Here is a 187,050-nt window from a genome sequence, read left to right as displayed (position 1 = left end):
GCTATTTTAGAAAGATATGTGTCTATAAGATTACGATAATGCGTATTAAGCAGCGAGTATTTGTCCTTCTTAAACAGGGGCCTGCTATGTTCATGATAACATGGAAGCTGGTCAAGCTCTTCAAAATCTGCTATCCTTTTGATCTTGGTACGTTTTTCCTTTAATGTAGATGCCGCCAGATTAGTTTCACGGACCAAATAATCGTAAACTTCTTCGTAGGTTTTGATATCCGAAGTAGATTTTTCCAACTTGAAAATCAGATCAATTACAGCCTGATAATCTCGAACCGTACTTTTTGAGTAATGTAACTCTTCTGCTAAATGCCGAATGAAAAGAGGATATGAACTCTTTAATTTTTTGATATTCATGTTTATCTATATTTATATGTTTACCATACAAATATGATAAAATCCTAAATTCATTATTCATAGCATGCTGATATATTGGCTAATTGGTCTTTAGTTTAGGATTTGTTTTGGTTTAGGATTCGTGGTTTAATCCGAAATTTCGGATTAGACAACTGAAATATACGCACGGATAAGTACAAGACAAAAATTAGAGGCAATTGAAAAAACCTCTTTGTCACCAAAACCTGAATCATTACCAATCTGGCATCGTAATAAAGGGTTGCTTGAGATGCTTGAAAATCTCGGAAAGTAGAAATATTATGTAACCTTCTTCAATTAAATATCTTTGGAAAATAGTTATTTATCTGAGAAAGGTTACATATTCTAAAAGGTTACATAAGGGACGGGGATACTATTTAATTTTTCCACTTATACCTGTAAAGCCGTTTCTTTTAATAAGAGGCGGCTTTCATGTTGTTAGATCGAAATATTTCCTGATCTTTTGCTTACGTCTGATTTTGCGAATATGGAAAATTCATTGTTTAAGTCTCTTCTATATAAGCATTTCAATTGAATAAAAGATGTTCATTTGTAAAAACATATCCTAATTGGTTCGAGAGACATTGTGTACTTCTCATTTTAAGGAGGAGAGTAAGTTAAATTTCAAATATGCGAAATGAAAAATGATTGAAGAACGATATTTTGTATTTGACGGATAATTAGGAATACCCATTGCAATATCCTCTCTGGTTTCTCATAGCCCGATTATCAAATATCTTTTATATTGCTGCTTTTGTCCTCATAGTATCTTTTTCTGTATTCTTTCGGAGTTATTCCCATTTCCTTGATAAAGGAATTGGAAAAATGGAACGGATCATAATATCCCAGCCGGAAAGCTATCTCTTTAATTTTTAGGTCTGAAAATTGGAGAAACGAACATGCTCTTTGTATTTTTAACTGATTATAATATACCATAGGCGAAAAAGATGTTCTCTGGGTGAATAATGTCGTGAAATGAGAGCTTGAATAGCCTACAGCATCTGCAATATCTTTCAGGGTTATTTTGTTTTCGAGATTATCTTTCATATAGTGGATACATTGTTGTATCACATCATCGACTCTCACATTTTTAATTTCCCTAAACTGAGTAAGATATTTCAGGGAAGCCAGAAAGTGCATCAGACAAAAACTGATATATTCGAGGTTCTCGGGATTATATCCCATTTCCAGATTTTGATACATGTCCTCAAATAAAGTGATACGGTCGTTGTATCTACTGTTATCAGACTCTTTTATAAATAGTTGCCTCCCGATAATAGAGCTGAACATATGCACATTTTTTCCGTTAAAGTGTATCCAGTATATGCTCCACGGATTACGGCTTTCTGCTCCATAAGCATGGCTTTCACCCGCCGGAATGATGAATGCCTGATTTTCTGAAAGGATATACCTTTCATCCTTGCATTCAATCCATCCTTTACCTTTTTCACAATAGATAAGAATATTCTCATTCGTTCCATCTATCCTTTGTCGAAAATGATATTTTGCATTCGGGTAATAACCAATATGGGTTACATATAATTGTCTGGTTATTTCGTTAGAATCCTGGTATTCTCTTATATTATAGGGGGTAACGATAGCCTTCTCTCCTTTGAAACCTTCGGCTATTTCAATGTTTTCCATGATTGTTCTATTTAAATGGTATTGATTTTGTCCGCTAAAATAATAATATTTTACATGTTTTTGAAGAAAAGTTACATTTTTAGTTCATATGAAGATAGTACTTTTACATTCATTAAACTGACATTAAATCAATATCACGATGAAACAAAAGAATAGTTCTTATTTATTGCTTATTACATTTGTCTCAGCTATGGGCGGACTACTGTTTGGGTACGATTGGGTAGTTGTCGGCGGGGCAAAGCCATTTTATGAAGTCTTTTTTGATATTACAGACTCACCTTATATGCAAGGATGGGTAATGGGTAGTGCTATTCTGGGATGTCTGATAGGTGTGATGGTATCCGGCAGTTTATCAGATCGTTACGGAAGAAAGCCTTTGATGATAATAGCATCTCTTGTATTTATCGTGGCCGCTATAGGTACAGGTATCAGCGATACATTACCCTGGTTTATAGCATACCGTATTTTGGGTGGTATAGGTATTGGTATAGCTTCCAATTTGTCGCCGATGTACATAGCTGAAGTGTCCCCGGCGAGCGTGAGAGGTAAATTCGTTTCGCTCAACCAGCTTACAGTTGTAATTGGAATACTTTCTGCACAACTGGTAAACTGGCTTATCGCAGATCCAATTAATCCGGGAGAAGATATTTTGAATTCATGGAACGGCCAAATAGGATGGCGCTGGATGTTTTGGGCCGGAGGCATTCCCGCTATACTATTCTTTATAATGATATTCATTGTCCCCGAAAGTCCGAAATGGCTTGGTACACAACTGAAATTTGATAAGTCCGAAAAAATCCTGACACGAATTGGCGGTATAGAATATGCTCAGTCAGAAATATCGTCTTTACGTGCTTCTTTATCAGAAGTTACAGAAATGGCAGACTTCAGGCTTCTCTTTAAAGGAAAGATGCCTAAAATATTACTGATCGGGGTTGTAATAGCCGCATTTCAGCAATGGTGCGGGATAAATGTAATATTCAATTATGCACAGGAGATTTTTTCTGCTGCGGGGTATGGCGTTTCCGATATTCTGTTCAATATAGTAATTACAGGGGTTACCAATGTCATATTCACTATAGTGGGTATGTATACTGTGGATAAGCTCGGGCGCAGGTCATTACTATTGTTTGGGGCTATTGGCCTGACATGCATATATGCCATTCTTGGAGCATGTTATTATTTTCACATTTCAGGTATGGCGGTATTAGTGCTGGTTATGCTGGCTATAGGATGCTACGCCATGACACTGGCTCCTATCACATGGGTGGTTATCTCCGAAATATTCCCGACACGTATTAGGGGGATGGCAATGGCTGTATCTACATTCTCTCTATGGACAGCATGCTTTATCCTTACTTACACATTCCCTCTGCTGAATAGCGGTTTGGGCGCATATGGTACATTCTGGCTATATGGAATTATCTGTCTGTTAGGATTTGTCTTTGTGAAGAATAACCTTCCTGAGACAAAAGGTAAATCTCTTGAAGAAATAGAAAAAGAGCTCACCAGATAAGGAGTAGGAGTATCCAAAACAATAATACTTAGATTATAACAAACTATTGCTGTTTTATCTGCAAAGAAAATAAATAGGTCTGCGACCTTGATTGTTTAACATTTAATTTAAAAAGCGAAAGCATAATGGAAAAGATAACTCATTATCTGATTCAATCTACAGTGAATGAAAAAAATGTAGCCCGTGCATGGGAAGAAAACATCATGTTGCCTACATATGAAATAGGAGAGGAAGAAAAGAATCCGATCTTTTTAGAAAAGCGGGTTTATCAGGGAAGTTCTGGGGGGGTATATCCCTATCCTGTAGTAGAAAAGGTTTCAGATGAAAAGAAAGATAAACAATATAAGGCATTGTTTATTGAGAACGAATATATTAAGGTAATGATATTACCCGAGCTGGGCGGTCGTATACAAATGGCTTATGATAAAGTAAAACAACGTCATTTTGTATATTATAACCAGGTAATCAAACCTGCTTTGGTTGGTCTTACCGGTCCCTGGATATCCGGAGGAATCGAGTTTAACTGGCCGCAGCATCACCGCCCAAGTACATTCCTGCCTACAGACTACCTGATAGAAGAGAATAAGGATGGAAGCGTTACTGTATGGTGCAATGAAGTGGAACGTATGTTCCGCACCAAAGGTATGCAAGGCTTTACTCTCTATCCGGGAAAAGCATATATTGAGATTAGCGTGAAAGTATATAACCGTACAGCATTTCCTCAAACGTTCCTATGGTGGGCCAATCCTGCTGTGGTAGTGAATGATGGGTATAAATCGGTGTTTCCGCCGGATGTACATGCCGTTTTCGATCATGGCAAACGGGCTGTTTCAAATTTTCCTATCGCTACAGGTGAATATTATAAACAAGATTATTCCGCGGGGGTAGACATATCTAAATATAAGAATATACCTGTTCCTACCTCATATATGGCTATCGAATCCAAATTCGATTTCGTAGGCGGATACGAAGATGATACAAAAGGAGGCCTGTTACATGTTGCCAACCATAATATTTCTCCGGGGAAAAAACAATGGACATGGGGAAACGGCGATTTCGGTATAGCCTGGGATAGAAACCTCACAGATGAGGATGGCCCATACATTGAGCTAATGACAGGCGTTTATACCGATAACCAGCCAGACTTCACATGGTTGCAGCCTAATGAAGAAAAATCATGGGTACAGTATTTTATGCCTTACGCTGAGGTAGGATATGTAAAGAATGCAAACAAAGACGCAATTGTAAACATAGAAATTGAAGGCCATAAGGCTAATATTATTCTTTACACAACTTCAGAATTCAAGAATCTCCGTGTAATTCTAAAGAATACAGAAGGCAAAATGTTTCTGGATGATTGTACAAATACTTCCCCGGCGGAATCGTATCTGAAAGAAGTCGTAGTTGGAGAAATACTTCCGGAGAATCTGAAATTTGAACTGTATGCATCAGATGGAAAAGAATTATTGGCATATCAGGCTGATAAACCCGAAATAAAGCCGACTCCGGATTCTGCAAAACCAGCGAAAGAGCCTAAGGATATCGCATCTATGGAACAGCTTTATCTGACGGGACTTCATCTGGAGCAGTATCGCCACGCTACTTACAATCCGGTTGATTATTATATGGAAGCCCTCAGCCGTGAACCCGGTGATATTCGTTGCAACAACGCAATGGGGCTTTTACTGATGCGCAGAGGGCAGTTTGCCAAAGCAGAGCCTTTCTTTCGCAAGGCAATAGAAACCCAAACCGAACGCAATCCTAATCCATACGATGGCGAACCGCATTACAATCTGGGCTGGTGCCTTAAAATGCAGGGACAAAATGATGACGCTTATGCTGCTTTTTTCAAGGCGACATGGAATGCGGCTTGGCAAGACTGTGGATATTTCGCCTTAGCCCAAATAGATGCAAACAGAGGTTTGTGGACAGATGCTTTGGACAGGATAGACCGGAGCCTTATTCGCAACTGGCACAATCATAAGGCACGTCAACTCAAAACTTCAATATTAAGAAAACTGGGAAGAAAAAAAGAGGCATTGAACCTGATTGAAGAATCGCTGAAAATCGATAAATTCAATATGGGATGCCGTTTCGAACAATATCTTCTGACAAACGATACTAAAGACCTGAATGAACTGAAAGCATTGATGCGAGGAGCAACCCATTCATATATCGAATATGCTCTCGATTTCGCCAATGCAGGTATGTATGAGGAAGCGGAACAATTCCTGTCTTACAGTATAATCGATGAAAATAATGTATACCCGATGGTATATTACACGTTAGGTTATTTTACTTCACATTCGGGCAATCCGGTAAAAGCAAAAGAATACTATATAAAAGCATCACAGATGCCTCCCGAAAAGTGCTTCCCGAATCGGATAGAAGAAGTGAATATTTTACAGGATGCAATGAAAGTAAATCCTTCGGATTCTCTGGCGCCATATTACTTTGGCAACTTCTGGTATGCCGCCCGCCAATATGATGAAGCAACAGTATGCTGGGAAAAATCAAAAGAACTGAATAATAAATATCCTACCGTATTGCGTAATCTGGCTTTGGCATACTATAACAAATACAATAAAAAACAGGAAGCAAAAAAGCTACTGGAACAAGCATTTGCGTTGGACCCGACAGACTCACGTCTATTGATGGAACTGGATCAACTCTACAAAAAAAGAGGATTTTCCCATGCCGAACGGCTTGCTTTACTCGAAAAGTATCCTCAACTGACGGAGCAGCGCGATGACCTTTGCATAGAACGTATCACCCTTTATAATCAATTGGGTAAATATAAAGAAGCTATGGAGCTTATTAATGCGCGCAAGTTTCATCCATGGGAAGGTGGTGAAGGGAAAATCACCAGGCAATATATACTTTGCCGGATAGAGCTGGCAAAACAATCTATTGCAAATAAACAATATGGAGAAGCTTTGAGGCTCTTGCATGAAACAGACACTTATCCTCATAATTTGGGCGAAGGCAAATTGGCGAATGCTGAAGAAAATGATATTGATTACTACAAAGGAATTGCGTACCGGGGCCTGGGCGATGAACAAAAAGCTCAGTTCTTCTTGCAGAAAGCAATTGTTGGAATGGCGGAGCCGCAACAGGCATTTTTCTATAACGATCAGCAACCGGACAAGATTTACTATCAGGGGCTGGCATGGGAAGCTCTGGGTAATATGGATAAAGCACACAGCCGTTATAACAAGCTGGTAGCCCATGGAGAAAAACATCTGTTCGATAACTGCCGTATTGATTATTTTGCGGTTTCTTTGCCGGATTTGGCTATTTGGGAAGATGATTTGAACACCCGTAATCAGATACATTGTTACTATGTAATGGGGCTCGGTCATCTGGGACTTGGTAATTTAAAGAAAGCCAAAGAATATCTGAGAAAAGTAAAAGAGTTGGATATAAACCATCTGGATAGTCAACTTATATTAAATAAAATTGAAAAATGAGATACCTGGTTACAACATTATGCCTCATGCTTGCTATTGGGGTATTTGCAAATGATTTTATAACAATTACGACGGACAATACATGCCTGTTACTAAAAGTAAACGAAAAGAAGAAGCTTGAACAAAGCTACTTCGGTAAGAGAACCAGGCATTTGGACGAACTGGAAAAAGTCCCGTTAAAAGATTATAATGCATACGCTACATTCGGTACCAGCCATGTGTTCGAAGCAGCCTTGAGGGTAACTCATGCGGACGGGAATACATCTACGGATCTGGTTTATATATCTTCAAAATCAGACCGGCCGGATGATAATATTGTCCATACTGTCATATCGCTGAAGGATGCTTATTACGGGTTGTATGTCGACCTGCATTATAATGCCTATCAGAAGGAAAATATTATCGGGCAATGGGCGGAGATTCGTAATGCCGAAAACAACAGTGTAAGGCTGGAGAATTTTGCATCTTCCGATTTGTCTTTTTATGCGAAGGACTATTTTGTAAGCCAGTTTCACGGAGATTGGGCCGAAGAGATGAACATTGCCGAACAAGAACTGACTCCGGGTATTAAAATTATTGATTCGAAATTAGGCGTAAGAACAAATCAATACACGCATCCATGTTTTCTTTTATCATTGGATAATCCTGTGGAGGAAAATCATGGTGAAGTTATTGGTGGCACACTGGCCTGGCCCGGAAACTTCCAATTCTGTTTCGAGGTCAATAATGACCAGGAATTGCGCGTATTATCCGGAATAAATCCTTATGCCTCTGCATATACTTTGGATAAAGATAAATCATTTAAAACTCCTGCTTTATTATATACATACAGCAATGAGGGCAGTGGCGAGGTGACACGCAATTTTCATCGTTGGGCACGGAAGTACGGAATTAAAAATGGCGATAAAGAAAGAAGTATCCTGTTGAATAACTGGGAGGCAACTTATTTCGATTTTGATGAACCAAAACTAACCCGGATTATTGACGATGCATCTAAGATGGGCTTTGAATTATTCCTTCTTGATGATGGCTGGTTTGGTAACAAGTATCCGCGCAATGGTGATAATGCCGGGCTTGGAGACTGGCAAACCAATAAGAAAAAACTGCCGAACGGTATTCCATATCTGATAAACGAATGCCATAAGAGAGGTTTGAAATTTGGTATCTGGGTAGAACCTGAAATGGTAAACCCGAAAAGCGAATTGTATGAAAAACATCCTGACTGGATAATCGCGCAGCCTCACAGGGAGCGTACCGAGCAACGTAACCAGTTGATTCTAGATCTAAGTAACCCTAAAGTACAGGAGTTTGTATATAATACTGTGGATAATATATTGCAGGAAAACCCGGGTATAGATTATGTGAAATGGGATTGCAACAGATTTGTATATAATCCTGGTTCATCATATCTCGCTGCCGGCCGTCAATCTCATCTCTGGATAGATTACAGTAATGCTCTGCTGGAAATAATGAATAAAATAAGGGTGAAATATCCTGATGTAACATTTATGTTATGCTCCGGTGGCGGAGGGCGTATCGACTATGCATCCATGAAGAATTTCGATGAATACTGGATCAGTGATAATAACGACCCGTTGCAACGAATCTTCACACAGTGGGGCGCACAATATTTTTTCCCTACTATCGGATTGGCAAGCCATGTTTCTGTATCACCTAATCATATCTCAGGTCGTAGTACTCCTTTGAAATATCGTTTTGATGTAGCGATGGCAGGTAAACTTGGTATGGATCTGCAACCCGTGCAAATGACCGATGAAGAGAAAGTTTTCTCAAGAAACGCTATAGAAACTTATAAGAAAATAAGGAAAACCGTTTTACATGGAGACCTTTACAGGATATTATCTCCCTATAAGAATAATCGTACTGTTTTCATGTATATTTCCGAAGATAAGAATGAAGCTATTGTATTTAATTTCCTTGTAAGAAAAGAAATTAAACCTAATATACAAACAATATATCTTCAGGGACTTGACCCGGATATGAAATATACGCTGAAAGAAATCAACAAAATTTCACCTGACTGGTCGCGTTCGTCAGCATACGAGGGTAAGGAATTTAGTGGAGATTATCTTATGAATGTTGGGCTTACGTTCCCTATGTATAATGAATATGAAAGTGTTGTACTTCAACTTAATAGTGTAAGATGATGAAATATTTATATATTCTGTTAATCGGTATTCTCTTTTTTACTTCTTGTAAGAAAGGGAATATCGAAATTGTATCCCCGGACTCTAAGTTGAAGATTGTGATCGAGACAAAAGATTCTCTGTCTTATAGAGCTTTATTTAACGAAAAAGAAATTGTAACCCGTTCGGTAATAGGGCTTGAACTGGAAGGGAAAACACCGGGGATAAATGCAAGGATAGAAAATATTCAGTCCAAATCTGTAAATGAGACGATTGAACCGTTATACGGTAAGTTTAAACTTTTATCTGATAATTATAATGAAACGAGAATAGATTTTGAAGGGGGCTGTTCATTAATTGTCAGGGCATATAACGAAGGTGTCGCCTATCGGTTTATTACTGATTTTGATGGGGAAATAATAGTGAAAAACGAAATTGTCAATGTAAATATAGCTGGAGATCCTGCCGTTATCTTTCAGGAAACATCTAATTATACTTCGTGGGAACTGATGCAAATAGATTACACCAGTGCGTCTGCTATATCAGACGGAAAACGGTCTATTACTCCTGTATTATTCACAATGCCTGATAATGTAAAGGTTGTGGTGGCAGAATCCGATGTCAGGGATTATCCGGGCATGTATCTGGAAAAGAGCGCGAGGGGTTTTTCCGGAGATTTCGCACATTATCCTGATAGTACGGCTTTAGGCAGTTGGGGATTTGTTTCCGTAGTACAACGTACAAAGGATTATATTGCTAAAACCGATGGTAAAAAGGAGTTTCCCTGGAGAGTAATCATTGTAACGGAAGATGATAAGAAGCTGCTAACAAATGAGCTTGTTTACAAACTGGCAACACCTCAGGTACTGACGGATGTATCATGGATAAAACCCGGAAAAGCGGCGTGGGAATGGTGGCACGATGCCATATTGCCCGAAGCGGATATTCCATCGGGCATGGCTAACAGGAATACGGCCTTGTATAAGCATTATATAGATTTTGCAGCAGAAAATAATCTGGAGTACCTGATGATTGATGCGGGTTGGTCGCATATTTTCGACCTGTCGCAGATAAATCCGAAAGTAGATATAAAAGAGATAATCAATTACGGCAAATCAAAGAATGTAGGTGTATTTTTATGGTGTGTTGCTATGGCCCTGACCGATAAAGCGGATGAATATCTGAAAATGATGCATGATTGGGGTGCTGCCGGTATCAAAGTCGATTTCTTTGACCGTGATGACCAACTGGCAATGGATTGGTATGAGACAATTGCACGCAAGGCTGCGGAAAACAAGCTGATGGTTAATTTTCATGGTTGCAGTAAACCTACGGGGATGCAACGTATGTATCCCAATATAGTAAACTATGAAGCTGTACGGGGTGGCGAATGCTCCAAATGGGATTTGACTGCAAACCCTAAGCATCATGTGACTTTTCCATTTACCCGCATGTTGGGCGGGACGCTCGATTATACTCCGGGTGCGATGCGTAATTGTTCTCCTCAACTATTCAGGCCGATTGATCCGGGATTACCTTCTGCACAAGGAACCCGTTGCCATGAATTAGCGATGTTTGTTGTTTATGACCAGTATCTGGCCATGCTCTGTGATTCACCTTCCGAGTACAGAAAGGATGCCAATGTAATGAAGTTCCTGTCTAATGTTCCTGTTACATTCGACAATACAATAGTACTGGATGCTGAAGTAGGCGAATATATCCTTATAGCAAAGCAGAAAGGTGAGAATTGGTATATAGGTGGAATGACCGATTGGGCAGCCCGCAATATGACAATTGATTTTTCATTTCTTGACAAAGGAAAAGAGTATAAGGCCGATATCTATAAAGACGGAGATGATGCCGGATTATGGGCAACGCATTATGTTTATAAGGTTGAGGATGTAAATTCAGATTCGAAAATGACTTTTCCTGTAGCTGCCGGCGGAGGATTGGCCTTGAGGATATATCGGCAATAGTCTTGTGTCGGTTTAAAGTAAAGGGAAGATTATGTCTCAGATTTCAAAACGAAAATCAGTTATCTATAAGGGCAAAGAAGTTGCATTATACCGTATTTCAAATGTATCCGGAGCTTATATTGAAGTATTGAATTACGGAGCTTCTGTTGTATCTGTTGTTGTTCCCGGTGCGGATGGCAGGTTTGCGAATGTGGCTTTGCGATATGAAACTATTGAGGATTATTTCACAGATCAGTTTTATCTGGGATGTACTGTAGGGCGTTATGCTAACCGTATTTCCAATGCCCGTTTCGTGCTGAACGGGCAAACCTATAATGTGGAAAAAAATGATGGGGTAAACTCTAATCATGGAGGGTTTAATGGATTGAATAAGAAGATATTCGATGCCCGGATAAATGAAAACAGTATAACTTTCTCTGCCGAGAGTGTAGATGGGGAAGGAGGCTTTCCCGGGAATCTGAAATTTTGGGTTACTTACTCTTTTTCTGATGAAAACAGACTGAGAATAGAATACAGAGCCCTGTCGGATAAAGAAACTCCTGTCAATTTTACCAATCATAGCTATTTCAATCTTTCGCGGCAGGATGCGGATATATCGAATCATGAAATACAGGTAAATGCAAGCCATTATCTGGAAACGGACAATAATTTCCTGCCGACAGGGAAGATACTTTTATTGGATAATTCCGCGTTCGATTTTCGTAAATACAAAACGGCCGGGGAAATGATGCCCCTAAAGAAGGATAACCTGAGGGGTTATAATACTTTTTTCATAAAAGGCAGGCATTCCGGAATTGCAGCTTCTGCAAGAAGCGCTTCATCGGGTATCGCGATGGATGTATATACGACTATGCCCGGTGTGCTGCTTTATACAGGCGATTTCCTGTCGGGTAGATTCGGACCGATGAGCGGACTTTGCCTCGAGGCTCAATATCACCCCGACGGGCTGAACCATGCCGGTTTTGAAGTGAATATCCTTCGACCCGGTCGTACGAAAACGGATATTATCGAATACCATTTTTACAACGGGGAAAGGCATTCATAAGGGCGGGTTAGCTGATTTTCCAATCCTATTTATGAAATTTGGCAGGATTAAAGAAATCCTGTAAATTTTCCTTGTTATCATTGCATTGTATCTCATATTCTTTAGGTGTCATCCCGTATTGTTGCTGGAATAATTTGATGAAATAAGAAGGTGTATTTATACCTATCAGGTAGCCTATTTCATTGATCCTGAATTTCCCTTCATGTATCAGTTGTACTGCTTTCTGTAACCTTATATACCGTATAAAGTCAAGTGTCGACATATCCGTGATCGCTTTGATACGCCTATGGAGGCTCGACCTGCTAATTAATAAAATTTCAGTTAGTTGTTCTATATTGAAGTTAGGATCACTAATATTCTCATTGATGATTTCTACCATCTTGTTTATAAATTCATTATCACCTTTGCTTATACTGTTGTCGATCAATGGCAGGAACGGTTTTTTCTTGAATATTTCCAACTCTCTCTGACGGTTATTTATCAGAGACATAATCATTGTTTTGAGATAACTTGGTGAAAAAGGTTTCTCTATATAGGCATCACTCCCTAATTCCAGCCCTTTGATCTTGCTTTCCAGATCGTTGCGGGCTGTGAGCAGAATAAATATGATATAATTGTATTCCGTTGATGATTTTATATAGCTGCATAATTCAAACCCGTCCATCTTGGGCATCATAACATCACTGATAATTATATCGATGTTTGCCGATGCTATTATTTGTTGTGCTTCGATACCGTTTTTTGCTTTTTCAATGATATATTCGTCGGATAAAGACTCGGCAATAAAGGTCAACATATCTTTGTTATCCTCAACAATAAGGATAGTGGGGCTATGTTTCTTCGATATAATATTTAGACGTGTTGTATTATTTATTTCCTCTTTGCTTTCTTCTTCGGCTTCCAGATTTACTGGTATTTTCAGTGTGAAGATATTCATATTATCCTGAATATTATACAGTAAGTATCCTCCGTGTAGTTCGGCAAGTGACCGGGCAAGTGATAAGCCTATGCCCGAACCGGAATTTTCACTGTAAGTCTTGTTGATCTGAAAGAAAGGTTCGAATATTTTATTCTTAAATTCGTCTTTTATAAGTTCTCCGTCATTTGATATCTTGACAATGAAATAGGTGTTGTCTAAAGAAATTTCCATCTCTATTTTCCTTGATGAATATTTTATAGCATTCAAAAGCATATTATCGAATATTTTTGTCAATGCGTCCTTATCCGCTATAATATGCTTCCCGACAGGATTATATATCACATTATATTCTTTTTTGCCGACGGCCCATTGACCTTCATATCTTTTCTTTATTTCTTCTATAAAATGATCTAAATCTATTTTTTTGTAATGCAACAGAAATTTATCGCTGTCTACTTTTCTGAAATCCAATAGTTGATTGATAAGATTCAGTAGGTGCTTAGTATTATTCTCTATTATTTCAAGATTGTGCCTGACTTTCTTATCTGTTATTTCCGTTTTCATAATTGTTTCCAGCGGCCCATTGATGAGGGTGACAGGAGTGCGTATTTCATGTGCAATTTCTGTAAAGAAATTGACTTTAGTTTCGTACAACTCTTTCTCTTTTTCAGTTTCAAACAGTTTTTGTTTTTCCAGATTTCTCTTCTTATATCTTTTTAAAGAGTATCGTAGGATAAGATATGATATGATGAGAAATAGGAAGATATAAGCTATAACAGCAAATACAGAAGCCCACCAGGGAGGCAGTATCTCTATATCAATTGTCCGTACATTTTCGCTCCAGATTCCATCGTTATTCGAAGCTTTTACCTTAAAAGTATATTTGCCAGGAGGTAGTTTGGCATAAGACGCCGAATAATTGTTGCGGGTATATATCCAGTCGTCATCTATATTTTCCATTTTGTAAGCATAAAGGTTAGAGTGAGATGCCTTATAATTGAGTGCCACAAAATTGAAACCTATATTCGACTGGTTATATGAAAGTATTATCTTCGAGGTATGCATTATACTGTTTTCCAAAGGAGAGTTTGGGCTCGAAGGTTTGATCTCTTCATTCGATATGAAGAACTTGGTGATGTAGACAGGAGGTGTATATTCTTCTTCTTTGAATTTGTCGGGATCGAAGACAATCAATCCGTCGACACATCCGAAATATAACTTATTATCACTGCTGAGTAATGCTGATTTATAATTGAACTGATCCGATAACAATCCATCATTTTTTGTAAATACCCTTATGGCTTTTGTTTCCGGATTGAAGCGCACTAAGCCCTGATTTGTACCAAACCAGAGGTTATGCTCCTTATCCTCTACGATTTTGTAAGCGATATCATCCGGTAAACCTTCCTTGATGGAGTAGGTGGTAAATTCTTTTTTTTCTTTATTGTATATGCATATTCCGCCTCTGTCGGTAGCAAACCAGATATGGCCCAGATGATCTTCCGTAATATTGCTGACCGAGTTGGAACTTAATGTGCCAGGTCCATTATTTGTGAAATGGGATATCTTATTATCTTTGGGATTGTACTGGAATACTCCGTTTCCCATGGTAGCCACCCATATAAAGCCATCCGAGTCTTCTATTATATCGAATATATAGTTGAAGCCGAATATGTTCATCCGCTTGAATTTTGCATCTCCCTTATCTGCAACAAATACGCCCCATCCGTTTCCAAGCCATATTCTTCCGTATCGGTCTTCACAGAGCGTCCCCACGCTTTCTTCGTCCAGTCCCAGGTCTTCGGGCGAAGAATGGGCTACAAAGTTCGTTTTTTTATTTATTTTATCCAGTCCGTTTTTGAAATATCCTACCCAGACTTCTTCGTCTGTTGGGAAAATAGCCAGTGTTTTCTTATATAAAAGATTGTTTTTAGCCTTGAATTCTTTTTTTATAGGGTCGAAGTGCATTAGTCCGGCATCTTCCGTCCCAATCCAAATACTCCCATCTCTATCTTCTTTTATTTCCCTTATACGTCTGGACGATATACGTGTATTTTCTTTGGTAGGAAAATATTTTTCAAATTTGTTGATCCTATTTGGAAGATAATTTACGCCACCAAATTTGCAACCGATCCAGATACCACCCTCCTTATCCTGATAAATTTTCTCCGTCAGCATATCAGATAATGCATACGAGTTGCCTGGGTCTTCTTTGGCATGATGGATAATATTTTGTTTCTGGTCGATAACAAAGATGCCAGACTCGGTTGCGACCCATATTTCATTGTCGTTGAATACATGCACATCCCTTATTATCTTGTAATTGATTTCGTCTACCTTCATGTCTACAATTATATTCCGTCGTTTGTCCAGCTTCAGAAGCTTACTTTCATGGATGCCGATTATGATATAGTCATTATCATGCGAAATGGTATAGATATTTTTCCCCGACAAATAATTATTCCCGTCACTGTTGCCAAGCTGCTGCGTAAAGTTATCTTTCTGCTTATCATAGAGATAGACCCCCGAAACATTTGTTCCTATCCATACTTTTCCGTTTTTTTCAATAGTCATACACTGAGGATTGCTTACGCTGAGTTTCAGATTTTCCACAACAGTATAATGCGACAGCTTGTTTTGTGCTTTTACATATTTGAAAACACCCGTATTCGGGCATATAATCCATATATTATTATCCGGATCGCTTTGAATGTCTGAAATCCAGTCTGAGATCCCAATGCCGCTCTCGGTTTTGTTATCAAAAAAAGTAAAAGTTTCCTTAATAGGATCGAATAGAAATATTCCCTTATCGGTTCCAACCCATAATATTCTATTTATATCTTCATAAAGTGCACCTACATTATTGTTGCGTTTTCCCAGATGAGGGTCATAGCAGTCAAATTGTTTTAATGATATTCCATCATATCTATTTAAGCGATTACGCGTTCCGAACCACATGAAGCCATAGCTGTCTTGTATTATTGCTTTTACATTATTATGTGATAGCCCCATCCTACCATCTATTTGAGTAAAGGAAAAATCGTAAGCAGATAGGTGAATCAAAAAAGAAAAGAATAGAAAAATGAAACAAATTAGTCTTTTCATAGCATGGTTATTTATATATGTTGCAAATATAAAGAAATCGATATTGACAAATGTTTCAAAAAATAGGAGAGATGTCTTAAAATAGGCGCATATTGATATTGATGGAACATTTCTCCTATTTTTTGAAAAATTCATGTAACGATACTGGATTTTTGAAATCGTACTTTTGATCGATAATTCTTTTGTCGAACCTTAAAATAATATCTATGGAACCGGAATGAACTTACAAATAACACTCACGGTATTATTTCATACCACATAGTATTCATTCAATAATAACTTACTAATCTAATCTTATGAGAAAAACACAATGTATAAGATTTGGGTCTTTATTCAAGACTTGTATTCTTATTTCACTTTTGATGTTATTCCCATTTCATTTATTTGCTGTCAATGGGATTAATGAAACAAGCGAAGAATTACAACAACGGATAGCTGTGAAGGGCATTGTAAAAGATGAGAGCGATCTGCCTTTGGCCGGAGTTACCGTTCTGGTAAAGGGTACGACAAATGCGACAATGACATCCACCAATGGGGAGTATACCCTGAAAAATGTACCGGTTGAAGCTGTACTGGTATACTCTTTTATTGGTATGCAGACTGCTGAAGTGGAGGTGAAGCGCCAAACAACCATCGATGTCGTTTTGAAAGAAGATGCCGTGAAGATGGACGATGTGGTTGTCGTCGCTTTTGGGACACAGAAGAAAGAGAGTATGATCAGTTCTATCTCGACGGTTAGCCCTGGTGACCTGAAAGTTCCGTCAAGTAACCTTACCACCGCTCTGGCTGGGCGTTTAGCGGGAATCATTGCTTATCAGCGCAGCGGGGAACCGGGCAAGGATAATGCCGATTTCTTTATACGTGGCGTTACTACTTTTGGGTATAAGAAAGACCCTCTTATCCTGATAGATGGTATTGAGTCTACATCAACCGATCTGTCGCGCCTACAACCTGACGATATACAGGCTTTCTCCATATTAAAAGACGCTACTGCTACAGCACTCTATGGTGCTCGCGGAGCCAACGGGGTTATTCAGATAACGACAAAAGAGGGTAAAGAAGGCCCATTGAAAGTATCAGTACGTTTCGAAAATTCCTGGTCGTCCAATACGAGTGACATTGAGTTGGCAGACCCTATTACATTTATGCAGATGGCTAACGAGGCCACAAGGACCCGGAATCCACAGGAAGCACTACCTTATTCTTACGAAAAAATAGAAAGGACAAGACAGGGACTTAATCCTTATGTTTATCCGGCTAATGACTGGCGTAAGATGCTGATGAAAAACACAGCTTACAACCCTCGTCTGAATGTAAACATCAGTGGAGGCGGAGGTATCGGGCGTTATTATGTCGCAGCGTCTTACAACAAGGACAACGGAAATCTGAAAATGGATAAACGCAATAACTTTAATAATAATATCAACCTTGAGACGTATCAGTTAAGATCAAACATAAACTTGGACTTGACCAAAACGACACAAGCTATAGTACGGTTAAGCGGGACTTTCGATGACTATACAGGGCCAATAGACGGAGGAGAAGCGATGTATAAGAAAATAATGGGAACAAACCCTGTCTTATTTCCTGCATATTACCCGTCATCTTTGCAACCTCAGGCTAATCATATCTTATTTGGGAACGCTACACGCGGAGTAGAGGGTGCAGGAACAAGCGCGGATTATACAAATCCTTATGCGGAAATGGTAAAGGGGTATACAGACTACTCAAGATCCCAGATGGATGCTACAATTGAGCTGAAGCAGGATTTGCGCTTTATTACACAGGGGCTCAATGTGAGGGCTATGTTTAATACTTCTCGATATTCATATTATAGTATTAGCCGCAAATACAATCCTTATTATTATGCAGTAGGTTCGTATGACAAGCTAACCGATTCATATACGATAGCGCAAATTAACGAAAAAGATAATCCGACAGAATATCTTGATTATAACGAGAATTCCAAAGATATATCATCGGCTGTTTATATAGAAGCAGCATTGTCATATAACCGCCAATTTAATGAAAAGCATGATCTGGGAGGCTTACTCGTATTCCAGCGTCGCGAAAAACTGGAAGCAAACAGAGGCGATTTACAGAAATCACTGCCTTACAGAAATCAGGGGCTTTCCGGACGTTTTACTTATGCTTATGACAATAGGTATATGGCCGAGTTTAATTTTGGATATAATGGTTCCGAACGTTTTTATAAAACAAATCGTTATGGTTTTTTCCCTGCAGTGGGAGCCGGATGGTCTGTTTCTAACGAGAAGTTTTGGAAGCCTGTAAGCAAGATCGTTTCCAAATTAAAATTTAAGGCTACATACGGGCTCGTCGGAAATGATGCTATTGGTAGCGAGGATGACCGTTTCTTTTATCTATCCAATGTAAATATGAATGACGGTGGCAAATCCTACTCTTTCGGAGAAAATTTCCAATATGGAAAAAACGGGATATCAATAAGCCGTTATGAAAACCGGGATATAGGATGGGAAAAATCATATAAATCGAATTTCGGTATGGAACTTGGATTATTCAATGATTTCGAATTCCAGATAGATTACTTCACCGAAAAACGGACAAATATATTAATGGACAGATCTGTTTCTCCATCGATGGGGCTATCTGCAAAAGTAAGAGCAAATGTAGGGGAAGCCAAGGCCAAAGGTGTGGATATGTCTTTAGACTATAAGAAGATGCTGCCTAAAAACTATTGGGTACAGGCCAGAGGTAATTTCACTTATGCCCATAGTGAGTTCCTGAAATATGAAGAACCGGAATATAATGAAAAATACAGGTCTCATATAGGCCAGTCGCTCAACCAGCAATACGGATTGATTGCAGAACGCTTATTCATTGACGAATACGATGTAGCCAACTCCCCCAGACAAACATGGAGTGAATATGGCCCAGGTGACATTAAATATGTAGATATGAACGGAGATGGAGTAATAACAGATGCCGATATGGTTCCGATAGGTTATCCTACTGTACCCGAAATAGTGTATGGATTTGGATTTTCGGCAGGAAATAACAGAGTCGATTTTTCTATGTTCTTTCAGGGTTCGGCACGCTCGTCATTTTGGATAAATGCTCAGGACACAAGTCCTTTCGACCATAAAAGCCCGGATGACTACAATCCTTATCATCGCGATGTTCCTCTTATCAAAGCCTATGCAGATAACCACTGGTCTGAAAGCAACCGCAATATTTATGCCTTATGGCCACGTTTAAGTCCAACTCTCGTGCGTAATAATACTGATCCGCGTAACACATGGTTTATGAGAAATGGTGCATTCCTCAGATTAAAAAGTGTGGAAGTTGGCTACACATTTCCTGAACATATGTTGAGAAAACTTCATGTAAGTTCACTCAGGGCTTATGCATCCGGAACAAACCTGTTATTGTTCAGCGGGTTCAACCTTTGGGATATTGAAATGGGAGGAAACGGCTTGGGCTACCCTATTCAGCGAGTTATTAATTTAGGTGTACAAGTTAACTTTTAACAATCGATATTATGACTACAAAAAAAATACTGTTGTCTATTTTACTTATCGGCAGCTTTTTCTCCTGCGGCGATTATCTGGATATTGTTCCCGATAAAATAGCAACAATTGAAAATGCATTTGCAAATAAGAATGAGGCAGAAAAATACCTGATGACATGCTACTCATATATTCCTGCCCACCACGAACATACCGGGAACGTCGGTCTTATGGGAGCAGATGAATTATGGGCATATTATCCGGGAAGTGATTTTGATCCGTGGATGATTGCCCGGGGGCAACAAAACACGAATGATCCGTATATGAACTACTGGGAAGGAAGAAGAGGTGGAAGAGCCTTATATAATGCATTACGAGATTGTAATATTTTTCTGGAAAATGTAGAAGATACGAACAAAGTGCCTGACCTGACATCAACAATGAGACAACGTTGGATTGGAGAGGTTAAATTCCTGAAGGCTTATTATCATTTCCTACTGTTCAGAATGTATGGTCCAATTGTTATTGTAGATAAAAATATTGCCATAGATGCGCCTCCGTTGGAAATGCAGAAAAAACGTAGTTCTGTGGATGAGGTTGTAAATTATATAGCCGGTCTGCTGGATGAAGCTTACGAGTATTTGCCACAGGAGGTTACGAATAAGACCGAAGAACTTGGGCGTATAACCAAACCCATTGCCCTGACATTGAAAGCCAAACTATTAGTGACGGCAGCCAGTCCGTTATTCAACGGCAATTCGGATTATGCTGATTTTACAGACAAGGAAGGCGTACATTTGTTTAATGCCGAATACGACCAGAACAAATGGCTAAAAGCAGCTGAAGCTTGCTATGCTGCAATAGAATCATGTAAACTGAATAATATACAGTTATATACATTCAAGAGTAATGACCGTTTGTCCGACACGACCAAAATACAAATGAGTATAAGGAATAGTATTGGTGAGAAATGGAATAACGAGCTTATCTGGGGACTGTCGGGCAGGGCGGTAAACAATCTGCAATCTGTCTGTATGGCACGCATAGACCCGGCGAATCTTGGAAATATGTGGGCTGCACAGGAACGCCTGAATCCTACAATTGAAATCGCCAATAATTTTTATACCGATAATGGCGTACCTTTAAATGAAGATAAAACATGGGACTATTCGGGCAGATATACCAGTCAGGTTGCCGGAACACAGGAACGTTTTAATCTGGCTGAAGGTTATGTGACTGCGAAGCTCAATTATCATCGAGAAAACCGTTATTATGCAAACCTTGCTTTCGACGGATCTGTATGGTATATGCAAAATAGTCGTAGCGGCTCGGATGAGAACACTTTTACCGTAAAAGCACGCATGGGGCAACCGCAGGCAAAACTTGGCGCATATAATTATTCTGTGACAGGATACTGGCCTAAAAAACTTATCAGCTGGAAATTTGTATTATCAAGCAATAGTTCTACCACTGAGTGGTTTCCTTGGCCCGAATTGCGTTTGGCAGACTTATATCTGCTTTATGCAGAAGCTCTGAATGAAAGCGATCAAACGATTGCTGCATTAGAATGGATTGACTTGGTACGTGAAAGGGCCGGGTTGAAAGGAGTGAATGAGTCGTGGACAACATACTCTACTAAGCCGGATAAATTTAAAACTAAAGCCGGACTTCGCGAAATAATCCAACAGGAACGTACTATTGAACTTGCTTTTGAAGGGCAGCGTTTTTGGGACTTGAGGAGATGGAAAACAGCTGCTACTGTACTGAACCAGAAAATACACGGTTGGGATATAGATCAGGAAGTTCCTGAAGCATACTATAGGCCGAAAGTATTATTTGATCAGGAATTTGTAGCTCCACGCGACTATTTGTGGCCATTGCGCGAGGAGTCGCTTTATTACAATAAGAGTCTGGTACAAAATCCGGGCTGGTAAAGAACAATAAACAGATCGGTTATGAAAAAACATAATTTATTTATAATATTTTTAGGGACGATGATTTCATTGTTTTCGCTGCAAAGCTGTAAAGATGATGAGAACTCACCGATAGACAAGGATGGCAAAGCTCCCGGGCAGGTATTCAATGCAGTGGTGGAGAATATGCCGGGTGCCGCCCTGATTACATATAGCCTGCCGTCTGATGACGATTTGCTGTATGTTATAGCAGAATATAAGAATAAGCACGGTAAGGTTTTCGATTTCAGGGCTTCATACTATACAAACAAGATTAAAGTAGAAGGCTTTGGCGATACAGACGAATATACTGTTAACCTGTATGCTGTAGACCGTAGTGAGAACAAGTCGGCTCCTCTGGCGATTAAGATTAATCCATTGGAACCGCAAGTACAACTTACTGCCAAGTCTTTGAACGTTCAGCCTGATTTTGGAGGTATGAGCTTCACTTTCAAGAATGAGACAAAAGCCGATTTGGCATTTATCGTGATTACTACAGATGTAGATGGAGAGGAAATGGTGGCTGAGACTTTCTATACTGCACGCGATAGCGCGAAGTATGCAATAAGGGGATATGCAGCCGAACCACGTCTTTTTGGAATTGTTGTACGTGACAAATGGGATAATCTTTCTGATACATTATATCAGAACCTGACCCCGGTTTATGAAGTTAAACTGAATAAATCGTTGTTCCGTCCTATTGTTTTCCCGAATGATGCCGATGCTACACATTGGGATGGATCGTTGGAATACATGTGGAATGATATTGTTAACGATAAGGCAGCCCATACCGGAAACGATGCAAGTACCACTCCAAAACATATTTCATTCGATTTGGGCGTAGGAGCCAAGCTGAGCCGTATTAATCTGAAGACTATTCCTGATGATAAGCACTGGTTTAACGATGTATCTCCTCGTTTCTATGAAATATGGGGTTCTCTGAATCCTGATCCGTCGGGTAGCTTTGATTCGTGGACAAAACTGGTTTCGATAGAAAACGTAAAACCATCGGGATTATCCATTGGGACGATAACAGAAGACGACAGGGCAGCAGGCCGTAACGGAGATGATGCTGATATACCTATAGAAATGCCGAAAGTGAGGTACTTGCGTATCGTTTGTACTAAAAACTGGTCGGGTAATACAAATATGTGTATTAGTGAGATAACAATATGGGGTGATGATAATTAAAAAATGATTACAATGAAAAATACAATCAAGTTCCTCTGGTTAGGATATATAATCTTTTTGTGTTGCAAATTGACGTCATGTTCAGATATGGATGATTATCTGAAATATCTGGATGGTGTTCCTACTTACACAGGTATTGTCGACTCGGTAAATTTCCATTCGGGCGACGAACGGGTGGTGTTTACAGGTTTACTGACTTCCGACCCTAAGATAAGGCAAGTGAAGATTTTCTGGAACAACCGTAAAGACTCGTTGATATTGAATATTAACAGGACAAGTGGGGTAGATACTTTGTTCCTGCCTATTCCTTTGAAGGAAGGAAGATACAACTTTGAGGTGATCTCGTTCGATGACAAAGGCATTCCTTCTATTACTGTCGCCAAAACAGGTATATCCTATGGTTCGGAATATAAAAAAGGTCTCTATAACAGGCCTATCAAGAAGCTTGAAAAGGAAGGTAATGATGCGGTTATTGAATGGTATAATGGAGATGAATCCTCTCCCTTTGTAAAGATCGACTATGAAGATACCGATGGGCAACTTCGTACAGTAAAGGCTTTAACATCCGATGAAAGCACTATTCTGGAAAATTACAAGAGTATGAGCCTTATTAAGCTGCAAGCTTATTACTTACCGGACGAAACAGCTATAGATACATTCAAAACTCTTGTAGAGGAAGCCGTTGCCCTTGAGAATATTACACATCAATGCATTATGAACCCGGGCGATCCATTTCTGCGAGCCGACAACGGGAGTGGTAAATGGGGCCTGCTGAAAGATTGGCAGTATACATCAAATATACTTAATCAGAACGGTAATACAGCCGGAGGATGGTCTACGGATGCGAATGGAGTAATTCATCTGGAATCGAAGGACTGGGGCGGTCCCGGTTTTACAAATGGTAAAATATATCAGACAATCACACTTTCTGCAGGAAAATATTCACTCGAATATTACAGTGACGGATTTGGAGGAAATGCAACTTCCTTATTTGCCATAGCCAAAGGCTCCACTTTGCCTGACATCGAAAATGCCGAAGGTAATACTTTAGCGCATGAAATAAGAGAGAATGGTGGCGTTTCCGGTAATCATAAAATATATTTCGAACTGGAGGATACGGAGACAGTGACCTTAGGCTGGACTGTTACGATACCCGGCTCCAATACCTGGTATCATATCAATTGGGTTAAACTGATGATATTGGGACTTTAATATTAAATATAGCAGAATCTACATATCTGTCATGCAGATTCTGCCTTTTAGAAAAGTTATTCAAAAATTATATCTGGCGGTAGTCAAAACATGAAACGTCAAATTTTCAAATTTATATGTATGATGGTACAACATAAGATATTTATAAGTATACTTTTAGGGATATTCCTTTTTCCCGCATTATTATCTGCTCAAGTAATAGAATCACTCGACAGCAACAATCCTAATGTAAAGTGGAAAGTAAAGCCCCAAGATGAAATCAGGGATATTGATACACTTTTTCAACCAGGCTACGACAGTGATAATTGGGTCAGAGCTATAGTTCCGGCAACTGTATTCACATCGTATGTAGAAGCCGGTTTGGAAAAAGACCCGAATTTTGCAGACAATATATATCAAGTAGATAAGGCGAAATACGATAAGAGTTTCGTTTATCGTGCCGAATTTTCTATACCCGGAACATTCACAAAAGAAAAAACATGGCTCAATTTTAGAGGCATCAACCGGAAAGGAGAAATATTTTTGAATGGCAAGAGACTTGGAGAATTAGACGGTTTCATGGAGCGGGGAAAGTTTGACATAAGTTCGATTGTAAAGAAAGATGGGAATAATATACTTGTTGTAATTGTTCATATCCCTCAAAAGCCATTGAATAATGTGGGTAGCCCCACCTATCTTTCAAGTGCAGGCTGGGATTGGATGCCTTATGTGCCCGGATTAAACTCCGGTATAACGGATAAGGTATACTTGTCGAATACAGGAGCATTAATAATAGAAGATCCATGGGTGAGAACAGATTTACCAACCAATGCACAGGCTGATCTGGCTATCAAGATGAGTGTGAAAAATACCACCCCCGACTATCAATCTGCCAAGCTAAAGGTTACCATAAATCCCGGAAACATACAATTCACACAAGATCTGGGCGGCATCTGGGGAAATAGTACAATGGAACTGGATTTGAACAAAAACAAGTTTAAAGAACTGGTTATTAATAATCCCCGATTATGGTGGCCAAATGGTTATGGCAAACCAAACCTGTACACCTGCAACCTTGAACTTAGCGTCGGAGAAAATGTTTCGTACAAAAAAGAAGTAAAATTCGGCATCAAGCGCTATTCTTACGATACTGATGGCGATGTTCTGCATGTGTCTATCAACGGGAAGCGTGTGTTCCTTAAAGGAGGCAACTGGGGTATGTCCGAATATCTGTTGCGTTGCCGTGGCGACGAGTACGATACAAAAATCCGTCTGCACAAGGAAATGAACTTCAACATGATTCGCAACTGGCTGGGATCGACTACTGATGACGAGTTCTATGAAGCATGCGACAAATATGGAATTTTGGTATGGGACGACTTTTGGTTGAATGCCAACCCTGTACTTCCTGCCGATATTCATGCCTTCAACAAAAATGCGATCGAAAAGATAAAGCGTGTCAGGAATCATCCGAGTATAGCTGTTTGGTGTGGAAACAACGAAGGCTATCCGGTTGCCCCTCTTAAGAATTGGTTGAAAGAGAATATTGCAACATTTGATGCCGGAGACAGATACTATCAGGCAAAGTCGAATGATGACAACCTTTCGGGCAGTGGTGTATGGGGCAATTTTGACCCTCGTTGGTATTTTATAAAATATCCGGCCAGTAGCACCAAAGGGAATGTAAGCTGGGGGCTGAGAACCGAGATAGGTACGGCTGTATTTGTTAACTACGAGAGTTTCAAAAAATTCATGCCGGAAGACAAACTATGGCCTAGAAACGAAATGTGGAACCAGCATTTCTTCGGGCAACTGGCGTTCAATGCTACCCCTGATAAATATGAGAAAGTAATTACCGAAAGATATGGAAAACCGGTAGGAATAGAAGATTTTTGCAGGAAAGCCCAATTGCTGAATATTGAAACCAATCAGTCAATGTATGAGGGGTGGCTGGACAATATGTGGAACGATGCCTCAGGCATACTTATCTGGATGAGTCAATCGGCGTATCCATCTATGGTTTGGCAAACATATGACTATTATTATGATCTTACAGGAGCCTTTTGGGGTGCTAAAAATGCCTGTGTTCCATTACATATCCAATGGAATTCATACAACAATTCGGTAAAAATAATAAACACTACATCGGAAGACCATAAAGGGTTGACAGCAGAAGCCGCTATATATAATTCCGATGGAAAAGAAGTCAGCAGATTGAGCAACTTGGTAAAAGTGGATTCGTATATAAATACTGCGACAAATGCTTTTACTATCCCATTCTATGACAACAACAAGAATATAGCAACAGGTAAAGATGTCGTTGCCTCTTCGACAGAAACAGGTACGCCTAAAGATATAACAGACGGAAATATGACCACCAGATGGGGTAGCCGGGGGCAGGACGATCAATGGGTGTATGTAGACTTGGGCAAAGACGAAAATGTGTATGGTGTGGGGCTGAATTTTGAAGATGCTTACGGGAAAAAATATAAAATACAAGTGTCTGCCGATGCAAAAGAATGGAAAGACGTGTATACCGAAGAACATGGAAAAATAGGTCTTCATGATATCTATTTTGATGATATTACAGCCAGATATGTACGTATGCAAGGAATAAAAAGAGGTTCTGATTGGGGCTATTCTTTGTGGGAATTCAAAGTATATGGAGGTACACAGCACAACGAAGGTTTGACGGATATACACTTTGTTCGTCTGACACTGAAAGACAATGAAGGAAATATTGTGGATGAAAATACATATTGGAGAGGAACAGACAGAAATGATTTTACAGCATTGAATAGTCTGCCAAAAGTGAATCTGAAGGTTATGCCGAAGATTGTTAAGCGAAATGGGAAATATATTGTAGAAGCAAAAGTAACCAACCCGTCCTCTTCTCCTGCCGTCGCCTTTGCAGTATGGGTACAATTACATAATTCGAAGACAAAGGAGAGGATATTGCCGGCCATACTAAATGATAATTATTTTACATTATTGAACGGAGAATCAAAGGACATTCTGATAGAATTTGATGAAAGCCTTCTAAAAGCAGGAGAAGAGCCTGTCTTGACGGCAATTCCTTACAATAATCGGCCAAAATAAACTAAGTTTCAGCAGATGATAGTAAATAGAAGATTGTAGGTTATTCTGCTTTTGGGGAACCTTTATTCAAAAGTAAAGGCTCCCCATCCAATATTTAAACAATGTAGATTATGACTTTTTATAAAAAACAATTATGCCTGTTAGCCTGTACTTTAGCAACAATAACTATTCACGCTCAGGATATATCGTGGGGAGATCAGGGTAATGGTAAATATATAAACCCTATTCTCGCCGCCGATTATTCCGATCCGGATGTGATACGTGTTAAGGATAAATATTACATGGTATGTTCCGATTTCCATTATATCGGCATGCCTGTTCTGGAATCGGACGATATGGTAAACTGGAAAATCATAGCGCAGATTTACGACAAATTCGATTTCCCGGAATGGGGAAAGAACGAGCGTTACGGAGGCGGCTCATGGGCTCCGGCGATCCGCCATCATGATGGCAAATTCTGGGTATTCTTTTGTACACCGCATGAAGGATTGTTTATGTCGAATGCCGTAAATCCGGCAGGGCCCTGGTCTCCTTTACTGAATGTAAAGCATATAAGCGGTTGGGAAGATCCTTGCCCTTTCTGGGACGAAGACGGTCAGGCTTACATTGGCAGGAGCCGGCTGGGTGCAGGCCCTATCATTTTGCATAAGATGAGCCCTGACGGCACATGCCTGTTGGATGAGGGAGTAACGGTATATGAAGGGCCTGTTGCGGAAGGAACCAAGATATATAAAATGAACGGCTATTACTATATGAGTATTCCCGAAGGAGGGGTTGCCACAGGCTGGCAAACAGTTCTGAGGTCAAAGAATATTTACGGGCCATACGAAAGAAAAATTGTATTAGAGCAAGGCAGTACAAATATAAACGGGCCTCATCAGGGTTCTTTAGTAGATACGCCCGGTGGCGAATGGTGGTTCTATCATTTCCAGGATACGCATCCGCTGGGGCGTGTTGTGCATCTACAGCCTGTAATATGGAAAGACGGCTGGCCTGAAATAGGCAAAGATATTGACGGAAATGGCATAGGTGAGCCCGTAAGTGAATGGGGCAAGCCTAAGACAGAGAAGAAGTGTAAGATATTCGCTCCTCAGGGTAGTGATGAGTTTTCATACTCAAAATTGAAATCCCAATGGCAATTCAATCACAATCCGGTGCATGCCGACTGGTCTTTAACCGGACGTAAAGGATACCTGAGGCTGAAAGCACTGAAGGCCGAAAACCTCCGTTCTTCCAGAAATATGATTACCCAAAAGGTTATCGGTTATCATGGAGATGCTTCAACAGAAGTCGATTATAATAAGATGGAAAACGGGCAACGCGCCGGATTGTTCTGTATAGGTAATTTGTTTAACGCGGTAGGTGTCGTTAATGATAATGGTAACTACTATCTCTACTCCGAGAATGACGGAAAAGTTAGCAATATACTGCCTCTTTCTTCCGGTAGAGTTTATTTCAAAGCATCGTTGGATGCGGTAAAGAATCAACATCAGCTATTTTACAGTCTCGATAATAAAGAATTTATCCCTGTAGGGGAACCCTATGCCCTTCACTCCAGTGACTGGAAAGGAGCACGCATTGGCATTTTTTCCTATAATACCCTTTCTGATGGAGGTATAGCCGATTTCAATTGGTTCAGGTATAAATTTGATGGTCCGGGATTATATGCAGACAAATGAATGATAAATATCTAATATATTAATAATTAAGACATAAGAGAGTGAAAAAAGTTAGTTTGATAGTAACGGGACTGGTATTTATAGCCAATATGGCTTTAGCCGGTGACGGGAAGCCTTTATATAAAGATAAGAATATTCCCATTGAACAACGGGTAGAGGATTTGCTCGGCAGAATGACGCTGGAAGAGAAAGTATGGCAAATGCAGAATAAGCCCAACAGTAACATTGACGAGGTAGAAAAAACATTCGATGGCAGAAGCTTCGGAACGACTCACGAAATGGGCAAGTCGGCTCAGGAGTGTGCCGGTATATTCTATAAGGCTCAACAATATATGCTTAACAATACCCGTTTAGGGATTCCGTTGTTGACGGCTGCAGAAGGTATTCAGGGTATTTTACAAAATGAATGTACGTTGTTTCCCCATGCCATAGCGCAAGGCAGTACATTCAATCCGGTATTGATACAACGGATGGCTGAAGCGGCCGGAGATGAGGCCCGTGTCATCGGTATCCGTCAGGTATTGTCTCCCGTATTGGATATCGCCCGGGAATTACGTTGGGGACGTATTGAAGAAACATTTGGGGAAGACCCGTACCTGATTGCTGAAATGGGAATCGGATTTGTGAGAGGGTATCAGAATAAAGGTATTGCCTGCATGCCTAAGCATTTTGTGGCGCATGGTACGCCCGTTGGCGGCCTCAACTGTGCACATGTAAGCGGTGGCGAAAGGGAACTGTGGAGCCTCTACCTGTATCCTTTCCAAAGGGTAATACAGGAAACAAAACCCTTGTCGGTAATGAGCGCCTACAGTGCTTATGACGGTGTGGCTACTGCAGGTTCCTCTTATTACATGACCGATATACTTCGCGGCAAACTTGGGTTCGATGGATACGTATATTCCGACTGGGGGTCTGTAGAACGCCTCAAATCGTTTCATTATGCCGCAGAAACTCCGGAAGAGGCTGCGCAGATGTCTGTTGAGGCCGGAGTTGACCTGAATGTCGACTGGACCTATGATCGTCTTCCCGAACTGGTTAAGAATCAGAAGATGGATATAAAATATATAGATCAGGCTGTACGCCGCATTCTTACCGTGAAGTTCAGACTTGGTCTTTTCGACGATCCTTTCGGGGAGCCTGAAAAGGTAAAATCAGTAGTGCGCAATGCTGAGAAAGTTGCTTTGGCAAAAGAGATAGCGGATGAAAGCGCTATCCTGCTGAAAAATGAAAACAACATATTGCCTCTCAACCTGAATAAGTATAAAAAGATCGCCGTTGTAGGGCCAAACAGTAACCAGACTGTTTTCGGTGATTATTCCTGGACAGGCAGCGACACAAAAGAAGGAGTGACTCTGTATCAGGGATTACAAAACGTAACAGGAAAGAAGGCCGTTATTTCTCAGGCTGATGGATGCGACTGGTGGAGCCAGAATGCCAGCGATATAAAGAAGGCTGTAGAATTGGTAAAGCAAAGTGATATAGCGATAGTTGCCGTAGGTACAAGAAGTACATATCTTGGGAGAGGCCCAAACAAGTCGACCGCCGGAGAAGGCTTCGATCTTTCATCCCTTGATCTGCCGGGCAGGCAACAAGATCTACTCAAAGCCATAAAAGCTACAGGAAAACCGATGATAGTTGTTCTTATTGCCGGAAAACCGATAGTGATGACATGGGCAAAGGAGAACGCAGATGCTATTCTTACTCAATGGTATGGCGGTGAGCAACAGGGAAATTCAATGGCAGACATTTTAGTAGGCAATGTAAATCCTTCGGGAAAACTGAATGTGTCCTTTCCTCGTAGTACGGGCAATACTCCTTGCTTCTACAACTATCTTCCCACCGATCGTGAACAACAGTTCGATAGTGGAGGGTCATACGAAGAGCCGAGGGGGCATTATATATTTGAGAAGCCATATGCTCTGTGGAACTTTGGATATGGCCTGAGCTATACTGATTTCCGGTTTTCGGACTGTGTGTTGAATGATAGTATTTTCTCTCAATTCGGGACAATCAAAGTTTCGGTAGAAGTGGAAAACACAGGGAAGAGAGATGGAAAAGAGGTGATACAGTTGTATGTAAAAGATAAAATAAGTTCGGTGGCTACACCTGTACATCAACTGAAAGCTTTCAAAAAGGAATTTATAAGAGCCGGGGAAAAAGTAAAAGTTGAGCTGGAAGTTTCGGTTTCGGAACTGGCTCTTTACAATGTAAGGATGGATAAGGTTGTTGAACCCGGAGAATTTGAAATTCAAATAGGCAACTCGTCTGATAATATTTTTATAAAAAAAATAATTTCAGTAAAGTAAACTAATGCTTTTTTTTAATATAGAACTTTAAAAATAAATGATGATGAAAGCGTAGTTAAACCGATTTTGAGTAATATCAAAATATTAGTTTGACATATTGAATGGGATAAAGATCAGCCCTTCAGAAAAGATTCTTCAATTTTGTATGAGATTAATTTTATTAGAGAAGAAAATTATTACACTATGATTTAGGCTTTAAAGGTTAAGACTCAAAAATAAAGCTGCTTATTTTTCGACATTCCTTGATACTTCTTTATTGAAGTTCAGGGAATGTCACTTTTTATATAGCTATATCTTATAAACAAAAAAACTCCCTGCGTTCTATCCTTAGATATAATCTCAAAAATATCAATAATGGAACAAAAAAGCTTAACGTTAAAACAGGAAATAGAAATTAAAGAATACGCTCAAAAACTCAAAGAAGGAAAGGGGTTGAGAAAGATTTACCCGATGGTTGTATTCGGCGATGAATCATGCGGAGAAAAAGATTACTACATAGCCTATATGGGCGAACCCAACTTCCCCCAGTTCAGCAAATTCATGACTGCCTCTAAAAAAGACGAGGTAATGGCTATGCGCCAACTGGCCAAGGATTGCTTTATCGAAGGCGACAAAGAATTAGTAGACAAAGATTCCCTCTTCCTTTTCGGATTAATGGGACAACTCTCCGAAATCATAAGCACCCGTCAAAGTCAGATCGTAAATTTATAAATCGCTGGGTTGTAGAAGATGTGCGCCCATAAGGGCACTTAATAAATGTGTGTAGCAAACACTAGACGAGGGTTTATACGTCTGTTAACATCCAACTTATCTGAAAGGGAAACCAGAAAGGGAGTTGGAAAAACCATAAGTCAGTAAATTGTCATACTGCGACTGAATGGGGAGTTGAAACGATAGATATGAGGATAAAATCTGAATTGAACAAGTATTCAAAAGTCATTCACCAGTGTCAAAAGGTTCATTGACATTAAAGGATTCTATGACAATAATCGGTATATGCGCTTTCCAAAACCTTGCGTTTTGTTTCCATGTCGATTCTGGCATACAATTCTTTGTTGTTACGGAAATGTAACCTAGAAAGTTTCGGATATTATCCAAATCTACAGATAATATCTGAGGTATATTCAAATTGTATACTAACGAAATCACTCAGATTACAAAATATAATTTGCTCTAATACAACAACTGTCTGTCAAGTAATCTATCGTTACTCTTATTATAGCTGTATATCATATATGCCACACTAATCTGTAAAAACTTTAGAATTTCGAAACATGGACTAAAAATTGGTATTAGTCAAATCTTGAAATAGAAATTATAAAATATTAAAATCTAACCATTATGTACCTTCTGCCTGAATTCTTTAGGTGTCATACCAAATTGTTTTTGGAATATTTTGGTGAAATATGATGAAGAGTGGATGCCTACCAGATAGCAGATTTCACTTATACTATGCTCGTTTTCGATAAGTAGGGTCGCTGCTTTTTTCAATCTTATCAGGCGTATAAAGTCGACAGGAGCTAATCCCGACAGGGCTTTTATCTTGCGATGCAGACTTGAGCGGCTCGTATAGACGAGGTCGGCCAATGTTTCGACACTGAAGTTACTATCGGTGATATTTTCATTTATTTTATCGATGAGCAGATTCAGAAATTGCTCGTCTGCCTTGGTTATGCCCATTTGCTGTACTGCAAGAAACGGTTTTTGCATGAATGCTTCCTTTTCCCGCTTCCTGTTTATCAAAAGTGTGCTTATTTGCGAGATGAGATAATTGACAGAAAATGGCTTTTCTATATAAGCGTCGGCTCCGGCTTCGAGCCCTTTTATTTTGCTCTGCAGATCATGCTTGGCAGTGAGCAGTATGGTAGGAATATGGCTATGCTCTATATCCGATTTTATAGTCCGGCACAGTTCGTAGCCATCCATGCCTGACATCATTATATCCGAAATCAAAAGATCGGTTCTTATCTCATTAAGTTTAGAAAGGGCTTCTTCCCCGCTAGTGACTCCTGTGACTTCATACAAGTCTTTGAGGTTGTCTGTAATGAAAGATAATAGTTCTATATTATCCTCCACAATGAGGATGGTTTCCGAAGATTGCTTTTTGTATGTAATCTCAGATTCTTCCAGTATTATATCGTTTTTGGGCAGTTTCTTTTCTATTTTGTTTTGGGTTAAAGGCAGTTTCAGAATGAATGTATTCATACCCGGATCGTTTGCCAGATATAAGCTTCCATTATGCAATTGCGCCAGCGAACGGGCGAGGGACAAGCCTATACCGGATGAAGAGTTATTGTTCTTGTTCCGGTCCAATTGGTAGAATGGATCGAAAATGCGTTCCTTTTCTTCCCTTGGTATAAGCTCTCCGTCATTACTGAAACGGATCACATAATTATTGGCGTCGTGTTTCTTTAATTCGATTTCTATATTCTGGAAAGAATAGGATATAGCGTTTGAAAGCAGGTTGTTGAGAATCTTTATCATAGCTTCTTTATCTACCGGAGCATAAAATTCAGTACCGGGGAGAACCAGTTTTATTATTTTCCTCTTTTGGACGGCTGATGCTTCGAAGCGGGTATATATATTCTGTATCAGTTCCGGCAGATTGATCATAGTGAAAGTCAGGATAAACTTGTGGGCATCCACTTTCTTGAAGTCCAGCAACTGATTTATAAGAATAAGTAATTCGGAGGTATTTTTTTCCATAATCAGGAGATTCTTTTTTATTTCCAGATCTTTAATATCCATTTCGAGCAATGACTCCAACGGGCCGTTAATCAGTGTCAGAGGAGTTCTTATCTCATGTGCAATATTTGTGAAAAAATCCACTTTGGTGCTGTATAATTCTTTTTCCTTCTCTGTTTCGAATAGTTTTTGCCGTTCGAGTTGTTCTTTCTTCTGTTTTTTATTGTACCAGAAAAGCCAGAAGGAAATACATGCGATGAATAGGATAGCATAGATAAGATAGGCTATGCCCGATTGCCACCACGGAGGAAGTATTTCTATATCGATATAAGTCCCTTCTTCGTTCCATAAGCCGTCGTTATTGGATGCTTTCACACTGAAACGGTATTTGCCGGGAAGCAGGTTCGCATAAGACACGCTTTGCTGATTATTGCAATATATCCAGTCTTTATCAATATTTTCCATTTTATAGGCATACTGGTTTGCTTTGGATGTCGCATAGCTGAGGGCTACGAATTCGAATCCGATGTTTGACTGGTCGTGCCTGAGTATAATGTTCCGGGTATGAATAATACTTTGTTCCAGGGGGGAATCCGCACTTCCGGTTTTTACTTCTTTGTTCAGGATGGTCATTTTGGTAATAAAAACCGGAGGTATATAGGTATTTTCCTTATACTGGAACGGGTCGAATGCTACCAGACCATCGACTCCTCCAAAATAGAATTTCCCTGAACTCGATATTAAGGCCGACCTGTACAAAAACTGATTTCCGGGTAGTCCGTTACTCTTCTTGAATACCCGCACTTCTTTTGTCTGGGGGTTGAATCTCACTAATCCGTTATTGGTTCCAAACCAAAGATTGTGTTGTTTGTCTTCCAGTATTTTATATGATACATCATCGGGTAAACCATCTTTGAAAGAGTATGATGTAAAATTGTTTCTATCTTTATTATAGCAGCATATTCCTCCCCTGTCGGTAGAGAGCCAGACCTTTCCGGCGCTATCTACAAAAATACTGCTTACCGAATTAGAACTGAGCGAGGTGCTGTCTTCCCTGTTATGCAGGTAATGTACCGTTTCATTCGTTTCAAGGTTATGCTTGTAGACGCCGTTTCCGATGCTTGCTATCCAGACATACCCCTCAGAATCTTCCACAATGTCGTATATGAAGCCTAATTGTGGCTGGGGAACGAATCGGTCTGTAATCTTATCAGCGATAAACACCCCCCAGCCGTTGCCTATCCAGATACGGTCGAAACGGTCTTTGTATATGGCAAAGACACTGGGTTCGTTAAGCCCGAGCTGCTCGGCGCTGTAATGTTTTATCTGCATGCCGTTCAGGGAAATGGCGTCCAGCCCTTTTTTGAAATAGCCAGCCAGAATCTTGTCTCCATCGAGGAACAGGGTTATTATCCTGTCGTGATGCGAAGATGTATTTATTTCTGTTTTCAGGTGCCGGAATTCGTCTTTTTGTGGGTTGTAGATATCTATATCGGCATTTTCCGATCCTATCCAGATATTACCGGCTGCATCTTCCTGCAGGCAACTGATCCTTCTGCTGCTGATAGAGTTATGATGACTTTGCGGCACAAATCTTTCAAACTTGAGGCTCTTAGGCAGCAAATAGTTTACTCCTCCATAAATTGTTCCTATCCAGATACCTCCTTCCCTGTCGCGATATATATCCTCTATCATATTGTCCGACAATGATTCGTTATCTACCGGGTCCTGCTTGATATTGACTACGGTATTCTCCAGCTCATTAATAATGTATACGCCATCGAGAGTGCCTACCCACAACTCGTCGCCGATGCAGGTAACATCGCGGATTATTTTGTAATATACTTCCGGTGCTTTTACTTCCTGTAGTATATTCCTTTTTTTATTTAGTTTCTCGAGTTTGCCTTCATGTACTCCGATAATTAAATCCTCGCCGTAGTCGCACATGGTATATATATTTTTCCCTCTCAGGGAATTCCCGTTTTTATCACCCAGATATTGGTTGAATGTATTTTTATCTTTATCGTAGAGGTATACCCCGCTGCCGTTTGTCCCTACCCATACCCGTCCGTTGCTTTCTATGGCTATACATTCGGGATGTCCATCATGGAGTAGTTGCATATCGCCGACGTGGTAGTGATATAATTTCTGGTTTGTGGTATTATACCTGAACAAACCCTGATTAGGAATTACTATCCAGATATTGTTGTCATGGTCGCTTACAATGTCTGCTACCCAGTCGTTAATATCTGTTCCGTCATCGGCGACTTTGTCAAAAAAAGAAAATGTTTCTTTCAGGGGATTGAACAGGAAGACCCCTTTGTCTGTCCCAACCCACAGAATTTTATTTTTATCTTCATATAATGAAGAGATGTTATTGTTACTCAACTTTAATACCGGGTCTGTACAATCGAATATCTTGATATTGGTACCATCATATCTGTTCAGTTTATTACGCGTGCCGAACCACATGAACCCATCACTGTCTTGCATGATAGTCTTGACTCCATTTTGGGATAGCCCTATATCCCCGTTAATTTTTGCGAAAGTGTAGTTTGCCGGGTTATTGTCGCTGGCGTTCAGTCCTGGAGAAAATAAACAAATGATAGATAACAGAAAATGTTTCATAAGGTAATCATTTTTAAGGTTATTGGGAATTTGCACGATTTTATATTTCCATGAACCCGGCGATTTTAAGAAAAAATCGTGGTTCAATTCATATATTGATTAGAAATAGGGTATCAGAATTTTATACAAAAATAAGAATAATAAAGTGCGCAAATAAGTCAAATTATATAACAAATGTCCTATGAAGTAAAATTTAAGATATAAATGAAACAATATTACAATTAATTGAAGAACTGGCATATATTAATAATACTGATATAATACTAATTTTGAAGCACTATCCGAAGAGGTTGAAGACGGCTTTCGAATATATGCTTGTTGAAATTTAATCATTAATATCTATATATCTATGAATAGAACTCTGTGTTTTATTATCTTTTTCTTATTTTTAATACAAAACTACTCTTCCGCGCAAGATTTACGTCTTTGGTATAATAAACCCGCGGATAACTGGATGGAATCGTTACCACTGGGTAACGGACGTATTGGAGCGATGGTATATGGTGGGTTAGAAACAGAAATTGTCGCCTTGAACGAAATTACACTGTGGTCTGGCGGATATGATGAATATCAGGAAAACTTTTGTGGTAAAAACATTCTGGCGGAGATACGGAAAGAGTTTTTTGAAGGACGGATTGATAAAGGAAACGAGCTGGCTACCCATTTTCTGGCAGGAACACCTCATTCGTTCGGTTCACACCAACCCTTAGGCGATCTGAAAATAATGTTCGATTATGATTATAAAAGCGCAAAGGATTACAAGCGTCAACTGGATATCAGAAAGGGGCTGGCAACAGTATCCTTTAAAATAGATAAAACAACATATAACCGTGAATATTTCTGCTCTAATCCGGGTGGTGCCCTTGTTTTCAGGTATGCATCCGATAGTAAGGGTGCACTGTCGGCTACCTTCTCTTTGAATCTTTTCAGGCATTCCGATATACTATATGATAATGATGAAATATCCTTTTCAGGTGAATTCCTGTCTGATGGGAAAAAGAACGGAGTTGCTTACCTGGGTAAAGTAAAAATTATTTCCAAAAACGGGAAGTCGCACTTTGCCGACAATAAGCTGAAAATATCCGATGCCGATGAGATAACTGTATATGTAGATATACGCACAGATTATAAGCAATCCGATTTTGCCAGTAACTGCAACCGGACTGTCAGGGATATAGCACAAAGGAAATATGCCTCTGTAAAAGAAGAACATATCAGAGATTTTTCCCAATTATTCAACAGGGTAGAGCTGAACCTGGGAAATAGCGAATCGGATAATTTACCGACCAATGTGCGATGGGCACAGTTAAAGGAAGGTAAAGAAGATGCCGGCCTCGACGCGCTATTCTTTCAGTATGGGCGTTACCTGCTGATTAGCTCGTCCCGGGAGAATTCTCCTTTGCCGGCCAATCTGCAAGGAATATGGAATGACAATCTTGCTAACAATATGGGTTGGAATTGCGATTATCATTTGGATATTAATACACAGCAAAATTACTGGCCTGCCAATATCACTAATCTGCATGAATGCAGCATGCCTTTGTTCGATTACATCGAAGACCTTTCCGTATATGGGGAAAAGACTGCGCGAAAGGTGTACGGAAGCCCCGGCTGGGTGGCGCATACCATTGCCAATGTATGGGGATTTACGGCTTCGGGTCAAATAAACTGGGGTTTGTTCCCCACTGCAAGCTGCTGGATAGCAAGTCATTTATGGGAGCATTACCGATATACGCAGGATAAAGAATTTCTCAGAAATAAGGCCTATCCTCTACTCAAAAAAAATGCAACGTTCTTTCTAGATTATATGGTTGAAAATCCGGCAAACGGTTATCTTATGACCGGGCCGAGTACATCGCCTGAAAATACTTTCCTATACAAGGGGATGCATTTGTCGGTGTCGATGATGCCTACATGCGATAAGGTGTTGGTTACGGAAATATATAACGCCTGTATCGAAGGCTCTGAAATCTTGGGAATAGATAACGGATTCAGAGAAGAATTAAGGGCGGCGCTGAAAAAGTTTCCTCCATTTAAAATCGGTAAAAACGGAGGAGTTCAAGAATGGTTCGAAGATTATGATGAAGCGCATCCCAATCACCGCCATACAACTCATCTTCTGGCGTTGTATCCATTTTCCCAGATAACATTAGGAAAATCGCCGGATCTGGCGGAAGCGGCTCGCCGGACAATTTATTTACGGGAGACAGCAAAGGGCTGGGAGGATGTAGAATGGAGCCGGGCCAATCTTATCTGTAATTATGCCAGATTGAAGGATGTGAAAGAGGCATATAAAAGTGTACGCATGCTTCAACGTGATTTTACCCGTGAAAACCTGTTGTCTATTTCGCCGAAAGGAATAGCCGGAGCCCCTTATGACCTATTTATTCTGGATGGGAATACTGCGGGTACCGCAGGCATAGCTGAAATGTTGCTACAATCCCATGAAGGATACATCGAATTTTTGCCGGCATTGCCCAGGCAGTGGAAGACCGGGTCTTTTAAAGGGCTTTGCGTCCCGGGCGGGGCAACCGTGGATTTGTCATGGAAAAACGGATATGTAGAGAATGCTGTAATAACGATTACGGCGGATAATAAATTTATGATAAAGAAACCTAATAGTAATCTAAAATTGAAGCTAATGAAAAACAAGAAATTAATTAATCAGGATTTTAATGAAAACGATGTGTTGACCTTAGACCTAAAGAAAGGGGATATTTTGAAAATAAGTGAGTAAAAGCATGATGTTTATGTAAAAAGCAATTATTAACCTTAAATTATTCACAAGTAGTATGAGAGAAAAATGTTTATTCATTTTAAAGAGAATCTCATTTGTGCTATTCCTGAGCTTTCTATGCTCATTGAATGTACATGCGCAAAACAAGAGGGTAACAGGTATTGTTACCGATGAACTGTATGAGCCCCTAGCCGGGGTAACTATTGTGGTTAAGAACTCTACGAGAGGAGTACTTACTGATGTTGACGGTAAATTTTCTATTGATGTAGCTCCTGGGAGTACACTTGTTCTTACTTTCCTGGGGATGACTTCACAAGAGATTACGATAGATAGTAAAACTGAATATTCCGTCAAGATGCTCCCGATGACGAACGAATTTGAAGAAGTAACCGTCGTCGCTTTTGCCAAACAAAAAAAGGAAAGTGTTATAAGTGCTATATCAACGGTAAAACCGGGGGAATTGAAAATACCTGTGAGTAATCTGACGAATGCACTAGCTGGTCGCATGTCGGGGCTTATATCCTATCAGCAGAGCGGAGAACCCGGACGTGATAATGCACAATTCTTTATCCGGGGGGTTACAACTTTCGGTTATAAGAAAGACCCTCTCATTTTGATCGATAATGTAGAATTGAGTGCGGACGACCTTGCCCGCCTTAATGTGGATGATATTGCCCAATTCTCTATTATGAAAGATGCCACCGCTACCGCCCTTTATGGTGCGCGTGGAGCTAACGGGGTTATACTTGTTACGACCAAAGAAGGTAGAGAAGGGCCTGCAAAAGTATCGATACGTATGGAACAATCGATATCGGAACCTACTAAAATGGTGAAACTCGCAGATCCTATCACTTACATGGAACTGAATAACGAAGCAGTATTGACACGCAATCCTCTCGGAATAGCTCCGTTTGCCCAGTCGAAAATAGATTATACGCGGCAGGGCTTAAATCCTTATGTGTTTCCGGCCGTCAATTGGTACGATGAACTGTTTAAGAAAAGTACTACTACACAGCGTATTAATCTCAATATCAATGGTGGAGGGCCGTATGCCAAATACTACATTGCCGCCTCGTATGCCGACGATAATGGAGTATTGAAAAATGATAAACTGAACAATTTCAATTCGAATATTGACCTGAAAAAATATACTGTCCGGTCGAATACGAATATCAATCTGACCAAGACCACCGAAGCCATCATTCGTGTAAGCGGCTCGTTTGACGATTATTCCGGCCCTATCGACGGGGGAACGGATCTGTTCAAAAAAGTGATGCGTTCGAGTCCTGTGCTCTTTCCCAAAAGTTTCCCCGCAGTAGGTGAATATGAAGGAGCTACACATGTACTTTTCGGTAATGCAAAGGAAGGCGGCTACATCAATCCGTATGCCGATATGGTGAGAGGCTATAAAGAATACAACCGTACAATGATTTCAGCCCAAATAGAAGGAAAGCAGAATCTTGATGCGTTGCTGAAAGGATTGAACGCTCGTGCTTTATTTAACACTACCCGCTATTCGTACAGCGATGTAAGCCGTAGTTACAGTCCTTTCTACTACCGTGCCACGAACTACGATAAACGCACCGATACTTACAACCTTTTTGAGATCAATCCCACCGGTGGACGCGAAGAATTGAATTATAGCGAAGGAGGAAAAGACGTTCAGACTACCAACTATATGGAATTATCGTTTGACTATAACAATACTTTCGGTGATCATAATGTAAGTGCTATGCTTGTTACAACGATGCAGGAGCGAAAAATATCGAATGCAGGTTCGCTTCAGAAATCCTTGGCGTATCGCAACCAGGGATTGTCGGGACGTTTTACTTATGCGTATAAGTCGAAATACTTCGCAGAATTGAACTTCGGTTATAATGGTTCGGAACGCTTTTCGAAGAACGAGCGTTTTGGGTTCTTCCCGTCTGCTGGCGTTGGTTACATCATATCGAATGAAGATTTTTGGAAAAATTCGTCCATAAACAATTATGTCAATAAACTGAAATTGAAATATACGTACGGGCTTGTCGGTAACGATGCCATCGGCAGTGAGGACGATAGATTCTTCTATCTCTCAGAACTGGGAGAGGACGGTGGAAAAGGACTGCGATGGGGTACAGAATTTGTTAACGGGATTAATGGTATATCAACCAGACGCTATGCCAACGATCAAATTACCTGGGAACGCTCAAAGGAAATGAATGCCGGCATCGAATTGGGTTTGTTTAATGGTAAGGTAGACATAATCGCCGATTTCTTTTACAAATACCGGGATCATATTTTACAAGACAGAGCCTATATTCCTACTACAATGGGATTATCTGCCGGCGTGAAAGCCAATATCGGTGAAGCATCGGCAAAAGGTACGGATATTTCGATAGATTATAATTTCGTTTCCCAAAAGGATTTTTGGGCTACAGCCCGTGGAAATTTCACTTATGCTACCAGCAAGTATGAAGTCTACGAAGAACCCGATTATGCAGGACAAGGCCAGCCCTGGCGTTCGCGTATAGGACGCAGCCTGTCGCATAACTATGGATACATTGCCGAACGCTTGTTTGTCGACGAGGCCGATATAGCGAACTCACCTGTTCAGAATTTCGGAATCTATCAGGCAGGTGATATCAAATATAAGGACATCAATGGCGATGGTAAAATAACTGATTCAGACTGCGTATTCTATGGATACCCTACTACGCCGGAAATAACCTATGGTTTCGGATTTTCTGTGGGTTACAAAGGTCTTGACCTCTCTATGTTCTTTCAGGGAAATGCCCGCGTATCGTTTTACATCGATCCGAGGGAAATATCGCCATTCATAGATACAAAGGCTCTAATGGATGTTATTGCACAGGATCACTGGTCGGAATCGAATCGTAATTCATATGCCTTTTGGCCCCGCTTGTCCGATGGAAGTATAGAAAACAACTATCAGACCAGTACATGGTGGTTGCGCGATGGGACATTCTTCCGTGCCAAGACAATAGAATTGGGTTATACTTTACCGAAAAAATGGACTAGTAAACTGCGCATGGAAGATGCCCGGTTATATGTAACCGGTAACAATCTGTTTACTCTCAGCAGATTCAAGTTATGGGATCCCGAAATGGGCGGGAATGGCCTTGGCTATCCTATACAACGAGTGTTCAACGTAGGTGTGAATATTAATTTTTAATTTATTTCCGATATGAAAATATATAAATGGATACTATCGTGTATTCTTGTATGTAGCTTGTGGGGATGCGCCGACTACTTGGATGTTGTACCCGATAATGTAGCTACGCTCGACATTATGTTCAATAATAGGGCCAGTGCCGAAAAATATTTGACTACTTGTTATTGGTATGTGCCTGACTATGCCAGTCAGACAAATCATCCCGGCTTGGCTGCAGGGAACGAGACATGGTATTATACATCGCATGACGGTTCGTTTTCAAACAGATGGGTATACTTTATCGCTTTGGGCTTCCAGACTTCACAATCTCCGTTAGCTAACTATTGGGATGGCGAGAACGGGGGTAAAAGCCTCTTCCAGGGTATACGGGATTGCAATATCTTTATCGAATATGCATCTCAGCCGGGACGAATATCTGGGCTTACCGAAGCTGAACGCGTGCGATGGCTTGCCGAAGCCAAAGTGCTCAAAGCCTTCTACCACTATTACCTGTTCCAACTATACGGGCCAATCCCTATCACTGATACCAACTTGCCTATCGATGCTACGCCGGAAGAAGTGAAAGTAGAGCGCAAAAAGGTGGATGATGTTGTAAACTATATAGTCGGCCTGATCGATGAAAGTTATAAAAACCTTCCGGTATCCATTGCGAAGGAAGCTACCGAGATGGGCAGGCTGACACAGGCCGCGGCCTTGGGAATTAAAGCTAAAACACTATTGTTAGCTGCAAGTCCCCTGTTCAACGGTAATACGGATTTTGCGAATTTCAGAGACCGTAACAACGAGCCGTTCATTAATCAAACGGTGAGTGTCCAAAAATGGAAAGATGCCGCCGATGCCGCACTTGCCGCCATTGAGTCGGCTCATCAGGGCGGGAGAGAATTATTTGATTTTAGCAAAGAATGGAATATCGCATTGCCCGACGATCTGCTTTATGGCATGAATGTGCGCGGTGCAGTGACCTCGCGTGAAAATAAAGAGCGTATCTGGGGTGTCGGAGAAGGTTCGTCACATGATTTACAGGCTCGCTCTCAGGCCCGTCTGTGGCCGGGTATGAGTGGTGCTGCCGACAATATTTTGTTCGGAACGTCGCAATGTATCTATGCGCCTACACTGGCAACGGCAGAAAGATTTTATTCTAAGAACGGAGTGCCTATCGAAGAGGATAAAGATTGGAATGATAACGGCTGGTACAACAATCGCTACAAAACGCAGCAGATTACCTCGGCCGACCGTTATAATATGCGCGAAGGCCAGCGTACGGCAATACTCAACTTCAATCGTGAAGCCCGGTTCTACGGAACACTCGGTTTTGATAACAGTACCTGGTACGGGGCTGCCTGGAAAAACCCTGAGGATTTCAACCAGCAGAATTATATTCGGGCTAAAAGGGGTGAATTTTCGGGTATTATTTCCACCGGATATTATTCTATCACAGGCTACTTTGCTAAAAAAGTATGCCATGTGGAGAATGAGACTTCGGCCAGTACATGGATTGTGAAAACGTACAGTATGCCTATTATCCGTTTAGCCGATCTTTATCTGATGTATGCCGAAGCATTAAACGAAGCTACCGAAGGCACTACAGTACATCCGGATGTATATCATTATATAGATCTGGTACGTGAACGCAGCGGACTGAAAGGTGTGGTGGAATCGTGGCGGGATTATTCACTCCATCCTGATAAACCTTCCACTCCATCCGGAATGCGCGAGATAATCAGGCGTGAACGTACCATCGAGTTTGCACTCGAAGGCCAGCATTATTTTGATATCCGCCGCTGGAAGCTGGCAGCAAGAGAATTTGCGAAACCGGTGCAGGGCTGGAACGTACAGGGTGAAAACGAAGAAGATTATTATCAAATAAAGACGATCTATACACCAAAAATCTATATGACCAAACAATACTTTTGGCCTATAAAGGAACAGGATATTTTAATCAATCCTAAATTGGTTCAATCGTATGGATGGTAAGCTAAATTTATCGAAAGGAGAAAATATTATGAAAAAATCAATCATACTGTCAGCACTATTCATCGCCTTTATGTTTATCAGCTGTGGCGAGGATAATCTGATGCAGCCATACGGGCCTAACGACGGCATTGCTCCGGGTGAAGTAACTTTATTGTCATATGAAGCTATTCCGGGTGGTATATCTATTAAATACAAAGCTCCGGAAGATGTTGACCTTTTCTACATAAAAGCCAAATATATGCTCGATACCGGTAAGGAAATGGAGGCAAGAGCTTCTGTCTATGGTAATGGGCTTACAATTCAGGGGTTCGGTAATGTCGATCCGAAAAAAATCACACTCTCGGCTGTAGACAGGTTCGAAAATGAGGGGAAATCTTCGACTTATGAAGTCATACCCGGCCAACCTTCCTATTCGGAAGCCTTTAAAACGATTGATGCTTCTGCTACTTTTGGCGGAGTCGCCATAAAACTGGAGAACGCAGGTCGTGGAGATATTGTGGTCGATGTACTGACACAAGACAGCATTGGAGAATGGTATTCTGTGCATACGGAATACACTCGTCGCGGCAGTATACAATTTGCTGTTCGGGGATTCGATCCCGAAGAACGTGAATTTCGCGTATCTGTGCGTGATCCGTGGGGCAATACCTCAGGGGAATATTCCACAGTCGTTACCCCATATTTCGAAAAACAACTCGACCGCAGCAAATTCCGTGAATTTTACCTGCCTACCGACACCAGTGTGAACGAATGGGGTTTCACTATGAGTCAGATATGGAACGGAAATATTGCTTACAACGGGTTCAATATGTGTCACAGCAATAACTTCGAAAATTTCCCTGTGTGGTTTACATTCGACATGGGCGTAAAGGCCAAGCTAAGCCATTATACTTATTGGCAGCGGTTGCAGGACGATTTTTTGTATCAACACAATAATCCGAAAGAATGGGAGCTATGGGGACATGCCGATACTCCTCCTCTCGACGGCAGTTGGGATGGATGGGTATTGCTTTGCCGCAGCGAAAGTTTCAAACCATCGGGGCTTCCAGTAGGACAGATTTCGCAGGAAGACATAGAATATTCCACCCGTGGCGAGGATTTTGAGTTTCCGCTCGATGCCCCTCCTGTACGTTATATTCGTTTTAAGGCCCTGTCTACTTTCACTGGCAACAAGGCCATCCATTTTGCTCAAATTTGGTTCTACGGACAGGAAGTGGAAGATTAACATATTAATAAAGAACAATATTAAAAATGAACAGATATGAAACGAATATACCAATTCATCGTAATAATGTTTACAATCCTATTTTCCTCATGTAGCGGAATGATGGATGACATCAAGCCTTATCTGGACGAAGGCGAAACCATCTATGTCGGAAAACTTGATTCCATCCGTATATTTTCGGGGTACAACCGGATACAAATTGAAGGAATGATGCCTTATGGTACAACACAGGTGAAATGCGCTATCAGTTGGAACAACCCGTTTGGAGAAAAAGGATCAAAGGAATTTGACGTTGTGCGCGGCGATTTTAATGAAGTGTACCAATTCATGCTGGAAAATTTAGTCGAAGGACAATATGATTTCACCATTGTAACGAAGGATTCTCACAACCACTCCTCCATCAAGGTCGAGATAGGCGGCTATTCTTACGGCGATGTATATCAGAACATGCTTGTAAATCGTCCAATAGACAAGATAGAATCAGGCATGATTCAGTGGAAGGATATGAACAATGATGAAGTACAGGGATGCAATTTGGAGTATGAGCTTGATAACGATGGCGGATTCAGGCAGCTTTATGTACCTATTAAAGATCAAAGTACCTCTATCGATGGCTATAAACCGAATGGAATATTGTACTGGAATACCGTATATTTACCGGATTCAACAGCTATCGATAAATTTTATACAGAGAAAGCTACGCTTTCTTTACCTGCAAATCCGTAATTATAAATGACTGGTTATTTATCCTCAATAATCATATTGAATGATTGACATAATAATGTGGTTATTGAGGATAGATTTTGATAAGTATTTAAATCAGGTACGCAGCATTAAATAGTTTATATTATTGATATGTACAACTCTGATCTAAAGTGCTATATGCGACACCAGGAATAACATAAGCTAATTTGTGCTAAATATAAACTCCAATTATTACTGTTATGTTAAAAATTCCCGTCCGTTGTATCCTATCTCTTCTCAGCTTCTTGTTTGGACTGAACGGTTTCGTACAAGCTCAGTCCCCTGCTGATTATGTCAACCCTTTTATCGGGGCATACACACATCCCGATGGAGTTGATGGCTTGGGTAAGACCTTTCCCGGTGCCACAACGCCATTTGGAATGGTTCAGGTGAGCCCCAATACCATAACAGGAGGGGATAACGGTTCCGGTTACAGCTATGAGCATAAGACAATCGAAGGATTTGCTTTTACCCAGATGAGCGGTATCGGCTGGTATGGTGATTTAGGAAATTTCTTAGTGATGCCTACAACGGGACCACTCAATGTCATTGCCGGAAAAGAAAGTGATCCCGTTTCAAATGGCTACCGGTCGGAATACGACAAAAAGACCGAAGTGGCTTCAGCTGGATATTACTCGGCATTTCTGACTAAATATGGAATCAAAGTAGAAAGCTCAGCATCACCTCATGGTGGTATATTAAGATTTACATATCCAAAGAGCGATAAATCGCGCATACAAATAGATCTCGCCAGACGCGTGGGCGGTACATCCGTTTACCAATACATAGAAATAATTGATGACAACACAATTAAGGGTTGGATGAAGTGTAACCCGGAAGGAGGTGGTTGGGGAAACGGAGGAGGCAATCCGGATTACACTGTTTATTTTTATGCCCGATTCAGCAAGGACATGATAAATCACGGCTTCTGGAGCGCAGACATACCTGATAATCAACAACGTAAACTTTACGAGGTGCAGAGCGACAGTTATCAGGCTATTATCGCACAATCAAAAATTATCAGAAACCTCGATAGAATAGGAGGAAAACATATTGGCTTTTTTGCTGAGTTTCCAACTACAGAAGATGAACAAGCAACATTGAAAGTCGGAATATCGTTTACTTGCATGGATGGTGCTAAAAAGAATTTTGATGCTGAATTGAAAAACAAAACCTTCGACCAGATTCGTAATGAAGCAATTAATTTATGGAACAAGGGGTTGTCGAAAATACGAGTGGAAGGTGGCACGGAAGATGAAAAAATATGCTTTTACACAGCATTATACCATACAATGATAGATCCTCGCGTAATGTCGGACGTAGACGGGCAATATCCGGGGGCAGACCATAAGCCTCATCGTGCATCCGGATATTCCAAACGGACAATTTTTAGCGGTTGGGATGTTTTCAGGAGTCAATATCCTTTGCAAACAATTATAAACAAACAGTTGATTAACGACCAGATCAATTCATTTATTTCATTAGCTCAGGAAAGTGGAACAGGATACTTGGACAGATGGGAGTTTTTCAATGCATACAGCGGTTGTATGGTTGGTAATCCGGCCATACCTGTGATTGTGGATGCCTATGTGAAAAATATAAGGAATTACGATGTAGATAAAGTATATGATATCATTCTGAAAACTGCCAACCAATTTGGAAATGGTAATCCGGGATACACACCCGCAGAAAAGGGCTATTCTATATCAGAAACATTGGAATATGCTTATTCTGACTGGTGTGTCGCACAAATGGCAAAAAAACTGGGTAAACAAAAAGATTATGCGGAATACGCCAAACGGGCAACCTATTATAAAAATATTTTCGACTCGTCTGATAAAAAGTGGTTTCGCCCGAAAAAACAAAACGGAGAATGGGAAGCCTGGCCAGAAGAAGGAAGGCTGACCGAATGGTATGGCTGCGTAGAGTCAAACCCTTACCAGCAGGGCTGGTTTGTCCCGCACGATGTTGACGGAATGATTGCTCTGATGGGTGGAAAGGAGAAAGTAGCTGAGGATTTGGAATCTTTTTTTGAAAATACTCCGTCACATTTCCTCTGGAACAAATATTATAATCATGCAAATGAGGTGGTACACCATGTTCCATTCTTATTCAACAGATTAGGAAAACCCTGGTTAACTCAGAAATGGACAAGGATTATTTGTAAGCAAGCATATCAAAATAAAGTAGAGGGTTTGGTTGGAAACGAAGACGTAGGACAGATGTCGGCCTGGTATGTCTTGGCGGCATCCGGTATTCACCCGCTGTGTCCGGGTGATACACGCTATGAGATTACAAGCCCGGTGTTTGATCGGATAGTTATGACTATTGGCGAAGGAAAAACATTTACCATAATAGCGCACAATAACTCTCCCGGAAATGTCTATATTCACTCCATTATCCTGAATGGGAAAAACTATCCATATACTTACATTGCACATGAAGACATAGCGTCTGGAGGAACAATGGAGCTAGAAATGAGGGAAAAGCCAAATATGGAATTTAAATAATATAATAATTGCTCACAAAGATATTGAACAAGGAGGAAAGTTGATATTCTGCATGGGTGATAAAGAAAACCTAAAGTATAATATTAAGAATACAGTAAATATATATCATTATGCTCAAAGTAACAAGAAAAAAATTTATGATACAATTGCTATTTTTAGCTTTGTTATCAGGCCAAATAGCCGCACAAAAACAGGAATTGCCTTCTTCAGCTGGGAAGGAACGTAAACTACCCTATACGTCTTTTGCACTAACTGCAAATTTTATAGGCCCTGCTATATCGGAGAAGGATTGGTATAATTGGTGTGTTTCCCCTATTCAGGGCAAAGATGGGAAAATACATATTTTCAGCAGTCGTTGGCCGGCATCGGAAGGAATGGATGGTTGGTATGGACGGAACGCTGAAATAGCTCATTTTGTCGGCGATAAGCCTGAAGGCCCGTTTACTTATGTGGGCAAAGTAATGACTACGTCAATGTTTCCGGATCAGCAAACCATGTCAGGCCCACATAATCCCCGTGTAGTGGAAGTTGACGGCAAATATATCCTGATGTATATATGCCAGAATCCGTCCAAAGGCGGGAAACAACGTGTAGGTATGATGATTTCCGATAAGCTGGAAGGCCCTTGGCGCTTTGCGGGAGAAAATGGAGGAATTATGGTTCAAGCATCTACCGATCCGAACCATTGGACTTACAATGCTGCTATTGGGGCGGATAACCCTACCTTTCTTAAGATAGGGAAAAAATATTATATCTATTACAAATGCGGTACGCCTGGTCACATGGACGCAAAATACGGGTATGCCGTATCCAACAAGTTGGAAGGCCCGTATACCATGTGTGATGCTCCTGTCACCGACAATGTCTCATATATAGAAGATGCCCATGCCTTTGAATATAAGAACAAGTATTATTTGCTCACTACTGATAATTTAGGTGGTAATACCGGTATCTATGGAGACCTTATTTTATGGCAATCAAAATCCGGATTGGATTTCAGACTGGCTGATGCAAAGATAGCTATGGGCAATATTTTCGATTATTGGGGGACTGAAGAAGATCACGAGGCGTTGGAAAATATACCTCAACGGTTTATACGTGATTTATCCGGTAAATTAGAACGTCCTGCAATATTGTTTATGGATGGAAAACCTGCATATTTGTATGCTGTTGGAGATGTAAATATTAATGGCAACGAAATTGCTGAATCGTATATTTTTAAAATAAATTGGAAAGAATAATAATTTATTTCGGATGATGAAAAATGCAGTGATTCTTTTATTCATTTTGATTGGCAATATCTGTTGTTCGTCAGCTCAGGTGGCATATTATGTTGCGCCTTATGGTAATGACAAGAACAATGGCGATATAGATGCACCTTTTCTGAGTATTGAAAAAGCAAAAGATAGAGCCCATGAAGCAAAAGGTGAAATTGCGATATATTTACGCGAAGGAGAGTACAGGCTGGATAAGCCATTAATATTTACTCAGGAAGACTGCAAGGATAACACACATGTAACCTTATGTTCTTATCCCGGCGAAAAGGCCGTAATATCCGGTGGAGTAGTACTGTCGCCGGACTGGCATCCATATCGGGGAGCGATTATGAAAACAGCTATAAAGCCCGCCATCCCGATAGACATGCTTATAGCCGGAGGGAACATCCGTCATATGGCGCGCTATCCCGACTTTGATCCTAAAGCAATCCGTTTCAATGGTACTTCTGCCGATGCAACCTCCGCAGAACGTGTTAAATCGTGGAAAAATCCGGCCGGAGGTTATCTGCATGCTATGCATGTGAGCGATTGGGGTGATTTCCATTACCGGATTACGGGAAAAGACCAGAACGGGGATTTACTATTGGAAGGCGGCTGGCAAAACAATCGTCAATCCGGTTTGCATCACGGGAACCGGATGGTAGAAAATATTTTTGAAGAGCTGGACTCCCCCGGAGAATGGTTTTACGATTCTTCAGAATCCATATTATATTACTATCCGCTGCCTGACGAAGACATAAATGATCTCAAATTTGAAGTTCCGCAATTGAAGCACCTCATCGAATTCAGGGGGACAGAGCAGGATCCGGTAAAGAATATCACTGTAAAAGGAATAGAATTTACCCTGACAGCCCGGACTTTCATGGAAGAATATGAACCTCTTTTGCGTTCAGACTGGACTATCTATAGAGGCGGCGCCATTTTATTTGAAGGTACAGAAAACTGTAATTTGCAGGAATGTTATTTACATAATTTAGGTGGAAATGCCGTTTTCTTTTCTGATTATAACAGGAATTCAACCATATCCGGTTCCCACTTTACCCGTATAGGGGCAAGTGCAATCTGTTTTGTTGGGAATCCGGAAGCAGTGCGTTCACCTAGTTTCGAATACAACCGGTTTGTCCCTTTGGCGCAGATAGAACGGGAACAGGGGCCCAAAAGCAATGACTACCCTGCACATTGTACGGTTTACGATAATCTTATACATGATATTGGGCTGTATGAGAAGCAAATCTCAGGGGTTGAGCTTTCGATGTGCCGTTCAGTGACAATAAGCCACAATAGCATATATGATACTCCCCGTGCCGGGATCAATATTAGCGAAGGAACATGGGGAGGACATATTATTGAATACAATGATGTTTTCAATACTGTAAAAGAAACCGGAGACCATGGGTCTTTTAATTCGTGGGGACGCGACCGTTTCTGGCATCCGGATCGTGGGGTTATGGACTCTATTGTTTCCCGTGAGCCTTCATTGATCTTAGCCGATGCTTTTGCCACCACTATCATAAGGAATAACCGCTTTCGCTGCGATCGTGGGTGGGACATTGATTTAGACGACGGCTCTTCCAATTACCATATATACAATAATTTGTGTCTGAATGGGGGTATTAAACTGCGGGAAGGATTTTATCGTGTAGTAGAAAATAATATATTGATAAATAATACCTTTCATCCGCATGTATGGTTTAAAAACAGCGGAGATATATTTGTCCGGAATATAGTAATGAGCCCTTACCAACCTATAGGGATACACTACTGGGGAACTGAAACGGACTATAATATATTCACAGATAGCTTATCTTATAAATCTGCCCGTAGAAATAATACAGACAAAAATTCGATAGTTTGTTATGTGGATTTCCAAGACACCGGAAAAGGAAATTATAGGATAAGTAATGACTCGGAAAATCTTTTCCGGTTAGGGTTTCAAAATTTCGATACAGACCGATTCGGTGTTGTTTCACCCCATTTGAAAAGTCTGGCTCAAACACCTCCGATGTCTTTGCCGGTTACCAAACTAGGTCATGCCGAAACAGAAATTGTAGAATGGCAAGGTTGGCATATCAAAAATCTGGAAACATTAGGGGAGCGTTCTGCGACAGGCATGGATTCGGAAAGTGGAGTATATGTTGTAACAAGTGTTTCGTTTGATAGTCCTTTAAGGGATTTCCTCAGGGCTAATGATGTTATTTTAAAACTGGGAGACGAGCCAGTAAACAGTCTGAATGACCTGTTTGAAGCAATTAAGAAAATCAATTCTGAAACAAACCATGAAATGATAATATTCAGGAACCAACGGCAGAATATTGTTGTATTACCAGCCAACACAATAAAGGCAATAACCAGATAATGAAATTCAACACTAAATAAAATTTTAAAAGTATAACTAATGAGTAAAGCTGTTTTTATAATAATTTTGGTATGTTCGGTACTTTCCGGCGGAGCATCAGCTCAGGAAAGCGGCGGATATGACGGTATTCACAAAGGGAAGCCGCAAATCAACACCCCCCGGGTAATTGGCAACTACCCATCCTCTCCCTTTCTATACTATGTGCCGGTATCGGGAGAACGTACTGTCGATTGCTCGGTGGAAAGATTGCCACCGGGTCTGACCTTTGATGCCGAAACCGGGATAATTTCGGGTACCGTGCAAAAGGCAGGTGATTACAAAGTGAAGGTGAAAGCTAAAAACCAGCTAGGTTCCGTTGCAAAAGAACTGACCATATCCATTGGGGACAGGTTGGCGCTTACTCCTCCTATGGGATGGAATAGCTGGAATACTTTCGGGCGTAGCCTGAATGAATCGCTCATTATAGAAACAGCGGAAGCCATGATAAAAAATGGTATGCGCGACGTGGGATATACCTATATCAATATTGATGACTTTTGGCAGCTGGCCGAAAGAGGCGAAGACGGACATATACAGATAGACCGGGAAAAATTTCCGAACGGCATAAAATATGTTGCCGATTATCTGCATAAGAGGGGTTTCAAACTGGGAATTTATTCCGACGCCGCCGACAGGACATGTGGCGGGGTATGCGGCAGTTTCGGATATGAAGAAACAGATGCCGCCGACTTTGCCGAATGGGGAATCGACCTCCTGAAATACGATTACTGCAATGCTCCCGACGACAAGCAAACGGCAATAGAACGATATACCGCTATGGGAAAAGCCTTACGGGCGACAAAACGATCCATTATTTTCAGTATCTGCGAATGGGGCGGACGCGAACCCTGGCTATGGGCCAGAGAGGCCGGAGGTCATTACTGGCGGACAACTTTCGACATCAGGGATCGGTGGCAGGTAGAAAATTATTCTTACATGGAAAATGGTGTAATGAATATTCTCGACCTGAATGAACGATTGAGTCAATATGCAGGTACTGGTGGGTGGAACGACCCGGATATGCTGATTGTCGGCATATCGGGTACAAGCCGGACGATGAATACCGGAGAAGAGGATGTGGTTGGTTGTACTCCTGAGCAGTACCGTAGCCATATGAGCCTTTGGGCAATGATGGCGGCTCCTTTGCTGAGTGGGAATGATGTCCGTCATATGGATCCGGTTACATTGACAACGTTAACCAATCCGGAAATCATAGCGATCAATCAGGATGCGCTGGGAAAACAAGGAGTACGAAAAATAAAGAACGAGACTTTCCAAATATGGGAAAAGGAGTTGACGAATGGCCGGAAAGCTGTTGCCTTCCTGAATACAACGGACAGTAATATGAAAATACCTTTAAACAAAGAAACTGAACCCTACCTGACATCTAAAAAGAATATCAGGGATGTATGGGAACATAAAAACCTTAAAATAGACAATCAGCCTGTGGAAAAGGGAATAAACCTGTTGCCGTATCAATGTAAAGTATATATTTTAAAATAATTAAAAGATAATGAGAAGAATTTTACTATTACTTTCCTGCATTGTTTTCGTATTGATGCCGGAACAGGCGAAAGCTGCGAAAGTCGCCCCCGAGGGTTTGGTGCTGTGGTATAAACAACCGGCTGCCAACTGGATGACCTCGGCGCTTCCAATAGGTAACGGACGTATAGGCGCCATGATATTCGGAGGAGTAGAGCGGGAGCATATACAGTTCAACGACAAATCGCTGTGGACAGGAAGTACGACGGATAGGGGCGGCTATCAGAATTTTGGGAATATATACATTCAGTTCCGGGGGCAGTCCGGATATACTGATTACGTCCGCGACCTGAATATCGGGGATGCCATAGCCCATGTCAATTACAAATCGGATGGAGTTGCCTATACAAGGGAATATTTTGCCAGCCATCCGGGTAAGGTTATTGTAATGCATCTTGCAGCCGACAAAAAAGGTAAAATTTCTTTCAATATAAAAATGGATGGTGCGCATGGCGAACAGACAAAAGCAGAGGAAAATACACTTGATATTTCAGGTAAGCTGACCCTGCTGTCTTACAAAGCATCGTTGACCGTATTAAATAACGGGGGTAAAATTTCAACAGACGGCTCTTCCATAAATGTAGAGGCGGCCAATTCGGCTACGATATTGCTCGTTGCGGGTACTGATTACGACCCTGCGACCCCCGATTATTTAACCCGGACAGATTGGCGGCAGGAATTGGCGGCAGCAAAGGCTAATGCCATTACATCCGGCTTCCAGCAATTAAAAAAGGAACATTTGCAGGATTATCATTCATTGTTCGACCGTGTGTCCCTGAATATCGGAAATGCGAAACCGGCAATACCGACCGATGAGCTATTAACCAAATATCTTCAGGGAGATTATAATCCGGCATTGGATGTGCTCTTCTTCCAGTATGGGCGTTATCTTGCCATCTCTTCTTCCCGGAAAGGGTTTGACCTGCCTTCAAACTTACAGGGATTGTGGAATAATAGTAACGATCCGCCCTGGGGCTCAGATATCCACTCCAATATCAATATACAAATGAATTATTGGCTCGCAGAAGTAACGAATCTGGCAGAATGCCATACTCCCTTTACCAATTATGTGTACAATGAGGCTTTTGTGCAAAAGTCGTGGAGGGATATGGCCAAAGAACTGGGCTGCCGCGGATGGGCGATGAAGACCCAGAATAATATATTCGGATACTCCGATTGGAGTTGGAACCGTCCTGCGAATGGCTGGTATTGCATGCACCTGTGGGATAAATATACGTTTGACCCACAGGAAGATTATCTGAGGAATATAGCTTATCCGGTAATGAAATCGGCCTGTGAGTTCTGGCTCGACAGGTTGTTTATGGACGATAACGGACAACTGATTGCGTTCAACGAATGGTCTCCGGAACATGGCCCGTGGGAAAACGGGGTGGCGCATGCACAGCAGATAATCAGGGACTTGTTTTCCAATACGGCTCAGGCCGGTAAAATCCTGAAAACAGATGAGGCATTTGTAAAGGAACTGGAAACGAAGCTTTTCAAGCTTGATAACGGCCTAAATATAGGTAGCTGGGGGCAACTCAGGGAATGGAAGTACACCGAGGACGACCAAAATGATAAGCATCGCCATGTTTCCCATTTAATGGCATTATACCCGGGGAAGGATATTTCCCCTATCCTGAATAAAAAATATGCCGATGCAGCACGGAAAACACTGGATGCCAGAGGCGATAGCGGAACAGGCTGGAGCCGGGTGTGGAAGGTCGCTTTCTGGGCACGCCTGCTGGATGGTAACCGCGCCCACAAACTGCTCAGAAGCGCATTGGCACTGACTAGCGATACCGGTATGGATTATATGGATAAAGGCGGGGTGTACGAAAACCTGTTCGATGCTCATCCTCCTTTTCAGATAGATGGAAATTTCGGCGCTACGGCATGTATTTCGGAAATGTTATTGCAAAGCCACCTGGGTGAACTGCATCTGCTTCCGGCCTTACCCGATGTGTGGAAAAGCGGTGAGGTGAAAGGATTAAGAGCCAGAGGAGCATTCGAAGTTGATATGAACTGGAGAAACGGGCAGTTGGCCGGTGCGATAATAAAAGCCGGAAAAGGAGGCGTTTGCAAGATACGTACAAAGACGAAAGTGACTGTTACAGGTACAAATATAACATCGGAGAAAGACGGAGAAAGCTATTATATTACGACCTTTAATACTGAACCACAAAAGAGCTATCAATTGATGGTGCAATAAATATAAGACTGATAAAAAGATAATAAAAATGAAGCAACTGCTGATGTTCTTTTCTCTGCTTTGCCTGCCTGTATTCCTTATGGCTCAGGTCGTAAAAGTTACCGATTTTGATTTAAAACCAAATACGTTTGAAGATGCTGTCTCAGCTGTGCGCAAAGCCATAGAAAAATGTAAAGAGACACCCGGAACGGTTTTGGTCTTCCCAAAAGGACGTTACGACTTTTGGCCGGACAAGGCAGAAGAAAGGGAATATTTCATTTCCAATACATCCAGTGAATCCGACTGCGCTTCGAAAATCAAGCGCATCGGTTTATTGTTCGAGAACATGGAAGGTGTGACGGTAGAAGGCAATGGCTCGCAATTTATCTTTCATGGCAAAATGATAACATGGGCTTTTTCTAATTGCAAAAACATGAAAATACAGAATTTGTCGGTAGATTTCGAACGTCCTTCCATGTCGGAAGTTACTATAGATAAGCTGTACCCCGGTTATATGATTGCGTCCATCCACCCCGATTCCAAATATACCATCATCGGCGGGAAGCTGCATTTCTATGGCGAAGGTTGGGGAATGAACAATAATTTTTTCAGCATACTCACTGACACGATAGAAGGTACCAATTTTTACTCATCCTTTGACCCTATACGAAATGGACAGGTAACGGAAATAGCGCCTTTTAAGGTCAGAATTGAAAACGATTTCAGCCACACCAACTACATCGAGGGGCATACTGTTACTACCCGCGACCATATCAGAGATCACGTAGGTGTGTTTGTAAACATCTCGGAAAATATCATACTGGAAAATATCACCCTGCATTATATGCATGGTTTGGGAATTATATCGCAATTTTCAGAAAATCTGACGTATAACAAAGCGAATATTATGCCATCAAGAGGGCGTACCATTGCCGCTTTTGCCGATGGCATGCACTTTTCGGGCTGCAAGGGACATATTGAGATTAGCAACTGCAATATGAAAGGATTACACGATGACCCGATAAATGTGCATGGCACTTACCTGAAGATAAACGAAGTGGACGCAACCGGCCTGCTTACCATGCGTTTTCAGCACGGGCAAACCTATGGCATGCAGGCCTTTTTTGAAAACGATACGGTCGCTTTCATCGAATCGAAAACACTGTTGAAAAAAGGTTTTGCCACAGTAAAAAGTGTTAAGCGAATATCAGACAGGGAAGTACAATTGAAACTCTCCAAACCGCTACCCCAAGGTATCAGTAAAGGTGACTGCCTCGAAAACGTAACCTGGACGCCGTCATTGCACATATCCGGTTGCCGTTTCGGCATGACCAATACCCGTGGTGTGCTGATTACTACGCCAAAGAAAGTGGTCGTAGAGAATAATTATTTCTACCGTACGGGCATGTATGCCATACAGATTGCCGCCGATGCCAACAGCTGGTACGAATCTGGGGCGGTGAATGACGTACTGATCCGCAACAACATCTTCGAAGGCTGTGCCTACAACTCCAATAGCTATGTAATAGCCGTAGAGCCTGAGAACCATGAACGAGTGAATAATCAGTGGGTACACCGCAACGTGAGGATAGAGGATAATATATTCAAAGTATTCAGTAACAACTTGCTGGTAAAAGCCAGAAGCACCGAAGGTATTTACTTCGGCAAAAACAGGATAGAAAGGGCAATAGCAATACCTGTGCTGAAAGACAGGATAAACAATCCGAACGACCTGCCGTTCCGGTTCGAAGGCTGTACCAAAGTGAAGATAGAACAAAATATCTATAATTTGGGAAATGCACCTGTCCAGGTAGAATGCCTCTTTATGAAGAAAAAGGATATTAAAGCAGAAAAAGGCGTTACACTACTGCTTAAGTAAGATATATAAACAATAAAAAGTCAATCATGAAAAGTATACTTTTAAGAATATTCGTCTCATTATTTGCGCTTTCGGGTGGTAGTATATCCCTGTTAGCACAACTTTCCATGCCGGCTGTCTTTTCAGACAATATGGTATTGCAACAACAAACCGAAGCCCCTATATGGGGCATAGCCGTTCCGGGTGGCGAAGTAAATATCATAACATCATGGAATACAAAGAAATACAAGGTGTCGGTAGACAAGTACGGCAAATGGGTCACACGCCTCGAAACCCCGAAAGCCGGAGGTCCTTACGATATATCCGTTACTGCATCCGACGGGGCTGTCGTTAAGCTGAAGAACGTTCTTATCGGTGAAGTGTGGTTTTGCTCCGGCCAATCGAATATGGAGATGCCCCTTGCCGGATGGGGTCAGGTACTGAATTACGAAAAAGAAATAGCCTCGGCTAAATACCCGAAAATCCGCCTGTTGCAAGTCGAAAAGAAGACGAGTCTGTTTCCGGTATCGGAAATGAAAGTTGCCGGAGGCAGTTGGCAGGAATGCTCCCCCGAATCGGTCGCTGAGTTTTCAGCGACGGCTTACTTTTTCGGACGTGATCTGTTTGAGAAACTCAACGTTCCGATAGGACTTATCAATTCGTCGTGGGGCGGTACATTTGCCGAAGCTTGGACTAGCGCCTCATCTTTGGAAATGATGCCTGCATTTCAGTCCGTTGTGGCAGAGGTAAAGGAGATGCCCCATAGTGAAAGTGAGGTACAAGCCATATTCCAAGCCAACCGCAAGGAACTGGAAGCAAAGATAATGGAATTAGATTTTGGCTATGAAAACAATATTGCCTCCGCAGCCTCTGTTTCATACAACGATAAAGACTGGAAGGCGATGAACCTTCCCGGATTGTGGGAGAAGGGCGAATTGCCAAACTTCGACGGTTATGTATGGTTCCGCCGCGAGATAAACATCCCTGCTTCGTGGAAAGGAAAAGAACTGTTATTGAGCCTTGGCGGTATTGATGACGATGAAATAACTTATTTCAACGGAGTAGAAGCAGGCCGTACCGAGGGCGTGAATAAAAGAAGACAATACGCCATTCCGGCGAAGTTGGTAAAAGCCGGCAAAGCCGTGATAACCGTACGGGTGACCGATACCGGTGGCGACGGCGGCTTTCAGGGGAATGCCGAAGAGATGTTCGTCTCTTTACCAAATCAACAAGATAAAATAAGCCTGACGGGCGACTGGAAATATAAAGTAGCCTTGTCAATGAAAGATACCCCATCTTCGCCCCGCCTTTTTAAAGACGACCCGGCCAACCCTACCAGCCTTTTTAATGGCATGGTAAATCCTTTTGTGCCTTATGCCATAAAAGGCGTTATCTGGTATCAGGGGGAGAATAACGAGAGGAGAGGCTATCAGTATAGGGAGCTGTTCCCCTTGATGATAAACGACTGGCGTACGAGATGGGGCTATGATTTCCCTTTCTATTTCGCCCAGTTAGCCAATTTCAGAAGTATGGAAGAACAACCCGGAGAGAACCAGTGGGCAGAACTGCGGGAAGCCCAAGCGGGAGCCTTGCACCTTACCAATACCGGCATGGCCGTATTGATAGACATAGGCGATGCCTACGACATTCACCCGAAGAACAAACAGGACGTAGGCGGACGCCTGGCATTAATAGCCCGTGGCAAGACATACGGGGAAAACATCGAATATTCGGGGCCGGTTTTCCAATCGTATAAAATAGAAGGGAACAGGATACGGCTCTCTTTCGGTCATACTTCCGGTGGGTTGAATGCAAAAGATGGAGGAAAGCTTAAAGGATTTGCTATTGCCGGAGCCGACCACAAATTTCATTGGGCTGACGCCCGGATAGAAAGCGGTGACGTAATCGTCAGTTCATCCGCAGTCGTTTTTCCCATAGCAGTCCGCTATGGCTGGGCCAGCAATCCGGATTGTAATCTGTACAACGGGGCAGGATTGCCATCATCCCCGTTCCGTACCGATGATTGGCCCGGACTAACGTATGGTTCGACAGAGCGTTAAACGAAGTCAAGATAAACTCAATATCAAAAAAAGAAGAATAAAATGAGTAAGATATTTTGGACAGGAGTATTTTTCCTAATGAGTACACTCTTCGCTTTGTCAAAGGAAAATCCCACAGATGTAATCACTGTAGTCACTAATCACCTCAACATGGTTTTCACCGTTTCAGATAAGGGAAAAGTTATCTACCATTATTTCGGCAGGAAGCTGGACGATTATTCTGGTTTCACAGGCCGTCACTACGCCAACCGTCCCGACACTCCGGATGAATTTGCATCCGAGATCTATCCGGCTTATGGTGGACGCTATTATACTGAACCCGCCTTACAGATCACCCATGCTGACGGGCTGCTGACCACCGACCTCGTATACTCGAAGCACAGCAGTAAGAACATCGACAGCAATGTAACGGAGACAGTCATTGAGTTGAAAGATAAGCTATACCCCGTAATAATAAACATACATCTGAAAGCTTACAAAAAAGAAAATGTTATCTGTCAATTCGTATCCGTAATCAACGACGGAAAGAAGGATATACAACTAGGGCGCTTCTACTCGGCTTATTTGCCCCTGCAGAAGCGGAGTTACTACCTGACCCATTTCCACGGCACATGGGCAACTGAAATGCAAATGGCGGAAGAACAGCTTCTGCCGGGAATCAAAAAGATAGAATCGAAGAAGGGGGTTAAGACCACCCAGTCCGAAAACCCCTCTTTCCTGCTTTCGGTCAATAGCCCTGCCACCGAAGACGCAGGAGAGGTATATGCCGGAAGCCTTGCCTGGTCGGGCAATTACGCCCTGTCGTTTGAGTTGGACGAAGCGGGCATATTGAATGTGTTGGGAGGAATGAATCCATTCCTTTCCGAATACAGCCTTGCTCCTAATCAGGTGTTCTCTACCCCCGAAATGGTACTTACATACAGCGATTCAGGCAAAGGTCAAATATCGCGCAACTACCACGATTGGGCACGCAAATATGCAATGGCACACGGCGACCGGCTTCATCCTATCGTGCTGAATAGTTGGGAAGGGGCCTATTTCAGTTTCGATGAAAATACGATTACGGGCATGGTAGACAAGGCCGCCGAGTTCGGTATTGAGATGTTTGTACTTGACGATGGCTGGTTTGGCAACAAACACCCCCGTAATGGCGACAACGCCGGACTAGGCGACTGGCAAACCAATAAAGAAAAACTACCCCGCGGCATCAATTACTTAGCAGAATATACTCACAGCAAAGGGATGAGATTCGGTATATGGATAGAGCCCGAAATGGTGAACCCAAAGAGCGAATTGGCCGAAAAACATCCCGAATGGATTGTAAAAAGCGGTAAACGCGAAATACTGACCATGCGTAACCAGTGGTTGCTGGACCTGAGTAATCCGCAGGTACAGGACTTTATTGTAAAAACATTCGACGATGTTGTTGCTTTATCTCCTTATATCAGTTATATAAAATGGGATGCCAACCGCCATGTGGACAATATAGGGTCGGAATACCTCCCAGCCGGTAAGCAGACGCATTTCTGGATAGATTATACCAAAGGGCTCTACAGTGTATACGAACGTATCAGGGCAAAGCACCCCGACATTATGATACAGCTTTGCTCGTCAGGTGGTGGCCGTCTCGACTTTGGGGCATTGAAGTTTCACGACGAATATTGGGCGAGCGACAATACCAGTCCACTGGACAGAATTTTTATACAATATGGTTCCAATCTCTTTTTTCCAGCCATAGCAACGGCTTCGCATGTATCTACCGCGCCTAATCATCAGACGGGAGCCATTACCCCGCTGAAATTCCGCTTCGATGTGGCTATGTCAGGACGATTGGGAATGGAAATGCAGCCGAAAGATATTAAAGGCGATGAAATAGATTTTACCAAAGAGGCTATCAAAAACTACAAACTGATCCGTCCTATTGTTCAGCTTGGCGACCTTTACAGGCTTGTTTCGCCATACGAAGGCAGCGGTTGGGCTTCACATATGTATGTGGCAAAGGATAAAAAAGAAGCGGTGCTGTTTGCTTACAGTCTCAAGTATCATAACCGTACGATGTCTTTTAATATAAAAATGAGCGGATTAGATCCGCATAAAAAATATAAAATAAGAGAATTGAACAGGAAATACGATTCGGTTTTGGATAATAATGATACTTTTACAGGTGATTTTCTGATGACTGCCGGGTTAAACCTGAATGTGAAAAGCCTGAACGAAAGCGCGGTTATCTTATTGACCGAAATTTAATTGCCTGTGATTTGTTCTAACCCCGATTAACCATTAATATATAGTATTATGAAAATGTTAAAAATGATAACTTTCCTGCTGTTCTGTGCATGTTTTATGGCCTGTGAAAGTTCTACACTGACAACCGGGCGGTGGGCGTTGTTATACAACGCCGATACAAGAGGTATAGATATATCAAAGGATGGAGCTATCTTGCTGCCGGGAGTGTACGCATCGTACAGATTAAAAGATAAAACGATTACTTCCAAAGAGTACAAAAATCATAAAATAAAGCAGCATTCCATAGAAGACCGGTCTTTAGGAAATGGATATCGCTTCGAAGTAAGGTATTCCGACAAGGAGCTGCCCACATTGGTACATTCTTTTTATGTATTTCCCGACAGCGACTATTTGCTTGCTGATATATCCCTGGAATCGGATAGTATGGTGGCCTCCAACTATATGGCTCCTGTGAATGCAGACGAAGTTCCGACCTTGCTGGGCGAAGGGGATAACCGTGCCCTCTTTGTACCTTTCGACAACGATAAGTGGGTACGTTTCCAATCGCATCCGCTGACCTTCCATAAACTGGTGAGTTACGAAGTGTCGGCAGTCTTCAATAATGAAAACCGTAAGGGATTGATAGTTGGCTCTGTAGAACATGACAACTGGAAAACGGCAGTGGAGATGTATAGCGATAAGCAGGGCAACCTGAGTAAGTTACTTTGCTATGGCGGCGTTGCCGACGAACTGACCCGCGACAGCAAACCGCACGGAGTACTGAAAGGAAAATTGATAAGGTCGCCTAAAATCATGATCGGCCTTTTTGACGACTGGCGTGCCGGTATGGAAACTTACGGGGATGCTAATGCCTTGATTGCTCCACGCAGGGAATGGAACAGAGCTGTACCATTCGGGTGGAATAGTTGGGGTGCCTTGCAATTTAATATTACAATACCTAAACTGATGGAAGTTTCCGACTTTTTCAAGGATAATCTCCAGAACGATAACTTTGTAAATCCCGATAATACGATCGTGACAGGAATTGATTCGGGATGGAATTCCTTTTCCGAAGAACAGCTCTCCGATTTTGTAAAAAAATGTAAGGCTAACGGACAGATTGCCGGCATATACTGGGTTCCGTTTACCGATTGGGGAAAGAACCCCGAAGCAAAAATCGGTGATGCACCCGATTATAAATATAAAGATGTTTACCTGTATGCTAATGGTCAGCCGCAAGATCTGGACGGAGCCTATGCCATCGACCCTACCCATCCTGCCATAGAGGAACAAATGAAAAAAGTATCAGCGATATTTAAGCGTTGCGGTTTCGAATATGTAAAGATGGATTTTATGACACATGGGGCAATGGAAGCCGACAAATATTACAACCCAACGGTAACAACGGGCATACAGGCATACAATTATGGTCTGCAACTGCTGAACAAATATTTTAGCGACATGTATATCAACTTTTCCATATCGCCGATCTTTCCTGCCAATTATGCCCAATCGCGCCGTATAGCCTGTGATGCGTGGAACAAGATGAAGGATACGGAATACACGCTCAATGCCCTTTCGTATGGTTGGTGGATAGACCGTGTATACTGGTTCAACGATGCCGACCATGTGGTGCTCAAAGAGGCGACCGAGGGTGAAAATCGTGCACGTGTGACCTCTGCCGTCATCACAGGATTGTTTATCACCGGCGATGATTTCAGTAAAGATGGCCCTCAGGAGGTGAAGGATAGAGCACTGAAATTCCTCACCAACAAAGATGTAAACAGCTTAGCTAAAGGCGTTTCCTTTCGCCCGGTAGAAGGCAATGGCGAGAAATCCGAGAACCAGTTCTATTATGCTGATGGCATAAGTAATATCTATTATGCCGTATTCAATTATGGAGAGCAGGATATGGATATAAATATCCCATTTGAAAGAATAGGCACAGATCGTTTGCTGATTACTAAAGCAGAAGATTTGTGGAGTGGCGAGCCTTTAGACTGGAAAGTTCCTGTAAAGGTTCCATCGAAGGATGTGAGATTAATAAGGTACAGTTTTAAGTAAACAGATTTGAAGGAAAGCCGGAGAGGCGGTTTACCCTGCTAATGAATAGTCAATAGTCAGGCCCTGAGTACTATTATTTTGTTTATTGTAACAAAGGTATTGGGGTGTTGAAACTGAAGGACCTATCATAAAACCTGAGTAATTACAAAAATTAAATATTATATAATATAGAATTCATGAAGGATTTTTTTAAATTGGTTTCAATACTTTTGTTATTGTTGCCTTTATATACAAAAGCGCAGATCAGCCCCCTCGTGTTAGCCGATTGGGAATCGCGTAAATATTCCATGTTTATCCACTGGGGGATATATTCCGAGTTGGGTGGAGTATGGAATGGACAAAATATTTCTAACGGGGTGAGCGAACAAATACAGGCGCATGCAGGTATTTACAGCGATACATATGCCAAAGTTGCTAAACATTTCAATCCTGAAAAGTGGAACCCCGAAGAAATTGTATTATTGGCAAAAAATGCGGGAATGAAGTCTATTGTTTTCACATCTAAACATCATGACGGATTTTGCATGTTTCATTCCAAATATACCGATTTCAATATCGTTGACGCTACTCCATATAAGCGTGATGTTTTGAAAGAATTGGCTGATGCGTGTCGCAAATACGATATGCGTTTTGCTTTGTATTTTTCTCTTATCGACTGGCATTATCCGCAGGCGGCTCCTATATCAAGCCATAATTCCGATTGTATTACTCCGGAGCATTTTGAATATAATAAAAAGCAGATTGAGGAACTATTAACCAATTATGGCCCCGTATCTGAGCTATGGTTCGATATGGGCTCTCAAAGTTTTGAACAGAGTAAAGAAATGTACGAATGGGTACATAAGCTACAGCCTGACTGTATGATAGGTAGCCGCTTAGGCAATGACATGAACGACTTTGTGGTAATGAGCGACAACCAGGAACCTGATTATATTATAGGAGTGCCCTGGCAATCACCCGCTTCATTTTTCCACGAAACATGGGGATACCGTTCGTGGCAAGAACGGGAAAATAAACACGGGAAAATGCAGGAAAAATTGGCGAGCCTTATCCGTGTTGTCAGCCGGGGAGGAAATTACCTGTTGAATATTGGCCCTAGGGGTGATGGTTCAGTTGTTGAATACGAAAGGGATGTACTGTTGGATATAGGCAACTGGTTGAAAAAAAATGGAGAAGCTATTTACAATGCGTCTCCCGATCCGTTTCATGTACCATTTTCGTGGGGTTCTATTACCAGCAAACCCAACAAGCTATACTTGCACGTAATGAAAATGCCCGAAAACCGTACTCTTGTACTAAAAGGAATTACGGGCCAGATATCCGGTGCGAGAATATTGAGCGATAATGAAACTTGCGCATATCGCCAAAAAGGAGAGGAATTGAGTATCATCCTCCCTGAATCGGTCAATCCGGAAAAAGAATACGAAGTGATAGCTGTTACATTTACAAATGGATTCACTGTTCTTCCTGTTAATCCGGTAGCATTGGCTAAGGGCGTGATACTTAACCAGCACAATGCGTTTAAATATTACAGCAATAGTGGCATCGATTACAACAGCCGTTTTCAGAGTATAGTGAAGGAAGAATGGACAATGGCCTCCGCCCGTTCACAAAAAATCACTCCGGTACTTTACTATACCGATAACGAAAAAGGCCGGGTGCTGAAATTAAGTATCGGAGGAAAGGAGCGTGAAGTAACCTTGGATAGCGGACAAGCCGTCAATCTGAATTACAATGCGGACAAAACTGTATGGGGGGCTTTATATCTATATGGACCTTCGTGGGCAGTTATAGAAGGCATGCCCGGCGGAAATATCAATATAAATACAGATAAGGCATGGAGGAAGACCAGTTGGGAAATGGGTGAGGAATACCAATTGGAGGGTGATGCCCTCACCGGATATTTCGTTTTGCAGGAAATAGAGTCTGCCGCGAGCCAGCAGGTTTTGGTCGATATCATCTCCGGCGATGGAGTGCAAATAGCATTAAACGGACAGGTACTGGCTATTCATAACAATCCGTATAAAAAAGAAAAGATGAACGACATCGTTTTGCTAAACCTGAAACCAGGAAAAAATCAACTGATTATCAAGTTGTATAATAATTTCCAGAAAAAAGTGAATTTCGGTATCAAGATATATAATCACCAGAAAATATACCGGTTGGCACAGCCTCTGCTTCAGACTAAGGCCAAAGAGAATATAGTAGTGAACTGGAGGTTGGCGAACCCGCTTACCCCGCACCAAACCCTTAACCTTTCTAATTTGATGATGAAGTTTGAATAATAAAACGAGGGGATTGCCGGCTTCTGTAGTTCCCTTTTATTTTAAAAATATACCCGGATGATTATTTTATACCGTCTATCATTTCTATTCGCTTTATTTGGACTAACCGGAAGTAATGCTCTGCTTGCTTCTTCGAAAAGTCCTGTGGATTATGTAAACAACCGCATTGGTAATATCAGCCATATGCTGATGCCTACTTATCCTGTGACTCATTTACCAAACAGTATGCTACGAATGATTCCCAGCCATGCTGATTTTGTTTCCGATCGAATGGCCGGCTTTCCCATGAATGTTCCGATGCACAGGCAAGGTGATGTTTTGCTTTTGAAACCTTTCGGCGGTAAAGAGGCGGAGATCGATCCCAACCGCCAATACAGTTATGATCAGGAAATTTCGACTCCCTACAAATATTCAGTTTGGTTAGATGACGATAACATTACCGCAGAGTTTACCCCAGCAACAAAGTCCGGGCTTTACTCTTTTGAATACGAGGATGAAGGGGCAAGATATATTTTGTTGCGCACGGTAAATGATGGTAAGATTGACCGGAAAGAAAAAACAATGGCAGGGTATGAAAATTATCGGGGAGTGAAACATTTTTTCTATCTGGAGTTTGAAGAGACCCCGGAATATGCCAAAGATATAAGTGTGGATGGACGGGCAATATACTATGTGAAATTCAGTTCAGATATTAACACCATCAGATTGCGATACGGTATTTCTTATATCAGCGAAGAACAGGCTAAAATAAATCTTAGGAAGGAAATTGAAGATTATGATTTGAATAAATTAGCGCAACAGGCCCGCGGTATATGGAATGATAAGTTGGGAAAGATACAAGTAGAAGGAGGTACGGAAGATCAAAAATACACTTTCTATACGGCGCTTTACAGAGCGCATGAAAGAATGATAAACATTTCCGAAGATGGGAAATATTATAGTGGTTTCGACAAGAAGGTACACGATGATGAAGGTGTATCGTTTTGGACAGATGATTGGGTTTGGGATACTTTTTTGGCCTTACATCCCTTACAAACAATATTATCCCCTTCCGAACAAGAGCAAAAGCTGGCTTCTTATATAAGGATGTGTGAGCAATCGGGGAAGAATTGGATGCCAACCTTTCCATGCATATTCGGCGATGTTCATTGTATGAATGGAAATCATGCGGCGGGAATCTTTTTAGATGCTCTGAATAAGGGTCTTAAATTTGATCTGGAGAAAGCTTTCGAAGGAATGAAAAGTACAGTAATGACGGAAACTATGATCCCGTGGCGTCAAGCTCCTAAAACCGAATTGGACGATTTTTACCATAAAAACGGATGGTTTCCGGCATTACATCCGGGAGAAAAAGAGTCATTTGAAATTGTTAGCGATGTTGAACAACGTCAGGCTGTTGCCGTAACTTTGGCTGCTTCATACGACGACTGGTGTATCGCGCATATGGCAAAAGCATTGGGAAAGAGAGATGATTATAATTTTTTTATCGACAGATCGTATAATTACAGGAATCTGTTTAATAAAGACACAGGCTTTTTCCATCCTAAAGATAAAAATGGCAATTTTATAGAGCCATTTGATTACAAAATATCCGGAGGTTACGGATCCAGGGCTTATTATGACGAGAATAATGCATGGACGTATATATGGGACGTTCATCATAATATAGCTGACCTTATTGATCTGTTCGGGGGAAATGATGCCTTTATTCAGAAATTGGATCAACTGTTTGTAGAAGACTTAGGACAGGCTCGATGGCATTACTATTATTCACATCCTGATGCTACAGGGAATATCGGACAATATGTGGCAGGTAACGAACCGAGCTTTCATATCCCTTACTTATATAACTATGCGGGTGAACCTTGGAAAACCCAGAAGCGAATTCGTATGATAATGGAAAGTTGGTTTCGGAACGATCTTATGGGAATACCAGGCGATGAGGACGGCGGCGGAATGACAGCTTATTATGTTTTTTCCGCAATGGGCTTTTATCCAGTAACGGTAGGAATACCGGCCTATAATATAGGTAGTCCTATTTTTAAGAAAGTAACAATTCATTTGGAGAATGGTAAAACCTTTACAATCAAAGCTTGTAACTCTTCATCTGACAATAAGTATATACAGTCTGCTAAAATGAATGGCAAGATATTGGACAGATATTGGTTCACCCACGATGATATAGTAAACGGAGGCATATTAGAACTTGAAATGGGACATAGGCCTAATAAAAATTGGGCTGTGACACGAAATGCTATGCCCCCTTCCGAGAGCATTGTCAATTTTTAACGAATAGTTCAGAGCTAATTATCGCTCACTCAAGGTTTTCATAAATACCGCATATTGGAATTAAGACTTAAAAAATAAAGCTGCTTATTTTTCGACATTCCTTGATACTTCTTTATTGAAGTTCAGGGAATGTCACTTTTTATATAGCTATATCTTATAAACAAAAAAATACCTTGCGTTCTATTCTTAGATATAATCTCAAAAATATCAATAATGGAACAAAAAAGCTTAACGTTAAAACAAGAAACGGAAATTAAAGAATACGCTCAAAAACTCAAAGAGGAAAAGGGGTTGAGAAAGATTTACCCGATGGTTGTATTCGGTGATGAATCATGCGGAGAAAAAGACTACTACATAGCCTATATGGGCGAACCAAATTTCCCCCAGTTCAGTAAATTCATGACCGCCTCCAAAAAGGATGAGGTAATGGCTATGCGTCAACTGGCCAAGGACTGCTTTATCGAAGGCGACAAGGAATTAGTAGATAAAGATTCCCTGTTCTTATTCGGTCTGATGAGTCAACTTTCCGAAATCATCAGTACAAGACAAAGTCTGATCGTAAATTTATAAATCGCTGGGCGGTGGAGGAAAACCAGAGACTGCGTCAACGGCTGATCTATATCCGCCACTACTTTCCCGGCGTCAACATAGACACAATAACAGATGAAGAATTCGCCATGCTCTCCGAAGAAGCCCTATGGCTTCACCAGGAAATGACAATAGCCAGGACAAACAATATGCTTCCTGCCCGGTAGATTCATAATTCCATTCTTGCCAACCCCTGCAAAATATGCAGGGGTTTTTCATTTGTACGAAAAGAGAAGAAGGAGTAACTCCCGTTAGTCCTTCTTCAAAAAGTGATGCTGTAAATCAATTTTATCTGTTAAAACATAATTGAACATCACTCTATATTATGTTGTTATTAACTTGATGGCTATAGCCCTTTCTTTACTGGTATGCCGTATCTTATGAAACACAAAGGGCGCTGATTCATAGTAACGAAAGGAACCGCCAAGCCCCCACACACATACGAACAGCGCCCCCGCTTTTTACAGCGAAGCCACCATTCAATATCCGTGTGTTATAATTTTTGGCGGTTTTATCGTTACGGGACATTGAATAGCAAACGAGTATTTTATATTAAGCGTGGAGCAAAGAAAATCCGCGTGACGGTTCTGGAAAACCTAACCTCAAATAATCAATGCCCAAATGCTATAATTAAAAATGTTTCCATTAACGCCTTAATGGATAGCGGTGCAAATATAATCATTAAATTCCAGTCCAGAGTTCCTTAAAAAAGAACGAACACGAATATGCCGGAATTTAAAGTTATAAATATATCACATCAGTATATAAATTAATCAATTAGTATTCAGTTTATTTTCCAATTCTTCAATATCTTCTTTTATCAATTCCCAAAATTTCCCTTTCAAACAAACCGGATCAAAGTCAAAGTCCGCATAGTCAAAATCAACCAATTTTTTTCTTAATTCCTCTTTCGTATAAGAATAAGGATAACGCTCTGCATGAAGAGCAATCATCCTGTCTAAAGGGATAACCTCAAATAACTCGTGGATATCCCAAAAGTCTTTTTTTCTTCCATTTTGCCCGATAACTTCCATTTTCATGGCAGCGATTTCTTCCAATGTGGCTAAGCGGATATTCTCTGTTTCAATAACCGGACAGATAAAAGTATCCGTGTAGAATAAGTCTACTTTGACAATATCACTTTTGCTGCTTCCAACATAATAGCTTTTGCCAAAACTGTCATTTCCTTCGTACTGCATCTCAACAAAAGGAAACAGTTCCTTTATCTTTGCATCTATTACATTAAAGTTGAGACTACCATATTCCGCATCTGTAAATAGGTCTATGTCTACCGACATACGATGGCCTAATTGCAGGCTTAAAGCAGTGCCTCCAACCAACCTGAAAGGATATAATGCTTCAATATCCATCAGTCGGGATAATACACACCAAAGAGTATCTGAGACTGTTTCTTTATGAAGCTTATTCATCTGCATATCCGGAATTCAAGTTTATACCTAAATACTTTATCGCATTTTCAGAAAGAGCAGGCAAAAAACGGGGTGTTTTCATCAATTCTTCCTTAACGATATTTTCTCCATAAAAAGTTATGATTTCTTTTATTTCGACATCATTTCCCCTTTCAAATATCCTTCTGATAACAGCCTTGCGTTGCTTTTGCCAATCTATAAGGTTTATATTGGTGTCCCAGAATAAGATAGTCCGTATCTTGTCCAGGCCGGGCTTTTGCTGGTTCTTCAGTAATTCTTTCCGTTCTCTTTCTACCTCATAATAGGCTTGCAAGAGCATAAAATATTCTTCATCGGTATCCAATGCATGTCCCAGCTTAATAGATAAAGCGGGATTAATACCCCTGCGGCCTTTGCTGATAGCATTGATCGTCTGGGGATATTCACCCAAAGAAAGAGCAAACTGTTTACTTTCAAGTCCTCTTCGCTTTAATTCCCGACTAAGAACCGCGCCCGGGTGAACGCCTTTTATTTTAATTATTTCCGGTAACATAGCTTTTATAATAAATTTATCACAAAGATACATTATATTACCAATAAACAAAAATGTTTATTGGCATTTTTTTTTTTTGACGCCGAAACAACTCCACATTACCCATCTATATTTTAATCAGAAAACACTTTTGGGGACTATTCTTTCCTAAAGAATAATCCGGACATGAACCAAATACAAAGTTATCAGGTTGACTATACCATCAATGTCGAAGCCACCCAGGGCGTAAGGCAGGTGGAAAACTTCGCTGCCGCAGTATCCAAGCTTGTCGACGCCCGTAAACATTTAGACCCTTCTATCCAGAATGTCAATACGATGATGAAATCGCTTGACAAGCTGTTCAGGACACAGAAAGGCCGAAGGAAAGATTTCAAGTTCAAAATGGATATTGACATCACTAAGGCAGAGAAGAACCTGACCAAAGTCAAAGACCTGCTCAATGAAGTCAAGACTGCAAGCAAAAATCTGACGATCAATGTCAATCCCGTTAACAGAAAGAACCTCAGGGGTGATATTGTAAAAGCATTAAAGACCGGCAGCGTAAAACCTGCCAATGCTATAAATAGCCAGAATGTTGTTGATAAACAACGGCAGATAACCAGAGCTATCGGCAAAATAAATTCAGGCTTATCAAGTCTGGAAAAAGGTAAAACGCTTACTATCCAAACGACCCAGGCTAAACAACGGCTCAATGAAATTCATTCATTGCTTCAAAAAATCCGGAAAAACACCCATATGAACCTGTTTTTCGGATCGCCCGGCGGTTTATCTAATAATGCGGTAATTCCTTATGCCCTGAACAGGCAATTTCCTATTTCCGACAAGGCACAAGCTAAACTACAGGAGAAATTATGGCGTAATCAGCAGCTTTTTCAACAAAGACAAGCTCAAAGAAGGCAAGTAGAAGAAGAGAAAGCCCAAAGGGCATCAAGCCAAAATGCAGTCCGGTCAAGAGTCCGGGAAGAGCAGCAGCGCCGCAAAAGAGAGCAGGATGAACGCCGGCGAAATGCGGCGCAAGTAGTCAGGGATACCCAGCAACGGTTGCATATGAACAATGCGGCCTATTCCAGCCGGCAAAGAGGAGCCATAAACAGGTTGCAGTACTCCAAAGCGCCATCATTCCGGAATATGCCTTTTGCCTATATGTTCAATGCCTATATGGGTTACAGCCTTATGCGCAGGGAACTCTCTGAAGCTGTGGAGTATTCCAACATTATGGAAACCGCTCACAGCATACTGAAAGTAGCTGACGGCGATCTTGCTACATTTGAAACACGGTTTGCAAGTATGGCCCGGTATGTCCGGCAGATTGGTATTGAAACTAAGTTTACTGCTATTGAAGTAGCCGGTGCGGTAAAATACCTGTCCATGGCCGGTATGGGTATCGATGCGATCAACAATTCCATACGTCCGATAACCAACCTTGCCCTGATAGGAGATAACGACATTTCCCAGATTGCAGACCTTGCTACCAATATTATGGCCGGATACAATATTAAATACAGCAGCATGGGAACGGTTGCAGATATCCTGTCCTCAAGCGTATCGCGTTCCAATGTCAATATCCTGGAGATGGCAGAGTCGTATAAAATGGCGGCCGGATATCTAAAGATTGCAGGTGTTGATTTCAGTGAAAGTGCTGCTGCAATTGGTATTTTAGGAAATATGGGTATCAAAGGCACAATGGCCGGGACAACCCTCCGCGCCATGTCGGCCCGCTTTGCCAAACCCACAAAAGAAGCTCAGAAGGTACTCAACAGGTTAAACGTAAAATTCACAGAATATCAGGATGTGAACGGAGTGCAGGTGGAAAAACTGAGACCTCTTTCCGATATATTTTCCGAGCTGGACTCTAAAGGCGCTACCCTGGCAGATACTATTTCTATTTTCGGAAAGATTGCCGGTAACGGAGCCATGATGCTTTTGCAAAACCATGAAAAGCTAAGGGAGCTTACTTCCCAGAACAGGGCTTCACAAGGTATATCCACTGAACTGGCTAAAGTAAAGCAAGATACGACAAAAGGGCTTTGGTACCAGATGACATCCATGTTTTCGGAGAGTTTTATGCAAGGCTTTGAAATACTGGAACCCCAGATAAAAGGAACCCTGAAAGATTTTATTTCAAAATTCAGCACAAAAGAATTTACCAAAGGACTGGCTTCCATCGGAGGGGTACTATTAGACCTGTTATCCACTTTAGGCAGTATTGCCACATGGTTTACAAAGAACTTCCATTGGATAGAACCCCTTTTATTTACAGGTATTGTTGCGACCAAGCTATTTAAGCTTGCAGGGGCAATAACTAATTTGGGTGTTGCTTTAGGTTTTTTAGGGAAACAATCCCTTGCTAATTCGGGCCTACAGGCTATTGCCGGGCTTACGGGAGTTGGAGGAATAGCCGGATTCGGAAGGCTTGGCGGATTACAGGGGCTTTCTATGGCAGACAAGCGTACTCTTGTTACAGCCATGCGCGCTTCCGGTATTACAGGCAAAGGAGCTATGACTGCAGCGCTTGCAAGGGGCGGAGTTTCATCTATGCTCGCCCGGGTAGGCACCGGAGGGTTATTTGCTTCCCAGGTTGCCACAGGAAACGGATTGATCGGAGCCGGAGCTTCCCTTGCCTCTTTAGGTGCAGGCGCGGTTGCGGCTACTGCCGGGGTTACGGCGCTTGTCGGCGCTTTAGGCTGGGTTGCCTACAAAACATGGAAAGTAAAGGAAGCCAAAGATGCTGTTCAGGAAGAGATCAATGCTAATCATAAATACCGCTATCCTTCTATCGAAGCATTGTATGATTCTCTTGAAGATGCCTATAAGATGGCCAAAGCGACCAAAAGTGCAGTGGATGCCGTTACATCAGGAAAAACAATAGAAGAATCTTCCGGACAAAAGATAGGCGCCTTTACCGGCAACTGGTGGGCTGCCTTGTTGGGTTCGATGGGTGGCTCTCCTCATTACGGTGGTTATTACAGTAGAAGTGCGCCTGCATATTCTTACGGTGATGCCCGTCAGGATGATGCTGTCGCCGCCATTGAAACAATTGCTAAAAGGGATAGCCAGGCAAGGGTAAATTCGGCATTTGCCGAAATGGGTAAGTATAGAAATGCTTACGAGGTAAATGCATTCATGAACAATATCCAAAGGATGTACGGGCAGTCTGACGATACTTTAGATCCATCACTCTGGACAGAGACCAATGGAAAAAAAATATATAAGGATGGTATCGGAAACCTGAAAGAATCCCTAGCTGCAAAAACATGGCACTATGCAAATTACCAGAATACCCATACTGTAAAAGATATCCGTGTTGCCGCCCAAGGATACCAGCGGACAATATCATCTCAAGAAAATGCTTTGGATGCGGTGCGAAGAGCAGGATTGGATGTAGCCGAGCTTCAGAGAAGAGGATTCTTTAAAAATGACAAAGGCATATGGGTTCAGAAAATAAAAGGGAAAGGTTCCAGCGATGCTGAAAAAGGGACCGAGTTAGAGAACCGGATTGCAATTCATGAAGACTTAAAGCTTGTCACAACTGCTTTACGGAACTCTTTTGGCGGTTCGACCGAAATTGCAGAAAACATTTTAGAGAAAGCCGGATTTACCAAAGGTATGTACGCTAACGAACCGGAGTATAATGACCCAAAACCGTGGGAGGCAAACGGAATAACGAGGAGTAGAGATGGTGGCCCTGATGATGGTAGAAGCGGTGGTAATTATTCCGGTACGGGTAAGTTATCGTCTGCTACACCCAAACAGGTTATCGTCAATATAACCAACCTGATGAGTGTTGAAACAATCGACCTGATGAAAACCCCGGAAGGGCAAACGGCGGAAATACAAAACTTTAAAGAACAGATGGCGCAGGTACTAATCGATGTGGTACATGATTTTGATGCCAGCTGGAATGGGTAGGTCAATGTTGTAATGTGCCAATATGTCAATGTGCCAATGGGGTAATTCGCAGATTTGCAAATTGAATACAAATATATAGGAAAAAGTAAAAGAGGAAAAAGACAAAGAAATAACAAATAATATGGGTATATTTTCAAACGGACAACTAAAAGGGCTGGCAAAAGCGACCCTCCTGTCCGGAGGGGTTATCAGCCATGGCAGTGTAGACGGATATATCGCCGATTCTGCAAGAAGAGCCTTGGGAATAGGCCTTGCGCATTTTCAGGATGGCTCTGTCCACTATTTTTCTAAGAACACCAATATACTGAAAAGGGCGCTGATCCAACGTACTCACCAGCTCGCCTATGGGATGTTGCGCTCCTACCCCAGATATTTGAAATACTGGGAACAAAAAGAACGGGACAAATATCTCCAGACCAAATCACAAACAAGCCTTGCCAATAAAACAGGGCAGTATTACAAACTAATCGAATCCCAGAAAGCAACCGGTATAAAGAAAAACTATACCGATCCGATCGTAGGGCGTATTGTGCATGATTTTTTGGAATTATCGATCAGTAAGGACGGACAATATTATAATTCAAAAACAAAACAGATTGAAGCCAATACGCAGTTCGGACTGGTCACATTTGTTGACCTGCAGCCGGAGATAAGTGTGTCGAGTAGGAATAACATTATCCTGACAACAGTACAGGGCAGGGATTATACACGTAAAGAATTTGTGTCCGGGGGTGATCTGGAGATAACCGTTAACGGAAAGATTACCAGTAAATATCCTGACGTATACCCTGAGGCCGAGGTTTCAAAGTTCCTGAAATTGATGGAGTATAAAGGAGTAATCGATTGTGACAACACTATTTTACGTCAATTTAAAATCTCCCGGCTGATAATACAGAGTTATAATGTACCATCGACAGAATACAGGAATGTGCAACCTTATAGCCTGACCTGTGTTGCTGTCGAACCATCCGAGAATATCAGCATTATCCTTGCCGACGAGGAAAAAGTAGACAACTCGAAAGCAGATAAAAACAAATGGCTTAAAATCGTCAAGTTTGGAACCGAGGTGATAGATCCTTCATCACTCCTAAAACTATCGAGGCTATGGATATAAGCAATCTGGATGTACTCTGTTGCAGGATACGGATTGGCGATCCTGACCCGTCTAATCCGATGGTGATACAAAACCCTATAGAGATTAATGAAGTACACGAAATAGAAATCTGTGAATCATACAAGGAACTGATAAGTACCGCCAAACTGAAATTCCCGAAGGGAACAGTTTACCAGAGTACCATAATCGGCACTATAACCGCAGAGGGGAAAGATGCTACGCGGATAACGACAGAAGTAATGCAGGACGGGATTATTATCGAAAAACGCAAGACACAGAATGTTATTGAAGAATCGACCTTTAAGACCGGTCAGCGAATCAATATCAAACTGGGCTACAACGGTTATCTGAAAAATATGTTTGACGGCTATATAACGACCTACAATTCCGGCAGTATGGTAGAAATCGAATGTGAGAATATGGCCTATAAGCTGAAATTGAAACAGGCACCCAAATTTGAAACACCTGTATCAGGAACCAATGTGAATGATATACTTGGAGAAAAATACAATTTGCTGAAAGATACAGGCTTCAAAATTCATGGGGAAACTAAAAAGTTTAATATACAGATAGGTAAGGTTAAGATAACCGACAATTTTACCGTAGCGGATATCCTTAGTGAATGGAGTAAGTTTAAAGTGTTTTGTTTTTTGAAATACGATGCGGACTCTCCTGATGATATGCCTGCCATCGCTATCGGACGCCCTTACTCCTCTTCAAAAAGCCAGCCTGTTTTTCCAACGGATATTTCAGGCCCGTTTCAGATATATTATGATTACCATGTGGCATCGAGTGACCTGAAGGTGGTAAAGGTAGATCCTAAATTTCTGGCAGTAACAGGCAAAGCCTTGGGTAGTGATGAGAAATTCTTCGAAGTAACAATCCGCCTTAATCCGGAATACGATCCCCAAAAAGCAGGCAGTAATGAATTTCAGGTAGTAAATGCAACACAAGTATCCAAGAAATCGCATAAACTAACCGGAAATACAACAGCCAAAGGCGCCAATACAAAAACAAAGGTGGATTTGAGCACCTATACGGTAGTTCCCTATATGAGCCCGAATATGAAAATTAATTCGGACAAGCTCGTGGAAGAAACAATCGAGTATTTCAGAAATTACAATCTGAATGGTATAACCGGAAGCGTGACCTTATTCGGGGACTTCGGGTTGAATACGGCAGTGCAGGTAGAGCTGATCGATTACAGGAACCCTTCTAAAAACGGGGTATATCTTGTCGAAGAAGTCACTACAACCTTTGGGGTCAATTCAGGGTACAGGCAAAAATTAACGATACCTCACAAAATCAAAAATGTGAAAACTTATGACTCAAAATAATACAAAGAATTCCAACAGCAACCAGTTGATGATAAAAGAAGCTATCCGTAAGATCGCTTTGGGCAGAAGTCTGGACAGGGTAAATATGTCCCCCGGTGGAACAAGCGGGATCGGTACCGCCCGGATGATACACGGATATGTGGCTAAAATACACAATGACGAGAATGATGACGAATTTGAAGAGTATGGCGGTACGATAGATGTCGGGGAATTTCCGGACGAAACGGCAAGTACGGAGCCAATTATTCATAAAGGTGTTTTACTTTCCGGACTAAAGGACAACTCCGGAGGTTTCCTGATTATCCCTACTTTATTTTCCGATGTAACGATTATATCCGATGCGGCTACAAAATATTCATACGCCCTTAATTTCTCCCACGCCGATTTTATCCGGTTGAATGCACATACGGAAGTCCTTATCGGAGTCACAGAAACTGAAGAGCTGAATCTTGAAGACAATGACTCACCCGATTATAATGAATTGGAAAAAACAGGAAATGAGGCGTATACTAAATATACAAACACATCTGCTGTTACAACAGTTAAGAATAAACAAGGCAAAGAATCGGAAGTAGAATATACTCCGGAACAATTAAGGCATAAAGTTGACAAATCCGAAACAATCCAGACCTCTGAAAAGCATACGGTAATGGTTGGAGGCACAAAGGTCACCATAATGGATAATAAAATAACTATCGGGGCGGATGATGCCACAGAGCCATTGGTACTGGGAAATGAACTGGCCCAGCTTATGCTTGAGTTCCTGACGGAATGCAGCAAGATAATGACTCCTACTTTAATGGGAACCATGCCTGCTGTAAATGCGCCTAACTTTGCTTCTTTAACTTCGAAGATACAGAAATTCTTATCTAAAACGGCTTATACAAAATGAGTGTTTCTTTAAATCCGGGTATCGGAGGATTGGAACCCGGTAGCCTGACTTATACAGTTTATAGGCATCTCTACACAGGTTTTTTTAATGCCCAGGATAAAAAAGATGCCGGTCATCCATGGGGAATAACCGAAGGGGATGATACTTCCATCCGCCTGCATAACCTCGCTTATAACTTTGCTGAAGCAATAGCTTATGGAATGACCGGGGATGGTGGTGAATCTTCCGGCGGAATCTTATTGGATTACCTGAAAAGATCCGGAGGTGTTATGACCGGCAGCCTGACAGCCAATTATGGTTTTGAGGCCGGGATTGCCAATACAAAAGTGCTGGAAATATTTGAAGAAGACATTACCGGTGATGATAATGTTATTGTTCCGCCTTCTTATGGTGTAAAAATTTATGGTGACTTAAATACCGGAGGGGCTCTTTTGCTGAATAACGAAAAATTAATTGCTTATGACAATACCTCTAAAACGGCATATATAACAAGTTCTTCTATCGATTTTTCGGATTCCCGGTTATTTTCAAAAGGAAGCATCTTATTCGGAAGTAAAAAAGAATCGGGTGTATATATCTCTCCTCAACATTTGCAGGTAAACGGGAATAATGTTTATCATGAAGGTAATGCCAATAGAGCTACAGTAGACTGGCTGATGTATAATGCCTCGGTCGGAGGAGGCCTGTTTGTTGAAAATATTACCCAGCTAAATGGCTTGCTGCATGCCTGTAATGGTGTTGAACTGGGTATTGGCAATGAAATAATACTGGATATAAGAAGCGACGGTTGTGTTAATATTAATAACCATCTGTCGTTTGCATCCGGATATGGAATTAAAATAGAAGGTATTCCCGTTCTGGTCAGGGTTAGTAAAGATGATATCCAATTAGGGGCTATCGGAGGCGACCTTATTTTAGGCAATGATCTTACCAACAAAATAAAATTATATGCAGGGATATCCGATATAGACGGCCAATACCTGCTGTTAAGCAAATACGGAGCCGCTTATTTTCCTTATTCCTTATCTGTCAGGCATAACTATGGAGATTTATTGCTTAGTTCATACCGGGTGGATAGTAGCGATGAAGGAATTATTATCCATAAAAAACTTCGTTTTGAAGATTCGAAAGGCTCTTATTTGTCAGGTAAGCCGGATGGCCTTGCGTTCTGTTCGTCTGTAATCCGCTATAAAGATACGGAAAGCTATGTCTTTAAGCATGAGACAAGCTTCAGCTACAGAGCATCGGAAAGTTATTACCGGCCTTTAGACAGGTTATCCAATTCTTTATTTATCGATACTGATGCCGATTTTATTACCTACAGGAAGCCATTGGAAGCCGAGGGACATATCGGAATTAATAACTCATTCACCAGATTGACTGCAAAAGGACTATTCTTCAGCAACGAAAAATATTTGCTGTCGGCCACGGATGGGATAAAGCATTATGGCAACGCTTATTTCCTGAATAGCCTGAGTTCGGAATTCTTTTCTTCCGGGTTTGCAGGTTCTGGCTGGGCGATCATACACAATAAAACAACCGGGAATGTTGCCGCTACCTTTGACGAGCTGACAATCCGGAAAAAGATGCGTGTTTATGAGCTGGAAGTCCAAAAGATCAGCGCGACGAACGGCTCGCTCTGGGTAAGCGATAATTGTTCCGGGGACAGGGTTGTTAAATTATAAATGATGAGTTATAAGTGGAAAAGGAAATGTGATGGCAATATACAATTATGGGAAATATAAGATTCTGATTGATCCCGAATCGAAAAAAACGCAGGGCCTGAAGGTCGGGGATATTGTCAGAAGGCAATATTTTGACAATCCTAATCTTATATACTCCCTGATGATAGTTCTGGAGACAGGAATAGACATTATACGGGAAAAGGAGTCTTCTTATTTTATAGGGGCGCTGATAGAAGGTGACAAACCGGTAAACGGAGAGTTACTCGATTTTGTCCGTATTACGAACCTGTATGATCCGGACAGGAGCGGCGCCCTGTATCTGACGGCTTCAGACTCGGAATCACCCTATATGGATGTGATCGACGGCCTGGCTTATAATAATTCGTTGTGTTATCCATACATGTCAGGGGGCAGACCAGGTTACGCGGATAAAAACAAATATAGCTGTACAGGAAAAGATTTTCTAGAAACTGAATACAAGGGATCGGCTCAGGAAGCAGACAGGATATTTCGTGTTAGCCGGAATAATATATCCAACCCTGCCGGTATTTTAGGTATTCAACAGACTATTGAGAAAGAGCTCAGCCATCCGCAACGGCTTATTATTTCATTCAAGGGCAGGGCATCCAAAAAGATGGAGGGCATTCCGGTGTCTTTCGGATATACGGATGATCCGGAACAAGTGGACGGCCAAGAGGTGATCAATATTGACACACATTGGCAGTATTACCTCTTTATGGTAACTATTGACCTGCCTTCCCATTATCAGCGGAGTTTTTACATAAACCTGACAAAAGAATTAAGTAATGCCGGTGACTGGTTCGAGATTGCAGACCTGAATATTGTCCTGCAATCCGATATGTCCGTATTTTCAAATGCCACTAAAGCCCGGGTAGGTAAAATAAAGGGCATTGTCGACCCGGTATTTGGCATTCTGGAAGGCTATGGCGCTTACTTCCAGAATATGTATGCGACCAGGAACGTCAATATTGCCGGAACATTGACAGCCGGGGATGAAAACGGTTTTTCTTCTACTTTCTATGTCGGCAAAATACATAAAAACGTTATTTTAAACAGTATCGATTGTGATTTCGAAGGAGATAACATTGTTGTTGTAAATGAACATACCCCGGTAGGAATCGGCAAGGTATGGAAAATAGGAACGGAAGTAAAATTAAAGACACAAACACCGCAATGGCGTAATGAGCATACCGGACAAAAATACGTCTTTTCTTTATGGATAAAAGATAAGGCAAACGAAAAACTCACAGTATCTGTTTTTCAGGATGAGCACCATATTGAGGACTTAAATATCATTTCTTCGGAAGAATGGCAACGATACCATGTGGTCGTGGTTATTAAAGAATCTGAAAGCGCCGATTTTTCAATCCGTCTTGCTCCTTCCGTTTCCGGAATATTAATTACCGCCCCTCAGTTTGAAGCCGGGATTGTTCCCTCACAGTACCAACCTACCGACGGGACACTTGCGTATGTGGAAGATTACGGAGCTTGGTTTTCAAAGGGCGGTATCGGGGGGACGATCCAAAACCCTTTACTGAGGCTTAATAATGACGGTTCGATAAGTTCGCGGGACAATTCATTTGTTATCAATCCCGATGGAACCGGATATTTCGCTTCCGGGCGTTTCAAGTGGACCAAAGATACCATTACATTACAGGATGTGACTATCCGGTGGGAAGATTTTGATAGAGAGGCGCAAGAAAATATGCTGCCCAAATCTGTTTGTCTAAGAGGAACCGATGTATTTCATTATGCCGATGAACTGGAAGACAGATGTGACCCTCTGGAAATACTTATATATGCAACGGAACAGAATTTCACCCCGACAGCCAGAAAATGGTTTTATCTCTCTTTCGGGTCCGAATGGAAAGAGTTAGCCGGTAATAATACGGACTTTATGCGGATTATTCCAGACGGGCACTATTGGGAAGGTCGGAACACCTTACCTATAAGGTATACAGCTATTTATAAAAACGAAATTTATGAGGATATTTTTACTGTTTATAAACAATTTGACGGGCAAAGTGCATATTCTCTATATATAAGCTCTTCCAATGGGTATATTTTTAAAAATGGTATTGTTTCAACGATCCTGGCAGCCCATATATTTAAAGGGGGAGAAGATATAACTGCAAGAATACCCGGTAAGAACTTCAGATGGATAAAAAGTAGTGGGAATGCTATTGAAGATGAAAGGTGGAACAGTATTGACCATACAGGAAAAAGTCTTGAAATTACCGGAGAAGACGTATACCGGAAAGCGGTTTTCGATTGCGAAGTAATTATTTCAGTAACATAAGCGCCCGATGCGGTTTATTACTTCCTTAAATATAACAACCGTTGATGCTTATAACTTAAAAACAGAACTATAATTTTTATCTTTTACTTAACTTAAACAGCATGGCACAGAAAATAGCAAGGGGACAGGTCACCATTATCGACCAGAACGACGCGGTCAGCTTACAGGCGTTTATAGGCTCGAACCAGCCGCTGACACAGATCTATACGAAGGATACAAATGCCTATGCCCCGGCATGGACGGCATCGCCTTACCTGGTACTGACCCCGGCGTTGTTTGTCAGCGGTAAGGGGGATGCCGATCAGATTACTTCCGTAGGGAATACGGCTACCCTGACACCCGGCATTAAAACGGGTTCGGCAAAATGGTATAAGAATGGTACGGAAATTACTTCCGGACAGGATGGCTGCACGGTTGCCGCGGCAACATCCAAATACGCCCTGACCGTCAACACGAACCATATGAGCATCGTATCGCCGCAGGCGCGTTATACCTTTGAAGCGGTGTATATCGACGCGAACGGGCTGGAGATCGCTTTCCGCTCGGAAATACAGTTTACCCAGCACCAGTCGGCAGGAGCTACGATCTGCGCCATCGCCTACGCTCCGGACGGGGTTATTTTCCGCAATGGCGAGGTAGCCTCTCTGAAAGCGCATTGCGACCTGTGGCGCGGGGCGGCTATCGACACGACCAATGTAACCTACTGCTGGGGGATCAGGGATTCTTCCGTCTTTGCCAACACAACGCTGTCGGCGGCGGCAGCGACCGGGGCGACTACGATAACCGTAGCCTCGGTTGCCAATATGGAAGCAGGGGGAAAGATCGTGGTAGGGACGGCGACTCACACGATATCGGCGGTCAATACTTCGACGAAAGTGGTGACGCTGACCACAGTGCTGACAGCCGACGCCGCATCCGGGGCAACGGTCAAAAACCCCTATTACAATGCCATGTTGGGAGCGGGCTGGTCCTGCCTCACTTCTTCCAATCCCCGCGGCGTAACGGCGGGCTGGACGGCTAATGAAATAACAATCACCGCCGATGCCGTGCTGAACTTTGAAACGTTCAAATGTGCGATTAAGGATACGGATACATCGGCAGGCAACGCTTCCGCCAACAAGACCGTATGCGATATCATTTCTTTCTCGGATATGTCCGACCCGGTTACGGTGGATATCGTCAGCCAGAAGGGATTTACGATTAAGAACGATGCTAACGACGTGGACGCCAAAGCAGTACTGTACCGTGGTGGGGAGGAGCTGGACGCAGCGGGTACGGAATATACCTATACATGGAAGCTTTGGAACGCGGCGGGCACGGCTGTGGCTAAAACCTATACGGGAAAGTCCATTACGGTTGCCAAAACGGATGTGACGGGAAAAGGGGTGTTGATGTGCGAGGTGTCGAAATAAATACTTAAAAATAATACATTCAAATTATGTTAAAATAAAAAATATTCACTTTCTTTGGGAGTGAATATTTTAACTCTTAACCAGCTTTTACAAGTTGCTTATAACATATGTAAGCGACTGTATTTTAAATATGTATGGATGATATGTTAGGATTCTTTGAAAAACATTATAACTGGATTTTTAGCGGAATTGGCGTTATAATTCTTCTTTTTTTGTGGAAAAAGGCCAAACAACAATTTTACAAATTAAAAAAATGGAAAGAAGAATACCAGCGTCAGACACGAAATGTTTTAATAATGGCTATTTTATCAGAAAAATACATGAATGATAAGAATTCTTTTGTTCATGACGATAATGTGAAGATTCGGATCGGATGCAGGAATCCGGTATTAAAGTTTGAAAGCTGCTGTAATGATATTTGTTTGAAAAATAGAATTCTCGATTGTACTATAGAAAGAGCCAGATTATGTGATACTTTTTTAAAACAAAACAAGTATAATTATATATTTTTTTATCAGCGGTATAAAATAAAAAAAATATATGACAATGGGCACCAAAGTTATATTAATGAAGAAAGATTAACAAAAATACAATCAACCTTAATAAAAAATTATGAGAAATATTTCAATAAATGAAATTTTACAAAAAGATGCCAATTTAAAAGGTAACAAAGATGGGATATTTTCTAGCATTCTTGATATAAAGAGAGGATGTTTAAATGGAGATGGTAAAAGTGACATTAAATACACATTAAAGGGCGAACTGCTTAAAGACTTTGAAAAAATAGAAAAGGATTTGTTTTTATCAGAATCGTTGGACCCTAAGAAAGAATATTTACCACAAAAATATTTTTACAAAACTCATGTTTTTGATAAAGTCGAAGAGATATTTACTAAAGTAATAGAAGATGATAATAGAATTTATTTTCTGCGGGGAGCAAGAAGTATTGGAAAAACTTTGTCTCAAAATATTTATTTAAAAGAAAATGATAAACGACTTGAGACGGAAAAAATATTTTGGGTCAGATGTGATTGTAAAAAAATTATTGATATTTTACGAGATAGAAATATTTCTTTTGAAAATATTGATAATAGTGTTAATTTCATAAATGATTATTTGAATATTCAATTTTTATATGTTTTTGCTAAATACTATAATGATGATCAAAGAGCCTTCTTTAGAAAAATATTTGACGAAATAGCTACCTTTGAAATAGAACAAAGAAGTTCTAAAAGCATCTTTAATCTCCAATCAAAGAAAGTAACCATAAGAAGTGAAATAGAAGAGATAAATAAAAATATTTGGCATTTTAAAAGAACAAGAGCGGACGAGACATTTCATTATGGCAGAGAAATCATTTTCGGTCTTGGGTTGAAAAAAGAAAACAAGGCGACCATGGCTTTAGATAAATGGCGATCCCTGTCTGTTCAGATTCAACAAAAAATGAATGATTTAGGTTATAAGATTTTAAAAATAATTGATGGTATAGATAATTATTCAAAATATGATTATGCCGGAGAGTACAGCGCTGCCTACAAGTTCCTGTTAGAAAAAATATATAAATGCCATATTGATTATGAGAGGACAAAACAAAATAAGAACGAATCTATTATTGTCATGTTAAGAAGTAATACCTATTACGATTACATTACTAACCATTACAATATAGAAAAAAAAGAGAATGTAAATCCACGCATATATGATGATGAAATTAAAAAGAATTCTATTGAAGAAAAAGATGAAATACTCAAAAGAAGATATTTTTTTCTGAATGAAAAATATCGAAATTCACATGTTTTTAGCATATTTCAATTAGTAATAGAAAATAAAAATGATAATACATATTTGAACGCTTTTTTGGGGGCGGATAAACATGTTGGATATTATCTTAGAAATAATCTAAGCTTAATACCTGCATTAATTTATTACCAAAAGAAATACGACATGTCTGTAGAGAAATTGATTCTTTTTTTTAAGAATTATCAAGGAGTAAATCTGTTACTTAATGGTTTTTTCGCTTTAGATTCCTTTGATAAAGAATCTGGATTTATCGTTGATATTGGAAAAATGTTATTTAATATTTTTTATTTTGAGAGTCAGCGTAGCAATAATAAAAAGTGGCAGGGGTTATGTTGTACCCGGATTATACAACATCTAATAGCAAAAGGGAGAACAACAAAAGAGGCTCTAATCGAAGATATTAAATATTTATTTGGCTATGATGAGTTTGAAATTAAAAAGAAGATATCAAAATTATTATTTTATTCTATAATCAGATTGGATAAAAAAGTGGATGGGGAAGATATTAGTCCTAACCTGTTAATAACAGAAAAAGGAAAAATTGTATTGGATTTAATTTATTCAGATGTTGATATTCTTTACCACTGCGCATTAGATACTCCTTTACCTAGTAACTTAATTGAACAGTCATATATACAGCCTCATAACAATGATATGTATGTGAAGAATTATGCCATCTCTAGTTTAAAATCTTCTATAACATTTATTCAATATTTAAAGAAAATCAATATGGCTGAAACGAAAACTTTAAATAAGAAAGCAAAAGCCAGATATAATCCGGATGATTACAGCCTTCCCCTACTGGATAATGATGACGTAATAGAGCGTCTTACAAATAGATTGCAAGAACTTTATTCTTCATTGAAAGATACAAAACTTATAGAGTTTAATAGTTTTATGGCCAAAATATTCTAAGTGTATCTAAATCAATAAACTAAAAGTTTTCAACGTATAATTTACCCTATTTTAATTCAACTCAGTATCTTTTCTTGAGTTTTTGGTGTTACATGATTAAAAGATTCTGATAACTATATTAACATTGTTATTTCAAATATTTCATCTACCTTTTTATTATAAACGTTTCACTTAAAATGCGGGGTGAAATTTTATTTATTTTAAAACTAAAATCTTTTCGATAACATCACTCATTAAACGTATCATCCTTTCTTTCCCTATTCTTTACCGGATAAAACGGTAAAAAATGGCCAGACAACTTATAGCCCGTGGGCAGGTAAATATACAGATACTGAATGACGCCTATACGATCAGCCAGTCGGTAAACAGTTATGTGTTTTCCGCAGCAAGCAACGGTACGGTACCGGTGGCTGTAACAGTCGTATCAACGGTAAAGGTTACAATAGGAAGTACGGAATTTACAGGATTCACCATCGGTACTGTAATCCGTCCGGCTGGATTTTCCGCAATCACAGTAAATAATACGGATAAAACCATCACCTATACGGTTGCTGCCGGCACAACCAACCTTGCCGGTAACGGCATTATCAACATACCCGTTGTCATTGCCGGAACCACTTATAGTTTGTCGTTTTCCTGGTCGAAAGCAAGAGATGGTGCCACAGGTCCCGCCGGCGCCGATGCCAACCTGCTGGACTGGGTATCCGACTGGAATACGAACAAGACCGTCATCGGAAGCAACTCCGTTATTACTCCCAAAATATTCGCGGGCGTCAAAAATACCAACGGGACGCTGACCGGCATAGCGCTGGGACGGTTCCCGCTAAGCACACTGAACGCATCCGGAGCCGTCGTCACCGAAACCATCGACGGCCTCTACGGATTTAAGGACGGAAACAGGACATTCTATATAGATAACGGAGGTAATGTGCAGCTCGGACGGGGCAACCAGCACATTAAATTCAATGCTTTGACCGGGAAGGTGGAATTCGGCAGCGAAGTCTCCCTGAACTGGATCGGGGCCACCTACATCGATGCAAATGGTATATTTACGGGGACGCTGTCGGCGGATGCGGTCAATGCCGTCCGGATCAACGCCTCGCAAATCACTGCCGGGATGATCGATACGGCCAGGCTGAATGTCGACGCGCTCAAAGCCTCCCTTATCACCGCCGCCAATATTGATGCCCTGACACTCAATGTTACAAAAGGAAAAATCGGCGGCTGGAGTATCGATGCGGATTCCATCTACAGGGGAACGAAAAACAACACCTCAGGGGCTTATACCGGAGCTTCGGGTTCAGTAACAATAGGCTCCAATGGAATACGGGGTTTCAAATGGAAGCTCGATTCTACCGGAGCCGGGGCTTTGGCCGGTGGAAATATCGCATGGGATGCTTCAGGCAATGTGACCTTCGGTTCTTCCGTCTCCCTGAACTGGACAAATGCCGCGAATGATGCGTTAAATTCCGCCAGGTCATACGCGGATACAAAGAAAACGGAAGCTATAAGCGCGGCGGCCACGGATGCGTCCAATAAAATCAACGCTGTCGGCATAGGCGGCCGGAACCTGATACCCCTTGCCAAAATCGGAGGGACAACCGATGCCGGAAAATTCGGGGATAACACCGGACGGTATAAGGCAATATCTTCGGCGCAATGGAGAATACAGAATTTCACCCAGCCCGAAGCGGGATATTACTCTGTCGGTTTCTGGGCCAGGGCAGATGCGGCAGGCAAGCTGGGATTCGATATTTGCGACCAGAACAGTAAAACAGCAGACCTTACTACCGGCTGGGTATTTGTAAAGTTCGAGAACCTGTATGTCACAAATTACCTGACATCCCCTTATTATGGCTTTATCGATTTATACAACGCTTCAGGCAGTACAATCGGGACCTTGTATATTTCAAATCTTAAAGTCGAATACGGGACAAAATGCACGACCTATACGCCCGCGCCGGAAGATACGGACAGTACGATCAATGCTGTAAAATCAGTCGCCGATAAAAACCTGGCGGCTTTGGGCGGGACATCGTATCCCAAGCTGACAAAAATAACGGCAGAGGGAATTTATACCGGCAGTATTACCGCCTCCCAGATCACAGCCGGAACGATCGATGCGGCCCGGATTAATGTGGACGCATTGAAAGCCACCCTGATTACAGCTGCTAATATTGAAGCCTTGACACTAAACGTGTCTAAAGGGAAAATCGGCAACTGGAACATCGGGAGTGATACCATAACCACCGGTACGATCGGTACGGTAGGGCAAATACCTATCCAGATCAGGTCGTCTTCAAGCGGTTCCGGGTATTTGTACAACGGGCAGTATAAGCCATACGGCCTGTCGATGCTCTGGTACCAGGACCAGAATGCGGGCCATGTTGTTTTCGGGCAGGTGGTCGCAACAGGGAACACTGTCAAGACGGGATTCATCGGTATCCAGATGATGAGCTGGGACGGAAACGAATATTTCTGCCTGTCGGCTAATTCAACGAAGTCAGGCTCTAAAGAGGTTTATAACCGGATTGCGGGTTGGGCATTCGACAACGATACTATTTACAGGGGAACAAAAAATAATACGGCGAATGCCTTTACTGCCGCCTCAGGATCGGTAAGCTTGGGCTCAAACGGCATAAGGGGCTTTAAGTGGCGGCTGGACTCTACCGGCGCCGGCGCGATAGCCGGGGGCAACATCAGTTGGGATGCCTCGGGCAACATTACATTCGGCTCCGGTGTATCGCTTAACTGGACCAACGCGGCCGATACCGCCCTTGCATCCGCAAAGGCTTATGCCGATACGAAAAAGGCGGAAGCCGTAAGTACGGCGGCCACGGACGCGTCCAATAAGGTAAATGCGGTACAGGTCGGAGGCCGCAACCTGCTGCTCAATTCAGGATTCCAGCTTGGCACCGCCAACTGGGGCCTGACAACGAATGTAAGCTATGACAACAGCATTAAATATAACGGCAATCACTGCATCAGGTCCATCCAGTCAGGCCTGACTGCCGATTCATGGCGCGGGCCGTCCAGCACGAGTCAAAAGTATCCGGTTGCCGAGGGGGAAAAATATGTCGCTTCGGTGTATACCATGAGCGACGATATCTCAACCTTTGACAATTACGCCACCATGGAAGTCGACCTGGTCGATGCCGGCGGTACACGGAAAATCCATGCAAGCGCCAGGGTTGTCCCCGCTAAAAATAACGAGTGGCAGCGGTTCAGTATTTCCTTTACGGTGCCGGCAGGCTATGTTTCGGTCTATATCTGGGTATACGTTACACGGAACGGGAAGCTATGGATAAACTCCCCGCAACTGGAAAAGGGGAATAAGTTAACGGACTGGAGCCCGGCCCCGGAAGATATGAATGCGCGGCTGACAAAGATCGATGCCAACGGTATCTATACGGGTACGCTGACTGCCTCGCAGGTCAATGCCGTCAGTATTGATGCCGCCGGTATAAAAACCGGCACATTATCCGCCGACCGGATTGCAGCAGGGAGTATCGCTGCCGCCAAACTGGATGCGGCAAGTATAAAATCAGGCATCATCAATACCGATTATATCAACGGCCTTAGCTGTACCTTTGTAAGGGGTAAGATCGGCGGCTGGAACATTGGTAGCGATAATATATCGGCAGGTGTATTTGGTACCGGCAACATTCCGGTACAGTTACGCTCGGCATCATCCGGTTCGGGCTATGTCTACCAGGGTGCTTACAAGCCCTATGGCCTTACGATGTCCTGGCACCAGAGCAGTAACGCGGGGCATTTTGTCTTCGGGCAGGTCATGGCTTCCGGCAACAGCGTGAAAACAGATTTTGTAGGTATCCAGATGATGGCCTGGGACAATACCGAATATTTCTGCCTGTCGGCGAACTATATGAAATCCGGCGGAAAAGAAATCTACAACCGCATAGCGGGCTGGGCCTTCGACAATGATACTGTTTACAGGGGAACTAAAAACAACAGTTCCGGAGCTTTTACAGATGCATCGGGAGCCATAAGCATCGGTTCGAACGGCATCCGCGGGTTTAAATGGCGTCTGGACGCTACCGGGGCAGGAGCTGTAGCAGGAGGTAATATTGCCTGGGATGCCTCCGGCAATGTCACCTTCGCTTCTTCTGTTTCCCTGAACTGGACGAATGCCGCCAATACCGCCCTTGCATCCGCGAAAGCATATGCCGATACAAAAAAGTCGGAAGCCATATCCGCCGCTGCAACAGACGCGACAACCAAAAGCGACGCGGCCAAAGAACTGGCACAGGCCATGGCTTTTGGCAGGATGCTTTACCGTGACCCAACATTCTATAATGGAAATAATAGCGCAAATGTTTACAATAATTCGAACAATGGTACGGTAACAATTACCCGGACCAGCGATACGAACGCACCCAATGACAGCAAACAGGTACTGGTGATTAAAAATACGGGGACAGCCAGCCCCAACTGCGGCGGTTTTTACTGGGGGACAACCACATCCTACCGAAAAGTATTCATCACCCGGATTATCGCCAAAATCCCTTCCGGCAGGAATATTTCCTACCATTCGAACAGCATTGGTACCGGCGGTTCCCAGAAATGGCTGACGCCGGTAGCCGGAACAGGTGACTGGTGCGAGTATATCTGCAAGGTATCCTGCGGGACGGCCGGTTTTTCAGGTACGCACTATTTTGCTATTACCGGAGCGGTAGGAACCGAAGACGCCCCGGTAGAATGGCGGGTGGCCTATGCGACGGTGTTCGACAATACGTCCACGGAGAAATATACGACTACTATCGATGCCAACGGTATCTATACGGGAACCGTAAAAGCGAACCAGGTACTGGTAGATTCGGCTCTGGTCGTCGGGGGCAGCACATATAACGGCAGCATCTCCGTCAGGGATGCGTCCAACAGTGTAAAAGTGACGCTGGACAGGAACGGCATTAACGCCGTCGGCGGCACGATCGCCGGATGGACCATTTCATCCAACCAGATTTCAAGGAACAGCGTCATCCTCGGCTCGGACGGCTCGATCACGAACGGGACGAAATGGAAGCTGATGAACGATGGCTCCGGGCAGGTTGCGGACGGCAATGTCAGCTGGACGGCAGCCGGGGCGGTCAGCATTACCGGCACGGTCAATGCCACAGCCGGGACTATCGGGGGATTTACCATCAGCGGGAACAGGCTGACCAACTCCGCGGGGGATTCCTGTATTTACTTTGACAACCTGAACGGCGCGTCGTATGTCAGGATCAATGAAAGTACCGGTTATCTGGTCAGCCTGAGGGCGGATTCTGCAAAGACAGCTATCAATATCCAGACCTATGCTTCAGGGGCCAGGGGGATTTCTGTTATAGCCAACGCCGGATCAGCATATGCCGTCGAATCATACGGGCCCCACCAGTTCGGGCAGCGTTCCGGCGAGAAATGGAACGCCCCGGGCGTATTATTCTCCGCGCTGGTAAAAAACAGCACAACCCTTTACAATACATGGGGAAACGGATTGACCGTATCTTCCTTTGAGAGGCTGGGCACCGGTAATTTCAGGCTGACGCATAACCTGGGACATACCCAGTATATAGTCATGGCTACGCCCTATTGGGATTCAGGTACAAACTGGCATAACAACTGCTTTATACGTGTCGAATACATCACTTCCACAAACTTTCTGATGCGCGTGGTTAACGCCGATAACGGCAGTTACGTGGATACTTGTTTCTCATTTACCATTATCGGCAGAAACAAATGGTAATCAAAAAGGCTATTCTTTATAAACAGTAAGTAACAGATCAATAAAAACAACCAATCCATGAAATTCAGGGAAGTAAAAGAAATGGGAAAAGGCATCTATGAGCTCTATTGCCCGGGATGCCGGTGCCGCCATCATGTATGGACCGGTAAAAACGTGCGGCCATACTGGGACTTCAACGGCGATACGGACAAACCGACGGTCTCGCCATCCATACTGGTAACGTATCGCGTACCCGCCGGAGACCGGATATGCCATTTCTTTATAAGGGACGGCAGGATACAGTACCTGAATGACTGCACGCACGGATTACGGGGGAAAACCCTTGAATTAAGCGGTATAGATGCAGCAACCGGTGAATCATTAACCATTTAATAATATAAACAAAGATGAATATTACAAGTACCACTGTCATCAGGCACGGGGACCTTCAGACTGTCAATGCCTGGTACCGGATAGAATACGTTATACTGGATTCAAAGCTAAGCCGTATCCAGGTAAATGTTTATGAACCAGCGGATACGGAGAATGAGGAAAAATACCTTGGGTGCATTTCCTTTGAGAATGGCATGGTAAGCTGCTCCCTGCCCGTTCCGGAAAACTGTTCCCTGCCGGATTATTTCGGGGATTTTGAAGTCATCATGGAACGGATCAAGGCAGAATCCGCAGGTCAGCCTGGTAAATAATGCCGGTTCCATAAACCTCTTATGTCCCGGTATCCTATTCTTAGGAAATATTAAATAGATAACGAGATGGAATTAACGATCAAAGACCGGCTGTATATCCCGGCTATTTTACCGAAAGAAGGAAACTTTTCCCAGTTCAATACCAAGAAGGATATTCTCCGCAAAATTGAAATCTCCGATAAGGAACGACAGGATACGGGCCTGACGGAGAATAAAGAGAACAAACGTATCGAATGGGACGTGGAGAAAGACATTCCCTTAAACATGGAATTCTCACCGCAGGAACTGGAATATTTAAAACAAGCCTGCGAACGTATCTCGGACGAGCAGCTCCCGGACGATATGTGGGGGACGGTACAAAAGATCTACAATGTTATACAGGAGTAGCTAAAGCTTCTTACGGTTCCATAATGACAGCTCTTATCAGGAGTGAATCTGTCCCCGGCGCTCTGTGTACGGGGATATTTCTTAAGATGAACGTTTATGCCGAGACAGGATATTTATACAGACGCGATATACGGGGAATGCAACCTGACTGACAACCTGACAACCAAGGTTATCAGCCCCTTTGTATTTCTGGACTCTGTTGAAGGGATGGATAACGATACTTATTGCTATGGCGAGGTTACCATTCCCAAAGACTATGCCGGACGGATGGAAGCAGGTAAAAGCATCTACACCCGGATTGAATACACCCCTGTATATAAAGAGTTATTCATCAGGTTAAAATTGGATATTCCGGATATAATCCCGGAATACGTTATAAATAAGTCCGACAATACGGTCTGGTTCCCTATAAAAACAGAGACTGATGATGGAGAGGTATTGCCTGCCCGTACCGCAGGATTACTACAGCTAAATGATAAGGGATATTACAATTTACAGTATATGGGCGATTATATTGCCATATATAGCGCCTATGAAACCGACTTTGAAATAAAAGCCTCCCTGAAACAAAACGAAGTATTCCTGTTGAAAACCTTTGCCGGGAATCTCTACCAGCACCCTGTCACAGGCGTAGGACTGATCGAATTCCTGCACGGGAACTTAGAGAATTCAGGCCTTGCCGGAAAGCTGCAACAGGAATTCGGGGACGACAAGATGATTATTAACAACGCCTATATGGATTCCTCTACGGGAGAATTGTATATGGAAATAACGGAGAAAAATGGGTAAGTATATCGTTACCACCGGTCAGAACCTGTTTGATGTGGCTCTCCATATATACGGTTCAATAGAGGGTATTATCGACTTGATGATGAATAATCCGGACCTGTCCCTTGCCGGTACGTTAAAAGCAGGGGATGAGCTGTCCTATTCCGATGGATATGTGATTGACGCGGGCGTAGTCGCTTACTACAAAGCGAATCATATTATTCCGGCTAATGGGGAACGCCGTGTCTATTACAAGACAAGCTCTTATCCGCTTTTGGTTGAAGTATTGATTGAAAATACGGAGACAAATGTCTCTTTCAGAATTTCCGGCAACGGGAATATGGAAATCGACTGGGGCGATAATTCCGGTATGGAACCGGTATCGCTGGAATATAAATCCCGTGACATATACCATGCTTTTGACAATACAATCCCGGATAAGCGAAAAATCCGCCTGTACGGGGATTTTTCCATTTATGAGATAAACCTGAGTAGTCTGAATGCAAGGGATATCCATGTATTCCGTCCGGTTTACTGTGAAAAGCTGGTATTGAATTCACTAAGCATAGACATCCTGTTTATAGCCTTATTCCCTGACCTGCTGAAACTGGATCTGCAGGGTATCCGTACAGAAACATTATTACCACTCATCGAATGCAGGAACCTGATGGAAATCAACCTGTCCGGCGCTAAATTAAAGACGGAACAGGTGGATGAATACCTTTTTACCCTTGTTCAAAAGCATTACGGACGAAGAAGCTGCAGGGTTACCCTGACGAGCGAACCAAGCGGGGAATACCGGGAACCCGGCAGGGATGAAAATTCCAAATACGTAATTACTTCAGGGATGGAAGCCGTATGGCTCCTGTGCAATGAACCCTCATGGAATGAAGGCGGGTCATGGAACTTTAATATAAACGGCAAAACATATACGGCGGAACATGGCCAGGACAATTAAAGAAATATACAACGAAGCAGTTCGCGAACGCAATAAGCGGCTGGAACTATCTGAGTTTTCCAGTGATTCCAAATTGTCAATAATGAATGGCCTCACATGGGCTTTTTCTGCTGTGATATATAGTTTTGAGGCATTACTGGATGTTTTTGCAATTGATATTTCAAATGCTATAAACAGCCGGATCAATGGTACACCGAATTATTATGCCAATGCTTTGCTGCAATACCAGAAAGGGGATACAATAAAGGTACGTGAAGACGGGCTTGCTTTCGGGTATGAGGTTATTGATGAAACAAAAAGGATAATTACCCAGGTCTCCTATTCCGAAAGCACCAGTGACGTGAACCTGGATAACAAACTCATCTTAAAAGTCGCAACAGGGAAGAAAGGAAAGCTGTCTGCTATATCGGCAGAAGACCTCCTGCTGGTTAATACCTATATCAACCGGATTAAATTTATGGGTACAAGAATAGAGGTGACCAGTCTAAAGGGAGATGTCCTTATACCCCGCGTATCAGTCTACTATGACGGTGCTGTTTTGGAGTCGGAGATATATGACCTGATAGATGAAGCCCTGAACGAATATATTATGAACATCGAGTTTGATGCCGGTATCTATGTTTCCAAAGTTATTGAAACCATACGGAAAGTGAAACATGTAACCGATGTACATATCGATACAAGCACAATCCCGGAACAGGGAATATTTGTCGCCTGCTATGACAGTGACGGGTGTATAGGTTTACCCGAAAAGATCGACAGGCTGATATATACGAATTCCGGATATATCAAAGAGTCCACATGCGCTGGAGAAGAAAAAGAACTGCCGAATTTCCGGCAAAGCATTAAACTGATAATTGATAAAGGATGAGATATAAACTATTTACGGACAGGAGCGTAAACCAGCTTACGCCTCATTATCTTCCGGGGCGAAAATACATATTATTTCTGCAAAGCCTTGTCTATCCTTTGCAGACGCTAAATGAACGGTTTATTGAATTTACTGAGGAAAAGCATATTGAAGCCCGGATGACCAGCCAGGTTATTTACTTTGAATGGTATCTGAACCATAAGTTCAATAAGTACCTGTCAGATAAAAAAGATAAGATATGTATAAAAGAAAGCACGACTGTAGGAGTTGATATTTACCATGAAGGGGTAACCGGGAAGCCATATACGCTTTGGAAAGAAGGGGAAATAATCGATACACAAAATGAATTGGAAAAGCCCCGGGAGTTTTACTTTTTATCGGAAGAAAAAGCGATCAACAAAGTAAGTTTTATGGTCTGTGTCCCTGAAATCAACATAGAGGAGCAGGAATTTGTCTATATACTCTCCTATGTGGTAAACCGTTATAAACTGGCAGGAAAAACATACCTGATAAAGATTAACTCAAAAGAAATTGAACCTAACACAAGGATAACTACATGAAAGAATTTATCGCGGAAACCGGAGGGCGGTATACTTACGCAGATGATATATTAAACCTTCAGGAACTGACACTGAGCCTGACCTCCATATTTGACGGCTGTTCCAATTTTATTATCAGTGGTTGTGAAATTTCCGGGAATGACCTGTCGGAAGGCTATGTGTGGTTAAATAAAAAAGTGCGGCACTTCAGCGGAGCGAAAGGAGTAAGCTTTCCTTATTATATCTATGAGGTAAATAACTACGATACCACCGCTTATGCTAAAGAGGTAAATAAAAAGGGGCGTGTCAATTATTTATCGGCAGGAGCGAAAACCATACCGGATAAGAACGATCCGGTAACAGGACTCAAGCCCGGATTTATAGAAATAAAGAAAGACTATGCTCCGCGGTTTATCGACAAATTCTTCGGGCGCTATGCCGTCCTTTTGGATACTCCTTTCTCTAAACAGACCATAAAGAAGGAACTTACCCTGGCCGGAAAATTTTTAGGGGAAAAAGACATTGAATCGAAAACAGCGCTTTCGGTTGTAAACAGCGCCAATGGATATACTCTGAAGAATATTATTAAGAATTCAGGTGATGGTTCTGCAGGGGTATATCTGAACGGGTTATTGGTGAATGAACTGGTGTTGCATACTGACGGCTCCTTTAGTTTTTATAAACAGGATAAGCTATTGGCCCAACTGTCAGGAGACGGAATTAAATATGCCTCTTCATCATCTACCATATCCCAGATGGGTGCAATATTAATCACCAGCGCTCATATAACCAATACCGAAGACAATACAGACAATGGAGCTGTCAATATAAACTATACAGGTTATAAGCAAGGTATTACCAAGTACCGGAATTTTAATGTTTATAATGGAAAAGCTTCTTCAATACCTATTTTTCAGGTTATAGGAAAAGATAACAGTGTCATAACAAACAGTTTATTGAAAGTTCATAACAACGGGGCAGGTATTGAACTGTCAAATTCCGGTAACCTGAAAACCAATAAGCTATTAATCAATTCTATAAAATGGACAGACAGTGCTTCCGAATTGATTGGCTTCATTGGTTTTTATGAAACAAACAATTATGACCTGACCCTAAGGAATATTATTGGCAATATCAAGATACATTCGCTGGGCTATGTCGATATAACCGGAGAACTCCGGGTAAACGGTATTAATATCGATACCACTTATGCAACCAAAACATTACTGAATACCGAACTGAAGAAAAAGGTCGATGCAATTAACGGCAAGCAGTTATCAACTGAAGACTTTACAAAAGAATACAAATCAAAGCTGGATTCTATTAGTAAAGGGATTATAGGAGAAGATGGAAGCGGATTTATATCGGCAAATGATATAAATGAAGTTTTAAAAAAGAAACTGTCCGTAGAAAAAAACCTTTCTGACCTTAACAATAAATCCCAGGCAAGGGCAAATCTGGATGTTTATTCCAAAACAGAAAGTTGCAGTGCATTCCTGCAAAAATCGAATTGCCTGTTGGAATTGGTAAACCTGACGGCGGATGAAATTAATGGCTTATCTCCTGAAAAGGCAGCCGAACTAAAAGCTAACAAACAAAGTGCGGTAAGGAATAATATTGATGCGGAAAAGAAAGGAACCGGAGATTTAAAACTGGCAAAAGTTTCAAATTTATCAGATCTTCCGGACAAAGTACAGGCAAGAAAGAATTTGGGAATATATTCCAGTGGAGAGATAGATGAAAAGCTAAAAAACTATCTCCCTTCCAGTTCTGCATATGAAGGAGTAGTATTTACCAATGAACATAAATCAAAGCTGGAAGCTATCAAAACCGGGAATTTTGCAGGTGTTGATGCAGAGAATAAACCGATATCGCAAAGTGAAGGCTATGTATTGATTAGCCATGTGGTAAAAGAGTTGGGCAAGAAAGCAAATCTCCTCTTGGATGGTTATAATGATTCCCAGAAAAAAACGATAGCCTCAAATATCGGAGTCTATATCAAATCCGAGTCGGATGCAAGATATGCTTCAGTAGAAGAGCTGTTTCAGGATTTTATCACCTTTCTGGTAAAACAGGGTAAAAATACGACAGAAGCTCAAAAGATACTTCGGGATAAACTGGATGTACCCGGTAAATTGGATTTAAGCAATAACTATCTCCGAAAAGATGGTAAACTATCAGATCTTATCCTCGCCAATGCGGATGCAAAAAAGCAAGCGTGTAGGGTAATTGGTGCTGCTTATGCAGATGAGTATGAGACTAAGATAAAAGATACGGGATGGCTGCAAATGTCAAATTCCGGAGCCGGGACAGATACCCGGCGTTTGTATGTTAGGCAGATAGGGAATATCGTTTGCATACAAGGAGTTATCAATACGGGAAAACGTGATGGCGGTAATTGGGGAGGCACTGTGGCAATCATACCAAACACTATTTCGCCACCACAACACGGAGTAAGGTTTACAGCCTGTGATTTTAATGATGATCATAAATACAACAGGGGATGTTCCTTCATTCTGAATGGAAACAGCCGAAATATTGTACTCTATGAGAGCGGATGGAACAACGTCGATACGAATATTAATTTTACATATATGGTATAGTTATGGGAAAGAAGGTCAATATCCAACGGGATTTACAAAGCAGAAGAGATATTTCAGAGAAAAATATCTTAGCGGAAGTTTATGTTAAACCGGAAATTACAGAAGAAGAAAATGCCGAGAGCCAGGTTACACAAGAACAAGAGACTGACGCAGAGCCCGAAAAAAAGGAAGTTCCGAAAAAAAGAAGAAGGCCGTCCTAAAGGAACATACAAGCGATATTCATTTGAAGAAACACGGCTGGGTTTTATGCTTAAGTATGAAGCCCCGGTTGTGTTTGATATAATAATGCGGATGACTCCGGTTTCAATGGCCGGAGAACCACCCCTATTATTGATTAAGACAATTTGTAAAAGTTCGGATGATACATCTTTAAAAAAGCCGAAGTTCTTTCGTTATCTGGAGGAATATGCACGGTTAGGCCTATTTTGTAAAAGACCTAAGATACTCACTGAAGAAAGGAAGATATACTATGAGGCTATCCGAAAAAAGAAACTGGATATGTATATGAAGGAAAATAAAGATAGGATATCTGCATTAGTGGAATATGAGAGGAAATTAAACAATTAATTTTCTTTTTAAATTTAACATTAATAACAATCCACAATTAACTGATAATATATCAGTTAAATTAATGCGTGAATATTTATTTGAGAAACCTTGCAAGCCTGCCGTGTCCTTTTTATATTTGCAACCCTCTTAATTCCCAGAGGGCTTTATTAATTGAGCCATTTACTACAGGCCACAGAGAGTAATTATTTTCCGGCAATCCCTGCCTTACCAGTCTCTCCCCAGATTATAAATTGAAAATAAACGGAGAACCCGAACCCGTTTGTTGTCGGATCAGATTCTTTTTCGGCATTCAATAACTATCAGCATTTATAATCATTATGCAAGAAGAGAATTATGAAAGTCCGGAGTACATGAATAAGTCGATAGAAGATTTATTTTTAGGTACACAGGAAACGTACAGCGAAGCCCAGCAGCGGGCCATGGAAGAAAACAAGTCTTTCCAGAAAACAGAATTTTTCCGGATGGACAAATTTGGCATTTACCGGTTGCGTATCTTGCCTCTGGCCCCAAACAAAGACGGAAGCATCAACCGTAAGAGCTATGAGTATCCGGTTTATCAGATGCTTTTAGAACTGGAAAAACCATCTGCCGGGGGAAAACCTTCCTATATGTATGTTACAGTTCCAAGAGTGACAGAAGCCGGTTATCCCATTGACCTGATCGATGTTTACCGGAAAGCAGCAGTAAATGCCGCTAACGAAAAAGGCGATGAAAAGCTTGCCGAAAAAATCGGAGGAGGCTCTTTTGGAGGCGGACTGAAATTCAATTATGGGCATGTCATGTATATTTTTGATATGAACGAGAGAGCCAAAGGCCTGCAATTACTGACACTCAGCCATTCACAGTTCAAGGAACTGGATGAACGCAAATTCAAACTCTGGCAGAAAAAATTAAGCAAAAACCCAAACTATCCCTGCCCGGTCAGTTCCGTTTATAATGCCTATCCTGTAGAGATAGAGAAAAAGAAAAACGGGGCAAAAACCGAATACCTTACCAGTATCGACAACGAGTCGGATAATGATATACTGACTGTCGATGAATTAAACGCCCTGATGTCAGCCCCACGCATTCCGGAAGTTGTATACCGCTATTCCCGTTACCAGTTTGAGGCAACCCTCGAATTCCTGAAACAATGCGATATCAAGTACGAAATGGACCTGATGGAATCCGAAGAAATGAAAGAGGCTATCGAAACACTACAGGCTGCCCTGCCGAAGGAAGATACAAGTTCTTTCTCTTTTGATAAGCGTACAAAAGACTCAAAAGAAAATTCATCGGAAATACGCTTGGATGACCTTTATAACCGTTTTGACGACCTGCAAAACAAAGGTCTTGGCGATAAGACTGAAGAAGGTCAGGAATTACGTGCTCTGATCAGAACCTATATCGAACAGGAAAAGCTTAACATCCGCGTTACCCGTTCTACGACCAATGAAGAGTTGTTTGATATGATCGAAAAGGGACTGGAAGAAGGTACAGGCAACGAAAATACCCAAGAGGAAGAAAAAGAAGCAGATCCTGAAGCTGAAACTGAAAAGGAAGAAACCGAAACTGAACGTACCCGCCGCCGGAGATAAGTATAAAAATCCTTGATTATTAACGAAGAGGAAGCGCATATATAATTTGCGCTTCTTCCGTCTAATCTTGCTCAAATATGACTAAGACTATTTTCCCGTGTGTCTTAATGATCAATGACATACATATTTCAAAAGATAATATTCCGGATTTTAATGCGAACTGGAACGAAGCTTTACAGATATGCGAGAAACTGCAAATCAAACTAATAGCTTTGGGTGGTGATCTGTTCCAGTCCAGGGCGGCCCAGGCACTGGATGTATTGCTGGCGGTATATGACGCGTTAGCGGATGCTGAAATAAAAGGAATCGCCGTTGTGATCACTAATGGAAACCATGACCTGGTTGACCAGGAAGCTATAAGGGGTTACTGCCATGTATTCGGAAGGCATGCCAATGTGACTGTAGTAGACGATTTCCTGACTCTTACCGAAAACAACTGGGATTTTGCGTTGCATATGATCGCATACTTCCCTGAAAGCGGAAGTTTCACCGATAAGCTGAACGCTTTAATTCATAGAGGCTTAGATGCGGGAAAGAAAAACTACCTGTATATCCATGAAGGAATCAACGGAGCCCTGGCGCATCCTTCGGACAATGAACTGCCTGCCCATATTTTTTCGGATTTCGACAGGGTATTTGCTGGGCATTACCACGACCGTACCGTTATTCCCGGAACAAATATTGAATACATCGGCTCATCCCGACAGCATAACTTCGGGGAGGATGAAGAAAAGGGTTATACCATACTCTACACTGACGGAACTCAGGAATTTATCAAAAACAAAGCCAACACACGGTTTATGGTTCTCGATATCCCGGTAGAAAAAGTAAATGTCCACCTCAAAGACCGCCTGGATGAAGTAAAAGCCGATGGAAAATACAAAGTAAAAGTACGTATACACTGTGATACCGCCGAGGCAAATAATATTGATAAGAACGAACTGATCCAGTGCGGCGCATCAAAAGTAGAGGTTGTCACTAAAGACCCGGAGCTAAAAGCAATTACTTCTACCAGCCTGTTCGAGAAATTCGACAGCAATAAAATCCAGGAAAATTACCAACAATTCTGTCAGGAGAAGAATATAGAAGATGTTTCTCTTGGCCTGTCTTATCTAGCTAAAATTGACAAATATGTGGAAACTAACTGAAATATACGCCCAGAATATATGTGCATTCCGTGAACTCAATTATATGATACAACAAGGGGTGACAACATTGATATTCGGAGACAACAGGGACAACGAAAGCCAGAGAAGCAACGGCTCCGGCAAATCAGCGCTGATTGAATGTATTTCGATCGGGATAACAGGAAGCCCCTTAAGGAAAATCAAGAATGAAGAGATTATCAATGATAATTCCGATGAAGCGATGATCGAGCTTCAGTTCAGGAATGATGCCTGTGGCGAAACCCTTGTAATAGAGCGGAAACTCTACCGAAAAGAAGCTTCGGTAGTGGCCTGCTATCTTATACATGGCGAAAAATCTGACCCCGAACCGGTCGCACAACATTCGGTGGATGCCTATAATAAATTTCTCCTTGAAAAACTGGGAGTGACTAAAGACGAACTGTATAATAATTTCATTCTTTCCAAATATAAGTATCAGGACTTCCTTTCCTGTTCCGACAAAGAAAAGAAAGAGATAATCAACCGCTTCAGTAACGGAAATCTTGTAGATAAAGCCATCGAAAATATTATAGCGGATAAAATACCTATAGAAGAGCTACTTAAGAAAAGGGACCTGGAGTTTGCGGGAATAGAAGGACGGATATCCATCCTGACGGAGCAGATCGAAAAAGAGAAAGACGAAAAAGATGACCGGAGGAAAAGCAATCAGGAAAAAATAGAAAGCCTTGAATTGTCTATTGCGAATAAAAGAAACCTGCTCCGCGAAAAAGCCGGAGAACTGAGCCTGCTGGATACCGAACTGGTCAGGGTGGAAGAAACCGATAAGCAGATACAGGAGCTGGAGAACAAGGAGTGCAAACTGGAAGATTACTTATCCGGGATAAACCATCATTTATCGCTGATTACCTTTTCATCCCGGATGACGGACTGGAACGCAGTCATTAACGATAAGAAAAAACGTATCAATGAAGCGGAACAGGAACTGAAAATATGGGATGAATCCTTTGTTATAGCCGAAGAAAAGGTCAATCAGGCAACAGCATCACATTCCGGCCTTTTAGCTGAATATGAAGTGTTTTCCAAAAACAGCATTGACAAAGCCGAGACGTATGACGGCCAGTTAAGACGGCTGGAGCAGAAGTTAATCCGGGTAAATTCAGACCTTGATTCCATAAGGAAAAACCGCAGGGCGTTGTCTGCCGCAATAGATAACCTGAATAATAAACTAGCCGGAGCGATTACCTGTCCATCCTGCGGATTCGAATTTATCGTATCCGATCAAAACTTCGATGTAGAAAAAGGCAAAATAGAAGTAGACGAACAAGGCCGCAAATACATTACCCTCACATCCAAAATCAATGATACGGAAAAAGAGGCGGAAGATGTAGAGTCAGAACAGGCGCATATCCGTGATGAGAAACGTAATCTTTCGAACCAGAGACAAAGCTGGCTGTCCAGGCTGGATGAATCGGAGAATAATGTGAAGAGGGCTTCTGTCGAAATGGAAAAGACAAGGATGAACCAGGATAATATTATCGGTACGATTAATCAACTAAACGGAGAGATTGAAGGTATTCTTAGACAGGTATTCGATGAAGCGTTCGACCTGATTGACGAAGCATATAAGATCATTGAACGGAAGAAAGGCAATGTAGGAGAAGAGATCAATGCCGCAGAAAGTTCGATAGACACCTTGGAGAAGGCAATTCAAGAGATCGGTGAAAATTCCGGCTCCGGTTTACTGGAATCACTGGAGAAATCCCTGTTGGAATATAAAGAAAAGGCAAGTGATACCCTGTTGAGAAAGAATAAAATTGAGCAGGAGCTCCAACTCCTTCAAAGGCAGGAGCAAAACTTTATTGAATTCAAGACTTTTCTCGCCAACACGAAGATTGAAGCATTGAGCCAGATAACCAACGAGTTTCTTGAAAATATCGGCAGTGATATCCGCATCCGGTTCTCCGGCTATACCGTATTGAAGTCAGGAAAGGTAAGGGAAAAGATATCGATCTCCCTGATCCGCGCCGGGCTCGATTGTGGCTCCTTCGGGAAATTCAGTGCCGGTGAAGCAGCCCGGGTTAATCTGGCAACGATACTGGCTATGCAGAAACTGATAAATGCAAACTGCGATGTAGATAAAGGGCTCGATCTGCTTGTGCTGGATGAAATCGTGGAGGCTGTTGACGAAGCTGGATTAGCATATATGTTTGCCGCATTGAATAAGCTGGGCATAACGGCCTTGATCGTCAGTCACGGAAATATCGCCGAGTCGTACCCTCACACTCTAAAAATTATAAAAGAAAATGGCGAATCAAGACTTGACGAATAGCTTTCGTGAAATTAATAAAACAGAATTGCTCAGTTTGGATATTGCGACCCGTACAGGATATTTTTCGATACATGGTTCCGGCACATGGAATTTTAACGAGACCAAAAAGAGAAACAATAATAAGCAGCATAAGGCATTCTATGAGACAATATCTTCTTTCATAAAAGATAATGGAGTTAAGCTAATAGTCGCCGAAGATATCAATGTCAATAATTATTTCACTGATATCAAAAAGCTAAGCCAATTCCACGGACTGCTATACCTTATCTGCGATGAGTTATCCCTTCCCGATCCCTATTATGTCAATGTCGCCACGCTCAAGAAGTGGGCGACAGGCAATGGCCGGGCATCCAAGCAGGAGATGATGCAGGCCTGTACAGACAAGTATGGCTTTATACCCCCGGATGACAACGTTTCGGATGCCTGCCACCTCTATCATTATTTTATCCGCAAATACAGAATTTTCTAAAGAAAACGAGAATGGAAAGAATGAATACCCGTTCCACAGGGGCAATAAACAAATTAACTGAAGCTCGCAAGCTGACAGATTACATGGTATATTATTATTCACTACAAGTGATCGGGATGTGGAAGCTCAGAAGAAACCGGGCAGGAACCGACTAAACAGTAAATCCATTGCTAACAGGCATAAGCTGTTTAAGAAATACGTCGAGCCTAATTTTAATCTCATCTATAAACTTTGTATCAAGTACACCTTCTGCGGGGCGGATGTGGAGGATAATTTCAATGAGGTACTTATCAATTTCTATAAGTATATCGAAACCTACGATCCTTCCAAATCTATCCAGACATGGCTGCATATCGTTACCAAACGCTTTGTCAATGACATGAACCACCGTAACAGCAGGTTTAAGCGCAATGATGATATCGACATATCGCAGATCACCAATTTCCATATAGGGGAAGGCCATGATGATGAACTGAATATGCAGGAGGGTAATTACCGCGAACTCTATAATGACGATATACTGAATGCGCTGGAACAGTTAAGGCCCATTTACAGGGAAGCATTGCTGTTACAACAGGCGGGGTATAAACTCAATGAGATTATGGAGATTTCCTATGAAAACGGTAGCCTGAAAACGAAGAATATAGAGACAGTGAAAAGCCGCTTGTTCCTGGCCAAACAGCAAATGAGGGAAATGATTACCAGGGATGGAGAGGCAAGAACAGATTAATTACATAGTCAGGGTATTCACCTACCTGATAAAGAAAAGCATTGCAGACCGCTTTGTTTTTCCGGGTGGGGGGCTGGCTCATAAAACATTGAATTCCTGCCTTGGCTCGCTGGAGAAAATATATATGAGCGACCTGAGTGAAGAAAGGCTATTGGACTATTGCATCTGTCAGGTATTTGCTATGAGTGATTTCTCCAAGTCTTATATTGACAAATGGAAAGCCAGCCACTCATTTGGTAAAAAAGCAATCGAACGCTTTTGCCAAAATACGAAGCACAAACGGTTCTTCGAAGATAAATGGCTCGACCGGTATAACTTGTCACGTCTTGCTTTGCTTAACTACTTTGGCGACAAAAAAGAACACCCTCTGGCAAAATTTATTTATCCCGAATATGAAGAGATTACCAAGAAACGCCTGCTCAACCTTGATGCCGGATTTTATATATGTCAGCTATCGACATTGTTATGGACTCCTTTCTCTGGGGCTTGCAGACAGTGCAGGCATGAGGGAAGATGCAGGGAAATAACAAAACGGAAATATGAGGAGCTATACCGTATAAGGGAAAAAGAATATCAAAAAACAAACAGGAAATGAATTCAGGAAAAAGAAATCCGTTGAGCGCGGAGTTTCTATATGAACTCTATTCCGCTGCTATACGGTTCGATTATATATGTAACATCCTGGTCTCGCATATGCGCAAAGAGTATCTGCCGGACAGGACGTTTCAACGGATACAGGAAGTATTGTCCAACCATTACAGGACATATAAGAAGAACCCGAACTACTCCGTGCTATCACAGGCATTTACCAATGACTATGATGCCATAGAGCTTATTAATACGTTCCGTGAATATGACGATGATATTGATACTGAGGCTATAGTCGATATGTTCGAGTCGTATATCAAAGGGATAGAGTTACAAAATATATATGCTGAAGTAGGAAAACTATATAACCAGAATAAACAGGATGAAGCACAGGATAAATTAAGGAAATATGCAGAATGGCTATCGGGATTTACACTCAAATCTTCAGCATTCGTCGATGTGGCAAAGACATTTTCCTCCAGGTTTAACCATAACAGGGAACGGGAGATAAAGAACCAAAGCCTGGGGCTCCGTCAGGTGACACGTTTTTACATCCCCGATCTGGATAATTTGAACAATGGAAGGGAACTGAGGGGACAGCTTACCTGTTTCCTGGCATCGACAGGAGTCGGAAAATCCCATATGGCTAAACATATCGGTATCCATGCCAATATCGACGATGGGTTACATATCCTGCATTTTCAGTTGGAAGGCTCCGAAGACGAAGCCCTGAATGCTTATTCGGGCGGGCTGATCTCTAAAAACGCTTTTCTGTTCGAGAAAGGTAAAATATCGGATACGGAGATACGGCACTATCAGGCACTGGTCGCTGAGTATTCAGGGAGCATTACTGTCAGGAGTTTTCCCCGCTTTAATTCACGGGTATCGACGCTCGATATTAAAAACGGCCTTGCCGAATACCGTAAGATTAACGGGGACAATCCCGATATCGTAATTATCGACAGTATGGATTTGCTGACCGATGCTAGTCGCAGGGCGTGGGGAGCAGAACATGAGCGCAGTAAGCGTATTGCTGTTGCCAATGACCTGAAAGACCTCGCAGCCGATGAAAAGGTATGGATGGTGGTTACTTATCAGGCTACCATAGAAAACAGGGAATGGCTCAATGACGAAAAGAATGTACTCACGGAATATAACTGCGCCGAGGCAAAAGGACTCGCCCGCCCTTGTACGCATCTTATCAGTTTGAACCAGTCGGCCTGTGAAAGAGCAGAGGATATGATGCGGCTCCATATTGCCAAATCCCGCTTCTTCAGGAAAGGAGACACCTTCAGGATCGCTACCGATTATGATAATGAAGTTTTTTATGACGCCGGGCGTACAATCAACCTTAAAAAATATTCATAGATGGAACTATCACGAATAGAGAAAGAACAAATAATCGAAGAAATTATCTATGAGCTGAAGGCTAAACGCGATGGCGGGAACAAGAACCTGATCTGTCGATGCCCCTTTTGCAAGAAAGACGGGAAGTTCGGGATATACATTGGAAGAGAAACCGGACGTAAAAGTCCATTTATGTCCCACTGTTTTAGTTGCGGCTCATCGACCACGACTCTGAAGAAGCTTCTGGAAACAATCGGCCGTATGGATATTCTGGTAACTCCGACAGCAAATCCCGGAGCCAGACTGGAGACTCTTTTGGTCTTTGCAGGAGATGAAGACGAAAGTATTGACGACTCACTGAATATTGTGGAATTGCCTGATTTCCATAAACGGTGCTTTTCGCATGATTACCTGAAATCGAGAGGGTTTACTTATGATGATTACGAATGTTTTCCAGTCGGAATAACGGGCAGGCTAAATTATAAATTCAATGATTATGTGATATTTCCGGTTATTGATGAAGGCGACATAGTCGGATATGTAGCCCGCCATACATGGTCAAAGTCCGAAATAGAGGCTTACAACAGAAAAGCAAAAACCAAGGGGAATTACAGGATACTTCGTTTCAGGAATTCTACTGAGAATGATTTTACCCGGCTGCTGTACAATTATGATTCAATCATTGATGGACAAACCGATACGGTAATCATTGTGGAAGGGATATTTGATGTGGTTGCCCTAGTCCGCAAAATGGAATTGTACGATAACAGGCGCATAGTTGTGATAGCCACTTTCGGCAAGAAAATATCCCATACCCAGATATATAAATTACAGAGCAAGGGGATTGAAACAGTAGTCCTCGGTTATGACGGGGATGCCGTAGAAGCAATTAAGAAAATATCAGGAGAACTGAGCCGGTATTTCAATGTATTGATCGCTGATATCCCGAATCCGGAAAAAGACTGGGAAGACTTAAGCTATGAAGAAATATACCGGGTATTTGCCTACGGATTAAAAACACCTCTGGAATATTCAATCAATAAAATCCAACAATAATTATGAATGAACTGATACAATGGCTTCAGGCCAATAAAATATGTTATGTGCCGATAGATAGCGAGGTTATAGAAATTACAGGTTTCGGCAGGCTGTTCGTTGCAGATCTTTCCGAAGTCCAGTCGATATTCCGGGGAACGAAAGACAATCTGATTTTCAACCTGATGGAGAACCCGCAAGTCCTGATAGAAGAAGGAATCAACTATGTGGCGTTCCCATTCGGACAAAACTGGTATTACTACGACCTGCGGGAAGAGTTCCGCTTTAATATCCTCAAATATATAGGTAACAGGGAAAAACCGGTGTTGGATATTCCCTTTGTCAATCTGGGCGTACATACTCCTTACGAGTTGCTGAACGGTTCCGGGGATATCGGCCAGTGGATAAAGAAAGCAAAGGCATTAGGTCATTCTGCACTGGGGATATGCGATTACAATACAATGGCCGCCACACTGACCTTCCAGAAAGAGTGTACAAAAGCCGGAATAAAACCGGTGTTCGGATATTCATTCACAGTAGCTCATCCGGACGAAAAGGTCGAAATGAAAGTCTACTGCCAGAACAACCGTGGATTGAAAAACTTATTGCGCCTTCATAAAACTATTATGGTGGACTCTGAAGATAACACCATATCGATACAGGATTTGCTGAAATACGCCGGAGGGAATGTTTTGGTTTTCGGAAAACTGTCGTCTTTTTGGATGGATGCCAATTTACATCTGTTGGTCATGCTGAAACAGGCTTTTGAAAAATTGTATTACCAGATTGACCTGTCGGAGTATAAAGCCGAACGCATCGACGTAAAGATACTGCGGGCCACACAGTATTTCTTCGAACGTTTTTATGTGCAGGATACCGGGTCATTCAGGGTTGAGCCAATCCTGCTATGCGATAACTATTACATTGATAAGGATGAAGCCATTAACAAGATTATACTGAATAAAATAGCGTCGGGGGCTGCGCATGAACAATCCAACGACCAGTATTTCAAAGATATTGATGAACATTATGCAACCTTAAGTTCGGTCTTCTCTTCAGAGAAATGGAACATTGAAAACCTACTCCAGCGAATGTGCTCCCACACCATCGACATTGCAAATAATGCGGAAGCCCGTTATGAAATGGGAAGTATGTATATGCCCCGGTATATCATGCTTGACAATGAAATAAAGAAATATGGCGATAGGCATGCTATGTTCCTGCAATTACTGGAGGAAGGGCTGAACCGGAAAATTCCGGCAGAAGACCATGACAGATACAGGAAAAGATTAGAGGAAGAAATATATATCATAGAATCCACGAACAATGTCGATTACTTCCTGATTCAGTGGGATATGATCCGGGAAGCAAAACGCAGGGGTATTGCAACAGGTGTGGGCCGCGGGTCAGCCGGAGGCTCCCTTGTATCTTACCTGCTGGGAATCATAACTATCGATCCCTTAAAGTATGACTTGATATTCTCACGTTTCCTCGTACCGGAACGATGCGGATTAAACTGGGTGGAGAATATAACTAAAATGCAACCGGACACTTCAGTAGGACCAGCGGAATCTTATGTTGAACTCAACATCGGAGGGAAAACGCTACTATTCTTCAGAGATGCAGAATTTAGGATAATCAGGGATGAAAAAGAAGCAACTGTATACGCAGACGAACTGATAGCCGGAGATGAAATACTCTTCGATAACAAAGATTTATTGTGGACGCTAAATGAATTGGAAGCATGAAAGTAGAAAAAGTACAAATAAAAACAGCAGGTTCCCACATCGGGGTGTCGGATTGTGTTGTTGGCAAAGGACTAAAAAAAGGGAGCCACTCGGCAATGCCCGATATAGATACCGACTTCGCCTCGGATCGCAGGCAGGAGATAAAAGAATATCTGGAGAAACGATATAATGTAAGAGGAAAGCAACGGGTATTCTCGGCAGGTACATTTTCAACTCTGAAACTAAAAGCCGTGTTGAAAGATGTGGCGCGGGTACATCGTATTCCGGTGAATCTGGTGAACTATATCACAGCCATATTCGAAGATGATAATATGGGCTGGACGGAATTATTCAAACTGGCCGCTGTCAATAAAAAGGTAAGGAAGTTTATACTCGATTATCCGGAAGTCATAGAAGAAATACGGACATTGATGGGGCAGCCGCGCTCTGCATCCATCCATGCATCGGCAATTATTGTCACACCGGATGAGAAAGACGGGGAACCGGCGGAATGTTTTGATTTTCTTCCAATCCGGAAAATGGATGGTCTGCTGGTTTCAGAATTCGATGGTTACCAGGTGGAAAGTATCGGGCTTTTAAAGGAAGATGTATTGGCGACAAAGGAACTATCCAAACTGAGCGCTGTATTGGATATTGTAAATAAAACTTATAACAAAGATTATACAATTGAGTCCATAACGGAAAACGAAATATCCGATGCCAAAACTTATAGCCTTTTATCGGCAGGATATACACAGAATGTATTCCAGTTTGCCAGCCGTGGAATTACGCGGTTTATCATGGATGTAGGACCGGATTGCATCGAAGACCTGATAGCGATTAATGCGCTCTACCGTCCGGCTACATTGGAGATAGGCGCAACGGAAGACTATATCCGGTATAAACGGGGAGAAGTGGCTCCAGTCTATAATTTCGGGACGTATGAAGCTACAAAAAACACCTTCGGGATTATGACCTATCAGGAGCAGTATATGCAAATAGTCCATACCTTAGGCGGTTTCGACTTAGGGAAGACTGACTACTTACGGAAAGCAATCGGTAAGAAAAATGCAGAACTGATGGCAACCCTGAAAGATGACTTTATTAAAGGAGCTATCGCTAGCGGTTGCCCTGATTATGAAGCAAACGAGATATGGCATAAAATAGAAGTGGCAGGCAAATATTCCTTCAACCGCAGCCACGCTGCCGCTTATGCTCTGACTGCATTTACCGGAGCATGGCTCAAAGCAAATTATCCCACTGCATTCTATACTGTTGCCTTGCAATGGGCGGAAGATAAAGAAATACCATTGTTGATGTCGGAGATGGAGCTATGCAGTGAAGCCAAGATTGTAGCACCGGATATTAACGTATCGGATATAGCCTTCTACACAGATTATAATTCTAACGAAATATTCTGGTCCTTAACAAGAATAAAAATGCTGGGACCAAAAGCCGTGAATTTCATAATGGATGAACGTAGGAAACATGGGAATTTCACTTCCATTGAAAACTTTATCCACCGCATATTCAAATACAAACTAAAGAAATACCAATACTGGGACGACCCGGACAATGAAGATGAAGCTACCCGGATACCCGTAAATTCATTGCATGTCCGTCACCTGATACTTTCCGGCTGTTTCGACAGGGTAGAAAAAATCCGCTCTATTAATGAAAGGTTTCATATTATGGAGAAAGCGGCAGTGGAATTAGGACTGGAAAAAAATGCAAATGACTTTTACCGCCAGTTCTACGAAGTGGATCATTTCTGGTCCATGCAACAAATCAATATAGCAGGTATCGGAAGCATAGATTACAGGCGCATTTATGATAATTCGCCGGCAAAGGATAAGATTCGGGGAAAGGCCTCTTACATGACGCTGCGGGATGCGCTGGTTTTTGAGAATGAAGGCAAACGGATTGCCGTATGCGCGACGGTGGCGGAAGTGGAAGAGATGTCCTATAAGGATAAGTCTACAGGGGAAAAGAAACAGTTCTGCAAACTGAAATTACAGCAGAACAACGACCTTATCGAACTTGTGTGCTGGAATGATTTCTATCTGGAAAACAAAGAGACTTTATCCGGCCTGAAGAATAAAATCATCATTATTACAACAGTCATAAAATATAGTGACTACACAGGTTGTAACGCATTGAATACCTATAAAACATCATTTATCCACAGTATATAAAAACAATACCTGATGAAAATAATAAGGAATAAATATTTACCTCCAAAAGGATACAGTGCCATGATGCTATTCGGCTTTATACTGGCCCGTCCCGGTGCAGAACTATCCCCACGGACAATCCGTCACGAAGAAACACACAAAAAGCAAATGCTTGAAATGCTGGTCATATTCTTTTATCTATGGTATGGTGTTGAGTACCTGATCCGGATATGTATCTACGGGAATATGAAGGAAGCCTACCGGAATATCAGTTTTGAACGCGAGGCTTACAGTAATGACAATCCCGTACCCTACAAACGTAAACCGTTTGCATGGATCAAATTTTTGAAACAAGAAAAACCGAAATCAAAATAAATATGGCAGCACCAATTACAGAACCCAAGATATATACGGCTATCGGGCTGGACTTTGAAACAGGCAGCCTGGACTCTACAACCGGCGCTTGTACCCAACTGGCGATGCAGGCTATCCGTCTCGACACATTCGATGTACTGGACAGGTATGTCAAATACATTGCCCCTTATGATAAGCAGGATATCGGAGGACCTGTCAAACGGAAGGTATTAAAAAACAAGCATGAAATTATGCAAGGCCGGGAAAGCATGCTTTATGAACCGGCAGCCCTCGATTATTCAGGTATTACAATGGATATGCTGGTATCAATGGGGGTGGATTATAAAGAGGTTGCCCGAAGTGTTATTGACTTTACGAAAAAGAATACCTTAAGCAAGGGGCATCAGGCAAAACCGGTCCTTATCGGACAAAATATAACATTCGATACCGGATTCCTCCAGCAGCTCATGAATTACTCGGGACTACTGAAAGAATTTGAAAAAGTATTTGCAGGCAATAAAGATTTTTACGGTAATTTTCAGCCCCACTATATTGACACGATTGATCTGGCAAGGCTTGTATTTGCTAATGATCCGCTGATGTCTTCTTACAAACTGGAAATAATCTGTGAAAGGCTTGGCATTGAACTCGATGACGCTCACGATGCCGATGCCGATGTTACAGCCAGCTTGAATGTCGTAAGGGTTTGTTCTTCCAGGTTGCGCAGCCAAACGGATGGAGAAGAAATAACAATCCGGAAAAATGAAAAGTCCAGAAAACATTTTAAAATCTGAGAATATGGAAGAAAATCCTGAAAACGGAACTGTAACCTTCAAAAAAGATGAATTGACGACTTATGGTGTCTTGTATTATGACGGCAATGAAATGATGTGCGCTATCACCGGATATGATTTAAATATAGCATTCAATATGCGGCTGATCAATTCGATTGCAGATGCGGAAAGTTGCGCAAATGCTTTGGCTGACGTATTTTATGAAGCATTAATGGAACAACTGATTGAACAAAAAGCAGATTTTATAAAACCCAATTTGGAAGATAAACCTATTCTTAATAAAGAAGAATAACCCATACATACAATGGTTAAAAAACTAACTGCTGACGATAAGCAAATATTAAGCATAGAGGAAGAGCAATTTTGTGAGCTTTTCGTCTATGGCGGCAGCGAGTATGCCGGCCGGCATGTAAAGTGTTATGCGGAGGTATTCGGAGAGGGGCTCTTAAAACTAAATGTATTAAGCCGGAAACTGTTGGCAAAGGTTGAAATCCAGTCCCGGATCAGGGAACTGATGAAAGACCTTCAGTGTGAAACGGAGAATATGGCTATAAAGCTTCAGGTAGCGGAGACATTAAAAGCGGTTATGGAGGAAACATCTACCGCCCAATTCTCGGATAAGTCCGGTATCGATCTTTCTCCGGCCCCTTTACGCGCCGTATCCGTTAATGCAGCGAAAGCCCTGATGGAGCTATATCCCATCAGGCATGTTCATGAAGCGAGGTTAAGGATTGAAAGCGGTGGCGGCGGTATTGTGTTTAATGTGATTGTTCCTGAAAATAAATCAAATGAGCCTGATGAAGAAAGATGATATTACACCCAAAATAATAGAAAGGGCTGTGTATATACTGATAATTGCCGGTTTGGTTATCTATGGGTTAAAAGAAACGGATATCGCTGTAAAACTAATAAAGGCGGTAATAGAAGCATTTTCAATCTTAATATAAACGTAAAGAAATGACAGCTGTTAAAGAATTTGTCCAATCCAACTTCAAAGCGCTCTTCCTGATTGTGTCCTTTATTGTGACTATGTATGTACAGCATGTTAACAACACAAACCAGATCGCGGAGTTGAAAACCAAATGTACAGGCCTGGAGCTGAAAATACAGGACCAGTACGAACGGATCGACGCCATAAAACTGGATAAGGCTGTTTTCGAAGCGACGATGACGCAGTTTACCTCTATCCAGAGCGATATAAGGGAAATGCGGGGGGATATTAAGGAACTCTTAAAGAAATGAGTTTGATGAAGAAATTTATACTATTGTTTTTTTCTTGTATTCATAATGGTTGCGTGGATATCTCCCGGAATGAGCCGGGACTGTCTTTTGCCTTTCGGCAAACGGCATCATCGTGTATATGAGGGGAAGGTACGGGAAAGCTACATCCGTCCTGAAATAATAAGCGGGATTATAAATATAAATTGTTGTTTGTGTATTAATTTATAAAGAGAATCTGTATGATAAAACAAGGCGCTGAAATCACAATCGTCCCCTCGGGAAGATTGGAGGAAATGAAGCTATCGGGCTTGGCCGGCATCAGGGGAATAATAATCGAAGACCTATGCTATAACGGCAGGAAAAATAAAGGCTGTATGGTTTGTCTGGATACGCCGTACATGGGGGAATATACCTGGTTTATACCTGTCGAATCAATAAAAATCAAAGAATAAGATGAACAGGATATTGGTAATCCTTATCGCGGTCATCCTGCTATTGGGAGGAGGCATAACCGCATTATATAAGTACACGGTGCACCTGAAAGGAGAAAGGGATACCTATAAAAGCAATACGTCCGCCCTGTTGTCCGGTGTAAAGAGGATGCAGTCGGATTCAGCGACAATGGCCCTCGATGTAAAAACTCTCAGGCTAACTCTCGATGAGTATAAACAATACCGGGCAACAGACGCCGCGCATATGGAAAAGCTCGGCATAGAACTCAAAAGGCTTAAGGCCGTATCGAAGCATGAAGTGGAAGTAAACGCGGATATCAAAGCCGAAATAAGGGATACAGCGGTAGTCCGCGATACAGTAACCCTTGTGCTGAAAAAAATAGAACTGAATACGCCCTACCTGCAGGTCAGGGGCATTATAGAAAATAATGAACTGGTTGGGAAAATCCGTTTGCCGGTTACGCTGCGCCAGGCTGTATGGCTGGAGCCAAAACACCGCTTCCTTTGGTGGAAATGGGGCGTCAAGGCTGTTCACCAGACCATAAGCTGTGATAATCCCCATGTGGAAATCAAGTATTCGGAAATTATAATGATTGATAAATAGCTGCCTGTTTATTTTGGTTCCCGGACAAAATCCTTATTTTTGCAGGCCAATTTAAATTATAACAGTATGACTAAAGCAGAAATCGTTAACGAGATCGCGGCAAGGACAGGTATAGATAAGGCCACCGTATTAAAAAGCCTGGAATCGTTTATGGAAGTAGTAAAGGATTCGCTCTCGAAGCATGAAAATGTATATCTCAGAGGTTTCGGAAGCTTCATCGTGAAGCACCGCGCGGAAAAGACAGCCCGCAATATCTTAAAAAATACGACAATCATAGTGCCGGCTCATGATATCCCCGGCTTTAAGCCGTCCGGGGAATTCAAACTGGACAATAACAAATAAAAAAATGAAAAATTTAGTAGAAACATTAAAATCAAACTTCGAAGCATTCGCAAAAGATGCAGAGTCTCAAATTGAAAGCGGAAATAAAGCTGCCGGACAACGGGCCCGGAAAGTTTCCCTTGAAATCGAGAAAGCATTGAAAGACTTCAGAAAGAAGTCGATTGAAGCCGGCAAGTAACTATCAATTGGGTTTAAAAGATAAAGCGGAGTGGCGGTGCCATTTCGCTTTGTTGTTATTAGGCCGTTTGTATTTATGCCAGAATAAGATACAATGTTTTCACTTTTGTTTTTTTATGGGAGGAAGGCTGTAAAACTATGCTCTTATTTATTGCCATTATTCCTTTTTATTAATTCAAGCTGGACAATTTGTTAATAAAATAATAAACACTTCGTTACCTTATTCAATTATTAGCGATATTCCAATCGATTTGCCTGAAATCTCATGTCCCGTTAATTCCTGAAATAAGAATTTGAATGATTCTTGGTCACTTATTTCGGCTTTTCTAATTATCTTGTTTTATAGTTTTTTCGCAAAACAAATACTTTTTTCCATACCTTCATATTGTCCATAATTAGGAATTTGAATGTAATTGCTCTTTTTATATAATCTTACAGCTTCAGGTAACATATTTCCGGTCTCCAGAATACTTTTCTTAAATCCTAATTCTATTGCCCATGCTTCTAATTCCAGCAACATCTTAGTTCCAACGCCTTGTCCTCTTGCATCTATGGATACAAACATTCTTTTTACTTCAATCGTGTCGGAATCATATTTTCTGATTGCTCCGCAACCTATTGCTTTCCCCTCGATATATGCAACAACTACGTATTTTATAGTTTCAAGTTTGTTGTATTGCTTACATTCGGAATGTGCTTTTTCGTCAGCAAAGGTCAAATGCTTCTCTAATTCAACAACTAATTTTCGGAAATCTTCATTTCCGGAATTTGTCCGTTTAATTTCAATTTCAAATATATCCATACTAAAAGCCTCTTATTGGATACAGGTACTTTTTATTCTTACAACTAATTTTTTTATTCTGTTTATATGCTCTTCCCGCACTCGTTCTATTTCCAATGTCCCTCCAAGAATGAGCATTTCTTTATGTTCAAACCGTTTTCCGAGCCTGTCATTCAACATAATGTTTTCCATGCTTTGCGAAATCCCAGTCTCCTGGAGAAATTCGCTTGGATGTCCCGCCGTACAAATTGCAATTCCATATTTAATGGTTTTCATTTTCTGAAAATGGGATTTGTGCCCGTATGCATAACCAACCGAATAGACTCTGTCGAACCAACCTTTCAGTATTGCAGGACAGTCGCTCCACCAAACAGGATAAAGAAATATAATACAATCAGCATCTTCTATTTTCTTATGTTCAGCAATTATGTCGTTTGGTATTGGCAATTCTATATTTGCAAAACCTTCCCGCTCATATTCCATTTCCGTCATATTGCTTTGAAAGTTCATCGCATACAGGTCTGAAACTTTAATATTCCATTTTTGGATTGCCAGCAAAGCTTTCAATTGCTCTAATATTTGGAAAGTATATGACTCCTTGCTTGGATGGCTGTATACTATCAAGATATTCATTCTAAATTTTTATTAATGTTGGTTGCACTTTACCATGATCTTTACAAGTCCACTGTTATTCCTTATCTGTGTTTGTGTGTTGATAAGCAAATTCTAAATAGGGTTCTGCAAATACCCTTCCTGTCAATTGTCCGTGCACTATATTTCCTCTCCGGTGTGTTGCGAAAATGATATTGCTTCCCAGCCTGTAATGAAATACGGTTCCCATCGGAAACTTCTCCATTATCGGCATTATTCAGGGATTTAAATTATGTATTCTTTTTATAATTTTAGATACTTTCCTAACTTTTTCATAATCGTCACAAGAATACAATGAAAAAGTCAATAATCCAACGGATACTATAATCAAAAGATATAATTAATTTTTTAAGATGTTAAATAAAGGATGAAATGTATCTGAGTACAATTAGAATTAGAAAAAGAGTTTTAGCTGTGTATTCGGATTCTTTTTAGGATAGAAAACACCGATAATAACAAAAGGATTACGGGCTCTTCTCATGTGCCATTCCTTTGTTGTGCCTAAAAAGAAATAAATATCATGCTCTTGTGTGAAAATGTTCAGATATTTATTTTTAACCTCTTGGCAGGCTTTGGCTTCATCTCCATCGTTACGCCTGAGACAATTCCAATATAATTGAGCGATTTCCCAGTCTTCAACCATAAGGGTTCTCGTCGTTCCGCTTTCCTCCTCAAATTTATAAGAGAAAGTATAGGGTATTTTTGCGGATAGTTCTTTTTGTAAGGGCTCGTCTGGGTTATCAAAGTTTATTTGATGTTGTTGGATGAGGCTCTGCCACTCAGGCTTCCATTCTCTATCTGTAGGTTCTATTACTAAGTCGAGAATTTTTGAAGGCTTAAATGTTGCTAAAGAAATATTCTTTGGCTCTTTAGAATCCTCTATTAATTCTGTCATATTTGTGTAAACCTTAGCCTTTTCGACACAATATTGCTTTCTCTCTTCCCAATGATTTTTAGTGTCAATATGATTAAGTATAGCTAAATCTTTGAAGTTGTAATCTATTGGAGAATGACTTTCTGGGCGAAAATCCTCGTCTCTTCTTCTGACATCTAGTTCAATCCAAGTATATTTAGTTTGCTGGACTTTTCCATCTATTTTGAGTCCTCTAATGAAGCTTAAAGGCATAGGATAGATACGAATCCAAGAACCATCCTCTAGCAACCCCGCAGTACATACAAGTTCATCATAACTTCGAGATGGTAAAGGAATAGTTGTTACTGTGATAAGTATCTTTTTTCTTGCCATCAAATATTGCGAAGTTTATAGTCTTTCAATTCCTTTAACTGCATGAGGTTGTTTGCGACAATCCCCCTATGGCACATACACACCTCTTTCTCGAAACAAGTTAAAGCTATCCGATTATTTTCTTGTAATATTTTTACAACATCTAATAGGTAACTATTATTAGTCTTCAATGTCGTTTTTTCATAGTTACTGAACAGTTTATTATAATCGGACAATGTTTTCAAATCCTGTCTTTCTTCGGATTCTATCCCTAATTGTGGAATATGCACATATTTTATATTTACCTTCTCGCAAGCATCTTTTAGATGCGATTTAGAAAACCCCCATTTTTTGCTTAAAGGATTCTTGCGTACATCACAAAGGACCTTAACATTGTTAATTATTAGCTGATTAATATATGTTTCAAGAGATTTTCCTTCATATCCGATAGTAAAAAGGCATTTTTCAGATAAAGATTTTTTTTGTTGTAAAATTTTCTGTTTTTCTTCATCATCCAGTAAATCATCCAGTATTACACTATTTATCGCCCAATATGGATAATTAACATAAGTATGCTTTATTAAATCGTTGGTATTATAAGAACCAAATGTATTATAAATATAACTCAACGCAGCATTGTCTTCTGGTCTAAGTAATTCTATAAAATTATCGTTACTAGTTAGTATCCATGCTATAGAATTCCTCTTTTGAGCCTTTTTGATATATCCCAGCTTTTCAAGGACACCTAAATCATTATTAGCCTGCAATGAATAACAGCCATACTTATAAGGGATAAAATCGAATGATTTTTCCTTTTGCTGACGGGTTAGCAGAAAAAGATTTTTCTGCAAAGGAGTAGATAGTACCTCTCCTCCCAGTTTTTGAATTAATGCTAATAATATTTTTCTCCTGTAATAAAACATAGTGGTAAAATTACTCATATATTCTGTGATATCGATAATAATTGATATGTTTTTGATATACACATGATATAATATGTCGGGCAACAGGTAAAATGCGCCTATACGGAAGCAGAAGTGATCATATATGCGAATGGGGAGCGCATTGCCGTACATGTGCGAGACCGTTGGCAGAACAAATACACAACAGCAAAAGAACATCTGCCTAAAAAACATCAGAATTACATGTCCTGGGATAATGAATACTTTATCAGGCGTGGTTATCTTCAGCATAAGGACATAGGTGTCTTTATCGAAAATTTTCTAAAAAGATATAATTATTCGCAACAGGCATATAAACAATGTTCAGGCATACTCAGTCTGGCCGGCAAAGAAGAGGCCGGATTGGACAGGCTGGTAAAGGCCTGCCGTATCTGTATAGAGAACGGCCTCTACAATTATAGCAGTATCAAAAGAATACTTATGAATAAACTGGACCTGAATTATGAGGAATACTGCTTATCCTTTGAAACAGATACTACTTCTGTATCACATTCCAATTTAATGGGTGCAGTCTATTATAAATCATTAAGTAAGTCCGCATAATTAAGCTGCATGATTCTTAAAGTTCACATACAAGGGTTTTCCCACATTTGTCAAAACTCTGTTTGCAACGTAGAATAGATTATCATTTAAACTAATTCTGTTGAACTACTTAACTGAAAAAAATAAGAAAAAATGAACGAAGTAACATTGGAAAAGATGGCCAGCGTCCATCTTAACGGTATGCTTGAGTCATACCAAGGCATATTACAGTCGAAAGTAAACAGCGAGATGACCGTAGATCAGGTGGTAGCTATGTTGGTAGATGCGGAATACGAATCCAGGAAACGAAAACGGATAGCCGCTAATATGAAGAAAGCACACTTCCGTTACAATGTATGTATGGAAGATATCAATTATATGTACCACAGAAATCTGGATAAAACCAATTATCGGCTGGATGCGAAATTTGTAGGGAAGCGTTGCGGTGGCATTTCTTGTTTTTTTGCTCGAAGTCTTGCGCTTTGTCGGTATGCCCAACGCCATTGCTGCCAATATGTGCCAAATCATCTATGGTGGGGTATTGATTTTTATAATGTTCCGGTACAGCCGTGGATTTGTTGTGGAAAAAGCAATTAAATAAAATCCTGCTGATAATGAGGATAATAAAACAGATAATCAACATAACTATTGAATTATTTTGGTTATTGCATATTTCGGAAGAATCTAAAATAAGCGGCTGAATAAATATATGTTGTGTGACTTTACGCCGATGTGGCATGTATTTATCCGGCCGTTTTCTTTTATTTGGACTCTTACTATATTACGGGTATTTAACCCGAAGATATACTTATGCACTATTCTTTGATGTAACGTAAAACTTATATCAAAGATGGAACTATTACTTAAACGCAAGTTCAAAGGGAAAAAATATACGATCGGAGACCTGTATATTGACGGTGAATTTTTCTGTAATACGATTGAGGACAAGGTAAGGGAATTACCTGAAAAGTGCCTAAATACACCAAAATGGCTTATATGCAAGTGTAAGGAAAAAGTATATAATGAAACAGCCATACCTGCAGGGACATATAAAGTTACTTTAGGCGAAAGCCCCAAATTCAAACGAATACTCCCAATCATACATGATGTACCTCATTTCTTGGGGATCCTTATCCATACCGGTAATACGGAGGAACACAGCTCCGGATGCATAATTGTCGGCAGAAATACGGTCAAGGGTAAAGTGCTGTATTCCAAAGCAACAATGGCTGCCTTGATGGAGAGGTTGGAAACGGCTGGTACCATAACTATTATTATCGGATAATGGCGGCCAACAGATTAAAACCCCCGAAGGATATCCATATCGATTTCAAACCGTCTGCGAAACAATATGAGCTTTGGAAGTTATTGCAGCCGAACTATTGTCCGAAGTGCGGAGGCGGTATTGAACAGGTACTGACCGGATATGATGTAAACCATAATCCGCAATATAAGCCCCGGTGTGTACAATGTAGTAATCAGAATCTACCTCAATTGATATTGGGTGGTGGAGCTGCTGGCGGAGGCAAGAGCTTTGAGGGTAGCGTCTGGCTGATAAGCAGCTGTATCCGTTTCGAAAATATCCGTGCCGTGGTTGCCCGTAAGACTCTGAAATCATTGAAAGAGTCCACATGGAATACAATAAAATCCATACTGAAGGATTGGGGATTAAAAGAGGATGTAAATTTCAAAATAAATAACCTTGAAGGAACTCTGACATTCTGGAATGATTCGGTAATCATTCTGAAAGAAATGGCTGATATTCCCAGCGACCCGAACTTCGAACGGTTCGGTTCTGCGGAATATACGATAGCCTTTGTGGACGAGGTTTCAGAAATATCAGAGAAGGCAATAGAGGTACTATTCTCCCGTCTTCGATGGCGGACACATGAAACTTTCAAAACATCCCGTATGCTGATGACTACTAACCCTACGACAAACTGGGTCCGTTCCCGTTTTGTACAGGATGAAAACGGGGATACGGTTGTATGCAGGGAAGGAGAGGCTTATGTGCCTTTCTGTGTATTCGACAATCCGGATATTGCTTTCCGCCAGACTTATGAGGCTGCGTTGAATAAAATCCGGAATCAGGCAACTAAAGAACGACTGCTTTATGGCAACTGGGATTTTGTAGAAGCGAACGATATGGCTATTTACAATAAGTTTGATGGAGCAAAACATTTGATAACTGACCTAAAGGAAAAAGTGTATAATCCATCCAAACCACTGATAACTATATGGGACTTCAATGTCGCCCCACAAATGTCGGTATTGACTGCCCAGATTGATTATGAAAAGAAGAAAGTTTATATACTGGAAGAATTATTAGGTAAACCGGAGCATAAAGAAAATAATACACCGGCTCTTACCAGAAAGATAAAGAACAAGCTATACCGTGATAAACAAATAGGAGGTGTGGATGTAACAGGTGACCCTTCGGGTTTACAGCGAAGTACAGTCAATGAGGATAGGGTAAATAACTATACTGTTATACTTGATATCTTGGGCGGCGGTGTGCTACGCCCGAAGCTAAAGCTGTTAAAGAAGCAACCGCCACAGGTTACCCGGTGCGATTTTGTAAATGAAGTGTTTACCGGATATAACGGCTGGGAGATACAGATAGACTTCCGGTGCAGGAAACTGACGGAAGACCTGATCTACCAGTTAAAGAACAACGACGGGACAAAAAGCAAGACAAAAGTAACAGACCCGAAGACCGGGGTAAAATACGAGAAGTATGGGCATCTGTCGGATTGCCTTGACTATTTGCTATGTTATTACCTGCGGGATTGCTGGTATAAGTTTAAGAGTGGCAATGGTAACGATACAGTATTGACTACGGCAGTTGTTAATGAAGGGTTTAATTACTGAGAATATTGTACTTTCGATCAATTCTGAAATTAAGAATAAAGATTTACATGTAAAAGCTATACCTTAATTGCATTTCATCCTCTTTGGGATCAAGGTACTTCAGTATTTCTCCTACGTTGCGTGCGCATTCTAATGTTATAGGGAGTTTTCTATCAAACTGGGTATTATTCCAATTCATTTTAGTCAGAGCTAATATTTCTTCACAAATTAAGTTGGGTGATTCATCGTATCTGGCAAGTTTAATATCAATTGTGACTGGAATATATCTACCGGGATAAGTTTCATAATATGGAACAGAGCCTCTTGTATACAAAACATGATAATCGTCGGATAAAGTAAAATGTGTCCCTCTCATCGGAGGATATCCCCCTTCTCTATAAAGTCTGATATCGCTTTCTTGAATAGAAACTAAATCTATTTGGTTAATATGTAGCTCTTTGGCTGCCTGAGTGAACCCATATACTTCATCTGAATTAAAGTTTGAAGTTTTATGTAAAACTAACCTTTTAGGATAAATCTTTACAGCTTCATAATATTCTTTAAGAGATAGGGATAATAGATTATAGGCTTGGATATCTGATAGATGAGGAGTTTTATTAAGTTTTGTCAGGGTAATTTCTTCTCCTCTTAAGATTACCCCTTTCCCTAATTCATTAAATATCTGAGCAATACTCGTTTGTGTTGTTTTTTTATCCCGACTTTTAAAAAAACTTATTCCTGCATAACAAGTAGTTTCTGCACTATCTTTTCTTACCAATGCCCAAGGTGTTCCGGATGCTTTGTAATATAAGGCGGTGAAAAAATTCCACGCTATTGTTGCTGCATCTTGCATTTCGCTTGTAGGTTTTACAATCCGATCTCTAACAATCTGTATAGGAACATTATATTGCATTGATTTTGCCTTCAATAAGCGCCTGAAATTCTGTTCTTTCTCAGAGATTTCTTCTTCGTCAAGATCATTCTCTATATCATTTTTTGTTTCTGTTTCATCATTGCCCTCGTCTTCATCATCTTTAGATATATCTTTTTCTTGTATATAAGTTATGAAATTTTCACTCAGGACGCATAGGATTACATCAGGTTTCTTGTTCTTTGTTAAAAATTTAATCTCATTTATATACAGTTCTACAATATCATTTATTCGGGCTTCCAAATCATGCTTACCCTTAATAATATCATCAAATTCTGAATTGTTCAATCGTCTTAAATATGAATCATCATAAACAATCTCACTCTTAAAACCGACATCTTTATTGAAGCCACAAAAATTCAAAAATAAATTAGGATGAGGAGTTTTACTTGTTTTCCCATCAATATGAGACTTACAAGACTCAAGCCATTCTAAGACTTTATCAATGCTTTCTCCCTTTCCTATAATGCCAATAGTAATTTTTTCAGGCCTTACCTGGCTAATATCAAATGGATTAAATTCATATATACCTGCTTTAGGGCATATATGTTGATCTGATCCAAATTGCAATGACGGCTCTTCTATATATCTAATTTTCATTAAAACAGTGTATTATCAATGAGTTCATTATCTACTTTTAAATCAGCTAAAATTTCCTGAGTTTTTGGATTGGTATCTTTCATTGGCTTCCATGTTTTTTCATCCAATCTTGGAGATAGAGACAAAGGAAAATATGTCTTCACCTTTAAATATGGATAATCATCTGTAAATAAATCTTTATAGGATAAATAATATCCAAAGAAACGGAAATAATTAAAAACTGATTGATTGTTTTCCAATCCTTTTATTCCTGTCATATAACTCGATTCAAACCTACTCTGCCTATAACCACCTGGGTCTGTAAAGCTCCATGTAGGATTCAGAACCAAGAACCAATCATCTGATATATTAAGAAATGAGGATTTAAAAGCAAGACTTCTAAAACAAATGATATGCTTCTCTTTTTTATTAATCATCTCAAATATTACGGTTTTTGTTGATTCTTTTTTCCCTTTCCATCTAATTTGTTTTTGTCTGGGCACTGCTTTATTGTTCCGAAATCGAAATATATTCTTTTTTTCAAACCACTCAATATCTTTTCTCCTGCATAACTCAATGAGATTGTTACGCAGAAGATTTTTAAATACTCTATTGTGGTCTTCATTTGTATAAAATTCTTCACAATTTAGAGGAGTGATTGTCCCATGGTCAATAATATTACTCAAGGGTTCAGACTCATCTGATAAATCCTTAAATGTATATACCGCATCACCATACAAAACCCAATCTCTTGCAAAATATTTATATTTGCGTAAAGCTTCCTTTATTAAGGTAGGCTTTTTTAGCTTTTTGACAGTTCTTTTTCCTATCAACTCCAGATAGTTATTATAGTCCGTGATAATATCATCTTCATCTATATCTAAATCTGCTTTATAAATTGTATCGGGAAATTCTATTTTTAAGAGATTAGAATATATATTTTCGGGTTCTTTATTCAGATAACCCCGTTCGAATTCTTTCTTTCTGAGCTCTATTTTAGTATCGGAGAATTCAGATTGATATATCCGGCAAATTGATTCAAGTTTGGGAGTAGAAATTATTGAGTCTATCCTCTTCAATAGAACATCCTTATCAATAACATTACCATCACTATTAAATACAAAATTTTCAGGAAGTAAATCCTTTATTTTTGCATCATTATATTTCTCCTTTTTATGTGTTATTATATAGAAATATAGAGTGTCAAAATCTTTCTGAAGATTATGACTAAAGAAAGTTGTTAGTGTGGATTCGATTTTAGAAAGATCACTGGTTGCTGTTATTTGAAATGCAACTCTATTTTTAAAATCGGCCAGATCAATTGCAGGGTAATTCTTTCTTTGAGTTGTATTAAGGTTTTCCAATTCTATATCAAATATCTTATTTAGAACAGGAATCAAAAATGTTTCTGCATGTATATTTATGTCATATTTATTTGTTGCATTGAATCCTTCTACTTCAACAACGAATCGAGCTGCATAAGCAGTTATTTTATTGATTGCTTCTATTCTATTCATTCTATTTAAATATCATATATCACAAAGTTATACAAACATCCGAATAAATATAAAATAAGTTTTTAACAATGATGTTTATAACTTTCTTCAAACTCCTTTTTATTCTTTATATATAATCAAGAATATAAAAATATTTGTTATCCCCTGATAATTTATAGGTTTCCTAATTGAAGCCCATCTTGTCCTAATCTTTATCAAAGGGATTAAGCTATTCTTTGATAAAGAGCATATGTATAGAAGATTCCTAAACGACAATGATTACCTGGGCGTCATTACAAAAGAAGCGTTATTCCAGATGATCCGTAATAATACGGAGCGGTTTATACAGGCCGAAGAATCGGCTGAAATAAGTATTGTGGAATACCTGAGTGAGAACTATGAAATAGAATGTGAGCTATATAAAGGAAAATATATTGCGGAATATAATCGCCAAATCACTTATCCCGTAGGAGTACATGTTTATTTTGAGGATAGGATATATGAGGTTATCCGTTCCATAAGCGGATATAAAGCACCCTCAGACATTGATTATTGGATAGAGCATATTGATATTAATCTTGCTCCTGAAAATGTTGAAAATTATTCGCAATTCAAGACTTATTATCCAGATGATATTGTGATATACAATGGAGTAATGTATATATGTCAGTTTGAAAACGGATTTAAATTCGGCAATATCCGGATTCCAATGGTAAACGGATGGCTGGAGACAAATTATACCCAATGGCAGCCAATCGATTATTCCTTATGGGAAGTAGTTAAGTTTGAAGGGGATTTCTTCACTCTATTGTCGTTGGATAGTTTTGACAATAACCTGAATCCGGTGGAATCGGATAACTGGGGTGCTATCGCTGATTATGATCCGGAATATAACGAATATGAGTTATCGGAACACGAATATGTCGTCTATAAGGGTAAAGTCTTTTATCCGGAAACAGATGTAAATGCAGATGAGCCGCAGGCAGGTATTAATTTATCATTACATGACCCGCGCAATTATAACCTGAAAAAGCATATGGTGCGGTTGTCCATCTACGAACTTACAAAGCTGATTTCCCCGAATAATGTCAGCATTGCCCGGATACGTGATTACGAGGATTCCATGAAATGGCTTGCAGACGCTTCAAAATTGAAAATCAATCCTCAGATACCGCGTAAGCTAGCTGGCGATAAAAAGCCTGTTACGGACTGGCAGATGGCTACATTTCAGAGTGATTATGATCCCTATAAGAATCCGTGGATGGTATAATTATCTCTTGTAGAATGTTAAAGAACCGGACGATTCATCGCATTATTCTGTTTTGGTATCTGCTCCTTAAATTACAGTCGGCCAGAATATGATGCAAAACATTATATTTTTGGAATATGCATGTTTATTTTCGTTAAAACCATTACTTTTGTTACCTGTAATGTTATATATTTATGAATATAATTAATTCAAACCTATGAAAACTATATTTTATTTTTTCCCGGCTGCCTGCCTGTTCCTGTTATTAAGTTTTGGTTCATGCTCCATATTCAAGAGCGGCAGTCCGCAACAGGATATATCGGCTGTGGAATGGCAGCTGGTGTCCGTGCAACCGGAAAATGGTGGCGCTTACCTGATTCCTGCGTCCGGACAACAGGCTACGCTCCTGGTGATAGACGGCAGGGTCAGCGGCAATACCGGCTGTAACAGTTTCAGCGGGAATGCCGAACGCGACAAAAGCAAGATTAGTTTCAGTGGAATAGGAGCCACCCGGAAGTTCTGCGTTTCAGGCATGGATATTGAGGCCGCCTTATTAAAAGTGCTCAATTCCACCGACAACTTCAAAATCAAAGACGGGAAACTGCAATTAAGGCAGGGTTCGCAAACGCTGGCAACATTTTCCGACAGCGCGAATAAAGTCTGGAAAGTGGAATAACAACCGGATTGGAGATTCAAATGTAAGAGGCTGGCAGATTGTCAGCCTCTTTGGTCTTATATAGATAATATAATGAGATATTTTTATAAGAGCCGTAATTATTGATAATAGATCAGATTATGTAATTAAATACAGTGTATTTTATTCAAATATTTATATTTTATTTACTTTTTTATGCTTTATTTAGAAAAATAATATAGATTTGCAATCTAAATGAATTGATTATAAAGATTCTTCTTATAAAAAGTAGTGTTTGGCAATGAATCTAAAGGCTCATAAATTCTCAAAATATACAGCTTTGAATTGCATTTTTTCTCCTGAAAATTTGGGGATTAACACTATTTTGTTAGAGAGAGAGAGAGAGAGAGAGAGAGAGAGCCTATGCCCGCATAATAGGAAATAATAAATATATAACTTTTTTTAAAAGTACAATCCCTGTACAGTCTTTTCCGGACTGTACAGGGATTTTTTGTTCTTCGGCTGGGATATTTAGATTCCGGCCTTGTATGGTTTACTACATATGGGACGATACTAGCCTATCTCTCTATAAAAATAAAAAGCGAACCTCACGGGTATGCTGGTATTAATATTAATAAAATTGTGGATCAAGTATGAAGAAAAGAGTAGTGTTAATTTTATCCTGCTTATTACTAAGCGTCGGATTTACAGTAGCACAGACAACGAGGATTTCCGGTACTGTTGTAGATAGTAACGGTGAGCCAGTGATAAGTGCTTCAGTTGTAGTAAAAGGAACTACCGTAGGTACAGTAACCGATTTAGACGGAAAGTTTTCTATTAATGTGCCTGTTGGAAGTAATACACTGGTATTTTCATTGGTGGGAATGCAAACAGTCGAGGCCAAACCTGCTCAGGGCATGAGGGTGATAATGGAAAATGACGATAAAGTTCTGGAAGAAGTTATTGTTGTTGGATATGGTACCCAGAAGAAGAAAGATGTAACGAGTGCTATTGCAAGAGTCAGTGGAGACGACATTAGTAATCTGGCTACTCCGTCTTTTGAATCTCAGTTAGCCGGTCGTGCAGCCGGAGTACAGGTTACAACTCCGAACGGAATGTTAGGCCAGGCTCCTACATTCAATATTCGCGGGTTTAGTACGATTTCGTCGGGAACCCAACCCTTGATTGTAATTGATGGTATACCTGTTACATCAGGGCAGAAACAGGAATTATATGGCAGGTATAACCCGCTTGCGGAAATCAATCCGAATGACATTGAATCGTATGAAGTATTAAAAGATGGTGCGGCAACTGCAATTTACGGTTCAAGGGCGGCTAATGGCGTTGTGCTAATCACCACAAAGTCAGGGGGGAAATCCAAGACCAAAGTAACCTATGATGTTCAGACCAGCTGGGCTTCTCCAACAAAGCTACATGACCTGTTGAACGCTACGGAATTTGTAGAAATAGCAAATGAAAAATATTCGAACTGGGATGCAGAAGGCCCTGCGGTATTAGATCCTAACGGGGTTAATACGAACTGGAACGACTATATATTTCAAACAGGTTTTCAACAAACTCACACACTTGCCGCCAGTGGAGGTACTGAAAAAAGCCAGTATTACGCCTCATTGGGTTATACCAATCAGAATGGTATTATAAGAAATAATGAACAGGAACGCTATTCCGTTAATGCCAAATTGACACAAACTGCAAATAGATGGTTGAAACTGGGTATTAATGTATCTGCTTCGAAATCTACTCTGGAGGGGGTAATGAACGAAGAAAACTCTTTGGGAAGCGTTGGTTTTGCAAGCGTGCGCATGTTACCTAATGTTTCCGTATTTAACCCGGACGATATTACAGGATATAACATTGATGCTGCCAATAGAAAAGCTTTGGGACGCGGCGCTAACAAAACTTATATAGATAACGGAATCCAGAACGTTGTATGGGCTATGGATAATAACGTCAACCGCTCACAGAGCCTCCATATTACCGGGGGAGGATTTGCAGAAGTCACTCTTGCAAAAGGCCTTTCATTCCGTACACAGGCAGGTATCGATTATACTACCCTCAACGATTTTACAAAGTGGGACAGTGAATCGGGAGACGGATATGGATATGGGGGTCTGATGATGGACAACAGGGCTACTTTTTATAATTGGAACTGGCAAAATATATTAACTTACAATCAGACCTTCAACGTACTTCATACTCTGAACCTTACTGCCGTTCAGGAGTACACTCATACCGATTATGAATACCTGTACGCGGATGTTACACAATTATCGGATAAATTTTTCTCCGATCATATCATTACCGGAACATTCGGTGATAAAAGCGTTGAAGGCAGCAAAACTTATAATGGTCTGGCTTCCTATTTATTCAGAGCCAATTACAATTACGACAGCAAGTATTATATCGGTGGTTCTGTCCGTAGGGACGGTCTGTCCAAGTTACCGAAAGACACCCGGTGGGGGACATTCTATGGCGGTTCTCTCGCCTGGCGCGCTTCAAGGGAGAATTTCTGGGTCAACTCGTCATTAAATGAGTTGTTCGATGATTTACGCCTGAGAGCCAGCTTTGCGACTATCGGGAACTCTGATCTTGGCTCCAATAATTTTCCTTATTTAGGAACATATTCCCCAAAACGATACGGAGCGCAGACTGGTTTTGCCTGGAGCAATATGAGTAATAGCAAGTTGAAATGGGAATCTACAACGACTTACGATTTAGGGCTGGATGGAAGCCTTCTTGATAATCGCCTGTCTTTTGAATTGGCTTATTTTAATAAGAATACGAAAGACTTAGTTCTGGAAGTTCCGACTGCTCCGACTTTAGGAATTCCGGGTAACAGTTATTATGACAACAGGGGTAAAATCAAAAACACGGGATTTGAGATTACTATCGGAGGTACACCTGTTATAGGAGCCTTTACCTGGAAAACAGATATTAACTTCACAACCGTATCCAATAAAGTAGTTGAGTTGGTCAACCATGAGCCAATAATTAACAGGTATACCATAAATGAGGAAGGGAAATCATTCGAATCTATTTATGGCTATGAATTTTATGGTGTAAATAAAGCCAACGGAAATCCTATTTGGGTAAAAGGCGACGGATCGCTGGTTCAGTTCGATACTTTCGGAGATTATGATTATAAAGTTTATGATCCGGCAAACCCCGGTGATGTTTCACAGGCATCTTCATTATCACCGACCAAAGACCGGAAAATATTAGGATCGTCATTGCCGACATGGTACGGTGGTTTTAATAATACCTTTACTTATAAAGATTTTGACCTGAATGTTTTCTTCCGTTTTTCAGGAGGGAATAAATTAATGAATGCTTCTGCTCAGGAGTCATTATTAAATATGGACTTTTCGAATAATGGTAAAATCGTTCTCGGAAGATGGCAAAGTCCGGACAAACCGGGTGATGGACAAATTCCGAAAATCGGTTACGGGGATAGCCAGGTATTATTCAATACCGGTTCTGCCGATTCAAGATTCGTTGAGGACGCCAGTTTCCTGAAACTGACAAACCTATCTCTGGGATACACCCTACCTAAAAATCTGGTCTCGAAACTGGATATGACAAAAATACGCTTATATGTGCAAGCTCAGAATCTGTTTACCATTACAAAATATTCAGGACTCGACCCGGAAACATCGACACGCAGGGGAACAGACTGGGATGGTATGCCGCAACAACGTGTTTTCAGCCTGGGCGCAAATGTTACATTCTAATTCAAGTTTAAAAACAGATACCGATTATGTTACAAAATAAGATATTAAAAATAACAATAAGCCTGTTTACTATTGTAGCGGCTTTGGTCTTCACTTCATGTGAAAAGGATGTGATCGACCTTTCTCCGGTCGATAAACTGGATGATATTACGGCGTACGAAACGCCTGAACGTTGCGAACTATCTGTGATTGGCGCCTATGATGCGATACAATGCGGATTGTACAACGATTCTTATTCGAGAGGATATCCTTTTGGAGCCGCAAGTATTATACAGGGTGAAATGCGGGGAGAAGATATGAACCTGACAGCAGTCTTCTACGATATAACTTATTCGTCGACTTATACACCTTCCACTGCGAATAATCAATATTTCTGGGAAGCCTCATTCGAAGCTATCAATCGTATTAATACTGTAATAAAAGGGATTGAAGGTGCTATCGAGAATAATATTATAAGTGAAGAAAAAGGAAAATCGTACAAAGGTGAACTATTATTCCTTCGTGCTTTGACTTATCATACACTGTTGCTTCATTTTGCTTATCCGGTAAATGTAGATGCGAATAATAATTATGGTTTGCCTCTTTATCTGACAGCTATTAATACTCCGGCTGAAATTGAAGAAGCTTTAAAAATAGGCCGTTCGTCGGTTACTGACACTTATGCACAAATACTCAAAGACCTTAATGATGCGGAGAGTTCTTTCTCAGGGAATGATAAAAACAGCGTAAACGGTATTACCCGCGCATCGAAAGGTTCCGTAATTGCCCTTAAGACACGGGTCTATCTTCATAAACGCGATTGGGATAATGTGATAAGTGAAGCGAAAAAACTTGTACCGGGTACAACAGCTCCTTTCGAGAGTGCAATAGGAGGTTACAAACTCGAAGCTTCTCCGGCGACCCCATTCCTGTCTTTTGCCAGCAATACCGAATCTATTTTCTCTGTTGAAAACAGTGCGGACGATGAGGCCAGTGTGAACGGAGCCATGGCTGCTATGATGTCGGCCCGTCCAAGCGGTCGCGCTATAGTAACATCGTCACCTACCTTGTATAATACATCATTCTGGCTTGCTGATGACAAGCGTCGTGATCTGCTATATTACAGTTCAGCTTACGATTATTATTATTGCGATAAATATCGGAATGTTCAGACCAGAGACGAATATGCCCCTATTATGCGTTATGCAGAGGTACTTTTAAATTATTCGGAAGCCGTTCTTAGAAAAGGAGGGAACGATGCTTTGGCTCTCGAATTATTAAATGCCGTAAGAAACCGTTCGTTGGCAACCCCGGCAACTCAGGCATATACGGCAAGTAACTTTGCTACTAAGAAGGCTTTTCTTGATGCGATTTTATGGGAAAGACGTATAGAATTCCATGGTGAAGGCCGTCGCTGGGAAGATATACAACGTTTGGCGAATGACGATCTTTCTCCATCCGGAGGTATTCCTGCAAAAATAGATTATGCACGGGCTAAAGGCAAGGCAAATTTTGTTGTTGGAGGTGAAGTGAAACCTGCATGGTTCTCGCCAAGCAGACCGCTTATTCCATATTCGGATAAGCGATTCTTATGGCCTATTCCTGTAAATGATCTGGTGCGTAACCCGACTTTGGCCGCCCAGCAAAATGCAGGATGGAGTAATTAATAGCAATTTATCAAAAAGGGGACCGGATGTACTCCTTAAAGTTACATCCTTCATACAAACACACTCTTAATGCAGTGATGCATCGACATTGAAAGAGTCCGGGCCCGGGCTCTTTCGTTTTTTACAGATCGAAAGAAATTTATATAGCATATAATTGGGTTGATGTCATACAATATAGCGGTAATGACCTGATACCGGTCACTCTAGCTTAAAATGTAGAAAACCGGTTACTTCGGTTCCATTCTTAATGCACTTCTTATCCTCAAAATATCCGGTAAGCAGGCCTATTGTATGGAATACGGATTTTATCTCCATCTTGTCTTGCACTTCCTTTTCATCATTTTCGCTGAAGTCGTTTTTGAATTGTTATTTTCCGGACATCCCAAATCTTTTTTTTACTGGAATTCCGGAACTTTTCTTACCCTGCAAAACTCGGTCTTCTGGAAAATAAGGGTTGAATTTATTCTGTGTTTGTCTTTGGTAAATTTTTCTCTTTTAATGTTAATGTGCCATTCTTAATAAAATTGTAAGCCTAAAAAGTACTAAAATGCACTATTTGCTGATTATATATTGCTTACAAAAAAGATCTATATAAAGAAATAAGATTATTAACTGTCGGGATGGCTATCTATTTATCCGGCATATTCTATGCCATAATTTTTCTGATCTGATATTCCTTTCCTGTACAGTATGACAGTGTTAATCAATAATAAAGCTCCACCACTACCATTCATTCTACGATAAAAGCTTTTATATCTTTTTTTAACATTAAAAATCATTTTTATGGAATTTAATCAACTACAAAAAACAGAATTGTTTAATAAATATATATTGCCTGAAAAAGACTTCATCTACAGAGTGTGCCTGAAATATTCCAAAACACGCTACGAATGCCAGGAATATTATAGTGAAACGATGTTTCGTGTTTTTAACTTTATAGAGACATATAATCCGCAGCTACACATCAGGCCGTGGCTTTATACCATTACACGAAGAATCATAGGAAACCTCAGGATTGAACAGTGTAAACATAATATTATCAACATTATAGATATTGAACAACTTTCTGTCATTCGAGCAGAAAGCAATAGCTCCAATTGTATTGATATCGATAATTATCAACAATTTTATTCTGATAATATAATAAACGCCCTAAATACTCTTAATCCGGTTTCGCGAAATGCAATATTACTACAACAATCCGGCTATAGTTTATCCGAAATTGCAGATAAACTTTATTGCTTAAAATTAACCGGAACCTTAAGTATCAATACCGTAAAGTATCATCTGCGGACAGGAAAATTGTGACTGGCTGAACTTCTTTCAGGAAGCGGAAAGATCAAAAATGATAAATCAGAAAAAAAATCAAAACAACAAAAGATGGCTAAATTGAAATCAGAATTGGACAAATGGGTATCTATTTCCGACAAAGATTACCTTTCATTAATAGAAGACCATATTATGTTAACAGCCCTTAAGGCAGCAGGTATTGAACAACTGTCTATCTATAAAGCGGCCCTGCATATATTAAAAGATAACAGAATAGAGATTCATTTAAAACCAGTAAAGAAAAACTATAAATAATAATTATGAGAAAAAGTTGCTATCGTGAACCTAAACAGGTTTTAGTCTTTAATAAGCGAAGAGTTTTAATTGCTATAGCCCGGTCTTTACATTCTACCGCGGAATTGATCAATTGTAATCCAATGACTATTTCTTATTGCTGCACAGGTAAACAAATGAAGAGAAACGGATATTATTTTAGGCATGTTAGTCCGGATATTTTAATAGAGTTGGAAGATTTGAACAACTTAAAATTAGAAGAATATGACAAAATGTGTGGAGAAAAAAGGAACTATCATCCTTCCCGCCAGGTTGCTATCTCTGAAAGATGTATGAACAAAAAGAAGAAACCATAACATTCTGCTTTCATAGATAATTCTGAAAACAGTGAAAAGAAATTCGACAATTGAGGGCTCTCATATTTATAAATAATAATATCACCAAAAATGAATAAATATTTATTCATTTTTATATTACTTACTTTAATTTTGAAGGCCGCTTTCTGTCGAATTTCAATTAAATTCACAGAATCATAAAAGCTGTTAGTGTCTATATATAGATAAGGCTCAATTCTTGTTTTTATTAATCGTTGATATGATAGCCGGCAGCTATTTGCCTACCCGTGAAAATTACTATTCATCTTCTGTTTTGTATCAGACTCGTCCATTGCTTTGTAATAATGCCTGGATATAATCCTTTCACTATTACCGGCATGTGCGGCAACCAGAGACGCAGAAAATCCATCTTCAAGCATTTTAGTGATATAAGATCCACGGGCTGAATTCCATGTTATTTTTTCTTTATAACCAACTTTAATCCGGACTTTTTCAAGTGTTTGCCCCATCTTATAGTAAAGTCGCTCCAGCCTGTCCCTTTTTTGCTGTTCTGTTATGTGCTTATGGGTAAAGACTGGGAAGACGTAGTTTTCATAGCCTTTTCCCCGGTACTTTTTTAATATTGCCTTAGCCTTGTCTATAAGAGGAACCCTTGCCTCTTTGCATATTTTGATTCTTTCATATTCTATCACATCCTCCGATTTGACAGAGTTCCAGTTCAAATAAGCCACATCTATATTACACATTCCGCCGGCATAGAAACTAAACAGGAATAAATCCAGATGGAATTGTTCTATCTTCGAAAATTGTTTTTTGTCCAGTTTTTCAATCTGCAATATTACACTGTGGGGAATTGATTTGGGCATAAATTTTGTGTGTTTCATTTTATTCTCAACACCGGCAAAAGCTCCGGTATCGGCATTCGGATTTTTTAACGTATTGAACGCGTAACTTACAACCGCTCGTAACTTCCTTAACTTATGAATAACTCCTCCTTTATTTCCATTTTTCGCTCCTTTGAGTTGCAAAAAAACAGCGTAATCATGCAGGAATTCTTTGGTGATATGGTTAAAATGGAATGATTGGAGTTGCTTATTATATTTTTGCCTGGTGAATTCAGATAACGAGGACTTCAGGAATTTATATTCCCGCACATTAGAGTAACTGGATACTTCGACCCCATTCTTAATGCGTTTCTTATTCCCGAAATATTCGATAAGTATATCTATTGTGTGGTACACTGATTTTACCATCATCTTATCCTGTTCTACTTTTTCTTCAAAGTCAAAACATCCGGCCCATTGAGTCGGAGACCAGATACGCTCTTCCTGATCCCAGGTTTCAGCAACCTTCTTATATTTCCGCCTCAGTTCGGATAAGCATTTGTTTTTTTCTTCATTTTCACTGGAATTAGACCTGAACTGTTGCCTTTTATCATCCCAATCTTTAAAGTTCCCCGTAATATCAATAACTTTTTTTGCCCTGCAAAAGCCGGTCTTATGGAAAACCATAATTAATTTTACCTTGTCTTTCTCTTTGGTACGTTGTTCGCCTTTAATCGTAATCGTGTTCATTCCTTTATTTTTTTTACCATAATCAGGCACTAAAAGTGCTGTACAAGTTTTGTACATGAAAGATTAGCGAAATCTGTCCTCTATGGTTTAAAAAAAAGAAAATAGTATTTCAAAAGGAAAACAAAAAAAGAAGCATATGACTAATAATCAATTATATAAACCAAAAGTCAAAAATAGTTAAGGAGAAAAAGGATGTCAAGAGAGCCTATAGTTTTTTCTGTAATTTCATTTATAAAAAACGGAATATATTTCGATATATCCCGTTCATAGTAAATATTTATATAATATTATTGGCTAAAAATTCTTATTCATCTGCTGCCTTGTTTCAGCTTGTTCCATTACCTTATAGTAATGCTTGTATATTATGGGAGCGCTATTTCCTGCATGTTCCGCAACTACTGAAGGATTATAACCGTCGTTTATCATCTTTGTAATAAATGAGCCGCGGGAAGAGTTCCATGTTATCTTTTCTTCATAACCAATTTTTGTCCGGACTTTTTCGAGGGTCATATTCACCTTGCGGTAAAGCCTTTCAAGCCTTTCCCTCTTTTGTTTTTCCGAGATATGCTTATGGGTGAAGATTGGGAATACATATTTGTTATAACCTTGTCCTTCGTACTTATCGATTATCGCCTTCGCCTTATCGATAAGGGGAACCTTTGCATTCTTGCATACCTTTATCCGTTCATATTCGATCATATTATCAGGCTTTATTGAATCCCGGTTTAAGTAAGCCACGTCGATATTGCACATTCCACCGGCATAAAAACTGAACAGGAATAAATCCAGATGGAACAGTTCCAATCTTGAAAGCCGGGTTTTATCCATATCCTCGATTTGCAGGATAACACTATGGGGAACAGACTTCGGAATAAATTTCCGGTGCTTCATCTTTGATTCCACACATTTGAAAATATCAACTTCAGCATGAGGGTTTTTTAATACGTTATGGGCATAGTTTACAACCGCCCGGAGTTTTTTCAGCCGATGGACAAGACCGCCTTCGTTCCCGTTTCTTACTCCTCTTTTTTGCAGATACATAACATATTCGTTTAGGAAATCTTCTGTTATATGATTAAAATGGAAAGACTGGAATTGCCTGTTATATTTCAGACGGGTGAATTCGCATAAAGAGGACTTGAGGAATTTGTATTCCCGGACATTGGAATAGCTTGATATCTCTACGCCGTTCTTTACGCGGCTCTTATTATTGAATTGTTCGATGAGGATGTCGATAACCTGAAATATCGATTTTACCTGCAATTTGTCATGTTCATTTTTCTTGCCTATGTCAAAGCATCCGGCCCATTGTGCCGGAGACCAGGTTCGCCCTTCCTGATCCCAGAGTTCGGCGGTTTTCATGTATTTTCCCCTTAACTCCGCGAGGCTTTTGTTTTTGTCTTCGTTCCCGCTTGAATTTGGCTTGAATTGCTGTTTCCCGGAGTCCCAGTCTTTATAAACGCCTGTAATGTTCAACACTTTCTTTGCCCGGCAAAATCCTGTCTTGTGGAAGATTACAGTAAGTTTTACATTTGCTTTGTTTTTTGCACACTTTTCTCCCTTGATGTTAATTGTATTCATAACATTGAATTTTATAACCAAAACGGCACTAAAAATGCTACACATGTACACTGCACATTTAAGAGGGGTATTTTGCAAACTATGGTCTTTCGCCGGGTAAGAGTACCATTTTAACCATAGAATAGACCAATGTTTTTCAACTAAAAATCAACGACTTATGGAATCCATTACTATACGTTATAAAAAAGAAAAGGTTGTCATCCCGACAACCAATCTTCATTGTTAACCTTAAATCTAATACCATGAAAAACACAGTACAAAGATAATTGATTTTTATGTTATAAAACATGTTTTGGTGTTTTTCTCTCAAAAATTAATAATATTTAACCAATTACGCAATTTTTGAAAAAATAACGAATAGATATATCCTATCCAATTTTCAATATCCCACAGTGAAGTGCTGGCGAGAAAGCTTTCGACTCTCAACCTCATCAACAATAGCCATAGCTAAATCCTCAACCGAGATAGAAGCGACACCTTCCTTTATTATGGGTTCATCCCGGCCTGTCCGGAACCGTCCGGTACGCCCCACCGATATATCTTTATTCATCTCTATCTGAGGTGAGAGATACAGCCAGTCAAGATACGTTTCGCGTCTCAACTTATCAAAATAATCCCGCGATGCTTTAGCTCCTTGTATCATTTCTTTAGGAAATTCCGGGGTATCCACCAATTGCTTCCCGCCAATATATAAGCTACCTGCATTCCCTACTACAAAGTAACGCCTTATATTTGCAGCTCTTATTGCTTGCTGAATTGATTCGTATCCATTGAGATAATCATTATAAAGATCCGGGTTATCCCAACCCGCGTTGAAAGCACTGACAACAATTGAATTGTCCCTTAATATTTCTGTCAACGCTTCTTTATCATTTACATCTATACTTGCGACCTTTAAGCCTGTTTCTCCTATATCAATCTTTTCGACATTACGAGCAATAGCTGTCACCTCATGTTCTTTGCTTAATAACTCTTTCAGAATGTGGGAGCCAACGAATCCCGTAGCCCCAATTAATGCAACTTTCATAATAATAAAAATTATAGTTTGGTAATCATCTCCAGCTACTGAAGAGAGAGTGTTGTTAAATGCTCTACTTTACAGGTCTGAAGTTCGAATTCTTCAAGTAGTTCTTTATTCGCTTTGCACGATCTTCTTCCGACATACTGGCAGGTACTTCTATCGATGTTCTTTCATCTATTTTAATACATACAACCTTACCCAGGCTTTTCTTATGATCGTCTAAAATCTGCTTCAGGATTTCTTCCTGCGTAAGACGTTCAATTTTTTTCATACTGCGTCCTCTCCCTTTTGAAGGAGCTTTGTTTTGTACATTCATTTTGTAATGATTTTAATTTTTACGGATTGTTGAAAATCCTTTATATTATACAATTACTGATATAGAGCATTATCTTTACATAGATAACGAAGCTCATTTTTAGCGATTTAGATAAACATAAGCCTTAAAGTATGGATTACCAAACATTTTATAGATACTTCACAAATAAGAGCATAATCAGCCAATTAGTAACAAATCTTATACATTGGTTACTAGACAATAATTTAGTGGGAAGAGGGGGGATTTTGCTGCAAAACAAGAATAAAAGATTCCTGCTAATGACAGAACTCTAAAGACCTATATAATATTGATTCTAGTTGTCCATATTGCATATTCAGCCTAAGGCCCATCAGAGGGAATTATATCATACAGAAGTGCTTATCTGCAAAGAAATCTAAAGACATTAATGTCTTCTAAAGTTTTTCACAAACTTCGATCTATTATATTAATAGCAGGCTAAAACTCCGGCTTATCTTTATAGTTACGTGAATTCGGATGTGGAACACCAAAAACCTTTGTGGAAACACTTTCGATTTCGACTTTCCATATCCGAACATTATTTACAGATGGTATGGAATACGTAAATTTTCTTTCGGTATATTGCTGCATTATGATATCCAATGCCTTTATCTTTTCTTCAAAATTCTCTTCAAAAACAACACGACCGCGACATATAACACTACTACCTTTTACCCTATAGCTACAGGCTACTTCCTTGTTCTGATATGTTAATACAGGTTCTGTGCAGAAAGTTATGCATACATTCGGATTCTTTTCCAAAGCCTTGATGCTACCACCCTCTTGAGCTGAATGCAGATAAATAATATCGTTCTGATAACCAAAGTTCATCGGTATAACATATGGCATACCATCGATATCAATCATACCGACATAACATATTTGGTTCTTTAGAATAATTTCATTTATCAGAGTACGTTCTTCAACAGTCACTGTCATCATAGCATGCCAAACTTTATTTTGAGGTAAAGATAGCAAGAATATGCTTTCAGAAAAAGGGACTTATTCCTAATTCTTCACAGACAGGATATAATCACCTGCCGGGAAAGCCAGTGTATGCTTTGTCTGATGTTTATAAATCTCTTTTGGTTTATATTGTCCAAGGGAAAGTTTCTTTCCATTTACTGTAATTGTTTTGTCGCGGCTTTCAGGCAGATAAACGACGGCCTGAGTTCCATGAGGCACGGAGAATTTTAACAGAAATTCATTATCTGTATTTACAAAGCCGGATTTTATTTTGCCTGCAACAGATGGTATTGTAATAGATGCATCTGAGAGGGATGCCGGATTTGGCTCTATCTTAAAGACTTTATATCCGGGCTCTAACGGATAAATACCACAAAGATATTGGGCCAACACAGTCAAAGCACCTCCACTCCACGCATGATTTACGCTACCGCCTCCGTATCCACCGACATCCCAACCTTCAAATAAGGTAGTATAACCCTTGTGATCCACCATATTAGAGAACCGATTCTTGGTTCTCTCCAAAGCATACTTGCCTTCTCCCATTATAAACAAAGCTTCCATGACATATTTCTCCATATAAGGACTTGCATAAAACTGTGTATTAAGCAGTTTTATTATATCCGGATATTTTGTTCTATCGGCAATACCCGCTATAACAGCCAGGGCCTGCACACGGTCATCGGTACTATCCTTATAATCATGATGCCTGTATTCCAATCCGTTCCAACATGAATTATAACCAGCCTTCACTCTATCCATAATAGCCCTGTATCCCTCAGCATCATCAACAAACCCCAGTTCATCAGCCATCAGAGCCGCTCCTTTCAATGCAAGGTAATGCCATCCTGCAAATATCAATCGGATATCTTTATTGTCGCCCCAATCGCCCCAAGCCCAGCCTCCAGCACGGAATTCCGTTAAGCCGGTATTGTCCTGCGACCATAATGAAAGATATTTTTTTACGGCAGGATAAACCGCTTTTATCGTTTCTTTGTCTCCGGTATTCATATAGTAATTCCAGAAACCATAATATCCTATACTAGCCAGCATTTGTCCGGGAAGTTCGCTGTTGTAATTTCCTGCCGGAATAGGAGAAAACAGAGTCCCGTCATTTTTCTGCCAGGCGGCAAGTTCTTTTATTGCTTTACTCATCAATGAGTGCGTAGAAGGTGAGTATGTATAGAAACTCTGCCCCATAAGCACCACTACATCACCCCACCACTGAGCGCGCTCCCTATCTGGGCAATCAAAATATGTATCCCGCATGTTTATGTAAAGTGTACGAAGGGCTTTATCCCAAAAACGCATATAAAAAGTATCACTACATGAAAATGCCCCTTCCATTTCTGTATTATAGCCGGTTTCCCGGTATCTTACCTCATCGATCTTTACACCTGACGGTACTGTTACGTATATCTTTTGTCCATTGAGCCAACCAAGTGATTCATAGTTTTGACTTCCTTTCTTTGTGACATATTCAGCTCTCAGGTTTATATCTCCGCCAGCCTCCATATGATCTGTAAAAATAGAGATCAGATTACCTCCATCTTTATCAGAAATATCTACAATAGGCGTCATCTGCATGTTGTAAGGAAGGCAAACTATAACCGTATCACGTTCTACACCCTTTACCCGTTGCAATTTGGAAGCTTTTTTAACACCAAAATCCTTCCAGAATGGGATTGGTCTTTTTATCAGGTTATTCCATGGGGCATCCCCCCAATTAGCCAGTTCAACTGCATTTTCGAAGCCATACAAACTCTGGCAATCTGCTGTTTGCCAATCATCAATATCCTCCCACGCATCGAAACGGATATTTGACTCAGGCAGACGATAATTAGGAAAAGGTTCTCCCGTATTACCATAAGCAGGATGTCTCTTGCACAACCACGAAGAATCGCTTACCAAATTCTGAGTACCCAATTTTGCATCAAAAATGAGTCCTGCTTTACCACTACTCTTATGAGAAAATCCGTCTTTGCCAAAATACCATAAAAGAACGGCTATTTTATTATCACCGCTTTTAAGGAAAGGAGCTATATTCACCTCGTCATAGTATGTGTCTCTCGGGTTAGGCCCACGTTTAAGTCCTCCTTCAAAAACGGCCATTTTTCCATTAATCCAAAGCCAGTATTTACTGTCAACGGCAATCCTGGCTATAACTGCAGTAGGTACTTTTTCAACCGATACGTCTTTTCGGTAAGCAATCCAGGTATTCGGTTCATTTATGGTTTCATCTGTCGATGTTATCCATCTGGATTGGGCATTTGTAATTTGAGAGCTAGTTAAATAGCAAACAAGCAATAAGAAAATGTTAATAATATTTTTCATGTTCCATAAATTAGTGAAGCATATACAAGTTTAGTCTCCGAACTTCTATCTAAGGGCATTAATATAGAGCAACGAACTATTATATATTGTATCAGAAAAAGGGAAGTCGGGCATATTATTCACATCCCTCAATCTCTGATTTTTTAAAGCATATCTACAATGCTACGTTGATAGTAAAAATATTCATTTCTCTGTAGTTCTCCAGATACAGAGATTAAAGTTGAAAACCGTATCAATGATTTTATCCAACGTTTGTGGTTCTCACATACTACAGGATTGTCGCAAGACAGAAAATCGACACAATACAAGCCTATTGCTCCAGCTTCATAACCGGCCCCGGACATATAGGTATAAGTACAGTCGAAAGAAATATGGGATATATAAATATCGAGCTTCTTTCCATATAACGATAGTCCCGAAATGGCACATTTCTCCATGTCGTTCAGCATCATATGAAGTTCCTTTTTTATCAGTGCAGTCTCGTCATTCGAAATCATTTCCATGCTCTGAAAATATTTCACAATCTCTACAAAATCAGTGAAAATATGCTTATCGAAAATCAGAACTGAATTGACACGATGAACTGCAGTTATCGCTTTCTTTTGTAATACATGAACTTCATTCGGAATCTGAACTTTTGAAAATTCCTTTGGTACAGATTGCGGATATAACTGATACAGTAAAATATAAAGATATACTTTTCCTAATAGTTGATATTTGAATAAGAATTCTTGCGGTAATGCTTTATAGGCCATATACAGAAAACATGCCGGATCTTTTTTTATATATTCTATTCCATCAGTCACCTCTCTCATCATACGGCAATACTCTGCCATAGGGTCTTCGGTAAAGACAGCACCCAGATGAAAAGCATAAGTATTATCATGTTTCACTCCTATCAGGAGATCCAGTGATACGTTCATTTTTCTGCAAATGTTTACGGCTTCATCTAATGTGAAAGGTATTTCTCCCCGGAGCCTGCGGTATGCAGCCTCCTTCCCCAAGGGAATGATACTCATCAATAGATCTACGGTATTCTGATCTTCAGTAGTATTTCTCTTTAACGCTCTAATTAATTCTTCTGTTATTACATCCATAAGATTAATCTAAGATATATTTATTGGGCAATCTCACTAAGCACAACTAAATTACTACGTTTTACCTAGATGGCAAAATTAAAAGCCCGAAAACTCGAAGAAAGTTTACGAACCATGCTTTCGAGGCTCTATAAGGGATACAAAAAAAACTTCCGGCACAAAATTGTACCGGAAGAACATATATAAGTTAGTTTTATCGAATCAAAATGTTTTATTCTTAATTGGCGTTTTTTGTCATACGCTTACGGTCATTCTCATCAAGATATATCTTCCTCAAACGAATAGAATTAGGAGTAACCTCTACATATTCATCTTCCTTGATATATTCTAAAGCATCTTCGAGACTGAAAATAATGGCTGGAGCCAACCGTACCTTATCATCTGTACCGGATGCACGCACATTTGTTAATTTCTTAGATTTTGTGAGATTCACAACCAGATCGCCATCCTTATTGTGCTCACCTACAATTTGCCCCATATAAATATCCGTTTGTGGCTCAACAAAGAAGCGTCCCCGATCTTGTAGTTTATCTATGGAATAGGCAAAGGCATTGCCCGATTCGCTGGCAATAATAGATCCGTTCGCACGCTTTTCGATATCACCCTTCCATGGTTGGAATTCAAGAAAACGATGTGCTATAACAGCTTCTCCTGCCGATAGCGTAAGAGCTGTATTATTCAACCCTATTATACCTCTCGACGGTATGGTAAATTCGAGATACACACGATCTTTTTTACTTCCCATCATTGTCAGCTCACCCCGGCGACGTGTTACCAGATCGATAATCTTACTGGAGTATTCCTCCGGAAGGTTAATAGTCAACTCTTCTACCGGTTCATGTTTAACGCCGTTTATTTCCTTTATAATTACTTTTGGTTGTCCTACCTGTAATTCATATCCCTCGCGACGCATTGTCTCTATCAGGATAGATAAGTGAAGGATACCACGTCCGAATACCAGCCAGCTATCGGCACTTGCAGTAGACTCTACACGCAAAGCCAGATTACGGTCAAGTTCCCTCATCAGACGGTCATGTATATGGCGTGATGTCACAAACTTACCATCCTTTCCGAAGAAAGGAGAATCATTGATTGTGAAAAGCATTGACATTGTTGGCTCATCAATATCGATAGTCGGTAATGGCTCCGGATTTTCTATACTAGCAATTGAATCTCCAATTTCGAATCCTTCGATTCCTACCAACGCACATATATCTCCGCATTGAACAACAGGGACTTTTGTACGTCCCAGTCCTTCAAATGTATTTATTTCTTTTATCTTAGTCTTAATTATGCTACCATCCCTTTTGCAAAGAGAAACATCCATATTCTCTTTCAATTCGCCACGATGAACACGTCCTACAGCTATACGTCCTACATATTTGGAGTAATCGAGCGATGTAATCAGCATTTGCGGGGTACCTTCCAAAATTTCGGGAGCAGGTATATGCTTTACAATGGCATCGAGAAGCGGGGTGATATCTTCGGTGGGTTTACGCCAATCATCAGACATCCAACCTTGTTTGGCCGAACCATATATGGTAGGGAAATCTAACTGTTCCTCAGAAGCGTCCAGACTGAACATAAGGTCAAAAACCATTTCATGTACTTCATCAGGACGGCAATTCGGTTTATCTACTTTATTGATAACCACAATCGGTTTCAGTCCCATCTGAATAGCTTTCTGTAAAACAAAACGCGTTTGCGGCATAGGCCCCTCAAAGGCATCGACCAACAACAAACAACCGTCAGCCATATTCAATACCCGTTCTACCTCACCTCCGAAGTCGGCGTGTCCGGGAGTATCTATTATATTGATCTTTGTTCCTTTATAATTGATGGAAACGTTCTTGGATAGGATAGTGATTCCACGCTCACGCTCCAGATCGTTATTATCGAGAATAAGTTCTCCTGCTGATTGATTTCCTCTGAAGAGTTGTCCGGCAAGCAGCATCTTATCTACAAGGGTAGTCTTACCGTGGTCTACGTGCGCGATAATCGCAATATTTCTAATATTTTGCATATATATGATTTGAGGGTGCAAAGGTACTACTTTTTAATAACATACAATCAAAAATAGCATTAAAAGAGAGGCGATACTTCCAATAAAATAGGATACCATTTACCTGCTATATTTAGGATATAATCAGGATAAGGCTTTGCTCTGGGAATGTATAAACAAAAAGTCACCCGATAATTTTCTTAGAGCCTCTTCATCAGAGGTGAGAAGACCGCCTTGCAATTTATGAGGGATATAACCCAATCTCTTAAATAAGTTTTTTACGGGTTCTTCGTTTTCTCCCCATACTTCTACTTGAACTACCGGCCTAAACTTATTTATAATATTTTCCATATCGGACAAGACAACGTGTTCAAATCCTTCTATATCACATTTTATATAGTCCAGTCTTTCTATGGATGAAAATAACTTTGACGGAATTTTCATTTTAGCGTCAAATGTAAATTCCTGAGTCTGAATATCCCCATCTCTCCGGGAATCATATACATGAGGCAAACCCGTCCTTAAATATCCAACATTAGGAGAACAGACCAATGTGACATCTTTTTCTTCTTTTCCTAATGCGTAGGGATATAATACGATATTCTTTCTTTTATGGGCTTTTTCATTAAATATCTTATTATACAAAGCGATGGGCTCCACCGAATATACCATCCCCGACTTTCCTACCCACGAAGACATCAATATGGAGTAATAGCCAAGGTTAGCACCGATGTCTATTACAATATCTCCTTCGTGTATTAGATTTCTTATATAATAATGATATTCGTATTCCTTCTTATTCTTTAGCAACCCCCATCTATACATTACAAAAAATAATCTTTGCAACAGCCGTAAGTAGTTTTCAATACTCAGGTAGCGAAAGATTATTTTTTGTATGCTATTTTTCATATATTACGTAGATTTGACTATTTACAGGACTTTATTCCTAAAGCCTTTTATAATCAAAAAAGAGATTAATTACCCCATGTATCCTCTAACGATTCCGCGAGGTGAGTTTTTCACAAAATCTACGATTAATCTCATCTCGGGAGTTTCTTCAAACTCTTTCTCAATTTTGCTTATGGCATCAGAGAAATTGAAACCCGACTGATAGATAATCCGGTATATTTCCTGTATTTCATTTATTTTCTCATTGGAATAACCATTCCGTCTCAGTCCGACAAGGTTTACACCGGAATAACAAACAGGCTCACGTCCTGCAATAATATATGGAGGAATATCTTTACCTAAACGTGTACCTCCCTGGATCATTACATGTGCTCCGATACGTGTAAACTGATGCACCAATGTACCTCCACTCAAGATAGCATGATGATCGACCTCTACCTCTCCGGCCAGCTGTGTTGCATTTCCAACTATCGCATAATCGTTTATCACACAGTCGTGCGCAATATGGCTATATGCCATTAACAAACAATTACTGCCAACTTTTGTATATCCCTTCGATGCTGTTCCACGATTTACGGTAACACACTCTCTAACGGTAGTATTATCTCCCACAATAGCAAGACTGTCCTCTCCTCTGAATTTTAGATCCTGAGGATGACCTCCTATCACAGCTCCCGGAAATATACGGCAACCTTTCCCTATACGGGCTCCATAACGTATATTAGCTCCGGACATGACTAGCGTGCCATCTCCTATTTCTACATTTTTATCAACAAAAGCGAATGGTTCTACTACTACATTCTCTCCTAATATTGCCTCAGGATGTACATATGCCTGATGAGATATATTTGACATGATATACTATATTAAGGTCTTAGACCTATTTATTACTTTTGTACCAGATGCAGCTATAATCGACCATAATCGAATAATGTTGCATTAAATACTTTATTTTACTTATTTATTTTTTACTATTTGGGCAGTAAATTCCGCTTCAGAAACGAGCTTATCGCCAATAAAAGCATATCCTTTCATATTAGCAATTCCCCTGCGTATTTCAGACATCATATTGAGCCTGAAAATAAGCGTATCACCCGGTACAGCCTTACTCCTGAATTTAACATTATCTATTTTCAGGAAATAGGTAGAATATCTTTCCGGTTCATCAACCTGCGAAAGCACCAGCAGTCCTCCTATCTGTGCCATAGCCTCTATCTGAAGTACTCCCGGCATAACAGGTTCCTGAGGAAAGTGACCTTGGAAGAACTGCTCATTTACACTAAGGTTCTTAATACCGACAATATATTTTTGTCCGATCTCAATTACCTTATCTACCATCAAAAATGGATATCGGTGAGGTAAAAGCTCTTTTATTCTGTTTATATCAAAGACAGGCTCTTTGTTTGGTTCGTATACGGGTGGTTGCACTTCGTTGAGCTTAATTTGTTTACGAACTAAACGTGCCAGTTTGTTATTTATTTTATGTCCGGGACGAGTTGCTATTATGCGCCCTTTTATCGGTTTACCAATCAGAGCCATATCTCCAATGATATCGAGGAGTTTATGTCTGGCCGGTTCATTTGGATACTGGATCTGTTTGTTATTAAGATAACCTAGTTCCGATGCATTCTTATGCGGCACACCTAGCAGATCGGCAAGGCTATCCAGATCTTGCTGAGATATCTGGCGTTCGTAGATAACGATTGCATTATCCAGGTCGCCACCTTTTATCAATCCGGCATCACGTAATTTCTGTACTTCACGAACAAAGACAAAAGTACGGGCGGTTGCAATCTCTTTTGTGAAATCTTCCAGATTATCAAGAGAAGCTGATTGATTTGGTATATATTTCGATTCGAATTCTATGAATGAATTTATACAGAAACGGTCGTCCGGCAACAAGGTCAACTTTGACCCTGTTTCTTCGTCTACGACTTCCATCTTCTGACGAACAACAAAATAATCTCTTTCCTCTGTTTGCTCTACTATTCCTACTCCATATATCGCCTGAACATATTGTATGGCACTTCCGTCCAGAATAGGAAATTCAGGAGCATTTACTTCGATAAGACAATTATCTATCCTCAAAGCATACAAAGCAGCCATAGCATGCTCTATAGTGCTTATCTGCACCCCGTCTTTTACGAGTACTGTCCCACGTTGAGTATTACCAACATTTTCGGCCAGAGCGTCTATTACAGGCTGGTTTTCCAGATCTACTCTTTTAATTTTGTATCCGTGGTTTTCAGGAGCCGGATTAAATGTTATCGTAATTGGTAGTCCTGTATGTAAACCTTTCCCCTGTAAAGTGAAACTGCCTTTCAGCGTATGTTGCTTGCTCATTATTAATAAATAAATGGTTCTTATTTGTTTTGGTTAGATTTTAATTCTTCTACTTCCTTCTGTAGCTGGGCCAATTGACGGTACATATCGGGCAGCTTAGGAAATACAACACTTGATTTGAAGAAATTCTTGACAGGTATGGCGGGAGATCCTAAGATTTTGGAATCTGATTCAATATTGCTTATAATTCCGGATTGGGCACCCACACTGGAATTATCTCCGATAGTAATATGTCCACCGAGTCCTACTTGTCCTCCAAATACACAATGCTTACCTATTTTTGTAGAGCCGGATACGCCGACCTGGGCGGCCATTACTGTATTTTCTCCAATTTCTACATTGTGGGCTATCTGGATAAGGTTATCCAACTTAACACCTCTGTGCACCACAGTAGCGTCCATCACGGCACGGTCTATGGTTGTATTTGCCCCTATCTCAACATCATCTTCGATGATTACAATACCCATCTGCGGAATCTTCTTATATATTCCATCTTCAGGAGCAAACCCAAAGCCATCACTGCCTATTACAGCTCCTGCATGAATTATACAATTATTACCAATGGTACATCCCTGATACACCTTTGCTCCGGGGTATATGATAGTATTGTCCCCAATTGTAACATTTTCACCAATGTATACCTGAGGATATATTTTAGTGTTATTCCCTATTAGTACATTTTCTGCAATATAAGCAAATGCACCGACATATATATTCTCTCCATATTTAACATTCGTAGCAATATAAGACATAGCTTCTATCCCTGATTTCTGAGGCTTCGTCTTCTCTACCATATCCAACAGGATAGCCAGTGCCGCATATGCATTAAAACAACGGATAAGAGTCGCCTTTACAGGCTGATCGGCTACAAAATCGTTATTTACCAGAACAATGCTGGCATCTGTACTATATATATAGTGTGTATATTTGGGATTCGCTAAAAAAGTCAGCGTTCCCGGCTTACCGTCTTCTATTCTGGAAAAATTACTCACCACAACTGAAGAATCACCTTCAATTGTGCCATTTAATACTGTAGCAATTTGCTCTGCAGTGAAGGATATTTGCATAAATAAATATTCAAAAGTATTTGGCGTCCCTTTAAGAGATGCGAAATAAATAATAATTTTCCAAATATATGACTTTTATACTTAAAAAAACAGTTGGCGAAGGTGAAATATTATATATTTATTCTATCTTTCCATAAAAACTTATGGTCTGCCGATTCGTATCCTGCACTGTCAGAGTGGCATATCCGGTATTCCCTATTTGTAATGTGAGGGTGTATTTTTTGGCATTATCCCGCGGTTTTATCGCAACCTCCCACATATCTTTCTTTCCTTTGGTCTGCGTATATTCAAAGTCGGTACTGATAAACTTTATCCCCCCTTCATCCGTCGACATCGGAGCCACATATGCCCGGCCAAAGTAAGGTAAATACGAATCTACCGTATCTTTGGAAATACGTAACGAATATGAATAATTAAGATTTATTGATTTGCCGGATGTAGGAAGAGCTGTAGTGGGGACAAATTTATAATTCTGACTCTCCACTTTATTCGTAATCTGCGATATAGTTTCTTGCTTCGACAGGCTTTCTCCCGATTTACAACTAATCATAAATAATGCAATCAGTGCAGTTGCTATGAGTGTTTTCATGCTGAAATTCCTCCTTTATTAGTTTATGTTTCACATTCGTGGATACAATTCACTAAATAGAAACGTGTAAAATGTTACAAATGTTTTATTTATAAGGATAAAAAAGGTAAAAAACAGACAAGAATATAAAAAAGCATCGAAACATAAAAGAGAATAACACTCCCTCTTTTTTCGGCCAAAGCAAAAAAATGCGATAATAAAAAGGCGCCGGCAACCAAAGCTATAAATAAATATACAATAAAGTCAATGCTTAAAAAAAGGTAGGCCAATATACAGAAAACCACTGTAAAAGTGAGCAGTCTCAGATAAGCCCGTGTTTTTATCTTATCCTTATGGCGATTGATATAATTATCGCTCACAATCACAGCTAATAGAATGAGTGAAAATCCAAGAATGATCCAGTTTCCTGCATTTAATTGATAGAATGAGAAATCTGCCAGTTGCTGCACATTCACAGATACGAAAGGGATAAGGAATGTATCCAGGCTGTCGGTCAGAAAATAATAGGAAAATGCCGGAAAGTATAATATAGATACACCCAAAAAGGATGCCAAGAGTGATTTGAAATTAAAGCATCGCATCATACCCAAAACAATCCACAGTACAGGTAAGTATATCAGTAGTGCAGGTGTAAACAGGCTACCCAGAGCCAGGATAAAACTTACTTTAAAAGCGTATATCTGCTTGCTTGTATTGTTATATGCCCCAAATAACATATATATTATAACAAGAAAAAGCATCGCGCTTATACACTCGGCAGACATTAGCATAAACCGGGGATGGCAACTGAATAATAATATAACAACGGCCGGCAATAATACGGTTTTCCTACGGATAAATACATGTGTTGTATTTATATGTGTAGCCAGAGTAGCCATGCCTGCAATAAACAGGCTGCTGCATATCAAAGAAACCAGATGGTTAGTAAAAATAGTTGATAAAGGTCTCCACAGATAACCGTTTGCCGGGCTACTGTGTTCAAAATCAAAATATAGAAAATAGACAAGACGAATGATAATAGCAAACACAATGGAAAAAACAAGCATTCCATTCCCATCTGCAACATTTTTCTTATATGATTTGGGTACTGCTGCCATTTATTTCAGGTCAAAACCGATATCTTTTCTATAATATTTCTTGTCGAAAATTACTTTTTCCGCATTCTTGTATGACTTAGCTAATGCCTCGTCTTTCGTGTCCCCATACGAACTGATGGCAATAACGCGTCCGCCACTGGTCAGCACTTTATCCCCTGTTGATTTTGTCCCTGCATGAAAGAGAATACTATCCGAAACAGAGTCTAACCCTGTCATTTCCTTGTTCTTTTCATAATCCCCGGGATAACCTCCGGAAACAAGCATGACTGTGACAGCATAACGATTGTCTATCTCCATTTTTTTTTCTCCGAGTGTGTTTTTAGCCACACCTTCCAATAATGATACAAAATCCGATTTGATGCGTAACATCACCGCTTCAGTTTCAGGATCTCCCATCCGTACATTGTATTCTATTACCACCGGCTCGCCCTTTACTTCTATCAATCCAAGGAAAATAAAGCCTTTGTAGACAATATTATCTTTCTTCAATCCCTCAACTGTAGGGATGACAATGCGTTCCTCCACCTTCTTCATAAACACATCATCGGCAAAAGAAACAGGAGAAACTGCACCCATACCGCCTGTATTCAATCCTGTATCGCCCTCGCCTATACGTTTATAATCTTTGGCTACAGGAAGTATTTTGTATGAATCACCATCTGTAAGAACAAAAACCGAACACTCTATACCCGAGAGGAATTCTTCAATGACAACCGTTTTACTGGCCTCACCGAACATACCTCCAAGCATCTCTTTAAGCTCCCTTTTGGCTTCGTTCAGATCATTGAGAATAAGTACACCTTTTCCGGCTGCCAGCCCGTCAGCTTTCAGTACATAAGGAGCTTCCAGTTCTTCCAGAAAAGAATAAGCATCCTCAAGCTGCTCCAATGTAAAACTCCGGTAGCGGGCGGTAGGGATATTATGCCGCATCATAAACTGCTTTCCGAAATCCTTGCTGCCTTCCAGTTTAGCGCCTTCTTCCGAAGGTCCGATCACCGGGATATGATTAATTTCGGCATCGCTTACAAAATAATCATAAATACCGCGTACCAACGGTTCTTCCGGTCCTACCACAACCATATCGATATTATTTTCCAACACAAACTGTTTTATTGCAGGAAAATCGGTAATAGACATTTCCACATTTTTTGCAATCAGATGTGTGCCTGCGTTACCGGGCGCTACATACAGATTGTCGACTTTTGTACTTTGTACTATTTTCCATGCAAGTGCATTTTCGCGTCCTCCGCTCCCTAACAATAAAATGTTCATAGTTGTTATTAATAAAGTGGTATCTCAAAACTTTGGATTGCAAAGATACATGATTATTTTCTTAACAGAATAATCAGAAATAATTATTGTAAATTTGCCCGCCGAAAAATTAAGAAAAAACAAGTAACTTAGATATATGCAAGAGGAAAAAGGAATATTTAAAAGAGCTGAATTGCTGCTCGGGAACACATTAATGAACCGAATTGCCGATACCCGGATTATATTATTCGGAATAGGCGGAGTCGGTAGCTGGTGTGCGGAGAGTCTTGTTCGCACCGGTGTAAAGCACCTTACAATAGTGGATTCGGATTTTGTTTGTGAAACGAATATCAACCGCCAGCTAATGGCCACAACCAAAACCGTAGGACTAAGAAAAGTAGATGTACTGAAAGCCCGCCTGCTAGATATAAATCCGGATGCTGAAATTACAACAATCGCGGGAGTATACAGCGAAGAAACTTCGGCATCTTTCGACCTTGAAAGCTATGATTACATTATCGACGCCATAGACAGCCTCAAACACAAAGTGAACTTAATACTGACCGCCACCCGTACCAAAGCTAAAGTCTTTTCGTCGATGGGAGCGGCTTTGAAAATGGACCCTTCCCGCATAAAAACCGCTGAATTCTGGAAAGTAAAGGGCTGCCCATTGGCTGCCGCCATCCGCCGGAAGATGAAACAAGAAGGAAAGCCTTCTAAAAAAGTGATGTGTGTATACAGCGATGAAGTCCTCGAGAACAAGGGTCTGAAATATGAAAACGACGAGTCGAAAAGTTCTCAGTTACTTAAACAGGATAACCCTAGTGTGAAAGCGCAAACAAATGGTACATTGGTACATATAACAGCTATATTCGGGTTTACGCTGGCCGGATTGATAATAAAAGATATTTGCAAAGATTAAGTGCCTGTTTTAATTTTAGCGGAAAATATTATAATAAGTTCTGATAAATAAACCTTAGTAACTTTTTATACTATAAAATTTAAACAGACTCTAAAGCTGTCTTCAGTTTTATTTTGCACTTTTGTATTAACAAATTAAACAACATAGAGATTATGAACGAGCTGAATATCAACTACGAAGGAATATCGTCAACCAGAAAGGTCGCGAATATAGTTACAGGTATATATCTGGCTGCCTTTACGCTGTATTTTACAGTTACGGAAGGAATTGCCAGCAGGTTCGGATTTTTTTTCTTCTGCGCTATTATCGGGTTTATTCTTGCGGCTATATTGATTTTAAGTAATACCCTATGGCTACAGGGTTCAATTCTAAAGATTGATACCGGTTCGGTTACATCCGCTTTACCCAAACAAAGTAAAGTGACAATTGACTGGACCAGTGTAAGCCGTGTAAATATCGGTATAAGCTATATCGTTTTCCTGATAAACGGGGAGAAAAAACAAAGACGGCTCGACCTTGTAACCCTCCGATATGAGGATGTACTGGCCACTAAAGCTAAAATAGTGGAAATATGCGAATACAAAAATATCCCGTATCAGAACGATTAACTGAAAAAACTTTATCTATGTATATAGCTTTTAGCCTTTAGCTATCAGCAGATAGTTCTTTGAAAAAATAATTAGCAGATTTGAAACATCGTTCAACGGAACGAAGTGTAGTTAAAATTAGCATATTAGCAAATGAGTGATAAGTGTTACCTTTGTTACCTTTTAACAAGTGATAAGTGTTACCTTTGTTACCTTTTAACAAGTAATAAGTTTTAAGTAATGAGTACAAAGTTGAAAGAACTGTATTTATGTTTACCCTAAAGTCTCTTGTGCGATAGCCTAAGCTAATGGCTAATAGCTATCAGCTAAAAGCTGAAATATGTGTAACCTTTGTTACCTTTTTGGTGAAACTGTAGGGGCGAAACATTTTTTGCCCGCGATAACTAACGGGCGAAAGATGTTTCGCCCCTACAAAAACGATAAAAATAGCTGTTACTTTTGTTACCTTTTGAAAAAGTTACAAGTAGACAAGATATGAGTAAATAAGATACAAGATGTTAACTGCTAACTGATGACTGTTAACTGATATATCTGTTACCTTTGTTACTTTTTAACAGTTACGGGTTGTTTATTGCTAGTTGTTTACTGAAAGATATCCGCTCCCGCTTTTTTCTTTCCGGGAAAAAAATGTAGTTTTGTATTGTCCAAAATTTAAGACGCTCTGTCTTGAATCTTTTGTAACCGATAAAACAGCTAACGCGTGAAAACAGAACATGAAGAGAAGGTGACCGGGCTACCTGAAAATGCCTTCCGTGAACTGAAGTCCGGTGAAGAATACAAGCCGGTAATGTCTCCCGACAAACAGTATAAAGAAGTAACTCCATGGTCGGTACTGTGGGGGCTGGTAATGGCTGTACTCTTTAGTGCCGCCGCAGCTTACCTCGGTCTGAAGGTGGGGCAGGTCTTTGAAGCAGCCATCCCGATAGCCATTATTGCTGTGGGGTTATCGACAGCTACCAAGAGAAAGAATGCTCTGGGTGAAAATATAATTATCCAATCCATTGGAGCCAGCAGCGGGGTTATTGTGGCAGGTGCGATATTTACGCTTCCGGCTTTATACATCCTGCAATCCAAATATCCCGAAATTAGTGTTGACTTTTTTCAGGTATTCTTAAGTTCCTTGCTGGGTGGTATATTGGGTATTCTCTTCCTTATCCCGTTCCGTAAATATTTTGTATCCGATATGCATGGAAAATATCCTTTCCCCGAAGCTACAGCAACTACACAGGTGCTTGTATCGGGTGAAAAAGGCGGGAGTCAGGCTAAGCCGCTTATATTCGCCGGAATCATCGGTGGTGTTTACGATTTTGTTATTGCCACATTCGGCGCATGGTCAGAAACATTCACTACGCGCGTTTTGCCTTTTGGTGAAGAAATTGCAGATAAAGCCAAAGTGGTCTTCAAAGTAAATATAGGTGCGGCCGTTCTAGGGCTGGGTTATATAATAGGATTAAAATATGCTGCGATAATCTGTGCCGGTTCCGCATTGGTATGGTTCGTTATCGTTCCGCTTCTTCCTTTTCTGGGAGATACTATGCTGGCAACTTTAAATCCTACTTTTGCAGGAGTCATTTCTAGTATGACGCCGGAAGCAATATTCACTACTTTTGCCCGCCATATCGGTATCGGAGGTATTGCAATGGCCGGAGTTATCGGTATTATAAAATCGTGGGGAATTATAAAAAGCGCAGTCGGTCTCGCTTCAAAAGAACTTAAAGGAGGAGCATCCGAGACTAAACAGATAGACAAACGCACACAACGCGACCTGCCGATGAAGATTATCTCTATCGGTATCATTGTTGCACTGATTGTGACATTCCTGTTCTTCTACTTCGGAGTGATACATAACTTATTGTATGCAATAGTGGGTATTCTTGTTGTGGCCATTATAGCTTTCTTGTTTACTACGGTTGCTGCTAATGCAATTGCGATTGTAGGTACAAATCCGGTTTCGGGCATGACGCTGATGACTCTGATCTTAGCCTCAGTGGTTATGGTAGCCGTAGGATTGAAAGGGACATCGGGTATGGTTGCCGCCCTTATTATAGGGGGTGTGGTTTGTACGGCGTTGTCGATGGCGGGAGGTTTCATTACCGACCTTAAAATAGGTTACTGGCTGGGATCAACACCCGCGAAGCAACAGTCTTGGAAGTTTTTAGGCACACTGGTTTCCGCAGCAACAGTAGGCGGTGTAATACTGATATTGAATAAAACATACGGATTTACAGGAGCCAATGCTCTGGTAGCACCACAGGCCAACGCCATGGCAGCGGTTATAGAGCCGCTGATGATGGGAGCCGGGGCACCGTGGGTATTATACGCCGTAGGAGCTCTGATCGCCATTTTACTCACTTTATTACGCGTGCCTGCTCTGGCATTTGCTTTAGGGATGTTTATTCCGATGGAACTGAACGCACCTTTGTTAATTGGTGGTGCTGTTAGTTGGTACGTTGGCAGTCGCAGTAAGGATGAAGCCCTGAATGCCGCACGGCTGGAGAAAGGTACATTATTAGCCTCCGGATTTATAGCGGGAGGTGCATTGATGGGTGTAGTTAGCGCTGCTATGCGTTTTGGAGGTATAAACCTTGTGAATGAAGAATGGTTGGCTAACAGTGGTTCCGAATTACTGGCTCTGGCTATGTATCTGGTCATAATTGGTTATCTGGGTTATTCTTCGTTGAAAGCAAAGAAAGAAATGTTGTAATACTCTGTATTCTTAAATATAAGGAAAAGGATGGGGCGATTGTTCCATCCTTTCTTTTGTTAAAAAAAGTCCGTATTTTTTTCTGGAAACTTTATCTATGTTATAGATTACCTTATAAAGGTTTTTTGACTTTCTGGAAAAATTTATTTGTTTCTGATTGCAATTAAATGAATTTTGGTAAAAAATATCAGACAAACTAAACTATTCGTCGATAAAACTATCCCATTTGTCGAACATTCTTGTCGTATTCTTTGAATGGTAGTAATATTGAAAGCTCAAATTCACAAAAACTTATTAAAGTATGAGAATCCATAAATTCGTTTTTAGTTTATTCTGTAGTATATGTCTATTTATCGTTTCATCCTGTAGTGATAGTACAGACGACATTATTACTGATGAAGATGGAGTTGACGATGATACTGAAGTTGTTATTGATGACGATTTTGAGACCAACTCCCGGGACTCTGTGTTTTCAAATGCAGTTACCATTACCTTTTCTGATAATGCAGCAATAATTACGAACCCGTATGAAAATGACGGAGTGAATATTACCCAAAGTGATGGCAATGTAGTTGTTACCTCTACAAATCTGGTGACAGAAATTAATTATGTCTTGTCAGGAAGCATACAAAACGGTTCATTTAAGATTTACAGCGATTATAAATTCGGACTTATGATGAACGGGGTGGATATTACCAGTAGCGATGGCCCTGCCCTCAATGTTCAATCCGGGAAAAAAGTAACTGTAACTCTCGTAAACGGAACAAACAGCAGACTTATCGACAGTAATACCTATACGGCATATGCTGATGAAGATATGAAAGCTGCATTCTTTAGTGAAGGGCAGTTGAACTTCGAAGGAGAAGGAAGCCTGCTTGTGTATGGAAGATATAAACATGCTATTTGCAGTGATGATTATATAAGAGTGAAAACGGGAAATATCACAGTAGCCACAGCCGTCAGCGATGGTATCCACGCCAAAGATTATTTCCGTATGGATGGTGGAACCCTGAATATTAAAGCTTCGAGCGATGGCATAGATTGCGATAAGGGATATATCCGGATAGATGCCGGAAATATAACAATAAACAGTAGTGATGATGGTATAGTAGCTTCATATGAAGACACCGATACAACTATCGATCCATATATAACTGTAGGTGATGCCACCATAAATATTACTACCACAGGCCAAAAGGCTCAGGGTATAAAAAGCGACTTAGGTTCTTTGTCCGTTACTGCCGGAACAATCAACATAACGACTAAAGGGACAGCTGCCAAGGCCTTCAAGACAGGGGGTGATATGAATATAAGCGGAGGTAATATTACATTGGTTACAACCGGAGATGCTTTTTATGATACGGATGATAAAGATATATCATCTGCAGCAGGTATAAAATGTGACGGCAATCTGACCATTGATAAAGGAACAATCACTATAGAAAGTTCCGGCGCAGGAGGAAAAGGCATCAGTGTAGATGGTGAACTTGTCATTAATGGAGGAACTATAAAAGTCACAACAACAGGGGGGCAGTTTAAATACGGTTCGGATGATACTGCCGCCAAAGCTATAAAAAGTGATGGAAACCTGACTGTCAATAGCGGAAATATCACGATCAAGACCTCCGGCGTGGAAGCTGAAGGACTGGAAAGTAAAAAGACCCTGACCATCAATGACGGCACAATAGAGATAGAGGCATATGATGACTGTATCAATGCATCCAATCACATAGGGATCAATGGTGGAAATATATACTGCTATAGTGAAAGTAATGACGGAATCGACTCTAACGGCACATTGACGGTTACAGGCGGGGTTGTTGTTTCGTCGGGTACAAAATCTCCTGAAGAGGGTTTCGACTGCGATAACAACACGTTCAAGATTACAGGCGGAATACTTGTAGGCACCGGCGGAGCAACCAGCAACCCAACAGCGAGTGTCAGTACCCAACGGTCGGTTGTTTATGGAACTACGGGCACAGCCAACCAGATTATACATATAGAATCTGCGGATGGGAAGAGTGTACTAACTTATAAAATACCACGTACATATTCACCGCTGACGCTATTGTTCAGCAGTCCCGATCTGGCAGCAAATACGAGTTACACTATATATACAGGCGGAAGTGTTTCGGGCGGAAGCGATTTCCACGGACTGTATTCAGGAACGACATATACAAAAGGTACGGCAGCTACGACTTTTACAACAAGTTCTATGCTGACAACTATCGGAACATCTTCAGGAGGGCCGGGAGGACGGCCCTGATTAATACGTTTTTTAGGTTAATTGTAGAGAGCTATTCCGGGATGGAATGGCTCTTTATCTTTTTCAGATAACTTTATCTATATATAAAAACAGGACTATAGACTGATTTCCGGGGAGAATTATTATTGAGTTTAATCTAAAATGATAATTTGTATATATCGGATTTTAATAATATACTTGTATAAGAATAAACCGTTTATAAAATTTAGCTGTATGAAACAAGCTATTTGTTTTATCTTGATTTTATTGACTGCCACATCCTGCAGTTCTACTTACTTCTTTTCTACGCTAAATACAAGTAACGAGTTCGTAGAGAAAGTAGATAATGGCGACTTCCTTCTTGAAACCGATAGTTTATGGATCGCATATTGTTTCAAAGGAGAAAGCGCTCCCATACAGATTACGGTTTTCAATAAATTGTCTGTTCCACTATATGTAGATTGGCAACGCTCTGCACTTATACTGGATGGTACAGCATATTCTTATGCGAAAGACAGACTTAATTTCTCTGGAAGCGCTCAAGTATTTGTGGATAATTATAACCTTTCGCCAGATAAAACATACAGTTTTGCAGACGGAAGTTTTGCCGGAGATATAGAATCGCCTCAGAATATCAGTTTCATACCACCAAATACCATGATTAGCTATATTCCGTTAAGGCTGAATATGAATTTCGATAAATTGGATAAGAAGCTTTATCGAGATTCTTATCTGGGAGATAAAGACAGTAATGCTATAAAAGTAAAAAGAATAGATTATTCCGAATCCGACAGCCCCTTACATTTCGAAAGTTACCTGACTGTTTATGCCCGGCCGGAACATCCTATGGCATTCCACCAAAGCTTCTATATGTCGAATTTAATTAAAACCCAGTCCATAAAACCATCCAACCTTCCGGGAGATATGGCAGAGAGAGGAGATTTCTTTTATATAGAAAAACCCGCTAACAATACTTTCTGGGAGATACTGTTGGGCACAACACTCATTGTTGGAGCAGTCGCAATTGATGTTGCTGTTGACGCAAATACCAGATATTAAGAAAATCATCCTTCCAACAGCTTAACAGCATCAATGTACCGGGCTATTCCCCGTGCCACTTGCTTAGCTTCGCGCATCGCCAAAACAACAGTTTGTGGTGTATGCACCACATCTCCTCCGGCGAAAACTCCTTTGCGGGTAGTCATACCATAAGGATGTTCTTTAGTTATTACATAGCCGCTATCATTCACTTCAATACCCAGGGATGTAGAAACTATACGGTTGGCGGGCTTTGAGCCTATAGCAATGAAAACACGTTCCATCGGCATTATCTTTTCCCCTTCTGGAGTTTCAACACGGATAGCTTTCAATGTATTGTTCTCACCAATACATTCTACAGTTCTGCTCTCCCAAAGGAAATTCACTCCTTCCTCCACCGCTTCGTTATATTCGGTCTTTAGCGCAGGCAATTCATCTTCTGTCTTGCGATAAATGATGTTTACCGAATTCGCCCCCATCCTCAAGGCTGTGCGGGCAGCATCCATCGCTACATTTCCGGCACCGATAATTGCCACATTTTCGCCTTCTACCAATGGCACGGCATTCCGACTTATGTCTCCGTTGTTATAGAGGTTGACCATCCGTAGAAAATAAGATGATTGTAACACCTTATATAGATTGATGCCTGGAATATTTAATCTGTTTGGGACGGAGGTTCCTGAGCCTATAAATACAGCATCGAATTCATGAGATAACATCTCGTCTACGGTCATCTTTTCACCAACCAGAAAGTCATTGATAAAGGTGACCCCTAAGGCTTCTATTTTATTTATCTCCCTGCGGACAATATCTTTAGGGAGCCGATACTCCGGTATGCCATACATCAATACTCCTCCGGGTTCTTTTTGCCCTTCAAATACAACTACATTAAATCCTTCCCGGGCCAGGTCTCCGGCAACAGTCAGTCCTGCCGGTCCGGAACTTATCACTGCCACTTTCCCTCTTGTCTTTGGTTTCAAGCGCTCTTTTATGAGGTTCATATCACTGTCGAAGTCCGCGATAAAGCGTTCCAATCTGCCTACCCTTACCGGATTGTCTTTTTTATTAAGGATGCAATGACCTTCGCATTGTTTTTCATGAGGACATACTCTTCCACATATAGCCGGAAGATTGCTCTTCTCATTTATTATTTGCATTGCCGCACCAATATTTCCCATTGACAACTGATTTACAAAACCAGGAATGTTATGCTCTATAGGGCAACCTTGTATACATAGCGGGTTTTTACAGTTAAGGCATCGCTTGGCCTCATCAATAGCTTCTTTAGTGGTGTAACTTACATTTATTTCAGCAAATTTATTACTTCTCATTTTTATCAGGGTATTTATTTGTCTAATTATGCAATCTTGAGATTACAAATATATGTACATTTATGATATATTAAGATTACAAAATAAACTTTTTTTGAAAAAATAGTGAAAATAAAGGAGAATTACAGAAATAGAATTTTACTAATTAAAAATAAAATCCGGATTCAGTCATCCCTTGATTCTTTCTATATAGATAATCCTTTGAGAAGAAAATAATAAATCAGAGTGTAAAGTTTATAAAATAATGATTTGAAGGCTTAAAACCGAACAGTTCAATCAAAGGTCATGTCAGAAGAAAGTTAAATAAAGTTAATAAATAAAAGAAAGGCACTGAAACATGTTTTACAACATAAAAATCAATTATCTTTGTACTGTGTTTTTCATGGTATTAGATTTAAGGTTAACAATGAAGATTGGTTGTCGGGATGACAACCTTTTCTTATTTTATAGAAGTGCCTTTTGTGAACCTAATTTAGAATAGATTCTCTCAAATCAAATGATTATCAGCTATATATTTCCATAATGGAGCAGCCTGGACAGCCTGTTTGATACCATCTTTTTTCAATAATATCACAAGCTCGTCTGCTGATAATAAATGTACCGATATATCTTCGGTAGCTTCCAGATTCTGTTCCGCTATCTTTTCTACATCAGTAGCCAGAAAACAATGAGTCATATTGGTATGTGTTCCAGGATTGACCGATATTTCCATATATTTTGTCCAGTTACCGTTCCCGTATCCCGTTTCTTCGAGCAACTCACGTTGTGCAGAAATCTCAAATGAAGGGTCATACTTTTCAGCTACACCTGCGCATAATTCTATCGATGTGTATCCGAGCCCGTGCCTGTACTGGCTAACAAGAATAAATTTCTTGTCTTTTGTGATAGCTATAACATTTACCCAGTCAGGATAATCGAGCAGGTAGTAATCAGGGATTTCATTCCCGTTCGGTAGTTGTATATGCTCACGCCGGACAGTAAGCCAGGGTTGCTGAAAGAGATATTCGCTTTTTAATACTTTCCAGGCTTTGTCATCAGTTTTATTGTTCATTATTGTAGTTTGTCTTATATAAAATCTTTCCTCATAGGAGAAAATGCGTCTATAACTGCACCTTTTTCCAGACAGATAAGTCCGTGCACAGCACCGGAAGGCACGTAAAAGCCATCGCCTTGCGCAAGTTCCTGCGTTTTCCCATCTATAGTAACTTCAAATCTGCCGCTCTCTATGTACGACGATTGCACATGCGGATGGCTGTGCATATCGCCAATACTTCCTTTTTCGAAAGATACTTTTACCAGCATCAGTTCATCATTATATCCCAGTATCTGCCTGGTAACACCATCTCCGACAGTTTCGGTTATTATATCTTTTTGAAGAATGAATTCTTTACTTTTTTTCATATTTAAGTAATTCCAAACTTATTTTTCCAGTACTATAATATTCATAAGGATGCCTTTCAGAGGCTTATCCTTCTCATTCGTTTTCACGTTCTGTATTTTGTCTACAACATCCATGCCTTCTATTACTTCTCCAAAGACTGTGTATTCATTATCCAGATGCGGCGCACCTCCTCTGGTCTTATAATATTCGCGTTGTTCGTCACTGTATGTTATTTCCGGCTTTTGTGTATTTGCCTGCTCTTCGGCATCCGACAGCATCTTATTTTTCAATTCTGTTATGGCTGAGCGATCACCGGTTTTATACAAAGCTTTGATTGTATCCATATTCGCTGATTGCAAGCGGTTATAGATACTTTGTTTCAAACGTTCGAAACGTGTTTTTTCCAGTTCGTTCAATTTATTATCGAAAGCCAACTCGCCGGTAACGATATAAAACTGCGAAGCATCAGAAGCCTTTGTCGGATTCTCAGCGTCACCCCAGCGGGCTGCGCCCAGTGCTCCCCGTTTATGATAATGCAGCGGGAATTTTATTTCGGAAGGAATGGTATCTCCCATCGTTTTATCTTCGGGGATGGAATCTCCATCAGCTATATTGCGGGTTTTGGGATCACCGCCCTGAATCATAAAATCCTTTATTACCCGGTGAAACGTCAGGTCTTTATAAAAACCTTTTTCAGCCAATCTGAGAAAATTGTCTCTATGGATAGGCGTTTCGTTATACAGTTTGATTTTTATATTGCCATAGCTGGTCTGTAATAGCACGACAGGTTCTTTGGGTTTGTTACTGCACATAGTTATTGTTAATAGGATTATAGGTATAAACCAAAGTTTTTTCATATCGGTTTCTTTAAATCAGGTACAAATGTACTCATTCTTAAAACAAGTCATAATAATATGTACTCATCCTTTCCATGGATTTTGTCATATCAAAGCCTGCCACTTCCGCTTTCTTTTTCATGTCCACTTCATTGTCGAATACTTCTGCCTGTTTTGTCGCAAAATGGAATATGACATATTTTATTTCGGCCTTGGAATACAATACAGTCTTTGCCAGCAGCATATTTTTATCGAAAGCAAAAAATGTGATGTTGGAGAGTGCATTTTTAGCTTTGTTTTTCTCCTTGACTATATTTTTTATGCCGCTTTCATCATCCAGAGAACCATATTCCATATCGTCTATGGCGTTTATAGAATAAGGATATATCAGCGGAACGCGGTAGCTGTCCCTGAATCCGGCATAGGTGAAATACGTTTCAGGAATGATGGAGTCGGTCGGCTGCATTGCTTTCAGGCTGTTCATATAAGGTGAATCGTCATAATACATAGTATATGCATCGGTGATAGATTCTACAGCCTGTTCTTTTATTTCGGGTACTTTTTCAATAACGGTATTTACTCCTTTATATACCAGATAGATCCCACAAAAGATGGCAAGTATAAAGAAAAGAATTGCCAACAGGCAACCCGTGTCACGGCTCTTTTTGTTACTCCATTTCACAATAGCCCAGAATATCGCCACTATCATAAACAATCCTGACAAAAGAGTTACTACCAGAAGAATCAAACCTTTTATAACCATAATTCATAATTTTTTATTTCTATTCCGGATATTCTTAGAAACAAAAATAGCTAAATATTATCATATGAGTATCTTTTGAACAAGGCAAACGGCTTTTCAGTTATCAGTAAAAATATTCTTTCACAAAGGTGCAAAGCCTAATCCATCACCATATTTATGTTTATTAACCATATTTGGTTAAAACCTGACACATCTGACAGAATTTTCACTGTTTTATCTTGTCATTTTTGTATACGTTAACCATGTTTAGTTAAAAGGTAACAACGGTAACACGGAAAGCAATTAATAATTAAGAATGAACAATTAATAATTAGCTTGTTATGCTGAGCAGAGCAAAGCATCTCGTATCTTTCTCCGAAAAGGTAACAAAAGTAACAGTTTTTACAGTCAACAGTTAGCAGTCATCAGTTAACAGAAATATAGTTCTTCAACTTATTGCTTAAAACTCATTACTCATTACTTGTTAAAAGGTAACAAAGGTTACACCTTTTCATTCATTTACTAATGCGAATCAGTAGTTGAGATTTAATATTCAATTCCATTAGTCGTTTTTCGTGACTCGGCATAAGCAAAATAAATTTAGCTTCTGCTCTCGCTACTTAAAACGTTCTATTTTTTCTAACGCGCCATCCGGCTTGTTTTTCATTTTGCCTTGATGCAAAACGAAACAAAAAATCAAGGCTGCATCCCTTTGGCGACCCAAAACCGCAGCTCCGGTGGGGCAAAATAATACGGAATCATCCATAGCCGGATTATCAGTCGTGTATAGCAGCTACCCTATTTTGCCCTACACCTCCGCTTTACGGATTGGGTACCCCGCCTGCGGAATGAGGCCAGAACCGCAATGCGGCGACATAGAGTTTCTTCTTGCTTTATCCCCACGTGCGTCAGCCCTTGCGCATTAGTGACGCAGGCGGGGTACCCAATCCGTTGCAGACGGCGTAGAATCAAACGGGGCGGTAGCCCGTGTGTTTGATTCAGACGGCAAAACGGTTTTGGGTCGCCGAGGAACGAAGCGCTAGCTTTTTGCTTACTTTTGGGCAATGCCAAAATGAACGTTTGAGCGCAACGAAGTGGAGCTGAAAATAATAGAACAATTCTATACTACAATAGTTACTTTAACTACTGATTGGCATTAACTAATATGCTAATATGCTAATTTACTAATCATTTTTTCAAAGAACTCTTTTTCTTGTAAACTAGTATACTTCAAAATACATAGATAAACTTCTCCCAAAAAGATAAAACCCATGTGTAGCTTGTCCTGATGTTTTGAAAGAATAAAAAAACGAATACTTTCTTTTGTTTTTCATCCAATAATTTTATTTTTAAGGAAAACAAGGAAACTCGCAAGACAGAATTATCTTTGTCTTTTGTGAATTGTTATTCAAGCTCGTTTTCATAATTTAGTAAATTGTGCTAGATTTGCATGTATAAAAAATGAAATATGGCAAAATACGGAAGAATACTCCTGAAGTTAAGCGGTGAATCCCTAATGGGTGACCAGCAATATGGTATAGATGTTAACCGGTTGAACTCTTATGCCGAGCAGATAAAATCTGTCGCTGATATGGGCATCCAAATCAGCATTGTTATAGGAGGAGGAAATATTTTTCGCGGATTGAGTGGGGCCTCGAAAGGTTACGACAGAGTGAAAGGCGACCAGATGGGTATGTTGGCGACAGTTATCAATAGTCTGGCTTTAAGCTCGGCATTGGTTGCTATCGGTCAAAAAGCCAGAGTTCTGACCGCTATCAGGATGGAGCCTATCGGTGAGATCTACAGCAAATGGAAAGCAATAGAGTCTATGGAAAACGGCGAAGTTGTTATTCTTTCATGCGGCACAGGAAATCCATTCTTTACTACAGATACAGGCTCGTCGCTGCGGGGAATAGAAATAGAAGCTGACGTTATGCTTAAAGGAACACGTGTAGACGGCGTATATACGGCAGACCCGGAGAAAGACCCGACTGCGACTAAATTTGAACGTATATCGTATGACGAAGTTTACACTCGCGGGCTGAAAGTTATGGATATGACAGCTACCGTGATGTGTAAAGAAAATAATTTGCCTATTGTTGTCTTCGATATGGATACTCCGGGTAATCTGGAACGGCTGATGAAAGGCGAGAATATAGGTACTTATGTGCATGCGTAGATACTTAGTATCTCTGATCTCCCTAAAAAGATGACTATAAATTACAATCTTATTTTGCAAATCTTGAAATTATTAAATCTTGAAATATAAATTATGGCAGCAGACCTAAAACAAATCGGACAAAAAGCAGAAGAGAAAATGCAGGCTTCTGTAGAGTTTCTTGATGAAACTCTATCCCGTATACGTGCGGGAAAAGCAAATCCCCATATTCTGGATGGGATAAAACTTGAATATTATGGTTCACTTACCCCACTTAGCGGCGTAGCAGCTATTAATACACCGGATGCGCGAACTATTGTCATTCAACCATGGGAAAAACAAATGCTGAAAGAGGTGGAGAAAGCTATTCTTAACTCCGACGTGGGTATTACTCCTGATAACAACGGGGAGATTATCCGCCTGTCTATTCCTCCTTTGACAGAAGAGCGACGCAAGCAACTGGTAAAACAAGCCAAGCAAGAAGCTGAAGACGCAAAAGTAAGTATCCGCAATGCGCGCCGTGATGCTATCGATTCAATCAAGAAGTCGGTAAAAGACGGGGTTGCAGAAGATATGGCTAAGGATGCGGAAAATGACATGCAGAAACTCCACGATAAATACATTAAGAAAATCGACGATGTATTTGCTTTGAAAGAAAAAGAAATATTGACAGTGTAAAATAATAAGCAAATTCGGAGATTAGCAGATTCGGAAATGAGCAAATCGAGTTTAAAATTTACTAATTTGCTAATCTCCGAATCTGCTTATTTGCTAATTGATATATGAATGGTCTTGTAATAAAAAATACGGGTAGTTGGTATCTGGTACGTACAGATGACGGTAAAAATATCGAATGTAAGGTAAAAGGAAACTTTCGCCTGAAGGGTATACGCAGTACCAATCCTATCGCAGTAGGGGACAGGGTCAGCATTGTTGAAAACAATGAGGGTACCGCTCTGATAACCGAAATAGAAGATCGGAAGAATTATATTATCCGCCGTTCTTCCAATTTATCAAAGCAATCCCATATCCTGGCAGCGAACATAGACCTGTGCTTTCTTATCGTTACAATCAATCATCCGGTGACATCCACAGTCTTTATCGACCGTTTTTTGGCATCGGCAGAAGCCTACCGGGTTCCCGTGAATCTTATATTTAACAAAACGGATGTCTATACAGAGGAAGAGACAGAGTATATGGATGCCCTGATTGATTTATACAATCATATAGGTTATCCGGGTCTCAAAATATCAGCTTTAGAAAAAGACGGAATAGAAGCCCTGCAAGAAAAGATAAAAGGGAAGATAACTTTGTTTTCCGGACATTCAGGTGTCGGGAAGTCTACTCTGATTAATACCCTTATCCCCAATACAGGCCTGAAGACCGGAGCGATATCCGGATATCATGGCAAAGGGATGCATACAACCACCTTTTCCGAAATGATAGAACTATCTCAGGGCGGTTTTATAATAGATACTCCCGGTATTAAAGGTTTTGGCACGGTGTATATGGAGAAGGACGAGATTTTTCATTTCTTCCCCGATATTTTCAAGTTCTCGAAAGACTGCCGTTTTCACAACTGTATTCATATCAATGAACCGGACTGTGCGGTGAGGGCTGCTGTCGAAAAGCATTATATAAGTGAAAGTCGTTATAAGTCGTATCTGAATATGATGGAAGAGGAGGCTGACGAGAAATACAGGAAATAGCCTGATGCATTAAATAATGGAGCATTAAAAATTTGTCATATTTGCATTCCATCAAAATAACCTGACACATATGAAATGGAGATTCGACCTAAAGTCTTTTATCATTTTTCTTATTATATTTGTAATAGAGGTACTTATCGCAAAATTTGTAGATGACAGCTTCATTCGTCCATATGGGGGAGATATTCTGGTTGTTATTCTTATGTATTATTTTGTAAAGACCTTTGTTGAAACGAAAGCTGTTTATATAATTACAGGTGTCGTTTTATTTGCTTACCTTGTAGAAATAGGGCAATACTTCCATTTGGTAGAAGTGCTGGGTATGCAGGATAATAAAATAATGCGTGTAGTTATCGGTTCCTCATTCAGTTGGATGGATATACTCTGTTATACGATTGGAGGAGTCATTTGTTATTTGATAGACAGAGAAAAATGATCAGGTTATGCTACAACAACGGAGGAAAGATTTTTTAATGCGGCTTCTCGAAGAATTCATGAAGAAGTTGCAGCAACTTACAGACAACAGGGAGAAGCTGAGCGATTCGGAGCAGAAAGGTATATTGAACGAATGCTTTACTTTCTTTTCCACCAATTTTCGTACATCAATTACTGACGACTCAGATATATTGATAGAAAAGATAAATGACAGAGATTTGCTGGAACAGTATCCGAAACTCTTGATGATGCAATATGATTTGTCGGAGGAGAGGAATAAGGCAGACCTGCAAAAAGCTCTTGTTCTTATCGAGTATTTGCAAAATACAGATGTCTCCTACTCTTGGGATAGGGTCGTTCTGCGTGAAGATATTCTTCATCGCCTCGACAATAACGATTAAATTTAAAAGGTTAATGCCTAGAACTCATATTTTATTATAACTTTGGTGCTATAAGCTATTTGTGAGCCAATGGAATCGATGGAAGCTGCAGATAATTTAATTCTTATTTTCCAAATTCTGTATGTAGTTACAGCATTAGGTACGATGATAGTTGTCATCTCGGAAAACAGGAATCCCTTGAAAACTATTTCATGGGTGCTTATCTTGTTGCTACTGCCTTTGGTCGGACTCATTATCTATTATTTTTTTGGAGAGGATAGTCGCAAACAGCGCCTTATCTCCCATAAGATGTACAAGAAGCTTAACCGCCGTTCTATAGGCCGCAAAGAATTACTCGAGACATTGAATCCGCCCGCCGAACAAAAAGGATTGGTAAATCTTCTGAACAGATTAAAGGGCGCACCCTTATACGGGGGGAGTAATGTTATTTTTTATTCGAGTGGTATAGCAAAATTTGATGCCCTTTTCGAAGAACTTGAAAAAGCACGGAAGCACATCCACATACAGTATTATATTTTCCTTGACGATGAGATAGGCCGGAAAACCCGTGATATTCTTGTGCGTAAAGCAGCAGAAGGTGTAGAGGTGCGTCTTATATATGACGATGTGGGATCATGGAAAGCTAAACGTCGCTTTTTTAAGGAAATGCAGGTGCAGGGCATTGAAGTCCAGCCGTTCCTTAAAGTCGCATTTAAGTTTTTAACCAGCCGGGTTAACTATCGTAATCACAGAAAAATTGTAGTTATAGACGGTAAAGTAGGATTTGTTGGAGGGATGAATATTGCCGACAGATATATTAACGGGGTGAGCTTCGGGACTTGGCGCGACAGTCATATTAAGATAGAAGGTAAGGCTGTAGCCGGATTACAGACATCTTTTCTGATAGACTGGTACTCTTCCCGTAAAGAATTTCTGGCTTCCGATACATATTACCCTGTTTTGGAAAGTAAGGGCGATAATCTGATACAACTTGTTACCAGTGGGCCCGTAGGCCCGTTTAAAGATATTCATCTCGGCATTTTACAGGCAATATCGAATGCAAAGGAATGCATTTATATTCAAACTCCTTATTTTGTACCCACCGACGCATTATTGCTCGCTCTTCAGATGGCATCGATGCGAGGAGTAGATGTAAGGCTAATGCTTCCGCGGCATTCAGATACTACATTTGTGCATATCGCATCTATGTCATACCTGAAGGATGTACTGGATGCAAAAGTAAGTGTGTTTTTCTATGAAGCCGGATTCCTGCATTCAAAGTTGATGGTTATTGATAATTCTCTGACGATAACCGGTTCGGCAAATATGGATGTGCGGAGTTTTGAGCATAATTTTGAAATAGACGCATTTATATATAATGAAAATACTTGTGATGCGGCAAAGGATATATTTTTCAGAGATATGGAGCAATCCTCTCTGTTATCGGCCGAAGAGTGGGATAAGAGGTCGAGATTTGAGAAATTTAAAGAATCGGTTATGCGGTTGTTCTCCCCGTTGTTATAACTCAAGCCTTATAAAAATAGAATGAATAAGAAACTATCGATATTGTGTTTAGGTTATCTGATTAGTTTTGCGGTGAGCGCTCAGAAAATAAATATATCGCTACCCGAACAGTCAAATAAGGAATATGCATTTATCCTGAGTAAAGGTATAAAGCAGGATACTATTCAAAGAGGGACACTTTCGTTTGCCGGTGATGTGATAATTAACATACCTGAAGAAGAAAAATATTATGTGGGCATGGGATCGCTTCAGATAAAAGATGCTATGCCATTAAATATAATTGTTAATAATGAAGATTTTAGCGTAGAGCAAGCCTCCGATCGGAAATATATATTCAAAAATTCCCCGGAAAATGAATATTTATATTCTGTGATACAAGAAGGGGCCCGGCCGGTTCAGGATACAACGCTCTATGCTTCATCTTTTATCGGATTGGTTCGTTATATGCAGCAATTGAACAGGCTGATTACTCAGGGCGGAAGCCTTATGGATAAAGCTAATGCCCGCTTGTATGCGTTAAATCAGCTCGATGTGGATAAGCTCTACTCCAGCGGTATATGGTATAATATTATAGACGGATTGACCCGTTTGACAGCCGATCAGCAGTTGATGGCCGAAGATATGGTACGTCTGATGAAACGTATAAAATCACAAGAGGCTTTTGAGCATCTCGCTGATAATTTAATTCTTATTGCCGAACAATACGGATGGGATGATGCTTTTGATATTATAGTACCTTATATAGAAGAATCGGGGAGAATAGCTGTTCCGCAAGGTCGGATATTTGATGCATTTGCATTAGCTAAAGTTCGCAAAGGAACACCCGCTCCGGTTTTGGAGGGTTTGTCGCCGTCGTTAACAGAAGCCGGATATAACCGTACACTATTAGTTTTCTATCAGCCCGATTGTGAGAATTGTCATACTCAAATAGAACGATTGATAAGTGATTATCCAAGACTAAAGGAACAAAATATCCGTATAGTGTCCATATCCTCGGATACAAATAAGGATCTGTTTGCCGAAGATGTAAAGCATTTTCCATGGCCTGATTCTGACAAGCTCTGTGATTATAAGGGCTTTGCCGGTGTTAACTTTGTCGGATATGGAATAATGAGCACTCCTACATTCTTTTTATTAGATGAGAAAGGAGTGGTAATAAAACGCTATGCTTTAGTCGCAGGGATTGATTTCAATACCAGCCTGAAAGAAGAAAAATGAAGTTTTTTCACCAAAATAAAGATATTTTTATTTGTATTAGTTAAAAAAACTATATCTTTGTGGCTTGTATGTTCTGTTTGGATAACTGGACTTAGATTTATAGAGTTAAAGAAATAATTATTGAAATAGTAAATCTTAATAAGTTATTTATTAAGTAATTTATATGAGCAAAAAAGTTGCACTCATCACAGGCGTTACAGGACAGGATGGAGCATATCTATCTGAATATTTGATAAAAAAGGGTTATACAGTCCATGGTATTAAAAGAAGATCATCTTTGTTTAATACAGATCGTATAGACCATTTGTATCAAGATCCGCATGATGAGAACCGAAATATGATACTTCATTACGGAGATATGACGGATAGTATGAATCTTACTCGTATTATCGGTGATGTTCAGCCTGATGAGATCTATAATCTTGCAGCGATGAGTCATGTAAAGGTTAGTTTCGATACTCCTGAATATACAGCTAATGCCGATGGGATAGGTCCACTCAGGATTTTAGAAGCGGTTCGTTTATTAGACCTGACAGAAAAAACCAGGATATATCAGGCATCAACATCCGAATTGTATGGATTGGTGCAGGAGATACCGCAGAAAGAAACAACGCCGTTTTACCCTAGAAGTCCTTATGCAGTTGCAAAATTGTATGCGTATTGGATTACTGTAAACTATAGGGAGGCATATGGTATGCATGCCAGCAATGGCATTCTGTTCAACCATGAATCTCCATTGAGAGGTGAAACTTTTGTAACAAGAAAGGTTACCCGTGCTGTTTCCCGTATAGCTCTCGGGCTTCAGAAGAAAGTATACATGGGGAATTTATCTAGCAAAAGAGACTGGGGGCATGCTAAGGACTATATAAAAGCGATGTATCTCATTCTTCAGCAAGATACTCCCGATGATTATGTAATTTCCACAGGAGTAACTACAACAATCCGGGACTTTATAAAAATGTCATTTATGGAGTTGGGTGTTGAAGTGGAATTTAAGGGAGAAAATGAAAAAGAAGAAGGTTATATCGTTAGTATAAATGACGATGTTTTCTCAAAAGTAGTTGGTGAAGAATATTTATCTTCCTTTAAGAAAAGAGTAGGAGAAGTTGTAGTCGGTGTTGATCCGGCCTATTTTCGTCCCACAGAAGTTGAAATATTGATTGGAGATAATACTAAAGCCAGAACTAAGCTAGGATGGGAACCAACCTATGATCTTAAGGCTCTTTGCCAGGATATGGTAGTTCATGATATTGAGCTGATGAAAAAAGAGGAGTTCTTGAAAAATGGTGGATATCGGATTTTGAATTACTTTGAGTAAGGAGGAACGGTAGATAATAAATGATAAAAAAAGACGATAAAATATATATAGCCGGACACAGAGGATTAGTTGGCTCTGCAATTCTCAGGAATCTGAAGGAAAAAGGGTATACTAATTTTATATTAAAAACCCATGCAGAACTTGATCTGACTAGTCAAGCGGAAGTTGCCGATTTTTTTGCAAAAGAAAAACCTGAATACGTCTTTTTAGCAGCAGCTAAAGTTGGGGGTATAGTGGCTAATAATACATATCGCGGCCAGTTTATATATGAAAATTTGATGATTCAGAATAATGTTATTCATCAATCATATGTAAATAATGTGAAAAAATTAGTATTTTTGGGCAGTTCTTGTATTTATCCCAAAGAAGCATTTCAGCCGATGTCTGAAAACGCTCTGCTGACAGGGCCTTTGGAATATACGAACGAACCGTATGCTATAGCGAAAATCGCAGGATTAAAAATGTGTGAGAGTTATAACATTCAGTATAATACAAATTTTATAGCTGTAATGCCCACAAATCTGTACGGACCGAATGATAATTTTAATTTGGAAACATCACATGTCCTGCCTGCCATGATTCGCAAGATTCACTTAGGGAAGTGTCTCGAAGCAAATGCCTGGGATATCATAAGGAAAGATTTTGACTTACGCCCGATAGAAGGTACAACAGGAAAGTCTTCAGAAGCAGAGATTCTTAATGTTATGTCTAAATATGGTGTTAAGAAAGTTGGACCTGATGTTCAGGTTGAGTTATGGGGCTCAGGAAAACCTATGCGGGAATTTCTCTGGAGTGATGAAATGGCTGATGCAACTGTTTTTGTAATGGAGTCTGTAAACTTTTTAGACTTAATTAGTGTTATAGAAGGTAAAGAAATCCGAAATACACATATTAATGTGGGGGCAGGTGTTGAAATATCGATAAAAGATGTCGCGAATATTATAAAAAGAATAGTGGATTTTTCAGGAAAGCTGTGGTTTAATACAGAAAAACCTGATGGAACTATGAGAAAATTGTCAGATGTCTCTAAGTTGAATTCATTGGGATGGAAACATAAGGTTGAAGTAGAAGAAGGTTTAAACCGGATGTATTCGTGGTACAATAAATATATAGTAGATTAATAAATAGTGTTTAATTATAATTTAAAAGATTGATTATGAAAAAAGTAAGTTTACTTTTAGTTTTAGTTTTTGCGGCTATTACTATTTCTGCTCAGGAGAGTGGATTTAGCACAAAAGCTGGCCGTAAAGCAACTTTTGCGCGTAACGGTTTTTGGGACAATTGGTTTATTGGATTTGGTGCTGGAGCTAATTTTGTACAAGGCGATAGCAACAAAGATGCAGATTTCCTGAATCGTCTTACAGTTGCTCCAACTATTCAGGTTGGTAAATGGTACAACCCTTATATTGGAGGTCGTTTGAAATTCCAAGGAGGTTCTTTGCACAATTTCCAAAACAATGCTACTGACATGATCCATAACAAATATTTCGGTGTAGAAGCTGATGTTATGTGGGATGTAACTAACTATCTAGGAAAGTACAACGAAAAACGTGTTTATAGCCTTATCCCTTATGTAGGTATCGGTGGTGCTATCGGTTGGGACTACAAATTGGATGGTAACACTCACCCAGGTGGAAAACAAAGAAACTTCACTATCAACGGTGGTATCATCAACAAATTCAAATTCTCTAACAGAGTAGCTTTGGATATCGATTTGTCTGCTATGTTGCTTAAAGAAGCTTTCAACCACGGGGGGGCAAACTCTTATGATGGTTTGGTGGCTGCTTCTGCCAGCTTGGTATTCAAAGTAGGTAAGAAAACTGATTTCTCTGAAGCTTTATTGATGGATCAAGGTCTTATCGATGACTTGAATGGTCAGATCAACAAACTTCGTCAGGAAAACGACAGACTTCGTAACCAAAAACCAGAAGTTGTTGAGAAAATTGTTACTAAAGACTGTCCTAAATGTCCTGAAACTAAAGGTTCATTCGTGTCTAACGTAGTGTTCTTCCGTCTAGGTAGCGCTAATATCGACAAGAACCAAGAAGTTAGCATCTTTAACACAGCTAAATATCTTCAAGATAATCCTAGCGCTAAAGTTAAAGTTGTAGGTTACGCAGACAAGAAAACAGGTACTCCTTCTATCAATGAAAAACTTTCTGAAAAACGTGCTAAGAATGTAGCAAACGAGTTGATCAAGAAGTACAACATCGATAGCAACCGTGTAACTGTAGAATGGAAAGGTGACACAGTACAACCATATGCTGAAAATGCATGGAACCGTGTTGCAATTTTCGTAGCTCAATAATCTGAGTCAGAAATATAGAAAAAGAGAGTAGGATTCCTACTCTCTTTTTTTGTTATGTCTTTTCTGATATAGAATAATTAAAGGCGAAACGATGCCTCCTATAAATAGGAGACTGTATGTTAAGTTATATATACAGTCTCGTCATTTCTTTATCTGCAGAAAATAATAAGACCCGGACTATAATATTAGCCGGGTCTTATTATTTCTATAATTAAAGATAAATTTTATCTTTTTATTTTACAGTCTCGGTTTCAGTATCTGCTTTCTCCTCTACTACTTCCTCCTCTTTCTCGAAGTCGATATTTGCATTAATAAGAATATTATACCATCCTATTATCTTCTTAATGTCGGTTGGATACACACGGTCCCGATCAAAGTCAGGAAGTATTTCCAGGAAATATTTCTTCAATTCGTCCGGCTTTGCACTAGTACTGATGGAAGCTTTCTCTCCGTTTTCCTTTTGTTTGATGGATCCCAGAATGCCTTTCAATGGGGCGTCATCAGTTTCTGTATAAATAGATATATCTCCAAGGGATACAACTTTGTCTCGTGCATGTATAGGCATTTTCTTGCCATCTACCAATGACTTTACGATAACCATGTTTTTTGCGCTCGAAATAAGTTTATACAACCCCGGTTTACCGGAAACGGATAAGATTGTTTTTAACATAACAATTTAATTTAGTTTTAGTATTATTATTGTTTTATTCTTTCAGTCAAGCGACAAAAATAATGCTAAAGCTATTAATAACCATATTTACTATATAGAAAAATATAAAAGTATTTGTTAAGATATTAAAATACAGCGTATTTGCTTTTAGAATATCTTTTTATATACATGGCAATAAGGCTTTGTCCCCTTATGCTCATAATATTGTTGGTGATAGTCCTCTGCTTTCCAGAATGTAGACAGCGGTTTTAACATAGTGGCTACTTTATATCCTTTACCTTCCAGTATTTTTATATATTTCTCTGCTACTTCTTTTTCTTTTTCGTCAGCATAGAATATACAGGATAGATATTGCGGGCCTATGTCGGGACCCTGACCATTTGTTTGAGTAAAGTCATGCGTTTCGAAGAATAACTTCACCAAGTCTTCGTAAGTGGTCTTAGATGCGTCATATTCCACCTCGGTGGTTTCCAGATGCCCTGTGTTCTTCTGACAAACCTGCTCATAACTCGGGTGGTCTACGTGACCGCCCATAAAGCCAACGGATGTATGCGCTACACCGTTGGCCTTCATAAAATAATACTCTGTGCCCCAAAAACAACCTGAGGCGAAATAAGCTTTCTTAATCATTTTATTTTCTTCCGGAATAAATTTTAGAGAAATAGAATTAACGCAATGTCTTGTTTCTTTGGCTGTGAACCCCTCATTGAGGAACACATGCCCGAGATGTGCCCCGCAATTGTTGCAGATAATCTCGGTACGCATCCCGTCAGCATCAGGTACACGTTTTACCGCCCCTTTTATTTCATCATCGAAAGAAGGCCATCCGCAATGCGAATCGAACTTATCAGATGAATTATATAATGGAGTATTACATCTTTTGCAGACATATACGCCTTTCCGTTTATTGTTTATGTATTCACCTGTATATGGCGCTTCAGTTCCTTTGTGTAGAATTACACGTTCTTCCTCCGGTGTTAGTTTATTATAATTCATATTTTCGTTATTTGTTTTATTTTGACTCCGGACACATGATATCCCCATCAGGGCTATGCATAATAAGTATATCAACCGTTTCATATCTATTCTTTCTTTTTATAATAACTACGGAAAGCAAACAGCTTTCTTTTTTTCAAATACGATGGATCATACATCTGGGAATAAGCCTCCCGTTCGAATGAAATATTTTCATATGCTCTTAACCTGTTTTTATATTGTATCAACCTGATGAGCCATTCAAGTATATAGCATAGATAAAATAAAACAATCAGCATCTCCTGCATTTGCCGGGTGTGAATCTGTTCATGATTCTTCTCTGCCTCACTCAACGTACCATAGTCCTTACGTACAATAATTAATCCAAGCAGATTAATTGCGCCGAAGTCTTTTGGTGGAAAATGTTTACTATATATTATTCTCATCTTGGTTTTGTCCAACAAAAATATCTTCGAAAGCAAATGTTCACAAGTTTTTTGAGGCAAATTTTGTTAAAGGCTATATTTTGAATAACTTTCGCTCTCTTTAAAACAAATCAGTATGGAATTAGTTTATGCCTCTATTATACTAGTATTGGCAATTGTGCTTGTCCTTTTTATGCAGAAAGGAAATAAGCAGCGTGAGCAGGAGTTGAAGAATGAGATCAACCGTTTGTCGGCAGATAAAGATGCTGTACAAAAAGAGCAAATGGAGAAAATCCGCGAAATAGCCGAAACAAGAGCTTTGTTACAGTCGAAGGATGAACAGCTGCGGCTTCAACAGGAAGAGCTTCTCAATACCCGTGCTCAACTCAATAAGGATTTCCAGATACTGGCCAATCAGATACTGGAAGAGAAAACGCTTCGTTTCACGGATATGAACAGGTCGAATATGGAAGCTATCCTGAAGCCTCTGAATGAGAAGCTTGTAGAGTTTAAAGTAAAAGTAGAGGAAACCTATGATAAAGAATCTAAGCAGCGTTTTTCTCTCGAAGAGCGTATCAGGGAACTTGTCGCCCTTAACAATCAGATCAGCGAAGATGCCAATAATCTGACTAAGGCCTTAAAAGGCAATAATAAAATACAGGGAAACTGGGGTGAAATGATACTCGAATCTATTCTTGAAAAGTCCGGGCTGAAAAAAGGAGAAGAGTATTTTACCCAGGAATTCATTGTGGATGAGAATGGTAACCGTATCCGTAATACACAGGATAAGTACATGCAACCTGATGTTGTGGTTGTATATCCCGGCGGGAGGAAGATAATTATAGATTCAAAGGTATCCCTGAGCGCTTATGTCAGGTATGTGGAGGCGGACTCTGACGACATTAAGCTGATAGCGGAGAAAGAGCATGTGATATCCATTAAGCAACATATAGACGAACTGAGCCAGAAATCTTATCAGGACTATGTAGAGTCTCTCGATTTTGTAATGATGTTTATTCCTAACGAGCCTGCATATATACTGGCAATGCAGCTCGATTCAACTCTTTGGGACTATGCCTACCGCAAGCGTATCTTGCTGATTAGCCCGACTAACCTGATTGCGTCATTGAAGGTCGTTTCCGACTTGTGGAAACGGGAGTATCAGAGCCGTAATGCCATTGAGATTGCCAAGCGGGGTGCTGCTCTCTATGATAAATTCGCAGGCTTTGTGGATACACTTCAGGATGTAGGCAAGAATATAGAGCGTTCTCAAAAATCGTATGATAAAGCATTCTCCCAGTTAAAAGAAGGTAATGGAAATCTGATGCGTCAGGCAGAAATGCTTAAAGAATTGGGAGTTAAGGCTCAAAAAGAACTTCCGGATAGTAATATATAGTTAAATATTGCTAATTTTTAAAAGAAGAACGTCAAAACATGTTTTATAACATAAAAATCGATTATCTTTGTACTGTGTTTTTCATGGTATTAGATTTAAGGTTAACAATGAAGATTGGTTGTCGGGATGACAACCTTTTCTTATTTTATAGAAGTGCCTAAATCTATCTGCAAATTGCTTTTAAGTGAAAAGTTGACAAACCTGACACTTTTTACTCTTTTTTATCTGTTGTCTTTTCCCAAATCATTTAGATTCTGTAATTAGATGTCAAAGAACCTTTGATATATAGATAAAGAAACCTGAAATTAATAACTGACTATTTTGAATAAGATGTATCCATAATTCCGGATAGTATAGGGATTGGTATGTGAAAGAAAGCGCACATCTTAATTCGTATTAATGTAAAGAAATAACTATCTTTGCGCCAATAAAAATCGCAATAAATACCCGGTTATGGAATACAATTTTAAAGAGATTGAAAAACGTTGGCATCAGTATTGGATCGACCACAAAACCTACAAAGTAACAGAAGATTACAACAAACCAAAATATTATGTACTCGATATGTTCCCTTATCCTTCAGGAGCAGGCTTGCATGTTGGTCATCCACTGGGGTACATCGCCTCTGATATTTTTTCCCGATACAAACGTTTGAAGGGCTTCAATGTCCTTCATCCGATGGGCTATGATGCCTATGGGCTTCCAGCCGAGCAATATGCCATACAGACAGGTCAGCATCCGGCTGTTACTACAGCGCAGAATATAAACCGCTATCGGGAACAACTGGATAAGATTGGCTTCTCCTTCGACTGGAGCCGCGAAATTCAGACATGTGATCCCAGATATTATAAATGGACACAATGGGCATTTATACAGATGTTCAACAGCTATTATTGCTATGATGAAGATCAGGCACGTCCGATCGCTGAATTGATTGATGCTTTTGAACAAGTGGGTACGAACGGCCTGAATATAGCTTGCAGTGAAGAATTACAATTTACCGCGGATGAATGGAAAGCATATTCTGAAGAGAAAAAACAGGAAATATTGCTTAACTACCGTATCGCATATCGCAGCGAGACCAAAGTAAATTGGTGTCAGGCTCTAGGTACGGTATTGGCTAACGATGAGGTCATCAATGGCTTGTCGGAGCGTGGTGGATATCCTGTTGAACAGCGTTTGATGCGCCAGTGGAGCTTGCGTGTATCGGCTTATGCCCAGCGTTTGCTTGACGGTTTGGACAAGATAGACTGGAGTGAATCCATCAAGGAAACCCAACGCAACTGGATTGGACGGAGCGAAGGAGCAGAAATGCAATTCAGCGTGAAAGATTCCGATGTGAAATTCGATATCTTCACCACCCGTGCCGATACGATCTTCGGGGTTACCTTTATGGTGCTTGCTCCTGAGAGCGATTATGTATCTCAGGTCACCAAGCCGGAACAAAAAGCAGAAGTTGACGCTTATATTCAGGCTACAAAACGCCGTACAGAACGTGACCGCCTGATGGATAAAAAGGTATCCGGCGTATTTACTGGATCATATGCTATAAATCCGTTGAACGGCAAAGAAATCCCTATCTGGATATCGGATTATGTGCTTGCCGGATACGGAACAGGCGCTATTATGGCAGTACCCGGACACGATAGTCGTGACCATGCTTTTGCGAAGCATTTCAATCTGCCTATCATTCCGTTGATAGAAGGTTGTGATGTATCGGAAGAAAGTTTCGATGCCAAAGAGGGTATCATGATGAATTCCGGTTTCCTGGATGGCCTGACTGTAAAAGATGCTATCGAAAAAGCCCGTGAATATATCAAAGAACATAAGCTGGGACGTATAAAAGTAAATTATCGTTTACGCGACGCTATTTTCTCTCGTCAGCGTTATTGGGGAGAACCATTCCCTGTTTATTATAAAAACGGCTTGCCATACATGCTTCCAATAGATAAGTTGCCTTTGGAATTACCGGAAGTGGATAAGTATCTGCCGACCGAAACGGGTGAACCACCGTTGGGACGCGCCACAAAATGGGCTTGGGATACAGTAAACAATGTGGTGGTAGAAACATCGAAAATAGATAATAAGACTATATTCCCGCTTGAGTTGAATACCATGCCGGGCTTTGCCGGTTCGTCCGCTTACTACCTGCAATATATGGACCCATATAATGCGAAGGAATTGGTATCGAAAGAAAAAGATGAATACTGGCGCAATGTCGACTTGTATATCGGGGGAACCGAGCATGCTACAGGCCACCTTATATATAGCCGTTTCTGGGATAAGTTCCTATATGATATAGAAGTTTCGTGTGAAGAAGAGCCGTTCAAAAAGTTGATTAATCAGGGAATGATACAGGGACGTAGCAGTCTTGTATATCGTATAAACGGGACTAATAAATTTGTATCTGTGAATTTGAAAGATCAGTATGAAACAACAGAAATCCATGTGGATGTAAACATTGTAAGTAATGATATTCTGGATATAGATGCATTCAGAGCATGGCGTCCTGAGTATGCAGATGCCGAGTTCATCTTTGAAGATGGTAAATATATATGCGGATGGACTATTGAAAAGATGGGAAAAAGATATCACAATGTGGTAAATCCGGATGATGTTGCTGAAAAATATGGTGCGGATACCCTTCGCATGTATGAAATGTTTTTGGGGCCATTAGAGCAATCCAAACCTTGGGATATGAACGGTATTGACGGGGTGCACCGTTTCTTGCGCAAAACATGGAGCCTGTTTTACAAAGGAGATGATTTTACCGTAACAGACGAGCAGCCGACAAAGGAAGAATTAAAATCATTGCATAAGCTGATAAAGAAAGTTTCGGGCGATATAGAGACATTCTCATTCAATACATCTGTTGCCGCCTTTATGATCTGTGTAAATGAACTGACTGCCGCTAGATGTAGCAAGAGAGCGGTTTTACAAGAGTTTCTTGTCATTCTTGCACCGTTTGCGCCGTTTGTCGCGGAGGAACTTTGGCGTGCTTTAGGTAATACAACTACTATCTTCGATGCCGAATGGCCGGCATTTAAAGAAGAATATCTGGCGGAAGATTCGTTCCGTTATGGGGTGGCGTTCAATGGTAAAGTACGTTTCGATATAGAATTCCCAGCGGACGCTGTTCAGGCTGATGTGGAAGAAACCGTATTAAAACATGAACTTGCTCAAAAATGGCTTGAGGGTAAAACTCCTAAGAAAATCATCTTTGTACCAAAGAAAATGATTAATGTTGTTTTGTAAATAGAGATGAATGCTCTGAAAAAACGGATAGAAGGCATGCCTAAAAGATACCTGAAAGAATTTTACTGGAAAGATTATGTATCTATATTCTTTGGCCTTGCGCTTTATGCTGTTGGGCTTATCGGATTTATAAAACCGGTCGGGATTGTTACAGGGGGGCTTACGGGTATAGCCCTTCTTGTGGAGTATGCATCGGGAATACCGCTTCAATATACATATTTTTTCACAAACTGTGCATTGCTCTTGGTAGCCTTGAAACTTCTGGGTTTCAAGTTTATGATAAAGACCATTTATGGAGTTATCGTACTTACTTTCTTGCTCACTCTCTGTCAGACATATATAATCGAACCTATTGTGAAGAATGAGCCGCTTCTGTCGGGTGTAATAGGGGGAATGATGTGCGGAACGGGTATAGGCCTTGTTTTCAGTGCCAACGGTAGTACCGGAGGGACAGACATTGTAGTGGCACTGATAAATAAATATAAGAATATTGCTTTTGGCAGGGGGATGCTCCTTTGCGACTTTATTATCATCTCTTCTTCATATTTTCTTTTTTACGATTATCAGAAGATCGTTTACGCCCTGATAGTGATGGGTGTGATGACGTATTGCATCGATATGGTTATCAATGGTTTCCGGCAGTCGGTGCAGGTGCTCATCTTTTCTGAAAAATACGAAATAATAGCTACCGCGATAAATCAGGAATTACATAGGGGATGCACGGTTTTGGATGGCACAGGCTGGTATTCGAAGAAGCCTACCAAAGTGATCATTGTACTGGCTAAAAGAACAGAGGCTGTAGAAATGTTCCGCCTGATAAAGAGTATAGATGAGAAAGCATTTATATCCCAAAGTACAGTACGGGGCGTTTACGGTGAAGGTTTTGATAAAATAAGGACCTGACCTTATGGACCTCAGAGGCGAACATATCATACTCACCGGAGCTTCCTCCGGTATAGGCAGAGAGATACTTGATATTCTTGCTTCATACAACGGAGTGAAAATTCTTGCTGTAGCCCGTCATATAGATGAAATACCGGAGGTTGAGGGCGTGGTGTACCCATTCTCTGCTGATGTCAGTTCTGCAGAGGGAGTAGATAAGGTTTTTGATCAAGCACAGCAGATATTCGGACATATTGATATTTTTATAGCTAATGCAGGGTTTGCATATCTAGAAAGGCTGGAAACCCCCGATTGGCAGCATATCCGAAAAGTCTACGATCTGAATGTGTTTTCTCCGGTTTATTCATTGGAAAGACTTGTTGCTCTCAATAAGGGCAGACCGGTAGCTTTTGCCTGTACTATTTCAGGGGCGGGATTAGTTTCCTTGCCGGCCTATTCACTCTATTGTTCTACAAAAGCCGCTCTGCATCATTTTGTACAGACTTACAGATATGAGAAAGCGAATAACCTCCAATTGACTGCGGTTTATCCTGTAGCTACCCGCACTGCTTTTTTTGATAAGGCTACAGGTGAAGAAGATACCCCTCTTCCTTTTCCTGCGCAAGATGCGAAGACTGTTGCAAGGAAGTATATAAAAGGTATTGAGAAAGGTAAGAAGAATGTTTATCCATCTACTTTATTCCGTTTATTATATCCTATTGGCAGAGCGTTTCCTTTTTGCCTGAAAGTATATTCACTATTGGAGATGAAGAAAGTGAGGAAGTGGTTAGGGCTTTAATAGTTCCTTTTTCTTTTTGAACCTTTGGAAAAGTATATAGCCCGCTATTCCTATTATTATTCCGAATATAATTCCTATCATTACGTCGAACGGGTAATGTTTGGCCACGTAAATCCGGCTATATGCAACCACTGCTGCCCATAAGACGGCAATATAACCGTAGAATCTTTTCTTTCGAAAGAAGAGAAGGAAAAATACAGCCATCGTAAAAGTAGTAGCTGAATGAGACGAGAAGAAACTAAAACTATTGCTATATTTTTCTATTGCGTGAATCGTGCCTTCCCATAATTCGTTATGAATAGGGCGGGGCCGTTCTATAATCAGTTTTATTATATTTGTAAGCAGGGCGCTGACTCCGGTGGATAAGAGAAAAAAGAATACTCCTGTTTTCTTCCATACTTCCGCTTTGAAGTAGATTAGGGCAGACATGGCCAGACAGGCCATAATCCAGTTTGTGTAGGAACTGAGAAAGAGCATGATGGGATCGAGCCAGTTAGCGTGTTTTCCATTGAGGAATAGAAAAAGTTCTTCGTCCCAATACCGTAATTTATCTAACATATTTGTTCATTTATTAATGAATTGGAAATGCAAAGGAAATATATTATGGTTATATCCCATAATAAAATTTATCTCTTTTGCTTTTTTTGTAAAAGTTTATCTATGTATTTTGAAGTATACTAGTTATCAGTTTACTAGTTTACAAGAAAAAGAGTTCTTTGAAAGAATGAAATGGATTTAAGGATTTAATGTTTAAAAATATAAAGATTGGGAAATGTGTAACCTTTGTAACCTTTTAACAAGTAATAAGTTTTAAGTAATGAGTACAAAGTTGAAAGAACTGTATTTATGTTTACCCTAAAGTCTCTTGTGCGATAGCCTAAGCTAATGGCTAATAGCTATCAGCTAAAAGCTGAAATATGTGTAACCTTTGTTACCTTTTTGGTGAAACTGTAGGGGCGAAACATTTTTTGCCCGCGATAACTAACGGGCGAAAGATGTTTCGCCCCTACAAAAACGATAAAAATAGCTGTTACTTTTGTTACCTTTTAACAAGTAATAAGTATTGAGTAATAAGTTGAAAGTTGTATGAGACATGAGATACGAGTAGACAAGACACGAGATATGAGTTGTGATGGTTGTTTACTGACGAGATACTTTGCTCTGCTCTGCTCAGTAAGCTAATTATTAATTTTTCATTCTTCATTCTAAATTACTTTCCCTGTTACCTTTGTTACCTTTTAACAGTTAGGGGTTACAAGATACTTTATTTTATTTCACGCAAAGACGCAAAGGTGCGAAGTTTTTATAAGCTATGGATTGTTTACTGCTGACTGTTAACTGTAAAAGCTGTTAACTGTTAGCTGAAAA

139 protein-coding genes are annotated in these 187,050 nt (G+C 40.4%); 101 read left to right on the top strand and 38 right to left on the bottom strand.

What is annotated here, in order from left to right; genetic code table 11:
• The coding region (locus IR083_RS07515; RefSeq protein ID WP_194223814.1) for a hypothetical protein at positions 1 to 368 on the bottom strand (368 nt) is incomplete at its 3' end.
• Between the two features lie 747 nt (positions 369 to 1,115).
• Complete coding sequence (locus tag IR083_RS07510) at positions 1,116 to 2,030, bottom strand: AraC family transcriptional regulator (RefSeq protein WP_194223813.1); 915 nt, start codon at positions 2,028 to 2,030, stop codon at positions 1,116 to 1,118.
• Between the two features lie 139 nt (positions 2,031 to 2,169).
• Between IR083_RS07510 and IR083_RS07505 the strand changes: the two genes are divergently transcribed.
• From IR083_RS07505 to IR083_RS07485, 5 genes are all read left to right on the top strand, one after another.
• Complete coding sequence (locus tag IR083_RS07505) at positions 2,170 to 3,546, top strand: sugar porter family MFS transporter (protein WP_194223812.1); 1,377 nt, start codon at positions 2,170 to 2,172, stop codon at positions 3,544 to 3,546.
• A gap of 125 nt (positions 3,547 to 3,671) precedes the next feature.
• Positions 3,672 to 7,016, top strand: a complete 3,345-nt coding sequence (locus IR083_RS07500; protein WP_194223811.1) for a DUF5107 domain-containing protein — start codon at positions 3,672 to 3,674, stop codon at positions 7,014 to 7,016.
• Positions 7,013 to 9,184, top strand: coding sequence for an alpha-galactosidase (locus IR083_RS07495; RefSeq protein ID WP_194223810.1), 2,172 nt, complete (start codon positions 7,013 to 7,015; stop codon positions 9,182 to 9,184). Before IR083_RS07500 ends, IR083_RS07495 begins: the two co-directional genes overlap by 4 nt.
• Positions 9,181 to 11,139 carry a glycoside hydrolase family 97 protein gene (locus IR083_RS07490; protein ID WP_194223809.1) on the top strand — a complete coding sequence of 653 codons (1,959 nt, stop codon included), beginning with the start codon at positions 9,181 to 9,183 and terminating at the stop codon, positions 11,137 to 11,139. The genes IR083_RS07495 and IR083_RS07490 overlap by 4 nt, the downstream gene beginning before the upstream one ends.
• 31 nt (positions 11,140 to 11,170) lie before the next feature.
• The gene (locus IR083_RS07485; RefSeq protein WP_194223808.1) at positions 11,171 to 12,184 is read left to right on the top strand and encodes an aldose epimerase family protein; all 1,014 of its coding nucleotides are present in this window, start codon (positions 11,171 to 11,173) and stop codon (positions 12,182 to 12,184) included.
• Between the two features lie 25 nt (positions 12,185 to 12,209).
• Here the strand turns inward: IR083_RS07485 and IR083_RS07480 are convergent, their stop codons facing one another.
• Entirely contained in the window at positions 12,210 to 16,208 is a 3,999-nt protein-coding gene (locus IR083_RS07480; protein WP_194223807.1) for a hybrid sensor histidine kinase/response regulator transcription factor, read from the bottom strand.
• A gap of 362 nt (positions 16,209 to 16,570) precedes the next feature.
• Here IR083_RS07480 and IR083_RS07475 point away from each other — a divergent pair, with 362 nt between their 5' ends.
• From IR083_RS07475 to IR083_RS07440, 8 genes are all read left to right on the top strand, one after another.
• Positions 16,571 to 19,717 carry a SusC/RagA family TonB-linked outer membrane protein gene (locus IR083_RS07475; protein WP_194223806.1) on the top strand — a complete coding sequence of 1,049 codons (3,147 nt, stop codon included), beginning with the start codon at positions 16,571 to 16,573 and terminating at the stop codon, positions 19,715 to 19,717.
• An 11-nt stretch (positions 19,718 to 19,728) separates the two neighbouring features.
• Positions 19,729 to 21,630, top strand: a complete 1,902-nt coding sequence (locus IR083_RS07470) for a RagB/SusD family nutrient uptake outer membrane protein (protein WP_194223805.1) — start codon at positions 19,729 to 19,731, stop codon at positions 21,628 to 21,630.
• A gap of 21 nt (positions 21,631 to 21,651) precedes the next feature.
• Positions 21,652 to 22,839, top strand: coding sequence for a DUF4959 domain-containing protein (locus tag IR083_RS07465; protein WP_194223804.1), 1,188 nt, complete (start codon positions 21,652 to 21,654; stop codon positions 22,837 to 22,839).
• A gap of 12 nt (positions 22,840 to 22,851) precedes the next feature.
• Complete coding sequence (locus tag IR083_RS07460; RefSeq protein ID WP_194223803.1) at positions 22,852 to 24,051, top strand: DUF4998 domain-containing protein; 1,200 nt, start codon at positions 22,852 to 22,854, stop codon at positions 24,049 to 24,051.
• A 123-nt stretch (positions 24,052 to 24,174) separates the two neighbouring features.
• Entirely contained in the window at positions 24,175 to 27,129 is a 2,955-nt protein-coding gene (locus IR083_RS07455; protein ID WP_194224027.1) for a discoidin domain-containing protein, read from the top strand.
• Between the two features lie 110 nt (positions 27,130 to 27,239).
• Positions 27,240 to 28,808 (top strand): glycoside hydrolase 43 family protein, encoded by a 1,569-nt coding sequence (locus IR083_RS07450; protein WP_194223802.1) that lies wholly within the window; start codon positions 27,240 to 27,242, stop codon positions 28,806 to 28,808.
• An 89-nt stretch (positions 28,809 to 28,897) separates the two neighbouring features.
• Positions 28,898 to 31,114 carry a glycoside hydrolase family 3 N-terminal domain-containing protein gene (locus IR083_RS07445; RefSeq protein ID WP_194224026.1) on the top strand — a complete coding sequence of 739 codons (2,217 nt, stop codon included), beginning with the start codon at positions 28,898 to 28,900 and terminating at the stop codon, positions 31,112 to 31,114.
• 354 nt (positions 31,115 to 31,468) lie between these two features.
• Positions 31,469 to 31,825 carry a hypothetical protein gene (locus tag IR083_RS07440; RefSeq protein WP_194223801.1) on the top strand — a complete coding sequence of 119 codons (357 nt, stop codon included), beginning with the start codon at positions 31,469 to 31,471 and terminating at the stop codon, positions 31,823 to 31,825.
• Between the two features lie 621 nt (positions 31,826 to 32,446).
• Here the strand turns inward: IR083_RS07440 and IR083_RS07435 are convergent.
• Entirely contained in the window at positions 32,447 to 36,427 is a 3,981-nt protein-coding gene (locus IR083_RS07435; protein ID WP_194223800.1) for a hybrid sensor histidine kinase/response regulator transcription factor, read from the bottom strand.
• A gap of 349 nt (positions 36,428 to 36,776) precedes the next feature.
• On the opposite strand from IR083_RS07435, the gene IR083_RS07430 reads away from it, so the two are divergent.
• The 18 genes from IR083_RS07430 to IR083_RS07345 all read left to right on the top strand — a co-directional run bounded on the left by IR083_RS07430 (position 36,777) and on the right by IR083_RS07345 (position 69,734).
• Positions 36,777 to 39,164, top strand: a complete 2,388-nt coding sequence (locus IR083_RS07430) for a glycosyl hydrolase family 95 catalytic domain-containing protein (RefSeq protein WP_194223799.1) — start codon at positions 36,777 to 36,779, stop codon at positions 39,162 to 39,164.
• A 55-nt stretch (positions 39,165 to 39,219) separates the two neighbouring features.
• Positions 39,220 to 42,339: a SusC/RagA family TonB-linked outer membrane protein gene (locus IR083_RS07425; RefSeq protein ID WP_194223798.1), complete on the top strand. Its 3,120-nt coding sequence runs from the start codon at positions 39,220 to 39,222 to the stop codon at positions 42,337 to 42,339.
• Between the two features lie 12 nt (positions 42,340 to 42,351).
• Complete coding sequence (locus IR083_RS07420) at positions 42,352 to 44,313, top strand: RagB/SusD family nutrient uptake outer membrane protein (RefSeq protein WP_194223797.1); 1,962 nt, start codon at positions 42,352 to 42,354, stop codon at positions 44,311 to 44,313.
• A 28-nt stretch (positions 44,314 to 44,341) separates the two neighbouring features.
• Complete coding sequence (locus IR083_RS07415; RefSeq protein WP_242052379.1) at positions 44,342 to 45,538, top strand: DUF5000 domain-containing lipoprotein; 1,197 nt, start codon at positions 44,342 to 44,344, stop codon at positions 45,536 to 45,538.
• Between the two features lie 36 nt (positions 45,539 to 45,574).
• Positions 45,575 to 46,264 (top strand): DUF4998 domain-containing protein, encoded by a 690-nt coding sequence (locus IR083_RS07410; RefSeq protein ID WP_194223796.1) that lies wholly within the window; start codon positions 45,575 to 45,577, stop codon positions 46,262 to 46,264.
• A gap of 206 nt (positions 46,265 to 46,470) precedes the next feature.
• Entirely contained in the window at positions 46,471 to 48,792 is a 2,322-nt protein-coding gene (locus IR083_RS07405; protein ID WP_410492859.1) for a GH92 family glycosyl hydrolase, read from the top strand.
• A 137-nt stretch (positions 48,793 to 48,929) separates the two neighbouring features.
• Positions 48,930 to 50,033 (top strand): glycoside hydrolase family protein, encoded by a 1,104-nt coding sequence (locus tag IR083_RS07400; RefSeq protein WP_194223794.1) that lies wholly within the window; start codon positions 48,930 to 48,932, stop codon positions 50,031 to 50,033.
• Between the two features lie 16 nt (positions 50,034 to 50,049).
• Positions 50,050 to 52,425 carry a right-handed parallel beta-helix repeat-containing protein gene (locus IR083_RS07395; RefSeq protein WP_194224024.1) on the top strand — a complete coding sequence of 792 codons (2,376 nt, stop codon included), beginning with the start codon at positions 50,050 to 50,052 and terminating at the stop codon, positions 52,423 to 52,425.
• Between the two features lie 39 nt (positions 52,426 to 52,464).
• A complete protein-coding gene (locus IR083_RS07390) occupies positions 52,465 to 53,967 on the top strand; it encodes a putative Ig domain-containing protein (RefSeq protein WP_194223793.1) in 1,503 nt (500 codons plus the stop codon).
• Between the two features lie 10 nt (positions 53,968 to 53,977).
• Positions 53,978 to 56,218 carry a glycosyl hydrolase family 95 catalytic domain-containing protein gene (locus IR083_RS07385; protein ID WP_194223792.1) on the top strand — a complete coding sequence of 747 codons (2,241 nt, stop codon included), beginning with the start codon at positions 53,978 to 53,980 and terminating at the stop codon, positions 56,216 to 56,218.
• 28 nt (positions 56,219 to 56,246) lie between these two features.
• Positions 56,247 to 58,076 (top strand): right-handed parallel beta-helix repeat-containing protein, encoded by a 1,830-nt coding sequence (locus tag IR083_RS07380; RefSeq protein WP_194223791.1) that lies wholly within the window; start codon positions 56,247 to 56,249, stop codon positions 58,074 to 58,076.
• A gap of 26 nt (positions 58,077 to 58,102) precedes the next feature.
• Positions 58,103 to 60,115, top strand: coding sequence for a sialate O-acetylesterase (locus IR083_RS07375; RefSeq protein ID WP_194223790.1), 2,013 nt, complete (start codon positions 58,103 to 58,105; stop codon positions 60,113 to 60,115).
• A 42-nt stretch (positions 60,116 to 60,157) separates the two neighbouring features.
• Positions 60,158 to 62,362, top strand: a complete 2,205-nt coding sequence (locus IR083_RS07370) for an alpha-galactosidase (RefSeq protein WP_194223789.1) — start codon at positions 60,158 to 60,160, stop codon at positions 62,360 to 62,362.
• A gap of 48 nt (positions 62,363 to 62,410) precedes the next feature.
• Entirely contained in the window at positions 62,411 to 64,405 is a 1,995-nt protein-coding gene (locus tag IR083_RS07365) for an alpha-galactosidase (RefSeq protein WP_194223788.1), read from the top strand.
• A gap of 176 nt (positions 64,406 to 64,581) precedes the next feature.
• Positions 64,582 to 66,690, top strand: a complete 2,109-nt coding sequence (locus tag IR083_RS07360) for an alpha-L-fucosidase (protein WP_194223787.1) — start codon at positions 64,582 to 64,584, stop codon at positions 66,688 to 66,690.
• A 57-nt stretch (positions 66,691 to 66,747) separates the two neighbouring features.
• Positions 66,748 to 68,979 (top strand): GH92 family glycosyl hydrolase, encoded by a 2,232-nt coding sequence (locus IR083_RS07355; protein WP_194223786.1) that lies wholly within the window; start codon positions 66,748 to 66,750, stop codon positions 68,977 to 68,979.
• Positions 68,980 to 69,192: 213 nt separating this feature from the next.
• Positions 69,193 to 69,549, top strand: coding sequence for a hypothetical protein (locus IR083_RS07350; protein ID WP_194223785.1), 357 nt, complete (start codon positions 69,193 to 69,195; stop codon positions 69,547 to 69,549).
• Between the two features lie 11 nt (positions 69,550 to 69,560).
• The gene (locus IR083_RS07345; RefSeq protein WP_194223784.1) at positions 69,561 to 69,734 is read left to right on the top strand and encodes a hypothetical protein; all 174 of its coding nucleotides are present in this window, start codon (positions 69,561 to 69,563) and stop codon (positions 69,732 to 69,734) included.
• A 606-nt stretch (positions 69,735 to 70,340) separates the two neighbouring features.
• On the opposite strand, the gene IR083_RS07340 is transcribed toward IR083_RS07345, so the two are convergent.
• Both IR083_RS07340 and IR083_RS07335 read right to left on the bottom strand, forming a co-directional pair.
• Positions 70,341 to 70,997, bottom strand: a complete 657-nt coding sequence (locus IR083_RS07340; RefSeq protein ID WP_194223783.1) for a nucleotidyl transferase AbiEii/AbiGii toxin family protein — start codon at positions 70,995 to 70,997, stop codon at positions 70,341 to 70,343.
• On the bottom strand, positions 70,990 to 71,529 hold the full coding sequence (locus IR083_RS07335; RefSeq protein WP_194223782.1) for a transcriptional regulator: 540 nt from the start codon (positions 71,527 to 71,529) through the stop codon (positions 70,990 to 70,992). The genes IR083_RS07340 and IR083_RS07335 overlap by 8 nt, the downstream gene beginning before the upstream one ends.
• A 165-nt stretch (positions 71,530 to 71,694) precedes the next feature.
• Between IR083_RS07335 and IR083_RS07330 the strand changes: the two genes are divergently transcribed.
• From IR083_RS07330 to IR083_RS07135, 40 genes are all read left to right on the top strand, one after another.
• A complete protein-coding gene (locus IR083_RS07330; RefSeq protein WP_194223781.1) occupies positions 71,695 to 75,438 on the top strand; it encodes a phage tail tape measure protein in 3,744 nt (1,247 codons plus the stop codon).
• Between the two features lie 121 nt (positions 75,439 to 75,559).
• Positions 75,560 to 76,552: a DUF6046 domain-containing protein gene (locus IR083_RS07325; protein WP_194223780.1), complete on the top strand. Its 993-nt coding sequence runs from the start codon at positions 75,560 to 75,562 to the stop codon at positions 76,550 to 76,552.
• The gene (locus tag IR083_RS07320; RefSeq protein WP_194223779.1) at positions 76,543 to 77,889 is read left to right on the top strand and encodes a hypothetical protein; all 1,347 of its coding nucleotides are present in this window, start codon (positions 76,543 to 76,545) and stop codon (positions 77,887 to 77,889) included. The genes IR083_RS07325 and IR083_RS07320 overlap by 10 nt, the downstream gene beginning before the upstream one ends.
• Entirely contained in the window at positions 77,876 to 78,781 is a 906-nt protein-coding gene (locus tag IR083_RS07315; RefSeq protein WP_194223778.1) for a hypothetical protein, read from the top strand. The genes IR083_RS07320 and IR083_RS07315 overlap by 14 nt, the downstream gene beginning before the upstream one ends.
• A complete protein-coding gene (locus IR083_RS07310; RefSeq protein WP_194223777.1) occupies positions 78,778 to 80,466 on the top strand; it encodes a hypothetical protein in 1,689 nt (562 codons plus the stop codon). The genes IR083_RS07315 and IR083_RS07310 overlap by 4 nt, the downstream gene beginning before the upstream one ends.
• Before the next feature lie 31 nt (positions 80,467 to 80,497).
• Positions 80,498 to 82,786 (top strand): hypothetical protein, encoded by a 2,289-nt coding sequence (locus IR083_RS07305; RefSeq protein WP_194223776.1) that lies wholly within the window; start codon positions 80,498 to 80,500, stop codon positions 82,784 to 82,786.
• Positions 82,787 to 82,887: 101 nt separating this feature from the next.
• The gene (locus tag IR083_RS07300) at positions 82,888 to 84,198 is read left to right on the top strand and encodes a hypothetical protein (RefSeq protein WP_194223775.1); all 1,311 of its coding nucleotides are present in this window, start codon (positions 82,888 to 82,890) and stop codon (positions 84,196 to 84,198) included.
• A 134-nt stretch (positions 84,199 to 84,332) separates the two neighbouring features.
• Positions 84,333 to 84,833, top strand: coding sequence for a hypothetical protein (locus IR083_RS07295; protein ID WP_194223774.1), 501 nt, complete (start codon positions 84,333 to 84,335; stop codon positions 84,831 to 84,833).
• Entirely contained in the window at positions 84,811 to 86,913 is a 2,103-nt protein-coding gene (locus tag IR083_RS07290) for a hypothetical protein (protein ID WP_194223773.1), read from the top strand. Before IR083_RS07295 ends, IR083_RS07290 begins: the two co-directional genes overlap by 23 nt.
• A gap of 286 nt (positions 86,914 to 87,199) precedes the next feature.
• On the top strand, positions 87,200 to 92,656 hold the full coding sequence (locus IR083_RS07285) for a hypothetical protein (RefSeq protein WP_194223772.1): 5,457 nt from the start codon (positions 87,200 to 87,202) through the stop codon (positions 92,654 to 92,656).
• A gap of 57 nt (positions 92,657 to 92,713) precedes the next feature.
• Positions 92,714 to 93,028: a DUF6527 family protein gene (locus IR083_RS07280; protein WP_194223771.1), complete on the top strand. Its 315-nt coding sequence runs from the start codon at positions 92,714 to 92,716 to the stop codon at positions 93,026 to 93,028.
• A 14-nt stretch (positions 93,029 to 93,042) separates the two neighbouring features.
• Complete coding sequence (locus IR083_RS07275; RefSeq protein ID WP_194223770.1) at positions 93,043 to 93,339, top strand: hypothetical protein; 297 nt, start codon at positions 93,043 to 93,045, stop codon at positions 93,337 to 93,339.
• A 66-nt stretch (positions 93,340 to 93,405) separates the two neighbouring features.
• Positions 93,406 to 93,726, top strand: a complete 321-nt coding sequence (locus IR083_RS07270) for an RNA-binding protein (RefSeq protein WP_194223769.1) — start codon at positions 93,406 to 93,408, stop codon at positions 93,724 to 93,726.
• Positions 93,727 to 93,822: 96 nt separating this feature from the next.
• Positions 93,823 to 94,515, top strand: coding sequence for a hypothetical protein (locus IR083_RS07265; protein ID WP_194223768.1), 693 nt, complete (start codon positions 93,823 to 93,825; stop codon positions 94,513 to 94,515).
• Complete coding sequence (locus tag IR083_RS07260; RefSeq protein WP_194223767.1) at positions 94,508 to 95,452, top strand: hypothetical protein; 945 nt, start codon at positions 94,508 to 94,510, stop codon at positions 95,450 to 95,452. The genes IR083_RS07265 and IR083_RS07260 overlap by 8 nt, the downstream gene beginning before the upstream one ends.
• A complete protein-coding gene (locus IR083_RS07255) occupies positions 95,436 to 96,323 on the top strand; it encodes a hypothetical protein (RefSeq protein ID WP_194223766.1) in 888 nt (295 codons plus the stop codon). The genes IR083_RS07260 and IR083_RS07255 overlap by 17 nt, the downstream gene beginning before the upstream one ends.
• The gene (locus IR083_RS07250) at positions 96,320 to 96,883 is read left to right on the top strand and encodes a hypothetical protein (RefSeq protein WP_194223765.1); all 564 of its coding nucleotides are present in this window, start codon (positions 96,320 to 96,322) and stop codon (positions 96,881 to 96,883) included. Before IR083_RS07255 ends, IR083_RS07250 begins: the two co-directional genes overlap by 4 nt.
• Entirely contained in the window at positions 96,880 to 99,465 is a 2,586-nt protein-coding gene (locus IR083_RS07245; protein WP_194223764.1) for a hypothetical protein, read from the top strand. Before IR083_RS07250 ends, IR083_RS07245 begins: the two co-directional genes overlap by 4 nt.
• Before the next feature lie 111 nt (positions 99,466 to 99,576).
• A complete protein-coding gene (locus IR083_RS07240) occupies positions 99,577 to 100,032 on the top strand; it encodes a hypothetical protein (RefSeq protein WP_206759853.1) in 456 nt (151 codons plus the stop codon).
• Between the two features lie 320 nt (positions 100,033 to 100,352).
• Complete coding sequence (locus IR083_RS07235; protein ID WP_194223762.1) at positions 100,353 to 101,612, top strand: hypothetical protein; 1,260 nt, start codon at positions 100,353 to 100,355, stop codon at positions 101,610 to 101,612.
• Between the two features lie 77 nt (positions 101,613 to 101,689).
• Positions 101,690 to 102,760 carry an exonuclease SbcCD subunit D gene (locus IR083_RS07230; protein WP_194223761.1) on the top strand — a complete coding sequence of 357 codons (1,071 nt, stop codon included), beginning with the start codon at positions 101,690 to 101,692 and terminating at the stop codon, positions 102,758 to 102,760.
• Positions 102,744 to 105,068 carry an SMC family ATPase gene (locus IR083_RS07225; protein ID WP_194223760.1) on the top strand — a complete coding sequence of 775 codons (2,325 nt, stop codon included), beginning with the start codon at positions 102,744 to 102,746 and terminating at the stop codon, positions 105,066 to 105,068. The genes IR083_RS07230 and IR083_RS07225 overlap by 17 nt, the downstream gene beginning before the upstream one ends.
• Complete coding sequence (locus IR083_RS07220; RefSeq protein ID WP_194223759.1) at positions 105,043 to 105,537, top strand: hypothetical protein; 495 nt, start codon at positions 105,043 to 105,045, stop codon at positions 105,535 to 105,537. The genes IR083_RS07225 and IR083_RS07220 overlap by 26 nt, the downstream gene beginning before the upstream one ends.
• Before the next feature lie 11 nt (positions 105,538 to 105,548).
• On the top strand, positions 105,549 to 105,692 hold the full coding sequence (locus IR083_RS07215) for a hypothetical protein (protein WP_194223758.1): 144 nt from the start codon (positions 105,549 to 105,551) through the stop codon (positions 105,690 to 105,692).
• Positions 105,656 to 106,267 (top strand): sigma-70 family RNA polymerase sigma factor, encoded by a 612-nt coding sequence (locus IR083_RS07210; RefSeq protein ID WP_317174695.1) that lies wholly within the window; start codon positions 105,656 to 105,658, stop codon positions 106,265 to 106,267. The genes IR083_RS07215 and IR083_RS07210 overlap by 37 nt, the downstream gene beginning before the upstream one ends.
• Positions 106,245 to 106,862 (top strand): hypothetical protein, encoded by a 618-nt coding sequence (locus IR083_RS07205; protein WP_194223757.1) that lies wholly within the window; start codon positions 106,245 to 106,247, stop codon positions 106,860 to 106,862. Before IR083_RS07210 ends, IR083_RS07205 begins: the two co-directional genes overlap by 23 nt.
• Positions 106,859 to 108,223 carry a DnaB-like helicase C-terminal domain-containing protein gene (locus IR083_RS07200; RefSeq protein WP_194223756.1) on the top strand — a complete coding sequence of 455 codons (1,365 nt, stop codon included), beginning with the start codon at positions 106,859 to 106,861 and terminating at the stop codon, positions 108,221 to 108,223. Before IR083_RS07205 ends, IR083_RS07200 begins: the two co-directional genes overlap by 4 nt.
• The gene (locus tag IR083_RS07195; protein WP_194223755.1) at positions 108,224 to 109,258 is read left to right on the top strand and encodes a toprim domain-containing protein; all 1,035 of its coding nucleotides are present in this window, start codon (positions 108,224 to 108,226) and stop codon (positions 109,256 to 109,258) included.
• A 2-nt stretch (positions 109,259 to 109,260) separates the two neighbouring features.
• On the top strand, positions 109,261 to 110,985 hold the full coding sequence (locus IR083_RS07190; protein ID WP_199343198.1) for a PHP domain-containing protein: 1,725 nt from the start codon (positions 109,261 to 109,263) through the stop codon (positions 110,983 to 110,985).
• A complete protein-coding gene (locus tag IR083_RS07185) occupies positions 110,982 to 113,159 on the top strand; it encodes a DNA polymerase III subunit alpha (protein WP_194223754.1) in 2,178 nt (725 codons plus the stop codon). The genes IR083_RS07190 and IR083_RS07185 overlap by 4 nt, the downstream gene beginning before the upstream one ends.
• 12 nt (positions 113,160 to 113,171) lie before the next feature.
• Positions 113,172 to 113,513 carry a hypothetical protein gene (locus tag IR083_RS07180; protein WP_194223753.1) on the top strand — a complete coding sequence of 114 codons (342 nt, stop codon included), beginning with the start codon at positions 113,172 to 113,174 and terminating at the stop codon, positions 113,511 to 113,513.
• A gap of 2 nt (positions 113,514 to 113,515) precedes the next feature.
• Positions 113,516 to 114,286 carry a PolC-type DNA polymerase III gene (locus IR083_RS07175; protein WP_194223752.1) on the top strand — a complete coding sequence of 257 codons (771 nt, stop codon included), beginning with the start codon at positions 113,516 to 113,518 and terminating at the stop codon, positions 114,284 to 114,286.
• Between the two features lie 4 nt (positions 114,287 to 114,290).
• A complete protein-coding gene (locus IR083_RS07170) occupies positions 114,291 to 114,578 on the top strand; it encodes a hypothetical protein (protein ID WP_194223751.1) in 288 nt (95 codons plus the stop codon).
• A 12-nt stretch (positions 114,579 to 114,590) separates the two neighbouring features.
• Complete coding sequence (locus tag IR083_RS07165) at positions 114,591 to 115,097, top strand: hypothetical protein (RefSeq protein WP_194223750.1); 507 nt, start codon at positions 114,591 to 114,593, stop codon at positions 115,095 to 115,097.
• A complete protein-coding gene (locus IR083_RS07160) occupies positions 115,084 to 115,233 on the top strand; it encodes a hypothetical protein (protein ID WP_194223749.1) in 150 nt (49 codons plus the stop codon). Before IR083_RS07165 ends, IR083_RS07160 begins: the two co-directional genes overlap by 14 nt.
• Before the next feature lie 10 nt (positions 115,234 to 115,243).
• Entirely contained in the window at positions 115,244 to 115,528 is a 285-nt protein-coding gene (locus tag IR083_RS07155; RefSeq protein ID WP_194223748.1) for a hypothetical protein, read from the top strand.
• A 218-nt stretch (positions 115,529 to 115,746) separates the two neighbouring features.
• Entirely contained in the window at positions 115,747 to 115,959 is a 213-nt protein-coding gene (locus IR083_RS07150) for a hypothetical protein (RefSeq protein WP_194224040.1), read from the top strand.
• 1 nt (position 115,960) lies between these two features.
• The gene (locus tag IR083_RS07145; protein WP_194223747.1) at positions 115,961 to 116,563 is read left to right on the top strand and encodes a DUF6549 family protein; all 603 of its coding nucleotides are present in this window, start codon (positions 115,961 to 115,963) and stop codon (positions 116,561 to 116,563) included.
• A gap of 39 nt (positions 116,564 to 116,602) precedes the next feature.
• Positions 116,603 to 116,905, top strand: coding sequence for an HU family DNA-binding protein (locus IR083_RS07140; RefSeq protein WP_262893157.1), 303 nt, complete (start codon positions 116,603 to 116,605; stop codon positions 116,903 to 116,905).
• 4 nt (positions 116,906 to 116,909) lie between these two features.
• Positions 116,910 to 117,083 (top strand): histone H1, encoded by a 174-nt coding sequence (locus tag IR083_RS07135; protein ID WP_194223745.1) that lies wholly within the window; start codon positions 116,910 to 116,912, stop codon positions 117,081 to 117,083.
• 339 nt (positions 117,084 to 117,422) lie between these two features.
• Here the strand turns inward: IR083_RS07135 and IR083_RS07130 are convergent, their stop codons facing one another.
• The 5 genes from IR083_RS07130 to IR083_RS07110 all read right to left on the bottom strand — a co-directional run bounded on the left by IR083_RS07130 (position 117,423) and on the right by IR083_RS07110 (position 120,662).
• Entirely contained in the window at positions 117,423 to 117,884 is a 462-nt protein-coding gene (locus IR083_RS07130) for a GNAT family N-acetyltransferase (protein WP_194223744.1), read from the bottom strand.
• 12 nt (positions 117,885 to 117,896) lie between these two features.
• Positions 117,897 to 118,496, bottom strand: coding sequence for an NAD(P)H-dependent oxidoreductase (locus tag IR083_RS07125; protein WP_194223743.1), 600 nt, complete (start codon positions 118,494 to 118,496; stop codon positions 117,897 to 117,899).
• A 55-nt stretch (positions 118,497 to 118,551) separates the two neighbouring features.
• A complete protein-coding gene (locus IR083_RS07120) occupies positions 118,552 to 118,719 on the bottom strand; it encodes a hypothetical protein (RefSeq protein WP_194223742.1) in 168 nt (55 codons plus the stop codon).
• 189 nt (positions 118,720 to 118,908) lie between these two features.
• Positions 118,909 to 119,760, bottom strand: a complete 852-nt coding sequence (locus IR083_RS07115) for a hypothetical protein (RefSeq protein ID WP_194223741.1) — start codon at positions 119,758 to 119,760, stop codon at positions 118,909 to 118,911.
• Positions 119,760 to 120,662, bottom strand: a complete 903-nt coding sequence (locus IR083_RS07110; protein ID WP_194224021.1) for a DUF488 family protein — start codon at positions 120,660 to 120,662, stop codon at positions 119,760 to 119,762. The genes IR083_RS07115 and IR083_RS07110 overlap by 1 nt, the downstream gene beginning before the upstream one ends.
• Positions 120,663 to 120,776: 114 nt before the next feature.
• On the opposite strand from IR083_RS07110, the gene IR083_RS07105 reads away from it, so the two are divergent.
• The 4 genes from IR083_RS07105 to IR083_RS07090 all read left to right on the top strand — a co-directional run bounded on the left by IR083_RS07105 (position 120,777) and on the right by IR083_RS07090 (position 124,094).
• Positions 120,777 to 121,244, top strand: coding sequence for a hypothetical protein (locus tag IR083_RS07105; protein WP_194223740.1), 468 nt, complete (start codon positions 120,777 to 120,779; stop codon positions 121,242 to 121,244).
• Positions 121,245 to 121,376: 132 nt separating this feature from the next.
• Entirely contained in the window at positions 121,377 to 121,820 is a 444-nt protein-coding gene (locus tag IR083_RS07100; RefSeq protein WP_194223739.1) for an ATP-binding protein, read from the top strand.
• 253 nt (positions 121,821 to 122,073) lie between these two features.
• Positions 122,074 to 122,508 (top strand): DUF5675 family protein, encoded by a 435-nt coding sequence (locus IR083_RS07095; protein WP_194223738.1) that lies wholly within the window; start codon positions 122,074 to 122,076, stop codon positions 122,506 to 122,508.
• Positions 122,508 to 124,094, top strand: a complete 1,587-nt coding sequence (locus tag IR083_RS07090) for a phage terminase large subunit (RefSeq protein ID WP_194223737.1) — start codon at positions 122,508 to 122,510, stop codon at positions 124,092 to 124,094. The genes IR083_RS07095 and IR083_RS07090 overlap by 1 nt, the downstream gene beginning before the upstream one ends.
• Before the next feature lie 43 nt (positions 124,095 to 124,137).
• Here the strand turns inward: IR083_RS07090 and IR083_RS07085 are convergent, their stop codons facing one another.
• Together IR083_RS07085 and IR083_RS07080 are read right to left on the bottom strand one after the other, a co-directional pair.
• The gene (locus tag IR083_RS07085) at positions 124,138 to 125,604 is read right to left on the bottom strand and encodes an argonaute/piwi family protein (RefSeq protein WP_194223736.1); all 1,467 of its coding nucleotides are present in this window, start codon (positions 125,602 to 125,604) and stop codon (positions 124,138 to 124,140) included.
• Entirely contained in the window at positions 125,604 to 127,100 is a 1,497-nt protein-coding gene (locus IR083_RS07080; protein ID WP_194223735.1) for an SMEK domain-containing protein, read from the bottom strand. The genes IR083_RS07085 and IR083_RS07080 overlap by 1 nt, the downstream gene beginning before the upstream one ends.
• Before the next feature lie 229 nt (positions 127,101 to 127,329).
• Here IR083_RS07080 and IR083_RS07075 point away from each other — a divergent pair, with 229 nt between their 5' ends.
• The 7 genes from IR083_RS07075 to IR083_RS07045 all read left to right on the top strand — a co-directional run bounded on the left by IR083_RS07075 (position 127,330) and on the right by IR083_RS07045 (position 136,279).
• A complete protein-coding gene (locus IR083_RS07075; RefSeq protein WP_194223734.1) occupies positions 127,330 to 128,349 on the top strand; it encodes a hypothetical protein in 1,020 nt (339 codons plus the stop codon).
• Between the two features lie 196 nt (positions 128,350 to 128,545).
• Positions 128,546 to 129,004 carry an META domain-containing protein gene (locus IR083_RS07070; protein WP_194223733.1) on the top strand — a complete coding sequence of 153 codons (459 nt, stop codon included), beginning with the start codon at positions 128,546 to 128,548 and terminating at the stop codon, positions 129,002 to 129,004.
• A 611-nt stretch (positions 129,005 to 129,615) separates the two neighbouring features.
• Positions 129,616 to 132,714 (top strand): SusC/RagA family TonB-linked outer membrane protein, encoded by a 3,099-nt coding sequence (locus IR083_RS07065; protein WP_194223732.1) that lies wholly within the window; start codon positions 129,616 to 129,618, stop codon positions 132,712 to 132,714.
• 26 nt (positions 132,715 to 132,740) lie between these two features.
• The gene (locus IR083_RS07060) at positions 132,741 to 134,360 is read left to right on the top strand and encodes a RagB/SusD family nutrient uptake outer membrane protein (RefSeq protein WP_194223731.1); all 1,620 of its coding nucleotides are present in this window, start codon (positions 132,741 to 132,743) and stop codon (positions 134,358 to 134,360) included.
• A 783-nt stretch (positions 134,361 to 135,143) separates the two neighbouring features.
• Positions 135,144 to 135,668 (top strand): RNA polymerase sigma factor, encoded by a 525-nt coding sequence (locus tag IR083_RS07055; RefSeq protein ID WP_194223730.1) that lies wholly within the window; start codon positions 135,144 to 135,146, stop codon positions 135,666 to 135,668.
• A gap of 72 nt (positions 135,669 to 135,740) precedes the next feature.
• Positions 135,741 to 135,944 carry a hypothetical protein gene (locus IR083_RS07050; protein ID WP_194223729.1) on the top strand — a complete coding sequence of 68 codons (204 nt, stop codon included), beginning with the start codon at positions 135,741 to 135,743 and terminating at the stop codon, positions 135,942 to 135,944.
• Positions 135,945 to 136,099: 155 nt separating this feature from the next.
• Entirely contained in the window at positions 136,100 to 136,279 is a 180-nt protein-coding gene (locus IR083_RS07045; RefSeq protein ID WP_194223728.1) for a hypothetical protein, read from the top strand.
• Positions 136,280 to 136,539: 260 nt separating this feature from the next.
• On the opposite strand, the gene IR083_RS07040 is transcribed toward IR083_RS07045, so the two are convergent.
• The 15 genes from IR083_RS07040 to purD all read right to left on the bottom strand — a co-directional run bounded on the left by IR083_RS07040 (position 136,540) and on the right by purD (position 154,444).
• Positions 136,540 to 137,832: a tyrosine-type recombinase/integrase gene (locus IR083_RS07040; protein WP_194223727.1), complete on the bottom strand. Its 1,293-nt coding sequence runs from the start codon at positions 137,830 to 137,832 to the stop codon at positions 136,540 to 136,542.
• Positions 137,833 to 138,126: 294 nt separating this feature from the next.
• Positions 138,127 to 139,413: a tyrosine-type recombinase/integrase gene (locus IR083_RS07035; RefSeq protein WP_194223726.1), complete on the bottom strand. Its 1,287-nt coding sequence runs from the start codon at positions 139,411 to 139,413 to the stop codon at positions 138,127 to 138,129.
• 379 nt (positions 139,414 to 139,792) lie between these two features.
• Positions 139,793 to 140,440 carry an NAD(P)-dependent oxidoreductase gene (locus tag IR083_RS07030; protein WP_194223725.1) on the bottom strand — a complete coding sequence of 216 codons (648 nt, stop codon included), beginning with the start codon at positions 140,438 to 140,440 and terminating at the stop codon, positions 139,793 to 139,795.
• A gap of 64 nt (positions 140,441 to 140,504) precedes the next feature.
• Positions 140,505 to 140,750 carry a hypothetical protein gene (locus IR083_RS07025; RefSeq protein WP_194223724.1) on the bottom strand — a complete coding sequence of 82 codons (246 nt, stop codon included), beginning with the start codon at positions 140,748 to 140,750 and terminating at the stop codon, positions 140,505 to 140,507.
• A 456-nt stretch (positions 140,751 to 141,206) separates the two neighbouring features.
• Positions 141,207 to 141,710 carry a pyridoxamine 5'-phosphate oxidase family protein gene (locus IR083_RS07020; RefSeq protein WP_194223723.1) on the bottom strand — a complete coding sequence of 168 codons (504 nt, stop codon included), beginning with the start codon at positions 141,708 to 141,710 and terminating at the stop codon, positions 141,207 to 141,209.
• A 66-nt stretch (positions 141,711 to 141,776) separates the two neighbouring features.
• Positions 141,777 to 144,068, bottom strand: a complete 2,292-nt coding sequence (locus IR083_RS07015; RefSeq protein ID WP_194223722.1) for an alpha-L-rhamnosidase C-terminal domain-containing protein — start codon at positions 144,066 to 144,068, stop codon at positions 141,777 to 141,779.
• 143 nt (positions 144,069 to 144,211) lie between these two features.
• Positions 144,212 to 145,165: a helix-turn-helix domain-containing protein gene (locus IR083_RS07010; protein ID WP_194223721.1), complete on the bottom strand. Its 954-nt coding sequence runs from the start codon at positions 145,163 to 145,165 to the stop codon at positions 144,212 to 144,214.
• Positions 145,166 to 145,382: 217 nt separating this feature from the next.
• Complete coding sequence (typA, locus tag IR083_RS07005; RefSeq protein WP_194223720.1) at positions 145,383 to 147,188, bottom strand: translational GTPase TypA; 1,806 nt, start codon at positions 147,186 to 147,188, stop codon at positions 145,383 to 145,385.
• Positions 147,189 to 147,311: 123 nt separating this feature from the next.
• On the bottom strand, positions 147,312 to 148,076 hold the full coding sequence (locus IR083_RS07000; RefSeq protein ID WP_194223719.1) for an FkbM family methyltransferase: 765 nt from the start codon (positions 148,074 to 148,076) through the stop codon (positions 147,312 to 147,314).
• A gap of 69 nt (positions 148,077 to 148,145) precedes the next feature.
• Complete coding sequence (lpxA, locus tag IR083_RS06995; protein WP_194223718.1) at positions 148,146 to 148,931, bottom strand: acyl-ACP--UDP-N-acetylglucosamine O-acyltransferase; 786 nt, start codon at positions 148,929 to 148,931, stop codon at positions 148,146 to 148,148.
• A gap of 102 nt (positions 148,932 to 149,033) precedes the next feature.
• Positions 149,034 to 150,419, bottom strand: a complete 1,386-nt coding sequence (locus IR083_RS06990) for a bifunctional UDP-3-O-[3-hydroxymyristoyl] N-acetylglucosamine deacetylase/3-hydroxyacyl-ACP dehydratase (RefSeq protein ID WP_006798684.1) — start codon at positions 150,417 to 150,419, stop codon at positions 149,034 to 149,036.
• 20 nt (positions 150,420 to 150,439) lie between these two features.
• On the bottom strand, positions 150,440 to 151,480 hold the full coding sequence (gene lpxD / locus IR083_RS06985) for a UDP-3-O-(3-hydroxymyristoyl)glucosamine N-acyltransferase (RefSeq protein WP_194224020.1): 1,041 nt from the start codon (positions 151,478 to 151,480) through the stop codon (positions 150,440 to 150,442).
• Positions 151,481 to 151,604: 124 nt separating this feature from the next.
• Complete coding sequence (locus IR083_RS06980; RefSeq protein ID WP_006798686.1) at positions 151,605 to 152,075, bottom strand: DUF4251 domain-containing protein; 471 nt, start codon at positions 152,073 to 152,075, stop codon at positions 151,605 to 151,607.
• Positions 152,076 to 152,164: 89 nt separating this feature from the next.
• On the bottom strand, positions 152,165 to 153,172 hold the full coding sequence (locus IR083_RS06975) for a hypothetical protein (protein ID WP_242052378.1): 1,008 nt from the start codon (positions 153,170 to 153,172) through the stop codon (positions 152,165 to 152,167).
• A complete protein-coding gene (purD, locus tag IR083_RS06970; RefSeq protein WP_006798688.1) occupies positions 153,173 to 154,444 on the bottom strand; it encodes a phosphoribosylamine--glycine ligase in 1,272 nt (423 codons plus the stop codon).
• A gap of 136 nt (positions 154,445 to 154,580) precedes the next feature.
• Here purD and IR083_RS06965 point away from each other — a divergent pair, with 136 nt between their 5' ends.
• The 5 genes from IR083_RS06965 to IR083_RS06945 all read left to right on the top strand — a co-directional run bounded on the left by IR083_RS06965 (position 154,581) and on the right by IR083_RS06945 (position 161,961).
• Positions 154,581 to 155,345: a ThiF family adenylyltransferase gene (locus tag IR083_RS06965; protein WP_194223717.1), complete on the top strand. Its 765-nt coding sequence runs from the start codon at positions 154,581 to 154,583 to the stop codon at positions 155,343 to 155,345.
• Positions 155,346 to 155,497: 152 nt separating this feature from the next.
• The gene (locus tag IR083_RS06960; protein WP_006798690.1) at positions 155,498 to 155,953 is read left to right on the top strand and encodes a hypothetical protein; all 456 of its coding nucleotides are present in this window, start codon (positions 155,498 to 155,500) and stop codon (positions 155,951 to 155,953) included.
• A 700-nt stretch (positions 155,954 to 156,653) separates the two neighbouring features.
• Positions 156,654 to 158,657: an OPT family oligopeptide transporter gene (locus IR083_RS06955; RefSeq protein ID WP_006798691.1), complete on the top strand. Its 2,004-nt coding sequence runs from the start codon at positions 156,654 to 156,656 to the stop codon at positions 158,655 to 158,657.
• Positions 158,658 to 158,958: 301 nt separating this feature from the next.
• Positions 158,959 to 160,923: a carbohydrate-binding domain-containing protein gene (locus tag IR083_RS06950; RefSeq protein WP_194223716.1), complete on the top strand. Its 1,965-nt coding sequence runs from the start codon at positions 158,959 to 158,961 to the stop codon at positions 160,921 to 160,923.
• A 213-nt stretch (positions 160,924 to 161,136) separates the two neighbouring features.
• Positions 161,137 to 161,961 (top strand): hypothetical protein, encoded by an 825-nt coding sequence (locus IR083_RS06945; RefSeq protein ID WP_194223715.1) that lies wholly within the window; start codon positions 161,137 to 161,139, stop codon positions 161,959 to 161,961.
• A gap of 5 nt (positions 161,962 to 161,966) precedes the next feature.
• Here IR083_RS06945 and IR083_RS06940 read toward each other — a convergent pair whose 3' ends face one another.
• From IR083_RS06940 to IR083_RS06915, 6 genes are all read right to left on the bottom strand, one after another.
• Positions 161,967 to 163,271, bottom strand: a complete 1,305-nt coding sequence (locus IR083_RS06940; RefSeq protein ID WP_194223714.1) for an NAD(P)-dependent oxidoreductase — start codon at positions 163,269 to 163,271, stop codon at positions 161,967 to 161,969.
• A gap of 487 nt (positions 163,272 to 163,758) precedes the next feature.
• Complete coding sequence (locus tag IR083_RS06935) at positions 163,759 to 164,322, bottom strand: NUDIX hydrolase (protein ID WP_194223713.1); 564 nt, start codon at positions 164,320 to 164,322, stop codon at positions 163,759 to 163,761.
• 14 nt (positions 164,323 to 164,336) lie between these two features.
• The gene (locus IR083_RS06930) at positions 164,337 to 164,672 is read right to left on the bottom strand and encodes a cupin domain-containing protein (protein WP_006798674.1); all 336 of its coding nucleotides are present in this window, start codon (positions 164,670 to 164,672) and stop codon (positions 164,337 to 164,339) included.
• An 18-nt stretch (positions 164,673 to 164,690) separates the two neighbouring features.
• A complete protein-coding gene (locus tag IR083_RS06925; protein WP_006798673.1) occupies positions 164,691 to 165,509 on the bottom strand; it encodes a peptidylprolyl isomerase in 819 nt (272 codons plus the stop codon).
• Positions 165,510 to 165,546: 37 nt separating this feature from the next.
• Positions 165,547 to 166,251, bottom strand: coding sequence for a hypothetical protein (locus IR083_RS06920; RefSeq protein WP_006798672.1), 705 nt, complete (start codon positions 166,249 to 166,251; stop codon positions 165,547 to 165,549).
• A gap of 595 nt (positions 166,252 to 166,846) precedes the next feature.
• A complete protein-coding gene (locus IR083_RS06915) occupies positions 166,847 to 166,996 on the bottom strand; it encodes a hypothetical protein (protein ID WP_157256592.1) in 150 nt (49 codons plus the stop codon).
• Between the two features lie 702 nt (positions 166,997 to 167,698).
• Between IR083_RS06915 and pyrH the strand changes: the two genes are divergently transcribed.
• From pyrH to IR083_RS06865, 10 genes are all read left to right on the top strand, one after another.
• The gene (gene pyrH / locus IR083_RS06910; RefSeq protein ID WP_006798671.1) at positions 167,699 to 168,409 is read left to right on the top strand and encodes a UMP kinase; all 711 of its coding nucleotides are present in this window, start codon (positions 167,699 to 167,701) and stop codon (positions 168,407 to 168,409) included.
• A 93-nt stretch (positions 168,410 to 168,502) separates the two neighbouring features.
• On the top strand, positions 168,503 to 169,066 hold the full coding sequence (gene frr, locus IR083_RS06905; protein ID WP_006798670.1) for a ribosome recycling factor: 564 nt from the start codon (positions 168,503 to 168,505) through the stop codon (positions 169,064 to 169,066).
• A gap of 104 nt (positions 169,067 to 169,170) precedes the next feature.
• Entirely contained in the window at positions 169,171 to 170,097 is a 927-nt protein-coding gene (gene rsgA, locus IR083_RS06900) for a ribosome small subunit-dependent GTPase A (RefSeq protein ID WP_194223712.1), read from the top strand.
• A 70-nt stretch (positions 170,098 to 170,167) separates the two neighbouring features.
• On the top strand, positions 170,168 to 170,533 hold the full coding sequence (locus IR083_RS06895; RefSeq protein ID WP_006798668.1) for a DUF2809 domain-containing protein: 366 nt from the start codon (positions 170,168 to 170,170) through the stop codon (positions 170,531 to 170,533).
• A gap of 7 nt (positions 170,534 to 170,540) precedes the next feature.
• Positions 170,541 to 170,933 (top strand): hypothetical protein, encoded by a 393-nt coding sequence (locus IR083_RS06890; protein WP_006798667.1) that lies wholly within the window; start codon positions 170,541 to 170,543, stop codon positions 170,931 to 170,933.
• A 69-nt stretch (positions 170,934 to 171,002) separates the two neighbouring features.
• A complete protein-coding gene (gene cls / locus IR083_RS06885) occupies positions 171,003 to 172,436 on the top strand; it encodes a cardiolipin synthase (RefSeq protein WP_006798666.1) in 1,434 nt (477 codons plus the stop codon).
• Positions 172,437 to 172,457: 21 nt separating this feature from the next.
• Positions 172,458 to 173,654 (top strand): peroxiredoxin family protein, encoded by a 1,197-nt coding sequence (locus tag IR083_RS06880; RefSeq protein WP_194223711.1) that lies wholly within the window; start codon positions 172,458 to 172,460, stop codon positions 173,652 to 173,654.
• Positions 173,655 to 173,817: 163 nt separating this feature from the next.
• Positions 173,818 to 174,972: a GDP-mannose 4,6-dehydratase gene (gmd, locus tag IR083_RS06875; protein ID WP_006798664.1), complete on the top strand. Its 1,155-nt coding sequence runs from the start codon at positions 173,818 to 173,820 to the stop codon at positions 174,970 to 174,972.
• A gap of 23 nt (positions 174,973 to 174,995) precedes the next feature.
• Positions 174,996 to 176,093, top strand: a complete 1,098-nt coding sequence (locus tag IR083_RS06870) for a GDP-L-fucose synthase family protein (RefSeq protein WP_194224018.1) — start codon at positions 174,996 to 174,998, stop codon at positions 176,091 to 176,093.
• Positions 176,094 to 176,128: 35 nt separating this feature from the next.
• Positions 176,129 to 177,280 (top strand): OmpA family protein, encoded by a 1,152-nt coding sequence (locus tag IR083_RS06865; RefSeq protein ID WP_006798662.1) that lies wholly within the window; start codon positions 176,129 to 176,131, stop codon positions 177,278 to 177,280.
• A 232-nt stretch (positions 177,281 to 177,512) separates the two neighbouring features.
• Here IR083_RS06865 and IR083_RS06860 read toward each other — a convergent pair whose 3' ends face one another.
• From IR083_RS06860 to IR083_RS06850, 3 genes are all read right to left on the bottom strand, one after another.
• Positions 177,513 to 177,950: a DUF5606 domain-containing protein gene (locus IR083_RS06860; RefSeq protein ID WP_194223710.1), complete on the bottom strand. Its 438-nt coding sequence runs from the start codon at positions 177,948 to 177,950 to the stop codon at positions 177,513 to 177,515.
• Between the two features lie 147 nt (positions 177,951 to 178,097).
• On the bottom strand, positions 178,098 to 179,030 hold the full coding sequence (locus IR083_RS06855; protein ID WP_006798660.1) for a bifunctional methionine sulfoxide reductase B/A protein: 933 nt from the start codon (positions 179,028 to 179,030) through the stop codon (positions 178,098 to 178,100).
• 2 nt (positions 179,031 to 179,032) lie between these two features.
• On the bottom strand, positions 179,033 to 179,371 hold the full coding sequence (locus IR083_RS06850) for a hypothetical protein (protein WP_044215480.1): 339 nt from the start codon (positions 179,369 to 179,371) through the stop codon (positions 179,033 to 179,035).
• A 115-nt stretch (positions 179,372 to 179,486) separates the two neighbouring features.
• On the opposite strand from IR083_RS06850, the gene IR083_RS06845 reads away from it, so the two are divergent.
• From IR083_RS06845 to IR083_RS06830, 4 genes are all read left to right on the top strand, one after another.
• Entirely contained in the window at positions 179,487 to 180,746 is a 1,260-nt protein-coding gene (locus IR083_RS06845; protein WP_006798658.1) for a DNA recombination protein RmuC, read from the top strand.
• A 453-nt stretch (positions 180,747 to 181,199) separates the two neighbouring features.
• The gene (gene leuS, locus IR083_RS06840; RefSeq protein WP_194223709.1) at positions 181,200 to 184,001 is read left to right on the top strand and encodes a leucine--tRNA ligase; all 2,802 of its coding nucleotides are present in this window, start codon (positions 181,200 to 181,202) and stop codon (positions 183,999 to 184,001) included.
• A gap of 6 nt (positions 184,002 to 184,007) precedes the next feature.
• On the top strand, positions 184,008 to 184,904 hold the full coding sequence (locus IR083_RS06835) for a YitT family protein (RefSeq protein WP_006798656.1): 897 nt from the start codon (positions 184,008 to 184,010) through the stop codon (positions 184,902 to 184,904).
• A 4-nt stretch (positions 184,905 to 184,908) separates the two neighbouring features.
• Complete coding sequence (locus IR083_RS06830) at positions 184,909 to 185,682, top strand: SDR family NAD(P)-dependent oxidoreductase (RefSeq protein WP_194223708.1); 774 nt, start codon at positions 184,909 to 184,911, stop codon at positions 185,680 to 185,682.
• On the opposite strand, the gene IR083_RS06825 is transcribed toward IR083_RS06830, so the two are convergent.
• Positions 185,671 to 186,240, bottom strand: a complete 570-nt coding sequence (locus IR083_RS06825; RefSeq protein WP_006798654.1) for a phosphatase PAP2 family protein — start codon at positions 186,238 to 186,240, stop codon at positions 185,671 to 185,673. The two genes, IR083_RS06830 and IR083_RS06825, sit on opposite strands and share 12 nt — an antisense overlap.
• Positions 186,241 to 187,050 lie beyond the last annotated feature (810 nt).

Origin of the sequence: Dysgonomonas sp. GY75 (assembly GCF_015234155.1) — a bacterium.
Lineage (GTDB): Bacteria > Bacteroidota > Bacteroidia > Bacteroidales > Dysgonomonadaceae > Dysgonomonas > Dysgonomonas gadei.
Note: the sequence above shows the minus strand (reverse complement) of the source record. Positions and strands in the feature narration are given on the sequence as shown.

Bases quoted from the DNA above. Each gene is read 5' to 3' on its own strand.
- IR083_RS07100 (WP_194223739.1), top strand. From the start codon at position 121,377: ATGAACGAAGTAACATTGGAAAAGATGGCCAGCGTCCATCTTAACGGT.
- IR083_RS07500 (WP_194223811.1), top strand. From the start codon at position 3,672: ATGGAAAAGATAACTCATTATCTGATTCAATCTACAGTGAATGAAAAA.
- IR083_RS06880 (WP_194223711.1), top strand. From the start codon at position 172,458: ATGAATAAGAAACTATCGATATTGTGTTTAGGTTATCTGATTAGTTTT.
- IR083_RS07200 (WP_194223756.1), top strand. From the start codon at position 106,859: ATGAATTCAGGAAAAAGAAATCCGTTGAGCGCGGAGTTTCTATATGAA.
- IR083_RS06860 (WP_194223710.1), bottom strand. From the start codon at position 177,950: ATGTTAAAAACAATCTTATCCGTTTCCGGTAAACCGGGGTTGTATAAA.
- leuS (WP_194223709.1), top strand. From the start codon at position 181,200: ATGGAATACAATTTTAAAGAGATTGAAAAACGTTGGCATCAGTATTGG.
- IR083_RS07435 (WP_194223800.1), bottom strand. From the start codon at position 36,427: ATGAAACATTTTCTGTTATCTATCATTTGTTTATTTTCTCCAGGACTG.
- IR083_RS07270 (WP_194223769.1), top strand. From the start codon at position 93,406: ATGGAATTAACGATCAAAGACCGGCTGTATATCCCGGCTATTTTACCG.
- IR083_RS07225 (WP_194223760.1), top strand. From the start codon at position 102,744: ATGTGGAAACTAACTGAAATATACGCCCAGAATATATGTGCATTCCGT.
- IR083_RS07180 (WP_194223753.1), top strand. From the start codon at position 113,172: ATGAAAATAATAAGGAATAAATATTTACCTCCAAAAGGATACAGTGCC.
- IR083_RS07195 (WP_194223755.1), top strand. From the start codon at position 108,224: ATGGAACTATCACGAATAGAGAAAGAACAAATAATCGAAGAAATTATC.
- IR083_RS06935 (WP_194223713.1), bottom strand. From the start codon at position 164,322: ATGAACAATAAAACTGATGACAAAGCCTGGAAAGTATTAAAAAGCGAA.
- IR083_RS07370 (WP_194223789.1), top strand. From the start codon at position 60,158: ATGAGTAAGATATTTTGGACAGGAGTATTTTTCCTAATGAGTACACTC.
- IR083_RS07150 (WP_194224040.1), top strand. From the start codon at position 115,747: ATGATAAAACAAGGCGCTGAAATCACAATCGTCCCCTCGGGAAGATTG.
- IR083_RS07505 (WP_194223812.1), top strand. From the start codon at position 2,170: ATGAAACAAAAGAATAGTTCTTATTTATTGCTTATTACATTTGTCTCA.
- IR083_RS07070 (WP_194223733.1), top strand. From the start codon at position 128,546: ATGAAAACTATATTTTATTTTTTCCCGGCTGCCTGCCTGTTCCTGTTA.
- IR083_RS07110 (WP_194224021.1), bottom strand. From the start codon at position 120,662: ATGTTTTATTACAGGAGAAAAATATTATTAGCATTAATTCAAAAACTG.
- IR083_RS07320 (WP_194223779.1), top strand. From the start codon at position 76,543: ATGGATATAAGCAATCTGGATGTACTCTGTTGCAGGATACGGATTGGC.
- IR083_RS07420 (WP_194223797.1), top strand. From the start codon at position 42,352: ATGAAAATATATAAATGGATACTATCGTGTATTCTTGTATGTAGCTTG.
- IR083_RS07185 (WP_194223754.1), top strand. From the start codon at position 110,982: ATGAAAGTAGAAAAAGTACAAATAAAAACAGCAGGTTCCCACATCGGG.
- IR083_RS06915 (WP_157256592.1), bottom strand. From the start codon at position 166,996: ATGGATGATTCCGTATTATTTTGCCCCACCGGAGCTGCGGTTTTGGGT.
- IR083_RS07360 (WP_194223787.1), top strand. From the start codon at position 64,582: ATGAAGGATTTTTTTAAATTGGTTTCAATACTTTTGTTATTGTTGCCT.
- IR083_RS07090 (WP_194223737.1), top strand. From the start codon at position 122,508: ATGGCGGCCAACAGATTAAAACCCCCGAAGGATATCCATATCGATTTC.
- IR083_RS06830 (WP_194223708.1), top strand. From the start codon at position 184,909: ATGGACCTCAGAGGCGAACATATCATACTCACCGGAGCTTCCTCCGGT.
- IR083_RS07425 (WP_194223798.1), top strand. From the start codon at position 39,220: ATGAGAGAAAAATGTTTATTCATTTTAAAGAGAATCTCATTTGTGCTA.
- IR083_RS07495 (WP_194223810.1), top strand. From the start codon at position 7,013: ATGAGATACCTGGTTACAACATTATGCCTCATGCTTGCTATTGGGGTA.
- IR083_RS07385 (WP_194223792.1), top strand. From the start codon at position 53,978: ATGAGAAGAATTTTACTATTACTTTCCTGCATTGTTTTCGTATTGATG.
- IR083_RS06855 (WP_006798660.1), bottom strand. From the start codon at position 179,030: ATGAAACGGTTGATATACTTATTATGCATAGCCCTGATGGGGATATCA.
- IR083_RS07470 (WP_194223805.1), top strand. From the start codon at position 19,729: ATGACTACAAAAAAAATACTGTTGTCTATTTTACTTATCGGCAGCTTT.
- IR083_RS07015 (WP_194223722.1), bottom strand. From the start codon at position 144,068: ATGAAAAATATTATTAACATTTTCTTATTGCTTGTTTGCTATTTAACT.
- IR083_RS07290 (WP_194223773.1), top strand. From the start codon at position 84,811: ATGAGAAATATTTCAATAAATGAAATTTTACAAAAAGATGCCAATTTA.
- IR083_RS07305 (WP_194223776.1), top strand. From the start codon at position 80,498: ATGGCAATATACAATTATGGGAAATATAAGATTCTGATTGATCCCGAA.
- IR083_RS07475 (WP_194223806.1), top strand. From the start codon at position 16,571: ATGTTATTCCCATTTCATTTATTTGCTGTCAATGGGATTAATGAAACA.
- IR083_RS07485 (WP_194223808.1), top strand. From the start codon at position 11,171: ATGTCTCAGATTTCAAAACGAAAATCAGTTATCTATAAGGGCAAAGAA.
- IR083_RS07375 (WP_194223790.1), top strand. From the start codon at position 58,103: ATGAAAAGTATACTTTTAAGAATATTCGTCTCATTATTTGCGCTTTCG.
- IR083_RS07125 (WP_194223743.1), bottom strand. From the start codon at position 118,496: ATGAATATCTTGATAGTATACAGCCATCCAAGCAAGGAGTCATATACT.
- IR083_RS07030 (WP_194223725.1), bottom strand. From the start codon at position 140,440: ATGAAAGTTGCATTAATTGGGGCTACGGGATTCGTTGGCTCCCACATT.
- IR083_RS07335 (WP_194223782.1), bottom strand. From the start codon at position 71,529: ATGTTACCGGAAATAATTAAAATAAAAGGCGTTCACCCGGGCGCGGTT.
- IR083_RS06990 (WP_006798684.1), bottom strand. From the start codon at position 150,419: ATGAGCAAGCAACATACGCTGAAAGGCAGTTTCACTTTACAGGGGAAA.
- IR083_RS07430 (WP_194223799.1), top strand. From the start codon at position 36,777: ATGAATAGAACTCTGTGTTTTATTATCTTTTTCTTATTTTTAATACAA.
- IR083_RS06865 (WP_006798662.1), top strand. From the start codon at position 176,129: ATGAAAAAAGTAAGTTTACTTTTAGTTTTAGTTTTTGCGGCTATTACT.
- IR083_RS07060 (WP_194223731.1), top strand. From the start codon at position 132,741: ATGTTACAAAATAAGATATTAAAAATAACAATAAGCCTGTTTACTATT.
- IR083_RS07315 (WP_194223778.1), top strand. From the start codon at position 77,876: ATGACTCAAAATAATACAAAGAATTCCAACAGCAACCAGTTGATGATA.
- IR083_RS06895 (WP_006798668.1), top strand. From the start codon at position 170,168: ATGAAATGGAGATTCGACCTAAAGTCTTTTATCATTTTTCTTATTATA.
- IR083_RS07260 (WP_194223767.1), top strand. From the start codon at position 94,508: ATGGGTAAGTATATCGTTACCACCGGTCAGAACCTGTTTGATGTGGCT.
- IR083_RS07285 (WP_194223772.1), top strand. From the start codon at position 87,200: ATGGCCAGACAACTTATAGCCCGTGGGCAGGTAAATATACAGATACTG.
- IR083_RS07460 (WP_194223803.1), top strand. From the start codon at position 22,852: ATGAAAAATACAATCAAGTTCCTCTGGTTAGGATATATAATCTTTTTG.
- IR083_RS07220 (WP_194223759.1), top strand. From the start codon at position 105,043: ATGGCGAATCAAGACTTGACGAATAGCTTTCGTGAAATTAATAAAACA.
- IR083_RS06960 (WP_006798690.1), top strand. From the start codon at position 155,498: ATGAACGAGCTGAATATCAACTACGAAGGAATATCGTCAACCAGAAAG.
- IR083_RS06825 (WP_006798654.1), bottom strand. From the start codon at position 186,240: ATGTTAGATAAATTACGGTATTGGGACGAAGAACTTTTTCTATTCCTC.
- IR083_RS07145 (WP_194223747.1), top strand. From the start codon at position 115,961: ATGAACAGGATATTGGTAATCCTTATCGCGGTCATCCTGCTATTGGGA.
- IR083_RS07400 (WP_194223794.1), top strand. From the start codon at position 48,930: ATGATACAATTGCTATTTTTAGCTTTGTTATCAGGCCAAATAGCCGCA.
- IR083_RS06965 (WP_194223717.1), top strand. From the start codon at position 154,581: ATGCAAGAGGAAAAAGGAATATTTAAAAGAGCTGAATTGCTGCTCGGG.
- IR083_RS07450 (WP_194223802.1), top strand. From the start codon at position 27,240: ATGACTTTTTATAAAAAACAATTATGCCTGTTAGCCTGTACTTTAGCA.
- IR083_RS07455 (WP_194224027.1), top strand. From the start codon at position 24,175: ATGGTACAACATAAGATATTTATAAGTATACTTTTAGGGATATTCCTT.
- IR083_RS07160 (WP_194223749.1), top strand. From the start codon at position 115,084: ATGAAGAAAGATGATATTACACCCAAAATAATAGAAAGGGCTGTGTAT.
- IR083_RS07025 (WP_194223724.1), bottom strand. From the start codon at position 140,750: ATGAATGTACAAAACAAAGCTCCTTCAAAAGGGAGAGGACGCAGTATG.
- IR083_RS06975 (WP_242052378.1), bottom strand. From the start codon at position 153,172: ATGGCAGCAGTACCCAAATCATATAAGAAAAATGTTGCAGATGGGAAT.
- IR083_RS06845 (WP_006798658.1), top strand. From the start codon at position 179,487: ATGGAATTAGTTTATGCCTCTATTATACTAGTATTGGCAATTGTGCTT.
- cls (WP_006798666.1), top strand. From the start codon at position 171,003: ATGGAATCGATGGAAGCTGCAGATAATTTAATTCTTATTTTCCAAATT.
- IR083_RS07020 (WP_194223723.1), bottom strand. From the start codon at position 141,710: ATGATGACAGTGACTGTTGAAGAACGTACTCTGATAAATGAAATTATT.
- IR083_RS07235 (WP_194223762.1), top strand. From the start codon at position 100,353: ATGCAAGAAGAGAATTATGAAAGTCCGGAGTACATGAATAAGTCGATA.
- IR083_RS07250 (WP_194223765.1), top strand. From the start codon at position 96,320: ATGAGATATAAACTATTTACGGACAGGAGCGTAAACCAGCTTACGCCT.
- purD (WP_006798688.1), bottom strand. From the start codon at position 154,444: ATGAACATTTTATTGTTAGGGAGCGGAGGACGCGAAAATGCACTTGCA.
- IR083_RS07045 (WP_194223728.1), top strand. From the start codon at position 136,100: ATGAAGAGAAACGGATATTATTTTAGGCATGTTAGTCCGGATATTTTA.
- typA (WP_194223720.1), bottom strand. From the start codon at position 147,188: ATGCAAAATATTAGAAATATTGCGATTATCGCGCACGTAGACCACGGT.
- IR083_RS07255 (WP_194223766.1), top strand. From the start codon at position 95,436: ATGGCCAGGACAATTAAAGAAATATACAACGAAGCAGTTCGCGAACGC.
- IR083_RS07205 (WP_194223757.1), top strand. From the start codon at position 106,245: ATGGAGAGGCAAGAACAGATTAATTACATAGTCAGGGTATTCACCTAC.
- IR083_RS07000 (WP_194223719.1), bottom strand. From the start codon at position 148,076: ATGAAAAATAGCATACAAAAAATAATCTTTCGCTACCTGAGTATTGAA.
- IR083_RS07055 (WP_194223730.1), top strand. From the start codon at position 135,144: ATGGAATTTAATCAACTACAAAAAACAGAATTGTTTAATAAATATATA.
- IR083_RS07310 (WP_194223777.1), top strand. From the start codon at position 78,778: ATGAGTGTTTCTTTAAATCCGGGTATCGGAGGATTGGAACCCGGTAGC.
- IR083_RS07155 (WP_194223748.1), top strand. From the start codon at position 115,244: ATGACAGCTGTTAAAGAATTTGTCCAATCCAACTTCAAAGCGCTCTTC.
- IR083_RS07490 (WP_194223809.1), top strand. From the start codon at position 9,181: ATGATGAAATATTTATATATTCTGTTAATCGGTATTCTCTTTTTTACT.
- IR083_RS07390 (WP_194223793.1), top strand. From the start codon at position 52,465: ATGAGTAAAGCTGTTTTTATAATAATTTTGGTATGTTCGGTACTTTCC.
- IR083_RS07355 (WP_194223786.1), top strand. From the start codon at position 66,748: ATGATTATTTTATACCGTCTATCATTTCTATTCGCTTTATTTGGACTA.
- IR083_RS07135 (WP_194223745.1), top strand. From the start codon at position 116,910: ATGAAAAATTTAGTAGAAACATTAAAATCAAACTTCGAAGCATTCGCA.
- rsgA (WP_194223712.1), top strand. From the start codon at position 169,171: ATGAATGGTCTTGTAATAAAAAATACGGGTAGTTGGTATCTGGTACGT.
- IR083_RS07440 (WP_194223801.1), top strand. From the start codon at position 31,469: ATGGAACAAAAAAGCTTAACGTTAAAACAGGAAATAGAAATTAAAGAA.
- IR083_RS06925 (WP_006798673.1), bottom strand. From the start codon at position 165,509: ATGAAAAAACTTTGGTTTATACCTATAATCCTATTAACAATAACTATG.
- IR083_RS07080 (WP_194223735.1), bottom strand. From the start codon at position 127,100: ATGAATAGAATAGAAGCAATCAATAAAATAACTGCTTATGCAGCTCGA.
- IR083_RS06920 (WP_006798672.1), bottom strand. From the start codon at position 166,251: ATGGTTATAAAAGGTTTGATTCTTCTGGTAGTAACTCTTTTGTCAGGA.
- IR083_RS07095 (WP_194223738.1), top strand. From the start codon at position 122,074: ATGGAACTATTACTTAAACGCAAGTTCAAAGGGAAAAAATATACGATC.
- IR083_RS07300 (WP_194223775.1), top strand. From the start codon at position 82,888: ATGGCACAGAAAATAGCAAGGGGACAGGTCACCATTATCGACCAGAAC.
- IR083_RS07115 (WP_194223741.1), bottom strand. From the start codon at position 119,760: ATGGCAAGAAAAAAGATACTTATCACAGTAACAACTATTCCTTTACCA.
- IR083_RS07280 (WP_194223771.1), top strand. From the start codon at position 92,714: ATGAAATTCAGGGAAGTAAAAGAAATGGGAAAAGGCATCTATGAGCTC.
- IR083_RS07075 (WP_194223734.1), top strand. From the start codon at position 127,330: ATGTATAGAAGATTCCTAAACGACAATGATTACCTGGGCGTCATTACA.
- lpxA (WP_194223718.1), bottom strand. From the start codon at position 148,931: ATGTCAAATATATCTCATCAGGCATATGTACATCCTGAGGCAATATTA.
- IR083_RS07265 (WP_194223768.1), top strand. From the start codon at position 93,823: ATGCCGAGACAGGATATTTATACAGACGCGATATACGGGGAATGCAAC.
- IR083_RS06940 (WP_194223714.1), bottom strand. From the start codon at position 163,271: ATGAGAAGTAATAAATTTGCTGAAATAAATGTAAGTTACACCACTAAA.
- IR083_RS07170 (WP_194223751.1), top strand. From the start codon at position 114,291: ATGGAAGAAAATCCTGAAAACGGAACTGTAACCTTCAAAAAAGATGAA.
- IR083_RS07415 (WP_242052379.1), top strand. From the start codon at position 44,342: ATGAAAAAATCAATCATACTGTCAGCACTATTCATCGCCTTTATGTTT.
- frr (WP_006798670.1), top strand. From the start codon at position 168,503: ATGGCAGCAGACCTAAAACAAATCGGACAAAAAGCAGAAGAGAAAATG.
- pyrH (WP_006798671.1), top strand. From the start codon at position 167,699: ATGGCAAAATACGGAAGAATACTCCTGAAGTTAAGCGGTGAATCCCTA.
- IR083_RS07365 (WP_194223788.1), top strand. From the start codon at position 62,411: ATGAAAATGTTAAAAATGATAACTTTCCTGCTGTTCTGTGCATGTTTT.
- IR083_RS07445 (WP_194224026.1), top strand. From the start codon at position 28,898: ATGGCTTTAGCCGGTGACGGGAAGCCTTTATATAAAGATAAGAATATT.
- IR083_RS07240 (WP_206759853.1), top strand. From the start codon at position 99,577: ATGCCGAGAGCCAGGTTACACAAGAACAAGAGACTGACGCAGAGCCCG.
- gmd (WP_006798664.1), top strand. From the start codon at position 173,818: ATGAGCAAAAAAGTTGCACTCATCACAGGCGTTACAGGACAGGATGGA.
- IR083_RS07215 (WP_194223758.1), top strand. From the start codon at position 105,549: ATGGAAAGAATGAATACCCGTTCCACAGGGGCAATAAACAAATTAACT.
- IR083_RS07350 (WP_194223785.1), top strand. From the start codon at position 69,193: ATGGAACAAAAAAGCTTAACGTTAAAACAAGAAACGGAAATTAAAGAA.
- IR083_RS07120 (WP_194223742.1), bottom strand. From the start codon at position 118,719: ATGGAGAAGTTTCCGATGGGAACCGTATTTCATTACAGGCTGGGAAGC.
- IR083_RS07245 (WP_194223764.1), top strand. From the start codon at position 96,880: ATGAAAGAATTTATCGCGGAAACCGGAGGGCGGTATACTTACGCAGAT.
- IR083_RS07340 (WP_194223783.1), bottom strand. From the start codon at position 70,997: ATGAATAAGCTTCATAAAGAAACAGTCTCAGATACTCTTTGGTGTGTA.
- IR083_RS07295 (WP_194223774.1), top strand. From the start codon at position 84,333: ATGGATGATATGTTAGGATTCTTTGAAAAACATTATAACTGGATTTTT.
- IR083_RS07480 (WP_194223807.1), bottom strand. From the start codon at position 16,208: ATGAAAAGACTAATTTGTTTCATTTTTCTATTCTTTTCTTTTTTGATT.
- IR083_RS07065 (WP_194223732.1), top strand. From the start codon at position 129,616: ATGAAGAAAAGAGTAGTGTTAATTTTATCCTGCTTATTACTAAGCGTC.
- IR083_RS07380 (WP_194223791.1), top strand. From the start codon at position 56,247: ATGAAGCAACTGCTGATGTTCTTTTCTCTGCTTTGCCTGCCTGTATTC.
- IR083_RS07230 (WP_194223761.1), top strand. From the start codon at position 101,690: ATGACTAAGACTATTTTCCCGTGTGTCTTAATGATCAATGACATACAT.
- IR083_RS07410 (WP_194223796.1), top strand. From the start codon at position 45,575: ATGAAACGAATATACCAATTCATCGTAATAATGTTTACAATCCTATTT.
- IR083_RS07395 (WP_194224024.1), top strand. From the start codon at position 50,050: ATGAAAAATGCAGTGATTCTTTTATTCATTTTGATTGGCAATATCTGT.
- IR083_RS07465 (WP_194223804.1), top strand. From the start codon at position 21,652: ATGAAAAAACATAATTTATTTATAATATTTTTAGGGACGATGATTTCA.
- IR083_RS07275 (WP_194223770.1), top strand. From the start codon at position 93,043: ATGAATATTACAAGTACCACTGTCATCAGGCACGGGGACCTTCAGACT.
- IR083_RS06835 (WP_006798656.1), top strand. From the start codon at position 184,008: ATGAATGCTCTGAAAAAACGGATAGAAGGCATGCCTAAAAGATACCTG.
- IR083_RS07130 (WP_194223744.1), bottom strand. From the start codon at position 117,884: ATGGATATATTTGAAATTGAAATTAAACGGACAAATTCCGGAAATGAA.
- IR083_RS06980 (WP_006798686.1), bottom strand. From the start codon at position 152,075: ATGAAAACACTCATAGCAACTGCACTGATTGCATTATTTATGATTAGT.
- IR083_RS07010 (WP_194223721.1), bottom strand. From the start codon at position 145,165: ATGGATGTAATAACAGAAGAATTAATTAGAGCGTTAAAGAGAAATACT.
- IR083_RS07175 (WP_194223752.1), top strand. From the start codon at position 113,516: ATGGCAGCACCAATTACAGAACCCAAGATATATACGGCTATCGGGCTG.
- IR083_RS07165 (WP_194223750.1), top strand. From the start codon at position 114,591: ATGGTTAAAAAACTAACTGCTGACGATAAGCAAATATTAAGCATAGAG.
- IR083_RS06945 (WP_194223715.1), top strand. From the start codon at position 161,137: ATGAAACAAGCTATTTGTTTTATCTTGATTTTATTGACTGCCACATCC.
- IR083_RS06850 (WP_044215480.1), bottom strand. From the start codon at position 179,371: ATGAGAATAATATATAGTAAACATTTTCCACCAAAAGACTTCGGCGCA.
- IR083_RS07325 (WP_194223780.1), top strand. From the start codon at position 75,560: ATGGGTATATTTTCAAACGGACAACTAAAAGGGCTGGCAAAAGCGACC.
- IR083_RS06950 (WP_194223716.1), top strand. From the start codon at position 158,959: ATGAGAATCCATAAATTCGTTTTTAGTTTATTCTGTAGTATATGTCTA.
- IR083_RS07040 (WP_194223727.1), bottom strand. From the start codon at position 137,832: ATGAACACGATTACGATTAAAGGCGAACAACGTACCAAAGAGAAAGAC.
- IR083_RS06890 (WP_006798667.1), top strand. From the start codon at position 170,541: ATGCTACAACAACGGAGGAAAGATTTTTTAATGCGGCTTCTCGAAGAA.
- IR083_RS07085 (WP_194223736.1), bottom strand. From the start codon at position 125,604: ATGAAAATTAGATATATAGAAGAGCCGTCATTGCAATTTGGATCAGAT.
- IR083_RS07510 (WP_194223813.1), bottom strand. From the start codon at position 2,030: ATGGAAAACATTGAAATAGCCGAAGGTTTCAAAGGAGAGAAGGCTATC.
- IR083_RS07050 (WP_194223729.1), top strand. From the start codon at position 135,741: ATGGCTAAATTGAAATCAGAATTGGACAAATGGGTATCTATTTCCGAC.
- IR083_RS06930 (WP_006798674.1), bottom strand. From the start codon at position 164,672: ATGAAAAAAAGTAAAGAATTCATTCTTCAAAAAGATATAATAACCGAA.
- IR083_RS07330 (WP_194223781.1), top strand. From the start codon at position 71,695: ATGAACCAAATACAAAGTTATCAGGTTGACTATACCATCAATGTCGAA.
- IR083_RS07190 (WP_199343198.1), top strand. From the start codon at position 109,261: ATGAATGAACTGATACAATGGCTTCAGGCCAATAAAATATGTTATGTG.
- IR083_RS07035 (WP_194223726.1), bottom strand. From the start codon at position 139,413: ATGAATACAATTAACATCAAGGGAGAAAAGTGTGCAAAAAACAAAGCA.